Here is a 222,949-nt window from a genome sequence, read left to right as displayed (position 1 = left end):
AGCGGCGACCTTGGCGTTGGCGTAGGTCGCGCGGGCCGACGCCAGCTGGGCTTCGGAGGCGCTGAGCGAGGCGCGCAGCGGTGCCGGATCGATCAGGAACAGGGTCTGGCCCTGCTTGACCTCGCTGCCTTCCTGATAGACGCGCTTGAGCAGCACGCCAGGTACGCGGGCGCGCACATCGGCGCTGCGGAACGGCGACAGGCGACCGACCAGCTCGCGCTGCAGCGGCAGGGTCTGCGGCTTGGCGTCGATCACGCCCACCTCCGGCGGTGGGGGCGTCGGCTGTTCCGGCTTCTTGCAGGCAGCTACGGCGACAGCAACGGCGCACGTCAAGGCAAGGGTGCGGAGTGGGGCGGTCATCAGGAGGAACTCCGGGGTTGGTTTGAAGACGGGGCCGGCGAGGGCTGCGGCGCGAACGCGCGCAGGAAGCCATCGACGGAGAACTCTGCCCAGCGCCGACGCAACGCAGCGTCATCACGATGGGGGGTATGGAAGCGCTGTTTGTCGAAATCCTGACCGGCGATCATGCTCAGCAGCAGTTCGGCCATGAAGTGCGGGTCGTCATGCCGCAGCAGACCGCGACTGCAAACGGTTTCAATCCATTCAGCAAGATGAAGCGTCAGCGCGCCGGCGCCATGCCGGTACAGCGTACGCGCCTCTTCGGGAAACTGTGCTGCATCGGCGGCGATCAGGCGGCAGGCCTGACCGACGTGGGGCTGGTTGAAGTGCTCCAGGAAGTCGGTGGCGAACTGCAGCAGGCTGCCACGCAGGTCGTCACCGCGGAGTGCACGCAGCATGGCCCCGGTCGCGTGACCGACGTGGCGCTGCATCACCCGCCGCAGCAGGGCCTGCTTGTTGCCGTAGCGCGAGTACAGGGTCTGCTTTGAACACCCGGCGTGCTGGGCGACCGCGTCCATGCTCATCTGCATGCCCTGCTGGGCAAGCAGTTCGCGCACGGCATCGAACACGCGCTCATCACGCGCGTCGAGGGCGACAGGAAGGTAGGCCGGATTCACGCGGTGGACTATACCGTCCAGTTCAGGATTGTGGAATCGCGCCGATGTTGCCGCATGTGTCTTCCGGTAACACGTTTTGCCGATCCTGTCGGCAACGCTGTGCGACCGCGATGCCCATACCGGTGCGAACTGAATAGGGCGTCTAAACCGCAGCAAACCCGAATCTGGTTATTCCGTCCTGCAGCAAGGCCTTTTCGTGCGGTAGGGCTACAATTTCATTTTCCCAACTGAGCAAGCGCGCCGCTCTGCCATGAAACCGCAAAAAACCGCAGCCAAGACCGTGAAAAACAAAAGCAAACCAGTTGAGTCGGAGGTCGCAGTGACCGCTGGTTTCTCCCTGGAGCCGGTGTACACGGCCTTGCGCAAGCGTTACCCCGCGGCCGCTCAGGCCGAGGCAGTGGCATTTGCCTCCAGCTTCTACAAGCGCATGGAGGCCGACGAGTTCCCCCATCACAGCGCTGAGGAATGGGCCGCGCTTGCCGCCGAAACGCTGGAATTCGCCCGCGCCCGCAAGTCCGGCAAGGCCAACGTCCGCGTCTTCAACCCGACGGTGAAGGCCAACGGTTGGGAATCGCCGCACACCGTGCTGCAGATCATCAACGACGACATGCCGTTCCTGGTCGACACTGTGACCATGTCGCTGGCCGAGCATGGCGTTGGCGTGCATGTACTGGGCCACCCGGTGCTGCAGTTCACCCGGGACAAGGCCGGCAAGCTGACCAAGGTCGGCGAGGGCCAGCTGGAATCGGTGATGCTGCTGGAGATCGACCGCCAGCCGGCCGAAGCCATGGCGGACATCGAGCAGGCCATCAACAAGGCGCTGGATGAAGTGCGCGCCATCGTGCGTGACTGGCAGCCGATGCAGGACAAGGCACTGGCACTGGCTGAAGACCTCGGCAGCCGCCAGCTGCCGGTCGACGCTGCCTCGCGCAAGGAAGCACAGGAATTCCTGCGCTGGGCCGCCGACAACCACTTCACCTTCTTCGGCTACCGCGAGTACCGCGTCGAGAAGCAGGGCAAGGAAGACGTACTGGCGCCGCTGAACGACACCGGCCTGGGCCTGATGCGCGGCAAGGACAAGTCGGCCGCACGTCCGGTCAAGACCCTGGCCGCGCAGGGCCTGAACACCACGTCCGGGTTGAAGGACGCGCTGATCCTGACCAAGACCAATGCCCGTTCGCGCGTGCACCGTGCCGGCTACATGGACTACATCGGCGTGCTGGAATTCGACGCCAAGGGCAAGATCATCGGCGAACAGCGCTTCCTCGGCCTGTTCACCTCCAGTGCCTACAACCGCCGCCCGTGGGAAATCCCGCTGGTGCGCCAGCGCTACGAACACGTGATGAAGCAATCCGGCCTGGCTGGCTCCAGCCATAGCGGCAAGGCCCTGCGCCACATCCTGGAAACCCTGCCGCGCGAAGAACTGTTCCAGTCCAGCGAGGACGAACTGTTCCGCACCGCGATGGGCGTGCTGGGCCTGCAGGAGCGTGTGCGCAGCCGCCTGTTCCTGCGTCGCGACAAGTACAGCCGTTTCATTTCCGCGCTGGTCTACCTGCCGCGCGAGCGTTTCAACACCGACGTGCGCCTGCGCATCGAAGCGATGCTCAAGGAAGCACTGCACGGCGAGTACGTGGACAGCTCGGTGGTGCTGGGTGAATCGCCGTTGGCCCAGGTGCACCTGATCGTGCGTCCGAAGCCGGGCGAAATGCTCGACGTCGATACCGCCGAACTGGAGCAGAAGCTGGCCCAGGTGCTGCGCAACTGGCAGGACGATCTGCGCGAAGCGCTGGTCACCCGCCATGGCGAAGCCGAAGGCCTGCGCATTGCTGCGCGTATCGGCAAGGCGCTGCCGGCCGGTTACATCGAAGACAACAGCACCGCCGTTGCCGCCAACGATGTCAGCCAGCTCGATGCGCTGACCGGCCCGGACGACCTGCGCCTGAGCCTGCAGGCCGTGCCGCGCGAATCCGGCGATGGCCTGCGCCTGAAGCTGTACCGCCAGCTGGATGACATCCCGCTGTCGGACGCGCTGCCGATGATGGAAAACATGGGCCTGCGCGTGATCGCCGAGCGTCCGTACCGCCTGTCGGTGGACAACGCGCCGGTGTACGTGCAGGACTTCGAAGTCGAGTCGACCGCCGGTGCGATCGACGCGGCCAGCGTCGATGAAGCCTTCGGCGAGACCTTTGCCCGCGTGTGGCACGGCGATGCCGAGAACGATGGCTTCAACCGCCTGGTGCTGGCGGCCGGCCTGCACTGGCGCCAGGTCGCCATGCTGCGCGGCTACTGCAAGTATCTGCTGCAGACCGGCGTGCCGTTCTCGCAGGCGTACGTGGAAGGTACCTTCACCCGCTACCCGCTGCTGGCACGCCTGCTGGTTGAACTGTTCGAAGCCCGCTTCGATCCGGCCACCGGTCATGAAAGCAAGGAAGACATCGCCACCGGCCAGGCGCAGCTGAAGGCCCACCTCGACGTGCTGGCTGCCGGCGACGAGGCCACCCTGAAGGTGCTCAAGACCGTGGTCGACGCCCGCAAGGGTGACCGCGATGCGCAGATGCAGGCCGCGCGCGAAGCGCTGCTGAAGCTGATGGACCGCGTGTCGAGCCTGGACGAGGACCGCATCCTGCGTTCCTTCATGGGCGTGATCGATGCAACCCTGCGCACCAGCTATTACCAGACCGATGGCAACGGCCAGCACGGCCATGTCATCAGCTTCAAGTTCGATTCGGCCCTGGTGCCGGACCTGCCGAAGCCGCGCCCGTACCGCGAAATCTTCGTGTACGGCCCGCGCGTGGAAGGTACCCACCTGCGCTTCGGTGCCGTCGCCCGTGGCGGCCTGCGCTGGTCGGATCGTCGCGAAGACTTCCGTACCGAAGTGCTGGGCCTGGTCAAGGCGCAGATGGTCAAGAACACCGTCATCGTGCCGGTCGGCGCGAAGGGTGGCTTCTTCGCCAAGATGCCGCCGGTGAACGGCGATCGCGATGCGATCTTCGCCAACGGCGTGGCCTGCTACAAGCTGTTCATCCAGGGCCTGCTGGACATCACCGACAACATCGTCAACAACAAGATCGTGCCGCCGGTGGATGTCGTGCGCCACGACATGGACGATCCGTACCTGGTGGTGGCTGCCGACAAGGGCACCGCGACCTTCTCCGACATCGCCAACGGCCTGGCCATCGCGCACGGCTTCTGGATGGGCGATGCGTTCGCCTCCGGTGGTTCGGTCGGCTACGACCACAAGGGCATGGGCATCACCGCGCGCGGCGCATGGGAGTCGGTCAAGCGCCACTTCCGTGCACTGGGCCGTGACAGCCAGACCCAGGACTTCACCGCGGTCGGCGTCGGCGACATGTCCGGCGACGTGTTCGGCAACGGCATGCTGTTGTCGCGCCACATCCGCCTGGTCGCTGCGTTCGACCACCGCCACATCTTCCTGGACCCGAACCCGGATGCAGCGACCACGTTCGTCGAACGTGAGCGTCTGTTCACCGTGCCGCGTTCGAGCTGGGCGGACTACGACGCCAAGCTGATCAGCAAGGGCGGCGGCGTGTATCCGCGCAGCCTGAAGTCGATCGAGATCACCCCGCAGGTGCGTGAGGTGCTGGGCCTGGACGAGAGCGTCAAGGCGCTGTCGCCGAATGACCTGATGAGCGCGATCCTGAAGGCACCGGTCGACCTGCTGTGGAACGGCGGCATCGGTACCTACGTCAAGGCCGCCAGCGAGCAGCACAGCGATGTCGGCGACCGCGCCAACAACGCCCTGCGCGTGAACGGTGGCGAGCTGCGCTGCAAGGTGGTGGGCGAGGGCGGCAACCTGGGCATGACCCAGCTGGGCCGCATCGAAGCCGCCCAGGCCGGCGTGCTGCTCAACACCGACTTCATCGACAACTCGGCCGGTGTGGATACCTCCGACCATGAAGTCAACATCAAGATCCTGCTCAATGATGTGGTGCGGGCCAAGAAGCTGACCGTCGAGCAGCGCAACAAGCTGCTGGCGTCGATGACCGACGAAGTCGCTGCGCTGGTGCTCAACGACAACTACCGCCAGAACCAGGCGCTGAGCCTGATGGAGCGGATGGCGGTCAAGCGCCTGGGTTCCAAGCAGCACTTCATCCGTACGCTGGAACAGCAGGGCCTGCTGGATCGCCAGATCGAGTTCCTGCCGTCCGATGCCGAGCTGTCCCAGCGCAAGGCGCGCGGCCAGGGCCTGACCCGTCCGGAACTGTCGGTGCTGCTGTCCTATTCCAAGCTGGTGGCGTTCGCCCAGCTGCTGGATTCGGACATCCCGGAAGATCCGTACCTGTCCAAGGAACTGCAGCGCTACTTCCCGACCCCGCTGCAGAAGAAGTACGCCGACGCGATGGAGCGTCACCGCCTGAAGCGCGAAATCATCGCCACGGCCGTGACCAACCAGACCATCAACCGCATGGGCGCCACCTTCCTGATGCGCATGCAGGAAGACACCGGCCGCACCATCGCCGAGGTCGCCAAGGCCTACACCATCAGCCGCGAAACGCTGGATGCACGCGCGCTGTGGGCGCAGATCGACGCCCTCGACGGCACCCTGCCGGAGTCGGTGCAGATCGATGCGCTGGAAGTGATCTGGAAGCTGCAGCGTTCGTTCGTGCGCTGGCTGCTGTCGCGTCCGGGCCCGATGCCGGGCATCACCGAAGCGGTCAACCGCTACCAGGGTCCGTTCAACGACATCCGTGTTGCATCGGGTGTGCTGCCGGATTCGCAGCGTCCGACCTACGAAGCCCTGGTGGCCGAGTGGAAGGAAAAGGGCCTGCCGTCGGCACTGGCACAGCAGCTGGCCGAACTGCACTTCCTGGAGCCGGCGTTCGACATCATCGAACTGGCCCGTACCCGCAAGCTGAAGCCGGTGGATGTCTCCAAGATCCACTTCCGCCTCGGCGACGCCCTGCAGCTGCCGTGGCTGTTCGAGCAGATCGACGCGCTGGAGGTCAACGGCCGCTGGCACGCGGTGGCACGCGGCGTGCTGCGCGACGAACTGGCTGCACACCACCGCAGCCTGGCTGGCCAGGTGCTGGCCACCAAGGGCAGCACCGCTGAAGCCAAGGTGGCCGCATGGATCGGTCGTGACGACAGCAGCCTGCGCTTCACCCTGGCGATGCTGGCCGAACTGGCCGAGCAGAAGACCCTGGACTACCCGACCGTTTCGGTCGCAGTCCAGCGACTGGGTCAGCTCGCCGCCCACGGCGCGTAAGTGATGTAGTGCCAGGCCATGCCTGGCACGCGTGAACCGGAACGGCCCCGCGAAAGCGGGGCCGTTCTGTTTCTGCCCTTGGCCTTTGCGACCCCCTGACCCGACGCCGGCCGTGAATCTGCCAGGCGGATGACCGGCATATCCGCCCCACGGGGTCCAACTCCCGGCGCTCGGTTATGCTCTCCACCACGCCTTCCCCCGGATCCACCGATGAGCGACACCCCCCGCATCGCTTTCCTGGCCAGTACCACCGAACCGGCGCAGATGGCCCGCGCAGCGATGGTCTCGCGCTATGGCGACCACGCGCCCGACCAGGCCGACGTGCTGTGCCCGCTCGGCGGCGATGGCTTCATGCTGCAGACCCTGCATCGGCACGGACACCTGGGCAAACCGGTATTCGGCATGAAGCTGGGCACGGTGGGTTTCCTGATGAACCAGTACCGTGGCGACGACGACGTGCACGCGCGTATCGCCCGCGCCGAGCCGGCCCACCTGCGCCCGCTGGAAATGGTGGCGCTGACCGAATCGGGCACCACCACCGGGTCGCTGGCCTACAACGACGTCTCGCTGCTGCGGCAGACCCGGCAGGCGGCGCATATCGGCATCGACCTCAATGGTCAGGAGCGGGTGGGCGAACTGATCGGTGATGGTGTGCTGGTGGCAACCCCGGCCGGAAGCACCGCCTACAACTACTCGGCGCATGGACCGGTGCTGCCGCTGGGTTCGCACACCATCGCCCTGACGCCGCTGGCCCCGTATCGCCCGCGGCGCTGGCGCGGCGCCATCCTCAAGGCCGACACCGAAGTGCGCTTCCGCGTGCTCGATCCCTACAAGCGTCCGGTCAGCGTCACCGCCGATTCGCACGAGACCCGTGACGTGGTCGAAGTGACGATCCGTGAGTCGCGTGAGCACCGGGTGACCCTGCTGTTCGACCCGGAGCACAACCTGGAAGACCGGATCCTGAGCGAACAGTTCGTTTTTTGACGACAATAGGCGGCCGGCCCTGCCGACCGCTTGAAGGACCCCACCGATGGGCGACAACTCCCCCCGTTTGCTGACCGTCGCGGTGACCTCGCGTGCGCTGTTCGACCTGGAAGAAAGCCATGCGCTGTTCGAGAGCGATGGCGTGGCCGCCTATGCCGAGTACCAGCGCCAGCACGAGGACGACATCCTCGGGCCGGGCGTGGCCTTCCCGGTGGTGCGCAAACTGCTGGCGCTGAACCAGGGCGCCAGCCCCGAGAACCCGCGCGTGGAAGTGATCCTGCTGTCGCGCAACTCGGCCGATACCGGCCTGCGCATCTTCAATTCCATCCAGCACTACGGGCTGGGCATCATCCGCGCGACCTTCACCGCCGGTGAGCCGACGTGGCCGTACGTGAAGCCGTTCGGCACCGACCTGTTCCTGTCGGCCAACCCGGAATCGGTGCGCAGCGCGCTGCGCCATGGCATCGCCGCGGCGACCATCCTGCCCAAGCCGCCGGGCGAGACCGCTGCCGCTGCCGCCGACCAGATCGACATCACCCGCCCGGCCGGGCAGCTGCGCATCGCCTTCGATGGTGATGCGGTGATCTTCGGTGATGAGAGCGAGCGCATCTCGCGCGAGCAGGGCGTGGAAGCCTTCGGCCGGCACGAACGCGAACGTGCACGCGAGCCACTCAGTGGCGGTCCGTTCCGTGGTTTCCTCTCGGCGCTGCACACCTTGCAGGAAGTATTCCCGGCTGGCGACAGCGCGCCCATCCGCACGGCGCTGGTGACCGCGCGTTCGGCACCGGCGCACGAGCGGGTGATCCGCACCCTGCGCGAATGGGGCGTACGCCTGGACGAGGCGCTGTTCCTCGGTGGTCGGCACAAGGGTCCGTTCCTGCAGGCGTTCGGTGCCGATATCTTCTTCGACGATTCGCAGCACAACATCGACAGTGCGCGTGAACACGTGGCGGCCGGCCATGTGCCGCATGGTGTAGCCAACGAGGGCTGAAACCATGGCCGGTGCGTGCCAACCGTTGGTTGGCACTGCCATACATCGGCGCCCACCAAGGTGGGCGTCTACCAGAGCGGGGCTACGGGCTTCCCGACATCCCCAACTGCAGGTCCACCACTTTCCAGCGCAGGCCCTGCGGTTCCAGCACTACCTTCAACGGTGGCTGGCCGGGGCCGCGATCGACGTCGACCACGAAGCGGTCCAGCGCTTCGAAGTGGTGTTCGGCGTTCTTCAGCGGTCGCGCCGGTTCGGTCGTGCCGAAGGCATCGCCACCCTGCAGTTCATTGCGGCCGCGCTTCCACAGCACGTGGCCCTGCAGCATCGCGCCGATGCCGGTGGGGGTGACCATGGTGTCCACCGCGGCGCCGCCCAGTTGGTCGCCCAACCCGTACAGCATCGCGCCGAAGGGGCTGGCAGCCACCTCGGGGCCGGCCTGGCGCACCAGGTAATCATTGAGCTGGGCGCGCAGGCTGGTGCGCACGCGTGGGAAATCCACGTAGCGTTCCAGGCGCGCGGTGTCGCGTTGTTCGATGGCCTTGGACAGGCTATGCACGGTCAGGTACGGGCCGCCGAACCACCAGCCCGCCACCACGGCGATCAGCAGAACGAGGATGCCAATGAGCTTCTTCATGGTGCACAGCCTGCCGCAAGTGAGGGTGCCGGTGGTGAACGACGGGTGATGCCGGTGATGGCCCCGGCGCCGGTCAGAACTCCAGATCCAGCGCAGCGCACAGGTAGTCGACGAACGGGCCCAGCGCCGCCAGGTCCTTGCCGAGCGTGGACAGCAGGCGTGGGCCGGTCATCGTGGCGTCGTCCAGCGAACGCCACATCACCCAGTTGCGGTGCTTGAGGTCATCGATGAATTCGAAGTCGGCCGGGAAGCCGCGCGGCGGTCGCACCAGCTTCTCGGTTTCCTCGAAGTCGAAACGCTTGCGCAGCGCCGGTGCATGCGCGGCTGCCTTCCAGCTGCCGGGGTTGTCGAGGATGAAGTGGCGGACGCGGCGCTGGGTATCCGGTTCGGGATGCCACAGGCCGGCGCCGACGAAGCTCTCGCCCGGTTGCAGGTGCACGTAGAACGAGGGTGCAGCCACTTCGCGGCGGCGCTCATGGAACAGGCGTGCACCCTGCCAGGTTTTGTACGGCGACTTGTCATGGGAGAAGCGCGCATCGCGGTGGATGCGGAACAACGAACCGCCCACGCCACGGGTGTCTGCGCGGAAGTGGTCGCTGACCTCGGTCAGCGCCGGCTGCAGGTCACCCAGCAGGCGCAGGAACGGCTGCCGAACGTGGTCTTCATACTGCTGGCGATGGTCGTTGAACCAGGTCTTGTCGTTGTGCAGCGCCAGGCTGCGCAGGAACTTGAAACTGGCATCGGAGAAATAGGTGCTCACAGGTCCTCCTGCAGGTGCTGGCCCCAGTCACGCAGCGATTGCAGCAGCGCGGCGCGGCGGGCGTCGTCGGGTGCGTCGGCCGCCAGAGCGTCGAGCTGCTGCTGGTACTGGGCCAGGTTGAGTTCGCCCAGGCCTTCCTCGCCGAACAGGCGCTGGCGGCGATAGGCCTTCCAGCGCTCGTGCTCTTCCGGTGCGAGGCTGCCGGGATGATTGCGGGCGCGATAGCGGAACAGCAGTTCGGGCAGGCGCGGATCGCGGAAGCGGCCTTCCAGCGCTGCCAGCTGCTCGGCCGGCGTGGTCCGTGCCAGTGCCAGCAGCGGCTTGTCGCCGGCACCAAGGAAGCCGTCGTACAGCGAAGCGTCCACATCGGACACGCTCGCCGCGCGCGGCTGGTTGTAGACCTGGCGCGCCTTCTCGGCCAGCTGTGGAGCAAACGCGCGCAGTCGTTCGACCTTGGCTTCGATCGCCGCCACGTCCAACCCGAGTCGTGCGTGGTCATCGGCGCGCAGGTGGTTCCAGGCGACCAGCGCTGGCACCTTGTTCAGGTGTACTTCCTTCAGCGGTACCCGGGCGATGCCTTCGGGCAGTTCGCTGGCACGCAGGTACAGGCGCTGGGCGATCACCTCGGCAGGTAGTTCCAACAGGTCATCGATGTCGCCATCGAGGTCGAACACGATCACCCGGTTGTTGATGGTCGGATGTACCGCCAGCGGCAGCACCGGCGCCGCGCACAGGCGACTGGCCGGATAGCGCATGGAAATGTGCAGCGCCGGCTTCAACGCGGTGATGTCGAGCAGGCTGCCGACGAAACGCTTGTCGCGCAGCTTCAACGCGTAGTCCCACAGGCGCGGCTGCGACTGCTTGAACAGGCGCGCCATGCCGATCGTCGCGCGCACGTCCGACAGTGCTTCGTGCGCATCGCCCTCGCGCACGCCGTTGGCCTCGGCCAGGTGTTCGAGTTTGAACGACGTGGCGCCGTCCTCGCGCTTGGGCCAGTGGATGCCCTCCGGACGGATGGCATGCATCAGCCGCAGCATGTCCAGCAGGTCCCAGCGCGAATTGCCATTGCGCCACTCGCGTTCGTACGGGTCGTGGAAGTTGCGGAACAGGCCGTAGCGGATGAACTCGTCGTCGAAGCGCAGGGTGTTGTAACCCAGCGCGCAGGTGCCGGGGCGCGACAGCTGCTCGTTGATGCGATCGAATGCTTCGGCTTCGCTGATGCCTTCGGCCAGCGCCTGCTGCGGGGTGATGCCGGTGACCATCGTGGCCATCGGCGAGGGCAGCAGATCGTCGGCCGGGCGAACAAAGAAGCTGACCGGCGTGTCGATTTCATTGAGATCGCTGTCGGTGCGGATCGCCGCGTACTGGGCGATGCGGGTACGGCGCGGATCCTGGCCGAAGGTTTCCAGGTCGTAGAACAGGAAGCTGTCGGCCATCAGTGCGCGCCCTCCAGCACCGGCAGCCGCGCATGGATCTGCGCCTCCAGTGCATTCCAGTCGATGTTGTCCAGGGTGTCGTGGCCCGCGGTGGCGGTGATCAGCATCTCGCGCTGGATGTCGGTGCGGCGCAGTGCCTCGGCATAGGGCGTGTGCAGGAAGGTCACCATCGTGTAGTGCGGCACGAAGCGCGTCGGCCAGCGCCGCTGCAGTTCCTGTTCCAGCTCGCGCTGCAGCAGGAAGGCCGGATCGGCCACCCGGTCGCGCATTTCCAGATAATTCTCCAGTGCCATCTGCTGGATCGCACGCGCGTTCGGTTTGCGTTCGGCTTCGAACGCCGCGAACGCACCCTGCAGGTCGTCCGCCTCCATCAGGTGGCGGGCCAGTGCCACGCAGTCTTCGAACGCGCAGTTCATGCCTTGGCCGTGGAACGGCACCATCGCGTGCGCGGCATCGCCGATCAGTACGGCGCGGTCCTGCTGGTGCCAGCGTTCCAGGGTGAGCGTGCCGAGCAGGCCTGGCGGATGCTGCTCCCAGTCCGCACGCAGGTTGGGAATCAGCGGCAGGGCATCGGCGAACTCGCGCGCGAACAGTGCTTCCGCCTGGGCGCCGGTGTTGACGGTAGCGAAGCTCGGATCGCCCTGGTTGGGCAGGAACAGGGTGACGGTGAACGTGCCCTCGTGGTTGGGCAGGGCGATGCACATGTAGTGGCCACGCGGCCAGATGTGCAGCGCATTGCGCTCGATACGGAAGCCGCCATCGTCGGTGGGCGGGATCTCCAGTTCCTTGTAGGAATGGTCGAGGAAGGCAATGTCCTCGCCCAGCGGTTCGCGCCGGTTCATCGCCGCACGCAGCGCCGAGCCTGCGCCGTCGGCACCCACCAGCGTATCGAAGCGGATATCGTGCGGACTGTCGTCACGATCATCGATGAAGCGCGCATAGCCGGCATCGAAATCGACCGTGTGCAGGCGGCGGTGGAAATGCACGGTGGCACCGGCCTGCTCGGCCAGTTCCAGCAGTGTGGTGTTGAGGTCGCTGCGATGGATCGACCAGATCACTTCGCTGTCGTCGCGACCGTAGCGCTGCAACTGCGGCTCGCCCTCGCGCGGATGCACCATGCGTCCGCGCATCATCACTGCGCGCGCCATCACTTCCTCTTCCACGCCGGCCTGGCGCAACGCGTTGCGTCCGCGCTCGGCCAGGGCCAGGTTGATCGAGCGGCCGCTTTCGTAATCGGCGATGCGTGGATCGCCACGGCGTTCGTACAGGGTGATGCGCCAGCCCTGCCGTGACAGCAGGATGGCCAGCAGGGATCCGGCCAGGCCGGCGCCGACAATGCTCAGCGAGCGGGATGCATGTGCGATCAACGAACTGTCCAGCAGTAGGGGAGGGCGGCTTACAGGCCGGCCCAGGCTTCCACTTCCTCGACGAAATGGTGCACGTCCAGGTAGCGGTTGTAGAGCGGAGTGGGCGAGATGCGGATGACGTCCGGCTCGCGCCAGTCACCCAGCACGCCGATGGCACGCAGGTGCTCGAACAGGGCGCGCCCACGCTCGCGGCCGCCGATCACCCGCAGCGACAGCTGGCAGCCGCGGCGCTCCGGCTCGGCCGGGGTGACGATCTCCAATACCTGCGGCAGGCGCGCGCGTACCAGTGCGTCGAGCAGGCCGGTCAGTGCCAGCGACTTGCTGCGCAGCGATTCCATGCCGGCACGTTCGAACAGGTCCAGCGACGCACGCAGCGGCGCCAGGCCGAGGATCGGCGGATTGCTCAGCTGCCAGCCCTCGGCACCGACTGCGGGCTGGAACTGCGGCGCCATCTGGAAGCGGGTGGCCTCGTCATGGCCCCACCAGCCGGCAAAGCGCGGCAGCGTGGTGTCGCGATGATGGCGCTCGTGCACGAAGGCACCGGCCACGGCGCCCGGGCCGCTGTTGAGGTATTTGTAGTGGCACCACACGGCGAAGTCCGGGGCGACGTCATGCAGGTGCAGCGGCAGGTTGCCGACCGAGTGCGCCAGATCGAAGCCGATGCGCGCACCCTGCAGGCGTGCGGCGCGGGTGATCGCATCCAGGTCGAAGGCCTGGCCGCTGCGGTACTGCACGCCAGGCCACAGCACCAGCGCCAGGCGCGGACCGTGCGTGGCGATCGCGCGTTCGATCGCGGTCATCGAGATCGTGCCGTTGGCTTCATCCGGCTGCACTTCCACCAGGCAGTCTGCCGGGTCGAAGCCATGGAAGCGGATCTGTGCTTCCACTGCATGGCGGTCAGTCGGGAACGCGCCGGCTTCCATCAGGATCACCGGGCGTTCGGCCTTCGGCCGGTAGAAGCTGACCATCATCAGGTGCAGGTTCACGCTCAGCGTGTTCATCGCCACCACTTCGCTGGGCAGGGCGCCGACGACGCGCGCCAACTGTGCGCTGACCAGTCGGTGGTACGACAGCCATTGGGTCGGCCCGGTGAAGTGGCCTTCCACCGCCAGTTCGCCCCACTGCTTCATCACTTCCTGCACCGCCGCCTGCGCGCCGCGCGGTTGCAGGCCCAGCGAGTTGCCGACGAAGTAGGTCTGCTCACCACCACCGTGGCGCGGAATCAGGAATTCCTGCCGCAGCGGCCGCAGTGGATCGGCGGCATCAAGGGCGATGGCGTGGGTGCGGCTGAGCAGGTCGGACATGGTCGGGCAACAGGCTGCAACGGGGCTGCCAGTGTAGCGCCTGGCATGGCGTAGCCGGTGGCGGGGATGCATGCATGCCGCCAAGCCTGTAGAGCCGAGCCCATGCTCGGCTACGTGGGCCCACAGCCGAGCATGGGCTCGGCTCTACAAGGGCGGATTGTCAGCCAGCCCGCGCCGGTGCCGGCAACGGATCCACGTGGCCGCACTCGCTGCAGGTGCGCAGTTCCAGGCTGGCCTGGTAGCGCGCGAACACCTTCGGCAGGTCGGTCTCGATGTTCTGCAGCGTGAAGTACTCTTCGTACAGCTTGTGGTTGCAGCGCTCGCAATGCCAGATCACGCCGTCGCGCTCATGCGGCAGGCGCTTGCGTTCCACCACCAGGCCGACGCCGCCGGGTGGGCGCCGCGGTGAGTGCGGCACCTTGCCCGGCAGCAGGAAGATTTCGCCAGCGCGGATCGGGATATCGCGCACCGCGCCATCCTCCTGCACCTTCAGCACCATTTCGCCTTCCAGCTGATAGAACCACTCCGGTCCTTCGTCGTAGTGGAAATCGGTGCGGCTGTTCGGTCCGCCGACCACCATCACGATGAAATCGCCGTTGTCGATCATCTTGTTGCCGACCGGCGGCTTCAACAGATGCCGGTTTTCCTCGATCCAGCCCAGCAGGTTGATGGGGGAGGCAAGCATGGGGATGTCCGTGGGAGGGAGGGTCAGTCGCGCCGGCCGTGGCGCGGAACGTAGGACAGGGCCTTCTCATACGCAGGCTGCAGGTCTTCCGGCGCGCCCACGTCGATGCCCATTTCGCGCACGCGGCCATCCTTCAGGCTGTACACCCAGCCGTGCACCATCAGCTTCTGGCCGCGTGCCCAGGCGTCCTGCACGATCGTCGAGCGGCAGGCGTTGACCACCTGCTCGATCACGTTCAGTTCGCACAGGCGTGCATGCTTCAGCTCCGGCTCCTCGATCGCGTCCATGATCGCCGCGTGCTTCTGTGCCACGTCACCGACATGGCGCAGCCAGTTGTCGGCCAGGCCCACCCGCGTGTTGTTCAAGCTGGCGTGCACGCCGCCGCAGCCATAGTGGCCGACGATCAGGATGTGCTTCACCTTCAGCTGGTCCACGGCGTACTGGATCACGCTGAGGCAGTTCAGGTCGGTGTGCACCACCACGTTGGCTACGTTGCGATGCACGAACACTTCGCCCGGAGCCATGCCGATGATCTGGTTGGCCGGCACGCGCGAGTCGGAGCAGCCGATCCACAGGTATTCCGGATGCTGCTGCTTGGCCAGCTGATGGAAGAAGTCCGGGTCTTCCTTCTCGATCCGGTCCGCCCAGTCGCGGTTGTTCTGCAGCAGCTTGTGGATGTCTTTCATGTTCGGGGTCCCTGACGTCGGGTGGGGGCAAGGCGCGGCCGTTCTGGTCGCGTCGTCGCGGGAAACAGGGCGCTCAGCTGCCTGCGGCGGCTTCGTCGCGATACCGGCGCATCCACTGCGCCAGTTCGGTGGAATGGGGATTGTCCAGGCGTTCCAGCTCGGCCATCACCGCCTGCTGGTTGGCCTCGGGGTGGTTCTGGCTCAGCTTCAGCTTCAGTTGCACCTGTTCGACGGTGAAACGGAAGCCGATGATGCCGCGCAGCTGGCGACGGTGGTCGTCACGCTCGGGTTCGAACTGCCACGCCTGGCCGACGCTGGCTTCGAAGCGGTCACCGGTATCGCTGACCAGCTGGGCCAGGGCATCGGTATCGTCGAAGGTCTGCAGCTGGCCGCGCAGTTCGGCGGCGGCGTAGTTCCAGGTAGGCACCCGCGCGGCGGGCTCCTTGTCCGGGTACCAGCTGGCCGAGACATAGCCATGCGGCCCGTCCACCAGCACCTTGGCCGCACCGCTGTGGCGTGCCTGCGGGTTGGCGCGGGCCCAGTGGCCGCGCAGCTCGATGTGGTCGCCGTCGCGCCGGTACAACACCGGCAGCCGGGTCAGTTCAGGCAGGCCGTCGCCACCGGCGGTGAGCACGGTGACGAATGGATCACGCGCCAACAGGCGATCCAGCCACTGCAGGTCGGTCTGTGCGAAAGCGCGCGGGGTGAACATCGGTTGGCCTCAGGCGCGACTGCCGAGTGACTGCACCATGCGCCCGCGCAGGCCTTCGTCGCTGCCCGCCTGCGGTGGCTGCACTTCATGCAGCGAGAATCCGCGCACCAGCGCATCTTCTTCGTCCAGGCCGTCGTACTCGACGAACTCGGCGTCGAACAGCTGCGAGCGGGCGGTGTCTTCGCTGTCGTAGCTCAGTGTATTGCCATCGCTGTCCAGTACTTCGGCGGTGCCGGCCTCGCGGATGCGCAGGCGTGCCCAGATCAGGGTGTTGCCGAGGCTGGCCAGCCACCAGCTGTCGCGGGCGTGGGAAAGGTCGTTCATGTGTGTCTTACCAGAGCGAGGCCAGCCAGAGCAGGGCAGCCATGCCCAGTCCGGCCAGCAGGGTCAGCAGCGATACCAAGGCGGGCGTCGCCAGCCCGGACAGCGAGCGGTCCGGCTGGGTGCGGTATTCGCGCCGCAGCAGCCAGCCCAGCGCATCGGGCTTGAGGAAGGCGCCACTGCCGAAGCGCTGCGCCAGCGCCGGATGGCGATCGCGCACATGCACCAGGGTCAGCGGCCAGAAAATCACGAAGGCACTGAACCCGGCCACTGCCACGCCGACGAAACACAGGGCGAAGAACAGGGTCATGGGGGCAGTACCTCCGTGGTCGGGCGTGTGGGCTTAGAAGTCCGCGCTGCCCGGGGCGCGCGGGTAGGGGATCGCATCGCGGATGTTGGACAGGCCGCAGACGTAGACCACCAGGCGCTCGAAGCCGAGGCCGAAACCGGCGTGCGGTACCGAGCCGTAGCGGCGGAAATCGCGGTACCAGCTGTAATGCTCGCGATCCAGGCCGAACTGCGCCATGCGTGCATCCAGCACATCCAGACGCTCTTCGCGCTGGCTGCCACCGATGATCTCGCCGATGCCCGGGGCCAGCACGTCCATCGCGGCGACGGTCCTGCCGTCATCGTTCAGGCGCATGTAGAAGGCCTTGATGTGCTCGGGGTAGTTGGTCACCACCACCGGGCGGCCGACGTGTTCCTCGGTCAGCCAGCGCTCGTGCTCGGTCTGCAGGTCCAGGCCCCATTCGACCGGGAAGTCGAACTTCTTGCCGGACTTCTGCAGCAGGGCGACCGCATCGGTGTAATCGATGCGCTCGAACGGCGCGTTGATGAAGTCTTCCAGCTTGGTGATCGCGTTCTTGTCCACGCGCTCGGCGATGAAGGCCAGGTCGTCGCCGCGCTCGTTGAGCACCGCGCGGAACAGGTACTTCAGGAATTCTTCGGCCAGGCGTGCGTCTTCAGCCAGGTCGGCGAAGGCGATTTCCGGCTCGATCATCCAGAACTCCGCCAGGTGGCGGGTGGTGTGGCTGTTCTCGGCGCGGAAGGTCGGGCCGAAGGTGTACACCTTGCTCAGCGCCAGGCAATAGGCCTCGACGTTCAGCTGGCCGGACACGGTCAGGAAGGTTTCCTTGCCGAAGAAGTCGCGGCTGAAGTCGATCCCGCCCTGGGCATCACGCGGCAGGTTCACCATGTCCAGGGTGGACACGCGGAACATCTGGCCGGCGCCTTCGGCATCGGAGGTGGTGATGATCGGGGTGCTGATCCAGTTGAAGCCGTTCTCGTGGAAGAAACGGTGCACGGCCTGGGCCAGGCAGTTGCGGATGCGGGTGACTGCGCCGAACAGGTTGGTGCGCGGGCGCAGGTGCGCCACTTCACGCAGGAACTCCGGCGTCATCGGCTTGGGCTGGATGGGGTAGGTGAGCGGGTCTTCGACCCAGCCGACCACCTCGACCGCGCTGGCCTGGATCTCGAACGACTGGCCCTTGCCCTGCGACTTCACCAGGGTGCCGGTGGCCACCAGCGAGCAGCCGGTGGTCAGGCGCTTGATCTCGTCGAAGTTGGCCAGTGCGTCGCCGGCCACGACCTGGATCGGGGCGAAGCAGGAGCCGTCGGTCACATTCACGAAAGCCAGATTTGCTGAACCGCGCACCGTGCGCACCCAACCGCGTACCGTGACTTCGCCACCTTCCGGGATCTTCCCGGCAAGCGCATGTTCAACGCTGACCACCGTCATGACTTGAATCCTCTGCTGATCGACTCGATCTCTGAACACGGGAGTTTACCGGTTGCAGCGTTCTGCTTGCGAGGCATTTCTGCGGTCATCGGCTCCCTATAATGTCCCGGTACCTCTGGAGTGATCCACCATGGCTGTCAGCCTGACCCCTATTGCCTTCGAGCGCGTGCAGCGCTTCGTCGCCCAGACCCCCGGCGCGCTGGGCCTGCGCTTCGGCGTGACCAAGACCGGCTGCTCCGGCTGGGGCCACATCACCGACCTGGCCCGCGACGAGCGCGCGGACGACACCGTGTTCGACCAGGACGGGGTGAAGATCTACGTCGACGCCAAGAGCCTGGCCCTGGTGGACGGCACCGTGATCGACTTCGGCAAGCACGGCCTGAGCGAGACCTTCACGTTCAGCAACCCGAATGCCACCGCCGAGTGCGGCTGCGGCGAGAGCTTCACCACCGACGCCGACAAGGCCTGAGTGCTGGCGGGGCTTGGCCCCGCTTTGGTAGCTGCCGACCTTGGTCGGCACGGGAGCAGGGCGCCCCCGGTTCAGCTGGCCCGGTTCCCACCGGTTGCCCAGCCCCCCCATCTGCGCCATAATGCGCGGCTTCCTGCCTCCCTGGCAGGATCCCTTGCCCCACCGCGGTATCAACGGCGGGGGGCTGTCCGGCCGCAAGGCCACATCCGAAAGGTAGAAAAACATGAGTCGTCATTACGAAATCGTGTTCATGGTCCACCCGGACCAGAGCGAGCAGGTCCCGGCCATGATCGAGCGCTACAAGTCGCTGGTCGAGAACGGCAACGGCACCATCCACCGTCTGGAAGACTGGGGCCGCCGCCAGCTGGCGTACCCGATCCAGAACCTGGTGAAGGCGCACTACGTGCTGCTGAACATCGAAGTCGACCAGGCTGTTCTGACCGAACTGACCGAGAGCTTCCGCTTCAACGACGCCGTGCTGCGCAACCTGGTCATCAAGCGTGACGAGGCTGACACCGAGCAGTCGCTGATCATGAAGAGCAAGGACGAGAAGGGCGACAAGCCCGAGCGTGGTGAGCGTCGTCGTCGTGATGACGAAGAAGGCGAAACCACCCCCGCCGCTGACAACGATGCCGGCGACGACGCCGCTTCGGCCGCCTAAGGAGCACTGACATGTCCAAGTTCTTCCGTCGCCGCAAGTTCTGCAAGTTCACGGCCGAAGGTGTCAAGGAGATCGACTACAAGGATCTCAACACCCTGCGCCAGTACCTGACCGAGAACGGCAAGATCGTGCCGAGCCGCGTCACCGGTACCAAGTCGAAGTACCAGCGTCAGCTGGCGACCGCCGTCAAGCGCGCTCGCTTCCTGGCCCTGATTCCGTACACCGACAACCACGACGTCTGATGCCGGCGGGGCAGCTCCGCGCTGCCCCCGCTGTGCCAGCTATTCGGACAGCCTTTGTTGCGGGGCCCGCGCCTCGCTAACGAATAACTTATCTGGAGCAATACCATGCAGCTGATCCTCCTGCAGAAAGTCACCAACCTCGGCAACCTCGGCGACCTGGTCGACGTGAAGCCGGGCTACGGCCGTAATTTCCTCGTGCCGCAGGGCAAGGCCGTTCCGGCCACCGAGAGCAACAAGGCCGAGTTCGAAGCCAAGCGCGCTGATTACGAAGCCAAGGCCCAGTCCATCCACGCCGACGCTGAAGCCCGCAAGGCCAAGCTGGAAGGCGCGAGCGTGACCGTCGCCGCCAACGCTTCGACCGAAGGCAAGCTGTACGGCTCGGTCGGCGCCCGCGAAATCGCCGATGCCTTCACCGCTGCCGGCCTGCCGCTGAGCAAGAGCGAAGTCATCCTGGGCGAAGGCGCCTTCCGCAACATTGGCGAGTACGAAGTCCTGGTGCACCTGCACGCGGACGTCGAGACCACCGTCAAGGTCGTGGTTGAAGCCGAAAAGGCCTGATCCCACGCCGCAAGGCCTGGTATCACCAGAACGGGCGCCCGCAAGGGTGCCCGTTTTGTTTTGGGCGATGGCCGGGTATGTAGAGTCGAGCCATGCTCGACTGGTTGTTCAGGTGGTCTGGATGACGAATCGACCGCAGTCCATTGAAGGTGCGGGAATGTTGCGTTCAAGCAGCAGGTATCCCATTCCGCCGACAAGAATTCCTCGATGCGTTGGCGCTGCCCGGTTCAAGCGGGAACTGTTGATCTGGAGAATGAATTCCCGCCCTTCAGCGCAATCGTCCTGAAGCCAAGCGGGAGTTCCGCCGATCTTGGCGATTCCGTTGTCGGCGTCGTCCGGGATGGAGGCTGCGGCGGTGGTGATCCAGCGCGGTTCAAAAGGGAGCGTTGTGCTGTCTGCGCCGGGTTCGTGGGGCGCGTAAGCGATGACACGGCCGCCGGTCAGTAGAGCGGTTTCGATGTAGGCATCATCAATAACGTCATAGGGCGTGAAGATCAACACGCAGAGGTGAGCTCTGATTGCGATCTTCGGGGTGTGCGTTTGAATGAAGAGCGCAGGCAGGCTCGCAAGATGAAGCATTGGCTTTCCCTTGGCGTCGCAAGGCCAAGGAGCATCGGGAGACAGGTATGGGGCGCCTCCCAAGAAAGCGCAGCCCGGAGCTTGGCCATAATTTTCGAATACAAGTTCTCTGTACATGGATGAGTCCGATGGCGTTGAGGGCTGAGCCAGCGATGACCTGTTCTTGTCCGGTCTGATAAGTCATGGCCGGCCGATGTCGGGCAACTGACATGGCCCGTCCCTCAAGTCGTCTGGATGACGAATCGACCGCAGTTTGTCGAAGGTGAGGGAATGTTGCGATCAAGCAACAGATAGCCCATCCCCCCGACCAGAATTCCTCGATGCGTCGGAGCTGCCTTATCAAGATCGAATTCGTCGAATTGAAGGACGAACACTTGGCCCTCCGATTCGTCATCCTGCAGCCAGTAAGGCCGCCCACCAATCTTCGAGCCTCCGTGAGGTGCTTCGCCCTCAGCCACCGCCGTCCCGGCGCAAATGTGGAGTGGTCCAATCGGAGCGCAGGGAGAAGGCGTCGGTTCACGCCCGGGCCAGTGAGCAATTACACGACCGCCGTGGCTCATGGCTTCTTCGAATCTGTGCTCGCCCGAGGAGAGGTGCGGCGTGAAGACCGAAATGATCAGCCCCGGCGCTAGGTCCTTTCCGGGAACGTGGTTTCGAATGAATGTGGTCGGAAAGCTAGCCAGGTGAAGCAACGCGTTTCCATGGATGCTGGTTGGCCAAGGGGCGCGGGCATCCAGCCAAGCGGTTCCTCCGAGCACGGGAACGGTCGACGCGTCGCAGGTGGGGATAAATGAAAGCGGTCGGTACATCCGTTCATCCTGCACAGCTTCTGTTGTGCTGGGCTGCGACCCGGTTCAGTAACCAATAAATATCAATAACTTGCACTTTGATCGTTGCCAGGGTAGTCCGTCGCGCCGGGCGTAAAGCGACATCGGGGTCCCCTCCAGGGGCTTTCCCCGCCCGTCATCCCGCCCGTGGAACATTCGCCCCGCTATACTCATTCCATTGCGTCACCCTTGGCCTTGTTGAATTCTTTTGAAATCAAGGGCTTGAGGTGCTGGCTGACCTGACATCCACTATGGTGGCGGCCGTAAGGCCCTTGCCCGGAACCCAATCACGCCATGCGTCTTTCCACGATCAAGCTGTCCGGCTTCAAGTCCTTCGTCGATCCGACCACCCTGCACCTGCCGACCAACATGACCGGCGTGGTGGGCCCCAATGGCTGCGGCAAGTCGAACATCATCGACGCCGTGCGCTGGGTCATGGGCGAAAGCTCGGCCAGCCGCCTGCGTGGTGACTCGCTTACCGACGTGATCTTCTCCGGTTCCAATGCCCGCAAGCCGGTTTCGCAGGCCACCGTCGAGCTGATCTTCGACAATTCGGATCACACGATTTCCGGCGAGTACGCCTCGTTCAACGAGATCTCGGTCAAGCGCACCGTCAGTCGCGACGGCAGCAGCAACTACTACCTCAACGGCACCAAGTGCCGCCGCCGCGACATCACCGACCTGTTCCTCGGCACCGGCCTGGGCCCGCGCAGCTACTCGATCATCGAGCAGGGCATGATCAGCCAGATCATCGAGGCGCGCCCGGAAGACCTGCGCGTGTACCTGGAAGAGGCCGCCGGCATCTCCAAGTACAAGGAGCGCCGCAAGGAAACCGAGACGCGCATCCGCCACACCCGCGAGAACCTGGACCGCCTGGGCGATCTGCGCGAGGAAATCACCAAGCAGCTCGAACACCTCAAGCGGCAGGCGAAACAGGCCGAGCAGTACCAGGCGCTGCAGGAAGAGCGCCGGGTCAAGGACGCCGAGTGGAAGGCGTTGGAGTACCGCGGACTGGACGGTCGCCTGTCCAAGCTGCGCGAAGGGTTGTCGCAGGAAGAAACCAAGCTTCAGCAGCTGATTGCCGACCAGCGTGACGCAGAGGCGCGGATCGAGACCTCGCGTGTGCGCCGCGAGGAGGCTGCAGACGCGCTCAATGCCGCGCAGGCCGAGGTCTACCAGGTGGGCAGCACGCTGGCCCGTCTCGAACAGCAGATCCAGCACCAGCGCGAACTGTCGCAGCGCCTGCACAAGGCGCGCGATGAAACCCGCCAGGCACTGGCCGAACTGGGCCAGCACATCAGTGGTGACGAAGCCAAGCTGATGGTGCTGCGCGAAGCGGTCGATGCGGCCACCCCGCAGCTGGAAGCGCTGCAGGAAGAGAACGAGATCAAGCAGGAAGGCCTGCGCGAGGCGGAAGCGCGGTTGTCCGATTGGCAGCAGCGTTGGGAGCAGCACACGTCGCAGAGCTCGGAAGCCTCGCGCGCCGGCGAGGTCGAGCGCACCCGCGTGGACTACCTGGACAAGCAGATCCTTGACGCCGATCGTCGCCGCGAAGCGCTGGCGGCCGAGCGCGCAGGCCTTGACGTGGATGCGCTGGATGAAGTCTTCGAACAACTGCATCTGCAGCACGACACGCAGAAGACCGCGCTGGATGAGCTGACCGAACAGGTCGAGGAGCGCAAGCACGGTGTCGCCGCCGTGCAGGAGCAGCAGCGCAGCGGCCAGAACGAACTGGCCGAACTGCGCAAGCAGGTCAATGGTCTGCGCGGGCGCCTGTCCTCGCTGGAAACCCTGCAGCAGGCCGCACTCGGCCAGGAGCAGGGCGCGGCGGTGGCCTGGCTGAAGTCGCGTGGCCTGGATTCGGCCGCACGCGTGGGCGAGCGCCTGGATGTCGATGCCGGTTGGGAAAACGCGGTGGAAAGCGCCCTCGGCCAATTGATCGAAGGCGTTCTGGTCGATGACCCCGCCAGCCTGGTCGACGCGCTGGGCGAGCTGGGCGAAGGCCGCATCGCGCTGGTCGCCAATGACGGCGCGGACCTGAAGGTCGCGCCGACCTCGCTGGCGGCACGCGTGCGCGGCCCGGCGCCGATCCGTCGCCTGCTTGCGCGACTGCACGGCGCGCGCGACCTCGCCGAAGCCAACGCGCTGCAGGCCAGCCTGCCTGAGGGCGATTCCATCATCACCCAGGGCGGCGAGCGTCTGGGCGAGGGCTGGGTGCGCGTATCGCGCTCCGGCGCCGCCAAGCAGGGCGCGTTGCTGCGCGAACGCGAAATCAACGAGCTGCGCGAGCAGATCGAGCAGCTGCAGTCGCGCGAAGCCGAACTGGAAGAACAGCTGGCCGGTTTCCGTGAGCACCTGCTGGCCGCCGAACAGCAGCGCGAGGATGCGCAGCGGGCGCTGTACCTGGCGCACCGCGCGGTGTCCGAACTGGCCGGCCAGCTGCAGGGCCAGCAGGGCAAGGTCGAGGCGGCACGTACGCGCATCGACCGCATCGAAGGCGAGCTCAGCCAGTTGCTGGAGACCCTGGACATCAATCGCGAACAGGCGCGGGAAGCGCGTTCGCGGCTGGAGAATGCGGTCAACAGCATGGGCGACCTGGAGTCGAACCGGCAGGGCCTGGAGGGCGAACGCCGTCAGTTGACCGAGGCGCGTGATCTGGCCCGCGACGCCGCCCGCGTGGTACGCGAGCGTTCGCACGCGTTGGCCCTGACCCTGGAATCGCAGCGCGCCCAGGTGGCCTCGTTGAGCCAGGCGCTGGAACGCATGAGTACCCAGCGTAGCCAGCTGGATTCGCGCCTGGGCGAACTGCATTCGCAGCTGGACGAAGGCGATACACCGGTCGAGTCGCTGCAGGCAGAGCACCAGAACGCCTTGGAAGAGCGTGTGCGTGCCGATCGCGTGCTGACCGAGGCGCGCACGCTGCTGGACGGCATCGACGCCGAGCTGCGCAATTACGAGCAGACCCGCCACCAGCGCGACGAGCAGGCGTTGTCCCAGCGCGAGCGCATTTCGCAGCGCAAGCTGGACCAGCAGGCATTGGTGCTCAGTGCCGAAACCCTGCAGGGCGCAGTGGAGAAGGCCGGTTTCGTACTGCAGGATGTGATCAACACGCTGCCCGAAGACGCGCGCCTGGGCGACTGGGAACAAGCCGTGCACCAGATCGATGGCCGCATGCGCCGGCTGGAGCCGGTCAACCTGGCCGCGATCCACGAATATGGCGAAGCCTCCCAGCGCTCGGAGTATCTGGACGCCCAGCACGTGGATCTGACCACGGCGCTGGAGACCCTGGAAGATGCGATCCGCAAGATCGACCGCGAGACCCGCGGCCGTTTCAAGGACACCTTCGACCGTGTCAACGCTGGTGTGCAGGCGCTGTATCCGCGCCTGTTCGGTGGCGGCCACGCCTACCTGGAGCTGACCGGCGAAGACCTTCTCGATACCGGCGTGACCATCATGGCGCGCCCCCCGGGCAAGCGCGTGTCGAGCATCTCGCTGCTGTCCGGCGGCGAAAAGGCGATGACCGCCGTGGCGCTGGTGTTTGCGATCTTCCAGCTCAACCCGGCACCGTTCTGCCTGCTGGACGAGGTGGACGCGCCGCTGGATGAAGCCAACGTCGGCCGCCTGGCCAACATGGTCAAGGAAATGAGCGAGAAGGTGCAGTTCCTGTTCGTCAGCCACAACAAGGCCACGATGGAAGCGGCGCACCAGTTGTCGGGCGTGACGATGCGCGAGCCGGGTGTCAGCCGCCTGGTCAGCGTGGACCTGGAAGAAGCCGCGCGATTGGCGGGCGCGGCCTGACGTGCCATCCTAGTTACCTGAATGAACTAGCCGGAGAACCTAACGAATGTCCGACACGGCACTGTTGCGCATCGGCATCCTGGCCGCCGGCCTGCTGTTGGTCGCTGCGATCTTCCTGTTTGGCCGCCCGAAAAAGAAGCCCCAGGGCCGTCGCCTCGATAGCGCCGAACCGACCAGCGGCGAGCGTCGCGAGCCGGTGCTGGGCGAGGATGGCGTGCCTGTGGCCGGCGACCGCGTCGAGCCGGGCATGGGCGAGACGGTCGAGCAGGCCGAACTGGGGCTGCCCGATGTCGATGGCGCGGCCAGCGACCTGGGCAAGCGCGCGACGCAGGATTTCGACAAGATCGTTTCGCTGTTCGTGGCCGCCCGCGCCGGTGAGCAGCTGCGCGGCGAAGACATCGTCGTGGCAGCGGAGAAGACCGGCCTGGTGTTTGGCCACATGAATGTCTTCCACCGGCTGGTGGAGGGGCATCCCGAGCGAGGCCCGATTTTCTCGATGGCCAGCATCATGAAGCCGGGCAGCTTCGACATGGGCAACATCCGCGCCATGGAAACCCCGGCCATCGCCTTCTTCCTGACCCTGCCGGCACCGCTGACCGCGCTGGACGCCTGGGAGAAGATGCTGCCGACCGTGCAGCGCATGGCTGAACTGCTCGATGGCGTGGTGCTGGATGACAGCCGCAACGCGCTCGGCCGCCAGCGCATCGCCCACATCCGTGATGAGCTGCGCGCCTATGACCGCCAGCACCAGGCGCCGCCGCTGACCAAGACCCCGCGCTGGTAAGCGCGGCAGGTCCTGGCGTGCCGACCAACGGTCGGCACCCACGTAGATCCACGCCATGCGTGGATGGGGGCACTCAGGTTCTGCCAGTAGTAGATCCACGCCATGCGTGGATGGGGCGAACCAAGGTTCGCCCCCACCAACCGGGTCAGGCCGGTACGCCCGCCACCTTCGCGAACGCGCTGCGGAAGCGCACCATCTCTTCCTCGGTGCCCACGGTCACGCGCACGCGCTGCGGCCAGATCGGCCAGCTGCGGCCGATCACCACGCCGTTGTCCGCCATGGCTTTGGCGAAGGCCGCGCCGTCACGTTGCACATCCACCACGAAGCAGTTCGCTTCCGTCGGCAGGCAGTGGAAGCCACGCTTGCCCAGCCAGGCGATGGTGGTCTGCCGGACCTTGGCATTCTGCAGGCGTCGCTGCGGAACCAGCTGCGGGTCACGCAGGCTGGCCAGTGCCGCCGCAAGCGCAGGCACCGGCAGCGGGTTCTCGCCCAGGCTGGCCAGCTCGCGCAGGTGCTCGGGATGTGCTGCCGCCACGCCAAGACGCAGGCCGGCCATGCCGTACAGCTTGGAGAAGGTGCGCAGCACGATCAGGTCATCGCGCCGGGCCACCTGCGCAATCAGACTGGGCTGTTCGCTGTACTGCAGGTAGGCCTCGTCCAGCAGCACGCGGGTGCCGACCGGCTTGTTGGCCAGCAGCCAAGCCAGTTCGTCGGGGGGACTGATCGAGCCGGTGGGGTTGTTGGGATTGCACACGTACAGCAGGCCAGTCGGTCGCGCGTGCGCGGCGGCCACCATCGCGCGCAGGTCGTGCGCACCATCGCTGCGCAGCGGCACCTTCTGCACATGCGCGCCGCGCGCGGCTGCCATCTCACCCAATGTCTCGAAGGTCGGGTCGGCCACCACCAGGCCCGCCTGCGGGCCGGTCCACATCGTCGCCGCGCGGTTCAGCGGCTCGCTGGAGCCCGGATACAGGCGCACGTGGTCGGCGGGAACGCCGGCCTGGGCGATGAAGGCATCGCGCACCTCACCGGCCAAGGCGAAGCGGTAACGCCCGCAGCTGGCGATGCTGTCGCGCGCCGCCTGCTGTGCGGCGGGCGAGGGGCCATACGGGCACTCGTTGAAATTCAGCAGTACCGCGCCTTCATTGGCGGTTGGCGGGGCCACAGTTGCTGGCTGTGCCAGGGCGGGCCGAGGCAGGCCGCTGCTGGCAAGAGCGAGACCGGCGCCGGCCAGTTGCAGGAAGTGGCGGCGGGAGGCGGGCAGGGTCACAGGCGCGGTTCCTGAAGGGCTATCGACGCACGCTAGCGCTGGCAATGATTACCGGCAAGCGGTTGTCCAGAGTCGAGCCGCGCACGCCTGCTGTTCGCCGCCCGTTGAGCCTGGCTCGACGCCGCAGACAGGGCCTGACGCGCAGGCGCGGTAGAATTCCCGGCCATCCCAGAACCCGCGGATTCCGATGAGCCCCAGCCCCGCCGAACGTGCCGAAGACCTGCGCCGGCAGATCGCCCAGGCCAACCGCGCCTATCACGAGCTGGATGCGCCGGAGATCCCCGACGTCGACTACGACCGTCTGGTGCGTGAGCTGGAGGCGCTGGAGCGCGAGCATCCCGATCTTGCCCGTGCCGACAGCCCGACCCAGCAGGTGGGCGCCCGGCCGTCGGGACGCTTCGCAGAAGTCACCCATGCCGTGCCGATGCTGTCGCTGTCCAATGCCTTCAGCGATGAGGAAGTCGCCGACTTCGTGCGCCGCATCGATGAGCGTCTGCGCCGCGGCACCCTGCGTTTTTCCGCCGAACCGAAGATGGACGGCCTGGCGATCAGCCTGCGTTACGAGGACGGCCATTTCGTGCTGGGCGCCACCCGTGGCGATGGCAGCACCGGCGAGGACGTGACCGCCAATCTGCGCGAGATCGGCGACATCCCCAAGCGCCTGAAAGGCAAGGACTTGCCGGATGTGCTGGAAGTGCGTGGCGAGGTCTACATGGCCCGCGCCGACTTCGAGGCCTACAACGAACGTGCGCGCCTGCACGGTGGCAAGGTGCTGGCCAATCCGCGCAATGCCGCTGCCGGTTCGCTGCGCCAGCTCGACCCGAAGATCAGCGCGCAGCGGAGGCTCAGCTTCTTCACCTACGGTACCGGAGAAGTACAGGGCGGTGAGTTGCCCGATACGCATTCGGGCACGCTGGCACAGCTGCGCGAATGGGGCTTCCCGGTCAGCGACCTGTGCAAGGTGGTGGAAGGCAGCGACGGCCTGTTGGCGTACTACAGGGACATCGGCAAGCGTCGCGACAGCCTGGCATTCGATATCGATGGTGTGGTCTACAAGCTCGATGATCGCGCCGGCCAGCAGACCATGGGCTTCGTTTCGCGTGCACCGCGCTGGGCCATCGCGCACAAGTTCCCGGCGCAGGAACAGAGCACTACCCTGGAAGCCATCGAAATCCAGATCGGCCGCACCGGTGCTGCCACGCCGGTGGCACGTCTTGCGCCGGTAGCGGTGGCTGGAGTGATCGTCTCCAACGCCACCCTGCACAACGCTGACCAGATCGCACGGCTGGACGTGCGCGTGGGCGACAGCGTGATCGTGCGACGTGCCGGCGATGTGATCCCGGAAGTGGTCAGCGTCATCCTCGATCGCCGCCCTGCGGGCACTACGCCCTGGCAGATGCCGACCAGCTGCCCGGTATGCGGCTCGGAGATCGTGCGCGAGGAAGGCGCTGCTGCCTGGCGCTGCTCGGGCGAGCTGTCCTGCCCGGCACAGCGCAAGGAAGCCATCGCCCATTTCGCCTCCCGACGTGCGATGGATATCGACGGCCTTGGCGACAAGTACATCGAAACCCTGGTGGACGCCGGCATCGTCAAGAGCGTGGCCGATCTGTACCGCCTCAGCCGTGACCAGCTGCTGCACCTGAAGCTGGTGCTGGATGCTGAAGACCCATCGGCACTGGCGGCCAGTCTGAAACTACACCTGCCAGCCGAAGGCAGCGGCGCGGTGCTCAACGCCGTGTTGAAGCTGGATGGCAACGATGCCGGATGGCGCGCACAGGCACTGGCGCAGCCGGCCGCCTTCGAATGGAATACGAAGAAGATCGCCACCAAGTGGGCCGACAACCTGATTGCTGCGATCGACGCCAGCCGTGATGCGACGCTGGAGCGACTGCTGTTCGCGCTGGGCATCGAGCATGTTGGCGAGAGCACCGCCAAGGCACTGGCGCAGTGGTTTGGCGATCTGGCGTTGATCCGCCGTCTGCCGTGGCCGCTGTTCAAGCGTGTGCCGGACATCGGCGGCGAGGTGGCGCGCTCGCTGGGCCACTTCTTCGAACAGGAGGGCAACCAGCAGGCCATCGATGCACTGCTGCAGGTGGGGCAGGTACGCATCAGTGACGTGCATCCGCCGAGCGCAAAGCTGCGCGAAGGTCTTGACCTGGCGCAACTGCTGGTTGAAGCAGAGATTCCCGGCATCACCCGCCTGCGCGCCGAGAAGCTGGTCGCCGCACTGCCCAGCGCGCAGTCGGTGTTGGACGCCGAGCACGGCCAGTTCGTCAACGCCGGCCTGCCCGATGACACCGCGCGCGGCGTCGCCGACTGGCTGGACAGCGAGGGCCATGGCGCGATGCTGCTGGCAGCCGAAGTGGAGATGAAGCACATCCTGGCCAGCGCACCGGCCTTGGCCGAAGTGGTGGCCGGCCCGCTGGACGGGCAGACGGTGGTGCTCACCGGCACGCTGGCCCAGCTCAATCGCGATACCGCCAAGGAGCGCCTGGAGGCGCTGGGCGCCAAGGTGTCCGGCAGCGTGTCGAAGAAGACCAGTTTCGTGGTGGCCGGCACCGAGGCGGGTTCCAAGCTGGACAAGGCGCAAGCGCTGGGCGTTCCGGTGTGGGATGAAGAGCGACTGCTGGCCTACTTCGCCGAACACGAATGATGAATCGGCCGGGTGCGCAGGCGCCCGGCACGCAACCGCAAAGGAACACTGATGCAGACCGCTCCTCTGGATTTCCGCCTGGCCACCCGTGCCGACGAGGAACTGCTGATCGCGCTGATGCGCGATTTCTACGCCGAAGACAAGATCGAATTCGACGATGCGCGCGTGCGCCGTGGTGTCGATGCGCTGCTGGCCGATCCGCGCAACGGCGAAGTGCTGCTGTGGCTGGACGAGGCCGCAGCTGTCGTTGGCTATGCGGTGATCGCGATGGGCTTCAGCCTGGAGCAGGGCGGCCATTTCATGCTGCTGGACGAGCTCTATCTCAGCCATCGCGCGCGAGGTCGTGGCCGTGGCAAGCGGGCACTGGCCATCTGCGAACAGCGCGCGCGGGGGCGCGGGGTCAGCCGGCTGCGGCTGGAGGTCAACCATCACAACGAACTGGCGCGTCGCCTGTACCTGGCCAGCGGCTACATCGACGACACCCGCGATCTGCTGACCCTGCCGCTGGACCATCCGCGCCCGGAGGGCATCCTGTGAGCGAGGCGCTGCTGCGCAGCCTGCAACAGCGCGCCACCCTCAATGCGCTGGTGCGGCGCTTCTTCGCCGAGCGCGGCGTGCTGGAAGTGGAAACGCCGATCCTGTCGGTGGCGGGCAACACCGAGCCGAACATCGACAGCTTCCACACCGATTTCAGCGGCCACGTCGATGCGGGCGGTCGCCGCCGCTGGCTGCGCACCTCGCCGGAGTTCCCGCTCAAGCGACTGCTCGCTGCCGGCGTGGGTGACTGCTATGAACTGGGCCGGGTGTTCCGCAATGGCGAAGCGGGCGGCCGCCACAATCCCGAGTTCACCATGCTGGAGTGGTATCGGGTTGGCTGGGACCACCATCGGCTGCTGCAGGAAACCGCAGAACTGGTGGGGCAGGCGCTGGCGCTGGTGGGGCGCAGCGCGACGTTGCGTGTGCTGAGCTATCGCGAACTGTTCCAGCAGCACGCAGGCGTGGACCCGTTCGATGCCGATGAGGCAGCGCTGCGCGCTGCGCTGGGTGAGGTGCACATCGATCCGGTGGGCCTGACCCGCGATGACTGGCTGGATCTGTTGATGACCCACCGTATCCAACCGCATTTCGATGACGCGGTCATGACCGTCGTCCACGACTGGCCCGCCAGCCAGGCGGCACTGGCGCGCATCCGTGCCGGCACACCGCCGTTGGCCGAGCGTTTCGAGCTGTACCTGGGCGCGGTGGAACTGGCCAACGGTTATCACGAACTGAACGATGCGGCTGAACAACGCGCGCGTTTCCAGCATGACCTGCAGCGCCGCCACGCGCGCGGACAGGTACAGCCCGCATTGGATGAAGCGTTGCTGCATGCACTGCCTTTGATGCCCGACTGTGCCGGCGTTGCCGTTGGCATTGATCGCCTGTTGATGGCGATGCACCGTACACCGCGCATTGCAGATGTACTTGCATTCGATTTCGCCCACGCATGACCCGACGATTTTCCATGGACCTGGCAGGCTGAACGAAAACGCGCTTTGTCGCGCTTGATTCAGCAAGCACGATGATGCTCTTATCACAGCCGATACCGCACACTTGCGTCGTGGTTCATCCATTCATGGGGAAGGCTTTGGTCAAGTGGTTCGCGGTCGTAGCGGCACCGATGTACTCCGTGGCGATATGGGGTGGCCTGCTTCCGTCGACCGCATCGGCGCAGTCGCTTGGCTATGACAGCGAAGTGGTGACCTGTGAATCCCGCGACATGGGCTGGGTGCACTGCGATATCGATGTCAGCAACGGCGTCGACCTGATCCGCCAGTTGTCCAGCAACAGCTGCATCCGTGGCAGCGAGTGGGGCACCGACCGCAGTGGCGTGTGGGTGACCCTGGGCTGCCGTGCCGAGTTCCGCGCGCGCCCGGCCGAGACGGATGCAGCGGCGCCGTCGACCGAGGGTCGCAAGCGTCTGGTGCGGCGGGTGGTGCGCTGTGAGTCCAACGGTCGCCCGCAGAGTTGCCCGGTGCGCCTGGATGGTGCGCCGGTGCGGTTGCTGCGCCAGCTGTCGGTGCTGCCGTGCCGGGAAGGGCAGGGCTGGGGCTACAAGCGCAATGAGGTATGGACCACCCGCGGTTGCCAGGGTGACTTCGAGGTGGCCGACGAGCAGGGCCGTTTCGTCGACATGCCGCGCCGGCTGACCTGCGAATCCAAGTCCAAGAAGCGCCGGTTCTGTGGCGCCAGCATCTCCACCAGCGCCACCATCTCCAACCAGCTTTCCAGCACCCCGTGCGAGGAAGGCAGCACCTGGGGCTGGAACCGCAACGGCATCTGGGTCGACGGCGGCTGCCGCGCCGAATTCTCGGTGAACTGAATCCCGACGGGTCCCTCCGCGCGTGGCGTGGCCCTACAATGGGCCCATGAACACTGCCACCGACCTCGACTACGCCCGCTACGACCACATCCGCCCGATCCTGTGGACCGGCGATGCCCTGCAACTCCTTGACCAGCGCAAGCTGCCGTTCGTGGTCGAGCATGTGGCCTGCCATGACAGCGATGAGGTGGCCGCCGCCATCCACGCCCTGACCGTGCGCGGTGCGCCGGCCATCGGCATCGCCGCCGCCTGGGGTGTGGTGCTGGCCGCACGTGATGTGCAGGCCGCCGACGGCGCGCATGCCCTGCAGCAGCTGGAGCCGGCGCTGCAGCGGCTGAACGCCTCACGCCCGACTGCGGTGAACCTGGCCTGGGCGCTGGCACGCATGCGACGTTGCCTGGGTGCCGCCGGTGCCGACTGGAAGGCGCTGCTGGAGGCCGAGGCACAGGCCATCGCCGAAGAAGACCTGGCGGCCAACCGCCATATGGGCGCGCTCGGTGCGGGCCTGATCGAGGCCGGCAGCGGCGTGTTGACCCATTGCAATACCGGTTCGCTGGCCACCGCCGGCTTCGGTACGGCGCTGGGCGTGATCCGCGCCGGCATGGCCCAGGACCGCATTGCCCGGGTGTTTGCCGGCGAGACCCGGCCGTGGCTGCAGGGTGCGCGCCTGACCGTGTGGGAGCTGCAGCAGGACGGCATTGACGCGACGCTGATCGCCGACTCGGCCGCCTCCCACCTGATGAAGACCGGTGCCGTGCAGTGGGTGATCGTGGGCGCCGACCGGATCTGTGCCAACGGCGATACCGCCAACAAGATCGGCACCTACCAGCTGGCCATCGCGGCCCGCCACCACGGGGTGAAGTTCATGGTCGTGGCACCGTCCTCGACGGTGGACATGGATACCGTGGACGGCAGCCAGATCGAGATCGAGCAGCGTGATCCGGGCGAACTGTACGGCGTGGGCGGCACCCGCACCGTGGCCGAGGGCATCGCTGCCTGGAACCCGGTGTTCGATGTCACCCCGGGCGAGCTGATCGATGCCATCGTGACCGAGCGGGGGGTGATCCTGAACCCGACCGCGGAGAACATGCGCGCCGCCTTCGGCGGCTGACGCGGGCGCGGTCGAGCATGTCTGTAGAGCCGAGCCCATGCTCGGCTCAGCCGGGGAATCCACCGCAGCCGGGCATGGGCTCGGCTCTACAGGGGCTGCTGAACCCCCTAAGTTCCTGATTTGTGCCGGTAAAATCACCGTAAAAGCAGGCGGAAAACGGCCCCGTGTGGTAGAATCCAGCGGTTGAATCGAGGTTCCGGCACGACCGCCCCCGGGTGGATGCGCCGGACTGGACCGCTACCAGACAACGGAACCCGAATGGCAGAAACCGCCAAGGAAATCATCCAGGTCAACCTGGAAGACGAGATGCGCAAGAGCTACCTCGATTACGCCATGAGCGTGATCGTGGGGCGCGCGCTGCCAGATGCGCGCGATGGCCTCAAGCCGGTGCATCGTCGTGTGCTGTTTGCGATGAATGAACTCAACGCGCACAGCAACAAGCCCTACTTCAAGTCGGCACGTATCGTCGGTGACGTCATCGGTAAGTACCACCCGCATGGCGATCAGTCGGTGTACGACACGCTGGTGCGTCTGGCACAGCCGTTCTCGCTGCGTTACATGCTGGTCGATGGCCAGGGTAACTTCGGTTCGGTCGACGGCGACTCCGCCGCGGCGATGCGATACACCGAGGCGCGCATGTCGCGGCTCGCGCATGAGCTGATGGCGGACATCGACAAAGAAACCGTCGATTTCCAGCCGAACTACGACGAAAAGGAACTGGAGCCGACGGTCATGCCGACCCGGTTCCCGAACCTGCTGGTCAATGGTTCGGCCGGTATCGCGGTGGGCATGGCGACCAACATTCCGCCGCACAACCTCACCGAATCGATCAATGCCTGCATCGCGCTGATCGACAATCCGGAAATCGATATCGACGGCCTGATGGAGTTCATCCCGGGCCCGGATTTCCCGACCGCAGGCATCATCAACGGCACCGCCGGCATCATCGCCGGCTACCGCACCGGCCGTGGCCGCGTGCGCATCCGTGCCAAGGCCGATGTCGAAGTGGCCGACAACGGCCGCGAATCGATCATCGTCACTGAAATTCCTTACCAGGTGAACAAGGCGCGTCTGATCGAGAAGATCGCCGAGCTGGTCAAGGAAAAGAAGATCGAAGGCATCAGCGAGCTGCGCGATGAGTCCGACAAGGACGGCATGCGCATCTACATCGAAATCAAGCGCGGCGAGTCGGCCGAGGTTGTGCTCAACAACCTCTACCAGCAGACCCAGATGGAGTCGGTGTTCGGCATCAACATGGTGGCGCTGGTCGACGGCCGCCCGCAGTTGATGAACCTCAAGCAGATGCTGGAGGCCTTCGTCCGCCACCGTCGCGAAGTGGTCACCCGCCGCACCGTGTTCGAGCTGCGCAAGGCGCGCGCCCGTGCCCACGTGCTGGAAGGCCTGACCGTTGCGCTGGCCAACATCGACGAGATGATCGAACTGATCAAGACCTCGCCGAACCCGGGTGAAGCACGCGAGCGCATGCTTGCGCGCCTGTGGGAGCCGGGCCTGGTGGGTTCGATGCTCGGCGCCGCCGGTGCCGAAGCCTCGCGTCCCGATGACCTGCCCAAGGGTGTGGGCCTGATCGAAGGCGGCTACCAGCTGACCGAGATCCAGGCGACCCAGATCCTGGAAATGCGCCTGCACCGCCTGACCGGGCTGGAGCAGGACCGCCTGACCGAGGAATACAAGCAGCTGCTGGAAGTGATCGCCGGGCTGATCCACATCCTGGAAGATCCCGACCGCCTGCTGCAGGTGATCCGCGAAGAGCTGATCAACGTGCGTGCCGAGTTCGGTGACGAGCGCCGTACCGAGATCCGCCACAGCGAAGAAGATCTGGACATCCTCGACCTGATCGCCCCGGAAGACGTGGTGGTCACCGTCTCCCACGCCGGCTACGTGAAGCGCCAACCGGTGAGCGTGTACCGCGCGCAGCGCCGTGGCGGCCGTGGCCGCAGCGCGGCGTCGACCAAGGAAGAGGATTTCATCGAACAGCTGTGGCTGGTCAACACGCACGACACGCTGTTGACCTTCACCAGTTCGGGCAAGGTGTTCTGGCTGCCGGTGTACCAGCTGCCAGAAGCCGGTTCCAACGCCCGCGGTCGTCCGATCATCAACTGGATCCCGCTGGAGCCCGGCGAACGCGTGCAGGCCGTGTTGCCGGTGCGCGAGTACGCCGATGGCCAGTTCGTGTTCTTCGCCACCAAGAACGGTACGGTCAAGAAGACCCCGCTGGGCGAGTTCGCCTTCCGTCTGGCCCGCGGCAAGATCGCGATCAACCTTGACGAGGGCGATGCCCTGGTCGGCGTCGGCCTGACCGATGGCGAGCGCGACATCCTGCTGTTCGCCTCCAACGGCAAGACCGTGCGCTTCGGTGAAGACAAGGTCCGCTCGATGGGTCGTACCGCTACCGGCGTGCGTGGCATCAAGATGCCGGCCGGCGAGGAAGTGGTCAGCCTGATCGTGGCCGAGAGTGCTGGCGGCGTCGAGGATGAGAGCGAGGACGACAACGGTGTCGAGGAGGCCATCGCCACCGGCGACGCGGTGATCGAAGGTGCCGACGATGCCAACCTGCGGTACATCCTCACCGCCACCGAAAACGGCTACGGCAAGCGCACCCCGCTGCCGGACTACCCGCGCAAGGGTCGTGGCACGCAGGGCGTCATCGGCATCCAGACCACCGAGCGCAATGGCAAGCTGGTCGCCGCGGTGCTGATGGGGACCGATGATGAAGTCCTGCTGATCTCCGATGGCGGCACCCTGGTGCGTACGCGTGGCTCGGAAATCAGCCGCGTCGGCCGCAACACCCAGGGCGTGACCCTGATCCGCCTGTCCAAGGACGAGAAGCTGCAGGCGGTGGAGCGCATGGACGCCTCGATCGATGAGGACGAGGACGAGGTGGCCGCCGCCACCCCGGCCGCGACCGACGGCGCACCGGCTGCTGCCAGCAGCGAGGACGCCGCGCAGGAGTGATCCTGGCGCGATGCTGAGGTACCCGACGACGCCGGCCTTGTGCCGGCGTCGTCGTGTCTGCGCTCGAAAATACGCACGCACTTCACGGTGACGGTGGCATAAGGGCGCATGCTGCCCCCGGAGATCGTCGATGTCCGCCCCGCCGCAGTCCGCTTCCGTCGCCACGCCCAGCTCCCGCCACCCGCTCATCACCGTCCTGGCCTTGTTGCTGATCGTGCTCGGCCTGGTCATCGGCGGGCTCGGTGGCTGGCTGGCCAGCCTCGGGGGCTCCTGGTACTACGCCATCGCCGGCCTCGGCCTGCTGGTCTGCGGCATCCTGCTGTGGGGCAATCGCCGTAGCGGTGCGCTGCTGTATGCACTGGTCTTCCTCGGCAGCCTGCTGTGGACCTGGTGGGAATCGGGCAGCGAGTACTGGCGCTGGGTGCCACGGCTGGGCCTGGTGACGGTGCTCGGCATCATCTTGGCGTTGCTGGCGCCGACCCTGCAGGCGCCGGTATCCAGGCGCCTGTCGCGCAGCGTGGCGGCCGTGCTGATGCTGGTGTTCGTGGCCGCCTTCGGCCTCGCGTTCGCGCCACATGGCATGGTCGACGGGCACCAGCCGTTCCCGGAGCCGGCGGTCAGCGCCGGGCTCGATCCGACCCGTGACACCACCGGTCTGCAGCCGGCCGACCAGCCGGCGGAGGGCGACTGGCCGGCCTGGGGGCGCAGCAATGCTGCCACCCGCTATTCGCCGCTGCAGCAGATCACCCCTGAAAATGTAGGCACCCTGCAGCTGGCGTGGCAGTTCCGCACCGGCGACCGGCCCAAGAAGCGCTGGGGTGCGGAAACCACGCCACTGAAGATCGGTGATCGGGTGTACCTGTGCACCGCACGCAATCAACTGATCGCCCTCGATGCCGGCAGCGGCAAGGAGCTATGGCGGTTCGATCCGAAGGTGAAGGATGCCTCGATCCCGTACACGGCCGCCTGCCGTGGCGTGTCCTATTACGAACAGCCCAGTGCGCCGACCCTCGCCGATGCCGTACTGGCTGACGTGGCCGCCGATCTGGCGCTGCCCGCACCGCCGCCGACCCGTATCAGCCGGAGCGCGGCGCCCGGCAGCCGCGCAGCGTGCAGTGCACGCATCATCGAAGGCACCCTGGACGGCCGCCTGATCGCGGTGGACGCCGACAGCGGTCGCCCCTGTGCGAATTTCGGCAACAACGGTCAGGTCGACATCACCCTGGGCATGGGCGAGGTGCCTCCGGGTTACGTCTCGATCACATCGCCGCCCGCGATCGTCCGCGGTGTCATCGTCACCGGCCACCAGGTACTGGACGGCCAGCGCCGCGACGCGCCTTCCGGCGTCATCCAGGCCTACGATGCGATCAGCGGCAAGCTGCGCTGGGCGTGGGACATGGACCAGCCCGAGCGCAGCGGTTTGCCACCGCGTGAGCAGACCTATACGCGTGGCACACCGAACATGTGGACCACCGCGACCGGTGATGAAGCGCTGGGCCTGGTGTACCTGCCGATGGGCAATGCCGCGGGCGACTACTGGAGTGGCTCGCGCACGGAAAACCAGAACAGGTACGCGACCTCGCTGGTCGCCATCGATGTAGCCACCGGCAAGCCGGTCTGGCATTTCCAGGCGGTGCGCAAGGACGTCTGGGATTACGACCTGGGTTCGCAGGCCAGCCTGATCGACTACCCGACGGCATCCGGCAAGGTGCCGGCAATCCTGCTGCCCACCAAGCAGGGCGACATGTACATCCTCGACCGTCGCAACGGCCAGCTGCTGACTCCGGCCGAAGAGCGCAAGGTGCCGCAGGGCGGTGTAGAGCCCGAGCAGCGTGCCGCCACCCAGCTGTTCTCGCTGTACCACACGCTGCGGCGCGATGATGCGCTGACCGAGCGCGACATGTGGGGCATCACCCCCATCGACCAGCTGGTCTGCCGCATCCAGTTCCGCAAGGCACATTACGAGGGGTTCTACACGCCGCCGAGCAGCGATCACCATTCCATCGAATACCCCGGCTACAACGGTGGTTCGGACTGGGGCAGCGTGGCTATCGATACGCGGCGCGGCGTGATCGTGGCCAACTACAACGACATGCCCAACTACAACCGGCTGGTGCCGCGCGCCGAGGCCGACCGCAAGGGCTGGCTGCCGCGCGAGCAGGTCCGCGCTGATAGGGGCGGTGCCGAAGGGGCAGGGGATCCGCAGATGGGGACGCCCTATGGCATCGACGTCAATGCCGGTTGGCGGCTGCCGTTCACCGGCCTGTTGTGCAAGCAGCCACCCTATGGCGGCATCCGTGCGATCGACCTGCGCAGCGGCAAACTGCTGTGGGACCGGCCGTTCGGCAGCGCACGCGGCAACGGCCCGTTCGGCATCCGCTCCGGCCTGCCCATCGAAATCGGCACGCCGAACAATGGCGGTTCGGTGGTGACCGCCAGCGGCCTGATCTTCATCGCCGCAGCGACCGACGACCTGCTGCGAGCCATCGACCTGAAGACCGGCAAGGAGCTGTGGCATACCAAACTGCCGGCGGGCGGCCAGGCCAACCCGATGGTGTATGAGCAGGGCGGGCGGCAGTACGTGGTGATCATGGCCGGTGGGCACCATTTCATGGAGACGCCGGCGGGGGATTATGTGATGGCGTATGCGTTGCCGGAATAGCGTCGGCATCTGATGCCGGCTGCAGTGCAGCGACCTGCGCGGTTGTCGTCTAGGATGGGGCTACGCCCTGTCTGCGAAGGATCCGCCATGTCCGTGCGTCGTCGACGCTTCTGTGTCTTCCCACTGACCTTCGCCTTGCTGTTGGCGGTGTCATTCAGTGCTGGTGCGGCTGCAGTGCCAGTTGAATCAACCGGCTCACGCGCACAGGACGCCGTCGATGAATGGCTGTCCGCCTTCAATGCCAACAGTCTCCAGGCGTTGCAGGCGTTCGCCGACAGGTACGCAAAGAGGACCGGCAGCGGTCCGCAGGATTACCTGGAGTTCCGTGCGTCCAATGGGCCGATGAAGGTGCTCGAAGTACGCTCAAACACGCCTGAGAAGGCCGAAGTGCTGGTGCTGGGCGAAGACAGCGAACGGGCGATGCTGTTGACTGCGGAAATGGACCCTGCCGCGCCGCGCCACGTGAAGGTGTTCCAGTTGGAAGGCGTACCGACACCGCCGCAGTTCCAGCCTGTGCGCATGGAGCTGGCGGCACTCCTGGCCCAGAGTACCGCCCGGCTCAACGCCCTGCAGGCAAGCGATTCGCTGTCTGGCACCGTGCTGGTCGCGCACGATGGCAGGGTGCTGCTGCAGTGGCAGGGAGGGCTGGCCAACCGCGAGCAGCACGTGCCCGTCGATGCGCAGACGCAGTTCCGCCTTGCTTCGTCCAACAAGATGTTCACCGCAGTGGCCATCCTGCAACTGGCCGAAGCAGGTCGCCTGGCCCTGGATGACACCATCGGCAAGCGCCTGCCGGACTATCCGAACAAAACGGTGGCAGGCACGGTCACGATCCGGCAACTGCTCAGCCATACCGGCGGCCTCGGAGATTTCTTCGGTGATGATTTCGAGCACTACGCGGCGTCGCTGAAAACGCACAGCGACTATGTGAAGCGCTTCGCCAAGGATGCTCCGCAGTTTGCTGCAGGCAGCCAGGACGGGTATTCAAACTATGGTTTCGTCGTGCTCGGCCGGATCATCGAGGCGGTGTCCGGGCAGACGTACTACGACTATGTCAACGAGCATGTTCTGCGCGCGGCGAACATGACGGAAACCGGTTTTGAACCGGAATCGGTGGACGTTCCACATCGTGCAACCGGCTATACCCTAGTGAAAGGGCTGTGGGTGAGCGAAACCAAGTCCCTGCCATGGCGAGGGACTGCCGCCGGCGGCGGTTACAGCACCGCAGGCGACATGTTGAAGTTCGCCGAGGCCCTGCGTACCGGCAAGCTGGTCTCGCCGGTGTGGTTGCAGCAGGCCACCCGTCCACAGAACCACAAGGGCTGGTATGGCTACGGGTTCATGGTTCAGGGCGAGGGAAGGCAGCGCCAGTTCGGCCACGAGGGCGGGGCGCCCGGTTCGAACAGCGCCATTGTGGTGATGCCTGAGCAGGGATACGTACTGGTCGGCCTCGCCAACGTCGATCCGGATGCCGTGGGCAATGTGATCAACTACATCGCCCGCCGCGTGCCTCTGTAGCACACGGCGCTGGCAACAGCATTGACGACCCCTGCGGGTACATTCCCAACGCCACAGGGGTATCGCGCAACCGGTTAAACCGTCACCACCACCTTGCCGATCTGCTCGTTCGATTCCAGGTAACGGTGCGCGTCCTGGATCTGTGCGAACGTGAACACCTTGGCGATCAGCGGCGCCAGCACGCCCTTGTCCAGGCCATCGACGATGAACGCCTTCGCACGCGCCAGCGCCGCATCGTCGGACACGATTTCCGAGTACAGGTAGCCCTTCAGCGTCAGCGACTTGCCCAATACGTTGAACAGCGGGAACGGCGTCGGCTCGCTGCTCAGCGCGCCATATTCCAGCAGGATGCCGCCGCGTGCCATCGCCTCGGTGAGCGGCACGAACTGCGGGCCGCCGATGGGATCGAACACCACGCGTGCGCCAGCACCTGCGGTGATGCGGGCAACTTCGGCCACCAGGTCCTGCTCCTGGGTGGCGATGACATGGGCAGCACCGGCATCGAGCAGCGCCTGGCGCTTGCCCGGGCCACGGGTTACCGCGATCGGCGTTGCGCCCACCGCGTTGGCGATCTGGATGGCGGCCAGGCCAACGCTGCTTGACGCTGCAGTGATGATGACGAAATCGCCGGCGCCCAGCTTGGCCTGCTCCAGCAGCGCGCCCCAGGCGGTGACGTACTGCATCCACACCGCAGCGGCCTGCTCGAAGCCCAGCGACGGCGGATGCTTCACCACCAGTCGCGCCGGCACGTTGGCCAGCTCACCATAGGTGCCCCAGCGGGCGATATCCAGCGGCGGCACGACGCTGACAGCATCGCCGGCAGCGAAGCCGGTCACCGCGCTGCCTACGGCCTCAACCAGACCCGCCGCTTCATAGCCCAGGCGGCTCGGGAACTCCGCCTGCTGCAGATAGGCATCGTTGCGGAACATCACCTCGGCGCGGTTCAGGCCGATGGCCTTGACCCGGATCTGGATCTCATCGGCGGCAGGAGCGGGTACGTCGATATCGTCAACGCGCAGCACATCGGCGTCGCCATAGGCGTGGATGCGGACAACCTGGGTCATGGGGGTCTCCAAAGGGAACGCCGGCCGGTGGCCGGGCAGGGGGAACAGAGCGCTACTGTGCGCGTGGCCGGCGAACGATAGAAGGGGTAATCTGGCGTTTCATTGAAAAACAATAGTTTGCAATGGACCTGATCGTACCCCTGCGCAGCTTCGCCAAGGTGGCCGAGGTGGGCTCGTTCGCCGCCGCTGCCGAGGCACTGGACCTGTCGCCGCAACTGGTCGGCAAGCATGTGCAGACGCTGGAGCAGCATCTGGGCGTGCGCCTGCTCAACCGCACCACACGCAAGCAGAGCCTGACCGACTTCGGGCAGGCGTACCTGGCCCGCGCCCGGGTCATCCTGGAGGAAGTGGAGAGTGCCGAGCAGTTGGCCGAAATCGCGCGCGGTCGACCGATGGGCCGGCTGCGGATCAGTGCGCCGGTCACCTTCGGCGTGCACGCGCTGGGGCCGGCGGTGGTGGCCTACATGCAGCAGTATCCCGACGTGCAGGTGGATCTGAACCTGTCCAACAGCCTGGTCAACGTGGTTGAAGACGGCTACGACCTGGTGTTCCGCACCGGTGATCTCGCCGACAGCGGCCTGGTCGCGCGCCGTCTGGGGCCGTACCCGCTGGCCCTGTGCGCTGCCCCCGGCTATCTGGCCGCACGGCCACCGATCGTCCACCCGCAGGACCTGAGCCGGCACGAATGCCTGGGCTTCGCCCACTCGGTGATCCGTACGCGGTGGAGCTTCCATGACCCGCAGGGCGGCGTGTTGACCGTGCCGGTCTCCAGTCGCTTCATGGTCAACCAGGCCGAGCCGCTGCTGACCGCTGCGGTCGGTGGGCTGGGACTGATCCTGCAGCCATTCGAGATGATGTCCGCCGCTCTGGCCAGCGGCGACCTGGTGGAGGTGCTGCCTCGATTAGTGCCGGTGTCCACCTCGATCAACCTGCTGTATCCCCGCCATCGCCAGGTGACGCCGAAGCTGCGCAGCTTTCTGGATTTCTGCGTGGCGCGCTTCACCGAACAGAGCATGGCGCGTGAGCGTTGATCGAAGCGTGCGCAGCGGGTGGTGGCGTCGTTCGTTTACGATGGCGTCTTGCCCCATCTGCAGAGGATCTGCCATCACCCTGTTGCATCTTTTGCTGATCGGCAGCGTCGGCACTGCCGGCGCACGGACGCCCGCCGCTGCGATCGCGGAGTGGGAGTTGCACGGCCGCGCCGAAGGCCTGGCCCGGCCCGATACCGTCTGCCAGGATTTCCTGCAGGCGATGGGCCGAAAACCCGCCGAGCTGGAATACGTCGGTTGCACCCAGGACGACGCTTCCTACCTCCAGCCAATGGAAGCGCGGTATCGCGTCAGCGGCGCGTCGGCGGCGGGTGTTGAAGCCTATCTGCAGCAGACCTTCGGCATGCCGCCATTGACGTACGTCTGTTGTGGCTGGAGCAATGGCGCGCCCTATTTCTGGCGCCAGCAGCCGGGCAGCGTGAATTACCAGATCGGCATGGGCGTGGAATCGCTGCATCATCCGCGCGGGCAGTGGAGCGCGATTCCCTACTTCGCGGTGACCGTTGCTGTGAACCGGAAAAGCCCGTGATGGCGTACGCTTGGGCACTGACCACTGGCGTACAAGGAATGACAACCATGCCTCCCATGCTGCTCCGCGCTGCTGCCCTCGCGCTCACCCTGGTGATGAGTCCGATGGCCATCGCCGCGTCTCCCGAGCCGCTGCAGCTGCCGCAGGCCGAAGCGCTGACATACTGGAAGCCGGTGGAAGGTACCTTCCGCCCACGACTCAATGTCGATCCGGGGCGTGTGCAGTTCGCGGAAGAGGTGACGGTGGCCTATTCGGTCAACAAGCGCGGCCGGACGTACGACGTAAAGGTGGTGGATGCCAAGCCGTCGACGGCCTTCAGCGGCTGGGCATTGAATGCGGTCAAGGCGATGCGCTTCACGGCCGCGGACAGCAACACCGAGCGCACCCCGATCCGCAGCGAAATGACCGCGCGCTGGAGTGGCAACGGCAAGTAACGCGCTAGGTCGGGACCCGTACCATCTTCGCCATCAGGTGTTCGACCACGCCGGCCGGGTCCGCCGTGCGGCCCACATGTGTGCTGGACATCTGCACCACCGAGCTGCGCTTGGCGGTCAGGAAATGGAAGCGCGCGCGCGCGGGCAGCTGCGCGATCGGGCCGGCGTCGGCATCGCCCCGGCAGATCGCCACGATGGCATCCAGCCACGGCTGCAGCGCTTCAATATCCAGCGCCGGCGCGAAGGCCTGCAGGCGCGCAGCGTCGACCTCGATCGCCGCTTCCAGGTGACGTGCGCCCGGGCAGGACACGATCACGCCGACGTTGATGAACTCCTCGCGTTCCACCCGCGGTACCACGCGGATGACCGCATAGTCATACGTGTGCAGCGTGGGCACGGATGGCCTCCTGCACGAACACCGCACGCACCTTCAGGCGATGCTTCAGGTAGTTGATGTAGCCCTGCCGGTAAGCCTGGGGGCTGTCGAAGGCTGGCTCATCGACCAGCCAGCTGTCCGGCACCAGGCCGACGATGCGCTCGATTTCCGCATCCGGCAGGCGCGCGGCCAGTTCGGCATCCACCTCGGCGATACGGCTGGCGAACGACAGCAGCACGTGGTCGCGGATCAGCACGAAGGGCTTCTCGCAGGCATCGCCGGCGTTGGCCCAGTCGTGATGGAAGTACATCGCCGCACCGTGGTCGATCAGATACAGCTTGCGGTGCCAGACCATCAGATTCGGATTGCGCGTGGTGCGGTCGACGTTGCTGGTGAACGCATCGAACCAGACGATGCGCGAGGCCAGCTCGGCGTCCACCGGCATCGCCGCCGGGTCGTAGTTGATCGCGCCGGGCAGGTAATCCAGGCCCAGGTTCAGGCCTTCGCTGGCGCGGATCAGGTCCTGGATCTCCGGGTCAGGCTCGGTGCGGGCGAACTCGCTGTCCAGCTCCACGAACAGGATCTCCGGAATCGGCAGGCCCACCGCGCGCGCCATCTCGCCCGCGATCAACTCGGCAATCAGCGCCTTCGGCCCTTGGCCGGCACCACGGAACTTGAGCACCGCCATACCGTCGTCGTCGGTCTCGACCACGGCGGGCAATGAGCCACCTTCCCGCAAGGGGGTGATGTAGCGGAGGGCATGGACGGTACGCATGTGCGCATTCTAGCGTGGCCCACGCGTGGGTTGCGCCGGGCGATGCCCGGCGCCGCCCGTGTCCTCAATGCGACAGCGCGCTGCGCTGCTGCTCCTGCACCTGCTGGCGCGTCTGTTCCTGCGAGGCGTGGTCGGCCTGACGCTGGTTGACGAGGGCGAGGCTGTCCAGGCTTTCCTGCACCGGCCGCTGCGCGGCTTCAGCGGTAGCTGCCGATGCGCGCAGTGACGCAGGATCATCCAGCGCGCCCTTCACCACGAACACGTTCTGTGCCGCGGCGACATCTCCCGCCTGGCGGCTGAGCACCACATGATCCACGCGGTCCAGGCCGTTCTCGCGGGCCAGCACCAGCAGGCTTGCGCTCAGGCGTTCACTGGAGGCGTCGAAGCTGCGGCCGTTGGCGGCATCCAGCTCTGCCACCTTGCCGCGGATCTGGTCGTGCAGGGCACGGTCGTTGCCGCCCGCCAGCGACGCAGCGTGGGCCTCGACCGAGGGAGTGGCGGTCGCCTGCGCGGTGATGGGCACGTGGGCGTAGGTACCCTCGGTGTGGTCGAAATAATGCAGCGTGGACGGCGAAGTGCTGGTATCGAAGTAGGGCTGTCGTGGCGGCGTGCCCTCGCCCAGATACAGGCCGTTCTGTTCCAGCAGGCTTTCCTGCAGGCCCAGCTGTGCCATGTTCACCGACATCCTGCTGATGCCATCGGGTGATGGGTTCCTGGCCTCTTCCTCGCAGGCGCGGCTGATGGCAGAGGCAGCGTAGAAATTCTGGTAGTCAGAATTGCCATTGGGCCCCAGCCCGGACGACACGCCTTCGTCGTAGTAGTGCTTGCCCATGCCCTCGATATTGGCAGCGGTGGCGGTCATGCTCAGGTCTGCGTTGAGCGTCAGGTCCGGATGCGCGGCGTAGGTCATCGGCGGCCCGGGCTGCACGCGCACGAACTCGTTTGCACGGGTACTTGCGTTGTATACATCCTCCAGCGTGGCGTCCGGGTTGGCGGTCTTGACCATGCCGACCAGTGCATTCCAGCCCTCGATGTTCGCCGATGCCTCGTCGCGCCGGTTGGCTGCGAGCAGGGTGCCGATGGCCTGGGTGTAGTCGTGGGTCGAATCGCGCGCGGCAATGTCTGCAATATCGGATTCAAACTGCTCGTAGGCCCGTTCGGTCGCTGCATCATTGAGCCCATGCTGGATCTCATGGCCCAGGACGAAGGTCAGCTCTGCAGCATCGTGCTTGTCCGCGGCTGCCAGCGTGGACAGACTGGATGCCGGCAGGCGGATGGCCTTTGCGCCGCTGACGTACTCGCCGCCCACATTGCTGTCGGCGGGCAACAGCTCGAAGCGCTGCAGATGACCGGCGGTGATGGCCAAGTCGACCTGGGTTGCCAGCGCCGGAGAATTGGCAATGGCCTTGCGAAGGTTGTCGACCTGATCGGCCGTTACATCGGGTTTTCCTGCAAATTCGGTCAGCAGGCGTTCCGTATCCGCTGAAAGCGTAGGCATGGTGCGGTGCTCCTTACTGCACGGTCACAAGGCGGACGCAGGCATGCGCCGGCTTGCCAGACGGGGTTGCATCCTCAGCCATCGTGTCGACCTTGATGGTCAGATCCGGGCGATCGAAACGGTCATGGATGACCCGGCCGTGCTCGCCGCGGATGGTGTCGCGCTTGAAGCCCGCGGCCTGCAGACCCGAGGCGAACTGGTCGAAGTCGACCTGGCAGATCGCCGTTGCGTTGGCTTTGCGGTCGGCGGTGGTGTCGATGAAATTGAGATCGAGACGCGCATCGGCGGCGCCAGCCTTCTGGACCTCGAGGCCGTAGCTCCATTCCGGCGTCAGCGTGCCGCCATAGCCGAAATGCCCCGGGCCGAAACGCTGCGCGGGCGCCCGCATGGCCTGCGATACCCGTTCAAGGGTCAGTTCACGGGTGGAGGTGGTGTCCTTGATCAGATCCAGCAGGCGCAACAGCAGTTGGTCTGCGCTGAGCGCAGAAGGCGTTGCGGCGTCGGAGGCGGTCGATGCCATGGTAACGGGTCCTTGAGAAGTCGACGAACGATCAGTCGCGTGTGTGCAGGCGCAGAGCGAGGCCGAACATAGGGCGATTGCCCATGGCCGTGTGAATGCGTACCCAAACATAAGCGTTCCCTGCATGTTGAGCGCTGACCCTAGTTCGGGTCAGGTGAATCACAGGTTAAATGCAATTGACGATTGTTGGAACCGGGGCAGGGCGCTTCGGGCTCGGATGTTTGCTGCAAGCGGAGTTGCCCGGCCCGGATGTCATGGGATTTTCTTCACTTCGCCATTCCGTGAGCGGTGGCAGCATCCAACCGTGTAGACGATCAAGCGCAGTCGTAGCCTTGCGTAGCAGGCATCCCTGCCGCTTTCCCGTGACCGAAACGCACCAGCTCGTTTTCCGCACATTGCGCAGCGTTGAAGGTGGTCCTGCGAGGCCACTCCCCCGGCAAGGAGGCCCGCGATGCACTGTCTTGTTCACGCGTACCCCTACCGCATCAGCGACCGGCCTGTTGCCCAGGCCAAACGCGCTGGTGTCGGCGAACATGCTGAAACCGCTGCTGCGGTTCATGCAGCCTCAGACACAATTCTTCCGTGAGTTGAGCACCGAGGGTTGGCTCTGCATCGCGCAGTGCGCAGAGCCGCTACATGCATGCGAGTCGCCCCACGACGCTGCTTTGTTCGCAGCACTGGGCGCGCATCTCGTCCACGATGTCCACGCAGGCTTCCGAGGTGCACGATGAGCAACGAATCGAGAGGAGCCCTGCCGCCCCTGGATCTGGATGATGCCAAGGCCGCGCAGATGATTGGCAAGCTGGTACTGGTGGGCGTTACCCGTTTTGGTGGCGATGGCCAGGTGCAGGGGCTGGAACAGTTTGCCGGCACCGTGCTGCGGGTCAGTGCCGAAGAGGGGCTGGTGCTGGCCGATGGCGATGACGGACATGAGCGCTACCTGCCGCCGATGCTGGACCAGTACCTGCCGGCCGCGCCGGGTGAGTACCAGTTGCGGTCCAGCGGGGTGACGGTGATCGATCCCGATTATCTGTCCACCTGGGAGCTGCACGCACGGCAGTAACCGAGGGGTATCCAGGGAAGGGGCCGGGCCATGCAGGGCCACGCTTTGCAGGATGGGGCGACTAGCCCTTCCGGCCCATTTGCCGGTGGGCCGGGGATGTTAGATTCGGCCCATGCCCGCAGTGCGGGTACCCAACTCACTCCCAGGGGAAAAGGATGCTCATCCGTCGTACCTCTCTGGCGGCGGCCGTTGCCGTTGCCACGCTCGGCCTGCTGGCCGCCGGCCCGGCCTTCGCCGACTACGCCAAGCCGCCGGAACATCTGCTCAAGGTACTCAAGGCCCCGCCGCCGCCAGCACCGAACATCGACCCCAGCGGGCAGCGGCTGCTGCTGACCACCGCGCAGACCTATCCGTCCATCACCCGCGTGGCCCAGCCGTACCTGAAGCTGGCCGGCGTGCGCCTGGAACCGAAGAACCGCAGCCGCCACGACACCCCCGGCGGCTATGGCATTCCGGCCTGTGTGGCCGACTTCACCCTGGTCGAGATCGCCAGCGGCAAGAGCACCAAGGTCAACCTGCCGCAGGGCTGCGCCGGGGCCGCGCAGTGGTCGGCCGATGGCAGCCGTTTCGCCTTCCAGAATGCGGTCGACACCAGCGTGCAGCTGTGGGTGGGCGACGCCGCCACCGGCCAGGTGAAGCAGGTGCCGAATGTGCAGCTGAACCCCATTTTCGGCAGCACCGTGCAGTGGCTGGGTGGCAGCCAGAGCCTGCTGGTGAAGCTGGTGCCGGCCAACCAGGGGCCGGCGCCGTCCAATGGCGGCACGCCCACCGGTCCGGACGCGCAGGAGTCGCTGGGCAGCAGTGGCGAGAGCAGCACCTATGAAGCGCGCGACACGCTGACCAGCGTGCACGATGAAAAGCTGTTCGCCTATTACGGTGCCTCGCAGCTGGCGGTGGTCGATGCCGCTGCCGGCAGCGTGCGCCCGGTTGGCCAGCCGGCGCTGTACAACGACGTCAACGCCGCACCCGATGGCGTGCATGTGCTGACCGAAACCCTGAAGGCACCGTTCTCGCATGCGGTGACCTACCAGCGCTTCGCCAACGATGTGGCCGTGCTGGACCTCGGCAATGGCCGCAACACGGTGCTGGCCAGCCTGCCGCTGGCCGATCGCGTGCCGGTACACGGCGTGCCGGAAGGCCCGCGCGGTTACGACTGGCGCTCCACCGATCCGGCCACCCTGGTCTATGCCGAAGCGCTGGACAAGGGGGACTGGAAGGTGAGCGTGCCGCATCGTGATCGCGTGCTGATGCTGAAGGCGCCGTTCACCGGCAAGCCGGTGGAAATCGCCCGCACCACGCAGCGTTTCGAGGGCTTTGCGTGGTCGGCCGACCCGGCTGTGTCGTTCCAGTTTGAGAACGACGAGAACCGCCACTGGATGCAGGCCCGCATCGTCGATGTGGACCAGCCGAAGAAGGAAGGGCGACTGCTGTGGGACATGTCCAGCGATGAGCTGTATGGCAACCCGGGCAACCTGGTGTTCAAGCGCCTGCCCAGCGGTGCGCCGGTGGTGCGCCAGGAGGGCAACACCGTGTTCCTGCGCGGGCAGGGTGCGTCGCCGCAGGGCGACCGTCCGTTCCTGGACGCGCTCAACCTGGATACGCTGAAGAGCGAACGCCTGTTCCGCAGCGATGCGGATGCCTATGAGCAGGTCATCGGTTTCAGTGCCACGCCGGGCCATCTGGTCACCTGGCACCAGTCGGTGATGGACCCGCCGAACGCGTTCGTGCGTCTGCTCGGTGAGCGCATCGCCGATGCCAGGGCCGGCGAAGCGCAGTTCGAGTCCAGGCCCACCGCGTTGACCAAGCTGGTCGACCCGACCCCGGAAGTGCGGCAGATCCAGAAACGCCTGGTGACCTACAAGCGCGCCGATGGCGTGGACCTGTCGTTCACCCTGTACACGCCGCCGGGCTACAAGGAAGGCCAGCGCGTACCGGCGATCCTGTATGCGTACCCGGCCGACTTCGCCAATGCCGCGCAGGCCGGGCAGGTGTCCGGTTCGCAGCAGACCTTCACCCGTCTGCAGCCGTACCGCCTGATGCTGCTGGCCGGCTACGCGATCATCGACAACGCCTCGTTCCCGATCGTCGGTGACCCGAAGAACGCCTACGACACCTATCTGGAACAGCTGGAAGCCGACGCCAAGGCGGCGGTGGACAAGGCCGTGGAACTGGGCGTGGTCGATCGCAACCGCATCGGCGTGACCGGCCACAGCCATGGTGGCCTGATGACTGCCAACCTGATCGCCCACACCGACCTGTTCAAGGCCGGCGTGGCGACCAGTGGTTCGTACAACAAGACCTTTACCCCGTTCGGCTTCCAGAACGAGCGCCGCTCGGTGTGGCAGGCGCAGGATGTGTACCTGAAGGCCTCGCCGTTCTTCTACGCCGACAAGATCAAGCTGCCGCTGCTGCTGGTCCATGGCGAGGACGATGCCAACCCGGGCACCGAGCCGTTCCAGTCGCGCAAGCTGTACCAGGCGATCCGTGGCAATGGCGGCACCACCCGCTTGGTGATGCTGCCGAACGAGCCGCACTGGTACACCGCGCTGGAATCGAATGAACAGCTGGTCTATGAAATGCTCAACTGGTTCGACACTTACGTGAAGAACGCGAAGTAATCCGGCTAGGCCGCCCTCCGGGGCGGCCTTTCTGTTTCAGGCGTCGTGTAGCGCCCAGCGATGCCCGGTTGCTTCTACAGGATCACCGCATGCTCCATAGAACCTGCTTTCCAAGGAGCCTCATGAAGGCGTGGTTTCTCGTTGTCGTGGCCCTGTGTCCCGCCGCCATGGCTACTGCAGCCGATGGGCCCATGCGCATCGATGTGGCCTACGAATGGTCCGGCTGGGGAGGTGTTTCGGAGCACTGGCGCATCGAGCGCGATGTACGTGGAATCACCACGCGTGTTCGTGTCACAGATTCGGCGGGAAATCAGGAATTGCCCAATCAGGTATTGCCGGCCGCTGCCGTCGAAGCGTTCGAGGCGGCTATTGGTGCTGCCCCGCTGTCCAAGGAGGCCGCGATCAGTCTGATTGCCGCCCGCCTTGATCGCGCCGCGATGCTGGAGTTGGATCCGAAACTGAGGTCAGTGCCTCCGGCATCGTGCACATTCGCCGATCAGCAGGCGTGGGCCCGTCGGACGTTGACTGTCCAAGGGCTGCAACAGCGGGTGCGGCAGCACTTCAAGGGGGAAGGCGTGGCGTGGACTGACGATTATCCGGTGATGTCGGTGACAGTGCGCCGCCAAGGCAAGCCTGATGTGCTGTTCCTGTCGAGATCGCAGAAGGCGCTGATGCTGCCATGGAAGCAGGTGTCAACTGGGCAGGAAGATCAGCAGACCCTGGCGCTCGCGCCGGATCAGTGGCGCCCTGCGCTGAGTGACGCGTTGACCCGGTTGTTGCCAGAAGGGGAGGCCACACGTGCCCGCTTCAAAAGAACCTGGCTGCAGCATCGCTTGAAGCAGGAGCTTGCGCTGGAGGCATTGAAGTGCACGACCGGGCCATGAACAGGGGACTTGAACTGCGATGGCACAGCCGGCGCCAGTATCCCCCTGTGGGTGTTGCGTAACCATCTGTGATGCAGGCATGGACCGGCCACAAAGCTGCGGTACGCTGCGCATCTGATGTCCGCTACGGGTTCGCTCCATGAAGGCCTTCATCCTCGCCGTATCGCTGTCGATGTCCGTTGTTCCGGTCGCTGCATTCGGCCAGCCGCTGCCCGGTGAGCTGGCGGCGCTGGGCATCACCCCCGGCATGCCCTATACCAAGGCCAAGCGCCTTCTTGATGCCGCAGGATGGCAGGCGAGCCCGCCACGCGACGCGCCCGAAGCACTGGAGGGTTTCCCGGAAGTGGGCTGCCAGAAGGGCGGCAGCAACTGCAGCAGTACTTTCGCCAAGGATGGGCAGCAGGTCGCTCTGCAGGTGGGAACCACATTGGCGGGTCAGCCCTTCGTGCAGGGCGGCCGCTGAGCGCGATCCGCGCTCATCCCAGCGGCAGGTTATCCAGTGCGCGCGACATCCGATCGTGCAGGTCGCGCACGCGTTCGGCCTTGGCGTCCACACGTCGCTCATCGCCGAAGCTGCGCACATAGGCGCATGCGGCGAAACCGGCACTTTCCCTTTCGTATTCAGCAATCCAGGCCAGGCGGTCGGGGTTGCTGGCCTGCTCGGCCGACCAGGCCGCCACCGGTGGACGGATGCGCGCGATGATGCCAAGCCGCCACGGTTTCGGTGTCAGCCGTGCACGGAAGCAATGCTGCAGCGTGCACATGCGTGCATACAACGTGTCGGTTCCCAGAGCCTTGAAGAAGGCATGCACCTGTGCATCCTGCGGTTCGAACGTGGCATGCATCGCCAGCACGCGCAGCCCGGCCGGGGTGCGGTAGGCACGCAGATGCCAGTCGGGATGGTGTTCGACGAAGGCCTGTACGCGCTGCAGCGCGAGGCCTTCGACGCCACCGGACCGGGTCAGCCGGCGCTTGCGCCGCTGTGACATGATCTGGTTGACCACCACCATCGCGATGCCGCCGGCCGCCAGGCCGATGTTGAAGTTGCCCAATGCAACGCCGATCAGTGCGCCGGCTGCCAGCAGCCCGAGTGCGCCGAACAGCGGCAATGCGCAGCCTGATGGAGTGGGCACGTGGTCGATGTCGGCAAACAGGACATCGGGGGTGTTCAGGCACAACGCGCCGTAGCTGTTGCGGGTGACGATGACATCATCCCTGCGCTGCACGATCTGCTCGCGGATCGGGATGCCCTCGACACCGTAGTTGGTTCGTCGCTCGCGACGCGGCACGGACTGGCCGCTGAGGATGTCATCGAGCGCTTCGCGTGCACGCGCATCGGCGTGGGCCTGTGCGGCATCCTGGTCGTCGTCGGACCAGCCGAATCGGCGTACCACCACCGGCCGGCCCTTGTACCTGTCCTGCAGGCGGGCTTCGGCCCAGTAGGCTGGAACGATCATCATCCTGTCTTCCCCTTGCGTCCATGGCAGCCGGTCGCCGCGAGTCTGGCACAGCAGGGGAGGGCGTTGCACGATACGGCAGCGCATGCGCCGGCACGGTGATAGATTGCGCGCTTCGCGTGCACTCCACCAAGGACGGAGCCATGTTCGTGTCGTTGCGTTGCCTGCTAGCCCTGGCTCTCGGCGGGGTGGTCGGCACCACCCAGGCGGCGGTGCCGGGACCGGAAATCCTGACCTCCGACGCCACCCGCTTCTACGCGCTGTACGACGCGGCCGGTGGCAAGCCCAGCGTGGCCCAGTTGGGGCAGTATCTGGCACAGGGCACGCCGAGCCTGGCCCAGTTCGCGGAGCTGCGCCGGGTGACCGCCGAGCGCATGGCCGAGGCGATGGCGCGCGAGCCTGCGGTGTATGCCAATGGGCGGGCCTGTCTGGCGGAGTTGCCGGCGGTGCGGCAGCGACTGGTGCAGGTGTTCGCCAATCTGCAGGCGATCTACCCGCAGGCGAAGTTCCCGCCCGTGGCGATCGTGGTGGGGCGCGGCAAGCCAGTAGGCATGACGTACCCGGACGGGGTGGTGATCGGCCTGGAAGCGCTGTGCGCGGCCGACTTCATGAACGCCAATGCGCAGGACCGCTTTGTGCACGTGATCGCGCACGAGTACGTGCATATCCAGCAGACCGGCGTGAGCGAGTACGAAGCGGGCGACCCGCAGGCGACGGTGCTGCGCGAGTCGCTGGGCGAGGGGATCGCCGAGTTCATCGCCGAACTGATTTCCGGCAATGTCGGCAATGGTCGCCACGCTGGATGGACGCGGGGCAGGGAAGTGCATATCGAAAGCGCGTTCGCGCTGGATATGGACAGCACCGATCTGAAGCCCTGGTTGTACAACTACACGCCGGGTTCGCAGGAGCCCTACGACCTCGGTTACTGGGTGGGCTATCGCATCGCAAAGGCGTATTACCTGCAGGCCGACAACAAACGCGATGCTGTGCGTGCGCTGATCCAGCAGGACAACCCGAAGGCGATCCTGCAGGCCAGTGGCTGGACGCCGGGTATGTGGATGCCGGCCAAGGTGACCGGTGTGGCGGCAAGGGCGGCTGCATCGGCAAAGTGACCCTTCGCAGACCGCGCTAGACTGCCCGTGTCGACAGCGGAGGATGCTCATGCGCAGGATGGTTTCAATGGTGTGGCTACCGGCTGGTCTGCTCATGGCAACGCTGGCCACGCCAGGGATGGTGCAGGCGGCCAGCACTCCGCTGCTGACCAGGCCGGTCGAACAGCTGCAACCGGACGAGGTGCGTTTCATGCAGCAGCGCCTGTCCGACTGGCCACAACTGCAGAAGTACCGCGCGGCCAATGCCGCTTTACCCGCGCCACGGGCCGGCCAGTCACGCGTGGTGTTTTTTGGCGATTCAATCACCGAAGGCTGGGGTGCGGACGGCAGCAGTAGCTTCTTCCCGGGCAAGGGCTACATCAATCGTGGCATCAGCGGGCAGACCACCGCGCAGATGCTGGTGCGCTTTTCGCAGGATGTGCTGGCGCTGCGCCCGAGCGTGGTGGTGATTCTGGCCGGCACCAATGACATCGCCGGCAACACCGGTCCGGCCACGCAGGCGATGATCGAGGACAACCTGCAGGCCATGCTGGACCTGGCGAAGGCGCATGGCATCGCGGTGGTGCTGGCGTCGGTGCTGCCTGTCAGCGAGTACCCGTGGATGCCGGGCATCACGCCTGCGCCCAAGGTGCGTGCATTGAATGCTGCGCTGAAGCGCCATGCCGACGCACGGGGTCTGGTCTATCTGGACTATTACGCAGCGATGACCAACCGTGCCGGTGGACTGGATGCGCAGTTGGCATCCGATGGCGTGCACCCGACGGCGAAGGGCTATGCACTGATGGCACCGCTGGCCGAGGCAGCGATCACCCATGCCCTCAAGGATGGGCAACCGAAAGCCGATAATTGAGGTCGAAAAGGTCAATTGTTGGCGTAATCGGCCTGGAGGATGATGCTTGGCCGCTACAGAATATCCAGCTTCGAATTGGTAAAAGCGATGGCCGGTGTTTCCACCACAGTGATAGAAGCAGTGGCTACCGCAGTTTTCAAACGCGGTCCTTCGCTTGTGACCGAGATTTATTCGGCACCAGGCGACAACCTTCAACGATTCGAAAGTGCTGACGAACTCTGCAGTTATGCGGAGTCACTTCGGCATGTGAGAGGAGGGACACTGTTTGTTGGTGTTCAGTACCCTGAGATGGGAGGCGTGGTCAGTACCCGGGAATATGAGCTGACCAAGGGCCCAGACAGCGGGAAGCTGCGCTCGCACGCGGGAGGTTGGGGGTTGATACATGTGCTTCTGCCCGTCAGCCGGGATGCCAGCAGCACTGCAAGGATTTACGTCATTTCCGAGCGTTCTGCCCTTGGGAGGGAGCGAGGTGGCGTGCGCTTCAGTCCGGTGAGGGATTGGAACTGGAAGGCAATTGAGTCGCACGCGCGAAGATTGAAGCGCGTTCTGAAGGAAGCTGTTTGAGGGCTTGCCACTGTGGGTGCCTGCCAGCGGGCATTATTTTTCGAATGACAGGGTGGCCAGCAGCCACTCACAGAACCGCATCACCAGCGGATCGCGGGCGCTGTCCTCGTGCAGCAACCAGCTCCAGCGCGGTCCGCGCACATAGGCCTCATCCAGCGGCTGCAGCAGACCCTGCGCGCGTGCCGGTGCGGCCAGCAGTTCGCTGACCAGTGCGATCCCCAGGCCCTGGCAGGCGGCATCCAGCAGTTGTCCTGGCTCGGAGAAATTCAGGCCTTCGCGCTGCTGGCCGACGTCGGCGCCGCCCTGCACCTGCCACTGGCTCCAGTCCATTTCGCGCTCGCCGTGCAGGGTGCTGCGCTCGGCAGCCGGTAGCGCCAGCACGCTGGGGTGGCAGGCCGGATACAGCCGGTCCTGCAGCAGTACGCGATGCTCGCAATGCGCCTGTGCCTGCAGATCATCGCGGATGCTGATGTCCAGTGTCTGCGCGGTCATGTCCGGCGCTTCTTCGCTGGTCAGCAGCCACAGATCGGCCTGTGGATGCTGGCGGCGGAAGTCGCCCAGTCGCGGGACCAGCCAGTGGCGCGCGAAGGCGGGGCTGGTGTTGACGATCAGTTGATTCGGCTTGCGGTACTGATCGAGCCGACGGATGCCACTGGCCAGTTGCCGCAGCAGCGACTGCGTGGTTTCCAGCAGGTCGATGCCGGCATCGGTGAGGGTTACGCTGCGGCCCTGGCGGAAGAATAGCGGCTGTTCCAGGGAGTCCTCCAGCCCGCGGATCTGCTGGCTGATGGCCGACTGGCTCAGGTGCAGTTCCTCGGCGGCACGATGGAAGCTGCCGAGCCGGGCGGCAGCCTCGAAGCCGCGCAGGGCATTCAGCGGGGGCCAATGCTTGAGCATGATCGATAAGTCTGACTAATCGTATTTCCCCAAAATCTATCGTTTGTTCTCATACATCTGCAAGGACAAAATGGGTTTGTCGCGCATCAGCCGGTGCGCCTGAATCGATCAGCTGGACTTCTTGGTCCACCTCTGGAACCTGTCATGTCTACCCGACGCCATTTCATCACCCAACTCGCCGCAACCGCCGGCCTGGGCGCCCTGGCCCCGCTGGGTCTGGCCGGACTGCCCGCCCGTGCCCGTGCCGCTGCACCGGCCGGGTGGCAGATGCCCGATGAGCACGGTCCGCAGGAACGCGTCTTCCTGGCCTTCGCTGCACAGCCGCGGGTATGGGGCGCGCAGGCCGATGCCGTGAACAATGCCGTCGCCCGACTGGCGCGCACCATCGCCCGCCATCAGCCGGTCAGCGTGCTGTGCTGTCCTGCACAGCACCGGCAGGCGCAGGAGCGCTGCGGCAGTGACAACATCGAATTCCTCGACGTGCCGCTGGACGATATCTGGGTGCGTGACTACGGCGGCTGTTTCGTTACCGATGGCAAGGGCGAGCTGGGCCTGGTCGACTTCAACTTCAATGGCTGGGGCGGCAAGCAGAGTGCGCGCAACGACGGTGCAGTAGCACCGTGGCTGGCGCAGATGAGCGGCGCGACGCTGCTGGAAAGCGATCTGGTGGGCGAGGGCGGTGGCATCGAAGTTGATGGACACGGCACCGCGATCCTGACCGAAAGCTGCTGGGTGAACCGCAACCGCAATCCGGGCTGGTCACGCGCGGATATCGAAGCGGAGTTGAAGCACCACCTGGGCCTGCGCAAGGTGATCTGGTTGCCCGGCATCGCTGGCGAAGACATCACCGATGCGCACGTGGATTTCTACGCACGCTTCGTGCGCCCCGGCGTGGTGATCGCCAACCTGGACAACGACACCGAATCGTACGATTACGATCTGACGCGCGAGCATCTGCAGATCCTGCGCGAGGCTACCGATGCCGACGGTCGCAGGCTGCAGGTGCATACGCTGCCGCCGCCGCTGGGCGGGCGCGACAACGTGCACACCCGCGACAACGATGATCTTGCCCGCGGCTACATCAATTACCTGCCGATCAACGGTGCGGTGATCGCACCGCAGTTTGGTGACGCGAAGGCCGATGGTTACTGCCGTGAACTGTTGGAAGACCTGTATCCCGGTCGCACCATCGAGCAGGTGGATATCGATGCGATTGCCGGCGGTGGCGGCGGCATCCATTGCGTGACCAAGAACATGCCGCGGGTGTAGTGCACCGGCGCGGCGGCGCTGCGATACAGTGTCTGCCGAGCCGGCCGCGCATGGTGGCCGCCGCGGACGACGAGGCAGGGAATGCAGAACGGAATCGGCAGCAGGCTGCGCTTGGCCGGCGTGGCCACGGTACTGATGCTTGCAGGTCAAGCGAACGCGATCGCTGCACCTGCAGCGTCAGCGGTTACACGTGAAGCGGTGGATGGCGTTTCCCTGAGCGAATGGACCGCCCGTTGGTGGCGCTGGGCCAATGCGCAGAGGGTGGCGCCCTACATGGATCCCGACGGCCGCCTGTGCGAACTGGGCCAGGAGGGACCGGTCTGGAACCTGGCAGGGACCAATGGCCGCTTCCAGCCGCGCAGGCAGTGCGTAGTGCCCGAGGGCAGACACCTGTTGCTGCCCATCATCAACATGGCCAGCTACCAGACCGGGGAAGACGTAACCTGCGAGGAGTTGCAGGCCGGCGCGGCGATCAACAACGACTCTCTGGTCAGCGCTGTGGTGCTGCTGGACGGGCAGCCGCTGGGTGACATGCGCCTGCACAGGGTGAAGAGCGAAGGTTGCTTCCGCCTGGATCCGGACGACGACGATTCGCGATTGGCGGCAGCCGATGGTTACTGGCTGATGCTCAAACCACTGACGCCCGGTCGGCACACCGTGAGCGTCGGCGCCAACTACGGCGCGCCCGAAGGTGGCGCGTACAGTCAGATGCGGCAGACGTTCGAGTATGTGTTGCATGTGGGCGGCCGCACGCAGATCACCCTCGTGACCCACACGATGCCGGAGGCGTCCGCTCCCTGATCTGCGCGCCCGGGGTCAATCATGGTCCTGCTTCAACGCCAGATCGGCAGCCAGCAGTGCCTCGGCTGCCGCACTCAGGGCCGGCGAGGGCGGAGCAACCACGCCGATCGATTCCATCATCTGCGGCATGCCGACGAACTGTCGCGCGCGGCGGTCGTAGATGCCGGTGATCAGCAGTGCACGCGTCGCGGTTTTCTGCTCCGGGCCGATCAGCACGCGCTGCTCCATGATGCCGCGCGTGCCGACCCAGCCGACCAGCCGCGTTTCCAGGGTGAAGCGCTGGAACGGCTTCAGCTCGCGGCGGAACTGGATGGTGCCGGCGCCAACGATCGGCGCCCACTTCTCACGCAGCGCCACCTTGCCCAGCCCCATGCGCAGGATCAGGTCCAGCCGGCCCAGGTCAAAGATGTTCCAGTAGCGGCCGTTGGTCATGTGCAGGTTGCTGTCCAGGTCGTTGGGCAGTACCCGGAACGACAGGCGCGAGACCCCGAATGGCGCGTCCAGCTTCGGTCGGAACAGGCTGCACAGCAGCAGGTGGAGCAGGCGGAACCAGAGATTCATGGTTATGACGACTGTTATAGAACGGTCGATACGCTAGTCTATGACGACTGTCTTAGCAAGGAGCCTGCCGTGAGCCCGCGATCATCCGATGCCCCCCAGCGTGTGATCGATGCCGCGGCGCAGATGCTCGCGCGGGTGGGCCTCAATGCCACCAGCATCCGCGAAGTAACCAAGCTGGCCGACGCGCCGCTGGGGTCCACCTATCACCACTTCCCGGGCGGCAAGCAGGAGCTGCTGGCACGGGCCACCACCATGGCCGGCGACAAGGTGGAGGCGCTGCTCATCGAGCTGCTGAAGGGCGGTGCAGTGCAGGGGTTGCAGCAGTTCCTGGCACTGTGGCGCGAGCGCCTGCTGCGCACAGGCTTTCGTGCCGGCTGCCCGGTGCTGGCGGCGGCTGTCGAGGAGCCGGTGGAGGCCATGCCGAGCCAGCCGCGTGCGGCGGCCGCTGAAGTGTTCGTGCGCTGGCAGGGGCACTTGGCTGAAGCGTTCGTCGCCGATGGTCACGAACCTGCTGCAGCGAACGGGCTGGCCAGCCTGGTGATCGCCAGCGTGGAAGGGGCGGTTGCGATGAGCCGCGCGCTGCAGGACATCGCCCCGTTCGACCGGGTGGCGGCGCAGTTGTTGAAGGCGGCTGCACCGCCTGCTTGAGAGGCCCGCGGACTACTTGAAGAACATGTAGACCAACCCTGCAAACATGGGCACCAGCACAGCGATAGTCGATGCGACCAGCCAGCGCGCATAGCGGCTGGCCGCATCGGCACCTTGCCTTTTCAGTGCCCAGGCGTGCAGGGGCAAGACCAGTAGGGCCTGCAGGAACAAGGCCGCCACCGCGGCAAGCCAGAGCGCAAATACGCCCAGGCAGCCGTCACTCAAGCAATAAGTGCCGAACCACGAGCCCCAGCCTGCCAAGCCGATCATCGGCAGGAACATGACGCTGGCAACAGGACGGGTGAACTGGGACGCTTGCATGCCGGGGTCGTTCCATTCCGTGGCTGCCCAGAATATAGGATCCGCTCCGTGCTGCGGTTGCCGTGGAACGTGTGGGAACGCGACTGGAGTTGGCCTGTAGACGTGCCCCCACGGCAGGGTAGAATCCAGCCAGCGCAGCCCGCGCGTGCTTGGCAAGGATGTCTGCATGCTGCACCACCTCTCGTTGGGTGTCCGCGATCTGGAGCGTGCAGGTCGCTTCTACGATGCCGTTCTTGCAGCACTCGGTTACCGCCGCGTTTTCGAGGACGACACCGCGATCGGCTATGGCCTGGTCGATGATGAAGACCTGCTCTGCCTGAAGCTGCGCGACGATGCGGCGGCGCCGGGACCCGGCTTCCATCTGGCGCTGGCGGCAACCACGCGCGCGGCCGTTGATGCCTTCCATCGTGCTGCGTTGGAAACCGGAGGCCAGGACAACGGACCTGCTGGCCTGCGCCCGGATTACGGTGACCACTACTATGCGGCCTTCGTGATCGATCCTGATGGCCATCGCATCGAGGCGGTGACCAAGGCGGCGACATGAGGCACGGACGCCAGCCCGTTTCGCTGCCGGGCAGCCGCGACACCGAAGCGATGCGCGCCCGTCGGCAACTGCAGCATCACGGCTGGCCACGGCTGCAGATGGCCCTGATCGTCGTTCTGACCGGCGCCGCAGGATTCCTCGCCTCGCACGTGCTGCGCCTGGCGGGCATGGACGCGATGCTGCTGCGCTATCCCCTGGCCGTGCTGATGGCCTATGGCGTGTTCCTGCTGCTGATGTGGATCTGGATCCGGTGGCGCTGGGATGCGGTGGCCGACGGATTGAGTTCCGGGCCCGGCGGCGGTGGCAGCCAGGGATCACCGTGGAGTGGCAGCGGTGGGCATTCCGGCGGTGGTGGCGCGTCTGCCTCGTGGAGCGAATCCGCAGCGTCCTCCAGCACGAGCGCCGACAGCACGTCGTTGCTGGACGTAGCCGACGGCGAGGCAGGCCTGCCGCTGCTGGCCATTCTCGGCATCATCGCGCTGGTGGCTACGGTGCTCCTGGCCAGTGTCTGGGTGGTCTGGTCGGCGCCGGTGCTGATGGCCGAACTGCTGGTGGATGCGGCCATCGCCGGCGGTCTGTACAAGCGTATGCAGGGCATGCAGGAGCAGGGCTGGTGGCGGCTGTGCCTGTCCCATACGATCTGGCCGCTGCTGGGCCTGCTGGTGTTCTTCGCCGCGCTGGGCTGGCTTGCGCAGGAGCTGGCGCCCGGTGCGGTCAGCCTGATGCAGGTGTTCAAGGCCTTGTAGCGGGATCTGCCACGACGTTGAATTTCAATCACACCCAAGGAGAAGCGCATGGATGTCGCTGCACGCAGTAACAGGAAGTTCGTTCGTTGGTTGATGGTGGCGATGCTCGCCCTGTTGATGCCGTTCGCGGTGCTGGCCCAGTCCGCGCCCGCAGCGGCCCCGCCCACAACGGAGGCGGCCGCAGAAGAAGCCCAATGCCGCGCCTGCACCTATGAACGCATCGGGCACAAGGTCGACATCGGCCTGGTGGCCTTGGTGTCACTGCTGGTGGTTGGCCTGCTGGTGGCCATTTCCCGCGAGTGGGGGACGACCTCGCAGCGCTGGACCTGCCGCACGATGGCGCTGCTGCTGGTGGGACTGGGGGTGGCTCTGCTGTGGTGGGCAGGCAGCATCATCTACCTCGGCTACAACCCCTGGCAGGAGGAGGCCGCTCCGCTGGATGCAGCGTTGACGTCGACGCTGCTCAGTACGTCGCCGAAGTGGCTGGCGGGGCTGTTGATGATGGGCTTCGCGCCCACGGTCTGGCGGCGCAGTGAGCGCCTGCCGTCCTGGCGCATTGCGTGATCCAGGGGGCGCCGGGCCATGTCCGGCGCTCCCGTTACGAATCAATCGAAGCGCCAGCGCACGCCCGCGTACACGCCGCGGCCTTCGCCGGGCGTGGAGCGCGCCACGTCCTTGCCGGCATCGTTGTAACCGGGGGTGACGGTGGCGGCGTAATGGCGGTCACCGATGTTGCGCATTTCCGCCCACAGCTGCCAGCGGCCGCCCGGTGCGTCGTAACCGATGCGGCTGCCGAAGATGAGGTGGCTGCCGGCCCAGTAGCTGTTGGCATAGTCCACTGCGATGCGCGAGGAATACTCGGTGTTCAGTGCTGCATACAGGCCCGAAGCGTGGTCGAAGCGCAGTTCGGCCTGGTACGCATGGCGCGGCAGACCCGGCAGGCGGTTGCTGCCGAAACGTGTGTCATGCCGATAGCGGAAGTCGCTGAAGGTATAGGCCTGGCGCAGGGACAAACGGCCCGGTGCGGCCTGCCACAGGGTGCTGTCCAGACCGGCCTCGATGCCACGGTGTACGGTGGGGCTGGCGTTGTTCTCGGCGATGAACAGGTTCGGCACCGGCTGCAGTTCCACGCTCAGCAGTTCATGGTTCACGTGCGCGTAGTAGCCGGTCAGTTCCCAGCGGCCCAGCGCGTTGTCGCCGCGTGCACCGAGTTCCAGCGTCGTGGCAGTCTGGTTCTGCATTGGTACCGGCGCGCGCTGGCGGCCGCTGGACGGGCCATTGCCCGCACCGAAGTACTGGTTCGAGCCCCAGATCATCGACCACGGATGAGGCGCTTCCACCGAACGGCTCAGGTTGCCGAACCACTGTGTCTGCGGCGTCTGCTGCCAGGTGAAGCCCAGCCGCGGCGCGTAATCCCAATCGTGCTCGCGCAGGCGGCCACCAGTGCTCGGCCAGGTGACCTGCACATCGCGGCGGGTGTTGATCAGTGCAAACCCGGTCTGTACGCGCAGACGGTCATTCACGGCCAGGTTGTTGCCGATGTGCAGCGTGCTGTCGGTGCCGTGGTGGCGGAAGTCGCGCGTGCGGGTGCCGGCGGCATAACCGTTGTTGGCAAAGCGCAGCGACTCGCGCACATCGGCATCCAGGTCGTGGGTAACGCGTAGGCCGATGGTGGTCTCGCTGTCCAGGCCGAACAGCGTATGCCGGCGGCGGTAGTCCAGCGTCGCGTTGAGGTTGGCGTAGTCCAGCTGCTGGCGGTACAGGCTTTCGTTCAAGTCCATCGGATACTTGTGATAGACCAGCCCAGCCTGCAGCGACGAATCCTCGTCGATCTGCAGCGTGGTGACATTGCCCACCCAGGTGCTGCCCGGCTGCGGGCGGCGCGCATCGATGGCCAGGTTGGCCGGGTTCGCCGCGCGCGGATCGTTGCGGATCTGCTCACGGGTCAGGCGCCCAGGTGTTTCGTGGTTGGTTTCGCGGTAGCGCACGAAGAAGCGGGTCTGCAGGTCGGGGGTGATCTGCCAGCCGATGTTGCCCATCGCCCCCTTGCCATCGCCGGACGCGTGGCGCTGGTAGCCGTCGAATTCGGTATCGGTGTAGGCCAGGAAGTAATCGACGTCGCCGCTGACGCCGCCCCAGCTGAGGCCGCGCTTCTGGTAGCCACGGCTGCCGGCTTCGTAGTGCAGCTGCACGCCGGCCGAATCACGGCCACTGCGACTGACGTAGTCGATGGCACCGCCGAGCGCCAGCGCGCCGCGCTCGAAACCGTTGGCCCCGCGCAGCACTTCCACGCGTGAAAGCCACAGCGGTTCCAGCAGCTCGTAGGGCGTGCCGCCAGGGCCGGTCAACGGCAGCCCGTCGATCGACACGGCGATGCCCGAGGCATGCGCGCCCGGGCCACGGTTGATGCCGGAGCCGCGGATCGACACCTTGGTACCTTCGTTGCCCGGTGATTGCGCGCTGATGCCCGGCTGGTAGGCCAGCACGTCGGCGCTGCTGGACAAGCGGCTGTCCGCCTTGGCCACGTCGATCACGTTGCTGGCGCCCGGTACGCGCCTCAGTGCTTCGCGCGCTTGGGCGCTGGCATCGGCGGCAGTGACCTGCACCGCATCCAGTGTGGTGGCCTGTGGCGCGGCCTGGGCGGTAGTGGCGGGGCCGAGGGTTACGGCCAGGAACAACAGCGACGGGGTGGGGCGGTACGGCGAGAGCGGCATGCGGGAATGCTGTAAACCACGAAAGTGGCGCGCAAGTTAACAGTTCGGCGGTGCCGCGTCACCCTCCACCTGCGTATGGCCGCCCGCAGTGTCCCTGTAGAGCCGAGCCCACGCTCGGCTATCGCGCGCAGTGCGGGGTTTCTCCAATCGCAACGAAAAGCTGCCGAGCATGGGCTCGGCTCTAAAGGCTTTACGGCGAAGGCTTCGCCAGCGCCTTCGACTTCGCATACAGCCGATCAGCGGTTTCTTTCTCCCCCAGCGCGGCATGGCACTCGGCCAGGCTGTCCCATGCGTTGGCCGACCCCGGATACAGCTCGGTGTTGAGCGTGAACACCTTCAATGCCTTGCGTGCCCCGAGGCTCTCGCGGATAGCGTAACCATCGGCATTGATCGCACGCTCCCGTTCGCCCGTGGGAACCCCATCGCTGTCGCGCAGCCAGCTACGCATCGCCTGTGTCGCATCGGCGCTTTCATCCAGCGCATAGCCGATCAGCCGCTCGGAAAGCACTGCATGCGGAAACTCCTGCGGCGCGGCCACCGCCATCGTGCTTTCCACCAGCGTGCTCGACCAGACATTGCGGGCGCTGCCGTTGGTCAGGTACACGAACACCCAGTAGCCACTGGCCAGCGTGCCCTTGTAGGCCAGCCGCGCCCGCACGCGGGTGCCGCCATCGTGGCCGACCTGGGTATAGCCGTCGCTGCGGGTGGTGTCCCAGCCGGTGGAGAAGAAGTTGCTGCCGCCATCGGTCAATTTTTGTGGCTGCCACAGCGTTTCGAGTGTTGCCGTACGCACCAGCCTGCCGGTCGCCAGCGCCTGCAGGAAGCGGTTCATGTCAGCCATGGTGGTCTGCAGGTCGGCATGGCCCCAGCCGTAGCTCGGCCACGGATCTTCGTTGGCCGGCTGCAGTTGCCCTTCCTTGCCGATGAAAGGCACCGCTGCGCGCTGCGCCGGCACGCTGGCCGCGCCCCACGAGGTGCTGGGCATCTTCAGCGGTTGCAGGATGCGCTCGCGGGCGATGGCCGGGAAGGGCTTGCGGTAATACGCTTCCAGCAACGCGGTGAGCACCAGGTAGTTGGCCTGCGTGTACTGCACGCGGCTGCCGGTGGTGAACTGCATCGGCGCCGAGCCAGCGACCTTCAGTGCGGCGGCAAGGTCCGGCGCTACGCCGGTGTAACCCTTGCTTATCCAGCGGTTGTCCACGCGGTCGTAGTACTCGCCGATGCCCGAACTGTGGTTGAGAAAGTCGCGCACATGGATCGTCTCCCATGCGGGCGGCAGGTCCGGCACATAACGACTGGCGGGGACATCCAGATCCACCTTGCCTTGGTCCACCAACTGCATCACCAGGGTGCTGGTCAGCAGCTTGGCCATCGACTGCGCGGCGAAGATGGTATCGACGGTGGCAGGTGCGTGGGTAGCGGGATCACGTTCGCCGCTGGCGCCTTGGTAGAGCACCTGGCCGTTGTGGGCGATCAGCACGGCTTGGCCGGCGATGCCGTAGCGCTCGCGGTTGACCTGCAGTTGTGCGTCGAGCTGCGCGGTGAGGTCGCTTGGAACGTCACGCGCTGAAGCGGGCAGGGCGATGGCCAGGGCACAGAGCAATACGGCAGCAAGCGTGCGGTACATCGCGGTGTTCCGTCAGCGGCGATGGCGCATCTTGGTCACGGTGGGAGAGCGGGTCAAGCAGGTAGAGCCGAGCCGATGCTCGGCTGACTTTGGGCCAAGCGTCGTGCACTCGGAAAAAATAGAGCCGAGCATGGGCTCGGCTCTACAGGTAGTTCCGGTAGCGCCGGGCCGTGCCCGGCGACGCTCGATCAGCCCAGAATCCCCGGCAGATCCAGCCCCTTCTCCTTCGCGCATTCAATCGCGATCTCATACCCTGCATCGGCATGGCGCATCACGCCGGTCGCCGGGTCGTTCCACAGCACGCGTGCAATGCGCTTGGCTGCCGCTTCAGTGCCATCGCAGACGATCACCATGCCGGCATGCTGCGAGAAGCCCATGCCGACGCCACCACCATGGTGCAGCGACACCCACGTCGCACCGCTGGCGGTGTTGAGCAGGGCGTTCAGCAGCGGCCAGTCGGAGACCGCATCGGAACCGTCGGCCATCGCTTCGGTTTCGCGGTTCGGCGAGGCCACGCTGCCGCTGTCCAGATGGTCACGGCCGATCACCACCGGTGCTTTCAGTTCACCGTTGGCGACCATCTCGTTGAAGGCCAGTCCCAGGCGATCGCGGTCGCCCAGACCGACCCAGCAGATGCGCGCCGGCAGGCCCTGGAACTTGATCTTCTCGGCGGCCATGTCCAGCCAGCGGTGCAGGTGCGGGTTGTCCGGAATCAGCTCCTTCACCTTGGCGTCGGTCTTGGCGATGTCTTCCGGGTCGCCACTCAGTGCGGCCCAGCGGAACGGGCCGATGCCACGGCAGAACAGCGGGCGGATGTAGGCCGGCACGAAGCCCGGGAAATCGAATGCGTCCTCGACACCTTCTTCCAGCGCCATCTGCCGCAGGTTGTTGCCGTAATCCACGGTCGGCACGCCCAGTGAGTGGAAGCCGAGCATGGCGCGGATGTGGTTGGCCATCGACGCACGCGCGGCCTTCTCCACTTCCTTCGGCGCGGTTACGCGCTTGGCATCCCATTCTTCCACCGTCCAGCCCTGCGGCAGGTAGCCGTTGACCGGGTCGTGTGCGGAGGTCTGGTCGGTCAGCAGGTCCGGCTTCACGCCGCGGATCAGCAGTTCGTCCAGCACGTCGGCAACATTGCCGAGCAGGCCGACCGACAGCGGCTTCTTGGCGGTGCACGATTCTTCGATCAGGCGCAGGGCCTCATCCAGGTTGTCGGTCCAGGTATCCAGGTAGCCGGTGCGCAGGCGCATCTCGATGCTGCTCTTGCGGCACTCCACCGCCAAGCATGAAGCGCCGGCCATCACGGCGGCCAGCGGCTGCGCGCCGCCCATGCCACCCAGTCCGCCGGTGAACAGCCACTTGCCGGCCAGGCTGCCGTTGTAGTGCTGGCGGCCCATTTCCACGAAGGTTTCGTAGGTGCCCTGCACGATGCCCTGCGCGCCGATGTAGATCCAGCTGCCGGCGGTCATCTGGCCGTACATCGCCAGGCCCTTCTTGTCCAGCTCGTTGAAGTGGTCCCAGTTGGCCCAGCGCGGCACCAGGTTGGAATTGGCGATCAGCACGCGCGGTGCATCGGCATGGGTGCGGAACACGCCCACCGGCTTGCCCGACTGCACCAGCAGGGTCTGGTCGTCGTCCAGGCGCTTTAGCGTTTCGACGATGGCGTCGAAGCTCTCCCAGTCGCGTGCGGCACGGCCGATGCCGCCGTATACCACCAGTTCCTGCGGCCGCTCGGCCACGTCCGGGTGCAGGTTGTTCATCAGCATGCGCAGCGGCGCTTCGGTCAGCCAGCTCTTGGCGTTCAGCGTGGTGCCGGTCGGCGCGGCGATGGTGCGGGACGGGTCGTTGCGGGTCATGCGGCGCTCCGGTTCGTAGCGAATTCAAGGCAGGCATTGAGCACCTGCGCCAGGGTGTGGCGCAGCGGTGCGGCGTGGTCGGGGTCGAGCGGGGTGGGCCAGCTGTGCTCGTCCACCTGGTCGGGCAGGGGCTCGTGCATGTAGCCGCGGCAAGCCAGTTCCATCTGCAGGCTGTGCACGCCACCGGCAATGCTGCTGTAGTGGCGGGTGATCCAGCCGCCCTTGAAGCGGCCGTTGCGCACGTGGCTCATGCCGCTGATCTTCAGCAGGTTGTCGACTACATCGCTCAGCGCGTTGTCGCAGGAGGTATCCGGTGCGCCGGACGGCCCGGCAGTGCCGAGGTTGAACTGCGGCAGCTCGCCATCGAACAGGTGCGGGATGTGCGAGCGGATCGAATGCGCGTCGTACACCACCACGGTGCCGTGGCGTGCACGCAGGCGTGCAATCTGCTTGGCCAGCGCGTCGTGGTACGGCGCGAAATAGGTGTCGCGGCGCCGGGCGATTTCTGCGTCGTCCGGCTCGCGACCCGCGTGGTAAAGCGGCTGGTTGTCGAAGGTGGTCAGCGGGCACAGGCCGGTGGTGTTCTGGCCCGGGTACAGCGACACGCCGCTGGGATCGCGGTTGAGATCGATCACCGAGCGCGAGATCGCCGAGCGCACGGTGGTCGCGCCCATGCCACGTGCGAAGTCGTACAGCTCATGCACCCACCAGTCGGCATCGCGACGCGCCAGCCACGGCGAATGGAAGTTGCCGATCAGGTCATGCGGCAGTTCGCTGCCGGTGTGCGGGAAGCTGACGATCAGCGGGGCATCACCCTCGTGCACGGTCAGCCAATCGGGATGGACGCTCATGCCTGCGGCTCCACCGTGGGCAGCAGCTCTACCAGACCCTTGGCCAGTGCACCGCTGCGAACCAGATCGGTCGCGATCACCATGTCCGGGTGGAAGTAGCGATCTTCTTCCAGCGTCGGCACCTGTGCACGCAGGGTGGCACGCACGTTCTCCAGTGCAGTGCTGGAGCGCAGCGGCGCATGGAAGTCGCAGCCCTGCGCGGCGGCCAGCAGCTCGATGCCGATCACGTTGGCCGCGTTCTCGGCCATCTGCATCAGCCGGCGTGCGCCGTGCGCGGCCATCGACACATGGTCTTCCTGGTTGGCCGACGTCGGGATCGAATCAACGCTGGCCGGGTAGGCGCGCTGCTTGTTCTCCGAGACCAGCGCAGCGGCGGTCACCTGCGGAATCATGAAGCCGGAATTCAACCCCGGTCGCGGGGTCAGGAACGCCGGCAGGCCGGACAGCGCCGGGTCGACCAGCATCGCCAGGCGGCGTTCGCTGATCGAGCCGATCTCGCACACCGCCATCGCCAGCATATCGGCGGCAAAGGCCACCGGCTCGGCATGGAAGTTGCCGCCGGACAGCGCCTCACCGGTATCGGTGAACACCAGCGGGTTGTCGGACACGCCGTTGGCTTCGATTTCCAGCGTGGTCGCGGCCTGGCGCAGGATGTCCAGTGCCGCACCCATCACCTGCGGCTGGCAGCGCAGGCAGTACGGATCCTGCACGCGCACGTCGTTGTCGCGGTGCGATTCGCGGATGCCCGAATCCTGCATCAACCTGCGCAGGGTGGCGGCGGTGGCGATCTGCCCACGTTGGCCACGCAGCGCGTGGATGCGCGGATCGAACGGCGTGTCCGAGCCCTTGGCCGCTTCCACCGACAGCGCGCCGGTGACCAGTGCGGCCTGGAACACGGTTTCGATCTCGAACAGGCCAGCCAGTGCGTACGCGGTGGAGAACTGGGTGCCGTTGAGCAGGGCCAGGCCTTCCTTCGCGCCCAGTTCCACCGGCTGCAGGCCAGCACGTGCCAGTGCGTCCACGGCGGGCAGGCGCTCATCGCCAACGAAGGCCTCGCCGACGCCGATCATTACGCTGGCCAGGTGCGAGAGCGGCGCCAGGTCGCCCGAAGCACCAACCGAGCCCTGCGCCGGCACTACCGGCAGCACGCCCTTCACCAGCATGGCTTCCAGCAGCAGCAGCGTTTCCTCGCGCACGCCGGAAGCACCCTGGGCCAGGCTGACCAGCTTCAACGCCATCATCAGCCGCACCACATTCGCCGGCATCGGCTCGCCCACGCCCGCGGCATGCGAAAGCACGATGTTCCGCTGCAGGGTGGCCAGGTCCTCGCGTTCGATGCGCACGCTGGCCAGCTTGCCGAAACCGGTGTTGATGCCATACACCGGTGCGCCCTTGGCGACGATGGCAGCCACCGTCGCAGCGCTGGCGCGCACCGCCGGCAACGCGGCCGGGTCAAGCGACAGCGGCGCACCGCGATACGCCTGCCGCCACTGGGCGAGGGTGACATGGCCGGGGCGAAGAACCAGGGTGTTGCTCATGTGTTGCTCCAGGAGGCAGGCAGGTCGGGCTGTCCGCGCACCACGCGCGCGTGCAGCGGGTTGAATCCAATGCGATAGACCAGGTCGGCGGGCGCGTCGATGTCCCAGATCGCCAGGTCGCAGTCCATGCCGACGGCCAGGCGGCCGATGCGCTCGCCATGGCCCAGCGCGCGCGCCGCTTCACGGGTGAAGCCGGCGATGCATTCGTCCACGGTCAGGCGGAACAGGGTGGCGCCCATGTTCATCGCCAGCAGCGGGCTGGTCAGCGGCGAGGTGCCCGGGTTGCTGTCGGTGGCCAGCGCCAAAGGTACGCCGGCCGCGCGCAGCGCAGCGATCGGCGGCAGGGTGGTATCGCGGGTGAAATAGAACGCGCCGGGCAGCAGCACGGCGACGGTACCGGCGGCCGCCATCGCGGCAATGCCGGCGTCGTCCAGGTGTTCGATATGGTCGGCCGACAGCGCACCGAAACCGGCCGCCAGTTCGGCGCCACGCTGGTTGCTCAGCTGTTCGGCATGGATCTTGATCGCCAGCCCGTGCGCGCGCGCGGTTTCGAAGACCTGGCGTGCCTGTGCCGGCGAGAACGCGATGTTCTCGCAGAAGATGTCCACGGCTTCGGCCAGGCCTTCGGCAGCGATGGCGGGGATCATCACCTCGCACACCTCGTCGGTGTATTCCTGTGCCTCGCGGCCCGGCGGCACCGCGTGCGCACCGAGGAAGGTCGGCACCACGTTCACCCGGCACTCCTCGCCCAATGCGCGGGCCACCTGCAGCTGCTTGCGCTCGTCCTGCAGGGTCAAGCCGTAGCCGGACTTGATCTCGATGGTGGTCACGCCTTCGGCACGCATCGCCAACAGGCGCGGGCGGCTCTCGTGTGCCAACTGCTCTGGCGAGGCTGCGCGGGTGGCGCGCACGGTGGAAACAATGCCGCCACCGGCACGGGCGATCTCGGCATAGCTCACACCCTGCAGGCGCTGCTCGAATTCGTTGGCACGGTTGCCGGCGTAGACCAGGTGGGTGTGGCAGTCGATCAGGCCCGGCGACATCCAGCGGCCTTCGCCGTCGATGCGGGTGGTCGGCTGCAGGTGGGCATCGCTGCCGGCGGGGCCGACGTGCACGATGCGGCCATCGGTGGCGGCCAGTACTGCATCGCGCAGGACTCCCAGTCCCTCGCCATCGAGGGTCATCAGGTGGACGTTGGACCAGAGGGTATCGACGTGCATGGCATCCACAACGCGGCTGTGCTTATATGTCTATACAATATAGGCGTCCAATTCGGGTTGTCCAGCCATGTCCGATTCGCGTTTCCCGCACTCCTTCCATGCCGCCCACGCCCTGCTGGCCGACGGCTGGGCCGCCGATGTCCGCCTGCAGGTGCAGGAAGGGCGCATCGCGGCGGTCACGCGCGGGCAGGCAGCGCAGGACGGTGACACCCGCGTGGGCATCCTGGTGCCGGGCCTGCCGAACCTGCACAGCCACGCCTTCCAGCGCGGCATGGCTGGGCTCACCGAGATCGGCGGCGGCGACGGCGACAGCTTCTGGAGCTGGCGCGAACTGATGTACCGCTTCCTGGCCCATCTGCGCCCGGACGCGGTGCAGGCCATCGCCGCCCAGGCCTACATGGAAATGCTGGAAAGCGGCTTCACCCGCGTCGGCGAATTCCACTACCTGCACCACGATGCCGACGGCCGCGCCTATGCCAACCGCGCCGAGATGAGTGCGCGGATCGCGGCGGCGGCCGATCAGACCGGCATCGGCCTGACCCTGCTGCCGGTGTTCTATGCGCATGCCGATTTCGGTGGGGCAGCGCCGAATCCGGCGCAGCGCCGCCTGATTCACGATGTGGACGGTTTCGCGCAGCTGCTGGACGCCGCCAAGCCGGCACTTGCCGCGCTGCCGGATGCAGTGCTCGGCATTGCCCCGCACAGCCTGCGCGCGGTCACCGGCGACGAGCTGAGCGCGCTGCTGCCGCTGACCGATGGCCCGGTACACATCCATATCGCCGAGCAGGTGCGCGAGGTCGAGGCCTGCCTGGCATGGAGTGGCATGCGCCCGGTGCAGTGGCTGTACAACCATGCGCCGGTGGATGCACGTTGGTGCCTGGTGCACGCCACCCACATCACCGACGACGAGCGTGCGCAGATGGTTGCCAGCAACGCCGTGGCCGGCCTGTGTCCTATCACCGAAGCCAACCTGGGCGACGGCCTGTTCCCGATGCAGGCCTTCGCGCGCGAGGGCGGGCGCTTCGGCGTCGGCTCCGATTCCAACGTGCTGATCGATGCCGCAGAGGAGCTGCGCCTGCTGGAATACGGCCAGCGCCTGACCCTGCGGGGTCGCAATGTGTTGGCCGCGGATGCCGGTCGCAGCACCGGGCGCTTCCTGTTTGAAGGGGCGCTGCAGGGCGGTGCACAGGCGCTGGGCGTGGCTGCCGGCCTGCAGGTGGGTGCCAGCGCAGACATGGTTGAACTGGATGCCGCGCACCCCGCGTTGCAGGCGCGACACGGTGACGCATGGCTTGACAGCTGGGTGTTCGCCGCACGTAATGGCGCGCTGCGATCGGTCTGGCGCCATGGCCGCCAGTGCGTGGCCGACGGCCGCCACCTGCAGCGCGAGGCCATCACCAGCGCCTTCGCCGCTGCCCTGCGTGGCGTGCTGGGCTGATCGCCTCCCACCATCGAGACCCCACTACGTGAAGGCCAGCAAGTCCGCCACGCTCAACCAGCGCATCCGCAGCGACCTGGAAAGCCGCATCCTCAGCGGGGAGTGGGCGCCGGGCTTCCGTATTCCGTACGAGCACGAGCTGATGGAGCAGTACGGTTGCTCGCGGATGACGGTGAACAAGGTGCTGACCGCGCTGGCCGAGAGCGGCATGATCGAGCGCCGTCGCCGGGCGGGTTCGTTCGTGGCCCGGCAGCCACCGCACCTGGAGCAGGTGGCGCTGGAGATCCCGGACATCGCGATGGAGGTCGGCTCGCGCGGGCATCAGTACGGCTACCGCCTGCTGCAGCGCGAACTGCGCCTGGCCGAGGCAGCCAATGCTGGTGAGGTGGAACTGGCCGGCAGTGAGCAGTTGCTGGCGATGCGCTGCCTGCACCTGGCCGATGGCCGGCCGCTGGCGCTGGAGCATCGTCTGATCAGCCCGGTCGGCGTGCCCGAGGTGCTGGAGGTGGACTTCAGTACCACCGCGCCGGGCAGCTGGCTGCTGCAGAACGTGTCGTGGACGCGCGCCCAGCACCGCATCAGCGCCTGGGGCGCCGACGCGCCCACCGCCAAGCTGCTGGACGTGAAGCCCGGCACCGCCTGCCTGGTGATCGAGCGCCTGACCTGGCGCGGCGAACAGCCGATCACCCGCGTGCGTCAGATGTTCCTGGGGGATGCTTGGGATCTGGTTGCCCGCTTCGCGCCAGGGGCGCGATAGGGGCAGACTCACCGTTCTCCGCGGTGGTGCAGGCGCTGTCGTCTTGCGCTCTGTCGTCGCGTGTGTACGATGTGTATGGTTCCTGCATGAAGAGCGGGGACCTTATCCGGGAGCTGGAAGCGGCGGGCTGGTCCTGTCGCCGGATCCGCGGATCCCATCATGTGTTCGTGCATCCGCACCGGCCTCACATCATCACCGTTCCGCATCCCAAAAAGGATCTGGGAAAAGGGTTGGTACAGGCATTGCGGAAGCTTGCGGGACTGACGTAGGAAGCCCTCATGCGATATCCAGTCTTGATCGAGGCCGGCGATGAACGTACCGCGTGGAGCGTGATCGTTCCGGATCTGCCCGGCTGCTTCTCGGCTGCCGACACGCTCGACGCTGCGTTGACGTCTGCTGAGGAGGCGGCACTGGGATGGATCGATGCCGCGCTGGATGCAGGCCGCCCGATTCCGCGCCCTTCGTCGGCGCAGAAGGTGGTTGCCGAGGCCGATGAAGCAACCGCGTGGATCCTCGCTTACATCTGCATCGATCCTTCCTTGCTGGATGACACCATCGAGCGGGTCAATATCAGCCTGCCGCGCCGCATCCTTGCGCGCCTGGATGCGCAGGCCAAGGCGGCCGGCGAGTCGCGCTCAAGTTACATCGCGCACCTGGCGGCACAGGACTGACGACGCGGTGGCCGAGCTTGGGCCCGGCCCCATACCCCTCCGCCCATCAATACGTCGCGCACTGCCGCCAGCGCACCGGCTCATCCACGCCGGGGCGGGCGTTGAGCTGCACGCGCACGTTGCGCAGGGCGGGGTAGCGCAGCACTTCCTGGCACACGCGCGGCCACACCGTTTCCAGTTCACCGGTGCGGTTGATCGCCAGCGTCTGCCGGGTCAGCCAGACGCCGCTGGCGATGCCGGATTGCCCCGCCAGGGCGCGGGCCAGTTCGGCCTGGTAGCGGTCCAGCGTGGCAGCGTCGGGGTTGGGATTGCTGCGCGCGTCGTCGGCGTTCTGCGGTGCCGGCGCGGCTGCTGCAGTCGACTGGGCAGGCGCATCCGCAACCTTGTCCGGCGCGGCGGGCGTCGGCAACGGCTGTGCAGCCGGGGCCGCCACGGGCGCGACGGCGGGTGCCGGAGTCGGGTCTGTTTGTTCGGTGCGCAGGCCCTGCAGGCCAAGCCCGACCAGCAGGCCCAGGGTCACCGAAGCCAGCGCAGCGATGGCGATGCGGCGCAGCGCTTCATGGCGGGCGATCGCGCGCACGCGGGTGTCAACATCGGCCGGCAGGTAGGGCTGTAGCAGCGGCCACAGGCGCGGCCCATCGATCACTTCCACCGCCTGCTTCTCAGCAGCGCCCAGGCCATCGCGCTCAACCCGGCCTTCGGTGATCAGCATGCCGCCCTTGGCGCCCGCCAGTCGCGCGGCAGCGCCCAGTTCGTTCACCGCAGCGGTGCCGATGCGATAGGCCAGGCCGTGCTTGCAGGACACCCGCCAGGTGTTCGGGCCGTCGCTGAGCAGGAAATCGCTGCTCGGCTCGCGGCTTTCCTCGCTCGGGTCCTGCAGTTCACGCAGGCCGCGCTGCTCGCGCAGCATGCGCTTGATCAGGGTAGAAAACTCGCGCCAGTGCATGCCAGCCAGGGCCTGCAGGCCCAGTTGCATTTCGGTACGTCGGCGCTTGAACCACCAGAGATAGACGGTGGCCAGGGTGCAGGTAAGCAGGGCCGACAGCAGGGCCAGAATCCAGGGAAGCATGCAGGGCGACGACGGAAGGGGCGAAAACGGAAGCCCACAGTGTAAAGGGCCGACCGGTTGATTGCGTCAGGGTGACCCCGACAGCAAGCGTGATGCAGCCCGCAGATCCGCACGCGCCAGACACGAAAAACCCGCCAATCCTGAAGCCGTGAGGGGAGGGAACAAACGGCAGCCGAAGCGATTGGCGGGTTCTACGCGATTGTCAACGAAAATTTATTGCGTTGCAACAAAGGCGGTTCAGGGCGTGCTGCCCGGTGACTGGTGGCTGCCCGGCGAGGGTGCATCGACGTCGGCGGAGGCGCGGTGTTCCAGCTTGGCCAGGCGCGCGGTCAGCGCGTCGATGCGTGCTTCCAGCGCGGTCACCTGATCGGCGGTCGGCACGTGCAGACGCTTGAGCACGCCCTGCACCTGCTCATCGAATGCCTTGTTGACCTTGTCCCAGGTTCCAGAGGCCTTCTCGCGTGCTTCGTCCAGCGAGTGCTCGACGTTGTCGCGCCAGCCCGGTTCCTGCTCGCCGCTACGCTCACGGCGGCGGGCTTCCCAGGCTTCGCCTTCCTTCACCAGGCCATCGAAGAAACGGCCCCCTTCTGCCTGCGCGCGTCCCAAGGCACCGAGTCCGGCCAGCCAGACCTGCTGTGCCGAATCGCTCAGCTTGCGCGAAAAGCGCTCTGCCTGGTCGCCGAAGCCGGCATCGTCGTCGCGGCGGTCGTCATTCTCGTAACGGTTCATCGCATTCCCCGGGGGAGTTGGGCCTACCCCCGAGAGTAGCGCGCGCCGACGTTGCTGGGCCGTGATGGCCGCAGCGCAGGTTCAGCCCAGCTTTTCCTTCAACACACGCTGGATCTCGCTTTCCACCATGCCCTTCATCGCCGACAGCAGGAAGCCCAGCTTGGCCGTCACCCGCACCGCGCCCGGCTGCAGTTCGATCGCACCGTCCACGCCGCTGCCGGAGAAGTTCAACACGTCGGCGGCCCACGACGACTTCAGGCCGAAGCGTTCGCCCAGCTTGGCGGCAACCTGTTCGATCGCCTCGCGCGCCTGGGTGTCGGGCAGGGTATGGGCGTGGCGGACATCGATGGTGGACATGCAGGCTCCTGGCGCAGGGCGGGGATCAGTGAGAGGGCGAGCATTGTGCGCATCGACAGCGCCCACGCCAAGCGCTCATCGCAGGTTCTTCTTCGTGGGCGGCCAACCTGCTAGTCTGCGCCGCGTGCAGAACCTGCTAGTTCACTTCAGTCAACAACAACAGCCCGACCAGTCGCTACGGCCCGGGGTGCAGCGCATCGTGCGCCAGGCAAACGGCAGCGTGCGCCTCGGTGATGCCGGCAACGGCGCGCTGCTGCTCGCGCAGTTCTGCATGGATGATCGCGGCCTCTGGCTGCAGGTCGGCAACGGTATCCGCGGCATCCATGTGAACGGCCGCCCAGTACGGCGCATGGCCCTGCTGCGCGCCGGCGACGCGGTATACGTGGACGGCGTGGAAATGGTCCTGCAGGGCGAGGTCGACACCCTGCTGCAGGCACCGGCGCCGGCCGCCAGCATTGAAGGCAACGGTGACGAGCAGCGTCTGCTGCGCGGTGTCGGTGGCCTGCATCACGGCCGCAGCTACCCGCTGTCGCGCACGCGGGTGATCGGTCGTGGCAGCGATGTCGACATCGAGATCGATGAGCCTGCCTTCGCCGAACAGCACGCGCGGGTGGAAGTGCACGGCGAGCGGGTATTGCTGCGTGACCTGGGCAGTGCCGATGGCACCCGGGTCAACGGCGTAGCCGTGCGCCACTGCTGGCTGCAGGCTGGCGACCAGGTGGTGTTCGATGGCCAGCACCGGTTCGTGCTGGAAGTGCCGCACGACCCGCGCCGGCGCCCGCCGCTGGCCGATGACGAAGGCAGCGACGAAGCCGAACAGGCGCCCGTGGTGCCTGCGGCCCCGCGTCGGGTGCGCCGCTGGCCGTGGCTGCTGGGCAGTGCGTTGCTGCTGGCGGCGGTGCTCAGCCTGCTGCTCTGGTTCGGCGCGCGCTGAACCGCATCCGCCGGGCATGGCCCGGCGCTACCGGCCTTCGCTCTGGTAGATGCCAACCTTGGTTGGCACGTTCCCTCCGCACCCATGACGCCTGCCGGCGTACGCCAACCAAGGTTGGCGGCTACCAAGACCATGCACGGCCCCGCACCGCGCGCGGCCAATGGATACGGATGCAACCAAATTTCCCTTGCGCCACAAGGCCGCAAGGCTGGTGCAGTGCGGCATACTAGGGGTCTTGCCCCACAGGTGTGCCATGACGCGCGCGTTCAACTTCAGTGCCGGCCCTGCAACGTTGCCGGAATCGGTCCTGCGCCAGGCGCAGGCGGAAATGCTGGACTGGCACGGTAGCGGTGCCTCCATCGTGGAAATGAGCCATCGCGGACCGGAATTCATGTCCGTGGCGGCCGAGGCCGAGGCCGACCTGCGTCGCCTGCTCGACATCCCCGAGGACTATGCGGTGCTGTTCCTGCCCGGTGGCGCCACCACCCAGCAGGCCTTGATCCCGCTCAACTTCGCCAGCCCCGGCCAGCGTGCCGACTACGTGGTCACCGGCCACTGGGGCAAGACCGCAGTCAAACAGGCCAGCCCCTACGTGGACGTCAACATCGCCGCCAGCAGCGAGGCCGAAGGCTATCGCCAGCTGCCCGAGCGCGCCGGCTGGCAGCTGTCGCCCGATGCTGCCTACGTGCACATCACCGCCAACGAGACCATCCACGGCGTCGAGTTCCGTGATGTGCCCGAGACCGGCAACGTGCCGCTGGTGGCCGATTTCAGCTCGTCCATCGCCAGCGAGCCGCTGGATGTACGCCGCTACGGCGTCATCTATGCCGGTGCGCAGAAGAACCTTGGCCCCGTCGGCATCGCGGTGATGATCATCCGACGCGACCTGCTGGAGCGCAGTGGCCAGCCGCGTGCGGACATCTTCGATTACCGCTCGCACGTCGCCCGCGATTCCATGCTCAACACGCCGCCCACCTGGAACTGGTATCTGGCCGGCCTGGTGTTCAAGTGGATGCTCGCCGAAGGCGGCGTGGTCGAGTTCGCCAAGCGCAACGCCGCCAAGGCCGCGCTGGTGTACGGCGCCATCGATGCCTCCGGCGGCTTCTATCGCAACGAGGTCGCGCATTCGGCGCGCTCGCGGATGAACATCCCGTTCTTTCTGCCCAACACCGACCTCGATGCCCGCTTCGTCGCCGAAGCCAAGGCCGCCGGCCTGCTGGCGCTGAAGGGCCACAAAGTGGTCGGTGGCATCCGTGCGTCGCTCTACAACGCCATGCCGCTGGCCGGGGCCGAGGCGCTGGTCGCCTTCATGGCCGATTTCCAGCAGCGTCACGGCTGAGCAATGAACGGCGCGCATCGTCGGGTGCGCGCCCCGCAACAAGGAATTCCGATGGCAAGCAAACCCAGCAAGAAGGCGTCGAAGAAGGCCGAACCGGCCAAGGACAGCGCCACCTCCAAGCCCAAGGGCAAGTCGAAGGCAACCGCGGTGCCGACGCTGGCGCCACTGGCACTGGCCGATGTGCGTTCGAAGATCGACCAGATCGATCGTGACATCCAGAGCCTGATCGCCGAGCGCGCACAGTTCGCGCACCAGGTCGGCAAGGCCAAGGGCAAGCTCGCCGCCGCCGTCGATTACTACCGCCCCGAGCGCGAAGCGCAGGTGCTGCGCATGGTGGTGGACCGCAACGAAGGCCCGCTCAGCGATGAACTGCTGGTGCATGTCTACCGCGAAATCATGTCGGCCTGCCTGGCCCAGCAGGAGCCGTTGAAGATCGGCTACCTCGGCCCGGAAGGCACCTTCAGCCAGCAGGCCGTACTCAAGCACTTCGGCCGCTCGGCGCTGGGCCTGCCGATGGCCAGCATCGAAGAAGTGTTCCAGGAAGTGGAAGCGGGCAACGCCGATTTCGGCGTGGTGCCGGTGGAAAACTCGGGGCAGGGCACCATCCAGATCACCCTGGACATGTTCCTCACCTCCAACCTGAAGATCTGCGGCGAAGTGGAACTGCGCGTGCAGCAGTACCTGATGTCGCGCAGTGGCCGCATCGAAGACATCGAACGCGTCTACGGCCATCCGCAGTCGTTCATGCAGACCTCGGCATGGATGCGCGCCAACCTGCCCAAGGCCGAGAAGATCCCGGTGGCCAGCAACGCCGAAGGCGCGCGCCGTGCGCGCAATGCCGACGACGCTGCAGCCATCGGCGGCGAGAGCGCCGGCCACGTGTACGGCCTGAAGAAGGTCGTCACCAAGCCGATCCAGAACGATGCCGACAACACCACCCGTTTCCTGGTGGTGGGCCGCAACATCTTCCCGACCTCCGGCCACGACCGTACTTCGGTACTGGTGTTCATCCATGACAAGCCTGGCGCGCTGTTCGATGTGCTCAGCCCGTTCGCGCGCCATGGCATCAGCATGAACCGCATCGAGTCGCGTCCCTCGCACCACGGCAAGTGGGAATACGGCTTCTTCATCGATCTGGCTGGCCATATCGACGACGCGCCGATGCAGGCCGCATTGGCCGAACTGGAAGCGCACTCGGCGCAGATCAAGGTGCTTGGCTCCTATCCGGTGGCCGTGCCCTGATCCCTGCTGCGGCGGCTACGGCCGCCGCCCCTGATGCACCGCCGGCGACCCGGCGTTTACGGAACCATTCAACGATGAGCAACGCGCAGCACTGGATCGCCCGCAAGGGCCAGCCCCTGCAGGGCAGCCTGACCATTCCCGGCGACAAGTCGGTCTCGCACCGCTCGGTGATGTTCGCCGCGCTGGCCGATGGCACCTCGCATATCGAAGGCTTCCTGGAAGGCGAAGACACCCGCGCTACCGCGCGCATCTTCAGCCAGCTGGGCGTGCGCATCGAAACCCCCAGCGCGTCGCAGCGCATCGTGCATGGCGTCGGCATCGACGGCCTGCAGGCACCCAGCGCACCGCTGGACTGCGGCAACGCCGGCACCGGCATGCGTCTGCTCGCCGGCCTGCTGGCCGGTCAGGCATTCGACAGCACGCTGGTCGGCGACGAATCGCTGTCCGGCCGTCCGATGCGCCGCGTCACCGGTCCGCTGTCGCAGATGGGTGCGAAGATCGACACCGAGGCAGACGGCACGCCACCGCTGCACGTGCATGGCGGGCAGACACTGCACGGCATCGACTTTGCCTCGCCGGTGGCGAGTGCGCAGATCAAGTCCGCCGTGCTGCTGGCCGGCCTGTACGCGCATGGCGAGACCAGCGTGACAGAACCGCACCCGACCCGCGACTACACCGAGCGCATGTTGTCCGCGTTCGGCGTGGACATCGCGTTCTCGCCGGGCAAGGCGCGCCTGCGTGGCGGCCAGCGCCTGCGCGCGACCGACATCGTGGTGCCGGCCGACTTCTCCTCGGCCGCGTTCTTCCTGGTCGCGGCCAGCATCATTCCCGGTTCCGAGCTGCGCCTGAAGCAGGTCGGCCTCAATCCGCGCCGTACCGGCCTGCTGCACGCGCTGCGCCTGATGGGCGCGGACATCACCGAAGAGAACCCGGCAGAGCAGGGCGGCGAGCCGGTGGCCGATCTGGTGGTGCGCTACGCGCCGCTGAAGGGCGCGCGCATTCCGGAGGAACTGGTGCCGGACATGATCGACGAATTCCCGGCCCTGTTCGTGGCCGCCGCCGCCGCTGAAGGGCAGACCGTGGTGACCGGCGCTGCCGAACTGCGGGTGAAGGAATCCGATCGTCTGGCGGCCATGGCGACCGGCCTGCGCGCGCTGGGCATGCAGGTGGACGAAACCGAAGATGGCGCCACCCTGCACGGCGGCGTAGCGCTTGGCAGTGGCACCATTGAAAGCCACGGCGATCATCGGATCGCCATGGCCTTCGCCATTGCCGGCCAGATCAGCCATGGCGAAGTGCGCATCAACGACATCGCCAACGTCGCGACGTCCTTCCCGGACTTCGACGGCCTGGCCCGCAGCGCCGGCTTCAATCTGGCCTGATCGGCACCGCATCCGCCGGGCGTGGCCTGGCGGATCACATGGCCGGGTAGGTGCCAACCTTGGTTGGCACGCCTCTGCGCACAAAAAAACGGAGGCCGAAGCCTCCGTTTTCATTTCAGATGCTACCGACGATCAACGCTCGGTACGGAAATCCACCGGTACACGCACCACGCTGGCCACGGCACGGCCCTGCTGCACCGCCGGCTCGAACTTCCAGCCCTGCACGGTATTCAGCACGGCGCGGTCCAGGTCGCGGCTGCGTTCGCCGCTGCGCGACACGATCGCCGCATTGGTCACGTTGCCGCGGGTATCCACGTTCAAGCTGGCAACTACGCTGCCCTGCACGCCACTACGCAGCGCGGCGGCCGGATAGCTGGGCATGCTGTTGCTGGCCAGCGGACGCGCCTCACGGTTGCGTACGGCCGGAGCCGCCTTGCGCTCGCTCTGCGCGGGCGCGGCGTGGCGCGTCGCGGGGGCAGGCGTGGTGGCAACCGGCGTTTCGGTGGCCGGCAGCATGCGCTCGCTTACCGGCGCTGGCGCAACCTCGTCATGATTGGCGAAGCGCAGCCAGACCAGCGCGGCGGCGAACATCGCCACGATCAGGGCCAGCCACAACCAAGGAGAGGCCGAGCGGGGCGCAAGCGCGCCATCCTGCTGCAGTTGCGGGGAATGAAGGTTTTCGTGGGTGGTGGCAGTCATCGCAAACTCCTCGCGTCAGTAACGACGCCCAGAGTGTTGCCCGAGGGGGCGTCGCACCGTGTCAGCATTGCGTCAACGCGACCTGCAAGGTTCAGCTTTTCTGCGGGGAAGCGTTCAGTTACTGCGGCTTGAAATCGAACGGCACTTCAATGCTGCCGGGCACCGGCTGGCCATTGCTCACTGCCGGGCTGAAGCGCCAGCGACGCACCGCGTCCGTTGCCGCACGGTCCAGTTCGCGCGAACCGCTGCGCTGGATCACCGTCACGTTGTTCGGGTATCCGGTGGCGTCCACCTCCACGCGCACCACCACGCTGCCCGCTTCACCGCGTCGCAGGGCGGCGGCCGGGTAGGCCGGCGGCGGCGACTGGCCGGCAATCGGCATCGGCTGCGCATTGGCGGTTGCCGGCGCCGCAGTGCCCGGCGCGGCCGGGGCTGGCTCAACCGTGGCCGGCGGCGGGGGCGGGGCGGTTTCCACCAGCTTCGGCGCATCTTCTTCGTCCGGCACCGGGGCCGGCTTGGCGTCGGGCATGTCGCTGGAACCTGCGGCCGCAGCCAGCGGCTCGGGCAGCGGTTCCACCTGCGCGGTTTCCTGCGGTGTCTGTGCGGCCGGGTCGGCGCGGAAGAACTCCTTGTCGCGACCGGTCAGCCAGACCAGCACGAACAGCAGGATGCCCACGCCGAAGGCAATGCCGGCGATCTTCAGGGCGTTGCGCGGGATATGCACGGTGAACGACTTGGCAGGCGACGGACGGGGAGCAGACATGGACCAGACCAGTACGGAATGCCTCGATTCTGCCACGGCCGGAATGAACCGGGCGGCAGAATTCCGTATAACAGGCGATAATCCCGTTCCTGTTACCCACCACGACGCCTGCCATGCTTGATCCAGCCCTGCTCCGCCACCAGCCCGCCGACCTCGCCGAACGCCTGCGCACCAGCCGCGGCTTCGAGCTCGACGTGTCTGCCCTGGAGTCACTGGAGGCGGATCGCAAGCGCATCCAGGTGCGTACCCAGGAGCTGCAGAGCCTGCGCAACAGCCGCTCCAAGGCCATCGGCCAAGCCAAGGCCAAGGGCGAGGACGTTTCGGCCATCATGGCCGAGGTGGCTGCCTTCGCCGATGAGCTGAAGGCCTCGGAAGTGGCCCTGGACGAGCTGCGCGAGAAGATCGACACGATCTCGATGGGCATCCCGAACATCCCCGCCGATGACGTGCCGGCCGGCGCCGACGAGAGCGAGAACGTCGAGCAGTCGCGCTGGGGCACCCCGCGCCAGTTCGATTTCAAGGTGCTCGACCACGTCGAACTGGGCGCGCGCAACAAGTGGCTGGACGGCGAGACCGCGGCCAAGCTGTCCGGCTCGCGCTTCACCGTGCTGCGTGGCCCGATCGCGCGCCTGCACCGTGCCCTGGCCCAGTTCATGCTCGACCTGCACAGCGGCGAGCACGCGTACCAGGAAACCAACGTGCCGGTGATCGTCAACGCCGACAGCCTGTACGGCACCGGCCAGCTGCCCAAGTTCGAAGAGGACATGTTCATCACCCAGCTGGGTGAGCAGAAGCGTTACCTGATCTCGACCTCGGAAATCTCGCTGACCAACATCGCCCGCGACGAGATCCTCGACGCCGAGCGCCTGCCGCTGCGCATGACCGCCCACTCGCTGTGCTTCCGTTCCGAAGCCGGCAGCGGTGGTCGTGACGTGCGCGGCATGATCCGCCAGCACCAGTTCGAGAAGGTCGAGCTGGTCTCGATCTGCCGGCCGGAAGACAGCGACGCCGAGCACCAGCGCATGACCCGCTGTGCCGAAGTGGTGCTGGAAAAGCTGGGCCTGCCGTACCGCAAGGTCCTGTTGTGCACCGGCGACATGGGCTTCTCGGCCATCAAGACCTACGACCTGGAAGTCTGGCTTCCGTCGCAGGAGACCTACCGCGAGATCTCCTCGTGCTCGAACTGTGGCGACTTCCAGGCCCGCCGCATGCAGGCCCGCTGGCGCAACCCGGCCACCGGCAAGCCGGAGCTGGCACATACGCTGAATGGCTCGGGTGTGGCCGTGGGCCGCGCGATGATCGCGGTGATGGAGAACTATCAGAACGCCGACGGCAGCATCACCGTGCCGGAAGCGCTGCGCCCGTACATGGGCGGTATCGACACCATCGGTTGATCAACCGGTAGCGCCGGGCCATGCCCGGCGGCGTTCTGATGGGGGCCGGCCATGTCGGCACCTCATCCACGCATGGCGTGGATCTACTGAGGCGGTGCGACATCCACGCATGGCGTGGATCAACTGGGCGGTGCTGCATCCATGCGCTGGGGGCCCGAGGCTTTGCAGTAGATCCACGCCATGCGTGGATAGCGCAATCCATCAACCCACTACGCGCAGCTTCTCCAGCGGCACCCAGCCCGCCTCCCCACTCTCCGGCACACACCACGCCCACCCATTGAGCGTGCGCACACCCCGCAACGGTTGCCCCGGGTCCACATCCAGCTCCCGCGCGCAGTAGTCCTCCGTGGCAAACGCGCCGCCCTGCGCATCACGACCGATCACCGGCGCCGGAACGAACCCGGGCTGCTGCCCCTCGGCCTCGCACAGAAACCAGTCTTCCCAGCCCTCGGGCCCTTCATAACGCTCACCCACCACCAGCGCCTGCCCACGGTGCAGGGTGATGGGGTGCGGAAACTCGCTGCGATGCGCAGCCGTCACGATGTAGTTCATCGCGCCATGGTGGCAAAAAAAGACGGCCCCGCAAGAGCAGGGCCGCCAGGGTAGGGTGGGCCGGGATGGGGGAGGGAATCCCGGCCCGCGTTCAGCGCCCAGACGAGGGAGAGAGGCGCCGAACGCTGGAACGCATTACGCCGCCGCCACTTCCGCCGCCTCGTGCGACGGCAGCGATGCCAGCGCACCGGCAATCGCGTCTTCGCGGTGCTGCGGCGAATAGGCAATGCCCTCGGCACGCACGAACTCGATGTCGTTGATGCCCCAGAAGGCGAACGTCTGGCGCAGGAAGGGCTCCTGGAAGTCGGCCGGCGAATCGGTGTAGATGCCGCCACGGCTGCTGACCACGATCACCCGCTTGCCACCGGCCAGGCCCACCGGGCCGTTCTCGGTGTACTTGAAGGTGCGCCCGGCCACCGCCACGCGGTCGATCCAGGCTTTCAGGGTGGAGGGCACGCTGAAGTTGTACATCGGCGCGCCGATCACCACGATGTCGGCAGCCAGGAACTGCTCGAGCACCTGTTCAGCATCGGCGGCCTCGGCCGGATCGGTCTTGGCCAGCGAACCGCTGCGCAGATGCGGTACCGGATTGGCGTCAAGATCGCGATAATCAACCTGCAGGCCGTCGATCTGTTGCTTGAACTGGGCCACCACGGCGGCGGTCAGGTGGCGGGAGACGGAGTTGTCGCCAAGCACGCTGGCGTCGATGTGCAGAAGCTTCATGGCAGTACCTATGTTCGGGAGAGGTGGCGGGCTTGCCGCCGACGGAGAGAACAATAGGTTGTTGCAAGGGCGGGATAAAGGTGGTTGAATGCCACGTATTGTTCTACTAATGGAACTCGGGTATGCATGACCTGAATGATCTGTACTACTTCGCGATGGTGGTTGACCACGGCGGTTTCGCCGCCGCTGAGCGCGCACTGGGCATCCCCAAGTCGCGCCTTAGCCGCCGCATCAGCCAGCTGGAAACCGACCTGGGCGTGCGCCTGCTGCAGCGCTCCACGCGCCGCTTTGCCGTCACCGACGTCGGTACCAGCGTGCACCGCCACGCCCAGACCATGCTGGCCGAGGCGCAGGCCGCGCGCGAGGTGGTGGACCGCCTCAGCGCCGAGCCACGCGGTCTGGTGCGCGCCAGCGTGCCGGTATCGCTGGCGCAGATGCAGCTGCCCAAGCTGCTGCCCAAGTTCCTCGAGCAGTACCCGAAGGTGCGGCTGCAGCTGAACATCAGCAACCGCCGCGTGGACATCATCAACGAAGGCTACGACGTGGCCCTGCGCGTGCGTTCGCGCCTGGATGACGACGGCAGCCTGGTGATGCGCAGCTTCGGCCAGGTGCAGGAACTGCTGGTGGCCAGCCCGAAGTACCTCGACCGCGCCGGTCGGCCGAAGGACCCGGAAGAACTGGCAAACCACGTCACCCTCAGCATCAGTGAGGACGAGGCGCGCCAGCGCTGGGAACTGCACGGACCGGAAGGCGCGGTGCGCCGGGTGGACCTGCAGCCGCGCGTGGCCGGTTTCGACTTCCCGCTGCTGCAGAGCATGGTGAAGGACGGTTTCGGCATCACCATGCTGCCGGAAACCGTCTGCGCTGATGCTGTGCGCAATGGCGAGCTGGAAGTGGTGCTGCCGGACTGGTCGCTGCCGCAGGGCGTGTGCCATGCCGTGTTCGCCTCGCGCCGCGGCCTGCTGCCGGCGGTTCGGGTATTCATCGACTTCCTGGCCGAACATCTGCCACCGCAGCTGGAGGCCTCGCGCCTGGATTGCGGTGGCGCCTGCGAAAAGGCCAAGGAGCGCATCAAGGCCAGTGCGCTGGGTGCGTTGGCGGTGGACGCGGGCTGAGGAACAAGCCCAACGGAACGACGGTCTTGGGCAAATCGCCCGGCCGTGCGAGAATGCGTGCCCGGCCAGCAGGCTGGGCCGATACGGAGAGATGGCCGAGCGGTTTAAGGCACCGGTCTTGAAAACCGGCGAAGGGTTAAACCTTCCGTGGGTTCGAATCCCACTCTCTCCGCCAGTTGTCTTAAAGAGCCCTTGGAAACAGGGGCTTTTTCGTTGTCGCCGCAGTTGCGCGCCATCGAACCGTCAGATCAGCATGCGCCCCTGAGAAGTGCATGCACGCGTGGATGAGGCCGGATGCGCTTACACACGAAAACCACCTTTCGGCTTGCTATGGCACGACGGATAACTGGAGCAGGACCTGAACGCCCCATGCGGCCCATTTCGGTCCACAAACACGCCCACCTTGCACACCGGGCAGCGCTCTTCGTGGATGGCCGCGCCTGAAATCGCGGTCACTTCCACCGCGCCGTCCTTCACCAGCTCATCCAGGAACGGCGAGTGCTTCCCCTGCAGGGTGAACATCACAACCGAGCGCCGTGCGCGCGTCAGTGCCACATAGAACAACCGCCGTTCTTCGCTCAGCGGGTGGCTATCGCCATCTGGCATCGCCAAAGAGAGCACCGGATCATCCGATCGTAGGCTCGGGAAGCCTCGATTCACCATCCCCGGCAGGATCACGTAGTCCGCCTCGCGCCCCTTTGAACGGTGCGCCGTCAGGAACTCGACGTCCATCGTGCTGCCGAAGGCCGTCTTCCAATCCGAAGGCACTGCACCGCGATCTGCGCGATACCGCCCCAGAACAAAGACAGTCACGCGCCCGTTGCGGCCCTGCGGAACCGCGCCGGACAGCAGTTGCTGATGCAGCGTGGACAGGTACTGGCGAACACCATCCTGCACCTCCTCACGCCGGTTCATCTGGAACGCCTGCAGCACCGGGCCCATTGCCGGCGCAGCAGAACGAACCGTCTTGGCAATCTGCGCCGGATTGCGGCTGATGAAGCGGCTGGAGATATCGCACAGTGCCTGTGGGCAGCGGAAAGTCTGCTCCAGTTTCAGCACCTGGCCGTGCCCCATCCATTCGCGGAAACCGGTCATCACTGAGACATCGGCGCCGGCGAAGCGGTTGATCGACTGCCAGTCGTCGCCTACGGCAAACAGATAGCGGCCCGGGCGGTTGACCAGAGCGCGGCACAAGCGGGCGCGGGCGCGCGAGGCGTCCTGGAATTCGTCGGCCATCACCAGTTCGTAGGGCGATTCATAGTGGCCCTGTTCCAGCAGCCCGGCGGCCATGTTCAACATGTCTTCGAAGTCGATGCTGCCCTCGTCGGCCAGCGCGTCATCCCACGCCTGGAACACGGGCCCGGCGATTTCCAGGAAGCGCCGGTAACGCTCCTTGAACTGATCTTCGGGCATCTGCCGCAGACGCTCGGCCATGTCTTCCAGGCTCAGGCAGTTGCTCTTGGCGTGCGCAATGAAAGTGCGCATCAGCCCGATCAGATCGGCATCGGGCATCGGCTTGGCGCCGGTATCGGGTAGTTCGCGGTCCGGGTTGGGGTCCAGCTCGATGCGTGATTCGCCCAGCCGTTCCGATAGGTGGTGCAGGGCCTCGCCACTGCGCAGCCCGAACGAGGTGGTCTCGACCAGCGCGGTACCGCGTGCGGCATGCTGCTCGCGTTTCCAGCGCACGCCATCGGCGTAGTTGTCGAAATGCTGCGGCGGCTGGCCGTCGGCATCCAGCGCGAAGTGCTCGTGATACAACTCGGCGTCCGGATAATAGAAGTCCGGGCGATATTGGCGATGGGTATCGGTGGCGGTATCGAACTCGTAGCGCCGCTCGTAGTCGTAGGCCACGCCGTTGTAGAACAGCCAATCGGCAATCACGCACTCTTCCAGGCTCTTCACCCGCTCACCCTGCAGGGTGCGGATATAGGGCGTGCCATCTCGGTCGTAGCCATCGGCCAGCATCTGCGTACCCAGCGGCGGCAGGTCGCGCCCGAATACCAGTCGGAACATGTCCCACTGGGTGCGGAAGTGGGTCGAGCGGTCCTTCAGGTCGTCCACCAGCTCGGCCAGCTTGTTGAAGCCCAGTGCTGCTTCGACGGCCCATTCGGGAATATCGGGCTTGCGCCCCGTCGCCTTGGCGATGATGGACAGGCCAAGCGCATGGAAAGTGCGCGCCTCCACTACGGTATCGCCCATGCCCAGCCGCTCGAAGGATCGCTGTGCCCGATCTTCCAGCTCTTTGGCGGCATCCTTGTTGAACGCAAGCATCACGATGCGCTCGGGGGCCACAAAGCCACGGTCGATGGCATAGGCAGCCTTGGCCACCATCGTGGAGGTCTTGCCGGAGCCGGCTGAGGCGACCACCTGCACGCGGTTGTCGAAACAGATGACCGCGCGGGCTTGTTCTTCGGTAAGCGGCTTGCTCTCCACCTGGTGCAGGAAGCTCCTGGCCAGCACCAGCTCGCGCGTTGCCATGGTCGCGTTGGCCTCGGCCCAGACGGCCGGCCAATCCAGTTCCCAGTCGTGCAGGGCATCCAGCGCGGCACGGTGGCTGTGTGCGTGCAGGTCTTCGTGTACGGCGTCATCGAGGAACAGCTGCCGCAGCTCGGACGGCTGCAGGGGCAGGGCGGGGCGCTCGGCCAGCAGTGCTTGCTGCTGTTCGTGGGTGATCCAGCGGCGGTCGGCGCTGGCGCGGTCGGTCAGGGCGTCTGCCTCGGCCAGCCAGCAGTGGATCTGCGCGAGGATGTCTGCAAAGAGTGCTTTGCGACCGCGGGTCGTGCAGGTAAACAGGACCTGCTGCACGGCGGCCGAAAGCTGTGCGGCCTGGCGGTTGGGCAGGCCATCGACGGACACCGTGTGATCGTCTTCAGTCTGCAGCTCGACCCGGGCCCAGAACAGACCCGGAATGACCCGCACCCGCGCAACATTGTCCACGTGCTGGCGGTAGTGCTTGCCGCCAATGCGAATCTCGACGTATTCGCCTTCCAACCGCAGCAGCCAGTGTGCTGAACGGGTCAAACGCTGGCCCCAGCCCGAGGGGCGCCATTCCATAGACATCCGGAAACTGCCTTGCATACGTCATTGGGCGTAAAGTGCCCTTACGGGCCAATGATAAGCGGGCTTGGTGTCGCGTGTGGCCTGTACCGCCTCCGCCTGAGCGCATGCAGGCTTGCGCCGGGTTAGCGTGGGGCCCGCAACTCGAACTCGCCGCCGCTCAATGGATGCAACCCAGGAAGGATTCCCATGTCGAGGCTGATGCAGCATGTCCCGCGCCGAACCCGAGCGTTGGCCGTGGCGCTGTTGGCCGCAGCACTACCCGCCGCCGCGCAGGCGGCCGTCCCATCATTGGCGTGTGGTCTCTGGGCGGAAGAGGCTGACGGGACCTGGGACGCCGTGCGCTATGTGGATGGAGCCACCGGGGCTACGGAATCGCGCGACACCTATCAATGGACATCGAAGCCGGTCTCCTTCGGGACCGGTACCTTGTTCAGCTGGAACCTGACCTACCACTGGCCGCGTGATGCGACCCGTCAGAAGGCCGTTCCCGAGCGCGACGTGGTTGTGGGCATGGAGTTCCGGTTCAACGCGAAGGAGATCGGCCAGCCACTGAAAGACCCAGGGCATACGTGGATTCATCTGTACCGTTCCGCCGATCCGGCCAGACGGTTCTCGGTCCACTCCACCAGCCTGACCAACACCATGGACTGGACGCGCCTTCAGGATGGAAGCCTGTATGGGCGAGCGTTGTTGTCGCTGGACACGGTGCTGGCATTTGGCACGGACTTGGATGCCCTTGTCTGGAACATCCGTCGTGGTCCCGATCCGCTGGGCGTGACCCAGTCCGAGTTTGCGGGCGCGCTGCCCGTGTCAGCGATGCGCGGCAAGATGGCGCGGGTTCCGCAACTACGCGTAGCGCTGGACCGCAAGGCGGCGAACTTCCGCAGTGAATGCAAGGCACCCATCATGGTGGGGCAGTAGTGACCGTGGCCATGCCGGCTGCGCGCCCGTAGCGGCCTGTCGCGAAATGCAACGGGGCGCGATATGCAGGATGGCGGCGCTTCGGGCAATTCGATCGTCGTGATCGGCCATGCCGCGGGCGACGGTCGGCTGCTCCGGTGCGTGCGCTTCGTCACGGCTCCAGTACGCAGAAGGCCCCGGCTGTCGCAGGCTGCACACAATGCTGTTTCTGCCTCTTCTCAGCGCCGGACGACGCACGAATCATGGCTCCGCCAAGGCACCCGCCCTGGCCGGGATTGGCGTCCCGAACTTACGTATCACTACGGAGCGTGTTGCAGCCGAAACTGCAATCACGACAATGCACCGTCGGCCAGTCCATGGCGGACGGTGCGTGGGGATCTCTCGATCCGCCGGCTTTAGTGGTACGTATCCGGCACGCCAACCCGCACCGTCCGCCACCTTGCATCTGCAGGTGGCCACACTGTGAGGTTGCCGCCATGCCTGACCTGCTTCCCGACTATCCCCGTCTGCACGCGCTGCTCGGCGATGCCGTGCGCGATCTTCCCAATGCTCTCGCCGAAAAGATGGAAGACGCACTCAGCGATGCCGCCGAGTCCGTGCCGCCCTCGGCTTTCTTCACGTTCCTACAAGGCCACGGCAAAGGCCGCCGTGCTGATGGCGCGCCCTGGACCGAATTCCGCCTAACACCCGGCCGCGCATTCGATCTGGCCTTGGCGACCCGTAGCGCCTCGGGCATCACCGCGCTCACTGCCATGTTGCACGCCGCACATGTGGCCCGGGAGAACGACGAGCCGGGCTTCTATCCGTCGGCGGCGCTGGTCGATGGGCTGTTTGATGCCTGAGAAGCGCTGTCGCTGCAGGTGGAGCGCTGTCTCGACCCTTGATTCACAGGTGCGCCGCAACGGGAAGGGTGGGGACTTCCAACGTGGTCCCCATGCCTGGGGTTCAAGCGTCGTGCTACTCGCTGTCGCTTTCTGCTTGATCTGCGACGCTCGACCGCTTCGCGCGCTCTTTCAATTCAGTCGCCAATCGTCGCTGTTCTGCGTGCGGCATCCTGGCGGCGGCGAGAATGACATTGGCCAGTACATCGCTATCGGCCAATAGATAGGCGAGAGGAACGCCCAGTTCGGCAGCCATCTTGCCGGCAGTGGCAAAGTCCGGCTCCGACGTGCCCTGTTCGTAGCGTGTCACCCGGCTGGACACCACATCCTCAGACAAGCCAATGCGCCGGCCCAGCTCGCGCTGGGAAATGCCCATCGCCAAGCGCGCTTCTTTGAGGCGCTTGGTGAACTGGTCGCGGAGAGGTGTGGGGGACATTACCCGCCTGGGCGCATCCTGTAACGGTCTACAGGATGGCAATCGACCCACACTTCGTATGCTACATTATTTGTAGCATCATAGGGCGAGGTGGGGCATGAAGCTGTCTTCGCGGCCAGCGCCGCCTGGCAGCACAACATCGACAATCTGCCTTGCCTGCGGATACCGCGGCCCGATGGCCATCCGCAATGGCCGCGGGCATTGGTCTGGCTCCGGGTGGACATTCACGCTTCTCGCGCTGCTTGGCGGTGCAGTTGGTTTCGTATTGATGGGCGTCACCGGGATGCTGGCCATGTCGATACTGATCGGCATTGTGGGTGCACTCGCGGTCCGCCCGGCATCTGCCTACCACTCCTGCCCGCAGTGCCACGTCGAACTGCAGTGGCGTTGAATGCACCATCCGGCACGACGATGGAGGTGCGTAGGAAAAATCTGATCGTGGGCAGGTAGTGATGACGTTCCTGTCCCGTTGATCGGCCTTTGCCTATAGTGGGTCCAAACCCCGCAATGGAATGGCCCGATGCCCTCGATGTCCTCCGGCCGGTGCCTGGCACTCGCAATCGCCGTCGCTGTGAGCGCCAGTGCCTGCGCACGACCGCCATCCACCGAACACGAAAGGAATCACGCCATGCCTGGCGCAACGCAGACCGGCCGCACCCTAAACGGCCACACCTACACCGACGCGCCCGTGGATGTGAAGTTGGGGCCAAATACCTTCCGTATCCCCGCCAACTATCTGGACAGCCAGATTGCGCCATGGCCGGGTGAAGGCGTTTCGCTGGTCATTGAATGGCCGGACATGACGCCAACCGCACCGGGGGCCCGGGCCAATCCCCGTACGAATGATTTCCGCAAGGAGATCGCGGTGGCGGTGAACTACATCGACAGGATTCCAATCGAAACGTCGCTTGCCCGACTGTCGTCCAACGAGGCCCTCACCGAGGAGGGATCGGTGGAGCGAGGTGATCCACGGGCACGCCTGGACCTGCGTATTGCCCGGTCACCGACACTGGGACTGATCCCGTATGCCATCGATGAAGAGAAGATGGCACGCTACTCGAAGGACTACGAAGCACGCTACGGCAAGCCTCCTGTTCGCAACCCGGCCTATGAGGATGACTGGTACGTTGCGCGTGATGACGCTGGTCAGCTCACAACGTTCGTGAAGTGCGAAACCACCCGATTCCGGGGTGATGGCGTGCGCCTGGAAGGCGATCAGGTCGTCGACCTGGAAGACCCGGTCGCGGCGGGGTGTACGCACTATTTCGTGGATGTCGAGAACAAGCTTTCGATCACCTTGAACTACAAGCGGGTGTTCTTGAAGGACTGGAAGCGCATGGAAGATGCGGTACGTGATGTCCTGGTACGCACCAAGGCCAGGTGATCTGAAGACACGTCAAGGAGTAAGTCATGGGTGGACTGACCCAGAAGGACATCAGGATCCTCACTGCCTATGCGGATTCGGGCAATCGGGAGCTCTACTGGAACTATCTATCGCAACTGCCAGGTGCAGACGGGTATGGAACGCTGGCGTTGGGCGTTGTGCGCAACGACAGCCTGCCTGGGCGGGTGGCAAACAGCTACGCACAGGAACATGCACGGACGCAGCACGACGATGGTTCACGCTTCCCCAATGCGGTGTTGAGTGAACGGCAATGGGAGGCGTTCGGACAGAGTCTGCTCAAGCAGGACCTCGTGTTGCGGCAATACTGGTCGCAGCAGCAGCGCCCGGAACTTGCCTTGAACCTGCCCGGCAAGGATGTGATGACCGCGCACGACCGTGCGTTCGAGCAGCATCGTCTCGATCCCAACTGCTGGACACCCCGCGTGCTCCTCCAGGCCGCTCTGGAAAAGAGTGGCCCGCAGAAGCTGGAGCAGATCTGGACCAACATGCTCGACAACGATGGCGTAGGGCTTCCGCGGGTGGGAAGTACCAGCCGCGATGCGTTCACCCAGATGGGGTTGAGCAAGGGAAGCCAGTACCTCGGCACGCTGGCGTTCCATGAAGTCACCCAGGCACTGGGCGGCCGCTCTTCGGTCGATCCCAACGTCATCGGCGGCCTCAACGACTACGCGCTGTACTTTGAAAAGGACGGCAAGTGGGCCAGTGTCACCTCCGGCGGCGGCCACAGTTCGCTGCGCGAGATCACCAATCCGACCCGCATCGCTGAACTCAACGATGCGCGGGAAGTCCGCCTGGAGCGGCAGCAGAAGGCCACCCAGTTCCACCCGGAAGACCCGTATCGAACCATCACACGCAGCCCGCTTACTGCGTCGGTTGACGGCGAGCCCGGCCTCCAGCGCGGCGCGACGCGTCTGGCAGATATCGGACCGGGCCACGTCGATTACGGTCTGTTGCAGCAGGTCAGCGGGCATGTCGCCGGCATCGACGCAAAAGCAGGCCGGACTCCGGATGAAAGCAGTGAGCGACTGACCGCCAGCGTGATGGCCCTTGCCCGTCAGAACAACCTGGACCGTGCCGACCATGTGCTGCTCAGCGCGCAGACGGCGGACAACCCTGCTGGCCGCAACGTGTTCGTGGTGCAGGGTGATATCAACGACCCGGCGCACCTGAGGGCTTCCATGCCCACCGATGTGGCGGTGCAGACGCCGGTGGAGCAGTCGTTGCAGCGACTGGAGCTGGCCAGCGCGGAACGGCAGCAGGCCGTGGCGCAACGCCAGCAGCAGGAACTGGACAACCAGGTGCGCGAGCATCCGCAGATGCGCATGGCGTAGTGCGCAGCAGGGCGGAGCAATGGGGGGGTCCCATTGCCCCGCACCGGTCACTTGCCGGGTGCGTCCGCTGTCTGCGCCGCCACCATCGCCTGCTGCATCTCCTTCAGTGACAGATAGCCGTCACCATCGGTATCCAGCCCCGTGAAGTACTTCGCAATTTCCGGCACCACGGTCGCTTCTTCCTTGCTGATCTTCCCGTCCTTGTTCTGGTCCATCGCAGCGAACGCGGCATCGATCGAGTCTGCCTGCTTGCTGAAGCGCGTCTGCTGATAAGCGCTGAATTCGGCCTTGTCGACGCGGCCATCTTTGTTGCTGTCCATCGCGGTGAACGTGGAATCGATATAGGCCTGTTTCGGGTCGGCGGGAGCGGCCTGTGCAAGCAGCGGGGCAGCGCACAGCGCGACCAGCAGGATGTTCTTGTTCATATGCATGTTGTCCGTGAATGAGGGGGGGATCAGCGGCAGGGGTAGGTGTAGCCATTACGATCGCGATAGCTGTCGGTACGGCGGTCGTAGTTGCCGTAGCGGTTCATGCAGTAGTCGGCACGCTCGCGGGTTTCGCGTTCGCGTTTGGCGGCAGCAGCGATCACGCCAGCCACCACGGCCGCACCCACTACGCCCACCACTACGCCTGTGGTCTTGGCGTCGTGGCGCCGCTCACGTTCGCGATCACGCTCCCGCTCACGTTCGCGGCGCTGCCAGTCATCGCGTTCGCGGTCGCGATAGTCCTGGTTCCACTGCGGGTTGTAGCGGTCGCCACGCTGGGCATGGGCGTCGCCGGAGTAGGGCATCAGCACCAGCAGTTGTGCGGCGGCTGCAAGCAGCAGCGCAGTCCTTCCTGTTTTCAGAAACATCGTCCAGCTCCTGTGCGGACATCGTCGGTAGCTGCAGTACACACCGCAGACATTGCGCGAACCTGCCGTCATCGCAGGCAATTGCCACGACTACCGGACCAGCGCTTCCACCGGATCCAGCTGCGCCGCGCGACGTGCAGGAAGGAAGCCGAATCCGATACCGATCAGGCTGGAGCACGCGAATGCCGCAATGATCGAGCTGGCCGAGAACACCAGGCTGAAGCCTACGTCCGCCAGTGCCAGCACCGCGCCCAGCAGCAACGCAACACCAACGCCAAGCACACCACCAAGCAGGCACACCAGCACCGACTCGATCAGGAACTGCTGCAGGATGTCGCTGCGGCGCGCACCCACGGCCATGCGCACACCGATCTCACGGGTGCGCTCGGTCACCGATACCAGCATGATGTTCATCACTCCGATACCGCCCACCACCAGCGCGATGGCGGCAATGGAGCTGATCATCATGGTGAGGATGCCGGTGGTCTGTTCGATCGACTGGCGGATCTGCGCGTTGTTGCTCATGTAAAAATCGGCGCTGCCATGACGGCGCGTCAGCAACCGCGCAATGGCCTCCTCGGCCGCGTCCATACTGATCGCATCGGATACGCGCACGGTGATGCTGGACACATGGCTCTGCCCCAGCATCCGCGCCATCGCCGTGGTGTAGGGCATCCACACCCGTAGCAGCGATGTGTCGCCGGCCGCACCGGCATCCTTCTTCACTACACCCACCACGCGCACCGGTACGTTGCCCAGCAGCAGGGTCTGTCCGATGGGGTTCTCGGCTGCGGCGAAGAAGCGCGCGCGCGTGTTGGCATCGATGATCGCCACCTGCTGGTAGCCCGCCACGCCCGGTGCGCCGAAGAAGATGCCTTCACCCAGCTTCAATCCGTGCACGCGGAAGTACTGTTCACTGACGCCCTGTATCTGCACATTCGCCGAGCGGTTGCCGCGCAGGGCGGTACCGGTGGTGGCGACGCCAGGGGTGGCGCTGTCCACGAAGGGTTGCCCAGCCAGGGCCACGCTGTCGCCCGGCGTGAGCGTCTCCACCCGCGCTGCGTGCAGATCGCCAAAGCCCGAGCCGGGATAGATCTCGATGGTGCTGGTGCCCAGTGAGGAGATGTTGGACAGGATGGCCTGGCGCGCACCCGTACCCAGCGCGACCACCGACACCACCGAGGCAATGCCGATGATGATGCCAAGCATGGTCAGGAAGGTACGCATGCGATGTGCGTTCATGGCGCGCAGGGCCATGCGGAAGGCTTCGGCGAAGCGATCACGCACGGCCTGCCAGCCGCCGCCATCGCTGCGTTGCGGCAGCGCGGTCGGCGCCGCACCCGCTGCCGACGCAGTAGCCGTGGCACGATCATCGACAATCCGCCCATCGCGTATCTCGATGATGCGCTGGGCGTGCTCGGCCACGGCCATGTCGTGGGTCACCAGCACCACCGTGTGGCCTTCGGCATGCAGCTCATCGAGGATCTTCATCACTTCCTTGCCCGACTGTGTATCCAGCGCACCGGTAGGTTCGTCGGCAAAGATCACCGCACCGCCATTCATCAGTGCGCGGGCAATCGACACGCGCTGCTGCTGGCCACCGGACAGCTCGCCGGGCAGATGCTGCATGCGTCCACCCAGGCCCAGCCGCGCCAGCAGTCCAGCGGCCCGTGCGTGGCGCTCAGCGGCGGCCATGCCGGCATAGATCGCGGGCACTTCGACATTGGACAGCGCGGTCAGGTCGGTCAGCAGATGGTAGCGCTGGAAGATGAAGCCGAAGTGCTCGCGGCGCAGTTCGGCCAGCTCGTCGGGCGACATCTGCGCGGTTTCGCGCCCGTCGATCTGGTAGGTACCGGCAGAGGGCCGATCCAGGCAGCCGAGGATGTTCATCAGCGTGGACTTGCCCGAGCCCGACTGGCCCACGATGGCGACCAGTTCACCGGCGCGGATGTCCAGGTCCACGCCGTCCAGTACCACCAGGGTCTGTTCACCGGCGGCGAATTCACGGCGCACCCCGCGTACGCTCAGCAGTGGCTCGCTCTTCGTTGCACTCATCGGGGCTGCGCGGGCGCGGTGGCCGCGTCGTCGCTGGCCTGCGCCAGCACCACCTGCTCGCCTTCCTTCAAGCCGCTGCGCACCTGCGCCTGGATCTGGTCATCCAGCCCGATGGTGATACGCCGCGCCACGGCGCGCCCGTCTGCAGCACGCACCTGCACGGTGTAGCTGCCGTCGCCCGCCCGCGCGCCCAGCGCAGCGGAGGGGATGGTCAGCACGTTGTGGGCGCGGCCCAGCACGATGCGCACCTGTGCGGTCATGTAGCTGCGCAGGCGTCCGTCGGTGTTGTCCACGTCGAACTGGCCGTTGTAGTACATGGCGGTGCGGCTGCCAGCGGACAGTGCGGGTGACGCGAGGCTGGACGTATCTTCGTTGGTGATTGATTCGGGCGCCGGCGCGATGTCGCGCAGGGTGCTGCTGTAGCGGCGGCCTGCATCGCCCAGGATGGTGAAGAAGGCCTCCTGGCCGATCGTGGTGTGCACGACATCGGCCTCGGAGATCTCGGCATAGACGGTCATCACGTCCTGGTTGCCCAGCATGACGATGGTCGGTGCGCTCTGTACCGCGTTCACCGTCTGTCCTTCGCGGGCGACGACCGCCAGTACCGTGCCATCGGTGGGGGCGGTGATGCGGGTGTATTCCAGGTTGGTCTGCGCGATGTCCACGTCGGTCTGCCGCTGCACGATCTCACCGTCCAGTGCGGTGATCTGTTCGCGGGTCGCGTCCACCTTGGCCTTTGCAGCGTCGAAGTCGGCACGCGCGACCAGCTGCGATGCGACCAGCTGTTGCTGCCGCTGCAGGGTCAGTTCGAACTGGCGTAGATCGGTGGCCAGTGCATCGCGGTTGGCGCGTGCGGTGCGTTGCGCCGCCTGCGAACTCAGCAGTGCATTGCGTTGGGTACGCGAATCGATGTCAGCAATCGGATCGCCTGCCTTCACCTTGTCGCCCAGCTTTACGTGCAGTGTTTCGATACGACCGGAGACCTGCGCACCCACGCTCACCAGTCGCGAAGGCTTCAGGGTGCCGGTGGCTTCCACCACCTGTTCGATGTTCCCACGCACAACCGGCGCGAGCTGCAGCGCTGGCGGTGGCGTGGGTCGCAGCCACAGCCAGGCGGCAATGGCGGCGCACGATATGGCGCCAGCAATCATCAGCAATCGGCGGTGTCTGCGCGGTGCAGTGCTCATCGGCACAGCATCCAGAAGAGGGCGGTCATCGGTGGTCCTCGCGGCGAAAGAGATGCACGCGCCGGATGCGGGCGTGGATGGCCGTCGAGTCTCGATGCGTTGGGTTGCGTGAACCTTGCGGCGCTGCCGTGGATTTCAGCCCGCAGCCTTGGCACTGAGCAGCGCCACGGCGATGAACTGCAGCGCGCTGGCCAGCACCAGCAGCGTGCTGCGCAGGCGCTCGGACGTCATGCACACGCTGCAGACCTGGCATAGCGCACCCACCGCCAGCCCCGTGACAGCGAGTGTGCTGGTGGAGTGCGGGTGCACGCCTTGTACCACCGCAGGTGCCGACGCACTTGCCAACATCATCCAGGCGGCATGCTTATCGATGTTGTGCAGATGAGCCGGGATTGGTCGCGATGATGTTGATCGCCATGCGGACAGCGCGTGCAGCGCGCCATGCACGACGATGAAGGACAGCACAGCGCTGGTCATGGACACGAATGCATGGCGGTGCGTGGAAATCACCATCGCGCTGCCAGGCAGCAACAGGAACAGCGCGGCAAATAGACGCATGAGAACGTCCGGACGCGTGGTCTCGGGTATCGCACGCAGCCACTGCGGCCAATGCGGCAACCCGCGCGCACGAGCGGTGCGCGGGCCTCGATTCCACGCCGCTGCCGTCAAGCCGGATGCAGCCGGTGTCGCATGGGTTCGGGCAGCAGAGGAGGGGGGAGGAGTTCCTTCGGTCACGCGCAGGCTTCCTGTCAGGGCGGAACGCGATGGCACCGCAGATGCCATCGGTTCGATGCTGCGCAGCAAACATTGCCGCAACCTTGCCTGCCATTGCCATCTGCTGCGCGTGGACAGGCGGCAGTCACGGATGTGGGGACGTCTTCAGTGTCCTACGGTGACGCAGCGGCGACGCCCGGATGCAGCGGGAATTCCACGCGGATCAATGCGCCACCGCCGGGAGCATCCAGAATCGTGACGTGGCCGCCGTGACGGTTGATCACCTGCCGCACCAGATTCAGTCCCAGGCCTGCGCCGGTCTGACGAGGCCGCAGCCGCTGGAACGGCTCGAACACGCGTTCGCGCTGGTCGACCGGAATGCCGGGGCCATCGTCTTCCACTTCCAGGCAGCTGCCCTGCACCCGCACGATGATATGGCGACCACCATGCTCGGCGGCATTCAGCACCAGGTTGGAGATCACCCGCTCGACCGCGCCGGCCTCACCCAGCACCGGGAAATGTGGCTCCACCGCCACTGCCACGGTCTTGTCCGACTGGATCAGCAGCGGCGCAAGATCGGCCGCCACCCGTTTGGCCACCCGGGCCAGGTTGAGGGTTTCCTTCGGGCCGTCCTCTTCCATGCGGTGAAGGTCCAGCAGCTGCTCGGCCAGCGTCGCCAGCCGCGCGACTTCCACAGCCAGACTGCGCGAGGTCGAATCGTCTGCGGTGTCGATCTTAAGCCGCAGGATCGCGATCGGCGTGCGTAGTTCGTGCGCCGCTGCGGCGATGAATCGGCGCTGCCGCTCGTGTCCTTCATCCAGCCGGCCCAATGCGTCGTTGACGGCTGTCACCAGCGGCGCGATCTCCACTGGCACGGCGGTTTCGGTCAGGCGGATGCCGCGACGGCTGGCCGAAATGTTGCCGGCTTCCTGCGCGATGCGTTCGACACCGGCCAGTGCCCGGCGCACGATGATCGGGGTCAGGATGATGGTAGCCAGCGCCAGCAGCAGGAAGATCGGCAGGGTGATGATGTGCGCGGCCAACGCCATCTGCATGGTCAGCGAATCGGTTTCGCCATGGGCCATGATGGTCAGCTTGCCGGCCGGCCCACTGTGCTGCCGTACCACCACCGCCAGGCCATCGCTGCGATCACGCCCGCGCAGGTCGCCATAGGGGATGCCATCGAGGGCGCCGACCAGCGAGGCATAGGCCGGTGGCACATGGCCGAAGGTGACATGGTGCCCATGCTCGTCCTCGGCGATGAACCACGCACCGGGGACGATCTTCAGCAGTTCGGCCAGCTCCGGCGTGTGCTGCACGTACAGTTCACCATTGCGGTCGCGGTGCACTGCCTCGGCGGCTACTGGCGCGAAGGTCTGGATGGTGTAGTAGCCACCGCTGTCGGCACGAACCAGCACCATCAACAGGGCGAAGAAGGCCACCAGCAAGGCCAGCAGCTGGTAGATCAGTGTCTTGACGATCAGCGGGCGCTTCAACGACGGGCGACGCGCCATCACTTGCTTTCCCGCATCAGATAGCCAACCCCGCGAATGGCGTGGATCTCCACACCGGCATCGGCATCGGCCAGCTTGCGGCGCAGGCGCGAGACGTGCGAATCCAGCGTGTTGGAATGGATGCCGTCGTCGAAGCCATACACCGCCATCTCGATGGATTCGCGCAGCACGGTGCGGCCCAGGCGTCGAGCGAGGGCGGCCAGCACCCGGATCTCGCGCCGCGGCAGCTCCAGCCGCTGGCCGCCCACACTGGCCTCGCCCGAGGTGGGGTCGAACACCAATCGGCCGATGCTGATGGACTCCACCTGCAATCCGCTTGGGCGACGGCCTGCCGCCCGGATCCGTGCGAACAGTTCCTCCAGCGCGAAGGGTTTGGCAAGGTAGTCATCGGCCCCTTCATCCAGACCGGCAATCCGGTCCGGCAACTGGCCCAGCGCGCTCAGCACGATGATCGGCACCCCGGGATTGTGCTCGCGCAGCAGGGAAATCAACGCCAGGCCATCGCCATCGGGCAGGGTCCGGTCCAACAGCACCAGATCGTGCAGCCCGCACAGAGCCGCCTCCCGGGCCAATGCCAGCGTGTTGGCCAGGTCCACTACATAGCGCTCACGCTGCAGGGCAGACTTGAGGGTGGCGGCCAGTTCGGCTTCGTCTTCGATCAGCAGGATGTGCATCAGCAGGGCTTGGGGCAGGGAGGGGCCACAGAGGGCGGTTCGGCACGCGCCGGCACCGTATTACAGGAACATTGCGTGAACATGGCGTGCCTCCGTATCTGCCGGAAGGCCAGGAGGATGAGGTGAAGCCGAGAGGCAGGCGCAAGGTTCACGCAATCCAGGCGCTCCAGCCTTGGCGCCCTTCGCAGTTCCCATCCCCTGGAGTCACCATGAAGTTGTTTGTTCCGCTGCTGTTCCTCGCCACGCTCACCGGTTGCACCACCGCCAAGATGACCGTCACCCCCGACGGCCGCCGTGGCGTTTCCATCGACTGCAGTGGCTCCAGCTCCTGGAGCGGGTGCTACGAGAAGGCCGGGCAGATGTGCCCGGGTGGCTACGTGGTCTTCAGCAAGGATGGCGATGAGGGCAACGCCATTGCGGTGGGCAACAAGAACGGCTTCACCTCCACGCAGATGGCCACGCGTTCGATGCTGGTGTCCTGCTCGGGCTGATGCCGGCCGGGGAGGTGGCCATTGCACCTCCCTGGCGCGTTGCTCAAAGGCGCTGGCCTAGAACTAGAAGCTGTAGCCAGCCTGCACATACACCCGGCGCGGCTCGCCCGGGAAATGGCCGTTGCGCTCGATGAAGCCGCTGGCCGCGTACACCTTGTCGAACAGGTTCTTGATGTTGGCCTGGAACTGCCACTGCTTCCACGTGGTTTTCCAGCTCATATCGAACACCGTGTAGGGCTTCACCCGTTGGCCATCCAGGCTGATGCGCTCATCCACGTAGTCGGCACCAAAGCCGACGGCCGAACGGATCGCGGGCAGATCGTAGCGTGTCCACACGCCCAGCTTGTTGCGCGGTGCATTGGCGAAGCGGTCGCCAGAGGCATTGGTGATGCCGTTGGGCCCCGCGTCTTTCACCCGCGCATCGTTGTAGGCGTAGGTCAGGTTCAGCACCCAGCGCTCGGTCACGTCGGCCAGAAGATCCAGTTCCATGCCGGTGCTGCGCACCAAGCCCAACGCCGCCAGCTGGTTCACGCCATTGATGACCTCGCCAGTGGCCTGCACGATGTTGCTGCGGTCGATGCGGTAGGCCGCCAGGTTCAGGCTCGCGCGTTCGGCCAGCAGCGATTTCATGCCCACTTCCCATTGCCTGCTGCGCTCTGCATCGAACGGTCCACCTGCCGCGGAGTTCTGGTTTGCTGCTGACTGCGGTACGAAGCCGCTGGCCACGTTGGCATACAGGTGCAGACCATCGCGCACGGTGAAGGTACTACCCAGCCGCCAGCTGATGTCGTTGCCGTCCACGCTGCTACCGGCGATGCGGTCGTCATCCTTGAACCCATCCCAGCGCAGGCCGGCCAGCACGTGCCAGCGCGGGGTCAAGGCAAGCTCATCCTGCAGATACCCGCCATAGCGCTTGCTGCGTGTGCTGGTGCTGCGCCAGGGCAGCGCAGACAGGTTGTAGTCGTGCCAGGTACTGGCGCCGTACACCGGGTTGAACAGATCGATGCCGCGCACCGGGCCGGCGCCGCGGGCGAGGTCGGCGCTGTTGGCCGTCTGCGCGGTGAATTCCGCATCCAGCTGGTATACGTCCGCGCCGAACAGCACCTTGTGTTCGATCGCACCGGTGCTTGCCCGCCACACCGCGTTGGCGTTGGCGGTGAACGCCTCGTTGTCGCGGATCTGGTTGCGCAGCTGGCGGGTCATCCATTCGGCCACGCCATCGCGGTCGCGGTCGATCAGGCCCATCGGCTCGTGATACATCTGGTGCTCGTTGTTGCTGAACCAGCGTGCGGCGACGTCCACGTCCAGGTCGTCGCGCGGCGCGAAGCGGTACTGCGCCAGCGCAACCTTGGCCCGCATGTCCAGGAAATCGCTGTCCTCGTTGTGGTTCCAGCGGCGGTCGGTCAGGAAATTGCCCTTGTCGTCGACCGGCACACCGCGCAGGCGGTTACCGCCCAGATTCTGGGCAATGTCGGTGAACTGCAGCACCAGCTCGCCGGTGTCGCCCACATCGAAGGCCAGCGAGGCATCGCCGATCACGCTTTCACTGTCGGTGTTCCAGCGCACGCCCTGCTCGTTGTCGCCATACAGGCCGGCGCGGTAGCGCACCGTGCCGGCTGCGTTCAACGGCCCGGTACCTTCGATCGAGCCGGCGCGGAAATCCCTGTTTCCCACCTGCAGTTCAACGCGGCGTTCGGCAGTGGCCTTCGGCTTGCGGGTCACATAGTTGATGACGCCGCCAGCGTCGCCACCACCGTACAACGCGCCGGCCGGCCCCTTCAGCACCTCCACCCGCTCGATGTTGAACAACTGCGGTACCGAGAAGCCCGCATAGGGATCGCCGCGGAGGCCGTCATACAGCACGTTCTCCTGACGGAACCCACGCAGGGTCACCCCGGCATAGCTGAAGTAGCTGATGCCGCTGATGCTGCGATAGAGATCGGTCACCTGGCGTGCGGCCTGGTCGTCGATCAGCTCGCGCGGCAGCACCTGGATGGACTGCGGCACGAGTTCCAGCGGGGTATCGGTACGGGTGCCGACAGCGGCATCATCTACCTGGTACAGCGTCTGAGCGCGCCCGCGCACCTCCACCTTGTCCAGCTCCTGCACGCTCCTCCACGGAGCGTCGGCGGCATAGCCTGTAGCAGCGAAGGCCAGTGTCGTGGTGAGGCACAGAATGCTCTGGCGGGGCAGGAGATGGGGCATGGGCGTTGTCGATGTGGCTGCAAATGAGAAAGATTAGCATTTGCGACGACCCGGTACCCATCCCCCGATTGCGCTATGGACACGAGGACGGGTCCGTATAGGGCGTACCGGCCAGTGCCACCAGCGTCCCCGTGGCGCCGCGCACGATCAGCGGCACCATCGCCTGCCGCGGATCGCCGCCGTCCGACAGCACGCGCAGTCCCTGTTCGTAGGCGGTCACCATCGACGCCATCAGCATCGATGCACCCAGTCGCGCGTCGGCATCCTCGACGGGTCGCCCCGCAGACTCAGCCATCAACTGTGCCAGGTCATCGGTCAGCAGCGCCTGCAGCTGCCGCGCATGGGCCACCAATACCGCGCTCTGCGCCACGGTTTTCCAGAACGACGCTGCACCGGCATTGATCCGCAGCAACGGATGGCCGGTGTCCAGCAGTTCCCGCACCAGCGCCTGGAAGGCGGCCAGCGGCGTCATGGATGCGCGCGCGGCCATGCCGTCACGCAGCAGCTGTCGCGCTTCCTCATCGCGGTCGAACACCAGCTGTTCCTTGCTGGCGAAGTAGTTGAACACCGTCTTGCGCGACACCCCGGCGGCGTCGGCGATCTCGCTCATCGACACTGCCTCGAAGCCGCGCTCGATGATCAGCCGGGTGGCGACGTCGGAAATCGCCTGTCGGGTCTCGGCTTTACGTTGTTCACGGCGGCCGGGCGGCGGGGTCATGGGTGGTTCACTTGTGGAAACGTACACCGAGTGTAACATTGTCACCGCCAGAGCGCCGACCCGGTGCTCACGAGGATTTCCAATGCGGTACGACGTCGTCATTGCCGGGGCTGGCCCGGTTGGGCTGTTGCTGGCCTGCGAACTGGGCCAGGCGGGATGCTCGGTGCTGGTGCTGGAGCAGGCGGCCTCGCCGGAGTCGCCGCTGAAGCGCCTGCCGTTCGGCCTGCGTGGATTGAATGCCCCCACACTGGAGGCGCTCGACCGGCGCGGCCTGCTGGATGTCGTCGCTGCGGGCCAGGTGCTGAAGCCGGAGAAAGGCCCGCCGCCGCCCGGCACCGCGCATTGGTTGTCGCAGCCGCGCAGGCTGGGTGGGCACTTCGCTGGTATCCCGTTCGCGTTGGACAACGTCGACAGCGGTCGCTGGCCTTGGCGCCTGCCCACCCCGGTCGGCACGCAGATGGCGGTGGAGCTGCAGGCGCTGGAGGCCGTGCTGGCCGAGCGCGCACAGGCGCTGGGCGTGCTGATCCTGCGTGGTGCGGGCGTGCAGGACGTGCGCTCGGGTACCGATCAGGTCCAGGTCGAGGCAGGCGGGCAGTCCTTTCGCGGGCGCTGGCTGGTCGGCTGCGATGGTGGCCGCAGCACCGTGCGCAAGCAGTGCGGCTTTGCCTTCGGCGGAACCGATCCGGAGTTCACCGGCCACTCGCTCAGCGTTGAGCTGGAAGATCCGGCGGTACTCATCCCGGGGCGTCACACCACCGCGCAGGGCATGTGCAATTTCAATCCGCCGGGCACCATCGCCCTGGCCGATTTCGACGGCGGCGCAGGCCATCGCCAGCCACTCGACCGCGATACGGCGCAGGCGCTGCTGCGCCGTATCTCCGGCCGCGACGCAACGATCACCACACTGCACCTGGCCACCACCTGGACCGATGGCGCACGGCAGGCCACCGCCTATCGTCGTGGCCGCGTGCTGTTGGCCGGCGATGCCGCGCATGTGCATTCACCGCTGGGCGGGCAGGGGCTGAACCTGGGCCTGGGGGATGCGATGAATCTTGGCTGGAAGCTCGCCGCCGTCGTGCGCGGCGACGCAGATGAAGCGCTGTTGGATACCTATCAGGCCGAACGCCATCCGATCGGCGCCCGCGTGCTGGAGTGGTCGCGCGCGCAGGTCGCACTGATGCGCCCAAGTGCGGGCTCGCGTGCACTGGCTGCCATCGTGGCCGATCTGGCAGAAACACGTGATGGCGCCACGTATCTTGCCGAGCGCGTATGGGGTGTGGGCCAGCAGCTGGATCTGGGTCAGCCCCATCCGCTGGTGGGCCGCAGCACACCGGATTTCCTGCTTGCCGATGGTCGTCGCATGGGAGAGCTGCTGCGGGCAGGGCAGGCGGTGCTGCTGGTGTTCGATGCTGCTGCCTCGTTGTCCGCGGCGGTTGATGTCGAACGAGCCCGCATCCTGTCCATCGCGCAGCCGGCTGTGGATTCGCTGGGCCTGTCCGCGCTGCTGGTTCGTCCGGACGGCATTGTCGCCTGGGCCAGTGATGGCGCCGATGCGACGGGACTGGCGCAGGCCGTACGGCAATGGGGGTGCCCCGTTGGCAGGGAAGCGATTGCCTGAGTCCCGGCGCAGCCCGCACAGGGCTGCGCCGCCCTCTTTCAGAGCTCCTTCTTCTTCCCGCTCAGGTCCAGCGGCTGGTCGCTGCCTTTGCGCTCGCTCGACCAGACCTCAACGCTCTTGCTGCATCGGCTTTCGCGGGCGGCAACCTCCGGCGGCAGGTCCTTCACATGCGGCGACTCCTGGCAGGCGGCATGCATGGCCGAATCATCATAGGTGGCACAGGCGCTGACCGAGGCGAGTGCAAGAACACCGAGGGCGGAGCGGAACAGGGGCTGCAGGAGGCGCATGGGGGTCTCGGGAAGGGGCTGGTCTGGCCATCGAATTCAATCCGTGACCCGGCGCACGCGCAATCCGACTGGCAGCACTTGTTATTGAATGACAAGTGTGGGAATGCTCGGAAGCTGCCGCTGCCGCTCAGGCAATGCAGATCAGGAACACCGTCGACAGCACGAGCATCAACACGAACACGCGCCGACTCAGGGCCAGGCAGGTCAGGCAGGCCGCCAGCGCCCAGGCCGCCAGCAGCACACATCCCAGCAACCACAGCCCGACCGTCATCATCGAGCCGGCCGCTGCGGCAGACAAGGCAAAGGCCTTGAACAGCGCCACGCCCAGCACGCTGCCCAGCGCGCCGGCCCGCAGGGCAATCGCATCGTGGCAGGTGGGGGAAATCTGGCGGTGCATGAGGGTTGTGTCGCGCGTGGGGAGCTGGCGTGCGCAACTCTGCAGCAAGGCGGATCTACGCCGCGTGTTTGTCAGCCTGCAACGTGGTTACCGCGCGCGCAGCGCGGTCGCCTCAGTCGAACTCGCCGTCCGCCGCTTCCAGGCGACGCCGGTATTCGGCGCGGTGCTTGAACAGCCGCTGGCACTCCTCCGAGCGATGGATGCGACTGCCAGGCTCGTTCGCCACGGAGTCGCACATCTTGGCGATATGGTTGTTCCCGGCCAGTTCCATCACGAAGAACACCGCGGTGATGCCAGCACCCAGCAGCACCACATACAGCAGGCGGCTGAGCCAGCGTGAGCGCTTGCGTTCGAAATGCTGTTGCAGCGTCAGGTCGAAGCGGATGATGCTCAGCACGATCCAGACCACGCTGACGAGGAAGCACAGCGTTGGCAGCAGCCCACGCCAGAGCCCAGCCTCGTAGACCGATTCGTTGTAGTGCACCGCCGCGCCGGCACCGGCGATGGCGATGGCCAACGCCCAGTTGCGGCCCAGCGAGAGCAGGTCATCGAGCAGCTTCTCGCGTCTATGGGGAGTGACTGCCACGGAGCATCCTTGAGCAAGACCCTCGGCCGCAGGTTGCGGCCGATCTGCGCAGATGGTGCGGCATCATCGAAGCGTTGAGAAGCTGGGCCTTCAGCGGCTGCCGGCGACAGCGGCCTTGCGGTTCTTCTCCAGCATCACCGACACGCACCACAGCAGCAGGCCGCCGACCGCAGTCGCCGCACCCACGTAACCGGTGGTGGCCGGGCTGAAGCCGGCGCTGATCGCCATGCCGCCCAGCCACGGGCCGAGCGCATTGGCGGTGTTGAACGCCGCATGGTTGGACGCGGCGGCGAGGGTCTGCGCTTCACCGGCCACGTCCATCAGGCGGGTCTGCAGCACCGCAGCCAGGGCGCCCATCGTGCCCACGGTGATGATCATCGGGCCGATGGTCCACACCGATTCGGCAGCCAGCGGGTACAGCAGCAGCATCACGATCGACCACACCAGCACCACGGCGGCTGCCTTGAAGTGGAACTTGTCGACCAGCCAGCCGCCGGCGATGTTGCCGATGATCGCGCCGATGCCGAACACGCCCACCGCCAGCGGCATCCACGATTCGGCCACGCCGGTCACCTGCACCAGGGTCGGCGCCAGATAGGTGAACACGCAGAACATGCCGGCAAAGCCCACCGCGCCGATCGACAGCGCCAGCCACACCTGGGTGGTGTTGAACGCGCGCAGCTCGCGCATCGGCGAGGTCCGCACCTCATCGGGGTCGGGCAGCAGGAAGCGCGCGATCATCGCCACCGTGGCGATGGCCAGCACGCTGACCAGGGCGAAGGCGGTGCGCCAGCTCAGCTGCTGGCCCAGCCAGGTGGTCAGCGGATTGCCGATCAGGATTGCAACGGACAGGCCGAGCAGCACGCGCGACATCGCCTGGCCGCGCTGGCCGGCCGGGCTGATCGCTGCGGCCACCAGCATCGCTACGCCGAAGTAAGCGCCATGCGGCAGGCCGGCGACGAAGCGTGCCACCAGCATCGTGCCGTAGTTCGGTGCCAACGCGCTGGCCAGATTGCCGACGGCGTAGAAGCCCATCAGCGCCAGCAGCAGCTTGCGGCGCGGGAAGCTGGCGCCGACGAAGGCCAGGATCGGTGCACCCACCACCACGCCGATGGCGTAAGCGCTGATCAGGTGGCCGACCTGCGTTTCGCTGATCGACAGGCCGCGGCTGATCTCCAGCATCAGGCCCATGCTGGCGAATTCACTGGTGCCGATGGCGAAGCCGCCCAATGACAGGGCGAGGATGATCAGGGTGCGCTGGCGCGGCGTCAGCCGAGCGGCCAGAGGGGAATTGGGGCTCATGCGGGGGGCGCAAAGGGGCGGGGAAGCGCCACATTGTACTGCTGCACCGCAGCAGGCATCAGCCAGGCTGGGGGTAAATCAGTGTTCGATGGATGATGCCGCCCGCGCTGGCTGCTGGCCAAGCGCCGCCAGGGCCTGTCGGTATTTGTCGCGCAGGCGCTCGGCGGTGGCGGCATCCAGTGACGCCAAGCGCGCTTCATCGGCGTTGTCGGCGATATCGGCCAGCTTGACCTTCAGCGCCAGCGGATCCGCCGCTATCCGCGCGTAGTACGTGGCGGCATCCGCCGCAGACGTCCTGCTGAGCAACCGCACCGCATGCTGCAACGGGTCTGGGAAGGCGTTTACCTGCTCAGCGAAGGCAGGGCAGTCCTCGACCACATCATGCAGCCAGGCCACCACCTCGGCGTCATCATCGCCACGCACGGCAGCAGCCACCCGGCCGACGTGGCAGATGTAGGGCTGTCCTGCCTTGTCGACCTGGCCGGCATGGGCCTCCATTGCCAGCGTGCGTGCGCGTGCCACCCAGTCCATCGCGATCTCTCCGTCCCGAGCGTGTATTGTCGTACGGGTCGTGTGCATGCCGCCACCACGGCCGTGCAGGCATCATCGGACGCTGCAGGAATGGCATCTGGATTCCATCAGGGAGATGAGACATGCAGGAATACACCCATCAGCTGGAACTACGCGGCCGCTTCCGTCTGGTAGCGGTGACCCACGAGCCGGTGTACGCTCCCGGCGATGTGGTCGGCCATGCGGTCATCGTCGACGATGGGGAGCGTCTGACCGACCTGATGTCGTTGGCCGATGCGCGCCGGTACCTTGAGGAACTGGTGCGGGAAGAGGGTGTGGAGCCCGGGCTGGAGAATGAAGTCAACCTGCGGAAGAAGGCGTCGCAGCGACGCCGCCGCTAAGCCGTCGCGCCCATGGGGCGCATCATGGAGGATTCGGGTGTTGTCCAGTAAGAAGTATCTGCTCATCGCCATCATCACGCTGGCAACCCTGCTGCTCGGGTTCGTGCTTTCCGGTTACCTGACGCTGCTGCTGCTTGGTCTGGATACCAAGCTGCTCACCTGGAATACCTATTACCAGTATTTCCACGCCATCGGCCAGCCGCAGGTTGCCCCGTTCGTGGGGAAGATCAAATGGGCCGGTTACCTCGGCTTTGGTCTGCCGCTGCTGGTGCTGGCCATCGTCGGCCTGGTCGTGCTGTTGAAGAAGGACAAGCGCTCGCTGCACGGTGACGCGCGCTTTGCCACCAGCGCCGATCTGGCCAAGCATGGCATGTTCAAGAAGAGCGGCCAGAGCATCGTGGTCGGCAGCCATGGCGGCAAGCTGGTGCGGCTGGACGGCCAGCAGTTCGTCATCCTGGCCGCCCCGACCCGCTCGGGCAAGGGCGTCGGCGTGGTCATCCCGAACCTGCTGGAGTACGGCGAATCACTGGTGGTGCTGGACATCAAACAGGAGAACTTCGACCTGACCAGTGGTTGGCGCGCCAGCCAGGGCCAGGAAATCTACCTGTTCAATCCGTTCGCCGAAGATCGCCGTACCCATCGCTGGAACCCGCTCAGCTACGTCTCCGACGACCCGGCGTTCCGGGTGTCGGACCTGATGAGCATCGGTGCGATGCTCTATCCCGACGGTTCGGAAGACCAGAAGTTCTGGATCAGCCAGGCGCGCAATGCCTTCATTGCCTTCACCCTGTATCTGTTCGAGAACTGGGATGACGAGCGCAGCAGCGGTTTCCCGGGCGGGCAGGGCACGCCAACCCTGGGCGCGGTCTACCGCCTGTCCTCCGGAGATGGCAGCGATCTGAAGAAGTTCCTGAAGAGCCTGTCCGAGCGTCCATTCCTGAGCAGCAACGCGCGCTCGGCGTTCGCCAACATGCTGTCCCAGGCCGACGAGACCTTCGCCTCGATCCTGGGCACCTTCAAGGAACCGTTAAATCCCTGGATCAATCCGGTGCTGGACAAGGCCACCAGCACCAACGACTTCCTGCTCACCGACGTGCGCAAGAAGAAGATGACCATCTACATCGGCATCCAGCCCAACAAGCTGGCCGAAAGCCGATTGATCATCAACCTGTTCTTCAGCCAGCTGATCAACCTCAATACCAAGGAACTGCCCAAGTCCAATCCGGACCTGAAGTACCAGTGCCTGCTGTTGATGGACGAATTCACCTCGATCGGCAAGGTCGAAATCATCGCCTCGGCGGTGTCCTACATGGCCGGTTACAACGTGCGCCTGCTGCCGATCATCCAGAGCATGTCGCAGCTGGATGCCACCTATGGTCGTGAAGTCTCGCGCACGATCATTACCAACCATGCGCTGCAGATCCTGTACGCCCCGCGCGAACAGCAGGACGCCAATGACTATTCGGACATGCTGGGCTACACCACCATCCGCAAGAAGAACGTCACCCACGCGCGCGAGAAGACCCATAGCTTCACCGAGGAGCGCCGCGCGCTGATGCTGCCGCAGGAGCTCAAGGCGATGGGGCCGGACAAGGAGGTCTTCCTGTACGAAGGCATTCCGCATCCGGTCAAATGCGACAAGATTCGCTACTACAAGGACCGCTATTTCACGTCACGACTACTGCCAAAGGTTGACGTGCCGATGCTTGATGTCTAAGTTGCAGACATGAAAGTGTGACGGATGCACGCATTCATTGAAGTGAATTAGTGAGGCACGTCAAAGAAACGCCATACGTTGGTCAAAATTCAGATTTGTCTGACATCGAATTGACGCGTAGTTGTGCGACTCTATGCGTGGCTTGCGAATCTGTGTGATTCGTCATGCTTTCAGAGTGGCCAGGAGTTTCAGCCATGGGAGCAGGGATGGTTCCGACGTTGGTGAGGGTGCGTGAGAGGGGCCTCGGATGAGGTTGCTTCACGCGACTTGGTTGGCAGCTTTCGAGCTGCAGGGGAACCGTGCCCATGTGCTGTTAAGCAGTGCATTCGTTACGTTTCCGGCGTGCATCGCGCAGTGCCGGACGACCAAGGGACCAACATCGGGACTGCTTTTTCGTACGTCAAAGTGAAGCCCGTATGAATCAGGCGTTTATTGCAAAAATGTCCATCGCCGCAGTGGCGGCGTTGATGGTGGCAGGTTGTGCCACCAAGCCCGCACCCGACTTCGGGGGACGCTGGAAGCCGGTCAACCGTTTCGCGACGGCTCCGACCGAGATTCCGCTGTACTCCAGCTACGTCTATCAGGCGTCGCCGATGGATCGCACGCTGAAGGCCATGCTCGAGCGCTGGGCCAAGGATTCCGGTCGCACGCTGGACTATCGCCTCAGTTCGGATTTCACCCTGTATGGCGCGGTGTCGGAGATCGACACCACCAACGCACAGCAGGCCGTGATCGATCTCACGGCGGCCTATGCGGCGCAGGGCGTTTCCGTCTCCATCGTCGGCAACCAGATCGTCGTGCAGAGCGCTGGATCGACGCCAACCGCGTCGGCCCAGGATCCTGAAGCCAGCAGCGGCAGCTGAGACCGCGTCGAAATCATCGAACGTGCCGCACCCCGCGCCTGGCGCAGGGGCGTCGCGCCCATTGATGTTTCAGCAGTACGGAAGAACCCATGTTCCGCAAGAAGGATGCAGGCAACAGTCCCAAGGTCGAGCAGTCGGTCGCCAAGGCGGTCAGCTACGAGATCACCGTGGCCGACATGGCCCGGCGCAGCGAGCGTCGTGCCTGGTGGGTCGCCACCGGTTCGTTGCTGATGTCGCTGGCGCTGGCCGGTGGCTACTACTACATGCTGCCGTTGAAGGAGAAGGTGCCGTTCCTGGTGATGGCCGATGCCTATACGGGCACGGCGACGGTTGCGCGGCTGCGTGGCACGTTCCAGGGTGAAACCATCACTACCAACGAGGCAGTCAATCGCAGCAACGTCGCCCAGTATGTGCTGGCGCGTGAGTCGTATGACTCGGCGGTGATGGGCCTGCGCGACTGGGAGCTGGTGTTTGTGATGTCCAGCGATCCGGTGGCGCAGAGCATGAAGCTCCGTTATGCCGGCAACAATCCGCAGAACCCGTTCGTAATGTACGGGCGCGGCAAGGCTATCCGGGTCAAGATCCTCAGCATCACTCCGCTCGGAGCACAAGCGAATGGCAGCTTCCGTGGCGCCTCTGTGCGTATCCAGCGCAGTCTGCTCGACAAGCGCACGGGGGCCGCAACCTATCTGGACAACCAGCTGGTGACGATGCGCTTCGAGTACAACCAGAACCTCGCGCTGTCCGAGCAGGATCGCGTGCTCAATCCGCTGGCTTTCCAGGTTACGGAGTATCGCGTCGACAACGATTACGCCCGTGGCGTGCCGGTGCCGGACGACAGCGCCATGCAGGATCAGGCACAGCAGGCCGCGCAGCAGGCGCAGTTGGCCGCGCAGCAGGCACAAGGGATCTACGACCCGAACAACCCCGCCGCTGCGACCATGATCGACCCGGCTACCGGGCAGCCTGTGGCGGCACCGGTCAATGGCCAGATGCAACAGATGCAGGGGCAGCCGGTACAAGGCCAGCCGATGCAGGGTCAAACGATGCCAGGGCAGGCCATGCCCGGGCAGCCGGCGATGCCGCCGGCACCGAACAATTCCACCGGAAATGCTGATGGAGCAAGCAACCGATGAGTAGTCGAAAAGTCAGGGGGAGCGCATTGGCGCTGCTGTCATTGCTGTCGCTGGTGTTTTCCACCGCAGCGATGGCACAGGCGGTAGACCATTACGAGTACGAGAAGGATCGCATCTATCCGGTTCGCACCGGCCTGGGTCTGACCACCCAGATCGAACTGAGCCCGAACGAGAAGATCCTCGACTACAGCACCGGTTTCAGCAACGGCTGGGAGCTGACCCGTCGCGAGAACGTGTTCTACATCAAGCCGAAGAACGTCGACGTCGACACCAACATGATGGTGCGCACCGAGACCCATTCCTACATCTTCGAATTGAAGGTCGTGGCAACGGACTGGCGTCAGCTGGAGCAGGCCCGTCGCGCCGGCGTGCAGTACAAGATTGCCTTCACCTACCCGAGCGACACCGAATTCGGGTTGGCACAGGAGGCGGTCGAGGAAGAAGCCAAGCCGCTGCTCAGCACTGAGCTGGCCAAGGATCGCCAGTACAACTTCAACTACTCCTATTCGACCAGCAAGGCGAAGAAGATGGGGTGGCTGATTCCGGTCAACGCCTACGACGATGGCAGCTTCACCTACCTGAAACTGCCGAATTCGCCCGAGTACAAGACGGGCATCTTCCCGGCCGTGTTTGGACGCGAGAAGGAGTACGGTGAGGACTTCGTGGTCAATACCACCGTTGAAGGCAATACCTTGATCGTCCACGGGACTTACCCGTACCTGGTCATCCGCCACGGCGATTATGTCGTTGGTCTGCGAAGGAACGTGAAGAAATGAGCCAGCAGAACACTCCCGGAAACGAACCGAACAATGGTCCTGACCAGGGCCAGAGCCCCTACGGCAGCAGTCCAGGTGCTGCGCCTGAGACGCCATCCAATCCTTATTTCGGCAATACCCAGGCTGGGGCGACCCCCGATCTGGATGCGGGAGCCCCGCAACTGCGCTCGGCTGAAGAGCAGCGGCTGAACCGGAAGGCGCTGTTGTTCCTTGGCGGTATTGTGGTGCTGTTGGTAGCGATGGGCTTCCTGCTGTTCCGCAAGGGCAAGGATGATGAAGGCTCTCAGGACAAGCCGCGTGAGATTGCACGTGCCACAACTCCGGAACTGCCAAACGTAGCTCCGCCGCCGCAGGCGCCGCCTGCAGCAGCGGAGCCGATTCCGATGTTGCCTGCGTTGCCCCAGGACGACGGCCCGAAGCTGGTTCCGGTGGCGCCGAGGCAAGAAGCCATGCTGCCGCGTGGCCCAACCCTGTTGGAGCGCCGAATCTCCGGCGCGGACGACGCGGCCGTGGGTGCAGGCAATCGTCCGGGTGGTCCGCAGTCCCAGCGAAGTGCGCTGGACGAGCAAACCCGTCAGGCGCTGTTGGCGAACATGATGCCGAACCAGCAGGGTCAGCAAAAGGTTCGCCGGGGCCCGGACGTGGAAGACATCTCCACGGCATCGTTCATCCGCAGCCCCGATGCATTGCTGGTGCGTGGTACCTACCTGCGCTGCGTATTGGAGACCCGCATCATCACCGATCTGGCCGGGTATACCTCGTGCCTGCTCACCGAGCCGGTCTATTCCATCAATGGCCGTACCCTTCTGTTGCCCAAGGGTTCCAAAATCTACGGTGCCTATGGTGGCGGCCCGGCTGGAAAGCGCGTGGAAGTCATTTGGGATCGGATCACGACTCCGAACGGTTTGGACGTCGCAATGTCCAGCCCGGGCGTTGACGGCTTGGGTGGCGCAGGTCACCCGGGTCAGTACAGCGCGCACTGGGGTGCACGTATCGCTTCGGCACTGATGATCAGCCTCATCGCTGATGCTTTCAAATACGCTGCTGCCGAACATGGTCCGGAAACCACCACCGTGGCCAACAATGGCATGACCATCCAGTCTCCGTATGAGAGCGCTACCGCACGCACCATGGAGCGGCTGGCCAACGAGGCGCTTACCAGCGGCCGTCGTCCGCCGACTGTCACCATCAATCAAGGCACGATTGTGAACGTCTACGTCGCAAAGGACGTCGATTTCACCAGCGTGCTGAACGCCCGCAGGTAATCCAAGAACGACCATGGACGCCGAAGTGTCACCCCTCGCCCTCGTCTCCAGCGATTTCCTGCGCTATCAGTACGAAGTGCTGGGTATCGCCGAGTACATGACTTCGCCGGAAGTGACGGAAATCTGCATCAACCGTCCGGGCGAGCTGTACCTGGAGACGCGGGCAGGGTGGCAGCGCGTGGATGTGCCAGGCCTGACGTTCGAACGGGCCCGGCAGTTCTGCACGGCGGTGGTCAATGAGAGCAATACCGGTCAGCGCATTACTGATGCCGATCCGGTGGTGTCGCTCACGTTCCCCACCGGTCAGCGTGCGCAGTTCGTGATCCCGCCGGCGTGCGACGCCGGCAAGGTGTCGATCACCATCCGTCTGCCGTCCAAGCACACCAAGTCGCTTACGCAGTATCACGAGGATGGGTTCTTCAACCAGATCCTCGAGCAGGATGGCAGCCTGAGTGAGCAGGATCGTGAGCTGATGGAGCTGCGGCAGCAGCGTGAGTACGCCGAATTTTTCCGGCGTGCGGTGATGTACCGCAAGAATATCGTCGTATCTGGCGCCACCGGTAGCGGCAAGACGACTTTCATGAAGGCGCTGGTCAACCATATTCCGGACAGTGAGCGGCTGGTCACCATTGAAGATGCGCGCGAGCTGTTCCTGACCCAACCCAACGTGGTGCACCTTCTGTACTCCAAGGGCGGGCAGAGCGCGAGCAACGTGACGGCCAAGAGCTGCATGGAAGCCTGCCTGCGCATGAAGCCAGAGCGCATCATCCTGGCCGAGCTGCGTGGCGATGAGGCGTTCTACTTCATCCGCAACTGCGCGTCTGGTCACCCTGGCTCGATCACCAGTTGCCATGCAGGCAGCCCGGAACAGACGTGGGACCAGTTGGCGCTGATGGTGAAGGCATCAACCGAAGGATCGGGTCTGGAATTCAACGTCATCAAGCGTCTGTTGATGATGACCATCGATATCGTCGTGCATATCAAGGCGCATGCGGGTTCGCGCTATATCACCGGCATCGATTTCAATCCTGGGCGTGCCCAGGGGCAGGAGGGTTGAGCAATGTTGCCAGGACTGGAAATGATGGCGTGCCCGGAGATGGCCGTCTCGATGGATGTGATGCAACACGTCATCAACGTCGAATCCTCTCGTAATCCGTACGCCATCGGCGTGGTCGGTGGAGCACTGGTGCGCCAGCCCAAGGCACTGGACGAAGCACTGGCCACCGTGCGCATGCTGGAGGAAAAGGGTTACAACTTCTCCATCGGCCTGGCCCAGGTAAACCGTTACAACTTGGCCAAATATGGTCTGGACTCTTACGAGAAAGCCTTCCAGCAGTGCCCGAACCTGCAGGCCGGGTCGCGTATCCTCGCCGAATGCTATAAGCGTTCCGGAAAGGACTGGGGAAAGTCTTTCAGCTGCTATTACTCGGGCAATTTCGAGACCGGCTTCCGCCATGGTTACGTGCAGAAGGTCTATGACTCGATGCGGCGAGGGCAGCAGGTGGCCAGTAATGGCGTCGCGCCGATCGATGTGGTGAGCCGCGGCGAACGCCGTACCGTCAAGGTCGAGCACCATCCGCAGTTGGCCTCGCCAGCGCAGGCGCGCATCGTCGCCCAGGCCAATGGGCCGGTCTATGTGCCCTCCAATGATCCGGCGCGTGCTTACACCGTCTATCCGTCCACCGGAGCGATGGCGCGCGGCAGTCTGGTCAACCTCGCCGACCAGGCGCTGTCGCGGGTTGTGCTCGGCTCGGTTGACCGCATGATGCAGCCGCAGGCGCAGCCGGAGAGCGGCTACCCGCAGCAGCAGGGCTATCCGCAGCAGACCGCTGCAGCGCATGCGGGCCAACCGCCGATGATGCCGCAGCAGCTGCCCGGCGCGACCGCCGGCGGGGTCGAAAGTCCGGTCATGCTGCAGCCATGGGGCGAGCAGGACGCTCCGGCCGCAGCGACCAACAACATGTACAACGCGCCGACGCAACAAATGCCGGTGCAGCAGATTCCCCCAGGGGATGCGGCCTTCGTGTTCTGACGAAGTCGTGGTACGGCCAGTCCCCCGGCTGGTCGATTCAGTTGTGTTAGTTCATCAACAAGGAAAAAAATCCATGAAGCGTTCCAATATTGACCTCGTTCAGGCCCAGCGCACGTTGAAGACGATGCTGATGGCCGCAGTGTTCGTGGGTGCAGTATTCGCCCCGCAGGTGTTCGCAACAAACTTCGGTGGCACCGACAAGAAGGTGTGTGGTTTCTTCGATAACGTTAATGGTTTGCTGAACATGGCGTCCATCGCTGTGGTGACCATTGCGGTGATCTTCGCTGGCTACCAGATTGCCTTCGCCCACAAGCGTATTGGCGACGTCGCACCGATCCTGATTGGTGGCGTGCTGATCGGCGCTGCTGGCCAGATCGCCAAGATGCTGCTGGGCGATGACTTCGGCGATTGCAGCAAGGCCGGTGGTGGTGGTGGTGGTGAAGGCGGTATGGCCTTCGAAATGATCAAGCACGCTGTCCAGTACTACAGTGCATAAGAACGTGCTGTTTCGGGGTTGCACACGCCCAGCGATGTTTCTGGGCGTTCCCTACCTGCCCTTTTTCATGGTGGCCGGCGGGTTATTGCTCCTGAGCATGTACACCAACTTCTGGTTCCTGCTGACCATTCCGGTGGCCATCTTCATCATGCGCCAGATGGCCAAGCGCGACGAGATGATCTTCCGTCTGCTGGGCCTGCGACTGCTGTTCAAGCTGCGGGTCCGCAACGTGCAGGAACACGATGGTATGTGGGTGTTCAACCCCAATCATTACCGCAACAAACCGGCCCGAATGGATTGAGGGCTGGATCGGACCAGGTGGGCGTCAGACACCCACCTGGCCCACTCCGAATTTTCGTCGGCAGTACCCTTTGGAAGCAGTCGTATGTTCAGCCCAGACACATCCATCAGCGAGTTCATTCCCCTGTCATCGCATGTAGCCCCAAACGTGGTGAAGACCACGGGCGGCGACTATCTGTTGACCTGGCACTTGGAAGGGTTGCCGTTCGTGGGGCGCGAAGAATGGGAGCTGGAGCATCGGCACAACACCTTCAATCGGTTGCTGCAGACGTTGCGCGCACCGGATTTCGTCAATGTTGCCTTCTGGGTTCATGACATCCGTCGCCGTCGCACGCTGAAGGGCAAGAGCCACTATAAGCAGCGCTTCAACCAGGACGTGTCCGACCAGTACATGGGCATGTTGTCCTCGCAGCGCATCATGCAGAACGAGCTGTACCTCACGATGATCTATCGCCCGGTCGTGGCAGGTAAGCGCTTCGTGGAAAAGTCCGCAAATGTGGACAGGCTGCGTGCCGAGCAGGAGCAGGCGGTCGAAAAACTCATGGAACTGGCTGGCAACGTCGAGGCAGTCATCCGCGACTATGCGCCATACCGCTTGGGCATGTACGAGGCCAAGAACGGAGTGGTGTTCTCTGAGACGCTGGAACTGTTCGGTTACCTCATCAATCGCATCGATGAGCCAGTGCCGGTGCTGTCGGCGCCCGTGAAGGACTATCTGCCGGTCAGCCGGCATATGTTCTCGGCCAAAACAGGCGACTTCGTGATCAATACACCCAACGGTGCCAATCACTTCGGCGCGATCCTCAATATCAAGGAATACGCTGAGGGGACCTACCCGGGCATCCTCAACGGTCTGAAGTACCTGGATTACGAGTACGTCATCACCCATTCGTTCAGCCCGATGGGACGTCAAGACGCGCTCAAAGTGCTTGACCGTACCAAGGGTATGATGATTTCCTCTGGCGACAAGGCGGTCAGTCAGATCGTTGAACTCGACCAGGCGATGGACCAGCTGTCCTCGGGCAACTTCGTACTTGGCGAGTACCACTTCATCATGGCGGTGTATGGCGACAGCCAGGCCAAACTCTCGCAGAATGTGGCTACGACTCGTGCCGAGCTGTCCAACGCCGGCTTCGTATCCACCAAGGAAGATCTGGCGGTCACCTCGTCGTTCTATTCTCAGCTGCCGGCAAATTGGCGCTTCCGTACTCGCCTGGCCAATGTCAGCTCGCTGAATTTCCTCGGCCTGTCGCCGCTGCACAACTTTGCCACCGGCAAGCAGCACAACAACCCGTGGGGCGACTGCGTCACCACGTTGCAGACGACCAACGGCCAGCCGTACTACTTCAACTTCCATGCCACACACCCCTCGGAGAATTCGCTGGGTGAAAAGGCGATTGCCAACACCATGGTGATCGGTAAGTCGGGTACCGGTAAGACCGCGCTGATCAACTTCCTTCTCAGTCAGGTGCAGAAGTACGAGCCGTCGCCGACTATCTTCTTCTTCGACAAAGATCGCGGTGCCGAGATTTTCGTGCGCGCGTGCGGCGGCAACTACTTGGCCCTCGAGAACGGCGCACCGACTGGGTTCAACCCGTTCCAGTGCGAGAACAACGAAGGCAATGTGCAGTTCCTGGCAGACCTGATCAAGGTGCTGGCAGGCAAGCGTGAGTACAGCTCCCGCGAAGAAGAGGATATCTACCGCGCGGTCGAGAGCATGCTCGATACGCCGATGCACCTGCGCAGCATGACCAATTTCCAGAAGAGCCTGCCCAACATGGGTGATGACGGCTTGTATGCACGCATGCGTCGCTGGACATCAGGCAACTCGCTGGGCTGGGTGTTCGACAACCCGGTCGATACCGTTGACCTGAGCAAGGCCAACATCATTGGTTTCGATTACACCGACATCATCGACAACCCTGAAGTGCGCGTGCCGGTCATCAACTATCTGCTGCATCGCCTGGAGTCGCTGATCGACGGTCGTCCATTGATCTACGTGATGGACGAATTCTGGAAGATTCTGGACGGTGAGGGTGGACTGAAGGAGTTCGCCAAGAACAAACAGAAGACCATCCGTAAGCAGAACGGCATGGGCATCTTCGCCACCCAGAGCCCGGAAGACGCACTGAAGAGTGACATTTCCGCAGCCCTGATCGAACAGACCGCGACATTGATCCTGCTGCCGAATCCCAATGCCAGCAAGAGCGACTACATGGACGGTCTGAAGCTTACAGAGGCCGAGTTCAAGGTGGTCACTGCGCTTGATGAACGCTCGCGCTGCTTCCTGGTCAAGCAGGGCCATGCCTCCAGTGTGTGTCAGCTCAATCTGCGTGGCATGGACGACATTCTGTCAGTGATCTCAGCGTCGACCGACAACATCGACATCATGCATCGCGTCCTGCAGACAGCCGCGGTACGCGCACGAGTGACGGTGGATGAGTTGACGCCGGAACACTGGCTTGAAGATTTCTACAAGAACCGCAAGGGCTCCGGAAAGCCCGCATCCAACAATAAGGAGGTTGCAGCATGACTGTCGCAACGGACGTGAACGCAGCAAGCCCCTTGAATTCGATGGAGAAGAACATGGAAATCATTGCCCGTATCACCAAGACATCATGCGCAGTCTCACGAGTCCGCTGCACGGTAGTGGCGATTTCTATTGCCGCAATGCTCAGTTTTCCTGTTAGGGGCTACACTTTTCCAGTGGTCGAAGTCGGCTTGAACACTTTTAACAGTACGCTTACCGAAATAAACACACTGGCTAGCCAAGCGGAGGCATATGCAGAATACGGCCTGCAGTATCAGCGCTTCTACGATACGACGCAGAATTGGCTGCAAAAGCTCGCTAAATTCAATCAGATTATTGCATCGCCTTTGATGCCTAAGGGTGTGAAGCTGGAGCCGGTACCGCTTGAGTGGAACGTTGCGGAGCGATGCGGTGCGGGAAATATCATGAGTCTGAGTGGGATCCTGACGGCATTGGATCTCAGCCCGGGCGGCGACATCATCGCCCAGCAGCGCAATATATGTGCGGCAATCCAGGTGCTGGAGAACCAAAAATATAACGAGACCGTCGAGGTTGTGCAGAAGACAATGCCAGATATGCGGCGAGTGCTCGACAAGATCAAGGATATCCGCACTTTGTGGAGCGGTGAGGGCGCGATGGCAGAGGCGTCCGCGAACGCAGTCGTGTCTGACGCGTATATGCAGGCTGACTTTGCCACATGGGAAAAGCAGACTGAAGGCTATGACAAGCAGATCCAGGCGCTGACCAAAATGCAGCAGATACTTGCACAGCGCGCATTGAAGGGTACCGGCCAGTCACCTCTCGGCACCGTAGTGAAGGCCGCAGCACTGAAGGCAGCGCTCTCCAACTGATTAGACGCTGCTCCGGTCGAGCTGCAATCACATATTAGGTGAAGTTATGGATCTTGGGCTGATGGATGGCATGTTGGGGCAAGGCCCGCTGCACATACTGCAGAATCTGCACGCGTCATCCTCAATTGGTGACTTTGTATTTTTCCGGCTTATTCTCGATTACCTGCATAAGGAAATCGCGGAGTATGGCGTCAAGCTATTGGGACGGATGATGGCATGGGTCGGCGGCATCGCACTGACTCTTATGACGCTCTGGGTACTGATTCAGGGCTTCCGTATCGCCACCGGTCGCAGCCGCGACTCGATGATGGTGCTGGTGACCAACATGGCAAAGGCTGCGCTGATCGTGTCGGTTGCCACGACCATGGGCATGTTCGGTCGCGAGATGCATGGCTTTCTCATCAATGACGTGAAGAACGAGATCACTTACGTCGTGACCGGGAAGAATGACTCGCCGGAAGATCTGATCGATGAGAACCTGGGCTACATGCAGCTGGCGCTATCCAGTGTTGACGCGCTGGACGTGATGAGCGATGTGACGCTGGACAACGCGAAGACCCGTGCCATGTGGTTTATTGGCATGGGCACGGGGGGGCCGGCAGTCACGGCTGGCTCAATGCTCTTGCTATACGAGGTCGCGCTGGCGTTGTTCATCGGCCTGGGGCCATTGTTCATCCTATGTTTGCTCTTTGACCAGACCAAGCAGCTGTTTCAGAAATGGCTGCTCTACGGCATAGGCACGATGTTTTCCATGGCGGTTCTAGCGGCCATGACCGGCATCGCGATGAAGATGGTGTCCAAGGTTGCGCTCGCCTTCTGGGGAAGCACGTTAACGGGTACGCTGATGGGTGAAAATTTCAGCGAGGGTATGTCGAGCATGGCGCTGCAGCAGGGCGGCATGGGCCTGATCCTGACCACTCTGATCCTGACTGCGCCCCCAATGGCGGCAATGTTCTTCCAGGGAACATTGGGCAGCTTCATGGCATATTCGCAGATAGGCGGTAGTGCAGTACCGGCATCGCCGGGCCCGAATGGTCAGCCGCCGGGTTCGACGGGCGGCGGGCAATACAAGCCGAACGCACCGGCGACTCACGAATCTCAACCGATGGGCGTAGGCTCTGCAGTCACTCCGAGGTTGCAGGGTGCCTTTGACTCTCCACCACCATCGTCTGGGCTTAGAGGAAATGCGAATGGCAGCGTTGCATAGCGGGTTCGACATGCATGATGAAGATGGAGGTGGCGGGCGATGAAAATTTTTATATCGCAAGCGATTCTCGCCAGTTCTTTGATCTTGGGTGTGGCGTATCAATCCTTTGCCGAAGGTAATTGCCCCGCTGGTTACTACCCGATTGGGGGGCAAGGTGCACGGGGGTGTGCGCCGATACCCGGGGCCACTACTGGAGGAGGCGCCACGGCGGAGATTCAGCTTGGCAGCCCTACCGGCAAGTGGGTGCGAACATGGGGGGCGATAGCGTCTTCCAAGAATACTCAAGATGCAGGAGTGTCGACGGGAAAGAGGGCCAAGGAGTTGGCAGAGCAGGAGGCTCTTTCCAAGTGTGCATCTGGAGGTGCGCGTGACTGTAAGGTCGATTTGGCCTACTTCAATCAGTGCGCTTCTTGGGTCGTTCCAAGTGGGCGTTCTGGGGGCGGGCAGTCGGGAGTGGCTGGTGGTCCCACGCCGGAGCGAGCACTATTTGTGGCCCAGTTAATGTGCAAGAATGATCAGCCAGGAAAGTGCGTTGAGTTCTATGCCAACTGCACGAAACCGATTTTTGAGGAATTCTAGTCTGCTTTAATAGTTAATTAATGGTCTCGGAAAGTGTAATGTCAGGTGGCCGGTAGAGGCCGATATTGGCGGTTCGGTGGTCGAAACCAAACTGATGGCGCGACGCGATCGCGGCAAGCAATTGTGTGAACGCTAAGATCAGATTACTGTCCCGATTCGCCGCCACTGTGTGGTGATCGGCAGCGATGTCGACACTATGCCGAACGTCGGAGCCACCTTCATGGAATCAGGTGATGCTCGCACGGTAGAAGCCCGCTAACTGAGCCACAAGGCGATTGATGGTTGCCAAGCCTCGCGGGCGAAGAAGTGAGGAGTGCAGATTGGAAGCATGATTACAAGGTTGCTGATTGCCTCTTCCAAAGTGCTTCACTGGACGTGCTGGGAAAGGTGGCGGATCCCAGCCATTTTCGGGTGTCACGGTTTCTCACAGGGCCGCTCGACAAACGAGGACGCACCCATGGTGGCCACCAAGGAGGGCCGCACGGTGCCCAAGATGGCGCAATCCTGGAGCGCGATCATCGTTGGAACTTTGCCTAGGGCCTCTACGCGATCCACCTGAGGTTGAGCGAACTTGACGAGTGCGACGCGACGGTCAGCCAGTGCGCTCCAGGTGACTGCAAAGTTGCGGCTGAGTTCACGCTCGGCCAGTGCGCCGCAGTGGTCCGCACCCGCGGTAGGGGCAGTGACGTTGTGCAGACCTACTCCGCTGTGGCGAGGACGCTGCCCGAAGCGGAGGAAGAGACAGTGGGAGGATGTATCGACGCCGACGCGAAAGCCTGCCCCCTGGTGTTCAACAATTGCATGTGACACCCAATGCAATGGGGCGTTGCGTCGCCCGTGTTCTTCTTGCTTCGTGGATGCAGCCCCGGATTTTGTGACTGGCAGCGCCATTTCAAGCTTGCGCTCTTCGACGCAATAGACCTCCTCGCGCTAAGCTCTCCTGGCGTCAGAAAAATGACGCTTCGGCGCTACCATTGCAGGAGCTTTTCCGTCCATGAGGACCCTGTCTGCCCGTCCGACGGGTGACGCTTGCCACCATCGCTGCCGCGGTGCTCCCGGAGCTATCATCCGCATCTGCAGGGTGACCGGCGCGGCCGGGCAACGCCACCGTGCCCGCCACCAACGCGGGCATCGGCAAGACGACATTGAAGGAGTGGGAGGGGATGGACGACAGGTTTGGCGCACACATGGACGATGCCCTGGCATTTGTTCCGTCCGGTGCGAACCTGCTGGAAGCCGTCAGGGGCGAGCTCAACGGCGATGGCATCGAGTACCAGTTGCTGGTCATCGACCAACCGACGCCGGAAGGGCTGGTGCCCGGCCAGCACGGACCCAACCGGGTGCTGCTGTTGCTGCGCGGTGACGGGCGCGGGCGCTGGCAGCTGGCCGCGCGTAACGACAAGCTGGTGCCGTGTTCCACCCGCGGTGGCCTGGCCGGCGACCCTTTTGCGTATGCAATGGTTGAGGAAGACACCTTCAGCGTGATCACCAACGGCGGCAGCCGCGAGCGCTGGAGCAGCACGTACCGGTTCCGCTATGCCTCGGCGGACAAGGCCTGCTGGGTGGATGGAGTGAGACGCAAGGTCGTGGACATCGAGACTGAAGCGACCAACATCCGGGACTTCTCGGTGGCGGAACTGGGCAGGGTGCGGTTCGAGGACTTCGACCCGTCCAGTGTCGCCGAGGTGTCGCTTCCATGAGCCAAGCTCCAACCGGCGGAAAGGAATCCGCGCTGATGAACATCCAGGAGTTGCACTGTGTCGACCGATAGAGAGTCGCAACTGCTGCGGCAGGCGACGAAAGCCGGCATCGACTCCCCCCTCGAACTGGCCAATTTCATGGCCCAGGCAGGGCACGAGTCGCGCGGCCTGAGCCGGCTCAACGAGAGTTTCAACTATACCCGGGGCATCTCGCAGATCCCGGTCGAAGCGGCGTGGCGCAATGGCACCGAGGCGCTGGAGTCCGCGCGCCAGGAAGCCCTGCGCGGGCGTCCGGGTGACCTGGCCGAGCTGATGTATGGCGGCCGGATGGGCAACGACGCGCCCGGTGATGCGCTGAAGTACCACGGGCGCGGTTATCTGCCGCTGACCGGCAAGGAAAGCTACGAGCGCGCCGGCAGCGCGCTGGATCTGGATCTGGTCAACCATCCCGAGCTGGCATCGCAGCCGGAACACGCAGGGCGCATCGCCGTGTGGCAATGGCAGAACCGTGTGCCGGAACAGGCGCGCGAGGACGTGCGTGAGGCGACCTACGCCATCAACGGAGCCGTCAACGGGGTGGAGGACCGGCTCAAGCGTTTCGAAGCGTGGCAGCAGAAGCTGACCCCGGACGTGATGGACCGGCTTGCCCGCGGCGAAGTGGGCGAACCTGCACAGTTGCCTGAGCGCGCGCGCGATATGTCCGATCCGGCCCATGCCGGCAACCGGCTGTTCAGCGACGCTCGAGGCCATCTGCAGCAGATGGGGCCGCAGAGCGGCCTGCGCAGCCAGCAGGAACTGGACAATGCGGCGGGCGCCCTGGCGCTGAGCGCGCAGAAGGCCGGCATGAGCCGCATCGACCACGTGGTGGCGGGCACCGATGGCAGGGCGCTGTTCGCGGTGCAGGGCGCCATGGGGGACCCGGCGATGCAGCGCTCGATGGTCGAGCGTGAGGCCGCCGCCCAGTTGCCGCTCGAGCAGAGCAGCCAGCAGTTGGCGGCCGAAGCTTCTGCCCGCCAGGAACAGGCTGCTTCGGTTACCCGCGAACAGGAGCAGAACCGCCCGCGATCGCTGTAATCTGGGCACCGCCTGCAGGTCGGAGACCGGCGGGCCCATCGCACGACACCGAGCACCCTCGGGTGCCTACATGGATCTCTTTGTAAGGACACAACATGCGAAACACTTTCCTGTATTCCAACGTGGCCCAGCGTGGTCGCGCTTCGGCACTGTTGCTGTTGCCGCTGGGACTGGCTGCCGCCATGGCCCACGCACAGCAGGCACCGGACGCCCCGGCGGCTCCCGCCGTCGAGGAGGCTGTGCCAGCACCGGTAGTGGCCGCGGCGGACTCGCAGACGCCCGCTGACACCGCAACGGATGCTGTTCCTGCACCGGCACCCGTCGCCGCGCCCGAGCCGGCGCCAGCCGTGGTTGCTGCACCTGCACCTGCGGCGGAGCCGTCCCCGCCGCCCGCACCCGCACCGCAGCCGGCATCGACGACGGACGCTGCTCCAGAAGCCGTCGCCGCCGAACCCGCAGTTGCGCCAGCTCCCGCGGCAGCACCAGCGGCCGACATTACCTCCGCCAATGCTGCGCCAGCTACGCCTGTCGCAGCCCCACCGGCTCCCACGCAGGTGCCGGCCCCCGTTGCCGCCGCTGCACAGGTGCCCGACACCGCACAGGCCCCGGCACCCGTCCCGCCGTCAGCCCCAGCCCCTGTCGCACCACCGATCATCCCGCTCGCACCCGACCAGGCCGCCGAGCGCCAGCTCGGTGCGCGCTGCCCGGTCGATCTGGCCGGTCGGCTGGCACCGCAGGGCGATCTGATGATCGGCGCCTGCCAGGGCACGCTGCCGCCGCATCTGGCGGCGCTGCTGGTGGCATTGCCCGAGCAGGACATCCACCTGCCGCGCGGCTGGCGCGAGCGTGACGTGCGCCAGAAGGCATGGTTCAAGGCTGTGGCCGGCATGGGCCAGCGCCCGGACTTCATCGCCCGCCTGGGCGACATCTGGGTGCGCTCGTTTGAAGGCGCAGATGCTTCCACGACCACCTATCTTGTCTCGGCTCCGTTTGACTGTGCCGACGGCGCACTGCCAAACGAGAACACCGCAGAGCCTGTCCGGCTCGCAGCCGGCAGTTGCGGACAGGCCTACGTCCGCCAACGCGTGTACCAGGTTGGCAGCGATGGCGTGCCGCAGAACATCACCGCAAAGCTGATGCCGGCGGCACCGTCGATCGCCGAGGCCGATCGTGCGCGGCACCGCGCCCGCGAAGGCAAGGTCATCCTGGATCACAGCAAGTTGCAGTACGGGCCGGCCATGCGCTGGTTCGTGCAGTACCCGGAGTCACCGCAGAAGACCGGTCCGCATAGCTTCAGCGACTGGAACCGTGAGCACCTGTCCTTCGTGGTCTGGAACGGTACGAGCTTCGAGCTGCGCGATACCGTGACGCGCGCACAGTGGCCGTGTGATCCCGTGGCGCCGGGAGACAAGCCCTGTGGCGGTTTCCCGGACTCGGGCCCAGATGCGTACGTGCTGGCAGGGTCGGCGGCGAACTCAGCGGTTTCCAGCCCCTGATCGACCGCAGAAAACGACGGGAGCCGGCGCTGCCGGCTCCCGTTTTCATTCCCGCGAGCGTGTCAGGCGTGCAGGCTGCGCTGGGTCGCCTGGGTCTGTTCCAGCTGCTGCTCGCGCGCCAAGGCCTGACCGGCAGATTGCTGCTCGATGCGCTGGCTGCTCTGCTCCAGCGGCGTGTTCATCGCAACGGCCGTGTCCACCGATACACGCAGATGGGCAGGGTCACCCCCCTGGCCCTGCACCGCGAAGCTGCGCGAGGCATCGGCGTTCATCACCACTTCGTCGATGCGCTTGCCGCCCGCGGCATGCATTTCGGCGGCCAGGCTGCCGGCCAGCTGCGTGCTCATCACGTCCGGCGCGCGCCCGGCCCGCACGTCCTGCGCATGCACGCCACGGATCGCGTCGTTGAACAGCGGGTTGCCCAGATGGTTGGCATCGTCCATGCGCAGCATGCTGGTGTGATGGCCGTTCTTCTCCGCTTCGCGGCGTGCCGGCTCACCGGGCTGCAGCGGGCCACGGATGTGGTCGTACAGATCGATGGCGCCGCCGGGAATGCCGCGCGATGCACGGGTAACGCCACTGCGCAGGGATTCCACGTCGTCGCGGTACTCCTCGATCATCTTGGCGTTGTCTTTCGCCAACTGCTGCGTTTCGGGATGCTTCAGCACCGAGCCATCGCCGAGGAAGTTGCCCAGCTTGTGGGCGCCGAACGAGCTGCCTGCTGCAAGGATTGGACGATCCGGGATCAGGTCGCGCAGCGGGTGGTTGCTGAAGCCAGCCGCTGACAGCCTCTTGATCTCATCCGGGTTGGCGTAGATGCGTACCTGGCCGAAGTGGGGCGAAGCAGCACTGACCGGATCGGACGCCATGACGTGGTTGATCATGGTGTTGCCGCCTTCGGGGATGCGGTAGCTGAGGCTGACCGCGCCATAGGCGTTGAAGGTCTCACCCTTGACGTTGAAGTGGTGCGAGGTGATCTGGGCAAGGGCGCCGCCGAGGGAGTGGCCGGTGACGGTGACCTGGGGAGTATGTCCACCATTCAAGCGGGACTGGAGTGCGGCAGATTCAAGCGTTCTCTGGGTCAATGCGATCGCGTCAGGTGCCTGCACATTGGTGCGCGCTACCACCATGCCGCCATCGGTCAGGATCGCATCGCGGGCAATATCCTCCGTGCCACGATGGGCAATGACGATCTCTTTGCTGTCTACGCGCTGATAGACGGTGCCCTGATAGCCGTTGAGCCGGTTGTCGACATGCTCGAGTATTTTGTACTCATGGCCGTTGAGTGTGACCTTTTCTTCCTGGCCGGGTGCACGTCGGCCGACGGCGCGGTCCTTGTAGGCGTCATCGGATAACGCAGCGTAGTCCTGGGAGGTGATGGTCACGGTGCCACCTCACTCGCAGAAAGGCTGATCGTGAACAGCTTGTCCTGCAGGTCGGCGGCATAGCCGCTGCGATCAGGCTCACCATTGGCCGGGAAATTGGGAACGCGATCTGCCCGCGGATAGACCAGATCCGGATAGTAGAGCGTATGCGCGCTGCCGTCGGTCAGCGGCTTGGCATCGACGAAGGTCAGGAAGCGAGTTTCGTCTTCGGCGCCGGTTGCTTTCAGCATCGCGCCGGCTCCGCTGAATTCCCATTTGCAGACGCCGCGGCCGTAGTAGTCCTCATCCAGCATACGGTCCACATACAACGTGCCGCGATACTCGCCATCGGCAACCTTGCGCAGCTGCACCGGCTCCTGGCTGGTGATGCGCGCTGCGGTGCCTGTGGCGGGCTCGATGTGACCGCACTGGTCTTCGTTGATGACGTCGTACTGCGCAACGCCCTCGACCACCGCGAAATCTCCGGGGGCATCCTTCAGGCGCAGCACCAGTTCATAGGCCTTGCGCGGGCTGGGGTTGAGCTTTGCGAGGCCACGCCCGCCCTGGGCGACATCGGCTTCGGCAGCGGCACGTTCCTGGTTCATGGCGGACTCCGGGTTGCAGGCGGTCAATAGAAGCAGAGCAAGGCACGGAAGCATCTTGGGGCGCAATGTCGGCCTCCCTGGGGCATAGAGGGATATATGGAGCAGGCCACTCTCCGCGCGAGATTCTGCGCAGTGATCATGGTTGAGAGTAACGCGTCACGCAGATCGACCCGGTAGCGCGTCGGGTTTTCCCCGCCGCTTGCGCCATATCCGGCAATCTCTTCGATGCGCGGGGGACATGCATCAGGCGCGATTCGACGTTCATGCGCTCCCTTTGGCGTGATACGGCGTGGTACATCCATGTCCATGCATCCATCCCTGGTGACAGGTCCGGCGATTATGGAGTGCCCGGGAAAGCTGGCGCCAGCCGTCTCTGGACAAGGGTGGCGATTTATTGACGCATTCGGCGAAGGGTGATGCCAGTGAATCGACTGCGGCACAGGCGATTCGATAGCGCCAAGGCGTTTCAATGTCGCGATCGGCTCTCACTATCAATTTGTGACTTGAATCATGAATTCACACCTTCCTTACCCTGACAAAGTGCCTGCCATGAACCTTGCAATCCGCCCAGAATCCATCGACGACCAAGTCGCCATTCACACGCTCACCGAAATGGCGTTCCGCGATGCTGTCCACAGCAGCCATACCGAACACCACATCGTTGACGCATTGCGTGAGCGTGGCGAGCTGAGCATGTCGCTGGTGGCAGAGGATGCGGGCCTTCTGGTGGGTCATGTCGCGCTGTCCCCGGTCAGCGTGCAGGACGGCAGCCAGGGCTGGTTCGGGCTCGGGCCGATTTCGGTGCTGCCGCAGCAGCAGGGGCGCGGCGTGGGCACGGCCTTGATGCGGACCGCGATCGAGGCTCTGCGCAGGAAGGGCGCGCGAGGCTGCGTGCTGTTGGGCGAGCCGGCCTACTACGGGCGCTTCGGCTTCCGTGCCGTGCCGGGTCTGTTCCTACCCGGCGTGCCGGCGGCGTATTTCCAGGCCCTGTGCCTGCAGCCGCCGATGGCGCAGGGCGAGGTGCGCTACTCGCCGGCGTTCGACGCGGTTGCCTGATCGGGGAATGGCCGGCGCTCCGGGCGCCGGTCAGCCTTAATGGCGCAGGTGGATGAGGGGATACGGACGACCCTGCGAATCCACCGGCGAGCGGCCGGTTTCAGTGAAACCCATGCGCTGATAGAAGCCCACAGCCTGCGCATTCTGCGCATTGACGTCGGTAGTCAGTTGCGGATGCAGGGCCAGCGCATGCAGCAGCAACTGGCGGCCGATGCCGGTTCCGCGCACGTCAGGATCGATGAACAACGCTTCCATGTGTGAGCCGTCGATCAGCATGAAGCCCTGCGGCTGGTCCTGGTCGTCGGCTGCCACCACCAGCGGCGCCTGTGGCAGGAAGCCGGCAACTTCAGCATCGATCGCCTGGCGGTCAGCGGCACTGAGGAAGTCATGGGTGGCGTCGACGGCGCGACGCCAGAGATCGACGAGCGCGTCACCATCAGTGGCGCGGGAAGGGCGCAGGGTGGTCATGGTATCGGCCAAGGTGCTTCGGAGTGCCCAGATTGTACTGGTGTTATAGCCGCCAACAGAAAGCCCCGCCGAAGCGGGGCTCTGAACATCAGCGTTCGCGGTGCGCCTTACTGCACGGTGCAGCCGGACACGGCCGGGAAGCCGATGACTTCGCCATTGCCGGTGCAGGCCAGCGTGATCTTCTGGCCCTTCTTCAGGCTGGCAGCCACGTCCTTCGGCAGGTCGCTGGCCTGTACGAAGCCGAACGGCTTGGCGCTCAGCTGCACGACCGGCTTGTCCATGAAGTCCGAGCTGATCGAGTCGACCGTGCCGGAAACCAGCAGCGCCTTGCCCTTGTACTTGCCATCGGCAGCGATCTCGTTGTCCTGGTAATCGCTGAACATCGTGGTGGCGGTCACTTCCAGCGCCGAGGCGGGTGCCATCGCGGCATCGCTGGCGACCGCGGGGGCTGCGGTTTCCGTGGCCTTGGCGGCAGCATCTGCCTCCGCGGCGGCGGACGAGACGCTGGCTTCAGCGACGGCCGCATCGTACTGGCCCTTGCTCTGCGCGCTGATGCCGCTCACGGTGCCGGCAAAGATCGCCAAGCCGACGAAGTACACGATCGGCGAAACGATGATCGAGCCCAGCAGCTGGAACAGACCCTTCATGGCGCCGCCCTTGGCCATCGCGACGATGGCAAGGATGAAGGCCACCAGGTTCAGCGGCCAGCCCAGGAACAGGCCAAGGCCGGGGAACGGTACGAGGAAGCACAACCAAGCGATCGCCAGCGTGATCCATGCGGCTTTTCCGGCAGGGCTGGCCTGCACGGTGGTATCTGCAACTGCGTTCAAAACTACCCCCTGTAGAGATCGAAAGGTGAAATCGTTGCCGGCAAGCGGCAGTGCACAAACGTCAGATGACGAAAGCGCGGTCGTAGCGTGAAGGAGTCTTCACGGCAGATCAAGCGGCGCTGCGCCGTCGGCCGGGCCAAGGCTCATCGCATCCAGTCGGCGGAAGCTCCAAAAGCCCTGCGTTACACTAGCCACGCGCTCACTCCTTGAATCCGAGAAACGCCATGACTGATACCTTGGGCGTGCCGGTGCACGACGTCGACGAGAGCTGGATGCGTCACGCATTGGCATTGGCCGAACGTGCGCAACGCGAGTTTGACGAGATCCCGGTCGGTGCGGTGCTGGTGGGTGCCGACGGTCAGCTGCTGGGCGAGGGCTGGAACCTCAACATTGCCTCGCACGATCCCAGCGCGCATGCCGAGATCGTGGCCATGCGCGAGGGCGGGCGGTTGCTGGCCAATCACCGCCTGATCGGCAGCACGCTGTATGTCACCCTGGAGCCGTGCGCGATGTGCGCGATGGCGATCGTGCATGCACGTGTGGCGCGCCTGGTCTACGGCGCCAGCGATCCGAAGACCGGCGCCTGTGGCAGCGTGTTCGATCTGGTCGGTGATGCCCGCCACAATCACCGGGTCGAGGTCCATGCCGGCGTGCTGGCCAAGGAGGCGGGCAACCGCCTGACCAACTATTTCCGGGCCAAGCGCGGCAAGCCGCCGCTGCTGCTGGAGGACCACGCTGGCGAGGGCTGAGTGGCGAAAGGGTATGATGGCCGCCACTTTCCTTTACCGGCCGGCCTCGTGCCTGCCCAGCAACGAGGCGACACGATGGCAGAGAACGGCGCGGCCAACGAGCGACTGATCTGGATCGACCTGGAAATGACCGGGTTGGATACCGACAACGATTCGATCATCGAGATCGCCACCGTGGTCACCGATGCCCAGCTCAACGTGCTGGCCGAGGGCCCGGAGTTCGCCATCCACCATCCGCTGGAAACACTGGAAGCGATGGACGAGTGGAACCGCAACCAGCATCGTCGTTCGGGCCTGTGGCAGCGTGTCATCGACAGCACCACGACGCTTGGCCAGGCCGAGGCGCAGACCGTGGCCTTCCTGGCACAGTGGATTCCGGCTGGTGTGTCGCCGATGTCGGGCAACTCCATCTGCCAGGACCGTCGCTTCCTGCACCGGCAGATGCCGCGGCTGGAGAAGTACTTCCACTACCGCAACCTGGACGTGTCCACGGTGAAGGAACTGGCCAAGCGCTGGGCGCCCACCGTGGCCGCCGGCGTGGGCAAGAACAGCAACCACACCGCGCTGAGCGATGTGCACGATTCGATCAACGAACTACGCCACTACCGCCAGTTCATGGGCGCGCTGTCGGGGCTACCCACAGCCTGAGACGGTCACCCGGTGGGGTCGGCTCCCTTTCCAGCGGAAAGGGCTCTGACCCCCGCGACGATCCGTTCAACTTCCTGGCGCTAAGATCGGCCGTATGAACGAGCCCATCCTGCTGCCCCGTGATATCGCCCACGACGCTGGCGACTGGTCTGACCTGCAGCGGGCGGTAACCCTGCTGGAAGCGCCCACGATCACCGCGCGCATGGCCAACCTGGTCGGGACGCCGTTGGAGTTCGCGGTGAAGGCGCTTCCCACCTCGGTATCCAACCGCATCCACGGTGCGGTGCAGGCGGCGTTGTCAAAATCGGTGCAGGCCGCGCTGTGGAGCATGGACAACACCCCGGGCAAGGGCGCGTCGACGCGTTGGCACAAGCTGGCGGCAGCGACATCCGGTGCGGTCGGTGGTGCGTTCGGCTTCGCCGCGCTGTTCATCGAGCTGCCGGTGTCGACCACGATCATGATGCGCGCGGTGGCCGATGTCGCCCGCAGCGAAGGCTTCGATCTATCGCAGTTCAGTACCCGCCAGGCCTGCCTGGAGGTGTTCGCACTGGGCGGCAATTCGCCGCGCGACGATGCCAGCGAGACCGGCTACTACCTGGCCCGTGGCTTCACCACCGATGTGATGCGTCACCTGTCGGCCGAACTGGCCGGGCGCGTGGTCACGGGGCGCGACCTGACCCTGGGCGTGGCGCCGAAGGAAGCCGGCAAGCTGTTGGCCAAGCTGGTGGAAAAGGTCGCCGCGCGCTTCGGTGTGGTGATCACCGAGAAGTTTGCCGCGCAGGCGGTGCCGATCGTTGGTGCGGCAGCCGGCGCAACGCTCAATACCATGTTCACCGACTACTACCAGGACATGGCCCGCGGCCATTTCATCGTGCGCCGGCTGGAGCTGAAATACGGCGAGGAAGTGGTTCGCAGCTGCTATGACCGCATCGCGCACGGTGGAGTGTTGATCGAGCCGACGCTGTAACCGGCTTTGGGGTCGGAGCCCTTTGCGTTGCAAAGGGATCCGACCCCGACCTCGCAGACCCCGACCTCGCACAGGGTCGGATCCCTTTCCGCAGGAAAGGGCTCTGACCCTTGCCTGGCAGGCGCAACTGTTTTGCGCGAACGCGCCTGTTGCGCGCGCAACGCCATCCCCATCCTTGCTGGCAATCCCCCGCAAGAGAATACCGCCATGTTGTTCACCCCCCATCGCCTGGGCGCGCTGACGCTGCCCAACCGCATCGTGATGCCGCCGATGACCCGCTCGCGCGCGGCTGCCGGCAATGTGGCCACCGCACAGATGGCCGAGTACTACGCCCAGCGTGCCGGTGCCGGCCTGATTGTCAGCGAGGGCACCCAGATCAGCCCGCAAGGCCAGGGCTACGCCTGGACCCCGGGCATCCACAGCGAAGCGCAGGTGCAAGGCTGGCGCAGGGTCACCGATGCCGTACACGCGGCCGGTGGTCGCATCTATGCCCAGCTCTGGCATGTAGGGCGGGTGTCCCATGTCGCCCTGCAGCCGGACGGCGCGGCCCCGGTCTCTTCCTCGGCACTGCTGGCCGAAGGGGTGAAGGTCTTCGTCGACCCCACCGGCGCCGGTCCGGAATCCGGCGTGGGCGAGATGATCCAGCACTCGATGCCGCGCGCGCTGGCCGAGGGGGAGATTCCGGACATCGTCGCCGACTATGCGCAGGCCACCCGCAATGCACTGGCCGCCGGCTTTGATGGCGTCGAGCTGCACGGCGCCAACGGTTATCTGATCAACCAGTTCATCGACTCGCAGGCCAATCAGCGCACCGATGGCTACGGTGGCGAGCTGCAGAATCGCCTGCGTTTCCTGCGCGAGGTGGTGCAGGCGGTGGTCGATGTCGCTGGCGGCGAGCGCGTCGGTGTGCGTCTGGCGCCGTTGACCACGCTGCAGGGGGCGGTGGACGACACACCGCAGGCGACCTATCTGGCTGCCGCGCACCTGCTGGGCGAGCTGGGTGTGGGCTACCTGCACATCGCCGAGGCCGACTGGGAGGATGCGCCGTTGATGCCGGTGGCGTTCAAGCAGGCACTGCGGATGATCTATCCGGGCACGCTGATCTACGCCGGCAAGTACACCGCCGAGCGTGCCGGGCAGGCGCTGGCGGAAGGCTGGGCCGATCTGATCGGCTTCGGCCGGCCGTTCATCGCCAACCCGGATCTGCCTGAGCGCCTGCGCGTGGGTGCGGAGCTGAATCTTCCTGATCGCGCGACGTACTTCGGCGGTGGCGCGGTCGGGTTCACCGACTATCCGGTGCTGGAGGAGGCCGTGGAGGCCTGATTCCGCGTCCGCCGGGCATGGCCCGGCGCTACCGATGCTGGTGGGTGGGTGCCGACCGTTGGTCGGCACTACCAGGATGGATCACGGCTTGTCGCGCACCAGTGCGTCGGCCTCGATCACGCCACCATCCTTGCCATGCAGGTACAGGTGCATGTCCTGCTGCGGATACGGGATGTTGATGCCGGCCTTGTCGTAGCCCAGCTTGATCTGCTCCAGCAGGGTGACCTTGGTGCCGAAGTGATCGGCCGATTTCACGTAGCAGCGGATGCCCAGATTGATCGCGTGCGCACCCAGCTCGTACACCACCACGTCCGGTGCGGGTGTCTGCAGCACGCGCGGGTCGGCCTTCATCAGCGCCAGTGCGGTATCGCGGGCCAGCTGGATGTTGTCTTCATAGCCGATGCCCACTACCAGTTCAACGCGGCGGGTGGGCTCTGCCGTCAGGTTGATGATCGGTGCGGCGGTGATCAGCGTGTTGGGAATGGTGGTGTGCTGGTTGTCCGCACCGGTGATCACGGTCTGGAAAATGCGTACTTCGCGCACCGTGCCGGTCTGCCCGGCGATGGTCACCACGTCGCCCACACGGAACGGGCGCAGGGTCACCAGCATCACGCCCGAGGCGATGTTCGACAGCGAATCCTTCAGTGCCAGGCCAACGGCCAGGCCGGCGGTGCCGAGCACGGCCAGCAGTGGAGTGATCTGCACACCGAGCGTGCCGATGGCCAGGATCACCACGATCACCAGCGAGGCCGCATAGACCACGTTGCGCAGGAAGCTGCCCAGCATCGGGTCCACACCCATGCGCGCGGTCGCGCGGGGCATCGCATTGGACAGGCGACGCGCCACCCACATGCCGACCAGCAACACGATGATGGCAGCGAGCAACGGCACGCCATAGGTTTCCAGCAGCCGCTCCCAGTCGAGCGAGTGGAACCAGGAGGTCGTGGCGGGGGCGGGTGGGGCAGCAGCGATCATGCGGACTCCTTTGCGACGGGAACAGGTGCGACAGGAACATGGCGTGTGCGGACGCCAGAAACAGCAAGCCCCGCGAAGGCGGGGCTTGCGTGCAACTTCAGTATGGGCCGACGTCGATGAAAACGATGTCAGCCATCAAGCGTCAACAGCTCAACCCTTGGCCTTCAGCTTGGCCAGGCGCAGCCAGGTATCGACCACGGTGTCCGGGTTCAGCGACACCGACTCGATGCCTTCCTGCATCAACCACTCGGCCAGATCCGGATGATCGGACGGGCCCTGGCCGCAGATGCCGACGTACTTGCCCTTGGCACGTGCGGACTTGATCGCCATCGACAGCAGCTTCTTCACCGCCGGGTTCCGCTCATCGAACAGGTGCGCGACGATCGACGAGTCACGATCCAGGCCCAGGGTCAGCTGGGTCAGGTCGTTGGAGCCGATCGAGAAGCCGTCGAAGATTTCCAGGAACTCATCGGCGAGCAGTGCGTTGGACGGCACTTCGCACATCATGATGATCTTCAGGCCGTTCTCGCCCTGCTTCAGGCCATTCTGTTCGAGCACCTCGACGACCTTGCGGCCTTCCTCCAGGGTGCGCACGAAGGGGATCATGACCCACAGGTTGTCCAGGCCCATCTCGTTGCGCACGCGCAGTACGGCCTTGCACTCCAGTGCGAAGGCGGCCGAGAAGCTCGGATCGACGTAACGGCTGGCGCCGCGGAAGCCGATCATCGGGTTCTCTTCGTGCGGCTCGTAGCCGCTGCCGCCGATCAGGTTCGCGTACTCGTTGGACTTGAAGTCCGACAGGCGCACGATCACCGGATTCGGTGCGACCGAGGCAGTCAGGGTGGCGATCCCTTCGGCCAGACGGTCCACGTAGAAGCCGACCGGATCGGAATAACCGGCGATCTTCTCGTCGATCTTCTTCTTCGTTGCGGCGTCCTGGCGGTCGTATTCCAGCAGCGCGTTGGGGTGGATGCCGATGTGGCTGGCGATGATCATTTCCAGGCGTGCCAGGCCGATGCCGGCGTTCGGCAGCTGGCCGAAGTCGAAAGCACGTTCCGGGTTGGCCACGTTCATCATGATCTTCAACGGTGCCGGCGGCATGTTGCCCAGATCGGTGGTGGTGCGCTCGAAACCGAGCTTGCCTTCGTAGATGAAGCCGGTATCGCCTTCAGCGCAGCTGACGGTGACCAGCTGGCCATCTTCAATGACCTTGGTCGCGTTGCCCGAACCAACCACGGCCGGCACGCCCAGCTCGCGGGCGATGATCGCCGCGTGGCAGGTGCGGCCACCGCGGTTGGTGACGATCGCCGAGGCGCGCTTCATCACCGGCTCCCAATCGGGATCGGTCATGTCGGCGATCAGCACGTCGCCCGGCTGCACGCGGTTCATGTCTTCCAGCGTCTTCACCACGCGGGCCACGCCGGCACCGATCTTGGCGCCGACGGCGCGGCCTTCGGCGAGAACGTTGCCACCCTTTTCGGTGAGCGCGAAACGCTCGATCTGGGTGGCATGGCTGCGCGACTTCACGGTTTCCGGGCGCGCCTGCACGATGAACAGCTTGCCGCTGACACCGTCCTTGGCCCACTCGATGTCCATCGGGCGGCCGTAGTGCTTTTCGATGGTCAGCGCCTGGCGCGACAGTTCGGCCACGTCTTCATCGTTGATCGAGAAGGTGGTGCGCAGTTCGGCCGGGGTGTCCTCGATCCTGACGCGCTCGCCGGGGACATCCGAATACACCATGCGGATCGCCTTGCTGCCGAGCGAACGGCGCAGGATCGCCGGCTTGCCGGCCTGCAGGGTGGGCTTGTAGACGTAGAACTCGTCCGGGTTGACCGCGCCCTGCACGACCATTTCGCCCAGACCGAACGAGGAGGTGACAAACACCACGTCGCGGAAGCCGGACTCGGTGTCCAGGGTGAACAGCACGCCGGAGGAACCGACGCCGGAACGCACCATCAGCTGCACGCCCGCCGACAGGAACACGTCTTCGTGCTTGAAGCCGTGGTGCACGCGGTAGGCGATGGCGCGGTCGTTGTACAGCGAGGCGAACACTTCCTTGACCTTGTGCACGACATCGTCGGCACCGGTGACGTTGAGGAAGGTTTCCTGCTGACCGGCGAAGGAGGCATCGGGCAGATCTTCGGCGGTGGCCGACGAACGCACGGCTACAGCCACGTCGCCGCCACCGTTGTCGGCGCTCAGCTTGGCGTAGGCGCTGCGGATGTCCTGGTCCAGCTGCGGCTGCAGCGGCGCGTCGATGACCCAGCGGCGGATTTCCTTGCCGGCCGCGGTCAGCGCGGTGACGTCCTCGACGTCCAGTGTGGCCAGCTTGTCGAAGATGCGCTTGGACAGGTCGTTGTGCGCGATGAAGTCCTTGAAGGCTTCAGACGTGGTCGCATAACCTCCAGGAACGGAGACGCCCAGACCGGCCAGGTTGCCGATCATCTCGCCCAGCGAGGAATTCTTGCCGCCTACGCGGGCCAGGTCGGCCAGACGCAGTTCGTGCAACCACAGGATGTTCTCGTTCAAGCGCGATGCTCCGTTTGGCCATCGCCCGAGGCGGGCTGAATGGCCGCGTCCGTAGGAAGAAGTCGATATGATGCCGGGCAGACCACCGTCGGCACAAGCTTGTGTTGGCGGCCCTTTTAGGCTTCGTAGGGGGTAAATGCGCGCATGTCGACCATCCGTCCGGTGTTCTACGTTTCCGATGGAACCGGTATCACCGCTGAAACCATTGGGCATAGCCTGTTGACCCAGTTCTCCGGGTTCAGCTTCATTACCGACCGGATGTCATTTGTCGATGACCCCGAAAAAGCCCGGGAAGCGTGTGCCCGGATCCAGGCGGCGGGGGAGCGGTACCAGGTCCGGCCGATCGTGGTGAACTCCTGCGTGGACCAGAGCCTGAGCGTGATCCTGTCCGAGAGCGGGGCGCTGATGCTGGATGTGTTCGCCCCGTTCATCGAGCCGCTGGAGCGCGAACTGTCCAGCTCGCGCCTGAACCGGGTCGGCCAGGCCCACGGCATGGTCGACTTCGACACCTACCACCGGCGCATCAACGCGATGAACTTCGCGCTGACCCATGACGACGGCATCGCGGTGAACTACGACGATGCCGACGTGATCCTGGTGGCGGTGTCGCGGGCCGGCAAAACGCCCACCTGCATCTACCTGGCGCTGCACTACGGGGTGCGCGCTGCCAACTACCCGTTGACCGACGAGGACCTGGAGAGCGACCGCCTGCCGCCCCGGCTGCGCAACTACCGACGCAAGCTGTTCGGCCTGACCATCGACCCCGACCGTCTGCAGCAGATCCGCCAGGAGCGCCGGCCCAATTCGCGCTACGCCAACCTGGACACCTGCAAGCGCGAGGTGGCCGCGGCGGAGGTCATGTTCCAGATGGAACGCATCCCGACCCTCAGCACCACCCATACCTCGATCGAAGAGATCTCCAGCAAGGTGCTGGGCACGCTGGGGCTGCAGCGCGAGCTGTATTGATCCTTTCCCTCGCGCCGTGTCGCGCTGCCGGCCAGCGGCCGGCACTACCAATGGGCGCTTCAACTGCGCCCTGTAGAGCCGAGCCCACGCTCGGCTGGGCCACCGGGTTCTGGCCGAAGAGCAGCCGAGCATGGGCTCGACTCTACAGGGGTGATCGCCGTTGGCGGCTTGGCTGCGGGTTGAACTGTCCCCACGTTGAAGGGCCAACGTGTAGGATCAACCCATGGCCCGAGCATTGCCCCGTAGCGAGCGCATTCCCCGCCTGAGCCGGCTGAGCTGGCTGATGGGGCTGTACGCGGAGAACTACCGCCACCTGGTGCGCCTGTTCGCGCCGGCCGAGCTGGTGGCGGGAAGCTACGTCTCCTCTGTGGGCGATGGCCTGGATGTGCGTCTGGATGTGATCGAGTGCCACCGCTACACGGTGGAGCTTCGCCTGACCTACGACCTGGCCGACCCGGTGACCGGTGAACCGGACCCATCAGCCTTCGTCCGCCTGTACCGCGACGCGCGCCAGGCCGAGACCACCCACTGCTACGTCGGCCGCCGCTGGCAGGACACCATGGGCCTGTACCCGCCGCCGGCCGAGCTGATCAGCCATCGCATGCGGATGAACACCTTCCTCGGCAAATGGCTGGAATACCTGGCAGAACGCGGCCATGGCGTGGCCACCCTGCGCCGTGACCCTGACGGCAACACCGTGGGTGAGGGCGACCGTCGCCTGTCGCTGGTGCGTTGATCGGCCATAATCCACGGCTGACCCACCGCCGGATTCGCACATGCCGTATACCCCGATCGTCGCCACCCTGGGCTATGTGCTGTCGCCCGATCGTCGCCAGGTGCTGATGATCCATCGCAATACCCGGCCGGGCGACCACCACCTGGGCAAGTACAACGGCTTGGGCGGCAAGGTCGAACCGACCGAGGACGTGGCTGCCGGCATGCGCCGTGAGATCGCCGAGGAAGCCGGCATCGACTGCACCGCCATGCGCCTGCGCGGCACCATCAGCTGGCCGGGTTTCGGCAAGCACGGTGAAGACTGGTTCGGTTTCGTGTTCGTCATCGACAGCTTCGAGGGTGCCCCGCACGGCGGCAACCACGAAGGCACCCTGGAGTGGGTGGACGTAGACAAGCTCGACCAGCTGCCCATGTGGGAGGGCGACCGCAATTTCCTGCCGCTGGTGTTCGATGCCGATCCGCGTCCGTTCCACGGCGTGATGCCTTACCGGGACGGACGCATGCAGAGCTGGTCCTTCAGCCGTCTTTGACCTGGCCGCCCCTACCGACGGCGCGCCAGCAGCAGGTGGAAGTGCTTTTCCCGCTGCTGGCCGTCATTGCCGGCTGTGCATTCGCGATGCGAACGCCATGCCGTGACGCTGAAACCGGACACCCGCAGCGCCAGCTCCACGGCATCCAGCTCATGCAGTTCGAAGTCGGCGGCGAAGGGCAGGCTGCGCATGAATCCAGCATCGCCGAAGGCCAGGCACAGCCGGCCGCCGCGATGCAGCACCCGCGCCAGTTCATCCAGCACGGGGGCCAGGTTCGGCCAGAAGTACAGGGTGTTGACCGCCAGCGCAGCATCGACGCAGGCATCCGCCAAGGGCAGGGCATGGGCATCGCCCTCGCGCAGCGTGGCACGCCCGGCCAGGCCGCTGGCGGCAAGATGCTGGTTGCCGGCGTCGACCATGGCACTGGACAGCTCCACGCCCACGTAGCGACTGCCGCTGGCCTGCAGCAGCAGCGGCGCGAAGGCGGCGTTGCCGGGGCCGATCTCCAGCACCTGCTCTCCGGGAGCGACCGCCAGCAACGCGATTGCGGCCTGGTTGAGGGCGCCGTTGCTGCGGTTCATCGATTCGCCCACGGCCAGCGCGGCCTCGCCATGCGGCTGCCGCAACTGCGCGGCCAGGGTGCGTGCATCCAGCATCAACATCGTCCGTGGGTGGGGAGTCGGACGTGGCGGCGGCGGGTCCGCCGCAGACCATAGCGCCAGCCGATCGGCTTGGGAAGTAGGGAAACCCCGGCTTGAGGTGATGAGGAAATGTCCAGCGTCGCAGTCGGTGAGAGCCAGTTGTCCACAGGGGGTGTGGATTACGCGTGGGCAACTTTGTGGATAAGCACTGGCAGGCGCCACCCCCCTAGGCTGTCAAGATGGGTGGCGAAAAATTCACCGCTGGTGAGGATCGGTGAGTGACGGGTGAAGGGCGGGGTCAGCCCATGCTGTTGCCGGTGGCGGCGCTCGCGGTACCCTGTGGGCCTTGATGCCCCGTGAGACTTCATGAAACGTCACTTCTCGATGCTGCGCGAGTTCCATCTGGCGGACTGGTTCACCCTCGCCAACGCTTTCTGCGGCACCGGCGCGGTGTTTGCCGCGATGCGTTTCCTGCAGGATGGCGAGCGCGGCTATCTGCTGTTCGGCATGGCGCTGATCCCGCTGGCTTTCATTTTCGACGCACTGGACGGCCGCATCGCGCGCTGGCGCAAGTCCAGTTCGACCCTGGGCCGCGAGCTCGACTCCCTGTCGGACGTCATTTCCTTTGGTGTCGCACCGGCAGCGCTGGCCTATGCCTGTGGCATGCAGGGCGGCTGGGACTGGCTGGTGCTGAGCTACTTCGTCTGCTGCGGCGTCAGCCGCCTGGCCCGGTACAACGTGACCGCCGAGGCGATGAGCGGTGACGAAGGCAAGGTGAAGTACTTCGAGGGAACGCCGATTCCCACCAGCCTGGCGCTGGTGATCGTGCTGGCGATTGCCGCCGGCACCGATGCCATCGGCCACGACCTGTGGCTGGGCCAGTGGCAGATCGGCCCCTGGCAGCTGCATCCGTTGGTGCTGCTGTTCGCGCTGTCCGGGTCGCTGATGATCAGCAAGACCCTGCGCATTCCCAAGCCATGATCCAGCCCTGCGGAGGAGCGCGATGACCAGCTCGGCCAACGACCCTGGCAGCAGCGATTTCGAGAACCTGGCCCGGCAGTACTTCGGCGCCTGGGGCGATGCCCTGCGCCACGCGACTGTGCCAGGGGCCCCCGCTGGCGACGACCCGGGCAGCTGGAAGCACCTGTTCGACTGGTGGGGCCAACTGCTGCCCGAGACCGGCGCGGCCGCGCCGGAAGAGGCGGTGCGGCGGTTCCGCGAACAGGCTGGCAGCTGGTACGGCACCATGCAGGAAGTGGCGGCACGCTTTGCCGGCCGCGATGCCAGCAGCGCCGAGGTTGCCCAGGCCTGGCGTGAAGCGGTGAAGGGGCAGGGCGACGGCATGCTGCAGTGGATGCTGCAGGGCGCCCGTGGCAGCACCCACGCCGGCGCTGCTGCGCCGGAGTTCACGGCGTGGTTCCAGCAGTTGCAGACGCTGGCCGGCCCCTGGCTGCAGAGCCCGGCGTTCGGGCCCGGCCGCGAGCATCAGGCGCGGTGGCAGGCCCTGCTGCGCGCGCAGGAGGAGTACCAGCATCACTCCCAGGCTTATGTCGAGCAGATCAAGCAGGCGCTGGAAGAGGCGTTCGACCTGTTCGAGCAGCGCCTGGCCGACCATGAGCAGCCCGGCAGCCAGCTGACCAGCGCACGGGCGATGTTCGATCTGTGGATCGAAGTGGCCGAGGAGGCCTACGCCAAGGTCGCCATGTCTGCACCGTTCCAGCAGATCTACGCGGCGCTGGGCAATGCGCAGATGCGCCTGCGCGCGGGCCTGCAACGCGAGGTGGAACAGATCAGTGAACGCATCGGCCTGCCGACCCGCACCGAGATGGATGCCGCCCACCGTCGCATCGCCGAGCTCGAGCGCAATCTGCGCCGGCTGCAGGCACAGGTGGCGGTGCTTGCCGGTACCGATGCGGTCGACCCGGTGGCCCAGCCGGCGCCTGCGAGGGTGAAGCCCGTCGCGCGCAAGCCTGCCGCGAAGAAGGCACCAGCAAAGAAGGCTGCCGCGAAGAAAGCGCCAGCGAAGAAGGCCACCTCGCGCACCACCACGCGGAAGTCGTAAGCCATGAAAGGACCGCTGGGCTTCAATGCCGATGACCTGATGCAGGAGACCCTGGCCATGCAGCGCAAGCTGATGGAGGGGTTGAAGCTGTTGCCGCAGGTGGAGGATGTCGACTATGGCGCCACCGCCCGCGAGGAAGTCTGGCGCGATGGCAAGGTGGTGCTGTATCGCTTCGTCGGCGAGAACGCACCGGTCCGGCGCACGCCGCTGCTGATCGTGTACGCGCTGGTCAACCGCCCGTACATGGTGGACCTGCAGGCCGATCGCTCACTGGTGCAGAAGCTGCTGGCGCTGGGCCAGGACGTGTACGTCTTGGACTGGGGCTATCCGGATCGTTCCGAGCGCTACCAGACGCTTGAGGATTACCTGCTGCGCTACATCGATGGCGCGGTGGATGCGCTGCGCACGCGCAGTGGAGGTCCTGTCGACATGCTGGGCATCTGCCAGGGCGGCGTGTTCGCGCTGTGCTACGCCGCGCTGCGCCGGCAGAAGCTGGGCAACCTCATCACGATGGTCACTCCGGTCGATTTCCAGACCACCGACAACATGCTGTCGCACTGGGCGCAGCAGGTGGACGTGGATCTGCTGGTGGACACGCTCGGCAACATCCCGGCCGATCTGATGAATGCCAGCTACCTGATGCTCAAGCCGTTCCGCCTGAACGTGCAGAAGTACGTTGGCCTGCTCGACATCCTCGATGACAAGGCCGCGCTGGAAGACTTCCTGCGCATGGAAAAGTGGATCTTCGACTCGCCCGATCTGGCGGGCGAGGCCTTCCGCGAGTTCATCAAGCAGTTCTACCAGGGCAACGGGCTGATGAACGGCACGGTGAAGATAGGTGAAGAGGCGGTGGATCTGTCGCAAGTGACTCTGCCCGTGCTCAACATCTACGCCGAACAGGATCACCTGGTGCCGCCGGATGCATCACGTGCGATGCGTGGCCGGCTGGGTACGCAGGACTACACCGAGTCCAGTTTCCGCGGTGGGCATATTGGTATCTACGTGTCCGGGCGCGCGCAGCGCGAAGTGCCTGCGACCATCGACAACTGGCTGAAGGAACGCACGCCATGAAGTATTCCCCCCTGGTCGCGCTTGCGCTGGCCCTGGCGCCGGGCCTTGCCGGCGCAGCGCCGAGCGCCGATGCGCGCCGCGAGATCGCACAGCTGATTGGCAGCCTGGACGGCTCCCAGTGCCAGTTCCAGCGCAATGGCAGCTGGTACGGACCCGCCGATGCGCGTGCCCACCTGCAGCGCAAGTACGACTACCTGCTGAAGAAGGACATGGTCGACAGCGCCGAGCAGTTCATCGAGCGTGCGGCCAGCCAGAGCAGCATGAGTGGCAAGGCGTACCGGATCCGCTGCCCCGGCCAGCCCGAACAGACCTCTGCGACGTGGTTCGGCGCGCGCCTGCAGGCGCTGCGCCAACGCACGCCGTAGACACGGCAGGCGCTACAGTGGCTGCAGCCAGTCAGCCGGGAGACCTCGCCATGAACGCTGTGCCGCGCACCCTGTCGCGCTCGCTGAACGACCGCATGATCGCCGGAGTGATGGGCGGCATCGCCCATCGTTTCGGCTGGAACCCGACCCTGGTACGGGTGCTGTACGTGGTGGTCTCGCTGGCGTCGGCCGCGTTCCCGGGCATCCTGGTCTACCTGCTGCTGTGGCTGCTGATTCCCAACGAGGCCGATTGAACACCGCGTCCCGGCCCTGGCCGATCTGGCTGCGCGCGCTGCAGGTGCTGGGCGCGCTGTGGACCGTGCCCAATACCGTGATCGGCCTGCTTGGCGGTCTGGCCGGGTTGCTGGGGGGCGCGAAGATGCGCTGGAGCGGTCGCGACTGCGCGGTGGTGTTCGACCACTGGCCGTGGGGACCGGGCGGAGCGATCACCCTGGGTAACGTGATCCTGCACACCGGCTACGACCTGGGCATGTGCTGCCGTACCTACGCGCATCAGGCGGGGTGGGGCGTGGAACCGTTGATCCGGCTGGATGACCACGAGCGTGCACACGTATACCAGTACCTGGTGCTGGGGCCGCTGTACCTGCCGGTGTATCTGCTGTGTGGTGGCGTCAGCGCGCGCAATCCGTTCGAGCGTGCGGCTGATCATTACGCGCGGTTCGGGCACGGCTGGTGGCCGTAGTTTCCAGCCAACGGCGGAGCCCCTCGTGGGTGGTCGCGAAATGCGGTTCATGTGATTGGGCCGGGCAGGTGGGTTGCGCAGGGGCCGCTGCAAGTACGTCCCTGTAAGCTCGGTCGCCGCATCCATGCGGCTCACGCCCCTGCGCAACCCACCTGCCCGACCCCTGACAGTTTCTCGGCGCGTCCACCCACGGTCGCGCGCTGCGCTTGCTCGTGCAGAGCCGAGCCTGCGCTCGGCTTCGCGGAATGGCCTGAAAGCAGCCGAGCGTGGGCTCGGCTCTACAAGAAACGGCCGGCCAGGTCGCTTTTGCTTTTGATCTTCTTTTTCTTTTCTGTGGGTAGCAGACCGCAGAAATCTGTCAGAGGGCGGGCGGGTTGGGTTCGCGGGGGTGTCCGCGGCATGGATGCCGCGGCCAAGCCTCCAGGGACGGATTCACGGCGTCCCCCGTGAATCCAACCCGGCCGACCAGCGCGACGGCTTTTGCATTCCGCGACCAGCCAAACCCACCCACGAGGGGCTGCGCCGTTGGCTGGAAACCCTCCATTCGTTAGACGGAAGTTAAAGATCCGTAAGCATTCTGCTGCGATCCCGCAGTCATCTGCATGCAACCGATCGTCATTAGTCTTCGTGACGTTCCAGTCAGCTTGGTCGCGGTAAGCTCTACCCCGATGGGCTCGCAAGTACCGCTCATCGTGTGCAGTACGCAGTAGCAATTTGGAGGAAGACATCACATGGCAATCGTTCTTTATGTCGGTGGTAGCAAGGATGGCGAGAAGGGCGTGGTGCCCTACGGCTTCAGCAAATCCCGCGCCGATACCGCGCTGGGGCCGGAGTTCTACACGGAGCGGTTCATGGAACTGCAGGGTGTCGGCAAGGTCCGCCTGATGGCGCTTGAGAGCCTGCGTGACGACATCGTCATGCAGCGTGCCGCCCGCCACTACCGCTGACCTTCGCACTACGCGGCAGGACGCGCTTCACCATCGCGCGTCCGCGCCGGCATCCCAGCCCCGGGGCCAGTCCGAGCCCCACTTGCCAGGATGCCGGCGTCCGATCCGGACCCGCCGCCTGAACCGCCGTTCTGTCAACGCCTTGTCCCTGCCGCCCGCGCATTGCAAGAATGGGCCTTTCCCGCAATGCGGCCCAGGCCGGAAACAATGCACGACGCCAAGCACGCCCAGCGCCAGCTCGCCCAGCAGATCGCCCAGACCATCGCCGAAGAAATCGGTGCCCAGACCGCCCAGGTCAGCGCCGCCGTCGGCCTGCTCGATGAAGGCGCAAGCGTTCCGTTCATCGCCCGCTACCGCAAGGAAGTCACCGGCGGCCTGGACGACACCCAGCTGCGCAACCTGGAAACCCGCCTGACCTACCTGCGCGAACTGGAAGACCGCCGTGCGGCGGTGCTGGCCAGCATCGGCGAACAGGGCAAGCTCAGCGATGAGCTGCGCAACGAGATCCTCGCTGCCGACACCAAGAGCCGGCTGGAAGACCTGTACCTGCCGTACAAGCCCAAGCGCCGCACCCGCGCGCAGATCGCCCGCGAAGCCGGGCTGGAGCCGTTGGCCGACGGCCTGCTGGGCGATCCCACGCAGGACCCGCAGGTCTTTGCCGCCACGTTCGTGGATGCCGACAAGGGCGTGGCCGATACCAAGGCCGCGCTGGAAGGGGCCCGCGCGATCCTGATGGAGCGCTGGGGAGAGGACGCCACGCTGGTCGGTGAACTGCGCAGCTGGTTGAGCGAGCAGGGCGTGATCCGTGCCCGCGTTGCCGAGGGCAAGGAAACCGAAGGCGCCAAGTACCGCGATTATTTCGAACATGCCGAGTCACTGGCGAAGATCCCCTCGCACCGGTTGTTGGCGTTGTTCCGCGCGCGCCGCGAGGAGATCCTGTTCCTGGAACTGGACCCGGGCAAGGATGCCGAGGCGGGGCATCAGTACGCTGAAGGGCGCGTGGCGCACAACGCCGGCATCCGCGATGCGGGGCGCCCCGCTGATCGCTGGCTGCTCGATGCCTGCCGCCTGACCTGGCGGGCCAAGCTGCACATGCACCTGCTGCTGGACCTGTTCAACCAGGCCCGCGAGAAGGCCGAGGCCGAAGCCATCGCGGTGTTCGGCGACAACCTCAAGGATCTGCTGCTGGCCGCGCCGGCCGGCCCGAAAAGCGTGCTGGGCCTGGACCCGGGCATCCGCACCGGCTGCAAGATCGCCGTGGTCGACGCCACCGGCAAGCTGGTCGCCACCGATACCATCTACCCGCACGAACCCCGCCGGCAGTGGGAGCAGTCGCTGCAGACGATCAAGCAGTTGTGCACCAGGCACAACGTGCAGCTGATCGCGATCGGCAACGGCACCGCCAGCCGCGAGACCGACAAGCTGGCCGGTGAGGCCATCAAGGCGCTGGGTGACAACGCACCGCAGAAAATCGTGGTCAGCGAAGCCGGGGCGTCGGTGTATTCGGCGTCGGAAACGGCGGCCAAGGAGTTCCCGGACCTGGACGTGTCGATCCGTGGCGCGGTATCGATCGCGCGCCGCCTGCAGGACCCGCTGGCCGAGCTGGTGAAGATCGAGCCGAAGGCGATCGGTGTCGGGCAGTACCAGCACGACGTGGACCAGTACCGCCTGGCGCGTGCGCTGGATGCGCGGGTGGAGGACTGCGTGAACGCTGTCGGCGTGTACGTCAACACTGCTTCGGCGGCGCTGCTGTCGCGGGTGTCAGGCCTGTCTTCAACGGTGGCCGAGAACATCGTGCGCCACCGCGATGACAACGGTCCGTTCAAGCGTCGCAAGGACCTGTTGAAGGTGTCGCGGTTGGGCGAGAAGACGTTCGAGCAATGTGCAGGCTTCCTGCGTATCGCCGATGGTGATGAGCCGCTGGATGCATCGTCGGTGCACCCGGAGGCCTACCCGGTGGTCGAGCGCATCGTGGCCAGCACCGCGCGCCCGATCAAGGCGCTGATCGGCGACGGCAGCTTCCTGCGCGGGTTGAAAGCCGAGCAGTTCACCGACGAAACGTTCGGTGTGCCGACCGTGCGCGACATCCTCAAGGAACTGGAAAAGCCCGGCCGCGATCCGCGCCCCGAGTTCAAGGCGGCCCGTTTCGCCGAGGGCGTCGAGGACATCAAGGACCTGCGCGAGGGCATGGTGCTGGAAGGTGTGGTCAGCAACGTGGCCGCATTCGGTGCGTTCGTCGATATCGGCGTGCACCAGGATGGCCTGATCCACATCTCGGCGCTGTCCGATACCTATGTGAAAGATCCGCGTGACGTGGTCAAGGCCGGCGACATCGTCAAGGTGAAGGTGCTGGAGGTGGACGTGCCGCGCAAGCGCATCGCCCTGACCCGTCGCCTGGATGACACGCCCGGCCAGGCCACCAGCCGTCCGGGCAGCCGTGATGAACGCAGCCAGGGGCAGGCGCCCCGTCGCGACGCGGGCAATCCCGGGCAGGGGCGTGGCCAGAGCCGCAACCCGGGCAATGGCGGACGCCCGGCACAGGCCGCGCCGCCCGCCAACAATGCCCTGGCCGAGGCGTTCGCACGGGCCAAGCGCAGCTGAGTCCGTGGTCCCCCCCCGGCGCGGGCCGGGTGGGGGACTTGTCGATGTTCCCCGGCAATGCGCACACTTGCGCTGGAAGGGGCGCCTGGGCCCCCGCTGTCGCTGGGGAGGCCATGCCGTCAGCACCATCCGCCTGGTTCCGTGACCGCTGTGGCACCTCGCCACGGCCTGCGGGCAGCTGCGTCGGCAGGGGAGGCGGCTGATGGCCGATCAGGGCAACAGCGGCAACGTACTGCTGGAGCGCCGGCTGCAGGAACTGGCCGAAGAGCGCCGTCGCCTGGCGATGATCATCGAAGGCACTGCGGCTGGCACGTGGGAGTGGAACGTCCAGAGCGGACAGATGCGGGTCAACGAACGCTGGGCCGAGATCGTCGGTTACCGGTTGGATGAGTTGGAGCCGATCTGCCAGAAGACCTTCATCGCACTGGTCCATCCGGATGATCTGGCGCTGTCCGATGCGGCCCTGCAGGACCACTTCGATGGCCGCACCGACCACTATGTCTGCCTGTTGCGCATGCGTCACAAGAACGGCCAATGGATCTGGATCCACGACCGCGGACGGGTGTTCGAGTGGGACGGTCAGGGCCGGCCGCTGTGGATGGCCGGTGCCCATGCCGACGTCACCGAGCTGCAGCAAGCGCGCCAGGATGCGGCGGAGATGCGGCAACGCCTGCAGGCGGTGGTCGACGCCTCAGACGAAGTGGCGGTGATCGCCACCGACACCGACGGCACCATCACCCTGTTCAATACGGGCGCACAGCGGATGCTCGGCTACACCGCGGCTGAAGTAGTGGGTGGGCGCCGGCTGGATGCGTTCCACGATCCGGTTGAACTGCAGGCGTGGCTGCGACCGCTGGCGACTGCTGACGGACAGGTTCCCGGTGTGTTCGAGGCACTCAGTGCGCGTGCCGATGGCCAGACGTATTCGCGACAGTGGACGCTGCTGCGCAAGGATGGGCAGCGCCGCCAGGTGCGCCTGTCGATCAGCCGCATGGATGGCGCCGATGGCGCGCGTATCGGTTACGTCGGCATGGCCATCGACATTACTGAAATCCTGCAGGCCCGCGCCGAGGCCCGCTTGTCGGCGGAGAAGTTCGCCGGTGCGTTCACCTCGGCGGCACTGGGCATGGCACTGGTGTCGCTGGAAGGACGATGGCTGGATGTCAACGATGCGCTGTGCCGCATTCTCGGTTACCCGCGCGAGGAACTGCTGCAGGTTGATTTCCAGCGCTTGACCCATCCGGCCGATCTGCAGACCGACCTGGCCCTGGTGCAGGATCTGCTGGCGGGGCGGCGCACCCACTATCACCTTGAAAAGCGCTACGTGGGCCGGGACGGCAACACCATCTGGGCACGGCTGTCGGTATCGCTGGTACGCAACGAGCGCGGCGAGCCGCTGCATTTCGTGTCGCAGATCCAGGATGTCAGCGCCCAGCGCAGCAGCGAGCAGCGCCTGTTCGAAAGCGAGCAGCGCAGCCGCATCACCCTGGATGCGGTTGCCGACCTGGTGCTCAGCGTTGCCCTGGACGGTCGCATCGAATACGCCAACGCGGCCGCCGTGCGAATGCTTGCCGGTGATGGTGCGCTGTCGCTGGCCGGGCATCGCGTGCAGGACGTGCTGTCGTTGACTACCGAATACGCACCGCAGTCGCAGCTCGACGTCAGCGTGCTGTTGGATCCGGAAAGCAATGCCGTGGACCTGCATGCCGATCTGCTGCTGCAGATGGGCAGCGCCGTGGTGCCGGTGGACCTGACCCGGGCCTGGCTTCGCAATGACGAGGGCCAGGTGCGTGGCGCGGTGTGGGTGCTGCGCGATGACACCCAGCAGCGTGCGCGCGAGCGCGAGGCGAGACACCTGGCGGAGATGGATCCGCTGACCGAACTGGGTAACCGCCGCGGCTTCGAAGTGCATCTGCAGCAGGCGATCACCCGGGTCGAGCGGACCGGGCAGGCGGCATCACTCATGTATATCGATCTGGACCGGTTCAAGCCGGTCAACGATACCTTTGGGCACCTGGCCGGCGATGCCGTGCTGTGGGCCGTGGCCAGCGTATTGCGCCATGGCGTGCGCGATTCGGATGTGGTGGCGCGGCTGGGCGGTGACGAATTCGCCGTGATCCTGTCCGGGTGCAGCCCGCGGCGCGCGGCGCGCATCGGTGGTGAACTGCTGCATACCCTGTCCAGCCTGTCCATTCCGTGGGATCAGCACCAACTGCGGATCGGTGCCAGCATCGGCATCGCGCCGCTTGCCGCCGGCATGAGCGTGGACCAGGCCGTCGCCGCCGCCGATGCCCAGTGCTACCGCGCCAAGGCGATGGGCCGCAACAACGTGCAGGTGCAGGGCGAAAGCAGTGAACTGCCCGGCGGCGCGTCGGCGGACGGCAGCGACCTCGGCGATGGCTGATCTCAGCCTGTGAGAGGGGCGCGGCGAATACTGCGCCAACACCCTACCTCCGCAGGAAAACGAAATGAGGTCCTGGAACCTGAGTGCCGTCCGTGCCTATGCGCCAGCCACTATCGGCTGGTCCCTGGCTCTGTCCGGCTGGCTGCGGCTGGAGCAGCTGCGCAATGATCAGCAGGCCCGGATGCTGGTCCCCGTGGTGCAGTGGGGCGTGGCGGTGATGCTGCTGGTCACGCTGGGCTGCATCGTCGCTGCCAGCGTGACGATCTGGCGTGCCCGGCGCGGTGATACGCAGCAACGCCCTTGATCTGCACGCAGGGCAGGGCAGACGATGGACGGCTACAGCGCAGCCGGATCCATCAGCAGGAACGTGCCCGGACTGCGCTGGTGCGCATCGATCAGGGGAACCAGGCGGCGGAAGTGCTCGGTTGCACAGTGGGTGTCCAGCGCTGCGCGATCCGGCCACTGCTCAATGAATATGAAGTGGCCGGGATCCTTCTGGTCGACGAACAGGTCGTAGGCGATGCACAGAGGTTCGCTCCGCGTGCAGGCAACCAGCTCGCGGTATAGCGGCAGGACGATTTCGACCGCGTCAGGATGTATGAAATCCTCGGCGATGACCTTGAGCATGCTGGAACCCCCGTGCAGGAAACGCAGCATTGTAGGTGCGTGCGGCCAGGACCTCAGCGCAGCACCGCTTCGGCATCCACCACTTGCACGTCGTGCATCATGTTGAGATAGGCCTCGTAGTAGCCTTTGTGCGAAGCGCCAACGATGGCCAGCAGGCGCGTTCCCGGCTGCTGGCCCAGCACTTCGCGGATGTTGGAGACCATGCGCAGGTTGCGGGTTTCCCAGTAGCCCACATAGTTGCGACCAAAGCCCTGGGAGGAGGGCTCGACCAGCGCCGCGCCGAAGTCCGCCTGGTAGGCCTGCAAGCCGACGTCGGGGCGGTTGTAGGCACGGTACAGGTCCAGCACGCCACCGACCTTGTCGACATTTGCATACAGCGGCTCGTCGGCGTCCCGCCGTGCGTCTGCGTGCGGGTTGTCCCAGGCCTTCATCATCGCTTCGCGTGCCGCCTTCCTGTCCTCGGGCGGGGTGGGCGAATCGGCGGTGTGGTCGTCCACTGCCCACAGGCGTTCCAGCCCCAGGCGGGCAGCGAGGACTGCCGCCACCAGGTTGGTTTCATTGCGACGGGTCAGGCTCTTGTCGAGAATCTCGACCAGCGCAGCATCCAGGCCGTCGCCGGCGATGCGCTCCTGCACGGGCAGACGCAGCCATTGCACCTGCGCCGATCCGCGCTCGCCAGCGGCCAGGAACACCGCGGCCAGGTGCCGACGCTGCGCTGCTGTCGGGCTTGCCGGCAATGCCGACAGCAGGCGTCCCATCTCGGCGTTGGCGCTGGGCACGTCGAAGCCGGTGGCGACGCGGGCCTCATCGGTGTCGTAGCAGTAGGTTTCAACGCTTTCGGCATAGCGGCTGGGATTGCGACGCATGAAGTCGCACTGCAGGCCGGACAGGTTTTCGGTGGCAATCGCCTGCGGGCGCCAACGTGCCAAACGCTCCAGCAAGGGCTCCAGCAGGGCCGGCTCGAAGGTCTTTGGCAGTTCCGACAGATGTGCTGTCCCAAGCACCAGTACTTCGTTGTGGCGACCGGCGGGTGGTCCCTTCAGCTGGTCGGGATGGAAGTTGGGACGGAACCCCGCGTCGCTGGCCACTGCGCCGGCACTGCACAGGCTGAGGATGATGATGGCGCTCAAGCGTCGAAGCATGCTGCCTCCCAGCAAAAATCCAGTAAGTGGGCGCATGCTGCCGGCAGCGTGCCGGCAGGGGATGTCCCGATGGTCATTGCAACCTTCTGCGCGCCTGCTGCATCCCCCTTTCCGTCGGCGCTGGTCCAGAATGGTGGCTGGAAGACTTCCGGAAGCGTGTCATGGATGAAATCGCCACCACCGTAGCCGCAGGTGCCGTGCTGGGTGCACTGGCTGGCTGGATCGGGCCAGGCAGATGGCGGTGGCACCTGGTGCGCCTGGCACCGTTGCTGCTGGTGCCGTTCGCGCTGTATGTCCTCGCCACCCGCAGCTGGATCTTCGGTGGTGGCGGGCCGCTGGTGGAGCCCTCGCTGCTGGTCGTCTGCGGCAGTCTGGGCTACCTGCCGGCGGTGCTGGCAACGTTGCTGCTGCGCTGGGTTGTGCGGCGCGCTGCCGACCAGGGGCTGGCTCCCTAAAGTTGTTGGCCGCCCCGCCGATACCTTCTCTGGAGCCCGCTGCTGGCTCCCGCTGCCGGACCCGAGGCTGCCTCCGATGGGCGGCCCGTGCCGTGTGCTCCGCCGCTGTTTGATGACGATCGCAGCTGCCGTACCGTTTCTGCCAGTCGCTCGAGTGACGCCTTCCGGCGTCTGCAGTCCCAGGCAATCGAAGTTGCCGCCGGGCATCCCGCCCGGCGGGTCGCAACCGCTACCCGGACACCGAGGATCAGACGATGCTTATTTCAGGCTCCATGGAAGGTGCTCAGGCGCCGGCCGAAGTGCTCACCCGTTGGTCTCCCCTGCGCGCGCTGCAGGGGGTGTTGGGCAGGCAGCGCCGCGCCACGGAGGTGGCCGAGCAGCATCGGCGGCACGTCGAGCTTGAGGCCCAGGTTGCTGCACTGCATCGGGTGCAGGCGGTCATCGAGTTCGCGCTCGACGGCACCATCCTGCAGGCCAATGACAACTTCCTGCAGGCAGTGGGATATCGCCTGGATGAGATCCAGGGCAGGCATCACTCCCTGTTCGTCGATCCCGAGGACGCGCGCAGTAGCGGATACCGCGACTTCTGGGCGCGACTCGGCCGCGGTGAATTCGATGCAGGACAGTACCGGCGCTTCGGCAAGGGGGGGCGTGAGATCTGGATCCAGGCCTCCTACAACCCGGTGCTTGACCAGCACGGGCGACCATACAAGGTGGTCAAGTTCGCGACTGACATCACGGCGCAGAAGCAGCAGGCGGCCGAGTCGGCGGGACAGCTGGCCGCCATCGACAAATCGCAGGCGGTGATCGAGTTCAGCATGGATGGCCGCATCCTGGCGGCCAATGCGAACTTCCTGGCTGCCACCGGCTATACGTTGGAAGAAGTGCGCGGCCAGCATCATTCGCTGTTCGTCGAGCCCGACTACCGGGCCAGTGTCGAGTATCGCCGGTTCTGGGAAAAGCTCGGCTCCGGCGAGTACGACGCAGGCCAGTACCGGCGGCTGGGCAAAGGTGGCCGCGAAGTATGGATCCAGGCGTCTTACAACCCGATCCTCGACGCGGGCGGACGGCCGTTCAAGGTCGTCAAGTACGCCACCGACATCACCGCACAGGTGCATGAGAGCCAGGCCATGCAGCGCGCGGTGGCGCAGACGCGCGAGGTGGTGGCGTCTGCAAAGGAAGGCGACCTGACCCGGAGCATCGCCATGGCCGACAAGAGCGGCCCGATCGCCGAACTGTGTGGCGGCGTCAATGCGCTGGTCGAAGCAATGGCCGGGATCATCGGCCAGATCAAGTTCGCCGCGGACACCATTGCGGTGGGTGCGAGCGAAATCGCCGAAGGCAACAACGACCTGTCCCAGCGCACCGAGCAGCAGGCGGCATCGCTGGAAGAAACCGCGGTGTCGATGAAGGGGCTGGCCGAGACCGTGCAGCGCACCGCCACCAACGCACGCCAGGCCAGCCAACTGGCCGGCGGCGCCGCCGATGTGGCCGCACGCGGTGGCCAGGTGGTGCATGAAGTGGTCTCGACGATGGCGGTGATCAACGCCTCTTCGCGTCGCATCGTCGACATCATTGGCGTGATCGATGGCATCGCGTTCCAGACCAACATCCTGGCATTGAACGCGGCCGTGGAAGCGGCGCGTGCCGGTGAGCATGGTCGTGGTTTCGCCGTGGTCGCCACCGAGATCCGCGAGCTCTCGCAGCGCTCGGCAGGTGCGGCGAAGGAAATCAAGCAGCTGATCGATGCGTCGGTTGCCAACGTCGGCGCCGGAACGGCGCAGGTCGAGAGCGCAGGGCGGACCATGGACGAGATCGTGGTCGACGTGCGTCGGGTCAGCGACCTGATGACCGAGATCAGCGCCGCTGCGCAGCAGCAGAGCGACGACATCCAGCAGATGAACCACGCGGTGGATCTGATCGACCAGGGCACGCAGCAGAATGCGGCGCTGGTGGAAGAGGCCTCAGCGGCTGCGCGCAGCATGGAGGAGCAGTCGTCGCAGCTGTTGCAGACGGTGGCGGGGTTCCGTGTGCACGCGGGGGCGGGGCATGGCCATGGCGTGCATGCGCCGGCGCTGCGGGTGGTGTAGGGCGCAGACGCGCGCGGCCTATGGGGCGGCGCGGTCGTCGCCCTGGCCGCCATGCAGCTGCGGGTGAGTGTGCGCATACATCCAGAAGTCGCGCGGCTGCCCACGGACATGGCGATAGGACCGCAGCAATCCCTCGCGTTGCATGCCTACGCGTTCGAGCACGGCAATGGATCGCAGGTTGCTGTCGAGCACGGTGGCCTGGATGCGTATGCAACCCAGTGCGATATGCGCCCAGGCGATGACCGCGCGCGCAGCTTCGGTCGCCAGCCCGCGTCCCTGGTGGGCAGGGGACAGGTCGTAGGCCAGTTCGGCGCGGCGGTGCTCGATGTCGATGTCGTTGAGGCCGACGGTACCGAGCAGCTGGTCGTCGCTGTCGAGAATGGCCCAACGGCGGCATCGTGCGTTGCGCGTAGGGTCGACGATCTGCCGCTGCAGAGCCTCTACAGAGACATCGCCCCAACTGGTGTGCTCGACCGCGCCCGGTAGCGACAGATAGTTCGACCAGGCGACCGCGTCCTGCAGGGCCAGTTCGCGCAGATGCACCGGGAGTGCGAGGGGAAGGATGGGAGTGGAGTGCAATGCCATCGCTGCAGTGTCGGCGGCGCCGGTCGGGCAGGGCAAGACCGGAAACGACAAAGGCCAGGTCGTGGACCTGGCCTCTGATCGTGGTGCCGGTGAAAGGACTCGAACCTTCATGGGGTCACCCCCGGCTGATTTTGAGTCAGCTGCGTATACCATTCCGCCACACCGGCAGCAGCGGGCTAGTGTACCCGAGCCCGGCGGGCGTTCATAGAGGTGCGGACGGACGGAGCTGAAATGGCGTTCAATTGTCGGTATCGGCCGGTGGCTGGCTATACTGGCGAGGCTTAACAGGCACGGGAGCGATAGCCTATGTCAGCGTTGCAGGACCTGCGGGTGCTGGTAGTTGAAAACGACGAGATGAGTGCGGCCCTGCTGCAGATGCAGCTGGTGCAGTCCGGTGCTCTGGTCGTCGGCCTGGCCGCGTCCGTTGCCGAGGCACTGCGCCTGCTGGAAGAGGCTGCCCCTGACGTGGCCCTGCTGGATTACCGCTTGGCCCACAACGAGACCAGCGAACCGGTTGCTGCGGCGCTGGCCGCGCGTGGCGTGCCGTTCGTGCTCGCCACTGGCATGGCCGCTGAACAACTGCCGGTGGCGATGCAATCCGGTGTGCTGCTGATCAAGCCCTATCTGTCGGCGGAACTGTCCAAGGCCTTGGTCCGCGCCGTGGGGCGTTCCAGCGCCAACGCCTGATCCAGCCGCTCAGGCGGCTTCCTCGTAGACGTAACGGATCTCCTCGCGGTCGTCGAGGATGGCGTACTGCGCCGCCAGGTTGTCCGGGTCCGGGGTGAGCCATGCGTCCAGGTGCTCGGCGCGGATCGGCAGTACACCCCGGTCATGGCCGGCAGCGGCGACATCGATTGACGGTCCATCGGTGATGGTGGCGAAAGACAGCAGGCGTCCTTCCGGACCGTCCCATTCCGCCCACAGGCAGGCCAGCAGCAGGTCGCGCGGCGGGTCGGGGCGGAATTCCAGCACCACATCCTGTGCCTTCTCGTCGTTGTGCAGGCTGCGGCCGGCGATGGCATGGCGAGGTACGTGCTCGTAGAAGGCCTGTACCACCACCACGCCGTGGCGCAGCCCGAAGGCGCCGCGCCAATAGCCCTCCAGGCTGTCCCGCCGCGCATTGTAGGTGCCCGGGTAGAGCACATCGTTGCGCGCAGGCTTGTCCGGCAGCCGGCATTGATAGCGCATGGGCTTGATCACGCGCCGGCCATTCTCGCTGACCATCACCGGTGCGTAGCTGCCGGGGAAAATACGATTGTCGCGTGGCAGCAGCTGTTCCCGGTGCAGGTCGTCCAGCCGTGCCTGTGCGCGGTCGATGCGGTTGCCGGCAACGCGCAGGTCATTGCGCGCCTTCTGCGTGGGTCGGGTGGCCAGGGTCGCATTGGCGATGTCGCGACGTTCAAGCTGCCGTTCCAGTTCGGCCTGCAGCTGCTGCCGCTCCTGTGCATGCCATTGCTGGATCTTCGCCACGATGTCGCGTCCCAGCTCGGTGCGCGCGCCTGCAAATCCATCGTCCATGGCTTTCGGCGTCTTCGGCCGTTTCTTGCCGGGATCATGCGCATACAGTTCGGCGAATTCCTCCAGGGAGAGGACGGCGCCGAACTCGCGCACCAGCTTGGCGTAGTCGGCGCGGATCAGGGCGGAATAGCACATGGGACTCTGCCGGAAGATGGGTCGCAGCGGCTGCGACGTGGATGCGGCAGGATAGCCCGACCTTCCAGGAGACGTTGCATGAACGATCCAGAGACGATCCAGTTCCGCGAGGCGGTGCCGACGGTCGAGGACTACTGCCAGCTGCGCGCATTGGCCGGCCTCAGCGCAAAGACGCGTGAGGCGGCGACGCGGGCATTGCCCAACACTGTCTTCGGTGTCTGTGCCTACCAGGGCAGCGAGCTGGTAGCGATGGGTCGGATCATCGGCGATGGCGGTTGCCACCTGCAGGTCTGCGATATCGCCGTGCTGCCCCGTCTGCAGGGTCAGGGCCTGGGCAAGGCGGTGATGCAGCGTCTGGGCGACTGGATGCAGGGCAACCTGCCGCCGTCGGCGTATGTGAGCCTGTTGGCCGATGGCGAAGCGCATCGGCTGTATGCGCAGTTTGGCTTTGCGCCGACCGCGCCCGCCTCGATCGGCATGTATCGCCGGTTCTGAGCTGCGGTTACCGGAGAACCGCAGGCAAAGAAAAACCCCGGCCGAAGCCGGGGTTTCAAAGATTGGCGTCCCCACGGGGATTCGAACCCCGGTCGCCACCGTGAAAGGGTGATGTCCTAGGCCTCTAGACGATGGGGACGCACGAAAAACTTCAAGTTGTAGAACTTTCGACGGCCTAATGCCGAAAGTGGTGGAGCCAAGCGGGATCGAACCGCTGACCTCCTGCATGCCATGCAGGCGCTCTCCCAGCTGAGCTATGGCCCCATGAAACGTCGGATTCCTGCTGGGAGCAGGGTCCTCTTTGAAACTGGCGTCCCCACGGGGATTCGAACCCCGGTCGCCACCGTGAAAGGGTGATGTCCTAGGCCTCTAGACGATGGGGACGCACGAAAAACTTCAAGTTGTAGAACTCTCGACGGCCTAATGTCGAAAGTGGTGGAGCCAAGCGGGATCGAACCGCTGACCTCCTGCATGCCATGCAGGCGCTCTCCCAGCTGAGCTATGGCCCCGTGTTACCGAGCCGCCTATCATACCTGCCTGTTCACATTTGTGGAAGCTTTTTTTGAAGCTTTTTCATCGAATCGTTCATTGCCACAAGGGCAGCGAGCGTTCCGACGCCACAACCTGAATGCCGGTGGGCGGTGAACAAAAAAGACCCGGTTATCGGCCGGGTCCTCGTTGTTCATGATGAGTGGCGTCCCCACGGGGATTCGAACCCCGGTCGCCACCGTGAAAGGGTGATGTCCTAGGCCTCTAGACGATGGGGACGCAGATCTCATCAATGTTCTTTGCGACCTTTCGACGGCCTAATGCCGAAAGTATGGTGGAGCCAAGCGGGATCGAACCGCTGACCTCCTGCATGCCATGCAGGCGCTCTCCCAGCTGAGCTATGGCCCCACGTCGCTGAGGAGCGAAATAATAGCTGTGCCCCCGGGGGTTGGCAAGCGCTTTGTTGCACTTTTCTTCACGTAGCGCGCGCAATGACGCCGCTGCGTTTTCCGCATGCCGCGCAGCACAGCTGTCGATGCTGAAGCGAGAGGCTCAGCGCTCTTCGCCGGTCAGCGCAGCCAGGATCGGGCACTGGTCGAGCGCACCATGTCCGGGGCAGGCATCGACCAGCTGGGAGAGGGCGCCATGCATGCGCTGCAGTTCGGCCATCCGCAGTTCGATGTCCTGCAGGCGTACCCGCGCGGTGTCACGCACGCTGCCCATGTCCTGCGGAGGATGGTCACTGAGGGAAAGCAGTTCACCGATCTCATCGAGACTGAAGCCCAACGCTTTTGCCCGGCGGATGAAGTGCAGACGTCGCAGGTCCTGCTCGCTGAAGATGCGGTAGCCACCTGCCGACCGCGCTGCGGTGGGCAGAAGCTGCTGACGTTCGTAGTAGCGGACGGTGTCGATGGGGACGCCGGCCTGGCGTGCCAATTGACCAATGTTCACGGCGGACTCCTTGGGACCTGCCGCGCATAGTCATCCCTGGACTCTGGTCAAGAGTCAAGGCTTTGCCCGCGTCGCCCATTCAGCACACTTTGCAACTTTCTTCATAGCCCCCGGGGCAAAGCAGTTCCTACCCTGCGCCTGAACCGGCCGCTCGACGGCCTGAACCGGAAGAGGAGGTGGGGAGTGGAGGGAATCAGGAACGAGGGATTCGTCGAGGTTGCGGTGGTTGAATACCCCGGAGGCGACCCGTCGGCTGCATCGGTGCTCGCCGAAATGGCGCACGTCGCCAATCGCCTCGCGCAGCAGCAACGGCGGCCCTGCAAGCGGGTGCTGGTGACCCGCTGGATCGTGCCCGCCAGCAATACCGGCGTGCATCGCATTGCCGGTGCCGAAATGCTCGACGCGGCCATTCCTGCGGTGATCGCCTTGCCGGGGCAGGTCAGTTCCAGCGCGTCGGTGCGTGCCGAGGACGTCCTGCTGGATTGGCTGCGGGCCCACTACGACGGCGGCAGCCTGCTGGCCGCCGCCGGTGACGGGGTCAGTGTGCTGGCGCGGGCCGGTCTGCTGACCGGGCGCACGGTATCCGGCCCTGACCTCAACCGCCATCCGGCGCTGCAGGTGCAGGTCGGCAGTTGGGCGCCCAGTGAGCGGGCGCTGGTTGATGATGGCGATCTGCTGACCGTGGGCGGCGCCCAGGCCTGGCGCTTCCTTGGCTTGCGCCTGCTGTACCGGCTGCACGGCCAGGGCGTGGCCAGCGCGGTGGCCCAGCAGTTGGGCATCGTGGTGCCGGTCGGCATCCAGCAGGATCTGGAGCGATTCAGTGCCAACTTCGCCCACGGCGACCGTGACGTGCTGAAGGCACAGCGCTGGTTGCATACCACGGCTGCACGTGGGGCCACGCTGGGGGCGATCTGTGAGATCGCCGGATTGGAACCGCGGACCCTGCAGCGTCGTTTCCTGAAGGCGACCGGGCTGCGGCCCATCGAGTACTGCCAGCGGCTGCGCGTGGCCAAGGCGCAGACGTTGCTGCAGCAGGGCGCCAGCATCGATGAAGTGGCCTGGGGTGTGGGTTACGCCGATCAGAGTGCATTCCGTCGGCTGTTCCTGCGCATCGTCGGCATGACGCCCGCCAACTATCGTCGCCACGTCAGCAGCAAGCGCCGCGATCGTCCGTTGACGCCTGCCGTGGCCGGCAGCCTGCGGGGGCTGCGCGCCTCGCCGGGCACGCAGCTGGGTCGCAGCGCCGCTTGAGCAACGAGGTTGAATGCGTCGTGCTTGCATCGCGGGCACGACGCTTTGACCATGCAGATCTGTGCGGCGAGAGCGGGTGAACTGATGTCGAGTGTTGGACCGGTGCCGATGCCGGTGGTGTTGATCCTGATCTCCCTGCTGCTGGCCATGGCCATTGCGCGGATCTGGTCGCGTGGGAAGCCTGGTCCAGCCCGGCCACCCGCGGCCGGAATGGTGCTGGACATGTTGCTGGTGGGTCTGCTGTGTGGCCGGCTGTCCTTTGTCGCAGCGCACTTCAGCCTCTATCGTGAAGCGCCCTGGAGCGTGCTGCAGATTGCCGATGGCGGGTACCACATGCCCGTTGTCGTTGGCGCTGGATTTGCCTGGGCGCTGTGGCGGCTGCGCAGGCAGCGCCCGTTGCGGGCGCCGGTGCTGGCCAGTGCGCTGGTTGGATTGTTGTTGTGGGGCGGGGCAAGCCAGGGGCTCGCGTACTGGCAGGCCCAGCAGATGCCTCTGCCCACACTGCAGGTGGCCGACCTGCAGGGCAGGGCGATTGACCTGCAGCAGTTTCATGGCAAGCCGCTGGTGCTGAATCTGTGGGCCAGCTGGTGTGGTCCGTGCCGCCGCGAGATGCCGGTGCTGGCGACGGCCCAGCAGAAGCATGCTGACATCCAGTTCGTCTTCCTCAACCAGGGCGAGACCCTTGAGGAGGTCCAGACCTTTCTTGCCGCTGAACACATCGTGCTGGGTAATGTACTGCTGGATGAGGCTTCGGCTGCCTCGACCACGCTGGACGTCCGGGCTTTTCCTTCCACGTTGTTCTTCGATGCGCAGGGGCGGTTGCAGGAACTGCATCTCGGCGAACTGACCCAGGCCGGTCTTGAACACAAACTGCGCCGGCTGCGGTAGCCTGCGCTGGCATCCCACTACGGAGTTTCCATGTTGTCGATTTCCCCGCGCATCGCGCATACGCTGATGCTGCCGGCCATGCTGGCGCTGGCTGCCTGCAGCCAGGCACAGACCCCGAAGGGCAAGGACGCCGCTGCACCGGCAACGGCTTCGGCATCGGCCGCCGTCAGGAAGGGCGAGTTGCCGGCTGTCCTGAAGGGCATCGAGAAGCATGGCTTCGAGGTGGTCTCCGAATTCGATGCGCCGGGTGGCCTGCGCGGCTTTGCCGGCATGGTCGGCGGCCAGCAGCCGGCGGCGGCTTACGTGACCGCCGATGGCAAGCATGTGCTGGTGGGCAGCCTGTTCGACGCCGAGGGCAACGAAGTTGCAGCCGAGACGCTGGAGAAGCTGGTTGCCGCGCCGATGTCGGCCAAGATGTGGAGCAAGCTTGAGGCCAGCGCCTGGGTACGTGACGGCAAGGCCGATGCGCCACGCGTGGTGTACACCTTCAGTGATGCCAACTGCCCTTACTGCCACAAGTTCTGGGAGGCGGCACGCCCTTGGGTGGACGCAGGAAAGGTGCAGTTGCGCCACATCATGGTCGGCGTGATCCGTGAGGACAGCCCGGCCAAGGCGGCGGCGATCATGGCCGCACGCGATCCCAGTGCGGCACTGCTGGAAAACGAGCATCAGTTCGATCGAGGTGGCATCAAGCCGCTGCCCAGCATCAGCCGGGAGATCGCTGGCAAGCTGGATGCCAACCAGGTGCTGATGGTGGAGATGGGCTTCCAGGGTACGCCGGGCATCCTGTTCCAGGATGCGCAGGGCCAGGTGCAGCGACGTGCCGGCCTTCCGCAGGGCAACGATCTGCAGGCGGTACTCGGCCCGCGCTGAGACCTCCGACATGCTGTACTGAGCGACAGGCCCGCATGGCAACGTGCGGGCCTGTTGCTTTCTGCGACAGTCGCGGCGATGAGGGCTGCGCACGTCGTGAACAGATGTCACGTCTGAATCGTGACTGACATCAAGCATTTCGCTTTGATCCCAATCAAGGCCAAAAACGACAGTCGCACTAGCCTTGGCGCATGGAATACAGCGTCACTGCGCTATGGATGCCGCATACGACACGCCCTCGAGAGGACGTGCGCGCAACGCCATTCACGACACTCTCACCCAGCGCTTGTTACCCAGACGCCTGCGGTCGCCACCCCTTCGGCAGCACTGCTGCAGTGGGAGCGACTCCGGCGCAGTGTTGGCAATCGGGACAGTGTCATTGCCCTGTTGCCTGCAACGTGCAGGCTGGCAACGGTCGTCCACGCAGTACCTGCATTTCCAGCAACGGCTCGTTGAGGTCGGGATGGCGCACGCGCGTTGTACGGCCGCACAGCGGGAGTTTCAGTCCAGGGAGGATGCAATGCGCTTGGCGGTACTGAGTCTGGGGTGTCTGACGGCGATGGCAGCGATGCCGCTGCATGCTCAGGACGATGCGCAGGCGTTGCGTCGCGAGATCGACGCGATGCGGCAGACGCTGGAAGGCATGCAGCAGCGTCTGGACCAGCTTGAACGGCGCGAAGAGCATGCAGCTGCGGCCCCCGTTGCCGCGTCGTCGCCGATGCCCGCTGCAGCGCAGGCGACACTGAATGTGCCAACCACCAGTGGGATCCTTCACCCCACCCAGGTGCCTGGCGTCGCGCAGCCTGTGCTGCCACAGCGTGAATCGGTGGCCGATCCTTCAACGGCGGCCTCGCGTCCAGACAGCGCCGCCGGCCCCACCGATCCGGACCTGAAAGGCTTCTTCGCCATTCCCGGCACCGACACCGTGATCCGCATTGGCGGCTATGCCAAGCTCGATGCGATTGCGGATTCGCGCGGGGCAGGGGACGAGGATCAGTTCATTCCTTCGTCGATGCCGGTGGGCGGCAACCATCGGGATGTTTCGAACTTCAACATCCACGCCAAGCAGACGCGTTTCAGCTTCGAGGCGCGGCGGCCGACCACGCACGGCAACCTGCGCTTCTATCTGGAGAATGATTTCTTCGGCAGCAGCGATGGCTATGAATTCCGCCTGCGCCACGCCTATGGTCAACTCGGCAACACCTACGCGGGCTATGGCTATTCCAGTTTCATGGATCCGGACAGCCTGCCCGACACGCTGGATTTTGCGGGCCCTGGCGGCGCCGGCTACCTGCTGGTGGCCGGCATCCATCACAGTTTTGCGCTGGGCAAGGGCAACACTCTGACGCTGGCCGCCGAAGACCCGGACACCGAGCTGGCCGGTGCCAGCGATGCGATGGCGGCAGTCAATCGACTGCCGGATGTGAGCGCCATCGCGCGCATGGAGCGCGACTGGGGCCACCTGCAGCTGGGCGTCGTGGCGCGCAATCTGGCCTACGACGGCGATGCCCGTCATGACCGCGTCTTTGCCGGTGGCGCGCAGCTCAGTGGCTCGGCCTCGGTGGGGGAACGCGATCTGCTGCTGTTCGGCGCGTTGGGCGGCCGCGGCCTGAGCCGCTACACCGCCGACCTCACCGGCTCCGGTCTGGACGCCGTGGTAGGTGCCGATGGACGCATCGATGCGCTGGACCTGCACGGTGGCTTCGTCGGCTACACCCATTACTGGTCGGATCTGTGGCGCTCGAACCTGATCTACGGCCAGCTGACCCTGGAGCGCAATGCGGCACTGCCGACCGATGCGTTCCGGCAAAGCCGCTACGGCGTGTTCAACCTGATCTGGAGCCCGGCCCCGTCGTGGACGATGGGCATGGAGCTGCTGTACGGCCGCCTGCAGCAGCAGGGCGGAGCGCGCGGCGACACGGTCCGGGTGCAGGGCAGCCTGCAATACAACTTCATCAAGTAGGCGCCAGCAGCAGCACGCCAGCGTAGCCATTCCCCACGCCCGGGTGCACCGGGCCCATGCCAGGTACAGGAGATTGTCATGGCAGAAGCAAAGAAAATCGGGGTGGTCGGAGCCACCTTCCTCGTCGCCGGCAACATGATGGGCTCAGGGGTGTTCCTGCTGCCCTCCAGCCTGGCCAAGATCGGTACCGCCTCGATATGGGGTTGGCTGATCACCACCGCCGGTGCGCTGCTGCTGGCGTTCGTGTTCGCCAAGCTCGGCAAGCTGGCACCCAAGGCAGGCGGCCCGTATGCGTATGCGCGCGACTGGTTCGGTCCCTACATGGGCTTCCAGACCAACACCATCTACTGGTTCGCCAACTGGATCGGCAACGTGGCCATCCCGATCGCGGCGGTGGGCTACTTCAGCTATTTCTTCCCGATCCTGTCCGAGCCGCTGGTGCGCTGCATCGCGGTGCTGATCCTGGTGTGGGCGCTGAGCTTTGCCAACATGATCGGGCCGGCATTCGTCAGCCGCGTGCAGACGGTCACCACCAGCTTCGCGCTGGTGCCGATCCTGGGCATCGCCATCTTCGGTTGGTTCTTCTTCGATGCCGACATCTTCAAGGGCGCCTACAACGTGTCCGGTGAGTCCAACTTCGGTGCGATCTCCAGCGCGGCGGCACTCACCCTGTGGGCGTTCATCGGCGTGGAATCGGCGTCGGTGACCGCCGGTGTGGTCGAGAATCCGGAGAAGAACGTGGCCCGCGCCACCCTGGCCGGTGTGTTCCTGGCCGCCATCGCCTACATCGCCAGCTCGTCGGTGATCATGGGCATGGTGCCCAACGGTGAACTGCAGACCTCCGACGCGCCGTTCGCACTGGCAGCGGCCAAGGCCGTGGGCGGTTGGGGTGGTGCGCTGGTCAGCCTGTGTGCCTTCGTCGGCGCCGCCGGCTCGCTGGGCGGCTGGATCCTGCTGACCGCGCAGAGCGCCAAGGCAGCGTCCGATGATGGCCTGTTCCCGAGCATCTTCAGCAAGACCAACAAGGACGACGTGCCGGTCAAGGGCGTGCTGATCGTGGCCGTGCTGATGACCCTGGCGGTGCTGGTGACCTCCACCTCGAAGACGGCCTCGGCCCAGTTCGACGTGATCACCTCGGCGGCGGTGGTGCTGACGCTGCTGCCGTACATCTACTCGTGCGTCGCCTGCTATTTCGTGGTGGAACGTTCGCACACGCTGGTGCACACCGGTGCGTTCTGGACCCTGACGAGCCTGACGGTCGTGTACTGCCTGTGGGCGATCTATGGCTCGTCGGGAACGATCGTGCAGTACGCCTTCCTGTTCGTGCTGTTCATCACCGTGTTCTATCCCTTCTTCAGCGAGGAGCGTCGTCAGCAGCGGCAGCGCTCCCGCGAGGCGGCGGCGATTTCGGCCGGCGCGCAGCGTTCCTGAGTTAGACAAGGAGAATCAACGTGTATTTCAAGTCCCTGGATTATCCGGTCATCGTCATTGATGGTGACTACGATTCGCCGCGCATCGGCGGCATCCTCATCCGTGCGCTGGTGGAAGAGCTGCGCAGCAATGACCAGCGCGTGCTGTGCGGCCTGAACCTGGATGATGCCCGTGCCGGCGCCCGTACCTACGTGGCCGCTTCGGCGGTGCTGATCTCGATCGACGGCAGCGAGGAGGTCGATGGCGAATTCCAGCGCCTGACCGCCTTCCTGCGCGAGCAGAGTGCGCGCCGCGCCAATCTTCCAGTGTTCCTGTATGGCGAGCGGCGCACTATCGAAAAGGTGCCGAGCAAGCTGCTCAAGTACATCCACGGCTTCATCTTCCTGTTTGAAGACACCAAGAGCTTCATCTCGCGGCAGGTGATGCGTGCGGCAGAAGACTACATGCAGAACCTGCTGCCGCCGTTCTTCAAGGCGCTGATCCATCACGCCGCCGAGTCGAACTATTCCTGGCATACGCCTGGCCATGCCGGCGGCGTGGCCTTCACCAAGTCGCCGGTCGGGCGTGCCTTCCACCAGTTCTATGGTGAGAACACGCTGCGCAGCGATCTGTCGATTTCGGTGCCGGAGCTGGGCTCGCTGCTGGACCACACCGGCCCGATCAAGGACGCCGAGAACGAGGCTGCGCGCAACTTCGGTGCCGACCACACCTTCTTCGTCACCAACGGTACGTCGACGGCCAACAAGATCGTGTGGCACGGCACCGTGGCTCGCGGCGACGTAGTGTTCGTCGACCGCAACTGCCACAAGTCGCTGCTGCATTCGCTGATCATGACCGGCGCGGTGCCGGTGTACTTCACGCCCAGCCGCAATGCACACGGCATCATCGGCCCGATCAGCCTGGATCAGTTCACCCCGGAGGCGCTGCAGCAGCGCATCGCCGCCAATCCGCTGGCCAGCCAGGCCTACCATGCCGGCTCCAAGCCGCGCATCGCGGTGGTGACCAACTCGACCTACGATGGCCTGTGCTACAACGCTGAGAAGATCGCCGATGAGATCGGCAGCGCGGTCGACTTCCTGCATTTCGATGAAGCCTGGTATGCCTATGCCGCGTTCCATCCGTTCTACGAGAACCACTACGGCATGGCCAAGGGCAAGCCGCGTGAGCAGGATGCGATCATCTTCACCACGCACTCCACCCACAAGCTGCTGGCGGCGTTCTCGCAGGCCTCGATGATCCATGTGCGCAATTCGGCCAGCCGCGACCTGGATGCCGAGCGCTTCAACGAAGCGTTCATGATGCACACCTCGACCAGCCCGCACTACGGGGTGATCGCCGCGTGCGATGTGGCCTCGAAGATGATGGAGGGTGATGCCGGTCGTTCGCTGGTGCAGGAAATGCATGACGAGTCGATTGCCTTCCGCCGGGCCATGCTGCACGTGCGCGATGATCTGGGTCGCGATGACTGGTGGTTCAGCGTATGGCAGCCGACACAGGTCGAGCGCAGCCTGGACAAGGGCGATACGCCGGCGCCGCTGGTCGCCAAGCGCGAGGAGTGGTACCTGCAGCCCGATGCGCATTGGCACGGCTTCGAGAACCTGGTCGACGACTATGTGCTGATCGATCCGATCAAGGTGACCCTGCTGACGCCGGGCCTTTCGATGGACGGCAGCATGGGCAAGCTGGGCATCCCGGGTGCGGTGCTGAGCAAGTTCCTGTGGGGCCGCGGCATTACCGTGGAGAAGACCAACCTGTACTCGGTGCTGTTCCTGTTCTCGATGGGCATCACCAAGGGCAAGTGGAGCACGCTGGTCACCGAACTGATGGCGTTCAAGGAGCTGTACGACCGCAACGCGCCGCTGAGCCAGGCGTTGCCGTCGCTGGCCGCCGACTACCCCCATGCCTATGCCGGCTGGGGCCTGCGTGACCTGTGTGACGCACTGCATGCGTTCAACCAGGAGTTCGCGGTGGCCAAGGTGATGCGTGAGATGTACGTGGACCTGCCGACCCCGGTGATGACCCCGGCCGACGCCTACAACCACCTGGTGAAGGGTGAGATCGAGCGGGTCGACATCGAGCAGATCAGCGGCCGTATCGCTGCGACGATGCTGGTGCCGTACCCGCCGGGCATTCCGACGATCATGCCGGGCGAGCGCTTCGGCGACCGCGACGAGCCGATCATCCAGTCGCTGCGCATCGCCCGTGAGCAGAACGCGCGCTTCCCTGGCTTCGAGTCGGACGTGCATGGCCTTATCATCGAGCGCGATGGCGACGTGCCGTCCTACAAGGTGGAGGTGCTGAAGGCCTGAGCCGGTACGGTCGGCCCTTCGGCGAACGATGGATACCGCGCGCGAGCAACGCATCCTGAAGTTCTCGATCGGGGTCACCGTGGCGGTCAGCGTGGTCGGCCTCATCGGTGGCCTGCTGGTGGGATCGCAGGCCATCCTGTTCGACGGCATCTACAGCCTGGTTGACGTAGCCCTGACCCTGGTGTCGTTGTCGGTGCTGCGGCTGGTGGCGCGGGAACACAGCCCGCGCTTCCAGTACGGCTATTGGCACCTGGAGCCGATGGTCGAGGCGCTGGGCGGAGTGATCCTGTCGCTGGCCTGCGTGTACGCGCTGGCCAACGCGGTGATTGGATTGACCACCGGCGGGCACGAAGTGAAGTTCGGGCCCGCGCTGTGGTGGGCGGCGCTGCTGAGTGCCAGCAACCTGGGCATGGCCGTATTCGTGGCCCAGCGTGCCCGCAGGTTGCAGTCAGCATTGCTGTGGCTGGATGTGCGGGGCTGGCTGCTGGGTGGACTGATGAGCCTGGCGGTGGTGCTGGCCTTCGTGTTGGCGCTGGCGTTGCACGGTGGGCAGTGGCACCACTGGGTGCCGTATCTGGATTCGATGGTGCTGGCGTTGATCAGCCTGGCGGTGTTGCCGGTGCCGGCGCGTAGTGCGTGGAAGGCCATGCGGGAAGTACTGCAGGTGGCACCCGATGACCTGGACGAGCGCGTGCAGCAGGTGATGCAGGCGTTCGTGGCCGAGCATGGCTATGCCGGCTTCACCAGCCATGTGGCGAAGATGGGGCGGATGCGGTTCATCGAGATCCACATCCTGACCTCGCCATCGACCCCGCTGGGCACGGTGGGTGAGGTGGATGCGATGCGCGATGAGATCGCGGTGCGGATGGACGCGCGAAGCAGCACGTTCTGGCTGACGATCGATTTCACCGCGGACCCGGCGTGGACGTGATGTTGTTGCAGCCGATCGTTGCGTGCGGTGCACCGCTCTGTTGCATGCAATGGGTTTGACCTCAACAGCAGTTGAGGTCGCAGACTGCCTCGCATTCCCCACGAGGCATGCGGTATGAACCTGCTGACCACTCCGGACTTCAGCCATGGCCTGCTGGACCTGTTCGATCCCCCCGGCCTGCACGATCCCAGTGCCAACGGATATTCGCATGTGGCGGTGGTACGGCTGCCGGCGCGTGTGATCCACATCGCTGGGCAGGGCGGCGAAGACGACCAGGGAAACCTGTCGCCCAGCTTCGAGGAGCAGGTGTCGCAGGCACTGGACAATCTGCAGACCGCGCTGCGCTCGGCCCATGCGGACCTGACCGATGTTGCGCGACTGCGGATCCTGGTGGTCGACCACGATGAGGATCGCCTGGGCATCATCGCCCGCCAGGTGCGGCGGCGCTGGGCCAATCGCCCGGCACCGACCTGCACGCTGATTCCGGTGCCGCGGCTGGCGTTGGACGGAATGCTGTTCGAGATCGAGGCCGAGGCCTACAGCGCCTAGCGCAGGTAGTACTCCACCGGCACCACCAGTTCCTGCGGAGCCGGCAGTTCGTCTGGAATCCGCGGTAGCGGTTGCGCGCGGCGGAATGTCTGCAGCGCGCTTTCATCCAGCATCGGCTGTCCGCTGGACTGCTCCAGGCGCAATGCCAGCAGGTGGCCGTCGCGGCTGATGCTGGCCCTGACCCATGCGGTGCCCTGCTGGCGCCGCGACCTCGCTACGGCGGGGTAGTAGCGGTAACGCTCCAGCCGCGCCATCAGGCGGGCTTCCCACTGGTCGCTGGCGGCGCCGGCCTGGAAGTCTGCCGGTGGTGCGTCCGGGGCGGGCGGTGCGGCCGTGATCGATGCCGGTGCGGAACGGGCATCGGTCGCGGCCGCAGGCGGGGCCACGGGCAAAGGCTGGTGGCCGTCGCCATTCTTCTCGCTGGCGGCGAGGTTGCCTTCGGGTGCCGCCGTGGCCCGCGGTGGCGGGGGTGTTTTCCGCGCTTCGGCTGCCCGCGATTGCTGCGCCTGGCTGGGGCGTTCGGACTGCAGTTCTTCCACCGGCTGCGGTGGCGTGGCCGGTGCCAGCAGGCGCAGGCTGATGCGCACGTCCTGTTCTGGCGGCGGCGGCATCGGCGGAGTGGACACCCAATGGACGAACAGCAGCAACGGCAGCAGGTGCAGTCCGATGCTGATCATCACCGCGTGCCAGTGCTGCCGACGCTCACTCATCGCCGACCACCCACATCAGGTCGGCGTCGTCGCCCGCCACATCTTCGTCGGCCGATGCCAGCGCGATCACCAGCGCTGGCACAGAGGCTGGCAGATAGCCGGGTACGCCGGTGCCACGCAGCACATGCCAGCGGCCGGCGACCAGCAGGGCAGGGGCCGGCGACTGCATCAACGACTGAGCCATCCGCGTGTCGCGCGCGTGCTGGACGGCAAGCATGCCATCGAGCATGGGCGCGGCGTCGGCGTGCTGGGCCAGCACCACTGCTGACAACCGCTGCCGCGCGCCGTCGGCCGGGAACACCACCTTGGGCGATGATGCCAGCAGCGTATTGACGTCAGCGCGCGACAGGTTGCTGCCCTGCAGACGGATGCCGCTCTCGATGGCGATCTGTACCAGTCCGCCATAGCGTGTCCATGGCCAGCGGGAATCCCAGTCCAGCAGTTCGGCCAGGCGCTGCGATTCTGCCCGGTGGCCCTTGTCCAGCCAGCGCTGCACACGCTGCAGTCGTGGCTGGCGTTCGCTGGCGATCATCTCCAGCACCAGTGCACCCTGCGGACGCCGCTGCTGCAATGCCTGCAGCAGCCAACGTTCGGCGGCATGGTCGGCATCGATATCGTGACGCTCGCCGAGCAGCACGCGCTCGGCAGCGGCAACCCGCTGCACGAACGCGGCCTGATCCAGTGCCTTGCCACTGGCCAGATCGATCACCTTGCCGGGCATCGGCTGCGCGCCGGCTGCCGCCGCCAGCGCGATCAGGCCCAGCGCCAGCCAGCGCCGGCTAGAACGCCACATTGACGCCCACCGAGACGGTACGGCCACGGCCGTTGCCGCGGTCCAGGATCGGGCTGAAGATGCTGTCGATCGAGGCATTGTTGTCATAGGCCTTGTTCTGCAGGTTTTCGATGTTCAGCCACAGCGTGGTGTTGGCCTGCGGCTTGAAGCTGGCGTAGAAATCCAGCAGCACGCCGGTGCCGCCGGTCTTGCGGGTCTGGAAGAAGTCGTAGCCTTCGTCGGTGGGGCCGGAGTACTCGGCGCGCACCCCTGCCTGCACGCGCTGCTGCCACCAGCGGCCACCGACATCCAGCGTCCAGTAGCGATCGGGCAGGGCGGTGATGTCTTCCAGGTTGACGAATTCGATCGCTGGCGCGCTGGTGCGCGAGCGGGTCCAGCTGAGGGTGGCGTGGTAGTGCTCGCTGGCGTAGTGCGCTTCCAGTTCCAGGCCGCGCATGCGCACCACGCCGGGATGGTTCATCCAGCGCGTGGTGGTGCTGAAGTCGTCCACGTCCAGGCTGTCGGTCCACGCGTTGAGCTGCGGGTCGCTGTCGATCGGCACCACGAACGGTTCGACTTCCGGCGGGTGCACGATCAGCAGGTACTGCGGCTTGATGTAGTCGCGGATGCGGTTGTCGAAGCGGGTCAGGCGCAGCTGCGCCAGGTCGCCGTCGACCAGCAGCGAGCTGGCGCTGAGGTTGGCGCCGAACTGCAGGTTGCGCGAACGTTCGCGGCGCAGGAAGGGGTTGGCGCCGACGCCGTCGGCATCGCTCATCCCTTCCAGCGGGATCTTCTCGAAGAACATTTCCTGCACGCGCGGCGGCCGCGAGGTGCGCGAGACTTCGGCAAACAGCTCCAGCCAGTCGGTGGCCTGCACCGACAGCGAGAGGCTGGGGCTGAGCGCATGCTGGGTGCGATCGACGTCGATGCCACCGCCGCCGATCTCCAGGCATTGCCCAGGCACATCCGAACAGGTGGGGACGTGGCCGCGGATGTTGTAGCGGTCCTGGCGCAGGCCCGCCGACAGCGCGTAGATGTCGTACTGCAGCTCCAGCGTGGTGAATGCGCTGTCGAGTTGGCTGCGCCCTTGTGGGTTGGCACCACGCAGGGTCGGGGTATCAGCAACGAAGATGTCCGACTGGTGCTTGATGCCGGTGTTCCAGCGAGCCTGTACGGCGCCGATGTCGAAACGGCTGGTGTTGTCCACGGTCCAGCTGCTCAGGCTGCTGTGGGTACGCCGGCCGATGTAGCTGGAATCTTCCACCGGCGGATAGAACAGCCGGGTCTTGTTGGCGGCGAAGCTGGCGCGCAGGTCGATCCACGGCGAGTAGGGCGTGTAGTGGTAGCTGGCGCGCTGGTTGCGGGCGGAAATCTGCCAGGGATAGTTGTGGTAGAAGTCGTTTTCATAACGCATGTGGCTCAGGTCGAGCCGATGCTGGTCGCTGGGCTGCAGGCGCGCCTTCAGCAGCCAGCTGCTGGGCTGCTGGCTGCCGGGGTCGGCGCTGTTTTTCTGGCCACGGGACGTGGCGTATTCACTGCTGCGGCTGCTGCTGGCGGCGGCCAACAGGCCGAACTGGCGATCGCCACCATCTTCGCTGTGGCGCCAGGCGCCAGCGAAGGTACGTCCGCTGCCATAGCCGTTGTTGCCATGCCGGTAGCCTGCACGCAGGCCCCAGTCGCGGCCGTCGGTGATCAGGTCTTCGATGTCCAGGGTGCGGAAGTTGGCACTGCCGGCCAGCGTGCCGGCACCCTCGCCACCGCTGACCGCGCCGCGCTGAACGTCGACGCCTGCCAGCAGGAACGGATCCACGTAGGCGAACGGACCGCCCGAGCCATGGCCGGCGTTGTTGCGGAAGGTCTGGGTGACGCCGTCGATCATGGTGTTGACCCGGCCTGCGCCGGCCATGCCGCGGATGTTGACCTGCAGGCCAGGCTGGCTGCGCGAGTGGAAGCTGTGCGTGCCGGGCATCGAGCGCAGCAGGCTGTTGCCGTCCTGGCGTTCGGCCATGGCGACCCGTTCGCTGCCGATCTTCGGCGCGAAGCCATCCTGCGTGGCCGGAATGTACTGGCTGGCACCCGAGCCCGGTGCAATGGCATGGACCGTGCGCCCCTGCACGCGCAGCGGGCCGGTCTGGCGGCTGCCGTCGCCGGTGTTGGCTGGCGCCGGTTCGAGGGTGGCACGGCGGGCATCGATGAAGCGCGCGCGCAGGCCGCTGCCGGCCAGCAGCCGTGCCAATGCCTGGCTGTCGTCGAAGTCACCCTGCAGCGCGGGTGCGCTCTGCTTGGCCGGCAGGGCACGGCCGATCACCAGATCCACGCCGCTGAGGCGGCTGTAGGCGTCCAGCGCGGTGACCAGCGGCTGGGCGGGAATATCGTAGCGGCGGGTTGCGCTGGTCTGCGCCTGCGCGTTGGCCGCAAGCACGGGGGCGATACCGGCGCAGGCAACAGACAGCGCAAGAACAAGGGGGCGGTGGGACAGCGTCGAGGGCTCCAGGGAGTGACGCAGTGCGTCGTCACCCTGGGAAGACGCAGCAGCGGCCCGGATGTCAGGGTCGATGCGTTCAGCGTGCATCGGACGATGCCTTCGCCGGCAGCCACACCTGCAGGTTGGGGCCGATACGGATAACGCGCACGTGCAGTTCGGCGGCCAGCTGGTCGCGGCTGCGCGCGGCCGTATCCGCGTCGGCCAGCACCGTGACCGGTTGCTGTCGCAGTGCGTCGCCGGCGATCCAGGTATGGCCGCCGTGCCAGCGATCCAGATCCTGGACGACGGCAGCTAGTGGCGCGGAGACCCAGGCCAGCCGGCGTTCGCGCCATGCCAGCTGCGCCGGGGCTGCTGCAAGCGCGGCCGAGGGCGCCGTGCCATCGAAGCGCAGCTGCTGGCCGGCGGCCGCTTCGCTGCTGCCCGAGCCACTGTCCACGCGCACCCGGTGCTCGGTGACGGTCACTACGCTTGCATCGCCACTGATTGCGATGTCGAAGGCAGTGCCCAGCGCCGTGACCGTGCCGTGCGGCGTATGCACCTGGAACGGACGGTCGCGATCCGCTGCGACCTGGAACCATGCCTGCCCATGCTGCAGCTTCAGCGCACGCCGGTGGGCATCGATGCGCACGCCCAGTTCGCTGTCCGGCGACAGCTGCAGGCGCGAACCGTCGTGCAGGCGCACGTCCTCGATCTCGCCTGATGCCGTGCGCAGGGTCTGTTCCGGCGGGAGGGCGTTGTGCCGGGTGTAGAGGCCGAGCGCGCACAGCAGCAGCACGGCGATGCCGGCTTCGCGCAGGCGCCGGCGCTGGCGACGCTGCTGTTGCCGTTGCAGGCTTGGCAACGCGGCGCCGGCCTGCCACAGCTGCAACAGGTGCTGGTACTGCGCCGCGTGGCGCGGATCGGCCTCGTACCACTGGCTGAAGGCAGCTTCGTCGCGCTGTTCGTCGTGCGCATGCAGCCACCAGCGCGCTGCTTCGCGGGCGATCGGATCCTGGCTCATGCAGCGGGCACCTGCTGCAGGGCCACCAGCGCGCGCAGCAGATGGCCATGCGCGGTCTGCCGGCTGATGCCGAGCTGGCGGCCGATGTCGGCAAGACTGAGCTGTTCGATGCGTGCCAGCAGGAACACTTCGCGCGAGCGCGGCGGCAGGGCGGCGATGATCGCGTCGAGGTGGCGCAGTTGTTCGGCATCGAGCAGGCATTGCTCGGGCAACGGGGCGGGATCGGCGATGGCCTGCAGCTGCGCGTCGTCCAGGGCCTCTTCGCGACGCCGCTGGATCAGGCGATAGTGGTCGGCGATCAGGTTGTGGGCGACGCGATACAGGTAGGCGCGGCCATTGCTGAGCAGGCCGCTGGCGGTGACTTTGACGACACGCAGCCAGGTTTCCTGGACGACATCATCGGCGTCACTGCGTTGTGGGAGTTTGCGACGGACGTGGGCGTGCAGCGGCCGATAGTGGGCGGCGCACAGCTGCGCGACATCCGTCGATTCGACAGGCGTGGGCACGGGGCGGGCGAAGGCTGGGGAAGGGAACAGCCCGCGGCGGCAAGGGCAGCGGCATTACCTTACACTAAAGGAGAATCATTTGCATCTACGGGGGTGTGCCCGTCTTGCGGTAGTGCCGAGCGGACATGCGCTGGCGGGTGCGGAGAGCGCTACGGCGAGCGCGCGGCGTGGGCCATCTGCAGCAGCAGGCGGTGGGCCGGGAACAGGTGCAGGCCGGAGTAGCGGGCGCGGTAGTAGGCATCCCAGTAGCTGGCGGCGCGTTGCCGGCAGAGGTCGACGAAGGCGCGGTTCTCGCCGATGAGCGCGGCATAGCGCTGCAGGCCGGTCTGTTGCGCCTGGATCGCCACGGCCGATGCGATCTCGTCCACGTACTCCCCCAGCAAGGTCAGCTGGAAGGCATGCACCCAGGGCATCGGTGAGGGCCCCAGCGTCTCGATCGCACGTTGCCGTACATGTCCGTCGCAGTGACGCGAGAGCAGGCAGAGGCAGAGGGCGCGCGTATCGCCCTGCAGTTGGGATGCGAGCCGGAACAGGTCCGTGGCGTCGGCGTAGATACGATAGGGGAACCTCAGCAGCTCTCCTTCGATGATGAGGCTGCGTTCACCACTGCCCGACAGGTTGTCGATCCGGCCCAGCCGTTGCTGAAGGTCGGTGCAGGTTGCCTGCAACACGCGGGGAACGTCGATCAACGCGACGGTTCCGCCAGCGTGGTGCCGCGATAGTCGCAGTGGATCTGCAGGCTCTCCGTGGCGTTGGGGTGCAGATCGAAGCCGGACTGCTGCAGTGCGTCCTTGGCCGCTGCAACGGCGTCGGCATGGCGGCTGACGCGGCGCTGCTGCCAGCGCAGTGGAGTGAACACGCCCAGCGGAAGCAGGCGCAGGCGCTGGCCGTGCAGGACCAGCGAGACATCCACATGACGCCCGTCCAGGTCGTGGCCATTGGCGCCGAAGATGGCGTCGATCTCATCATGGCGATGCCGATAGCAGCAGCGGAACACGGCGATGCCGAGCCGCCGGACCACGCGCCGGAAGCCGCCCAGCTGTCCCTGGCGGCATTCGAAGCCGCGGGTGACCAGCAGGCGCAGCGAGGACGGCAGCAGTGCCTGCGCATGGAGCAGGCGTTGCAGAACCTCGGCCTCGACGATGACCTGTGACGCGGGCCAGCGTGGGGCAATGCGCAGGCCGTCGATGGTGCCGCGTGACAGTTTCAACATGCGTGAAGCTTCGCACGGCAGTGGGTAGCCGGGTAGTGCCGACCGCTGGCCGGCACCCGGCGCGATGGTCAGAGATCGCGGTACTGGATCTGCGCGGCCAGCACGCGCAGGCCATCGGCGGTGCTGGAGAGGATGCGCTCCTCGCCGATGCCCTTCTGCCGTTGCAGGGTGAAGCCTTCGGCGGCGGGCAGGCGCGCGGCGATGGCATCGATGCGTTGCAGCGCGTTGGGACCGTCGCAGTCGACATGGCCCCAATGGATGCCGTTGTGCTGGATGGTCAGGCGGTAGTGCATGGGCGGGTCTCCGGCAGGTCGTGCAGCCACTGATGGAACATCGCGGTCGCCGCGGCTGCCAGCGGCCCGCCATAGCGACGGGCCTGCGCGCGCAGGTCGATGGGATCGATGCCGGCCGCGGCCAGTTCCAGCGCATGGCCGATCAGCCAGCGCTCGAACTGGCGCGCGTCCAGTTCGGGATGGCATTGCAGGGCGAGGGCGTGGTGGCCGATGGCGAAGGCCTGGTGGCGACAGGCGGGCGTGCTGGCGAGGCGGCGTGCGCCGACCGGCAGTTCGAAGGCTTCGCCATGCCAGTGCAGCACCGGGATGCCCTGCAATGCCTGCAATGGCGAGCGCTGGCCTTCGTCGGTGAGCAGCAGCGGTGCGAAACCAATTTCCTTGCCACCGGTGGGGGCGACGTCGGCGTGCAGTGCGCGCGCCATCAACTGGGCGCCGAGACAGATGCCGAGCGTCGGTCGCTGCTGCTGCAGGCGACGCTGCAGCAGCGCGATGCTGTCGGCGAGGAACGGATAGGCAGCTCCATCGTTGACGCTGATCGGGCCACCCAGCACCACCAGCAGATCGGCATCTTCGGCGGCATCGAGTGCATCCACGCCTGCCTGCAGAACCTGCACCTGCCACCCTTGCGCGAGCAGCAGCGGCTGCAGGGTGCCGAGATCTTCAAACGCTACGTGCTGGAGGGCAACGGCGCGCTTCATGCGGGTGCTCCCGGGGTGGGCCAGTAGAAGCTGTCGGGCGTGGAGCGTGCACCGAAGATCGCTTGGCCGACACGGACGACGGTGGCGCCTTCCTCGATGGCGACTTCAAAATCACCGGACATGCCCATCGACAGCTGCGACAGGTCGAGTCCAGCCGGCGCCGTCTGCTGCAGCTGGTCGCGCAGCTCGCGCAGGCGCACGAAGCAGGCGCGTACGCGTTCTACCTCGGGGGTGAAGATGGCCAGGGTCATCAGGCCACGCACGCGCAGGCGGTCGAAGGCGGGCAGCTGCTGCACGAAGTCGGCCACCGCGGCCGGCTCCAGGCCGTATTTGCTGGGCTCGGCCGAGGTGTTGACCTGTACGAACACATCCAGCGTGCGGTCCTCCAGCAGCAGCCGCTGCTGCAGCGCCTCGGCCACGCGCAGGCTGTCCAGCGCCTGGAACTCGCTGGCGAAGCGTGCGACGTAACGGGCCTTGTTGGTCTGCAGGTGGCCGATGACCGACCAGTGCACGCCCAGGTCGGCCATGGCCTCGGCCTTGCGCTGCGCCTCCTGCACCTTGTTTTCGCCCAGTTCGTGGCAACCGGCGGCTACGGCCATGCGGATGCGTGCTTCATCGACGGTCTTGCTGACCGGCAGCAGGCGCACGCTGGCCGGATCACGACCGGCGCGGGCACAGGCGCTGACGATGCGCTGGCGCACGATGGCCAGGTTGGCGGCGATCTGTTCGACGGACTGGGCGACAGGCCAGTCGGCGGGGGCGAGGGACATGGGGCACCTCCGGTGCGGGGTGGCCAGGGTGGGATACACTGGCACAGGACAAGAGATAGTTTGGCATAGGACAAAATGAAAATCACCGGGAGCAGTGCCGAAGCGATCTTCGACAGCATCCGCGAGGGCATCGGCAGCGGCCATCTGTCAGCGGGCAGCGTGCTGCCTCCGGTTCGGGATCTGGCCGATCAGCTGGGGGTCAACCGCAATACCGTGGCTGCCGCCTACAAGCGGCTGGACGCGGCGGGCCTGGCCAGTACGGCAGGGCGTCGCGGCACCGTGGTGCGCGGCCTGCCGGCGACGATGGCGCGCGAGGGCAGTGCGCCGGGGCTGGCCCTGCATGACCTGGCCGGCGGCAATCCGGATCCGCGCTGCCTGCCCAGCCTGCGCGTGGCCGCGGCGGCCTCGCGCCTGTATGGAGTGGAGACGGTCGATCCACGCATGCAACGCCTGGCACGGGCTTCGCTGGATGCCGATTGCCCGCCGGGCTATGCGCTGGAACTGACCCATGGCGCGGTCGATGGCATCGAGCGTCTGTTGTCGGCGTGGCTGCTGCCGGGGGACCGCATCGCAGTGGAGGATCCCTGTTTCCTGGGCAGCCTCAATGTCCTCGGTGCGGCCGGACACGCGCCGCTGCCGGTGGCGGTGGATGCGCACGGCATGCAGGTGGAATCATTGCGGCAGGCGTTGGATGCAGGTGCACGCGCGGTGCTGCTGACCCCGCGCGCACACAATCCCACCGGTGCCAGCCTGGATGCGAAGCGAGCGCGTGCACTGCGCCAGCTGCTGGCCGGCTATCCGCAGGTGGCGGTGCTGATCGACGATCATTACGCACTGCTCTCGCAACAGGCCTATCACTCGGTGTTGCCGATGGACGGACGGCGTTGGGCGTTGCTGCGTTCGTTGTCCAAGGCGTTGGGCCCGGACCTGCGCGTGGCCTGGCTGGCCTGCGATGAGCAGACCGCGGCGCGCCTGCGTCTGCGGCTGGCGGCGGGCACCGGCTGGGTCAGCCATCTGTTGCAGGATGCGGTCAGTGCGGTGTTGGAGTCGGCGCAGCAACGGGCGAAGGTCGCTGCGGCGGGTGAACGCTACCAGCAGCGGCTGCAGGGTCTGCAGGCGCTGTTGCAGGCGCGTGGGCTGCCCACACCCACGCCGATGGAAGGCTTGAACCTGTGGCTGCCCCTGCCGGCCGACAGCACACCGCAGGTGCTGGCGTTGGCGGCGCGTGGCTGGCATGTGCGTGGGGGGGAAGTCTTTGCCGTGTCTGCACCGGCGCATGGGCTGCGCATCACCTGTGCGGCGCTGGGGGCGGCGCAGCTGCGGCACCTGGCCGATGATCTGGCGGCGGTGTGCGGTTGGTAGAGTCGAGCCATGCTCGACTGCTTCTACCAACGGCAGCCGAGCATGGCTCGGCTCTACAAAGGTGAAGCAAAGTCGAGCATGGCTCGACTCTACAAAAGCAGATCAGGGCGCGGCGCTGGCGCCGGGGCGCACGTAGTAGGACTGGCCGCTGTCGTCGAGGAACACCAGTTCCGGCTTGCCCTGCCAGGAACTCAGCATGGCGCCGGTGTTGTTCTGGTGCTTGACCATCAGGCTGGCGCCGCGGTCCGGGTTGGCCACCACTTTGAAGACTTCGGTGGTGCCGGTCGCATCGTCAAGGGTCAGCAGGGCTTCGCCACCCCGGTCGCTGGTGCCGTAGCCGCCGCGCTCGGAGCCATCGGGGCCGAGCAGGATCAGGCCGGACAGGGCGGTGGCACGCGGCCCCTGCGGGCGGCCCTGGCTGAGGGGATCGGGGACTGGTGCGCCGAGGATCACCCGCGGCTGGCCGCTGGCATCGTGGATGATCAGGCCGCGCGCTTCGATCACGCGTTGCGGTGACTGGCTGCGATGCAGGTTCCAGGCGGTCCAGCCGGACACGAGCAACGCAAGTATGGCGACCACCAGGGTGGTCAGGGTCAGGGCACGCGCCATTGTGTATTCCTTCCTTGGACGTGGCCGACGATAGCGGAATCCGGTCGGTCGTGGCCAGTTCGTTGTGTGACGATGTGTATCGTCAATGGAAGTCGCGGCTGTGGCTGCGCAGTCCCTGCAGCAGTTCGTCCAGGCAGTGCATGCGCTGCACGATCACATGCTGCACGCCATCCACGCGTTCCAGTCGGCCGTCGATCTGCATCAGCTGCGTGTCTACCAGGATGTGGTGCTGGCGGTCGGCCAGATGTCGCCAGACCACGGCGTTGACCATGCCGGTTTCATCTTCCAGGGTAAGGAAGGTGACGCCACTGGCGGTCTGCGGGCGCTGGCGCATGCGTACCAGGCCGGCGATGCGCACGCGCCGGCCATGGCCGTGGTTGGCCAGCTGCGCGGCATCCAGGCAGCCACGGGTTCGCAGCTGCGCGCGCAGGAACGACATCGGATGGCGGCCCAAGGTGGTACCGGTGCTGCGGTAGTCGGCCTGCATGTCTTCCCAGGCACTGGGCAGGGGCAGGGCCACGCGTGCTTCGGCGGTGGCGCGGGCCTGGTCGAACAACGGCAGGCGGTTCTCCACGCCGGAGATATCCCAGCGTGCACGGTGGCGATGGCCGCTGAGGCCGCGCAGGGCGCCGGCATCGGCGAGCAGGCCCTGCTGGCGGCGATCCAGTGCGGTGCGCTGGCAGAGGTCGCCGACGTCGTCGAACGGGCGCCGCGCGCGTTCGCGCATGATGGCCTGCGCGGCCGGTTCGCTGCAGCCATCGACCAGGCGCAGGCCGAGGCGGATTGCCGCCGCGCCTTTGCTGAAGTCCAGCGTGCAGTCCCAGTCGCTGTGGCGCACGTCCACCGGCAGTACCGTGATGCCATGCCGGCGCGCATCCTGCAGCAGCTGGTCGGGGCTGTAGAAGCCCAGCGGCTGGCTGTTGATCAGGCTGGCGGTGAACGCGGCCGGATGATGGCATTTCAGCCAGCAGCTGGCATAGGTGAGCAGGGCGAAGCTGGCGGCGTGGCTTTCCGGAAAACCGTAATCGCCGAAGCCCTTGATCTGCTCGAACAGGTGTTCGCCGTATTCCAGGCTGAAGCCGTTTTCCAACATGCCGGTCAGCAGCTTTTCGCGGTGCGGTTCCAGGCCGCCACGACGCTTCCAGGCGGCCATCGAGCGGCGCAGTGCATCGGCTTCGCCCGCGGTGTAGCCAGCCGCATCCACTGCCAGCTGCATCACCTGTTCCTGGAACAACGGCACACCGAGCGTGCGGGCAAATACGCGCTCCAACCGCGCGGGATAGAGTGGATTGTCCGGATCGTTCAACGCATCCGGCCCTTGTTCGCGCAGGATCCGCCGACGTTCCAGGTAGGGATGGACCATGTCGCCCTGGATCGGGCCGGGGCGCACGATTGCTACCTCGATCACCAGGTCATAGAAATTGCGCGGCTGCATGCGTGGCAGCATCGCCATCTGCGCGCGCGATTCGATCTGGAACACGCCGATGGTGTCGGCGGCGCAGATCATGTCGTAGGTCCTGGCATCTTTGGAGGGAATGGCATCCATCCGCCCTGCATGCAGGCCATGCTGCTGCAGCATCGCCAGGCATTTGCGGATGGCGGTGAGCATGCCCAGCGCCAGGCAGTCGACCTTCATCAGGCCGGTGGCGTCCAGGTCGTCCTTGTCCCACTGGATGACGGTGCGGTCGGCCATCGCCGCGTTTTCCACCGGTACCAGGGTCGACAGCGGGTGTTCGGAAATCACGAAGCCGCCCGGATGCTGCGACAGGTGGCGCGGAAAATCGATCAGCTCGCCGGTCAATGCCAGCAGCCTTCGCATCAACGGTGTTTCCGGATCGAAGCCGCGCTCGCGCAGGGTCTCCGGCAGCGGGATGTTGCCGCCCCAATGATCCATCGCCGCGCCCAGTTCGTTGACCTGGTCCATCGGCAGGCCCAGCGCACGGGCGACATCGCGGATCGCGCTGCGGCCACGGTAGCTGATCGCCACCGCAGTCAACGCGGCACGCTCGCGGCCATAGCGGTTGAACACGTACTGCAGCACTTCCTCGCGGCGCTCGTGCTCGAAGTCGATGTCGATGTCCGGTGGTTCATCACGCTCTGCGGAAATGAAGCGCTCGAACAGCAGATTGCTGCGTGCCGGGTCGATCTCGGTCACGCCCAGTACGAAACACACCGCCGAATTGGCCGCCGAACCGCGCCCCTGGCACAGAATGTTCTTGCTGCGCGCGAAGCCTACGATGTCCTGCACGGTGAGGAAGTAGGACGCGTACTGTTTCTTCGCGATCAGGTCCAGCTCGTGTTCGATCTGCTCACGTTGCGCGGGCTTGATGCCCTTTGGCCAACGCCAGGGAATATTTTTCTCGACCAAGGCGCGCAACCAGCTGTCCGGGTCGTGGCCCTCGGGTACCAGTTCGCGCGGATAGGTGTATTTCAGCTGGTCCAGGGTGAAGTGGCAGCGTTCGGCGATGCGCAGGGTTTCAGCCAGCAGGTCTGGCGGATACAGCTGGGCCAGTGCGGTGCGTGGGCGCAGATGGCGCTCGCCGTTGGCAAACAGCCGCCAGCCGGCTTCGGCCACGCTGCAGCGGTGGCGGATCGCGGTCAGCGTGTCCTGCAGGGCGCGGCGTCGGCGCACGTGCATGTGCACGTCGCCACTGGCGACCAGCGGCAACTGGTGGCGTTCGCCGAAAGCCTGCAGCTGCTGCAGCCGGCGCGTGTCATCGTGTTCGTGATGCAGCTCCACCGCCAGCCACAGGCGCTGCGGAAAACAACGGCGCAGCAGTTCCAGTTCGGTGGCTGCCGGTTGCCGGTCCAGCCACAGGCACAGCAGGCCCTCGGGGAGTCCATGCAGATCCTCGCGCAGGCAGCGGTATTCGCCCTTGGCTGCCCGCCGGCGGCAGGTGGTGATCAGCTGGCACAGCCCGGCATAGGCCGCCTGGTCGGTGCACAGCAGGGCCAGCTTCGGCCCGTCTTCAACCTGGAATTCGGCGCCGACGATCAGCGCCACGCCATGCGTCTTCGCCGCCTGCCAGGCACGCACGATGCCGGCCAGTGAGCATTCGTCGGTGATCGCTAACGCGCGATAGCCCTGGCCGGCGGCGCGTGCGAACAGCTCCTCGGCGGTGGACGCGCCGCGCTGGAAGCTGAAGGCCGACAGGCAATGCAGCTCGGCGTACCCGGGCAGGTCGGTGTGCATGGGGCTCAACCGAACCAGCCGTGCAGCATCCACGGTGCATGCGGATCATTGCGCGTGCGGAAGGCCCAACCACGCTGGCCCTGCGCGGTTTCCACCACGTAATAGTCGCGGCGCGCATCGGCCTGGTCCCACCAGCCCGATTCGATCCGCTCCGGCCCGGCGACGATGCGCAGGCGCGGATCGCGCAGCGGCTGCGGCGTATCCAGCAGCCAGCCGGGGCGCAGCGGCCACCAGGCGGGTGGCTTGGCCGGCGGTTGGGTGCCGCTGGCACGTTCAGGGCGGTGGTCGGCCTGCACCGCCAGCGGCTGCACGGCGTCATCGCCCAGCCGTGCACGCAGGCGCTCGCGCAGCTGGGTCCATGGCATCGCCTGCGCTGGACGCGTGTCGAACAGATCGCGTGCGGCCGGCACGAACGGCGGCAGCTGCTCGGCCTGCAGGCGCAGCGCACGGCTGCCGGCGGGCAGGGCGAAGGCTTCCATGCGGTTGCGCGCGATCTCGAACAGCAGCGCCGCATCGCGTTCGGGGGCCAGCAGGCCGATGGTCAGCACGCTGGCCGGCAGCAGGTCGTGTTCGAAATGCAGGTCGAAACGCTGCACGCCGCCATCGCGCGAACACAGGAACGCGGCCAGGTCCAGCAGCAGGCGCCGCAGCGGGAACAGCAGGGCCTGGCTGGATTCGATCTCGTATTCGAATTCGATGCGCGCATCGAACCGGTCCGGCGGCTGGTAATAGCGCAACGGCGCGTTGCCCAAGCCGCGCACGGCATCCAGCTGCTGCAGCACCTCGGGGGCGAAGCGGCGGGCCAGGCTTTCGCGTGGCAGGTCGAAGGCCGCGCCCAACGTGCGCAGGCCGGAGCGTGCCAGCACGGTCACCGCATCAACGGGCAGGCCACTGCGCGTCAGCGGCAGCTGCGCCAGTGCGGCGGGCAACTGTTGCGCATCGATACCCAGGCCATCGTGCACATTGGCCAGCACGCGCGCGGCATGCGGGTTGGGGGCGGCGACCAGGCGATGGCGGAAGCCGAGGTCGTGCAGGCCGTTGCGCAGGCGTTGTTCGATCGTCAGCCAATCGCCGAACAGGGCACGGCTGGCACCGATTTCCAGCACCAGCGCATGCGGAAAATCGAGGCTGACCAGCGAGCTGGTGGCATACAGCCAGCTGGCCAGCAACTGCCGGGTGTGCTGTTCGGCGCTGGGATCGTAGTCATGCAGCTGCAGGTCCTGCACCAGCACCTGCGCGGCCGACAGCAGCATGCCCGGGCGCAGCCCCGCTGCCCGCGCGGCAGGGCTGACCGCACGCAGCACACGACGCTGCGCCGGCCCCTGCAGCAGCACCAGCGGCCGCTGCGGATCGGGCTGCAGGCGCAGCACGCTGTCCAGCGCCAGCTGCGGCAACAACAGGCAGGCCCAGTGCATGGTGCGGCCTCAGTGGGCGATGGCCAGCGGCAACGGCTGCGCCGGTGGCAGCCCGCCGCGGCACTTCAACACCCGCACCTGGCCGTGGTCGAGCTGCAGGCGCAGGCTGGCCGGGGAGGGGTTGCGGGCGGCGCGTGCCTCGCGGAACACGAAACCCAAGCACTGGCCGCTGTCGGCAGCAACCTGCAGGCGACGCAGGGCGCGATCGTCGGCCTGCTGCGGCCAACACAGCACGGCGGCGCAGGCAGCAGAGCGCAGGCACTGCTCGGTCGCCCACAGGGCCTGCTTTGGTGCGGCGTGGATGATCTGCAGCTGGGCCAGGTCGAGCCCGGCGGCGGCCCATGCGGGGGCATGCGGGTGGTAGGGCGGGGCGACCAGCACGATCGGCCGTTCGCGCTGGCTCAGCTTTGCCAGCGCCGGCCAGACCAGGGCCAGTTCGCCGACCCCGGGTGCGGCCTGCAGCACTTCACACAGCCCGCTGGCCGGCCAGCCACCGCCGGGCAGGCGCGCGTCCAGCGCCGGGTGGCCACTGGCCAGATGGTCGCTGGCCTGCCCCTGGCGTGCCGGCCCGCGCCAGACCTGGCGGCCATCCAGCAGGCGGTCGAGGGCGACGACGGCGCCCATCAGCCGGTCCTCCGAGGGAGGCGCCGGGCTGGCGGGAAGCGACAGAAGTGAGCGGAAACGGCAGGCATGGAGCGAGTATCGACAGGCCGGTATCAGGGGCTGAGACCGGACATGCTACTCGGCTTATGAGTAATATTACTAATGAAATCGGAGGGTGGGGTTTCAGCTTGCTGAAGGAGGTAAAGCATCCACGCATGGCGTGGATCTACCGGGAAGTGGCTGGCTTGGCCGCAGTAGATCCACGCCATGCGCGGATGGGGAAAAGGCGGTGCCGACCAAGGCCGGCACCCACCGTGGTTTGCCGGGCCTTCGAACAGTAGATCCACGCCATGCGTGGATGGGGAAAAGGCGGTGCCGACCAAGGCCGGCATCCACCGTGGTTTGCCGGGCCTTCAAACAGTAGATCCACGCCATGCGTGGATGGGGAAAGGCGGTGCCGACCAAGGCCGGCACCCACCGTGGTTTGCCGGGCCTTCGAACAGTAGATCCACGCCATGCGTGGATGGACGACGCGAGGTGTTGCGCCGTTTGTTCAAGCCGACAGTCTGTACGCCCCGCCAACATGCAGGCCCCTCACTTCCCGGGTTGCCCATGAAGCACTGGATGCTCCGCCTGTATGCCCCGTTGTTCCTGCTGGGTTTTGTTGCCGCCGCCATCGGCTGGGTCGGTCACCATCACGCTGACCCGCTGTGGCTGCTTGCCCTGCTGGCTGTCGCCATCGCGGTGTCGTTCGCTGCCGAGCGGATGTGGCCATACGACCCGGCGTTCAACCACGACCATGGCGACCGCCTGCGCGACGTCCTGCATGCGCTGGTCAATGAAAGCCTGAACCTGCTGTCGATCGCCACGGTGCCGCTGCTGGCGGCGATCGTGCCCTGGCACATCTGGCCGATGCAGTGGCCATTCGCGCTGCAGGTGCTGGTGGCGATCATCGCGGCTGACCTTGGCATCACCCTGGTCCACTACGCCAGCCATCGCATCGGCTGGTTGTGGCGGCTGCATGCGGTGCATCACAGCGTGACCCGCATGTACGGTTTCAATGGATTGATGAAACACCCGCTGCACCAGGCCGCCGAAGCAGTGGGCGGCGTATTGCCGCTGCTGTTGCTGGGAATGCCGATGCCGGTGGCCGCAGTGCTGGCGTTTGCCATTGCGATCCAGTTGCTGTTGCAGCATTCCAACGTGGACATGCGACCGGGTGTGCTGGGCAGGGTGATGGCATGGGCGCCGCTGCATCGCTTCCACCACATCCGCTATGGCACTGCGGGCGACGTCAATTTCGGCTTGTTCCTGACCGTGTGGGACCACCTGCTGGGGACGGCGTTCGATGCGCCCGGCTATCGGCTGGGGCAGCGTGATCTGGGCATCGGCAGCCAGCCGGACTATCCGCAGGCGTATTCCGCGCAACTGCTGGCGCCGTTCCGCGAGCTGCCGCATGGCGATGTGCCGGAGCTTCCGGAAGGTCTGCGCAGGCGCGGTTGATCGGGGCGTCAGGCCGCGTGCAGCTGCAGGCCCTGCAGTTGCGCGGCGCCGATGCCGAACATGCGGCGCAGGCTGCGCGAGAGGTGGGGCAGGTCGGCGAAACCGGCGGCATGCGCGCTGTCGGTCAGGCTGTGCCCGCGCAGATGATGCGCCAGTGCGCTGCGCAGCCGTTGCCACAGCACCCAGCCGCGCAGGGTCACGGCCAGTTCGGACTGGAAGCGCCGATGCAGCTGGCTGGTCGACAGATGCGCGGCCTCGGCGATATCGGCGGCGGGCACCGGACCGGGCAGGTGCTGGGTGATGCGGGCCAGCGCCGCCTGCACGCGACGGTCCAGGGGTTGCGGGCGGCTCAGCCGTGGCAGCCACTTGTGCAGTTGCGCGGCATTGCCTGGCAACGACTGGAGATGCTGCTGGATCTGTTCGAGGTCGGCATGCGCCGGTTCGAGGAACACCGTGCAGCCGTCAATGGGAGCCGACAGGATCGCGTGTGGCTGGAAGGAGGGCAGCCATAACCGCTGGCCCTGCTGCCGCACGCCATCGATCTCGACCTGCCAGGGCGCGCCTTCGCTCAGCAGCAGTTGATGGGCGTAGTGCGCATGCGCAGCGCTGTCACCGGCGTGGCCGTGCAGCACGGCAACGTGTGCATCCAGCAGCAGGGTGCCATTCCAGGGCAGAGCGGGGGAGGACATGGTGGGATTGTAGATCCACGCCATGCGTGGATAGCGGTCATGGTGCCGCACGGCTTCGGGTGCAAGGCATCCACGCATGGCGTGGATCTACTGAGGTGGGGCGCGCCACCTCAGCGCCCCTGCGGGTCCGGCCGATGGTGCACGTACTCGACCACGGTGCCATCGGGATGCACCGCATTGAACGCCGCACCGGTGGGCACCACCTGCAGCGGGAAGATGATTTCGGCGCCAGCGGCCACCAGTCTGTCGTGATACGGACGGACGTCGTCGACCAGCAACGTGCCCGTGGTCGACGTGAAGGGCGCCAGCGCCTCGTCGCAGCCTTCGATCAGCAGGAACGCACCGACCATCGCCAGCCGCAGGCCCGCCTCGGGAAACGGAAAGCCGGCATCGGCGACCACACCCTGCAGCTGCTCGTAGAAGGCCACGCTGCGTTCCAGCTCGCCGGGGGCGACGAATACCCGGATCAGCACGCGCGGGCTGCGCTGGCTGGAGGTGTCACAGCGGTCGCGCCAGAGATGGTCGAAGTCGCGATGTACGGTCATGGGCTCGATTCGTCGCCGGGGAGATCCATTATCGGCAGCCTCGCGCGGCCCGCTGATGACCGCCGGTGATGGGCTGATAACCATCGTGCAGGTGGCGCCTGTGACTTAGGTCCTGTTGACAGCGATGAACGCCCTCGCACACTCTTCACATGATGGGTCGCCCTGCGCGGCCCGGACAGGCAGGTTGTCACGCACGGGAGGAGGGTCCCGCGCGCAGACCGGTCCGTCCTCTGGCCTGCAAGGCGTTGCCCGGCAACGCATGCGCGGCATGACGCTGCACCCTTCGGCGGCACTTTCCCTGGACCGATTGCCTTGGCAACGGAATTACGCCCGCCGATGAAAACGTTTACAAAGCCGCTCGCCCTGTCCCTGGCCCTGTCTGCCGCACTGGCCACCCCGGCCTGGGCCGACTCCGCCGCCTTCACCGTGCTGACCCTGGAGCAGGCGCCGACAGCGGACGCGATGCCGGCCCTGGCTGCACAGTTGAAGACCCTGCAGGTGGACGCGGTCAGCGTTCGCCAGGTGCAGCGCGGCATCGGCCAGGTCGATCCGCTGCAGTTGCTGGCCGATGGCCTGGGCTACCAGTACCGCTTCATCGCCGCCGGCAAGGATGATGGCCAGACCCAGCACGGCCAGGCCGTGTTGACCCGGCTGCCGATCGCCGCCGAATCCGGCCCGGACCAGCCGGGCCTGAACTATCTGCGTCTGGATGACGGCCGCCATGCGGTGGCGGTCTACACCGACGCAGGCGCCGGTGCCACGCAATTGCCGGCGTTGGTGTCGCGTTCGCGGCTCGGCGCGCCGGCGGTGCTGCTTGGTGCGGTAGCCGGTGAATCGGCCAAGGCCGCCGGCTTCGACCCGGCACGCGTGGCCCTGGAAGCCGATGCCAGCTATTTCAGCGATGGTTTCCAGGCTGCCAGCAGTGCGCCGTTCAAGGTGGAAGGCAGCACGCTGCGCGCGACCCTGCTGACCTTGGCGTATGCCGCCGACAAGGGCGGCGAGCAGCCGTGGATGGATACCACCCTCACCGCTGATGCGCGCGCTGCGCTGCTGCTGAAGGCGATGACCGAGGACGAGAAGTTCCAGATGCTGCACAGCTACTTCGGGCTGGGCAAGGATGGCGGCAAGCTGCCGGAAGGTGCGGTGGGTTCGGCCGGTTTCGTACCGGGCGTGGCGCGTTTGGGCATTCCGTCGCAGCAGTCGGCCGACGCCGGCGTGGGCGTGACCAATCCGGGTGGCATCCGCCCGGGTGATTTCGCCACGGCGATGCCGTCGGGCCCGTCCACGGCGTCCACCTGGAACCGGGGTGTTGCCTTTGCCGGCGGCGCGACGATGGGTCGCGAAGCCTGGCAGCAGCGCTTCAACATCCTGCTGTCCGGCAGCGTGAACCTGCAGCGTGACCCGCGCAACGGCCGCAACTTCGAATACGCCGGTGAAGATCCGCTGCTGGCCGGTTCGATGGTCGGCGCGGTGATCCAGGGCGTGCAGAGCCAGCACGTCATTTCGTCGATGAAGCACTTCGCGCTGAACGACATGGAGACCCGCCGCAACTTCCACGACGTGCGCATCGGCGAACAGGCGATGCACGAGTCGGACCTGCTGGCGTTCGAAATCGCGCTGGAAGCCGGTCGTCCGGGCGTGGCGATGTGTTCCTACAACAAGATCAATGGCACCTACGGCTGCGAGAACGGCTACCTGATGAACCAGGTGCTGAAGCAGGAGTGGAAATTCCCCGGTTTCGTGATGTCCGACTGGGGCGGCGTGCACAGCGGTTCGAAGGCGGCGCTGGCCGGCCTGGACCAGCAGTCGGCTGGTGAAGTGTTCGATGCGGCGGTGTTCTTCGATGAGCCGTTGCGTCTGGCCGTGCACGGCGGCGTGGTGCCGCAGGCGCGCCTGAACGACATGGTGGCGCGCATCCTGCGCACGATGTTCCTGCACGGCAACTTCGACAATCCGCCGCAGCACCAGAAGGTCGACGCAGAGGCCGGTTTCGCCGTGGCCCAGCGCACGGTGGAAGAAGGCAGCGTGCTGCTGCGCAATGAAGGCAGCCTGCTGCCGCTGGCCGACAGCGCCAAGCGCATCGTCATCATCGGTGGCCATGCCGACAAGGGCGTCATCGGTGGCGGTGGTTCGTCGATGGTGGGTGTCACGGCCAAGGGCACCAATGCGGTGCCGGGCGTGCTGCCGACCACCTGGCCGGGCCCGGTGATCTTCCATCCGTCCTCGCCGCTGGAATCGCTGCGTGCCGCACGTCCGGATGCCACCATCACCTATGTGGACGGCGCCAATGCTGCCGCTGCGGCCAAGGCTGCTGCACAGGCGGATGTGGCCATCGTGTTCGCTACCCAGTGGGCCGCCGAATCGGTGGACCTGCCGGACATGCAGTTGCCGGACAACCAGGACGCGCTGATTTCAGCGGTGGCCAAGGCCAACCCGAAGACCGTGCTGGTGCTGGAGACCAATGGCCCGGTGCGCACGCCGTGGCTGGCACAGGTGCCGGCGGTGCTGCAGGCCTGGTACCCGGGCATCCGCGGCGGTGAAGGCATTGCCGCCCTGCTGACCGGCCAGGCCAATCCGTCCGGTCGCCTGCCGGTGACCTGGGTGGTGGACGAATCGCAGCTTCCGCGTCCGCACATCGATGGCCTCGGCTTCAAGCCGGCCAAGCCGTTCGGCGATGTGTTCGATTTCGATATCGAAGGCGCCAACGTCGGCTACAAGTGGATGGCGGCCAAGGGCCTGACCCCGACCTTCGCGTTCGGTCACGGCCTGTCCTACACCTCGTTCGCCTATGAAAACCTGAAGGTGAGCGTGGAAGGTTCGCGCTTGGTCGCCAGCGTCGACATCCGCAACACCGGCAAGCGCGCGGGTGCAGATGTCGCCCAGCTGTACCTGAAGCTGCCGGCCGGCAGCACCACGCCGATCCGCCTGATCGGCTACGACAAGGTCGAGCTGCAGCCGGGCGAACAGCGCCGTATCCGCATCGAAGCCGAGCCGAAGACCCTGGCCCATTACGATGCACAGGCCCGCCAGTGGAAGATCGATGGCGGCACCTACCAGGTGCAGCTGTCGCGCAATGCTGCCGAGCCGCTGCAGAGCGTGGACGTGCAGCTGGTGGAGCAGGTGCTGCGCTGATACGGCGCGGTCCTGATGCATGAAGACACGGCCCCGCAAGGGGCCGTGTTGGTTTGTGGTGTTGCCGCTGCGCTCGCCGGCCATGCCCGGCGGGCGAGGGATTCAGCCGGCGTCGTCACCAAACCACACGCGCAGGAAATCGATCAGCTGCCGCACCTTCGGCGAGGGCTGGTTGCTGTGCGGGTATACCGCGTACACGCTCTGCTGCGGGAAGCGGTGCTGGCGCAACACCGGCCGCAGGCGGTCGTGGGCGAGGTCGTCCTCGATCAGCCAGCGTGGCAGCACGGTGACGCCTGCACCGGCCACGGCGAACGCGCGCAGGCTGCTGGCCCCATCCACGCGTACCACCGCGTTGCCCGGGTTGGTGGCGAACAGGGCATCGCTGCCATCCGCTGCGACCACCGGCACATCGGCCAGGCGCGGATAGCCGAGGCGGGGCAGGGTGCCCAACTGTACGGGGTCATCGACAGCATCGGCGGATGGCAGGCGAGCCAGCAAAGCGGGCGCGGCGACTGCACACAACGGATGCCGCTCCAGCTCGCTGGCATGCAGTCCCGAGTCCGGCAGGCGGCCGAGACGGATCGCCAGGTCGAAGCGTTCGGGAATCAGGTCGGCCGGTGCCGGCGAGGTCGATAGATGCAGCACCAGCGCTGGATGCTGCGTGCGGAAGGCTTCCAGCGCCGGAATCAGCCGCAGCTGCGCGTACTCCGGGGTGGTGGTCAGGCGCAGCATGCCCTGCAGCTGATGCTGGTCGCGACGCGCGGCATCGATCGCGGCCTGCGCAGCATCCAGTGCCTGCACGCAGTGCTGCAGGAACTGTTCGCCGGCCTCGGTCAGCGCAAGGTGGCGGGTGCTGCGCAGCAGCAGGGTTACCCCGAGTTCCTGCTCCAATCGCTTCAGGTTGAAGCTGACCACGGCGCGGCTCAGGCCCAGGCGCTCGGCAGCGGCGGTCAGGCTGCCCGCCTCGACCACGGCGCGGAAGATATCGAAGCGATCGAGGCTGACCATGGCGATTGATTGTCAAAGCAGGTTTGACAGTGTTGCAGCTGTTGTCGTGTTTTTCCAACAAGGCCCGGACGGCATGCTGGTCGCTTCCCTGCTGGAGCGCCGCCAATGCCGTCCCCCCGCCTGCGCCATGAGGCGATCTTCCTGCTGGTGTTCGCCCTGGACCTGGTCAACATGTTCATCGCCACGGTGGCCTACCCGGCGCTGGCGGCCGAGCTGCATGCGGACATCGGCACCCTGGCCTGGGTGGGCACCGCCTACATGCTGGGCCTGAGCGTGGTGATTCCGCTGGCGCCGTGGTTGGCCGCGCGCTGCGGTGAGCGTCGCCTGTTGTTGCTTGCCTTGTTGCTGTTCACGGCGGCCGCGGGCCTGGCCGGCGCCGCGCCGTCCATCGGCTGGCTGCTGGGCTGGCGATTGCTGCAGGGGCTGGCCGGTGGCCTGCTGATTCCGGTGGCGCAGGCGGCGGCGTACCGGCAGTGCACGCCTGAACAACGCGGTGCGCTGACCCGGCGCATCCTGCTGGTGGCGTTGCTGGTGCCGGCACTGGCGCCTGCACTCGGCGGCCTGCTGGTGCAGTGGCTGTCCTGGCGCGGCGTGCTGTGGGCCAGCCTGCCGCTGGCGGTGCTGGCGATCGCCCTGGTACTGGCGTGGATGCCAGCCGATGGCCGGCGCAGTGCGCCACGCCTGCAGGGCTATGCACTGGCCACCGCGATGTCTGCGCTGGGCGCGTTGCTGCTGGCGCTGACCTGGCTGGGTGAGCCCGGCCATCGCTTCGCCGGTGCAGGGTTGCTGCTGCTGGCGACAGTGCTGGCTGTCGCTCATCTACGCCATGCGCGCCGGCAGCCGCAGCCGCTGCTGCGCTGGTCGCTGCTGTCCCATCGAGGCCTGCGCATGGCGATGCTGGTCTATCTGGCGGTGCCGGGTGTGTTCATCGGCAGCCAGCTGGCCAGCACCCTGCAGTTGAACCACGCCGGTTACAGCGCTGCGCAGATCGGCGCCCTGATGCTGCCGTGGGCGCTGGCCTCGGCACTGGCGATCACCGGCAGCCGGCGATTGCTGGCGTGCGTCGGGCCGGGCACGGTACTGCGGCTGGGCATGGTCCTGCAGGCCAGCGGTCTGCTGCTGATGGCGCTGCAATCACAGCCACCGTTCGTGCTGCCCGCCATGCTGTTCGCCTTGATGGGTGCGGGTGGCAGCCTGTGCAGCAGCACCGCGCAGACGCTGGCATTCCATGGTGTGGACGCCGAGGCACTGGGCGATGCCAGTGCGCTGTGGAACCTCAACCGCCAGCTCAGCTTCTGCCTGGGTACCGCCGCCATCGCGCTGCTGCTGGCCTTGGCCATGCAGTGGTGGCCGGCGCATGCCACCGGCGTGGCGCTGGGACTGGCCGCCGTACTCACCCTGTTGCCGATGGCGCTGCTGCACCGCGCGCAGCTGCATTCCCTTTCCACGACCGAGACCGCTTGATGGACATGACCGCCGAACACGAAATCCACCTTCTGCACGACAAGCTGCAGGCCTGGTTCCGCGCGGAGATCGCGGCCGATGCACTGGACGATCTGATGGCGCATTTCTGCGCGGACTTCAGCATGGTCGGCATTGCCGGACGCAGGTTGGACCGCAGTGCAGTGCAGGCGCTGTTCGCGGGTAGCCACGGTGCACGACCTGGGCTGCAGATCGCCATCGAGGCTGTGCAGGCGATGGAAGCGCCGATGCCGCTGGCGCTGCTGCGCTATCGCGAGGGACATGCCGTAGGCGCGGGCGAACCCACATGGCGGGAATCGCTGGCGGTGCTGCGGCAGGAAGACGGGCGCTGGCGCTGGCTGGCGTTGCATGAAGTGCCGGTGACGTGATGGATCCGCCGGGCATGGCCCGGCGCTATCGTGGTTGTCCGCGAACGGGTAGCGCTGGGCCATGCCCGGCGAACGCAGCGGCAGCGGCCCGCACATGTGCCATCAGTCCTGCCTGTAAACGCCGCAGAATGCAAAGCAGGCACGCGCTTTGCCGGGGGCTACGGGAGTAGGCTGGAACCTTTCCTGCCGGGAGGTGATGTCCATGCGTGTGCGTGCCGTTGCTGTTGCCGTAGCCCTGAGCCTGTCCAGCGCCGTGCTGGCCGCCGACACGCCGCCGATGACCCCGGATATCAGCGGAAAACCCTTCGTCGCTCCCGATGTGGGCCGCGACTACGACAAGCGCGTGGTGATGGTGCCGATGCGCGATGGCACCAAGCTGTATACGGTGATCGTGGTGCCCAAGGGCGCTCACAATGCGCCGATCCTGCTGACCCGCACACCGTACGACGCCGCCGGCCGCGCCAGCCGCAGTGATTCTCCGCGCATGCGCGATCTGCTGCCGCAGGGCGATGAAGTGTTCGTCGATGGCGGCTACATCCGCGTGTTCCAGGATATCCGTGGCAAGTACGGCTCCGAAGGCGATTACGTGATGACCCGGCCGCTGCGCGGGCCGCTGAACGGTACCAAGGTCGATCATTCCACCGATGCGTGGGACACCATCGATTGGCTGGTCAAGCATGTGCCGGAAACCAACGGCAAGGTTGGCATGCTCGGTTCATCGTATGAAGGCTTCACCGTGGTGATGGCACTGACCGATCCACACCCGGCACTGAAGGTGGCCGCGCCGCAGAGCCCGATGGTCGATGGCTGGATGGGTGACGACTGGCTCAACTACGGCGCCTTCCGCCAGGTCAATTTCAACTACTTCGCCATGCAGACCGAGAAGCGCGGCAAGGGCACGCCACTGCCGTCGCTGGGCTACGACGATTACAGCACCTTCCTGCGCATCGGCTCGGCCGGTGACTACGCCCGCTTTACCGGCGTGGACCAGCTGACCTGGTGGAAGAAGCTGGTACAGCACCCCGCATACGATGCGTTCTGGCAGGGCCAGGCGCTGGATGCGGTGATGGCGAAGACGCCGCTGAAGGTGCCGACCATGTGGCTGCAGGGCCTGTGGGACCAGGAGGACATGTGGGGCGCCAACCATGCCTACCAGGCGATGGAAGGACGCGATACCGGCAACACCCACAACTACCTGGTGATGGGGCCGTGGCGGCACAGCCAGGTGAACTATGACGGCAGCCAGCTGGGGGCGCTGAAGTTCGACGGCGATACCGCGCTGCAGTTCCGCCGCGACGTGCTCAAGCCGTTCTTCGACCAGTACCTGGTGGACGGCGCGCCCAAGGCCGATACGCCACCGGTGCTGGTCTACAACACCGGTGAAAACCACTGGGACCGCCTGCAGGGCTGGCCGCGCAGCTGCGAGAAGGCGTGCGCGGCAAACAGCAAGCCGCTGTACCTGCGTGCCGGTGGCAAGCTGGCGTTCCAGGCACCGGCGGCGGGCGAGGGCGACTTCGAGGAATACGTGTCCGACCCGTCCAAGCCGGTGCCGTTCGCGCCGCGCCCGGTGCGCTTCGGCGACCGCGACATGTGGACCACCTGGCTGGTCAAGGACCAGCGCTTCGTCGATGGCCGGCCTGACGTGCTGACCTTCATCACCGAGCCGTTGACCGCACCGCTGCGCATCGGTGGCACGCCGGTGGTGAACCTGCAGGCATCCACCAGTGGCACCGACAGCGATTGGGTGGTGAAGCTGATCGACGTCTATCCGGACCAGGAAGCATCGACGCCGGAGATGGGCGGCTATGAGCTGCCGGTGTCACTGGCGATCTTCCGTGGCCGTTACCGCGAGAGCTTCAGCGATCCCAAGGCGCTGGCGGCCAACCAGGTGCTGCCGTACCGCTTCGACCTGCCCAATGCCAACCACACCTTCCAGAAGGGCCATCGGGTGATGGTGCAGGTGCAGTCCAGCCTGTTCCCGCTGTACGACCGCAATCCGCAGAGCTACGTGCCGAACATCTACCTGGCCAAGCCGGGTGATTACCAGAAGGCTACGCAGCGGGTATGGCACAGCGCCGCGCAGGCCAGCTACATCGAGCTGCCGGTGTATTGAGGCGGAGGAGATGACGCCGGGCCATGCCCGGTGATACCTGGGGGGGCGCGTGTGTCGGTAGCGCCGCGCCATGCCCGGCGGCGCGTGGTAGTGCCGGCCGCTGGCCGGCATCCTCGATGACGCGAAAGCGTGTCGACCGAGGTCGACACCTACCAGAGCAGATGGGCTTCAGCCGACCTTCGAAGGGCCGGTGCGCCAGCGGCTGGGCACCAGCCCGAAGCGCTTGCGGAATGCTGCGGCGAAGTTGCTGGGATGACGATAGCCGGTTTCCGCCGCCGCCCGCTCCACGCTCCAGCCGGATTCACGAAGGCCCTGCTCGGCGTGACGCATGCGCTGTTCGTGCAGGTAGTCGAATACCGAGCAGCCATACACCTGGACGAAGTGACGGCGCAGCGCGCTGGGGCTCATGCAGGCCAGCTGGGCCAGCTCGACCAGGCTGTGCGCGTGACCGGGCTCGTCGTGCAGGAAAGCCCGCACGCGTTCAAGTCGGCTGCGCTGGCCGCTGCGCAGCATGCGTGCGCCTTCAACCTGCAGATCATCGGCCTGCAGGCCCACGGTCAGCAGCTGCAGCGCCACGCCTTCGCGCCAGAGTGCATCCAGATCGTCCTGCCAAGGGCTTTCGAACAACTGCGCGAGGGTCGGCAGCATCGCGTGCGGGATGGCCCAGTGGCGGCATTCCAGCGACGCACGCAGTGCCTGTTGCAACGGTGGTTGCTGGAATACGTCCGGGTCCATGTCGGCTGGCACCAGCAGGCTGACGCCGCGCAGGCGCGTGTTGCCGGGATGCATGCCCACCGTCGCCATATGGTCGCGGTGGCTGGTGCTGACCGCCGTGCCGGCGCGCAGGGTAAAGCCACTGCGCTGCGGGACCTGCACATCGACCTGGCCCTGCAGCATCAGCCGGATGACCAGACCCGGCCGCTCATGCGCGGTGGCGGTGTAAGCGAAGCGATTGTGCACGTCGGACGCGATCAGGCTCATGCCGCCGCGCAGGGTCTGCTCGTGCAGGTCACCGTGGCCGGCCCACTGTTCTTCGCGCAGGTGGCGGGGATCGGCGCGGTAGTCATAGCCATGGCGCTGGCCAAAGCGGCGGAAATCGGCAAACGTGAAATATCGGGACATCGCTCGGCGCTCAACAATAAAAGACGGGTGCCGGCGACGGTGTGCCCGCACGTTCCATCGTGCACCTGCAGCGCGGATCGGTCCTGCGCTTTCAGAGGTAGAAATAGATTCCCGTCATTTTCTCCAATGCCAGCCCGAATGCGATATCCAACGGGTCAATCGATTGGCATTTACGGCCAAGTTGAAGGTCGCGCAGCAGTGCGCGTGCGTATTGCAACTGCTCGGGGTGGGTGATCGCTTGGTCTTCGTAGCGGTCAAAGAGCAGACCGAGCCGGGTATTGAGGGTGGTGAGGAAGCCGCTGTCGAACAGAAGATCGACCGTGGAATCGCTGAGCATCACCTCGTACAGGTCGCCAGGCAGGCAGGAATCGGTGTCCAGCCGCCGTTCGGCATCGGCAGTAAGCGGAACGCAGGCTGTACGCATGGAAGTTTCTTTGCCGGGGATGCGCGCAAGTATCCCCCATGCAGCGCTTTCGTCACGAAGAAGGGCGTAGTGTCTGTGGGGTCGGACGTTTCTGTCCGCATCGATTCCCAACGCATGGAGACCACAGATGATTGATTACCAGCTCAACGGAAAAACCGCGATCGTGACCGGCGGTGTTTCCGGTATCGGCCTGGCGGTAGCGGAGACGCTCGCCGCATCGGGTGCGCGTATTTCGGTATGGGACCTGAAGCAGGAAGCGGTGGATGCAACAGTAGACGCGCTGCGCAGCCAGGGTGCCGAGGCCATCGGCATCGCGCTGGATGTCACCGACGAGGCTGCGGTGGAAGCGGCGGTGCAGCGCACGGTGAAGGAACTGGGCGGCGTGCACATCGCAGTGAACAATGCGGGCATTGGCGGGCCTGCGGCCAGCAGTGGCGACTACCCGATCGATGGCTGGAAACGCGTGGTGGATGTGAACCTGACCAGCGTGTTCCTGTGCCAGCGGGCGCAGATCCAGGCGATGCGTGCGGCGGGCAGTGGTGGCAGCATCATCAACATGGCCTCCATTCTGGGCCAGGTGGGCTATGCCGGCTCGACCGCCTACGCGGCCGCCAAACATGGTGTGGTCGGCCTGACCCAGACGGCTGCATGGGAGCATGCCGCCGATGGCATCCGCATCAATGCGGTGGGCCCGGGCTTCATCAACACGCCGTTGCTTGAAAAGATGGACGCCAAGGTGCGCGCAACGCTGGAAGGGCGGCATGCGCTCAAGCGCTTGGGAACACCGCAGGAAGTGGCCGCGCTGGTGGCCTGGCTGGCCAGCGACGATGCCTCGTTCGCGACGGGTGCGTACTACGCCATCGATGGTGGCTATCTGGCGCAGTAACCGGGTGCAACCGGGGTACGCATGGCGGTGATCAACCGGTCGACGCCATGCCTGGATGAATCCGCGCGGTGAAGAGGGCGTGCCATCGCCTTCACCGCCGTCCCACGGCCGCCGCGCAACGCTCCGGGAAACTTCCGGAGCCTCTTTATGGAACTCACCCAGGACATGTCCATTCTGCTGCGCGTGGCCGCTGCCATGGTCTTTGGCGGCGTGCTGGGCGTAGAGCGCGAGATGGGCAAGCACGCTGCCGGCCTGCGCACGCACATGCTGATCGCCGGTGCTGCTGCGCTGATCGTCGGGCTCGGTGACTCGGTGGCCGAACACTTCCAGCAGGAGCGCTACCGCGATCTGCTGCAGGTCGACCCGGTGCGCTTGATCGAAGCGGTGGTGGCCTGCGTCGGTTTCGTCGCCGCCGGCACCATCCTGCGTGGCAATCGCGAGGACCAGGTCAGCGGGCTCACCACGGCCAGCTCCTTGATCATGGCGGCGGCCATCGGCATTGCCGTGGGCATCGGCAAGTACGTGATCGCACTCGGTGTCAGCGTGCTGTGCGTGCTGGTGCTCGCGCTGATCCGACGGGTGGAGAAGAAGCTGTAATCCAAAAAATGGTACTACCAATAATTCCGTATAGCCCTATGGTCTAATAGGCTCTTCGCAGGATTGGCGGTTCAATTCGCGCCTGTGGTCCGTTCACTGGTCAAATCGGTACGACCAATGATGACGGGCGCGACGCCCCCACCCGGTGGGGAACCTCCTGTTCCTGTCGAGAGCCCTCATGCAGCCCTGGCAACACGTGTACGACCCCGCTGGCAACCTGTGGTTGTCGAGCCTGATCGCGCTGCTGCCGATCGCCTTCTTCTTCGTTGCCCTGGCCGTGCTGCGCATGAAGGGCTGGATCGCCGGCACCATCACCGTGGCCATCGCGCTTGCCGTGGCACTGCTGTTCTATCGCATGCCGGTGGCGCAGGCGCTGGGCGCGGCGGGCTTCGGCTTCGTCTATGGCCTGTGGCCGATCGCCTGGATCATCATCGGCGCGGTGTTCCTGTACAAGGTCTCGGTCAAGACCGGCCAGTTCGACATCATCCGCGCCTCGATCCTGTCGGTCACCGAGGACCAGCGGTTGCAGATGCTGATGGTCGGCTTCGCCTTCGGTGCCTTCCTGGAAGGTGCGGCCGGGTTCGGTGCGCCGGTGGCGATCACCGCCGCGCTGCTGGTCGGGCTGGGCTTCAAACCGCTGTATGCCGCCGGCCTGTGCCTGATCGTCAACACCGCGCCGGTAGCGTTCGGTGCGATGGGCATTCCGATCATCGTGGCAGGGCAGGTGACTGGCCTGGACGCCTTCGAGATCGGCCAGATGGCGGGCCGCCAGCTGCCGTTCCTGACCATCATCGTGCTGTTCTGGATCATGGCGATCATGGATGGCTGGCGTGGCATCAAGGAAACCTGGCCGGCGGTGCTGGTGGCCGGCGGCTCGTTCGCCATTGCCCAGTACCTGACCTCCAACTTCATCGGCCCGGAACTGCCGGACATCACCGCGTCGCTGGCGTCGCTGGTCTGCCTGACCCTGTTCCTGCGCCGCTGGAAGCCGGTGCGGATCTTCCGCTTCGATACCGAAACCAGCGCTGAGGCGGCCGCACAGGCACTGGAAGCGCCGCGCCATAGCGTCGGCCAGATCGCCAAGGCCTGGTCACCGTTCCTGATCCTCACCGCGATGGTCACCGTGTGGAGCATCAAGCCGTTCAAGTCGCTGTTCGCCAGCGGCGGCCCGCTGGAAAGCTGGGTGCTGAAGATCCCGGTGCCGGGCCTGGACCAGCTGGTGCAGAAGATGCCGCCGATCGTCGAAGCGCCGCTGAGCTATGAGGCGGTGTACAAGTTCGACTGGTTCTCGGCCACCGGTACCTCGATCATCCTCGCTGCGGTGATTGCGATCATCGCCCTGCGCATGCCGGCGCGCTCGGCGCTGCAGACCTTCGGTGAAACCGTGCGCGAACTGCGTATGCCGATCTTCTCGATCGGCATGGTGCTGGCGTTCGCCTTCATCGCCAACTATTCGGGCCTGTCGGCCACGTTGGCGCTGGCACTGGCGCACACCGGCAAGGCGTTCCCGTTCTTCTCGCCGTTCCTGGGCTGGCTGGGCGTGTTCCTGACCGGTTCGGATACCTCGTCCAATGCGCTGTTCTCGGCGCTGCAGGCGACCACCGCGCAGCAGATCGGCGTGTCCGACGTGCTGCTGGTAGCGGCCAACACCACCGGCGGCGTCACCGGCAAGATGATCTCGCCGCAGTCCATTGCCATTGCCTGTGCAGCGGTGGGCCTGGCCGGCAAGGAGTCGGACCTGTTCCGCTTCACCGTCAAGCACAGCCTGATCTTCACCACGATGGTCGGCCTGATCACCCTGGCCCAGGCCTACTGGCTGACCTGGATGATTCCCTGAGCATGCAGCGCAGGCCGACCAACAGCGGCGTGCTTCGGGCCACAATGGCGCCATGAGCACACAACGGGTTTCGGACAAGGTGGCCGCGCAGCTGCGTGCGCTGGTGCAGGAACGGCAGCTGCAGCCGGGCGACAGGCTGCCGGCCGAGCGCACGCTGGCGGTGCAGCTGGGGGTTTCGCGGACCGCGCTGCGCGAGGCCATTGCCCAGTTGGCCAGCCACGGTCTGCTGACCGCGCGCGTGGGTGGTGGCACCTATGTGAGCGAGCCCGCCGCACGGGCACGGCAGGCACTGGATGAACCCTTGGTGCCATACCTGCCGCTGTTCCAGGGCGACCCGGAATATCGATTCGACGTGCTGGAAATCCGCCACGCACTGGAAGGCGCCACGGCCTGGCACGCGGCGCTGCGCGCCACCGACGAAGACCGTGCACGTATCGCCCAAGCGTTTCAGACCATGATGGACGCGCATGGCAAGGATGACCCCACCGGCGAAGCCGAGGCCGATGCGGCCTTCCACCTGTCCATCGCCGAGGCGTCGCACAACCTGGTGCTGCTGCAGGTGATGCGCGGTTTGTTCGAGCTGCTGCAGACCAACATCTCGCAGAGCCGCGAAAAGCTGTACACCTCGGCCAGGACCTTCTCTCCGTTGTCCGACCAGCACCGCGAGATGATGGATGCGGTGATGGCCGGCGACCCCGAACGTGCGCGCGCCGCCGCACATGCCCACCTCGAGTTCGTGCACACCACGCTGCGCACCCTCGATGACAACGAAGCCCGGCGTGCGCGGGCCTCGCGCCTGCCTTCCCCACACGGTTGACCCCATGATCATTTCCGCCTCCACCGATTACCGTGCCGCAGCCGAACGTCGGCTGCCGCCGTTCCTGTTCCACTACATCGATGGTGGCGCGTATGCCGAGCACACGCTGAAGCGCAACGTGTCCGACCTGTCCGACATTGCGCTGCGCCAGCGCATCCTGCGCAACATGTCCGACCTGAGCCTGGAAACCGAGCTGTTCGGCGAGAAGCTGGCGATGCCGGTGGCGCTGGCCCCGGTCGGCCTGACCGGCATGTATGCCCGTCGCGGTGAAGTGCAGGCGGCGCGCGCGGCCGACAGTCGCGGTATCCCGTTCACGCTGTCCACGGTGTCTGTGTGCCCGATCGAAGAAGTCGCGCCAGCAATCCGGCGCCCGATGTGGTTCCAGCTGTACGTGCTGCGCGATCGCGGCTTCATGCGCAATGCGCTGGAGCGCGCGCAGGCGGCGGGTGTGACCACCCTGGTGTTCACGGTCGACATGCCGGTGCCGGGCGCGCGTTATCGTGACGCGCACTCGGGCATGAGTGGTCCGAATGCTGCAATGCGTCGCATCGGCCAGGCCATCACCCATCCGCGCTGGGCGTGGGACGTGGGCCTGCGCGGACGCCCGCATGACCTCGGCAACATCTCCACCTATCGCGGCAACCCGACCGGGCTGGAGGACTACATCGGCTGGCTGGGCAGCAACTTCGATCCGTCCATTTCGTGGAAGGACCTGGAGTGGATCCGCGAATTCTGGAAGGGTCCGATGGTGATCAAGGGCATCCTCGATGCCGACGATGCGCGTGATGCGGTCGCCTTCGGCGCCGATGGCATCGTGGTCTCCAACCATGGCGGTCGCCAGCTGGATGGTGTGCTGTCCACCGCACGCGCCTTGCCAGCCATTGCCGATGCGGTGCAGGGCGATCTGAAGATCCTTGCCGATTCCGGCATCCGCACCGGCCTGGACGTGGTGCGCATGCTGGCGCTGGGCGCTGATACCGTGCTGCTGGGTCGCGCCTTCGTCTACGCGCTTGCCGCGCAGGGCGAGGCCGGCGTGGCCAACCTGCTGGACCTGATCGCCAAGGAAATGCGCGTGGCGATGACCCTGACCGGCGCGCATGGCATTGCTGACATCGGCCGTGATTCGCTGGTGCGCCTGCCATGAGTGATCGCAACACGGTGCTGGCGCGGTTGCGTGCTGCGGTGGGGGACCGCCACGTACTGACCGGCGACAAGGCCACCCGCCGCTTCCGTCGCGGCTATCGCTTCGGCGACGGCCCGGTGCTGGCGGTGGTGCGCCCGGGTACGCTGCTGCAGCTGTGGCACGTGCTGCAGGCGGCGGTGCAGGGCGGCGCGGCGATCATCCTGCAGGCAGCCAATACCGGCCTGACCGGCGGTTCCACCCCGGATGGCGATGACTACGGCCGGCCGATCGTGCTGGTCAGTACCCTGCGCCTGACCGGCATCCAGCTGTTGAACGAAGGCCGCCAGGTGCTATGCCTGCCCGGCGCGACGCTGGACCGGTTGGAGCAGACGCTGGCACCCCTCGGCCGCGAGCCGCACTCGGTGATCGGCTCGTCGTGCATCGGCGCCTCGGTGCTGGGCGGCATCTGCAACAACTCCGGTGGCGCGCTGGTGCGCCGTGGCCCTGCCTACACCGAGCTGGCGCTGTATGCGCAGGTTGATGCTCAGGGCGAACTGCAGCTGGTCAACCATCTGGGCATCGCGCTGGGCGATACGCCCGAGCAGATCCTGCAGCGTCTGCAGGACGGTGACTACCGCGCTGCAGACGTCAGCAATGGGGATGGCCGTGCTGCCTCCGATCCGCGTTACGCCGAGGAAGTGCGCAAGGTCGATGCCGATACCCCGGCTCGCTTCAATGCCGATCCCAGCCGTCATTTCGAGGCAGCCGGATCTGCCGGCAAGCTGGCGGTGTTCGCCGTGCGCCTGGATACGTTCGAGAAGGAGGCCGCCGAGGTCTTCTATATCGGCAGCAACCGCACCGACAGCCTGACCGCGATCCGCCGCCAGCTGCTCACCGGCTTCGAGCGCCTTCCCATCGCCGGTGAATACATCCACCGCGATGCCTATGACATCGGCGAGCGCTACGGCAAGGACAGTTTCCTGCTGATCGACAAGCTCGGCACCGCACGCGTGCCGGCTGCGTTCGCGCTGAAGAGCCGGGTCGATGGCTGGTTCGAACGGCTCGGCCTGCGCGGTGTCACCGACCGGGTGATGCAGGCGCTGACCGGTCTGCTGCCTTCGCACCTGCCCAAGCGCATGGGCGAATTCCGCCAGCGTTACGAGCATCACCTGCTGCTGAAGGTGTCCGCGCAGGATGCGGCCGCCACCGAGGCGTGGCTGCGCAGCTTCTTCAACGGCCATGAAGGCGGTTACTTCCACTGCACGGCCGACGAAGGACGCAAGGCGTTCCTGCATCGCTTCGCCGTGGCCGGTGCAGCGGTGCGCTACCGCGAAGTGCACCGCGAACAGGTGCAGGACATCGTCGCGCTGGACATCGCGCTGCGCCGCGATGATGCCGACTGGTTCGAGCAGCTGCCGGCAGACATCGACGGCCGCCTGCTGCACAAGCTGTACTACGGCCACTTCCTGTGCCACGTGTTCCACCAGGACTACATCGCGCGCAAGGGTGAAGACCCGATGGCCATCGAGCACGCGATGTGGGCATTGCTGGACCAGCGCGGTGCGGAGTACCCCGCCGAGCACAATGTCGGTCATCTGTATCCGGCCAAGCCGGCGCTGGCCGGCTTCTACCGCACGCTGGACCCGAGCAATACCTTCAACCCCGGCATCGGCCAGACGTCGAAGGCGAAAGGTTGGGGTGGCTGCGACTGCAACGGACACTGATGGCAAACGCCTCGAAAATTCGGATTCGTTGTATTCCAGACTCATCGCCTTGGCACTAGCCTGAGCCCTTGCAATAGACGGATGCACGATCGATGCAGAGCGCAGATGAAATATGGGTTTCCATCAGAGCGTCGCTTTTCGAGAAGCACTGTCTGGATGAGATGCAGCTACGGCCAGGAGCTTCCGAAAGTGAATTGATTGAACTGGAGGCCCAGTTGGGAGTTGTTCTGCCAGATCTGCTGAAGCAGATGCTGATGATTCACGACGGACAGGACGGGTTCGGGCTTCTTTTCGGAAATCAGATGCTCTCGATAGCGGAGATCCTGCGGCAGTGGCAAGGATGGCGGGAGATCGAGGCTGACGGGATGAACGAAGACTGCGCTGAGTTCATGGAGGCTAGCCCTCCTGGGGTGGTGAAGCCAATGTACGCGAATGCGCGCTGGATACCGCTCACGCATGACGGCGGTGGAAATCACATGGGCTTGGACTTCGATCCCGATGCGGGTGGGTCTGAAGGTCAGATGATTGCGTTTGGGGCTGACGAAGATACGAAGTATCTTCTCGCACGTACTTTTGATGATTTTGTGGCGAAGGCCTTGGAGTGGATCCAACAGTCGCGTTGGAATGACGGCGACCTGCTATCAGACGCCGATGATGGTTTTGCTCCCCCTGCGATTCTGCGTAGCATCAGCGGATAGCCCCGGATGCCGTTCTCTTGGTGGCTCACTGCATTGCCTGCGACGTGATCGGAAACTGATGCGGGGAGACCGTTCTTCTCTGCGTTACCATCCGTGTTCCGTAGGCACGCACCGATGCGCAGGAATTGCGATGCAGAGAACAATTATTCGCACCGTGCTGAGCACACTGATGCTGTCCGCTCCACTGCTTGCGCAGGCTGCCGCACCCGTCCAACAGGATGCCGCGGGCAACCGGCTGGAAGCGCTGCTGCTGCAGGGCGAGCAGGGCGCGGACGAGCCCGAGCGCTACTGCACTGCCGACGGCTGGTGGTGCGTGCGCGCGCTGCCCGCAACGGGCGAAGAACAACCGGCGGTGCTGGAAGTTGCCGAGCGCGCAGGTGATGAAGCCGAACCACGCATGCGCCACGTGCCCATCGAGGTAGTTGACGACGGCGACCTGCGGGTCTGGCCCTTCATCGTGCGCCTGGCCCCCGGCGCGGGCGCAGGCCAGGCCGTGGCCGATCCGCAACAGGCGGCACTGCAGAACGTGCTCGTTGGCGGTCTGGTGGAGGCCCGCGCGATGTATTCCGGTGGCGGTGCCAGCGCATCGACCCTGCAGCTGGCGCGCATCCGCCATCTCGATGAAGGCATCCAGGTGGACGCCGACGTGCTGTCCGTTGCGTTGTCGGCCAACAAGATGATCCGGGCCTGTTTCAGTGAGCGCGATTTCGATCAGCGCGCCGGTGCCTGCCACGACGAGTACAGTTTCGATGCTGAACTTGCGTTGGCAACCGAGGGGCAGGACATGCCCGTGCTGCGCTACCGGACCGAGGCCAGCAACTATCCGGCCGGGGTATCACCGCAGCGGGACTCGCTGGCCAAGGGACGGTTGAGGAAGAAGGATCTGCGCACCGAACAGGACGCGGAATGCAGCTACACGCGTACCTTCCGCTTCACCTCAGGAGCTTACCAGCCGGATCAGCCGCTGCCGGAGTGCTCGGGCTACACCGAGCCCTGAGCCATGGAGCCGGGCAGGGGCCCGGCTCTGTGCGACGACGCTGGCGCGTTTACTCGCAGCGGGTGGCGGTGATGATGTTGTCCTTGTCCACGAACACGCGCAGGCGGTCCTGGCGGATGTCCTTGGTGGTGATGGTGGCCGGGCCGATGGGATTGACCATGCCGGCGCCGCTTTCGCTGGACAGGCGGCGGATGTTCGGCTCGTTGGCCGGCTGGCCGATGGCCCAGCCCAGCTGGCTGGCATCGCAGCGGCCACTGCCCTTGACCTCCGGGCCGGGAGTGCTGACACAGGCCGACAGCAACAGGGCCGAGGCGGGCAGCAACAGAGTCAGGCGGATGGTCATGCGGGCGCTCCTGCGCAGGGGATTGGCGGCACGATAGCACTGACCGCGCGAAACCCGGCAGCGTTCGGGTCATTGCCCGCGCGGCCGCTGCACTGCATAGTGGCCGGCGTTGCCGGCAGCGTGCCGGCGGGCAGGCCGGGCCAGTCCGGTGCAGGTGTTGGGTCCAGTATGACGGCAGGCAGTTTGTGTGGCAGGCAGAACGCAGTGAAGGCGGTGGCTGTGCTGTCGCTGCTTTGCATGGCAGTGGCCGCCGTGGCCGCCGAACCGGTCGCAGCGCCCGCCGCCGAAGCGCCGGTGTTCGGTGGCTGGCGCAACCTGCAGACCGAAGCGGGTTACCAGCCGGCGCAGCGCAACCTGGCGTTCGCGCTGCTGCCGCAGGCTGCCACCCGTGGTGATCGCTTCGCCATCCTCGACCGCGAAGGCAAGCGCACGGTGTGCTGCCTGCAGGTGGCCAGCGAGTCGCTGGGTGTTGCCGCGCTGCGCGAGCAGTACCACCTGCCGCAGGCCGGGGTGACCGATCTGAGCAATGGCCGCAGCCCGGCGCGACCGTACCTGCCGCATGTCTATGCGATGCAGCGGGTGGATGAACTGGCCGACTATGCGTTCACCGATGTTGCCGGTGCCTACAGCGATCTGGGTGGGCTGCTGCTGCCCGACGCTGCTGTGCTGGCCGCCGACGGCAGCGAGGTGCGCCTGGGCGAGGCCCATTACCGCCTGCAGTTCCACCGCCAGCCGCTGGCCGATGATGATGGCGCACTGGACCGCTACACCCTGCAGCTGCTGCCTGCGGGCGCCCCGGTCGTGGTTGAAGTGCCGTTCGGCACCTACTGATTGCCACATCCCACTGGCTAGAATGGCGCGCGGCGCTGAATGTCGCGCCTGATCCCGTGAGTTGTTGCCGTGCGATTCCTGCTGCTGCCCCTGATCTTGCTGGCCGGTTGTGCCAGCGTGCCCCCCGCGCCGCCGCCGGCCCATTCGGATGCGTTGTGGCGCCTGATCGAGCGCGACTGCCAGGGTTCGCAGTCGCCTCGGGGTGACTGCCTGCAGGTGCGCCCGGCAGCCGACCACCGCGATGTGCTGGTCAAGGACGCGCACGGCCACTATCAGTTCCTGCTGATGCCGCTGGACAAGGTCAGCGGCATCGAAAGCCCCGCGCTGTACCGACGTGGTGCACCCAATTATTTCGCTGCCGCCTGGCAGGCGCGCGGGCGCACCGAGCAGGCGCTGGGCCAGCCGTTGCCGCGCAGCGTTGCCAGCCTGGCATTGAATTCACCGCATGGCCGTTCGCAGCACCAGCTGCACATCCACGTCGACTGCCTGCGCGCCGATGTGCTGCGTGCGCTGGAAGACCACCGTGCGACCCTCGGTACGCAGTGGGCACCCCTGCCGGTGCTGTTGCGCGGCCATCAGTACCAGGCGCGGCTGCTGCCCGGCGAAGCGTTGACCGCCAATCCGCTCAACCTGCTGGCCTACGGGCTGAGCGGTGTGGACAAGGTTGGCCAATGGAGCCTGCTGGTGGCGGGACACGAGGACGCGCACGGCGCGCCCGGATTCATCCTGCTGGCCACGCAGCTGGACCCTGACAGTGGCAACGACGCCAGCGCCGAGGAGCTGCAGGACCATGCCTGCAGCGTGTTGACCGGCGCGGATGCTGCGCTGGAGCGGGTGCGCTAGCTTTCCGCTGACCGCCGCTGCAACCAGGCAGGGGCGGTCAGCGCGTACAGCCGGCGGTCCTGCCAGCCCTCGTCATCCAGATGATGGTCGCGCAGCAGGCCTTCGTGCTCGAAGCCGACGGCCTGCAGGGTGGCGACCACTTCGCTGCCCGTATCGGGCGGCAGCAGGACGAACAAGCGACGGATTCCCACCTGTTCGAACAGGAACGTGCACAGCGCCTGCAACGACGGGTGCAGCTGGCGTTGCTGCGGGCAGCCTCCGGCATGCAGCCAGTACAGCTCGACACTGCGGGCATGTGCGCACTGCAGGCGCAGGCTCAGCTGGTCCAGCAGCTCGCCTTCGACGTCGAACGCGCCGAGCTGCAGATGGTCGTTGTCGTGTTGCAGCTGCGATCGCTGCACAGCGCAGAGGAAGCGGGCCTCGGCATCGAAGTGGGCGGGCAGGTTGCACGCGCGCTCGACCTGCCGATAGTGGCGGCGCCAGGCGACGAGGTCCGAGCGCTGCAGAGGTCGCAGCACGACGGGCCCGTGCTGAAGCAGCAGGAGATGACGGCGCAGTACGGGCCGCAGCGGTGGCAGGGAAGCAGGGAAATACCGGTTCATGGCGTGGGACGATGCCGCACCTGGGTGAACGGGGACAATGAAAGAAGTTGCAAACGCAGTGGTGCCGCGGCGTGCGGTCTGATTCGGTTCAGGCATAAGGCCATCAGGGCTGGTCATTTCCGTTGCAACCATCCGTTCAGGACACTTTCGTTACGGGATCGTTATGCGCGCACCGTCGCCAGCGCCCCGGACCACCCGCCCAACTCCCCCAGGAAGCCCATGTCCGCCTCTTCCCTGGCGCTGCGCCCGCGTCCGCTGGTGCTTGCCTTGTCGTCCCTGATGCTGGCCTCGTTGCCGGCCTTCGCGCAGGAAAGCGCACCCACCTCATTGCAGGAAGTGAAGGTCACCGGCTCGCGCATCCCGCGTGCCAGCGTCGAGGGGCCGTCACCGGTCACTGTGATCAGCCGCGAGCAGATCGATGCGCAGGGCTACCGCAACGCATTCGATGCGTTGAGCGCGCTCACTGAAAACACCGGCAACGTGCAGGGCGAGGACTTCGGCAATACCTTCACCCCGGCGGCGAACACCATCAACCTGCGTGGGCTGGGCCCGAACCGCACGCTGGTGCTGGTCAACGGCCGCCGCCAGGCCGACTATCCGCTGGCCTACGAAGGCTCGGTGAACGTGGTCAACCTGGCCAACATCCCCAGTGCGCTGATCGAGCGCATCGAGGTGCTGGCCGCCGGTGCATCGGCGGTGTACGGCTCCGATGCCATCGCCGGCGTGGTCAACATCATCCTCAAGGATCGCTTCGACGGTGTGGACGTCAACGTGCGTGCCGGCGGCACCCAGCAGGGCGGTGGTGACAACCAGCGTGTGCAGGTGGTGGGCGGCAGCTCGGGCGAGCGCTGGGAAGGCCTGTTCGGCTTCGAACTGGACGTGCGCAAGGCGATCCACGCGCGGCAGCGCGACTTCATGGATTCGCTGGACGATGATCCCACCGGCAAGGCGCCGCAGCCGACGGCCGTCGCCTATCGTCGCAACGCAGCCACTGGCCGCAATATCGATCCGGGCGCGGCCGGCTGCGATGCGGCCTCGGCCATCTACGGCGGCAGCGTGTTCCGCGCCAACAACCCTCGCCAGGGCGCGTACTGCGGTAGCAACGAAGCCGCTGCCAGCTACTGGACCGTGCAGACCGAGAAGCGCAACCTCAACGGCTACGGTCTGCTGACGTTCCACGTCAACGACAGCACCGACCTGTTCGCCGATGTCGCCGTGGGCAGCGCACGGATCCACAACAACACGCGCGCACCCACCTGGACCTCGTCACGCAACTATTTCTACAACCAGAACACGGGCAACCTGGAAAGCTGGTACCGCCGCTTCGCGCCGGAGGAAATTGGTGGCCTGCCACGCAACGCCAATCGCTTCCTGGAAAACTCGTGGTCGTTCAATGTCGGTGCGCGTGGCCAGTTCGGTGACAGCGGCTGGGACTACGAAGCGGTCTACAGCCGCTCGCGGTACGAGAACCGCACGCGCCGGCCGGTGCTGCTGGCCGGTATCAACGAGTATCTGCTGGGTCCGCAGCTAGGGGTGCGCAACGGCGTGGAGGTCTACGCACCGGATCCGTCGCGCCTGTTCCGGCCGCTGACGCCCGATGAGTACGGTCGCCTGTCCGACTACCAGGAAAGCCGCAACGCGGCGTGGCTGCAGACCTTCAGCGCGACGGTCAACGGCCGCCTGTTCGCATTGCCGGGTGGCGATGCCGCGTTGGCCGCAGTGGTCGAAGCGGGCAGCCAGGGCTACCGCAATCGTCCGGACCCGCGCCTGGGCACCGGTGAATTCTGGAACACCAGCGCCGGCATCGGTGCCGGTGGCGAACGTGACCGCTATGCGGCCGGTGTTGAACTGCAGCTGCCGTTGCTGCAGTCGCTGACCACCACCCTGGCAGGTCGCTACGACCAGTACCGCGCCGGTGGCGAGCATCTCGGCAAGGCGACGTGGAGCTTCGGTGTCGAATTCCGTCCGATCGAAAGCCTGCTGATCCGCGGCACCGCCGCCACCAGCTTCCGTGCGCCGGACATGAACTATGTGTTCGCCACCGAGACACGTGGCTACAACCCGGGCATGACCGACTACTGGCGCTGCCGCACCGCCGGCCAGTCGTATGACAACTGCGACTACAACGGCCTGTCGATCGACTACAGCAACCGCGCCAATCCGCAGCTGCAGCCGGAGTCGGCCAAGTCGTATGGCTTCGGCGTGGTCTGGTCGCCACTGTCCGGGCTGGATTTCAGCGCTGACTACTACGACATCCGCATCGACAACGAGGTGACCAGCCTCGACACCAGCCGCATCCTCCGTGATGAGGCCGACTGCCGGCTGGGTCGCACCCTCGGCGGCGAGGCGCGCGACATCGGTTCGCCGCTGTGCCAGGACGCGCTGTCGCGGGTGATCCGCAACCCCTCCACTGCCACCGTGCAGCCGGACCAGGTGACCCGCGTGTTGATCAATCCGATCAATGCGGCATCGGAATCGGTGCGTGGCGTCGACCTGAAGGGTAACTGGCGCTTCGATGCGGGCCGCTATGGCCGCTTCACCACGCGTCTGGCCTACACCCTGGTGCTGGAGCACGAGTACAAGCAGTTTGCCGATGACGAAGTGCGCGACATCCGCAATTCGCTGGATGACTGGCAGTGGCGCAGCAAGGCCAATGGCAGCATCACCTGGAACCAGGGCGACTGGACCGCGACGATCTATGGCAACCGTTATGGCTCGTTGCCCAAGAGCGATGGCAGTGGCCGCATCGCGCCGTACATGACCTACAACGCCAGTGTGTTCCGCCAGTTCGGCGAAAACCTGACACTGGGCGTGATCGTCAACAACCTGCGCTACAGCCGGCCGCCGGCGGACAGGAATGGCGGTGGCTGGCCGTTCTATCCGGTCGGCAACTACGACCCCTACGGCCGTCAGTTCTGGGTGGAGCTGGATTACCGGTTCCGTTGATCGAAACGCAAAACGAAAGGCCCGGCATTGCCGGGCCTTTCTCTATTCAGCTCATTGCTGGATCAGGGCAGCGCCTGCACCAGATACGACTCGATGACGTAGCTGAAAGACTGCCGCTGGCGGTCACGGAGCAGGGCGCGCACTTCCAGGATGACGCCATGGTCGCCTTCGCCGCGTGGCGGCCAGAACGTCTGGTCGGTGAGGGTCTGGCGCTGGAAGCCGAGCGGACCGACCACACGGCCAAAGGGCTCGTCGGTGGTGTCGAGCACCTGGTTCATGGCCGCGCTGAGGTGATCGGGCAGGTACCAGTTGTCGGCCTCCGACAGCACCCGGCTGCCGCAGGCCAGCTGCACACGGCGGTAACGCAGGGGCGTGGAGGCATTGGCGCCCAGGGCCTGCAGCACGTCGGCCGGCGCAGGCTTGTCCTGGCCATGTACGCGCACGGCGCGGACCCGGGCCTGCTCGGCCAGGCCGTGCTCGGCACACCAGCTTTCCAGGGTGGCGGTGGCGCTCTGACCGGCCAGCACGCGCTGATGCAGCACCTCGACCAGCGCTGCCGAGGCGATCCGCTGCTGGCCTGGCGGCGCCTGCAGGGGCGCGCTGGCGTTGGCATCGGTGGCGGACAGGCTGGCGATCGGGGCGGCGGCCAACAGGGACGCGGCCTGCCAGCGGCGAAGACGATCGTGGCGGTCGGACGGGCCCATGCGGCATCACAGCGGAAACAGGCGCCCATGTTACCCGTTCAGGCGTGCATCCGGCGTCCCTGCGGCGCAGGGTCGCGGGCGGGATTCATCGTGCCGATGAATGCATGGCATGCAGATATTTCGTTGGCCGATGGCAGCGGCGGCGGGCAGGATGACCCCAGTGTTGGCTTTCCGGGAGATCCAGATGACCCTGCAGTTCGTTCATGGTGGCGTCGATCGCGACGGTACCCCCCTGCATTTCCACGTCCGTGATGGCCGTTTTGTCGGCATCAACGGCGACGACGCGGCAGCAGAGGAAGCCCAGACCGTCGACCTGACCGGCTTTGCCGTTCTGCCGGGACTGGTCGATGGCCATATCCATCTGGACAAGAGCTTCGTCGGCGACCGCTGGCACCCGCACCAGCCGGTGAACAGCCTGCGTGAGCGGCTGGCGGTGGAAAAGACCGCGATAGCCGCCGCTGCACCGATGGCGGACCGTGCCGAGGCGCTGATCCGCCAGTGCAGCGGCTTCGGCACGGTGGCGATGCGTTGCCATGTCGATATCGATGGCAGCACCGGCCTGCGCCACCTGCAGGCGGTACGCGAGGCCGCGCTGCGCTGTGCCGACATCATGCGCATCCAGCTGGTGGCGTTTCCGCAGGCGGGCGTGATGTCGTGCCCGGGTACAGCGGCGGTGCTGGAACAGGCGATTGCTGCAGGGGTGGAAGTACTGGGTGGCATCGACCCGAGCACGCTGGACGGGGATGCCGACGGCCAGCTGGCGTTGTTGTTCGGGCTGGCCGAGCGCTATGGCGTACGCCTGGACATCCACCTGCACGAGCCGGGCGAGACCGGGCTGGCGCAGCTGCTGCGGATCGCGGCGCGCACGCGCGCGTCGGGCCTGCAGGGCAGGGTGGCAGTCAGTCATGCCTATGCGCTGGGCGAGGTGCCATTGGCACGCGCGCTGCAGGTCGGCGAGGCGTTGGCTGCTGCAGGCGTAGCGATCATGAGCAATGCGCCGGGCGACCATCCGTTCCCGCCGCTGCGCGCCCTGCACGACGCAGGTGTGCGCGTGTTCGCGGGCAACGACAACATCCGCGATTGCTGGTGGCCGTACGGCAACGGCGACCTGCTGCAGCGGGCGATGCTGCTCGGTTACCGCTCCGGCTTCTACACCGATGCGGACCTGATGCTGGCGCTGGACATGGTCACCACCCATGCGGCGGCGGTGATCGGGCTGCCGCAGTACGGCATTGCAGACGGTCTTCCGGCCACCTTCGTGGCGGTACGTGCCGACCATGGTCCGGCTGCGGTGGCAGGGGTGCCGGTGGAGCGCCGCGTGGTGGTCGACGGTCGCTGGCTGTAGATCCATTCCATGTGTGGATGGAACCATCCCGCGGTCACGTTCATCCACGCATGGCGTGGATCTACCCATCACGCCGCGCCAACCCCTTGTAGTGCCGAGCCATGCTCGGCAGCCTTTCAGGCGTAATCGTCGGCGCGGGTGGCGACGAACTCCTCCAACCACGCCAGCAGATGGGCGATGTCGATCGTCTCGCCCTGCTCGACGCGTTTGAGCAGCAGCGTGCTGACTCCGATCTGCAGGCTGCTGTCGGCATAGCGCAGCACCGCGTCGATGCCCCAGGCGTCAGTGACCTGCATCCAGGCCAGGCCCGGCACGCGCTGGGCCAGCGTGTCGCCGAACGCCACGCCCAGCGCCTCCCAACCATCGCAGTCGTCACGATCGAGCAGCTCCGCATCGACTACGCGCTGCAGCGTGGGGGCCGACAGTGGCCATTGCACCGGCAGGGTGGGAAATTCGGCGGCCACGCGAGCGGCGATCCGTGAACGCTGGTGCTGCAGATGCGCATGCAGCGCAGCGGGCAGGGGATCGAAGCGGGTGGGGATTTCGTCGGACATGGCAGGGCGCCGTGGAGCACGGAAACAACAGGTACTGTAGCGGGTAATATTGCCCGCCGTGCGGCCGGATTGACCATGTTTCGATGCTTGACGCGCGAAAGGCATCCACGCATGGCGTGGATCTACTGTTGTCAGTCCGGTTCGCGTTGCACCTGGCGCCACAGTTCGCTGGCTAGCGCACGCACCGCATCATCGGCATCGGCACGATGCAGCAGGCCGATCTCGTAGTTGTCGACCACCGGCAGGTCGCGCTGGCCATCGATGATGCGGTGTTCGCGGTTGACCGCGCGACGTGGCAGCAGGCTGATGCCGATGCCGTCGGCCACCGCGCCCTGGATGCCGCTCAGCGAGGAACTGGTGAACGCGATGCGCCAGCGCAGGCCCAGTGCCTCGACGGCCTGGATCATCTCGTCGCGGTACAGCCCACGCGGCGGGAACGTGACCAGCGGCAGCGGGTCCTGCTGCAGGCTGCTGCTGCGCAGGCTGTCGATCCAGTGCATCGGCTCGCGCCGGCAATGCACGGCCTGGCGAGTGTTGCGACGCTGCTTGACCAGCACCAGGTCCAGCTCGCCATGGTCAAAGCCGTGGGCCAGATCACGGCTGAGGCCGCTGCTGATTTCCAGCTTGACCTGCGGGTGGCGGCGGCTGAAGGCGGCGAGCATGCGCGTGGTCTGGGCGTTGACGAAGTCCTCCGGCACACCGATGCGCACTGCGGTCTCCACGGTGGCGCCGGCCAATGCCTGGGCCAGCTCCTCGTTCAGATCGAGCATGCGCCGGGCATAGCCCAGCAGGGTGTGCCCGGCATCGGTGGGATGCACGTCGCGGTGGCCGCGCTCGAGCAGGCGGTGACCGGCGAGTTCCTCCAGGCGGCGAACCTTCTGGCTGACCGTGGACTGGGTCGAATGCAGGCGGGTGGCCGCGGTGGTGAAGCTGCCGCAGTCAGCGACCATCACCAGGGCTCGCAGCAGGTCCAGTTCAAACACTGTTCTATTCGATTTGGCACTGTCTTGCATTTGAACATTTCACTTCTGGATACCCGTGCCGACTTCTACCATGCAGGGCAGGGGCCGGCAATGGCCGGCGCCATCGCGCATGAGGAGACTCACGATGCACCACCTTCGCTCCCGGCAGCGTCGTTCGGCAGTGGCTCGCATGCTGTTGCTGTGCCTGCTGGTCATGGTGATTCCGGCGTGCACGGCGACTTCCAGCAGCGATGCCGATGCGCAATTGCGCGATGCCGCCAGCCGCGGCGACGCCGAGGCCGTGCGCGAGTCACTGGATGCGGGTGCCGATCTGGAAGCCCGTGACGGCCAGGGCCGCACGGCCCTGCTGCTGGCCACCCACGGCAACAACGTGGACGTGGCGCGCGAGCTGATCGAGGCCGGCGCCGACGTCAATGCCAAGGACGAGATGCAGGACAGCGCCTACCTGTACGCTGGCGCACGCGGCCTGGACGAGATCCTGGCGCTGACCCTCGCGCACGGTGCAGACCTGCGCAGCACCAACCGCTATGGCGGTACCGCGCTGATTCCTGCTGCCGAGCGCGGTCATGTCGCTACCGTGCGTACGCTGCTGCGTGCTGGTGTGGCCGTGGACCATGTCAATCGCTTGCACTGGACTGCACTGCTGGAGGCGATCCTGCTCGGCGATGGTGGTCCGCGCCACGTGCAGATCGTGCAGCTGCTGCTGGACGCTGGTGCCGATCCCGAACTCGCAGATGGTGACGGCGTAACGCCGCTGGCGCATGCCCGGCAACGCGGCTACACCCACATCGAAACATTGCTGCGCCAGCACGGCGCGACACGCTGACACCCGCCCCTTCCACCCGCACGCTGCCGTGCCCACCAGGATGCTGTCCATGTTCCGCTCCCATCCGTTGTCCCTTGCCGTCCTTCTTGCGGTTGCACCGCTGTCGGCGTCTGCCGCCGAGCGCGCCGATCTGCTGATCCGTAACGCCACCGTGGTCGATGTCGAGCACGCACGCAGCGTGCCCGGGCAGAGCGTGGTCATCCGTGGCGAGGACATCGTCGCGGTCGGTCCCGATGCGCAGGTGCGCAGCCAGTGGAGCAGCAGCCGCCAGATCGACGCCAAGGGCAAGTACCTGATTCCGGGCCTGTGGGACATGCACGTGCACTTCGGTGGCGGCCCGGCGCTGGTGGAAGAGAACAAGGCGCTGCTGCCGCTGTACATCGCCCACGGCATCACCACGATCCGTGACTGCTCCGGTGATCTGCCGCAGCAGGTACTGCAGTGGCGCGGCGAAATCGCCAACGGCACGCTGTTCGGTCCGCGCCTGCTGACGTCGGGTGCGAAGATCGAAGGCATCAAGCCGGTCTGGAAGGGCACGATCGAGGTGGGCAGCAAGGCCGACGCGGACAAGGCGATCGAACGCCTGCAGCACGACAAGGTCGATTTCGTGAAGATCACCGACAGCACGCTGACCCCGGAACTGTTCCTGTACTCGGCCAGTGCCGCGCGCAAGGTGGGTTTCAAGGCCTCAGGCCATATTCCGATGGCGTTGACGGTGGAACAGGCAGTGGACGCAGGCCTGGCCTCGATCGAGCATCTGGACTATGCGTTCAAGGCGGGCAGCAAGGATGAAGCGCAGATTGCCGCCGATTTCGGCGCCGGGCGCATCGACCGTGCTGAAGCCAACCGCCGGCTCGACGCCAGCTTCGATCACGAAACCGCGCTGCACGCCTATCGTGATTTCGCCAAGCGCGGCGTATTCGTGACGCCGACGCTCAACGGTGGCCGCATCCTCGACTTCCTCGACCAGGACGACCACGCCAACGATCCGTATCTGGCCTACATCGGCCCGGGCCTGCGCGCGACGTACGCCTGGCGCGTGGAGCGCGCGGCCAAGGCGACGCCGGCGCAGATCGAGGCGCGCCATGCGCAGTACCACCAGGTGGCCGCAGTGCTGCCGCTGCTGCAGGAAGCGGGGGTGACGATCATTGCCGGCACCGATGCGGGCTTCCTCAACTCGTTCAACTACCCGGGTATCGGGCTGCACCAGGAGTTGCAGCTGTTCGTGAAGGAAGGCCTGAGCGCACCGCAGGCGCTGTCCGCCGCGACCCGCTCCGGCCCGGCCTGGTTCGGCCAGATGCAGCGCTATGGCGGTGTCGCCACGGGCAAGGCGGCCGATCTGGTGCTGCTGACCGCCAATCCGCTGCAGGACATCGCCGCCACCGAAAAGATCGACAGTGTGATCCTGCGTGGCGATGTGTACGACCGCGCGGCGCTGGACAGGATGCTGGCCGACACCAAGGCCAAGGTCGCTGGCTGGAATGTTGCGGCGAAGTAGAACCACGCCCGCGTTGATGTCGCCGGCAGCGCCTAGCGTGGCGCCGGCCGCATGCCATGCAGTTGCGGCAGCGCGGCTTTCATCGCGTCGATGAAGGCGCGCAGGCGCAGGGGTTGCTGTCGTGCGGCAGGGAACACCAGATGCACCGGCAGCGGCGGTGCCTGCCAGTCCGGCAGCAGTTGCACCAGCCGTCCTTCGGCCAGATCGTCGACCACCAGCCAGGCCGAAACCACCGCCGCACCCAAGCCAGCACGTGCGGCCTGCTGCACCACGAACAGGTTGTCGCTGAGCAGGCGTGGCGTGATGGACAGCGTGTGTGCGCGGCCTTGCGCGTCGTGCAGCAGCAGACGTTCACGGTAATAGGTGACCAGCGAGATCCATGGCAATGCCTGCGCCTGCTCGGGCGTGGTGATCGAGCCTGCATCGGCCAGCGAGGGTGCGGCCACCACGATGCGCGGTACTTCGGCCAGCGGCAGGGCGACCATGCGCGGTTCGTCGACCGTGCCGACCCGCACCGCGCAGTCGATGCCTTCGGCGATGAAGTCCGGGCGGCGGTCCTCAAGAATCCACTCCAGGCTCAACTGTGGATGCTGGGCCAGGAAATCGAGCATGGTCGGCAGCAGCTGCGCCTGGCCGAATGCATGCGGCACCATCACCCGCAGGCGACCGCTGAGCATCTGGGCCTGGCCGTGCAGCTCGGCCTGCAGCGCTTCCCATTCGTCCACCACCCGCTGCGCATGGCGTTGGCAGCGCTGGCCGTCCTCGGTCAGCAGCAGGCCGTGGGTGGACCGTTGCAGCAGGCGCAGGCCCAGTTGCCGCTCCAGGGCTTGCAGCCGACGGCTGACGGTGGGCTGGGTGGTGCCCAGCTGCAGGGCAGCAGCAGAAAGGCTGCCGCTGTCCACGATACGCAAAAAAGTACGTAGCAGATCCAGGCGGTCGCCACCCGAGGCAAGGTCGTTCATGCGTATGACGTATGGCAAGTATGTGGCTGAGCCTACTACAGACGCACTGCGAATATCGGCACGCTACGCTCCACTTCTTTCCCGGATGCCCCCATGTCCACCCCCTCGCTCTCAACCATCACCACTGCGCCCAGCGCCGCGCCCGCCCCATCACTGGTACTGGCCATGGCCGCCGGTGCGGGCTTCTCGGTGGCCTCGCTCTACTACAGCCAGCCGATGCTGGGCCTGATCGCCCAGGATCTGGGTGCCGGCGAGCGCGCCGTGGGCCTGGTGCCGACCCTGACCCAGCTGGGCTATGCGCTGGGCATCCTGCTGCTGGCTCCGCTTGGCGACCGCTTCGACCGGCGCAACCTGATCCTGCTGAAGTCGGTTTTGCTGGCGTTGGCCCTGGGGGCGGCGGCCTTGGCCGGCCAGTTGCCGGGGCTGCTTGTTGCCAGCCTGCTGGTCGGGCTGATGGCCACGCTGGCGCAGGACATCGTGCCGGCCGCCGCGGTGCTGGCACCGGATGCGCAGCGTGGGCAGGTGGTGGGCCGGGTGATGACGGGCCTGCTGCTGGGCATCCTGCTGTCGCGCGTGGTCAGCGGCGTGGTGGCCGAAGCCTGGGGCTGGCGCGTGCAGTTCGGCCTGGCGGCTCTCTCGGTGCTGGCGATGGGCGCGGTGATGGCACGGGCACTGCCGCACTTCGCCGCGACCAGCACGCTGCGCTACCCCGCGCTGTTGGGCTCGTTGCTGGCGCTCTGGCGCGAGCAGCCGCAGTTGCGTCGCGCCGTCGCCAGTCAGTCGCTGCTGGCGGTGGGCTTCAGTGCGTTCTGGTCGACGCTGGCGCTGATGCTGCATGCACGGCTGGGTCTGGGCAGTGCCGCTGCGGGTGCGTTCGGCATTGCCGGTGCTGCGGGTGCATTGGCTGCGCCCGTTGCGGGCCGCTTCGCCGATCGCTTGGGCAGCCCTGCGGTAGCGCGGTTGGCGATCGCCGTCGCGCTGGCAGGCTTTGCCCTGTTGCTGGCCGAGTCATGGCTGCCGGCCGCTGCGCTGCTGCCGTTGCTGGTGGTCAGCGCGTTGCTGTTCGATTTCGGTTTCCAGTCGGCGCTGGTCGCGCACCAGACTCTGGTCTACGGTCTGGTGCCGCCGGCACGCAGTCGCCTCAACGCGCTGCTGTTCACCGGCATGTTCATCGGTATGGCGGCAGGCGGTGCATTGGGCAGCCTGGCGTTGGCGCAGTGGGGGTGGCAGGGCGTGGCGTGGCTGGCGACGATCTGTGCTGGTGGCAGCCTGCTGATCCGCCTGCGTTGAGGGGGTGTTCGGCAGGGCTGCGCCCTGCACCTGCAGAGGCCACTGCGCAAGCAACAGCAACAGCGTGCGTGCATTCCGTGGGAGGGCGTGGCGGTGTCGGATTGCGGGGACGCCGCAAGTACGTCCCTGTAGGCTTGGCCGCGCCATCCATGGCGCGGACACCCCGCAATCCGACACCGCCCCACCCACGACCCTGTTGCGGTATCTGGCACATCCACGCCATGCGTGGATGAATCTCCGTCGGAATCGAATATTTCGACAATTGAAATTAGAGCATCCAGGCATGGCGTGGATCTACGTGTCGACCAAGGTCGACACCTACCAAGAGCAGGTCATGTCATCCGGGCAGATTGCGGAGATCTGTCGAAGGCGGGGTGGGTCCGGTTGCGGGGGTGTCCGCGGCATGGATGCCGCGGCCAAGCCCCCAAGGTGAAGTGACCCCCGGGAGTTGGACGCCAGATCCAACCCCGAGGGATACATGAACAGGTACGAAGCTCGATTCAAACTGCAGGTCGCCAAAGAAGCCTGCAAGACCTCCACGTCGGTCAAAGCCATCGCCCGACACCACGGTTTGGAGTTCTCCACGGTCAGACGCTGGGTGGCTACGTATCGGCTGCACGGTTGGCGCGGGTTTCACCGCCAGACCCGGTCCTATGACCTCGCGTTCAAGCTGGCTGTTCTGGAGAAGATGAGCCGGGACGGCATGTCCGGGCGTGAGGCCACCACCTACTTTCAGATTGGCGATGCCGGCGCAGTGGGGCAGTGGCGGCGCCTGTATGCTCAGGGCGGTGCCCAAGCGTTGGCACCGCCGCCGCTGCCGCCCCGAAAGCCGATGAAAAAGACCCGTTCGTCCAAACCACCTGAGGATATGAGCCGCGATGAGCTGCTCAAGGAAGTCGCCTATCTGCGTGCGGAGACCGACTACCTAAAAAAACTCGATGCCTTGATCCGGGAAGAGCAGGCGGCGCAGGACGCAAAGCGCAAGCCATCCAAGGATTGAGGCAGGTTCATACGCTGTCGCTTCTGCTCGAAGCGGCAGAGCTGTCGCGCAGTACTTTCTATTACCAGAACCATGTCCTGGCCCATCCGGATCAGGACGAGGCAGATCTGTGCGAGCGCATCCGTGCAATCTACGATCAAAGCCAAGGGCGCTATGGCTATCGCACGGTGACGCTGGAATTGGCCAATCAGGGCCATCGGACCAATCACAAGCGGGTACAGCGTCTGATGGGAGAGATGGGCCTGAAATCACGGGTCCGCGTGAAGCGCTACCGATCTTTCAAAGGGGCAGCCAATGTTGTGGTTGGCAATGACCTCAATCGCCAGTTCCATGCCGAGCGGCCCAACCAGAAGTGGGTGACCGACGTCACCGAGTTCAAGGTGCAAGGGATGAAGCTCTACCTGTCGCCGATCATGGACCTCTACAACGGCGAAATCGTGGCTTATCAGATCAAGCGTCAGCCCGTGTTCGATCTGGTAGGTCAGATGCTGGACGAAGCCATCAACAAGCTCTCCCCGGATGAGCGCCCCATGATCCACTCCGACCAGGGCTGGCAGTACCAGCATGAAAACTACCGGCACATGCTGGAAAAGCACTCGTTGAAGCAAAGCATGTCCCGGCGTGGCAACTGCCTGGACAATGCGGCAATGGAAAGCTTTTTCGGGACGCTGAAGTCAGAATTTTTCTACCTGAACAGCTTTGACAGCATCGAGAGTCTGGAGGCTGGGCTCGTGGATTACATCAAGTACTACAACCAAGAGCGCATCAGATTGAAATTGAAGGGCCTGAGCCCGGTACAGTACCGGAAACAGGCCCAAGCGGCCGTTTGACCCCACCGTCCAACTCTCGGGGGTCACTTCA

Annotated in this window: 211 protein-coding genes and 8 tRNA genes (1 of these 219 cut by a window edge); 121 read left to right on the top strand and 98 right to left on the bottom strand. The window is 65.7% G+C overall.

The annotated features are described in order from the left end of the window. Nucleotides 1–360 carry the 5' end (the start) of an efflux RND transporter periplasmic adaptor subunit gene (locus AC13GI_RS05415; protein WP_482995734.1) on the bottom strand. It extends 897 nt beyond the left edge of the window, so the window shows 360 of its 1,257 coding nt (coding positions 1–360); it begins with the start codon at nucleotides 358–360; its stop codon lies beyond the left edge, outside the window. Next, entirely contained in the window at nucleotides 360–1,016 is a 657-nt protein-coding gene (locus tag AC13GI_RS05410; protein WP_025876846.1) for a TetR/AcrR family transcriptional regulator, read from the bottom strand. The genes AC13GI_RS05415 and AC13GI_RS05410 overlap by 1 nt, the downstream gene beginning before the upstream one ends. A 250-nt stretch (nucleotides 1,017–1,266) precedes the next feature. Between AC13GI_RS05410 and AC13GI_RS05405 the strand changes: the two genes are divergently transcribed. From AC13GI_RS05405 to AC13GI_RS05395, 3 genes are all read left to right on the top strand, one after another. Then, nucleotides 1,267–6,243 carry an NAD-glutamate dehydrogenase gene (locus tag AC13GI_RS05405; RefSeq protein WP_482995733.1) on the top strand — a complete coding sequence of 1,659 codons (4,977 nt, stop codon included), beginning with the start codon at nucleotides 1,267–1,269 and terminating at the stop codon, nucleotides 6,241–6,243. A 210-nt stretch (nucleotides 6,244–6,453) separates the two neighbouring features. Continuing rightward, nucleotides 6,454–7,227 (top strand): NAD kinase, encoded by a 774-nt coding sequence (locus AC13GI_RS05400; RefSeq protein ID WP_089236114.1) that lies wholly within the window; start codon nucleotides 6,454–6,456, stop codon nucleotides 7,225–7,227. A gap of 46 nt (nucleotides 7,228–7,273) precedes the next feature. Then, nucleotides 7,274–8,218, top strand: a complete 945-nt coding sequence (locus AC13GI_RS05395; protein ID WP_033831508.1) for a 5'-nucleotidase — start codon at nucleotides 7,274–7,276, stop codon at nucleotides 8,216–8,218. Nucleotides 8,219–8,300: 82 nt separating this feature from the next. Here AC13GI_RS05395 and AC13GI_RS05390 read toward each other — a convergent pair whose 3' ends face one another. The 11 genes from AC13GI_RS05390 to asnS form a co-directional block, all read right to left on the bottom strand. Further along, the gene (locus AC13GI_RS05390; protein ID WP_482995732.1) at nucleotides 8,301–8,852 is read right to left on the bottom strand and encodes a DUF2939 domain-containing protein; all 552 of its coding nucleotides are present in this window, start codon (nucleotides 8,850–8,852) and stop codon (nucleotides 8,301–8,303) included. A gap of 73 nt (nucleotides 8,853–8,925) precedes the next feature. Continuing rightward, nucleotides 8,926–9,612, bottom strand: coding sequence for a DUF2461 domain-containing protein (locus AC13GI_RS05385; protein WP_099820774.1), 687 nt, complete (start codon nucleotides 9,610–9,612; stop codon nucleotides 8,926–8,928). Then, nucleotides 9,609–11,048: an exodeoxyribonuclease I gene (gene sbcB, locus AC13GI_RS05380; RefSeq protein WP_482995731.1), complete on the bottom strand. Its 1,440-nt coding sequence runs from the start codon at nucleotides 11,046–11,048 to the stop codon at nucleotides 9,609–9,611. The genes AC13GI_RS05385 and sbcB overlap by 4 nt, the downstream gene beginning before the upstream one ends. Then, nucleotides 11,048–12,415, bottom strand: coding sequence for an FAD-dependent oxidoreductase (locus AC13GI_RS05375; protein ID WP_482995730.1), 1,368 nt, complete (start codon nucleotides 12,413–12,415; stop codon nucleotides 11,048–11,050). The genes sbcB and AC13GI_RS05375 overlap by 1 nt, the downstream gene beginning before the upstream one ends. Nucleotides 12,416–12,444: 29 nt before the next feature. Next, the gene (kynU, locus tag AC13GI_RS05370; RefSeq protein WP_482995729.1) at nucleotides 12,445–13,719 is read right to left on the bottom strand and encodes a kynureninase; all 1,275 of its coding nucleotides are present in this window, start codon (nucleotides 13,717–13,719) and stop codon (nucleotides 12,445–12,447) included. Nucleotides 13,720–13,879: 160 nt separating this feature from the next. Then, nucleotides 13,880–14,404: a 3-hydroxyanthranilate 3,4-dioxygenase gene (locus AC13GI_RS05365; protein WP_099820770.1), complete on the bottom strand. Its 525-nt coding sequence runs from the start codon at nucleotides 14,402–14,404 to the stop codon at nucleotides 13,880–13,882. A gap of 23 nt (nucleotides 14,405–14,427) precedes the next feature. Then, on the bottom strand, nucleotides 14,428–15,090 hold the full coding sequence (gene can, locus AC13GI_RS05360; RefSeq protein ID WP_099820769.1) for a carbonate dehydratase: 663 nt from the start codon (nucleotides 15,088–15,090) through the stop codon (nucleotides 14,428–14,430). A 73-nt stretch (nucleotides 15,091–15,163) separates the two neighbouring features. Then, nucleotides 15,164–15,802, bottom strand: coding sequence for an FMN-binding negative transcriptional regulator (locus AC13GI_RS05355; RefSeq protein ID WP_482995728.1), 639 nt, complete (start codon nucleotides 15,800–15,802; stop codon nucleotides 15,164–15,166). Nucleotides 15,803–15,811: 9 nt separating this feature from the next. Then, a complete protein-coding gene (locus AC13GI_RS05350) occupies nucleotides 15,812–16,126 on the bottom strand; it encodes a hypothetical protein (protein ID WP_180166464.1) in 315 nt (104 codons plus the stop codon). Nucleotides 16,127–16,133: 7 nt separating this feature from the next. Continuing rightward, nucleotides 16,134–16,433, bottom strand: a complete 300-nt coding sequence (locus AC13GI_RS05345) for a hypothetical protein (RefSeq protein ID WP_482995727.1) — start codon at nucleotides 16,431–16,433, stop codon at nucleotides 16,134–16,136. A 33-nt stretch (nucleotides 16,434–16,466) separates the two neighbouring features. Next, nucleotides 16,467–17,861: an asparagine--tRNA ligase gene (gene asnS / locus AC13GI_RS05340; protein WP_099820767.1), complete on the bottom strand. Its 1,395-nt coding sequence runs from the start codon at nucleotides 17,859–17,861 to the stop codon at nucleotides 16,467–16,469. A 130-nt stretch (nucleotides 17,862–17,991) separates the two neighbouring features. Here asnS and AC13GI_RS05335 point away from each other — a divergent pair, with 130 nt between their 5' ends. The 4 genes from AC13GI_RS05335 to rplI all read left to right on the top strand — a co-directional run bounded on the left by AC13GI_RS05335 (nucleotide 17,992) and on the right by rplI (nucleotide 19,791). Then, nucleotides 17,992–18,330, top strand: a complete 339-nt coding sequence (locus AC13GI_RS05335) for a HesB/IscA family protein (protein ID WP_033831500.1) — start codon at nucleotides 17,992–17,994, stop codon at nucleotides 18,328–18,330. Between the two features lie 223 nt (nucleotides 18,331–18,553). After that, nucleotides 18,554–18,991 carry a 30S ribosomal protein S6 gene (rpsF, locus tag AC13GI_RS05330; protein WP_025876882.1) on the top strand — a complete coding sequence of 146 codons (438 nt, stop codon included), beginning with the start codon at nucleotides 18,554–18,556 and terminating at the stop codon, nucleotides 18,989–18,991. Nucleotides 18,992–19,002: 11 nt separating this feature from the next. Then, nucleotides 19,003–19,233 (top strand): 30S ribosomal protein S18, encoded by a 231-nt coding sequence (gene rpsR / locus AC13GI_RS05325; protein WP_002804494.1) that lies wholly within the window; start codon nucleotides 19,003–19,005, stop codon nucleotides 19,231–19,233. Nucleotides 19,234–19,338: 105 nt separating this feature from the next. Continuing rightward, nucleotides 19,339–19,791, top strand: a complete 453-nt coding sequence (rplI, locus tag AC13GI_RS05320; RefSeq protein WP_089236101.1) for a 50S ribosomal protein L9 — start codon at nucleotides 19,339–19,341, stop codon at nucleotides 19,789–19,791. Nucleotides 19,792–19,899: 108 nt separating this feature from the next. Here rplI and AC13GI_RS05315 read toward each other — a convergent pair whose 3' ends face one another. Together AC13GI_RS05315 and AC13GI_RS05310 are read right to left on the bottom strand one after the other, a co-directional pair. After that, a complete protein-coding gene (locus AC13GI_RS05315) occupies nucleotides 19,900–20,370 on the bottom strand; it encodes a DUF1963 domain-containing protein (RefSeq protein ID WP_482995726.1) in 471 nt (156 codons plus the stop codon). 221 nt (nucleotides 20,371–20,591) lie between these two features. Beyond that, entirely contained in the window at nucleotides 20,592–21,179 is a 588-nt protein-coding gene (locus AC13GI_RS05310) for a DUF1963 domain-containing protein (protein WP_482995725.1), read from the bottom strand. Between the two features lie 312 nt (nucleotides 21,180–21,491). Here AC13GI_RS05310 and smc point away from each other — a divergent pair, with 312 nt between their 5' ends. Next, nucleotides 21,492–24,995 (top strand): chromosome segregation protein SMC, encoded by a 3,504-nt coding sequence (gene smc / locus AC13GI_RS05305; RefSeq protein WP_482995724.1) that lies wholly within the window; start codon nucleotides 21,492–21,494, stop codon nucleotides 24,993–24,995. A 46-nt stretch (nucleotides 24,996–25,041) separates the two neighbouring features. Further along, nucleotides 25,042–25,779: a cell division protein ZipA gene (gene zipA, locus AC13GI_RS05300; protein ID WP_025876911.1), complete on the top strand. Its 738-nt coding sequence runs from the start codon at nucleotides 25,042–25,044 to the stop codon at nucleotides 25,777–25,779. A gap of 145 nt (nucleotides 25,780–25,924) precedes the next feature. Here zipA and AC13GI_RS05295 read toward each other — a convergent pair whose 3' ends face one another. After that, nucleotides 25,925–27,049: a pyridoxal phosphate-dependent aminotransferase gene (locus tag AC13GI_RS05295; protein WP_482995723.1), complete on the bottom strand. Its 1,125-nt coding sequence runs from the start codon at nucleotides 27,047–27,049 to the stop codon at nucleotides 25,925–25,927. Nucleotides 27,050–27,230: 181 nt separating this feature from the next. Between AC13GI_RS05295 and ligA the strand changes: the two genes are divergently transcribed. The 8 genes from ligA (at nucleotide 27,231) to AC13GI_RS05255 (ending at nucleotide 40,328) form a co-directional block, all read left to right on the top strand. Continuing rightward, entirely contained in the window at nucleotides 27,231–29,702 is a 2,472-nt protein-coding gene (ligA, locus tag AC13GI_RS05290; RefSeq protein ID WP_482995809.1) for an NAD-dependent DNA ligase LigA, read from the top strand. Between the two features lie 51 nt (nucleotides 29,703–29,753). Then, on the top strand, nucleotides 29,754–30,239 hold the full coding sequence (locus AC13GI_RS05285) for a GNAT family N-acetyltransferase (protein ID WP_025876917.1): 486 nt from the start codon (nucleotides 29,754–29,756) through the stop codon (nucleotides 30,237–30,239). Then, nucleotides 30,236–31,192 carry an EF-P lysine aminoacylase EpmA gene (gene epmA, locus AC13GI_RS05280; protein ID WP_375070080.1) on the top strand — a complete coding sequence of 319 codons (957 nt, stop codon included), beginning with the start codon at nucleotides 30,236–30,238 and terminating at the stop codon, nucleotides 31,190–31,192. The genes AC13GI_RS05285 and epmA overlap by 4 nt, the downstream gene beginning before the upstream one ends. Nucleotides 31,193–31,329: 137 nt before the next feature. Next, nucleotides 31,330–32,064, top strand: a complete 735-nt coding sequence (locus tag AC13GI_RS05275; RefSeq protein WP_205406002.1) for a DUF3011 domain-containing protein — start codon at nucleotides 31,330–31,332, stop codon at nucleotides 32,062–32,064. Nucleotides 32,065–32,110: 46 nt separating this feature from the next. After that, nucleotides 32,111–33,175 carry an S-methyl-5-thioribose-1-phosphate isomerase gene (gene mtnA / locus AC13GI_RS05270; RefSeq protein ID WP_132824752.1) on the top strand — a complete coding sequence of 355 codons (1,065 nt, stop codon included), beginning with the start codon at nucleotides 32,111–32,113 and terminating at the stop codon, nucleotides 33,173–33,175. A 258-nt stretch (nucleotides 33,176–33,433) separates the two neighbouring features. Beyond that, nucleotides 33,434–36,148, top strand: a complete 2,715-nt coding sequence (gyrA, locus tag AC13GI_RS05265; RefSeq protein ID WP_482995722.1) for a DNA gyrase subunit A — start codon at nucleotides 33,434–33,436, stop codon at nucleotides 36,146–36,148. 130 nt (nucleotides 36,149–36,278) lie between these two features. Further along, entirely contained in the window at nucleotides 36,279–38,810 is a 2,532-nt protein-coding gene (locus AC13GI_RS05260; RefSeq protein WP_482995721.1) for a membrane-bound PQQ-dependent dehydrogenase, glucose/quinate/shikimate family, read from the top strand. 87 nt (nucleotides 38,811–38,897) lie between these two features. Next, nucleotides 38,898–40,328, top strand: coding sequence for a serine hydrolase domain-containing protein (locus AC13GI_RS05255; RefSeq protein ID WP_482995808.1), 1,431 nt, complete (start codon nucleotides 38,898–38,900; stop codon nucleotides 40,326–40,328). 74 nt (nucleotides 40,329–40,402) lie between these two features. Here AC13GI_RS05255 and AC13GI_RS05250 read toward each other — a convergent pair whose 3' ends face one another. Further along, entirely contained in the window at nucleotides 40,403–41,392 is a 990-nt protein-coding gene (locus tag AC13GI_RS05250; protein ID WP_482995720.1) for a zinc-dependent alcohol dehydrogenase family protein, read from the bottom strand. Between the two features lie 122 nt (nucleotides 41,393–41,514). Here AC13GI_RS05250 and AC13GI_RS05245 point away from each other — a divergent pair, with 122 nt between their 5' ends. Genes AC13GI_RS05245 through AC13GI_RS05235 form a run of 3 tightly spaced genes read left to right on the top strand, consistent with a single transcriptional unit; the run spans nucleotide 41,515 to nucleotide 43,404 of the window. Then, nucleotides 41,515–42,423, top strand: coding sequence for a LysR family transcriptional regulator (locus tag AC13GI_RS05245; RefSeq protein WP_482995719.1), 909 nt, complete (start codon nucleotides 41,515–41,517; stop codon nucleotides 42,421–42,423). Continuing rightward, nucleotides 42,413–42,970: a DUF4952 domain-containing protein gene (locus tag AC13GI_RS05240; RefSeq protein ID WP_482995718.1), complete on the top strand. Its 558-nt coding sequence runs from the start codon at nucleotides 42,413–42,415 to the stop codon at nucleotides 42,968–42,970. Before AC13GI_RS05245 ends, AC13GI_RS05240 begins: the two co-directional genes overlap by 11 nt. A gap of 47 nt (nucleotides 42,971–43,017) precedes the next feature. Then, on the top strand, nucleotides 43,018–43,404 hold the full coding sequence (locus tag AC13GI_RS05235; RefSeq protein WP_482995717.1) for an energy transducer TonB: 387 nt from the start codon (nucleotides 43,018–43,020) through the stop codon (nucleotides 43,402–43,404). A 4-nt stretch (nucleotides 43,405–43,408) separates the two neighbouring features. Here AC13GI_RS05235 and AC13GI_RS05230 read toward each other — a convergent pair whose 3' ends face one another. The 4 genes from AC13GI_RS05230 to AC13GI_RS05215 all read right to left on the bottom strand — a co-directional run bounded on the left by AC13GI_RS05230 (nucleotide 43,409) and on the right by AC13GI_RS05215 (nucleotide 46,573). Then, entirely contained in the window at nucleotides 43,409–43,801 is a 393-nt protein-coding gene (locus AC13GI_RS05230; RefSeq protein WP_099820749.1) for a DUF3037 domain-containing protein, read from the bottom strand. After that, entirely contained in the window at nucleotides 43,779–44,555 is a 777-nt protein-coding gene (locus AC13GI_RS05225; protein ID WP_251475461.1) for a HipA family kinase, read from the bottom strand. The genes AC13GI_RS05230 and AC13GI_RS05225 overlap by 23 nt, the downstream gene beginning before the upstream one ends. Before the next feature lie 64 nt (nucleotides 44,556–44,619). Then, nucleotides 44,620–46,053, bottom strand: a complete 1,434-nt coding sequence (locus AC13GI_RS05220) for an XVIPCD domain-containing protein (protein ID WP_482995716.1) — start codon at nucleotides 46,051–46,053, stop codon at nucleotides 44,620–44,622. A gap of 13 nt (nucleotides 46,054–46,066) precedes the next feature. Beyond that, nucleotides 46,067–46,573: a hypothetical protein gene (locus AC13GI_RS05215; protein ID WP_482995715.1), complete on the bottom strand. Its 507-nt coding sequence runs from the start codon at nucleotides 46,571–46,573 to the stop codon at nucleotides 46,067–46,069. A 727-nt stretch (nucleotides 46,574–47,300) separates the two neighbouring features. On the opposite strand from AC13GI_RS05215, the gene AC13GI_RS05210 reads away from it, so the two are divergent. The 4 genes from AC13GI_RS05210 (at nucleotide 47,301) to AC13GI_RS05195 (ending at nucleotide 51,601) form a co-directional block, all read left to right on the top strand. Continuing rightward, nucleotides 47,301–47,636 carry a hypothetical protein gene (locus AC13GI_RS05210; protein ID WP_025876944.1) on the top strand — a complete coding sequence of 112 codons (336 nt, stop codon included), beginning with the start codon at nucleotides 47,301–47,303 and terminating at the stop codon, nucleotides 47,634–47,636. A gap of 155 nt (nucleotides 47,637–47,791) precedes the next feature. After that, on the top strand, nucleotides 47,792–50,254 hold the full coding sequence (locus AC13GI_RS05205; RefSeq protein WP_482995714.1) for a S9 family peptidase: 2,463 nt from the start codon (nucleotides 47,792–47,794) through the stop codon (nucleotides 50,252–50,254). 122 nt (nucleotides 50,255–50,376) lie between these two features. Further along, nucleotides 50,377–51,138 (top strand): hypothetical protein, encoded by a 762-nt coding sequence (locus tag AC13GI_RS05200; protein ID WP_482995713.1) that lies wholly within the window; start codon nucleotides 50,377–50,379, stop codon nucleotides 51,136–51,138. Between the two features lie 139 nt (nucleotides 51,139–51,277). Beyond that, nucleotides 51,278–51,601: a hypothetical protein gene (locus AC13GI_RS05195; RefSeq protein WP_482995712.1), complete on the top strand. Its 324-nt coding sequence runs from the start codon at nucleotides 51,278–51,280 to the stop codon at nucleotides 51,599–51,601. A 13-nt stretch (nucleotides 51,602–51,614) separates the two neighbouring features. Here AC13GI_RS05195 and AC13GI_RS05190 read toward each other — a convergent pair whose 3' ends face one another. Continuing rightward, nucleotides 51,615–52,598, bottom strand: a complete 984-nt coding sequence (locus AC13GI_RS05190; RefSeq protein WP_482995711.1) for a hypothetical protein — start codon at nucleotides 52,596–52,598, stop codon at nucleotides 51,615–51,617. Between the two features lie 140 nt (nucleotides 52,599–52,738). Between AC13GI_RS05190 and AC13GI_RS05185 the strand changes: the two genes are divergently transcribed. The 3 genes from AC13GI_RS05185 (at nucleotide 52,739) to AC13GI_RS05175 (ending at nucleotide 55,121) form a co-directional block, all read left to right on the top strand. Next, the gene (locus AC13GI_RS05185; RefSeq protein ID WP_482995710.1) at nucleotides 52,739–53,707 is read left to right on the top strand and encodes a DUF2268 domain-containing putative Zn-dependent protease; all 969 of its coding nucleotides are present in this window, start codon (nucleotides 52,739–52,741) and stop codon (nucleotides 53,705–53,707) included. Between the two features lie 94 nt (nucleotides 53,708–53,801). Beyond that, on the top strand, nucleotides 53,802–54,557 hold the full coding sequence (locus AC13GI_RS05180; RefSeq protein ID WP_482995709.1) for an SGNH/GDSL hydrolase family protein: 756 nt from the start codon (nucleotides 53,802–53,804) through the stop codon (nucleotides 54,555–54,557). 42 nt (nucleotides 54,558–54,599) lie between these two features. Next, a complete protein-coding gene (locus AC13GI_RS05175) occupies nucleotides 54,600–55,121 on the top strand; it encodes a hypothetical protein (protein WP_346577820.1) in 522 nt (173 codons plus the stop codon). Nucleotides 55,122–55,154: 33 nt separating this feature from the next. Here the strand turns inward: AC13GI_RS05175 and AC13GI_RS05170 are convergent, their stop codons facing one another. After that, nucleotides 55,155–56,018: a LysR family transcriptional regulator gene (locus AC13GI_RS05170; protein WP_380651647.1), complete on the bottom strand. Its 864-nt coding sequence runs from the start codon at nucleotides 56,016–56,018 to the stop codon at nucleotides 55,155–55,157. A 144-nt stretch (nucleotides 56,019–56,162) separates the two neighbouring features. Between AC13GI_RS05170 and AC13GI_RS05165 the strand changes: the two genes are divergently transcribed. Next, complete coding sequence (locus AC13GI_RS05165; RefSeq protein ID WP_482995708.1) at nucleotides 56,163–57,287, top strand: agmatine deiminase family protein; 1,125 nt, start codon at nucleotides 56,163–56,165, stop codon at nucleotides 57,285–57,287. Nucleotides 57,288–57,407: 120 nt separating this feature from the next. Continuing rightward, nucleotides 57,408–58,088, top strand: coding sequence for a hypothetical protein (locus AC13GI_RS05160; RefSeq protein WP_482995707.1), 681 nt, complete (start codon nucleotides 57,408–57,410; stop codon nucleotides 58,086–58,088). Between the two features lie 15 nt (nucleotides 58,089–58,103). Here AC13GI_RS05160 and AC13GI_RS05155 read toward each other — a convergent pair whose 3' ends face one another. Beyond that, a complete protein-coding gene (locus AC13GI_RS05155; RefSeq protein WP_099820738.1) occupies nucleotides 58,104–58,649 on the bottom strand; it encodes a thioesterase family protein in 546 nt (181 codons plus the stop codon). Nucleotides 58,650–58,718: 69 nt separating this feature from the next. Here AC13GI_RS05155 and AC13GI_RS05150 point away from each other — a divergent pair, with 69 nt between their 5' ends. After that, entirely contained in the window at nucleotides 58,719–59,297 is a 579-nt protein-coding gene (locus AC13GI_RS05150; protein ID WP_482995706.1) for a TetR/AcrR family transcriptional regulator, read from the top strand. A gap of 12 nt (nucleotides 59,298–59,309) precedes the next feature. Here the strand turns inward: AC13GI_RS05150 and AC13GI_RS05145 are convergent, their stop codons facing one another. After that, entirely contained in the window at nucleotides 59,310–59,618 is a 309-nt protein-coding gene (locus AC13GI_RS05145) for a hypothetical protein (RefSeq protein WP_099820736.1), read from the bottom strand. A gap of 166 nt (nucleotides 59,619–59,784) precedes the next feature. Between AC13GI_RS05145 and AC13GI_RS05140 the strand changes: the two genes are divergently transcribed. Genes AC13GI_RS05140 through AC13GI_RS05130 form a run of 3 tightly spaced genes read left to right on the top strand, consistent with a single transcriptional unit; the run spans nucleotide 59,785 to nucleotide 61,472 of the window. Next, the gene (locus AC13GI_RS05140) at nucleotides 59,785–60,162 is read left to right on the top strand and encodes a VOC family protein (protein WP_099820735.1); all 378 of its coding nucleotides are present in this window, start codon (nucleotides 59,785–59,787) and stop codon (nucleotides 60,160–60,162) included. Further along, complete coding sequence (locus AC13GI_RS05135) at nucleotides 60,159–60,908, top strand: hypothetical protein (protein WP_482995705.1); 750 nt, start codon at nucleotides 60,159–60,161, stop codon at nucleotides 60,906–60,908. Before AC13GI_RS05140 ends, AC13GI_RS05135 begins: the two co-directional genes overlap by 4 nt. 48 nt (nucleotides 60,909–60,956) lie before the next feature. After that, a complete protein-coding gene (locus AC13GI_RS05130; protein ID WP_482995704.1) occupies nucleotides 60,957–61,472 on the top strand; it encodes a hypothetical protein in 516 nt (171 codons plus the stop codon). A 41-nt stretch (nucleotides 61,473–61,513) separates the two neighbouring features. Here the strand turns inward: AC13GI_RS05130 and AC13GI_RS05125 are convergent, their stop codons facing one another. The 6 genes from AC13GI_RS05125 to hutI all read right to left on the bottom strand — a co-directional run bounded on the left by AC13GI_RS05125 (nucleotide 61,514) and on the right by hutI (nucleotide 70,714). After that, on the bottom strand, nucleotides 61,514–63,622 hold the full coding sequence (locus AC13GI_RS05125) for a TonB-dependent receptor family protein (protein WP_482995703.1): 2,109 nt from the start codon (nucleotides 63,620–63,622) through the stop codon (nucleotides 61,514–61,516). A gap of 190 nt (nucleotides 63,623–63,812) precedes the next feature. Further along, nucleotides 63,813–65,249 carry a serine hydrolase domain-containing protein gene (locus AC13GI_RS05120; RefSeq protein ID WP_482995702.1) on the bottom strand — a complete coding sequence of 479 codons (1,437 nt, stop codon included), beginning with the start codon at nucleotides 65,247–65,249 and terminating at the stop codon, nucleotides 63,813–63,815. A gap of 188 nt (nucleotides 65,250–65,437) precedes the next feature. Continuing rightward, nucleotides 65,438–67,105 (bottom strand): urocanate hydratase, encoded by a 1,668-nt coding sequence (gene hutU / locus AC13GI_RS05115; protein ID WP_312704257.1) that lies wholly within the window; start codon nucleotides 67,103–67,105, stop codon nucleotides 65,438–65,440. Further along, on the bottom strand, nucleotides 67,102–67,956 hold the full coding sequence (hutG, locus tag AC13GI_RS05110) for an N-formylglutamate deformylase (protein ID WP_482995701.1): 855 nt from the start codon (nucleotides 67,954–67,956) through the stop codon (nucleotides 67,102–67,104). Before hutG ends, hutU begins: the two co-directional genes overlap by 4 nt. Next, nucleotides 67,953–69,494, bottom strand: coding sequence for a histidine ammonia-lyase (gene hutH / locus AC13GI_RS05105; protein ID WP_482995700.1), 1,542 nt, complete (start codon nucleotides 69,492–69,494; stop codon nucleotides 67,953–67,955). The genes hutG and hutH overlap by 4 nt, the downstream gene beginning before the upstream one ends. Further along, nucleotides 69,491–70,714 (bottom strand): imidazolonepropionase, encoded by a 1,224-nt coding sequence (hutI, locus tag AC13GI_RS05100; protein ID WP_482995699.1) that lies wholly within the window; start codon nucleotides 70,712–70,714, stop codon nucleotides 69,491–69,493. Before hutI ends, hutH begins: the two co-directional genes overlap by 4 nt. A 67-nt stretch (nucleotides 70,715–70,781) precedes the next feature. Between hutI and AC13GI_RS05095 the strand changes: the two genes are divergently transcribed. From AC13GI_RS05095 to AC13GI_RS05080, 4 genes are all read left to right on the top strand, one after another. Further along, nucleotides 70,782–72,152: a formimidoylglutamate deiminase gene (locus AC13GI_RS05095; RefSeq protein WP_482995698.1), complete on the top strand. Its 1,371-nt coding sequence runs from the start codon at nucleotides 70,782–70,784 to the stop codon at nucleotides 72,150–72,152. Nucleotides 72,153–72,180: 28 nt separating this feature from the next. Beyond that, nucleotides 72,181–72,909 carry a histidine utilization repressor gene (hutC, locus tag AC13GI_RS05090; protein WP_059064582.1) on the top strand — a complete coding sequence of 243 codons (729 nt, stop codon included), beginning with the start codon at nucleotides 72,181–72,183 and terminating at the stop codon, nucleotides 72,907–72,909. Nucleotides 72,910–72,995: 86 nt separating this feature from the next. Next, nucleotides 72,996–73,178: a type II toxin-antitoxin system HicA family toxin gene (locus tag AC13GI_RS05085; protein WP_089236063.1), complete on the top strand. Its 183-nt coding sequence runs from the start codon at nucleotides 72,996–72,998 to the stop codon at nucleotides 73,176–73,178. Between the two features lie 9 nt (nucleotides 73,179–73,187). Beyond that, nucleotides 73,188–73,580: a type II toxin-antitoxin system HicB family antitoxin gene (locus tag AC13GI_RS05080; RefSeq protein ID WP_482995697.1), complete on the top strand. Its 393-nt coding sequence runs from the start codon at nucleotides 73,188–73,190 to the stop codon at nucleotides 73,578–73,580. Nucleotides 73,581–73,626: 46 nt separating this feature from the next. Here AC13GI_RS05080 and AC13GI_RS05075 read toward each other — a convergent pair whose 3' ends face one another. From AC13GI_RS05075 to AC13GI_RS05065, 3 genes are all read right to left on the bottom strand, one after another. Then, nucleotides 73,627–74,649, bottom strand: coding sequence for a restriction endonuclease (locus AC13GI_RS05075; protein ID WP_482995696.1), 1,023 nt, complete (start codon nucleotides 74,647–74,649; stop codon nucleotides 73,627–73,629). A 237-nt stretch (nucleotides 74,650–74,886) separates the two neighbouring features. Continuing rightward, on the bottom strand, nucleotides 74,887–75,378 hold the full coding sequence (locus AC13GI_RS05070; RefSeq protein WP_482995695.1) for a phasin family protein: 492 nt from the start codon (nucleotides 75,376–75,378) through the stop codon (nucleotides 74,887–74,889). 81 nt (nucleotides 75,379–75,459) lie between these two features. After that, nucleotides 75,460–75,735 (bottom strand): polyhydroxyalkanoic acid system family protein, encoded by a 276-nt coding sequence (locus tag AC13GI_RS05065; protein ID WP_025876985.1) that lies wholly within the window; start codon nucleotides 75,733–75,735, stop codon nucleotides 75,460–75,462. 124 nt (nucleotides 75,736–75,859) lie between these two features. Here AC13GI_RS05065 and AC13GI_RS05060 point away from each other — a divergent pair, with 124 nt between their 5' ends. The 4 genes from AC13GI_RS05060 to aroA all read left to right on the top strand — a co-directional run bounded on the left by AC13GI_RS05060 (nucleotide 75,860) and on the right by aroA (nucleotide 80,632). Next, the gene (locus AC13GI_RS05060; protein ID WP_482995694.1) at nucleotides 75,860–76,669 is read left to right on the top strand and encodes an FHA domain-containing protein; all 810 of its coding nucleotides are present in this window, start codon (nucleotides 75,860–75,862) and stop codon (nucleotides 76,667–76,669) included. Nucleotides 76,670–76,922: 253 nt separating this feature from the next. Beyond that, nucleotides 76,923–78,008, top strand: a complete 1,086-nt coding sequence (gene serC, locus AC13GI_RS05055) for a 3-phosphoserine/phosphohydroxythreonine transaminase (protein ID WP_380651603.1) — start codon at nucleotides 76,923–76,925, stop codon at nucleotides 78,006–78,008. Between the two features lie 51 nt (nucleotides 78,009–78,059). Beyond that, the gene (pheA, locus tag AC13GI_RS05050) at nucleotides 78,060–79,250 is read left to right on the top strand and encodes a prephenate dehydratase (protein WP_025878757.1); all 1,191 of its coding nucleotides are present in this window, start codon (nucleotides 78,060–78,062) and stop codon (nucleotides 79,248–79,250) included. Nucleotides 79,251–79,324: 74 nt separating this feature from the next. Then, entirely contained in the window at nucleotides 79,325–80,632 is a 1,308-nt protein-coding gene (gene aroA / locus AC13GI_RS05045) for a 3-phosphoshikimate 1-carboxyvinyltransferase (RefSeq protein ID WP_380651599.1), read from the top strand. Nucleotides 80,633–80,764: 132 nt separating this feature from the next. On the opposite strand, the gene AC13GI_RS05040 is transcribed toward aroA, so the two are convergent. Together AC13GI_RS05040 and AC13GI_RS05035 are read right to left on the bottom strand one after the other, a co-directional pair. Continuing rightward, a complete protein-coding gene (locus AC13GI_RS05040) occupies nucleotides 80,765–81,331 on the bottom strand; it encodes an energy transducer TonB (RefSeq protein ID WP_482995693.1) in 567 nt (188 codons plus the stop codon). Nucleotides 81,332–81,449: 118 nt separating this feature from the next. Then, on the bottom strand, nucleotides 81,450–82,094 hold the full coding sequence (locus AC13GI_RS05035; protein WP_025878754.1) for an energy transducer TonB: 645 nt from the start codon (nucleotides 82,092–82,094) through the stop codon (nucleotides 81,450–81,452). Nucleotides 82,095–82,207: 113 nt separating this feature from the next. Between AC13GI_RS05035 and serS the strand changes: the two genes are divergently transcribed. After that, nucleotides 82,208–83,488: a serine--tRNA ligase gene (gene serS, locus AC13GI_RS05030; protein WP_099820715.1), complete on the top strand. Its 1,281-nt coding sequence runs from the start codon at nucleotides 82,208–82,210 to the stop codon at nucleotides 83,486–83,488. 201 nt (nucleotides 83,489–83,689) lie between these two features. Here serS and AC13GI_RS05025 read toward each other — a convergent pair whose 3' ends face one another. Then, on the bottom strand, nucleotides 83,690–84,040 hold the full coding sequence (locus AC13GI_RS05025) for an SH3 domain-containing protein (RefSeq protein ID WP_099820714.1): 351 nt from the start codon (nucleotides 84,038–84,040) through the stop codon (nucleotides 83,690–83,692). A gap of 135 nt (nucleotides 84,041–84,175) precedes the next feature. Continuing rightward, nucleotides 84,176–84,763 carry an FMN-dependent NADH-azoreductase gene (locus AC13GI_RS05020; protein WP_099820713.1) on the bottom strand — a complete coding sequence of 196 codons (588 nt, stop codon included), beginning with the start codon at nucleotides 84,761–84,763 and terminating at the stop codon, nucleotides 84,176–84,178. 122 nt (nucleotides 84,764–84,885) lie between these two features. On the opposite strand from AC13GI_RS05020, the gene AC13GI_RS05015 reads away from it, so the two are divergent. Both AC13GI_RS05015 and AC13GI_RS05010 read left to right on the top strand, forming a co-directional pair. Next, the gene (locus AC13GI_RS05015) at nucleotides 84,886–85,878 is read left to right on the top strand and encodes a LysR family transcriptional regulator (protein ID WP_025878750.1); all 993 of its coding nucleotides are present in this window, start codon (nucleotides 84,886–84,888) and stop codon (nucleotides 85,876–85,878) included. Nucleotides 85,879–85,963: 85 nt separating this feature from the next. Continuing rightward, a tRNA-Ser gene (locus AC13GI_RS05010) sits at nucleotides 85,964–86,053 on the top strand. A 125-nt stretch (nucleotides 86,054–86,178) separates the two neighbouring features. On the opposite strand, the gene AC13GI_RS05005 is transcribed toward AC13GI_RS05010, so the two are convergent. Continuing rightward, nucleotides 86,179–88,932, bottom strand: a complete 2,754-nt coding sequence (locus AC13GI_RS05005; RefSeq protein WP_482995807.1) for a UvrD-helicase domain-containing protein — start codon at nucleotides 88,930–88,932, stop codon at nucleotides 86,179–86,181. Between the two features lie 192 nt (nucleotides 88,933–89,124). Between AC13GI_RS05005 and AC13GI_RS05000 the strand changes: the two genes are divergently transcribed. Then, the gene (locus AC13GI_RS05000) at nucleotides 89,125–89,859 is read left to right on the top strand and encodes a hypothetical protein (RefSeq protein ID WP_482995692.1); all 735 of its coding nucleotides are present in this window, start codon (nucleotides 89,125–89,127) and stop codon (nucleotides 89,857–89,859) included. A gap of 476 nt (nucleotides 89,860–90,335) precedes the next feature. Continuing rightward, entirely contained in the window at nucleotides 90,336–90,701 is a 366-nt protein-coding gene (locus tag AC13GI_RS04995; protein WP_482995691.1) for a hypothetical protein, read from the top strand. A gap of 115 nt (nucleotides 90,702–90,816) precedes the next feature. On the opposite strand, the gene AC13GI_RS04990 is transcribed toward AC13GI_RS04995, so the two are convergent. Beyond that, a complete protein-coding gene (locus tag AC13GI_RS04990) occupies nucleotides 90,817–91,176 on the bottom strand; it encodes a helix-turn-helix domain-containing protein (protein WP_482995690.1) in 360 nt (119 codons plus the stop codon). 97 nt (nucleotides 91,177–91,273) lie between these two features. On the opposite strand from AC13GI_RS04990, the gene AC13GI_RS04985 reads away from it, so the two are divergent. The 3 genes from AC13GI_RS04985 to AC13GI_RS04975 all read left to right on the top strand — a co-directional run bounded on the left by AC13GI_RS04985 (nucleotide 91,274) and on the right by AC13GI_RS04975 (nucleotide 93,912). Then, nucleotides 91,274–91,567 (top strand): hypothetical protein, encoded by a 294-nt coding sequence (locus AC13GI_RS04985; protein ID WP_482995689.1) that lies wholly within the window; start codon nucleotides 91,274–91,276, stop codon nucleotides 91,565–91,567. A gap of 129 nt (nucleotides 91,568–91,696) precedes the next feature. Then, nucleotides 91,697–92,560, top strand: coding sequence for a Smlt3025 familytype IV secretion system inhibitor (locus AC13GI_RS04980; protein ID WP_482995688.1), 864 nt, complete (start codon nucleotides 91,697–91,699; stop codon nucleotides 92,558–92,560). Between the two features lie 26 nt (nucleotides 92,561–92,586). Next, nucleotides 92,587–93,912, top strand: a complete 1,326-nt coding sequence (locus AC13GI_RS04975; RefSeq protein WP_482995687.1) for a Smlt3024 family type IV secretion system effector — start codon at nucleotides 92,587–92,589, stop codon at nucleotides 93,910–93,912. Nucleotides 93,913–93,959: 47 nt separating this feature from the next. Here the strand turns inward: AC13GI_RS04975 and AC13GI_RS04970 are convergent, their stop codons facing one another. The 7 genes from AC13GI_RS04970 to AC13GI_RS04940 all read right to left on the bottom strand — a co-directional run bounded on the left by AC13GI_RS04970 (nucleotide 93,960) and on the right by AC13GI_RS04940 (nucleotide 100,909). Beyond that, the gene (locus AC13GI_RS04970; protein ID WP_482995686.1) at nucleotides 93,960–94,337 is read right to left on the bottom strand and encodes an EF-hand domain-containing protein; all 378 of its coding nucleotides are present in this window, start codon (nucleotides 94,335–94,337) and stop codon (nucleotides 93,960–93,962) included. Between the two features lie 29 nt (nucleotides 94,338–94,366). Then, a complete protein-coding gene (locus tag AC13GI_RS04965) occupies nucleotides 94,367–94,765 on the bottom strand; it encodes a hypothetical protein (protein ID WP_099820679.1) in 399 nt (132 codons plus the stop codon). Nucleotides 94,766–94,855: 90 nt separating this feature from the next. Further along, nucleotides 94,856–96,820, bottom strand: coding sequence for a MacB family efflux pump subunit (locus tag AC13GI_RS04960; protein WP_482995685.1), 1,965 nt, complete (start codon nucleotides 96,818–96,820; stop codon nucleotides 94,856–94,858). Then, nucleotides 96,817–98,007 carry an efflux RND transporter periplasmic adaptor subunit gene (locus AC13GI_RS04955; RefSeq protein ID WP_482995684.1) on the bottom strand — a complete coding sequence of 397 codons (1,191 nt, stop codon included), beginning with the start codon at nucleotides 98,005–98,007 and terminating at the stop codon, nucleotides 96,817–96,819. Before AC13GI_RS04955 ends, AC13GI_RS04960 begins: the two co-directional genes overlap by 4 nt. Before the next feature lie 135 nt (nucleotides 98,008–98,142). Then, nucleotides 98,143–98,565, bottom strand: coding sequence for a hypothetical protein (locus AC13GI_RS04950; RefSeq protein WP_482995683.1), 423 nt, complete (start codon nucleotides 98,563–98,565; stop codon nucleotides 98,143–98,145). Between the two features lie 329 nt (nucleotides 98,566–98,894). Further along, nucleotides 98,895–100,235 (bottom strand): sensor histidine kinase, encoded by a 1,341-nt coding sequence (locus tag AC13GI_RS04945; protein ID WP_482995682.1) that lies wholly within the window; start codon nucleotides 100,233–100,235, stop codon nucleotides 98,895–98,897. After that, on the bottom strand, nucleotides 100,235–100,909 hold the full coding sequence (locus tag AC13GI_RS04940; protein WP_482995681.1) for a response regulator transcription factor: 675 nt from the start codon (nucleotides 100,907–100,909) through the stop codon (nucleotides 100,235–100,237). Before AC13GI_RS04940 ends, AC13GI_RS04945 begins: the two co-directional genes overlap by 1 nt. 209 nt (nucleotides 100,910–101,118) lie before the next feature. Here AC13GI_RS04940 and AC13GI_RS04935 point away from each other — a divergent pair, with 209 nt between their 5' ends. Then, the gene (locus AC13GI_RS04935) at nucleotides 101,119–101,400 is read left to right on the top strand and encodes a hypothetical protein (RefSeq protein WP_033831436.1); all 282 of its coding nucleotides are present in this window, start codon (nucleotides 101,119–101,121) and stop codon (nucleotides 101,398–101,400) included. A 63-nt stretch (nucleotides 101,401–101,463) separates the two neighbouring features. Here AC13GI_RS04935 and AC13GI_RS04930 read toward each other — a convergent pair whose 3' ends face one another. Next, the gene (locus tag AC13GI_RS04930) at nucleotides 101,464–103,605 is read right to left on the bottom strand and encodes a TonB-dependent siderophore receptor (protein ID WP_482995680.1); all 2,142 of its coding nucleotides are present in this window, start codon (nucleotides 103,603–103,605) and stop codon (nucleotides 101,464–101,466) included. A 73-nt stretch (nucleotides 103,606–103,678) separates the two neighbouring features. Then, nucleotides 103,679–104,323: a TetR/AcrR family transcriptional regulator gene (locus AC13GI_RS04925; protein ID WP_099820673.1), complete on the bottom strand. Its 645-nt coding sequence runs from the start codon at nucleotides 104,321–104,323 to the stop codon at nucleotides 103,679–103,681. Nucleotides 104,324–104,405: 82 nt separating this feature from the next. On the opposite strand from AC13GI_RS04925, the gene AC13GI_RS04920 reads away from it, so the two are divergent. Further along, complete coding sequence (locus AC13GI_RS04920) at nucleotides 104,406–105,941, top strand: FAD-dependent monooxygenase (RefSeq protein ID WP_482995679.1); 1,536 nt, start codon at nucleotides 104,406–104,408, stop codon at nucleotides 105,939–105,941. A gap of 38 nt (nucleotides 105,942–105,979) precedes the next feature. Here the strand turns inward: AC13GI_RS04920 and AC13GI_RS04915 are convergent, their stop codons facing one another. The 5 genes from AC13GI_RS04915 to AC13GI_RS04895 all read right to left on the bottom strand — a co-directional run bounded on the left by AC13GI_RS04915 (nucleotide 105,980) and on the right by AC13GI_RS04895 (nucleotide 109,044). Next, nucleotides 105,980–106,228, bottom strand: a complete 249-nt coding sequence (locus tag AC13GI_RS04915; protein WP_482995678.1) for a hypothetical protein — start codon at nucleotides 106,226–106,228, stop codon at nucleotides 105,980–105,982. A gap of 127 nt (nucleotides 106,229–106,355) precedes the next feature. Next, nucleotides 106,356–106,625 carry a hypothetical protein gene (locus AC13GI_RS04910; RefSeq protein ID WP_482995677.1) on the bottom strand — a complete coding sequence of 90 codons (270 nt, stop codon included), beginning with the start codon at nucleotides 106,623–106,625 and terminating at the stop codon, nucleotides 106,356–106,358. A 112-nt stretch (nucleotides 106,626–106,737) separates the two neighbouring features. Continuing rightward, nucleotides 106,738–107,211: a hypothetical protein gene (locus AC13GI_RS04905; RefSeq protein ID WP_482995676.1), complete on the bottom strand. Its 474-nt coding sequence runs from the start codon at nucleotides 107,209–107,211 to the stop codon at nucleotides 106,738–106,740. 90 nt (nucleotides 107,212–107,301) lie between these two features. After that, a complete protein-coding gene (locus AC13GI_RS04900) occupies nucleotides 107,302–108,513 on the bottom strand; it encodes an MFS transporter (RefSeq protein ID WP_312704295.1) in 1,212 nt (403 codons plus the stop codon). Between the two features lie 78 nt (nucleotides 108,514–108,591). Next, nucleotides 108,592–109,044 (bottom strand): HD domain-containing protein, encoded by a 453-nt coding sequence (locus tag AC13GI_RS04895; RefSeq protein WP_482995675.1) that lies wholly within the window; start codon nucleotides 109,042–109,044, stop codon nucleotides 108,592–108,594. Between the two features lie 122 nt (nucleotides 109,045–109,166). Here AC13GI_RS04895 and AC13GI_RS04890 point away from each other — a divergent pair, with 122 nt between their 5' ends. The 18 genes from AC13GI_RS04890 (at nucleotide 109,167) to AC13GI_RS04805 (ending at nucleotide 127,446) form a co-directional block, all read left to right on the top strand. Beyond that, nucleotides 109,167–109,424 carry a hypothetical protein gene (locus AC13GI_RS04890; protein ID WP_099820666.1) on the top strand — a complete coding sequence of 86 codons (258 nt, stop codon included), beginning with the start codon at nucleotides 109,167–109,169 and terminating at the stop codon, nucleotides 109,422–109,424. A 37-nt stretch (nucleotides 109,425–109,461) separates the two neighbouring features. Then, nucleotides 109,462–111,141 carry a type IV secretory system conjugative DNA transfer family protein gene (locus AC13GI_RS04885; protein WP_180167416.1) on the top strand — a complete coding sequence of 560 codons (1,680 nt, stop codon included), beginning with the start codon at nucleotides 109,462–109,464 and terminating at the stop codon, nucleotides 111,139–111,141. 416 nt (nucleotides 111,142–111,557) lie between these two features. Continuing rightward, nucleotides 111,558–112,004 carry a hypothetical protein gene (locus AC13GI_RS04880; RefSeq protein ID WP_025878721.1) on the top strand — a complete coding sequence of 149 codons (447 nt, stop codon included), beginning with the start codon at nucleotides 111,558–111,560 and terminating at the stop codon, nucleotides 112,002–112,004. Nucleotides 112,005–112,093: 89 nt separating this feature from the next. Next, nucleotides 112,094–113,140: a VirB8 family type IV secretion system protein gene (locus tag AC13GI_RS04875; protein ID WP_482995674.1), complete on the top strand. Its 1,047-nt coding sequence runs from the start codon at nucleotides 112,094–112,096 to the stop codon at nucleotides 113,138–113,140. Continuing rightward, the gene (locus tag AC13GI_RS04870; RefSeq protein ID WP_033831428.1) at nucleotides 113,137–113,916 is read left to right on the top strand and encodes a TrbG/VirB9 family P-type conjugative transfer protein; all 780 of its coding nucleotides are present in this window, start codon (nucleotides 113,137–113,139) and stop codon (nucleotides 113,914–113,916) included. Before AC13GI_RS04875 ends, AC13GI_RS04870 begins: the two co-directional genes overlap by 4 nt. Continuing rightward, nucleotides 113,913–115,181 carry a TrbI/VirB10 family protein gene (locus AC13GI_RS04865; protein ID WP_482995673.1) on the top strand — a complete coding sequence of 423 codons (1,269 nt, stop codon included), beginning with the start codon at nucleotides 113,913–113,915 and terminating at the stop codon, nucleotides 115,179–115,181. Before AC13GI_RS04870 ends, AC13GI_RS04865 begins: the two co-directional genes overlap by 4 nt. A 13-nt stretch (nucleotides 115,182–115,194) precedes the next feature. Then, nucleotides 115,195–116,238, top strand: coding sequence for a P-type DNA transfer ATPase VirB11 (virB11, locus tag AC13GI_RS04860; protein ID WP_482995672.1), 1,044 nt, complete (start codon nucleotides 115,195–115,197; stop codon nucleotides 116,236–116,238). A 3-nt stretch (nucleotides 116,239–116,241) separates the two neighbouring features. Next, nucleotides 116,242–117,213 (top strand): lytic transglycosylase domain-containing protein, encoded by a 972-nt coding sequence (locus AC13GI_RS04855; protein ID WP_482995671.1) that lies wholly within the window; start codon nucleotides 116,242–116,244, stop codon nucleotides 117,211–117,213. 73 nt (nucleotides 117,214–117,286) lie between these two features. Further along, the gene (locus AC13GI_RS04850) at nucleotides 117,287–117,709 is read left to right on the top strand and encodes a TrbC/VirB2 family protein (RefSeq protein WP_482995670.1); all 423 of its coding nucleotides are present in this window, start codon (nucleotides 117,287–117,289) and stop codon (nucleotides 117,707–117,709) included. After that, a complete protein-coding gene (locus tag AC13GI_RS04845; RefSeq protein ID WP_081323733.1) occupies nucleotides 117,702–118,010 on the top strand; it encodes a VirB3 family type IV secretion system protein in 309 nt (102 codons plus the stop codon). The genes AC13GI_RS04850 and AC13GI_RS04845 overlap by 8 nt, the downstream gene beginning before the upstream one ends. Before the next feature lie 84 nt (nucleotides 118,011–118,094). Continuing rightward, on the top strand, nucleotides 118,095–120,542 hold the full coding sequence (locus AC13GI_RS04840; protein ID WP_482995669.1) for a VirB4 family type IV secretion/conjugal transfer ATPase: 2,448 nt from the start codon (nucleotides 118,095–118,097) through the stop codon (nucleotides 120,540–120,542). Continuing rightward, entirely contained in the window at nucleotides 120,539–121,390 is an 852-nt protein-coding gene (locus AC13GI_RS04835) for a hypothetical protein (protein ID WP_482995668.1), read from the top strand. Before AC13GI_RS04840 ends, AC13GI_RS04835 begins: the two co-directional genes overlap by 4 nt. A gap of 61 nt (nucleotides 121,391–121,451) precedes the next feature. After that, entirely contained in the window at nucleotides 121,452–122,597 is a 1,146-nt protein-coding gene (locus tag AC13GI_RS04830) for a TrbL/VirB6 family protein (RefSeq protein ID WP_482995667.1), read from the top strand. Between the two features lie 39 nt (nucleotides 122,598–122,636). Further along, nucleotides 122,637–123,176 (top strand): DUF4189 domain-containing protein, encoded by a 540-nt coding sequence (locus tag AC13GI_RS04825; protein ID WP_482995666.1) that lies wholly within the window; start codon nucleotides 122,637–122,639, stop codon nucleotides 123,174–123,176. A gap of 561 nt (nucleotides 123,177–123,737) precedes the next feature. Next, nucleotides 123,738–123,983 carry a hypothetical protein gene (locus AC13GI_RS04820; RefSeq protein ID WP_482995665.1) on the top strand — a complete coding sequence of 82 codons (246 nt, stop codon included), beginning with the start codon at nucleotides 123,738–123,740 and terminating at the stop codon, nucleotides 123,981–123,983. Between the two features lie 356 nt (nucleotides 123,984–124,339). Continuing rightward, on the top strand, nucleotides 124,340–124,876 hold the full coding sequence (locus AC13GI_RS04815; protein WP_032952144.1) for a hypothetical protein: 537 nt from the start codon (nucleotides 124,340–124,342) through the stop codon (nucleotides 124,874–124,876). A 57-nt stretch (nucleotides 124,877–124,933) separates the two neighbouring features. Then, complete coding sequence (locus tag AC13GI_RS04810; protein WP_482995664.1) at nucleotides 124,934–125,950, top strand: XVIPCD domain-containing protein; 1,017 nt, start codon at nucleotides 124,934–124,936, stop codon at nucleotides 125,948–125,950. Between the two features lie 746 nt (nucleotides 125,951–126,696). Beyond that, on the top strand, nucleotides 126,697–127,446 hold the full coding sequence (locus tag AC13GI_RS04805; protein ID WP_482995663.1) for a hypothetical protein: 750 nt from the start codon (nucleotides 126,697–126,699) through the stop codon (nucleotides 127,444–127,446). Between the two features lie 62 nt (nucleotides 127,447–127,508). Here the strand turns inward: AC13GI_RS04805 and AC13GI_RS04800 are convergent, their stop codons facing one another. After that, complete coding sequence (locus AC13GI_RS04800) at nucleotides 127,509–128,831, bottom strand: XVIPCD domain-containing protein (RefSeq protein ID WP_482995662.1); 1,323 nt, start codon at nucleotides 128,829–128,831, stop codon at nucleotides 127,509–127,511. After that, nucleotides 128,828–129,481, bottom strand: coding sequence for a hypothetical protein (locus AC13GI_RS04795; protein WP_482995661.1), 654 nt, complete (start codon nucleotides 129,479–129,481; stop codon nucleotides 128,828–128,830). The genes AC13GI_RS04800 and AC13GI_RS04795 overlap by 4 nt, the downstream gene beginning before the upstream one ends. A gap of 483 nt (nucleotides 129,482–129,964) precedes the next feature. Between AC13GI_RS04795 and AC13GI_RS04790 the strand changes: the two genes are divergently transcribed. Continuing rightward, nucleotides 129,965–130,471, top strand: a complete 507-nt coding sequence (locus tag AC13GI_RS04790) for a GNAT family N-acetyltransferase (RefSeq protein ID WP_482995806.1) — start codon at nucleotides 129,965–129,967, stop codon at nucleotides 130,469–130,471. 36 nt (nucleotides 130,472–130,507) lie between these two features. Here the strand turns inward: AC13GI_RS04790 and AC13GI_RS04785 are convergent, their stop codons facing one another. Together AC13GI_RS04785 and AC13GI_RS04780 are read right to left on the bottom strand one after the other, a co-directional pair. Continuing rightward, nucleotides 130,508–130,939 carry an acetyltransferase gene (locus tag AC13GI_RS04785; RefSeq protein ID WP_482995660.1) on the bottom strand — a complete coding sequence of 144 codons (432 nt, stop codon included), beginning with the start codon at nucleotides 130,937–130,939 and terminating at the stop codon, nucleotides 130,508–130,510. A 107-nt stretch (nucleotides 130,940–131,046) separates the two neighbouring features. Beyond that, nucleotides 131,047–131,769, bottom strand: coding sequence for an OB-fold protein (locus AC13GI_RS04780; protein ID WP_312106510.1), 723 nt, complete (start codon nucleotides 131,767–131,769; stop codon nucleotides 131,047–131,049). Between the two features lie 224 nt (nucleotides 131,770–131,993). On the opposite strand from AC13GI_RS04780, the gene tadA reads away from it, so the two are divergent. The 4 genes from tadA to AC13GI_RS04760 all read left to right on the top strand — a co-directional run bounded on the left by tadA (nucleotide 131,994) and on the right by AC13GI_RS04760 (nucleotide 135,456). Then, entirely contained in the window at nucleotides 131,994–132,518 is a 525-nt protein-coding gene (tadA, locus tag AC13GI_RS04775; RefSeq protein ID WP_230111988.1) for a tRNA adenosine(34) deaminase TadA, read from the top strand. A gap of 75 nt (nucleotides 132,519–132,593) precedes the next feature. Next, entirely contained in the window at nucleotides 132,594–133,166 is a 573-nt protein-coding gene (gene orn, locus AC13GI_RS04770) for an oligoribonuclease (protein ID WP_099820642.1), read from the top strand. Between the two features lie 94 nt (nucleotides 133,167–133,260). Then, nucleotides 133,261–134,133 (top strand): EcsC family protein, encoded by an 873-nt coding sequence (locus tag AC13GI_RS04765; protein ID WP_482995659.1) that lies wholly within the window; start codon nucleotides 133,261–133,263, stop codon nucleotides 134,131–134,133. Nucleotides 134,134–134,340: 207 nt separating this feature from the next. Continuing rightward, nucleotides 134,341–135,456, top strand: a complete 1,116-nt coding sequence (locus tag AC13GI_RS04760; RefSeq protein ID WP_482995658.1) for an alkene reductase — start codon at nucleotides 134,341–134,343, stop codon at nucleotides 135,454–135,456. 81 nt (nucleotides 135,457–135,537) lie between these two features. Here the strand turns inward: AC13GI_RS04760 and AC13GI_RS04755 are convergent, their stop codons facing one another. Beyond that, nucleotides 135,538–136,431, bottom strand: a complete 894-nt coding sequence (locus tag AC13GI_RS04755) for a mechanosensitive ion channel family protein (protein ID WP_482995657.1) — start codon at nucleotides 136,429–136,431, stop codon at nucleotides 135,538–135,540. Between the two features lie 150 nt (nucleotides 136,432–136,581). Next, nucleotides 136,582–138,960 carry a phosphoenolpyruvate synthase gene (gene ppsA, locus AC13GI_RS04750; protein WP_482995656.1) on the bottom strand — a complete coding sequence of 793 codons (2,379 nt, stop codon included), beginning with the start codon at nucleotides 138,958–138,960 and terminating at the stop codon, nucleotides 136,582–136,584. Nucleotides 138,961–139,104: 144 nt separating this feature from the next. Here ppsA and ppsR point away from each other — a divergent pair, with 144 nt between their 5' ends. From ppsR to AC13GI_RS04735, 3 genes are all read left to right on the top strand, one after another. Further along, nucleotides 139,105–139,926 (top strand): posphoenolpyruvate synthetase regulatory kinase/phosphorylase PpsR, encoded by an 822-nt coding sequence (gene ppsR, locus AC13GI_RS04745; RefSeq protein WP_089236004.1) that lies wholly within the window; start codon nucleotides 139,105–139,107, stop codon nucleotides 139,924–139,926. 223 nt (nucleotides 139,927–140,149) lie between these two features. After that, nucleotides 140,150–140,662: a DUF1249 domain-containing protein gene (locus AC13GI_RS04740; protein WP_099821475.1), complete on the top strand. Its 513-nt coding sequence runs from the start codon at nucleotides 140,150–140,152 to the stop codon at nucleotides 140,660–140,662. A 40-nt stretch (nucleotides 140,663–140,702) separates the two neighbouring features. Continuing rightward, nucleotides 140,703–141,191 carry an NUDIX hydrolase gene (locus AC13GI_RS04735; RefSeq protein ID WP_093819148.1) on the top strand — a complete coding sequence of 163 codons (489 nt, stop codon included), beginning with the start codon at nucleotides 140,703–140,705 and terminating at the stop codon, nucleotides 141,189–141,191. 11 nt (nucleotides 141,192–141,202) lie between these two features. Here AC13GI_RS04735 and AC13GI_RS04730 read toward each other — a convergent pair whose 3' ends face one another. Next, nucleotides 141,203–141,853, bottom strand: a complete 651-nt coding sequence (locus AC13GI_RS04730; RefSeq protein ID WP_482995655.1) for a class I SAM-dependent methyltransferase — start codon at nucleotides 141,851–141,853, stop codon at nucleotides 141,203–141,205. Between the two features lie 345 nt (nucleotides 141,854–142,198). Here AC13GI_RS04730 and AC13GI_RS04725 point away from each other — a divergent pair, with 345 nt between their 5' ends. From AC13GI_RS04725 to AC13GI_RS04680, 10 genes are all read left to right on the top strand, one after another. Next, entirely contained in the window at nucleotides 142,199–142,813 is a 615-nt protein-coding gene (locus tag AC13GI_RS04725; RefSeq protein WP_025879258.1) for a CDP-alcohol phosphatidyltransferase family protein, read from the top strand. Nucleotides 142,814–142,835: 22 nt separating this feature from the next. After that, nucleotides 142,836–143,894 (top strand): class III poly(R)-hydroxyalkanoic acid synthase subunit PhaE, encoded by a 1,059-nt coding sequence (gene phaE, locus AC13GI_RS04720; protein ID WP_482995654.1) that lies wholly within the window; start codon nucleotides 142,836–142,838, stop codon nucleotides 143,892–143,894. A gap of 3 nt (nucleotides 143,895–143,897) precedes the next feature. Beyond that, nucleotides 143,898–144,965: a class III poly(R)-hydroxyalkanoic acid synthase subunit PhaC gene (locus AC13GI_RS04715; RefSeq protein ID WP_482995653.1), complete on the top strand. Its 1,068-nt coding sequence runs from the start codon at nucleotides 143,898–143,900 to the stop codon at nucleotides 144,963–144,965. Beyond that, the gene (locus AC13GI_RS04710; protein ID WP_099821480.1) at nucleotides 144,962–145,330 is read left to right on the top strand and encodes a YfeK family protein; all 369 of its coding nucleotides are present in this window, start codon (nucleotides 144,962–144,964) and stop codon (nucleotides 145,328–145,330) included. Before AC13GI_RS04715 ends, AC13GI_RS04710 begins: the two co-directional genes overlap by 4 nt. A 50-nt stretch (nucleotides 145,331–145,380) precedes the next feature. Further along, entirely contained in the window at nucleotides 145,381–145,584 is a 204-nt protein-coding gene (locus tag AC13GI_RS04705) for a PspC domain-containing protein (protein WP_025879254.1), read from the top strand. Beyond that, entirely contained in the window at nucleotides 145,581–146,033 is a 453-nt protein-coding gene (locus AC13GI_RS04700) for a hypothetical protein (RefSeq protein ID WP_482995652.1), read from the top strand. The genes AC13GI_RS04705 and AC13GI_RS04700 overlap by 4 nt, the downstream gene beginning before the upstream one ends. A 731-nt stretch (nucleotides 146,034–146,764) precedes the next feature. Next, the gene (locus tag AC13GI_RS04695) at nucleotides 146,765–146,980 is read left to right on the top strand and encodes a hypothetical protein (protein ID WP_025879252.1); all 216 of its coding nucleotides are present in this window, start codon (nucleotides 146,765–146,767) and stop codon (nucleotides 146,978–146,980) included. 207 nt (nucleotides 146,981–147,187) lie between these two features. Next, nucleotides 147,188–149,581: a Tex family protein gene (locus AC13GI_RS04690; RefSeq protein WP_099821482.1), complete on the top strand. Its 2,394-nt coding sequence runs from the start codon at nucleotides 147,188–147,190 to the stop codon at nucleotides 149,579–149,581. Nucleotides 149,582–149,783: 202 nt separating this feature from the next. After that, a complete protein-coding gene (locus AC13GI_RS04685) occupies nucleotides 149,784–151,985 on the top strand; it encodes a PAS domain-containing protein (RefSeq protein WP_099821483.1) in 2,202 nt (733 codons plus the stop codon). Nucleotides 151,986–152,049: 64 nt separating this feature from the next. Then, nucleotides 152,050–152,289 carry a hypothetical protein gene (locus AC13GI_RS04680; protein ID WP_380656000.1) on the top strand — a complete coding sequence of 80 codons (240 nt, stop codon included), beginning with the start codon at nucleotides 152,050–152,052 and terminating at the stop codon, nucleotides 152,287–152,289. Between the two features lie 32 nt (nucleotides 152,290–152,321). Here the strand turns inward: AC13GI_RS04680 and AC13GI_RS04675 are convergent, their stop codons facing one another. Continuing rightward, entirely contained in the window at nucleotides 152,322–152,612 is a 291-nt protein-coding gene (locus tag AC13GI_RS04675; RefSeq protein WP_099821542.1) for a putative quinol monooxygenase, read from the bottom strand. Nucleotides 152,613–152,665: 53 nt separating this feature from the next. Further along, on the bottom strand, nucleotides 152,666–153,754 hold the full coding sequence (locus AC13GI_RS04670; RefSeq protein WP_482995651.1) for a DUF5694 domain-containing protein: 1,089 nt from the start codon (nucleotides 153,752–153,754) through the stop codon (nucleotides 152,666–152,668). 161 nt (nucleotides 153,755–153,915) lie between these two features. On the opposite strand from AC13GI_RS04670, the gene AC13GI_RS04665 reads away from it, so the two are divergent. Beyond that, the gene (locus AC13GI_RS04665) at nucleotides 153,916–154,209 is read left to right on the top strand and encodes a hypothetical protein (protein ID WP_482995650.1); all 294 of its coding nucleotides are present in this window, start codon (nucleotides 153,916–153,918) and stop codon (nucleotides 154,207–154,209) included. A 254-nt stretch (nucleotides 154,210–154,463) separates the two neighbouring features. Continuing rightward, a complete protein-coding gene (locus tag AC13GI_RS04660; RefSeq protein ID WP_482995649.1) occupies nucleotides 154,464–156,299 on the top strand; it encodes a methyl-accepting chemotaxis protein in 1,836 nt (611 codons plus the stop codon). Between the two features lie 18 nt (nucleotides 156,300–156,317). On the opposite strand, the gene AC13GI_RS04655 is transcribed toward AC13GI_RS04660, so the two are convergent. Together AC13GI_RS04655 and AC13GI_RS04650 are read right to left on the bottom strand one after the other, a co-directional pair. Further along, nucleotides 156,318–156,884, bottom strand: a complete 567-nt coding sequence (locus AC13GI_RS04655) for a GNAT family N-acetyltransferase (RefSeq protein ID WP_482995805.1) — start codon at nucleotides 156,882–156,884, stop codon at nucleotides 156,318–156,320. An 81-nt stretch (nucleotides 156,885–156,965) separates the two neighbouring features. Further along, a tRNA-Leu gene (locus tag AC13GI_RS04650) sits at nucleotides 156,966–157,051 on the bottom strand. 139 nt (nucleotides 157,052–157,190) lie between these two features. On the opposite strand from AC13GI_RS04650, the gene AC13GI_RS04645 reads away from it, so the two are divergent. Next, nucleotides 157,191–157,571, top strand: a complete 381-nt coding sequence (locus AC13GI_RS04645) for a response regulator (RefSeq protein WP_100460341.1) — start codon at nucleotides 157,191–157,193, stop codon at nucleotides 157,569–157,571. A 9-nt stretch (nucleotides 157,572–157,580) separates the two neighbouring features. Here the strand turns inward: AC13GI_RS04645 and AC13GI_RS04640 are convergent, their stop codons facing one another. Continuing rightward, complete coding sequence (locus AC13GI_RS04640) at nucleotides 157,581–158,537, bottom strand: SOS response-associated peptidase family protein (protein ID WP_380655987.1); 957 nt, start codon at nucleotides 158,535–158,537, stop codon at nucleotides 157,581–157,583. A gap of 78 nt (nucleotides 158,538–158,615) precedes the next feature. Between AC13GI_RS04640 and AC13GI_RS04635 the strand changes: the two genes are divergently transcribed. Beyond that, nucleotides 158,616–159,032, top strand: coding sequence for a GNAT family N-acetyltransferase (locus AC13GI_RS04635; RefSeq protein ID WP_482995648.1), 417 nt, complete (start codon nucleotides 158,616–158,618; stop codon nucleotides 159,030–159,032). A 63-nt stretch (nucleotides 159,033–159,095) separates the two neighbouring features. Here the strand turns inward: AC13GI_RS04635 and AC13GI_RS04630 are convergent. The 7 genes from AC13GI_RS04630 to AC13GI_RS04600 form a co-directional block, all read right to left on the bottom strand. Further along, nucleotides 159,096–159,171 (bottom strand) — tRNA-Glu (locus AC13GI_RS04630). A gap of 49 nt (nucleotides 159,172–159,220) precedes the next feature. Then, a tRNA-Ala gene (locus tag AC13GI_RS04625) sits at nucleotides 159,221–159,296 on the bottom strand. A gap of 44 nt (nucleotides 159,297–159,340) precedes the next feature. Continuing rightward, nucleotides 159,341–159,416: transfer RNA gene (locus tag AC13GI_RS04620), tRNA-Glu, on the bottom strand. A 49-nt stretch (nucleotides 159,417–159,465) separates the two neighbouring features. After that, nucleotides 159,466–159,541, bottom strand: a tRNA-Ala gene (locus AC13GI_RS04615). A 183-nt stretch (nucleotides 159,542–159,724) separates the two neighbouring features. After that, a tRNA-Glu gene (locus tag AC13GI_RS04610) sits at nucleotides 159,725–159,800 on the bottom strand. A gap of 53 nt (nucleotides 159,801–159,853) precedes the next feature. Continuing rightward, nucleotides 159,854–159,929 (bottom strand) — tRNA-Ala (locus tag AC13GI_RS04605). Between the two features lie 144 nt (nucleotides 159,930–160,073). After that, complete coding sequence (locus tag AC13GI_RS04600) at nucleotides 160,074–160,472, bottom strand: heavy metal-responsive transcriptional regulator (protein WP_482995647.1); 399 nt, start codon at nucleotides 160,470–160,472, stop codon at nucleotides 160,074–160,076. A gap of 183 nt (nucleotides 160,473–160,655) precedes the next feature. On the opposite strand from AC13GI_RS04600, the gene AC13GI_RS04595 reads away from it, so the two are divergent. The 8 genes from AC13GI_RS04595 (at nucleotide 160,656) to AC13GI_RS04560 (ending at nucleotide 170,667) form a co-directional block, all read left to right on the top strand. Continuing rightward, nucleotides 160,656–161,723: a GlxA family transcriptional regulator gene (locus AC13GI_RS04595; protein WP_251474520.1), complete on the top strand. Its 1,068-nt coding sequence runs from the start codon at nucleotides 160,656–160,658 to the stop codon at nucleotides 161,721–161,723. Between the two features lie 84 nt (nucleotides 161,724–161,807). Next, a complete protein-coding gene (locus AC13GI_RS04590) occupies nucleotides 161,808–162,611 on the top strand; it encodes a TlpA family protein disulfide reductase (RefSeq protein WP_482995646.1) in 804 nt (267 codons plus the stop codon). A 30-nt stretch (nucleotides 162,612–162,641) separates the two neighbouring features. Further along, nucleotides 162,642–163,484, top strand: coding sequence for a thiol:disulfide interchange protein DsbG (dsbG, locus tag AC13GI_RS04585; RefSeq protein ID WP_482995645.1), 843 nt, complete (start codon nucleotides 162,642–162,644; stop codon nucleotides 163,482–163,484). A gap of 520 nt (nucleotides 163,485–164,004) precedes the next feature. Further along, a complete protein-coding gene (locus AC13GI_RS04580; protein WP_482995644.1) occupies nucleotides 164,005–165,447 on the top strand; it encodes a DcaP family trimeric outer membrane transporter in 1,443 nt (480 codons plus the stop codon). A gap of 78 nt (nucleotides 165,448–165,525) precedes the next feature. Next, nucleotides 165,526–166,878 (top strand): arginine/agmatine antiporter, encoded by a 1,353-nt coding sequence (gene adiC / locus AC13GI_RS04575; protein WP_099821496.1) that lies wholly within the window; start codon nucleotides 165,526–165,528, stop codon nucleotides 166,876–166,878. A gap of 20 nt (nucleotides 166,879–166,898) precedes the next feature. Further along, nucleotides 166,899–169,187, top strand: coding sequence for an Orn/Lys/Arg family decarboxylase (locus AC13GI_RS04570; RefSeq protein WP_099821497.1), 2,289 nt, complete (start codon nucleotides 166,899–166,901; stop codon nucleotides 169,185–169,187). A gap of 28 nt (nucleotides 169,188–169,215) precedes the next feature. Next, complete coding sequence (locus tag AC13GI_RS04565) at nucleotides 169,216–170,118, top strand: cation diffusion facilitator family transporter (RefSeq protein ID WP_482995643.1); 903 nt, start codon at nucleotides 169,216–169,218, stop codon at nucleotides 170,116–170,118. Between the two features lie 114 nt (nucleotides 170,119–170,232). Continuing rightward, nucleotides 170,233–170,667, top strand: a complete 435-nt coding sequence (locus AC13GI_RS04560) for a RidA family protein (protein ID WP_049464364.1) — start codon at nucleotides 170,233–170,235, stop codon at nucleotides 170,665–170,667. On the opposite strand, the gene AC13GI_RS04555 is transcribed toward AC13GI_RS04560, so the two are convergent. The 10 genes from AC13GI_RS04555 to AC13GI_RS04510 all read right to left on the bottom strand — a co-directional run bounded on the left by AC13GI_RS04555 (nucleotide 170,664) and on the right by AC13GI_RS04510 (nucleotide 179,114). Further along, nucleotides 170,664–171,377, bottom strand: coding sequence for an energy transducer TonB (locus AC13GI_RS04555; protein ID WP_099821499.1), 714 nt, complete (start codon nucleotides 171,375–171,377; stop codon nucleotides 170,664–170,666). The two genes, AC13GI_RS04560 and AC13GI_RS04555, sit on opposite strands and share 4 nt — an antisense overlap. Then, entirely contained in the window at nucleotides 171,370–172,170 is an 801-nt protein-coding gene (locus tag AC13GI_RS04550) for a ChaN family lipoprotein (protein WP_099821500.1), read from the bottom strand. Before AC13GI_RS04550 ends, AC13GI_RS04555 begins: the two co-directional genes overlap by 8 nt. Then, the gene (locus tag AC13GI_RS04545) at nucleotides 172,157–174,721 is read right to left on the bottom strand and encodes a TonB-dependent receptor (protein WP_482995642.1); all 2,565 of its coding nucleotides are present in this window, start codon (nucleotides 174,719–174,721) and stop codon (nucleotides 172,157–172,159) included. Before AC13GI_RS04545 ends, AC13GI_RS04550 begins: the two co-directional genes overlap by 14 nt. Continuing rightward, entirely contained in the window at nucleotides 174,711–175,634 is a 924-nt protein-coding gene (locus AC13GI_RS04540; RefSeq protein ID WP_482995641.1) for a FecR family protein, read from the bottom strand. Before AC13GI_RS04540 ends, AC13GI_RS04545 begins: the two co-directional genes overlap by 11 nt. Next, the gene (locus AC13GI_RS04535) at nucleotides 175,631–176,140 is read right to left on the bottom strand and encodes an RNA polymerase sigma factor (protein WP_482995640.1); all 510 of its coding nucleotides are present in this window, start codon (nucleotides 176,138–176,140) and stop codon (nucleotides 175,631–175,633) included. Before AC13GI_RS04535 ends, AC13GI_RS04540 begins: the two co-directional genes overlap by 4 nt. Before the next feature lie 149 nt (nucleotides 176,141–176,289). After that, on the bottom strand, nucleotides 176,290–176,829 hold the full coding sequence (locus tag AC13GI_RS04530; protein ID WP_482995639.1) for a hypothetical protein: 540 nt from the start codon (nucleotides 176,827–176,829) through the stop codon (nucleotides 176,290–176,292). Continuing rightward, a complete protein-coding gene (locus AC13GI_RS04525; protein WP_482995638.1) occupies nucleotides 176,826–177,353 on the bottom strand; it encodes a hypothetical protein in 528 nt (175 codons plus the stop codon). Before AC13GI_RS04525 ends, AC13GI_RS04530 begins: the two co-directional genes overlap by 4 nt. A 68-nt stretch (nucleotides 177,354–177,421) precedes the next feature. Next, nucleotides 177,422–177,646, bottom strand: coding sequence for a hypothetical protein (locus AC13GI_RS04520; protein WP_032975245.1), 225 nt, complete (start codon nucleotides 177,644–177,646; stop codon nucleotides 177,422–177,424). Next, the gene (locus AC13GI_RS04515; protein ID WP_380655943.1) at nucleotides 177,631–178,344 is read right to left on the bottom strand and encodes a glutamine amidotransferase; all 714 of its coding nucleotides are present in this window, start codon (nucleotides 178,342–178,344) and stop codon (nucleotides 177,631–177,633) included. The genes AC13GI_RS04520 and AC13GI_RS04515 overlap by 16 nt, the downstream gene beginning before the upstream one ends. After that, nucleotides 178,341–179,114 (bottom strand): YggS family pyridoxal phosphate-dependent enzyme, encoded by a 774-nt coding sequence (locus AC13GI_RS04510; RefSeq protein ID WP_482995637.1) that lies wholly within the window; start codon nucleotides 179,112–179,114, stop codon nucleotides 178,341–178,343. The genes AC13GI_RS04515 and AC13GI_RS04510 overlap by 4 nt, the downstream gene beginning before the upstream one ends. 75 nt (nucleotides 179,115–179,189) lie before the next feature. On the opposite strand from AC13GI_RS04510, the gene ptsJ reads away from it, so the two are divergent. Continuing rightward, a complete protein-coding gene (gene ptsJ / locus AC13GI_RS04505; RefSeq protein ID WP_482995636.1) occupies nucleotides 179,190–180,476 on the top strand; it encodes a MocR-like B6 salvage transcription factor PtsJ in 1,287 nt (428 codons plus the stop codon). 102 nt (nucleotides 180,477–180,578) lie between these two features. Here the strand turns inward: ptsJ and AC13GI_RS04500 are convergent, their stop codons facing one another. From AC13GI_RS04500 to imuA, 4 genes are all read right to left on the bottom strand, one after another. Further along, a complete protein-coding gene (locus AC13GI_RS04500; RefSeq protein ID WP_099821509.1) occupies nucleotides 180,579–181,085 on the bottom strand; it encodes a hypothetical protein in 507 nt (168 codons plus the stop codon). 82 nt (nucleotides 181,086–181,167) lie between these two features. After that, a complete protein-coding gene (locus tag AC13GI_RS04495) occupies nucleotides 181,168–184,278 on the bottom strand; it encodes an error-prone DNA polymerase (protein ID WP_482995635.1) in 3,111 nt (1,036 codons plus the stop codon). A gap of 5 nt (nucleotides 184,279–184,283) precedes the next feature. Then, nucleotides 184,284–185,693, bottom strand: coding sequence for a Y-family DNA polymerase (locus AC13GI_RS04490; protein ID WP_482995634.1), 1,410 nt, complete (start codon nucleotides 185,691–185,693; stop codon nucleotides 184,284–184,286). Nucleotides 185,694–185,702: 9 nt separating this feature from the next. Then, entirely contained in the window at nucleotides 185,703–186,317 is a 615-nt protein-coding gene (gene imuA / locus AC13GI_RS04485) for a translesion DNA synthesis-associated protein ImuA (RefSeq protein ID WP_099821512.1), read from the bottom strand. A 603-nt stretch (nucleotides 186,318–186,920) separates the two neighbouring features. On the opposite strand from imuA, the gene AC13GI_RS04480 reads away from it, so the two are divergent. Next, the gene (locus tag AC13GI_RS04480; protein ID WP_482995633.1) at nucleotides 186,921–187,799 is read left to right on the top strand and encodes a sterol desaturase family protein; all 879 of its coding nucleotides are present in this window, start codon (nucleotides 186,921–186,923) and stop codon (nucleotides 187,797–187,799) included. 8 nt (nucleotides 187,800–187,807) lie between these two features. Here AC13GI_RS04480 and AC13GI_RS04475 read toward each other — a convergent pair whose 3' ends face one another. After that, a complete protein-coding gene (locus AC13GI_RS04475) occupies nucleotides 187,808–188,512 on the bottom strand; it encodes a helix-turn-helix domain-containing protein (RefSeq protein ID WP_099821514.1) in 705 nt (234 codons plus the stop codon). A gap of 86 nt (nucleotides 188,513–188,598) precedes the next feature. Next, a complete protein-coding gene (locus AC13GI_RS04470; RefSeq protein WP_099821515.1) occupies nucleotides 188,599–189,033 on the bottom strand; it encodes a VOC family protein in 435 nt (144 codons plus the stop codon). A 336-nt stretch (nucleotides 189,034–189,369) separates the two neighbouring features. Here AC13GI_RS04470 and AC13GI_RS04465 point away from each other — a divergent pair, with 336 nt between their 5' ends. Continuing rightward, on the top strand, nucleotides 189,370–192,165 hold the full coding sequence (locus AC13GI_RS04465; protein ID WP_482995632.1) for a beta-glucosidase family protein: 2,796 nt from the start codon (nucleotides 189,370–189,372) through the stop codon (nucleotides 192,163–192,165). 102 nt (nucleotides 192,166–192,267) lie between these two features. On the opposite strand, the gene AC13GI_RS04460 is transcribed toward AC13GI_RS04465, so the two are convergent. Continuing rightward, nucleotides 192,268–193,173: a LysR family transcriptional regulator gene (locus tag AC13GI_RS04460; protein ID WP_099821517.1), complete on the bottom strand. Its 906-nt coding sequence runs from the start codon at nucleotides 193,171–193,173 to the stop codon at nucleotides 192,268–192,270. Between the two features lie 105 nt (nucleotides 193,174–193,278). On the opposite strand from AC13GI_RS04460, the gene AC13GI_RS04455 reads away from it, so the two are divergent. The 3 genes from AC13GI_RS04455 to AC13GI_RS04445 all read left to right on the top strand — a co-directional run bounded on the left by AC13GI_RS04455 (nucleotide 193,279) and on the right by AC13GI_RS04445 (nucleotide 197,136). Continuing rightward, on the top strand, nucleotides 193,279–194,637 hold the full coding sequence (locus tag AC13GI_RS04455) for an MFS transporter (RefSeq protein WP_482995631.1): 1,359 nt from the start codon (nucleotides 193,279–193,281) through the stop codon (nucleotides 194,635–194,637). Further along, the gene (locus AC13GI_RS04450; RefSeq protein ID WP_482995630.1) at nucleotides 194,637–195,023 is read left to right on the top strand and encodes a DUF4440 domain-containing protein; all 387 of its coding nucleotides are present in this window, start codon (nucleotides 194,637–194,639) and stop codon (nucleotides 195,021–195,023) included. Before AC13GI_RS04455 ends, AC13GI_RS04450 begins: the two co-directional genes overlap by 1 nt. A 202-nt stretch (nucleotides 195,024–195,225) precedes the next feature. Further along, nucleotides 195,226–197,136 (top strand): CocE/NonD family hydrolase, encoded by a 1,911-nt coding sequence (locus AC13GI_RS04445; protein WP_482995629.1) that lies wholly within the window; start codon nucleotides 195,226–195,228, stop codon nucleotides 197,134–197,136. A gap of 168 nt (nucleotides 197,137–197,304) precedes the next feature. Here AC13GI_RS04445 and AC13GI_RS04440 read toward each other — a convergent pair whose 3' ends face one another. Further along, complete coding sequence (locus AC13GI_RS04440) at nucleotides 197,305–198,258, bottom strand: helix-turn-helix transcriptional regulator (RefSeq protein WP_482995628.1); 954 nt, start codon at nucleotides 198,256–198,258, stop codon at nucleotides 197,305–197,307. 91 nt (nucleotides 198,259–198,349) lie between these two features. Continuing rightward, nucleotides 198,350–198,682: a hypothetical protein gene (locus tag AC13GI_RS04435; RefSeq protein WP_482995627.1), complete on the bottom strand. Its 333-nt coding sequence runs from the start codon at nucleotides 198,680–198,682 to the stop codon at nucleotides 198,350–198,352. Nucleotides 198,683–198,809: 127 nt separating this feature from the next. Here AC13GI_RS04435 and AC13GI_RS04430 point away from each other — a divergent pair, with 127 nt between their 5' ends. The 8 genes from AC13GI_RS04430 (at nucleotide 198,810) to AC13GI_RS04395 (ending at nucleotide 207,361) form a co-directional block, all read left to right on the top strand. Continuing rightward, nucleotides 198,810–199,568, top strand: a complete 759-nt coding sequence (locus AC13GI_RS04430; protein ID WP_482995626.1) for an SDR family NAD(P)-dependent oxidoreductase — start codon at nucleotides 198,810–198,812, stop codon at nucleotides 199,566–199,568. A 147-nt stretch (nucleotides 199,569–199,715) separates the two neighbouring features. Then, nucleotides 199,716–200,165, top strand: coding sequence for an MgtC/SapB family protein (locus tag AC13GI_RS04425; RefSeq protein ID WP_100460309.1), 450 nt, complete (start codon nucleotides 199,716–199,718; stop codon nucleotides 200,163–200,165). Nucleotides 200,166–200,343: 178 nt separating this feature from the next. Next, nucleotides 200,344–202,002, top strand: a complete 1,659-nt coding sequence (gene lldP / locus AC13GI_RS04420; protein WP_482995625.1) for an L-lactate permease — start codon at nucleotides 200,344–200,346, stop codon at nucleotides 202,000–202,002. Nucleotides 202,003–202,054: 52 nt separating this feature from the next. Then, nucleotides 202,055–202,819, top strand: coding sequence for a transcriptional regulator LldR (gene lldR, locus AC13GI_RS04415; protein ID WP_375070244.1), 765 nt, complete (start codon nucleotides 202,055–202,057; stop codon nucleotides 202,817–202,819). Between the two features lie 4 nt (nucleotides 202,820–202,823). Next, on the top strand, nucleotides 202,824–203,963 hold the full coding sequence (gene lldD / locus AC13GI_RS04410; RefSeq protein ID WP_482995624.1) for an FMN-dependent L-lactate dehydrogenase LldD: 1,140 nt from the start codon (nucleotides 202,824–202,826) through the stop codon (nucleotides 203,961–203,963). Then, a complete protein-coding gene (dld, locus tag AC13GI_RS04405) occupies nucleotides 203,960–205,666 on the top strand; it encodes a D-lactate dehydrogenase (protein ID WP_482995623.1) in 1,707 nt (568 codons plus the stop codon). Before lldD ends, dld begins: the two co-directional genes overlap by 4 nt. Nucleotides 205,667–205,758: 92 nt before the next feature. After that, complete coding sequence (locus tag AC13GI_RS04400) at nucleotides 205,759–206,364, top strand: SMI1/KNR4 family protein (protein WP_482995622.1); 606 nt, start codon at nucleotides 205,759–205,761, stop codon at nucleotides 206,362–206,364. Between the two features lie 130 nt (nucleotides 206,365–206,494). Beyond that, nucleotides 206,495–207,361: a hypothetical protein gene (locus AC13GI_RS04395; RefSeq protein ID WP_482995621.1), complete on the top strand. Its 867-nt coding sequence runs from the start codon at nucleotides 206,495–206,497 to the stop codon at nucleotides 207,359–207,361. Between the two features lie 49 nt (nucleotides 207,362–207,410). On the opposite strand, the gene AC13GI_RS04390 is transcribed toward AC13GI_RS04395, so the two are convergent. Beyond that, entirely contained in the window at nucleotides 207,411–207,704 is a 294-nt protein-coding gene (locus tag AC13GI_RS04390) for a hypothetical protein (RefSeq protein WP_025878511.1), read from the bottom strand. A gap of 168 nt (nucleotides 207,705–207,872) precedes the next feature. Here AC13GI_RS04390 and AC13GI_RS04385 point away from each other — a divergent pair, with 168 nt between their 5' ends. Together AC13GI_RS04385 and AC13GI_RS04380 are read left to right on the top strand one after the other, a co-directional pair. After that, nucleotides 207,873–208,535 (top strand): decarboxylase, encoded by a 663-nt coding sequence (locus AC13GI_RS04385; protein ID WP_482995620.1) that lies wholly within the window; start codon nucleotides 207,873–207,875, stop codon nucleotides 208,533–208,535. A gap of 69 nt (nucleotides 208,536–208,604) precedes the next feature. After that, nucleotides 208,605–209,378 (top strand): CDP-diacylglycerol diphosphatase, encoded by a 774-nt coding sequence (locus tag AC13GI_RS04380; RefSeq protein WP_099821531.1) that lies wholly within the window; start codon nucleotides 208,605–208,607, stop codon nucleotides 209,376–209,378. On the opposite strand, the gene AC13GI_RS04375 is transcribed toward AC13GI_RS04380, so the two are convergent. Then, the gene (locus AC13GI_RS04375) at nucleotides 209,375–209,896 is read right to left on the bottom strand and encodes a GNAT family N-acetyltransferase (protein WP_380657468.1); all 522 of its coding nucleotides are present in this window, start codon (nucleotides 209,894–209,896) and stop codon (nucleotides 209,375–209,377) included. The genes AC13GI_RS04380 and AC13GI_RS04375 overlap by 4 nt on opposite strands. Nucleotides 209,897–210,199: 303 nt before the next feature. Here AC13GI_RS04375 and AC13GI_RS04370 point away from each other — a divergent pair, with 303 nt between their 5' ends. Beyond that, nucleotides 210,200–212,926, top strand: coding sequence for a TonB-dependent receptor plug domain-containing protein (locus AC13GI_RS04370; protein ID WP_482995619.1), 2,727 nt, complete (start codon nucleotides 210,200–210,202; stop codon nucleotides 212,924–212,926). A gap of 62 nt (nucleotides 212,927–212,988) precedes the next feature. On the opposite strand, the gene AC13GI_RS04365 is transcribed toward AC13GI_RS04370, so the two are convergent. Then, complete coding sequence (locus AC13GI_RS04365; protein ID WP_482995618.1) at nucleotides 212,989–213,630, bottom strand: hypothetical protein; 642 nt, start codon at nucleotides 213,628–213,630, stop codon at nucleotides 212,989–212,991. Between the two features lie 184 nt (nucleotides 213,631–213,814). Between AC13GI_RS04365 and AC13GI_RS04360 the strand changes: the two genes are divergently transcribed. Beyond that, entirely contained in the window at nucleotides 213,815–214,975 is a 1,161-nt protein-coding gene (locus AC13GI_RS04360) for an amidohydrolase family protein (protein WP_482995617.1), read from the top strand. Nucleotides 214,976–215,091: 116 nt separating this feature from the next. Here the strand turns inward: AC13GI_RS04360 and AC13GI_RS04355 are convergent, their stop codons facing one another. Further along, nucleotides 215,092–215,529, bottom strand: a complete 438-nt coding sequence (locus AC13GI_RS04355; protein WP_482995616.1) for a DUF3806 domain-containing protein — start codon at nucleotides 215,527–215,529, stop codon at nucleotides 215,092–215,094. A gap of 131 nt (nucleotides 215,530–215,660) precedes the next feature. Beyond that, nucleotides 215,661–216,542, bottom strand: coding sequence for a LysR substrate-binding domain-containing protein (locus tag AC13GI_RS04350; RefSeq protein ID WP_099821537.1), 882 nt, complete (start codon nucleotides 216,540–216,542; stop codon nucleotides 215,661–215,663). A 94-nt stretch (nucleotides 216,543–216,636) separates the two neighbouring features. Between AC13GI_RS04350 and AC13GI_RS04345 the strand changes: the two genes are divergently transcribed. Continuing rightward, nucleotides 216,637–217,338, top strand: coding sequence for an ankyrin repeat domain-containing protein (locus AC13GI_RS04345; protein WP_482995615.1), 702 nt, complete (start codon nucleotides 216,637–216,639; stop codon nucleotides 217,336–217,338). A gap of 49 nt (nucleotides 217,339–217,387) precedes the next feature. Continuing rightward, nucleotides 217,388–218,836 carry an amidohydrolase family protein gene (locus AC13GI_RS04340; RefSeq protein ID WP_482995614.1) on the top strand — a complete coding sequence of 483 codons (1,449 nt, stop codon included), beginning with the start codon at nucleotides 217,388–217,390 and terminating at the stop codon, nucleotides 218,834–218,836. 32 nt (nucleotides 218,837–218,868) lie between these two features. Here the strand turns inward: AC13GI_RS04340 and AC13GI_RS04335 are convergent, their stop codons facing one another. Further along, complete coding sequence (locus AC13GI_RS04335; protein WP_482995613.1) at nucleotides 218,869–219,798, bottom strand: LysR family transcriptional regulator; 930 nt, start codon at nucleotides 219,796–219,798, stop codon at nucleotides 218,869–218,871. A gap of 93 nt (nucleotides 219,799–219,891) precedes the next feature. On the opposite strand from AC13GI_RS04335, the gene AC13GI_RS04330 reads away from it, so the two are divergent. Together AC13GI_RS04330 and AC13GI_RS04325 are read left to right on the top strand one after the other, a co-directional pair. Further along, nucleotides 219,892–221,088 (top strand): MFS transporter, encoded by a 1,197-nt coding sequence (locus AC13GI_RS04330; protein WP_236512749.1) that lies wholly within the window; start codon nucleotides 219,892–219,894, stop codon nucleotides 221,086–221,088. 478 nt (nucleotides 221,089–221,566) lie between these two features. After that, nucleotides 221,567–222,918, top strand: a protein-coding gene (locus tag AC13GI_RS04325) for an IS3 family transposase (protein WP_482995612.1) whose coding sequence is annotated in 2 segments (ribosomal slippage) — nucleotides 221,567–222,014 and nucleotides 222,014–222,918 — 1,353 coding nt in all. Because the reading frame shifts where the segments join, the coding sequence is not laid out codon by codon here. The last annotated feature ends 31 nt before the right edge of the window (nucleotides 222,919–222,949 follow it).

Source organism: Stenotrophomonas sp. 82F1, from assembly GCF_056861525.1.
This window is presented reverse-complemented; position numbering and strand designations above follow the sequence as displayed.

What these genes read in the sequence shown, in the direction of transcription:
- AC13GI_RS04825 (WP_482995666.1), top strand. Translation starts at nt 122,637, where the DNA reads ATGAAAATTTTTATATCGCAAGCGATTCTCGCCAGTTCTTTGATCTTG.
- AC13GI_RS04840 (WP_482995669.1), top strand. Translation starts at nt 118,095, where the DNA reads ATGTTCAGCCCAGACACATCCATCAGCGAGTTCATTCCCCTGTCATCG.
- AC13GI_RS04520 (WP_032975245.1), bottom strand. Translation starts at nt 177,646, where the DNA reads ATGCACTACCGCCTGACCATCCAGCACAACGGCATCCATTGGGGCCAT.
- AC13GI_RS04350 (WP_099821537.1), bottom strand. Translation starts at nt 216,542, where the DNA reads ATGCAAGACAGTGCCAAATCGAATAGAACAGTGTTTGAACTGGACCTG.
- AC13GI_RS05000 (WP_482995692.1), top strand. Translation starts at nt 89,125, where the DNA reads ATGTCGAGGCTGATGCAGCATGTCCCGCGCCGAACCCGAGCGTTGGCC.
- AC13GI_RS04440 (WP_482995628.1), bottom strand. Translation starts at nt 198,258, where the DNA reads ATGTCCCGATATTTCACGTTTGCCGATTTCCGCCGCTTTGGCCAGCGC.
- AC13GI_RS05080 (WP_482995697.1), top strand. Translation starts at nt 73,188, where the DNA reads ATGCGATATCCAGTCTTGATCGAGGCCGGCGATGAACGTACCGCGTGG.
- pheA (WP_025878757.1), top strand. Translation starts at nt 78,060, where the DNA reads ATGGCAAGCAAACCCAGCAAGAAGGCGTCGAAGAAGGCCGAACCGGCC.
- mtnA (WP_132824752.1), top strand. Translation starts at nt 32,111, where the DNA reads ATGAACACTGCCACCGACCTCGACTACGCCCGCTACGACCACATCCGC.
- AC13GI_RS04390 (WP_025878511.1), bottom strand. Translation starts at nt 207,704, where the DNA reads ATGACCATCCGCCTGACTCTGTTGCTGCCCGCCTCGGCCCTGTTGCTG.
- lldR (WP_375070244.1), top strand. Translation starts at nt 202,055, where the DNA reads ATGAGCACACAACGGGTTTCGGACAAGGTGGCCGCGCAGCTGCGTGCG.
- AC13GI_RS04445 (WP_482995629.1), top strand. Translation starts at nt 195,226, where the DNA reads ATGCGTGTGCGTGCCGTTGCTGTTGCCGTAGCCCTGAGCCTGTCCAGC.
- AC13GI_RS04735 (WP_093819148.1), top strand. Translation starts at nt 140,703, where the DNA reads ATGCCGTATACCCCGATCGTCGCCACCCTGGGCTATGTGCTGTCGCCC.
- ptsJ (WP_482995636.1), top strand. Translation starts at nt 179,190, where the DNA reads ATGAAAATCACCGGGAGCAGTGCCGAAGCGATCTTCGACAGCATCCGC.
- AC13GI_RS04330 (WP_236512749.1), top strand. Translation starts at nt 219,892, where the DNA reads ATGTCCACCCCCTCGCTCTCAACCATCACCACTGCGCCCAGCGCCGCG.
- AC13GI_RS04690 (WP_099821482.1), top strand. Translation starts at nt 147,188, where the DNA reads ATGCACGACGCCAAGCACGCCCAGCGCCAGCTCGCCCAGCAGATCGCC.
- AC13GI_RS04355 (WP_482995616.1), bottom strand. Translation starts at nt 215,529, where the DNA reads ATGTCCGACGAAATCCCCACCCGCTTCGATCCCCTGCCCGCTGCGCTG.
- tadA (WP_230111988.1), top strand. Translation starts at nt 131,994, where the DNA reads ATGACTGATACCTTGGGCGTGCCGGTGCACGACGTCGACGAGAGCTGG.
- AC13GI_RS05140 (WP_099820735.1), top strand. Translation starts at nt 59,785, where the DNA reads ATGCTGCACCACCTCTCGTTGGGTGTCCGCGATCTGGAGCGTGCAGGT.
- AC13GI_RS04335 (WP_482995613.1), bottom strand. Translation starts at nt 219,798, where the DNA reads ATGAACGACCTTGCCTCGGGTGGCGACCGCCTGGATCTGCTACGTACT.
- AC13GI_RS04790 (WP_482995806.1), top strand. Translation starts at nt 129,965, where the DNA reads ATGAACCTTGCAATCCGCCCAGAATCCATCGACGACCAAGTCGCCATT.
- AC13GI_RS05225 (WP_251475461.1), bottom strand. Translation starts at nt 44,555, where the DNA reads ATGCGTACCGTCCATGCCCTCCGCTACATCACCCCCTTGCGGGAAGGT.
- AC13GI_RS04915 (WP_482995678.1), bottom strand. Translation starts at nt 106,228, where the DNA reads ATGCGCCTCCTGCAGCCCCTGTTCCGCTCCGCCCTCGGTGTTCTTGCA.
- AC13GI_RS04360 (WP_482995617.1), top strand. Translation starts at nt 213,815, where the DNA reads ATGACCCTGCAGTTCGTTCATGGTGGCGTCGATCGCGACGGTACCCCC.
- AC13GI_RS04705 (WP_025879254.1), top strand. Translation starts at nt 145,381, where the DNA reads ATGAACGCTGTGCCGCGCACCCTGTCGCGCTCGCTGAACGACCGCATG.
- AC13GI_RS04710 (WP_099821480.1), top strand. Translation starts at nt 144,962, where the DNA reads ATGAAGTATTCCCCCCTGGTCGCGCTTGCGCTGGCCCTGGCGCCGGGC.
- AC13GI_RS05125 (WP_482995703.1), bottom strand. Translation starts at nt 63,622, where the DNA reads ATGCCGCTCTCGCCGTACCGCCCCACCCCGTCGCTGTTGTTCCTGGCC.
- AC13GI_RS05015 (WP_025878750.1), top strand. Translation starts at nt 84,886, where the DNA reads ATGCATGACCTGAATGATCTGTACTACTTCGCGATGGTGGTTGACCAC.
- AC13GI_RS05195 (WP_482995712.1), top strand. Translation starts at nt 51,278, where the DNA reads ATGAAGGCCTTCATCCTCGCCGTATCGCTGTCGATGTCCGTTGTTCCG.
- AC13GI_RS04680 (WP_380656000.1), top strand. Translation starts at nt 152,050, where the DNA reads ATGAGGTCCTGGAACCTGAGTGCCGTCCGTGCCTATGCGCCAGCCACT.
- AC13GI_RS04995 (WP_482995691.1), top strand. Translation starts at nt 90,336, where the DNA reads ATGCCTGACCTGCTTCCCGACTATCCCCGTCTGCACGCGCTGCTCGGC.
- AC13GI_RS04890 (WP_099820666.1), top strand. Translation starts at nt 109,167, where the DNA reads ATGCAGGAATACACCCATCAGCTGGAACTACGCGGCCGCTTCCGTCTG.
- AC13GI_RS04980 (WP_482995688.1), top strand. Translation starts at nt 91,697, where the DNA reads ATGCCCTCGATGTCCTCCGGCCGGTGCCTGGCACTCGCAATCGCCGTC.
- lldD (WP_482995624.1), top strand. Translation starts at nt 202,824, where the DNA reads ATGATCATTTCCGCCTCCACCGATTACCGTGCCGCAGCCGAACGTCGG.
- AC13GI_RS04565 (WP_482995643.1), top strand. Translation starts at nt 169,216, where the DNA reads ATGGATACCGCGCGCGAGCAACGCATCCTGAAGTTCTCGATCGGGGTC.
- AC13GI_RS05175 (WP_346577820.1), top strand. Translation starts at nt 54,600, where the DNA reads ATGCTTGGCCGCTACAGAATATCCAGCTTCGAATTGGTAAAAGCGATG.
- AC13GI_RS04945 (WP_482995682.1), bottom strand. Translation starts at nt 100,235, where the DNA reads ATGGCGCGTCGCCCGTCGTTGAAGCGCCCGCTGATCGTCAAGACACTG.
- AC13GI_RS04475 (WP_099821514.1), bottom strand. Translation starts at nt 188,512, where the DNA reads ATGGCGTGGATCTACAATCCCACCATGTCCTCCCCCGCTCTGCCCTGG.
- AC13GI_RS05070 (WP_482995695.1), bottom strand. Translation starts at nt 75,378, where the DNA reads ATGAACCGTTACGAGAATGACGACCGCCGCGACGACGATGCCGGCTTC.
- AC13GI_RS05005 (WP_482995807.1), bottom strand. Translation starts at nt 88,932, where the DNA reads ATGGAATGGCGCCCCTCGGGCTGGGGCCAGCGTTTGACCCGTTCAGCA.
- AC13GI_RS04970 (WP_482995686.1), bottom strand. Translation starts at nt 94,337, where the DNA reads ATGAACAAGAACATCCTGCTGGTCGCGCTGTGCGCTGCCCCGCTGCTT.
- AC13GI_RS04560 (WP_049464364.1), top strand. Translation starts at nt 170,233, where the DNA reads ATGAACCTGCTGACCACTCCGGACTTCAGCCATGGCCTGCTGGACCTG.
- AC13GI_RS04895 (WP_482995675.1), bottom strand. Translation starts at nt 109,044, where the DNA reads ATGGACTGGGTGGCACGCGCACGCACGCTGGCAATGGAGGCCCATGCC.
- AC13GI_RS05190 (WP_482995711.1), bottom strand. Translation starts at nt 52,598, where the DNA reads ATGATGATCGTTCCAGCCTACTGGGCCGAAGCCCGCCTGCAGGACAGG.
- AC13GI_RS04465 (WP_482995632.1), top strand. Translation starts at nt 189,370, where the DNA reads ATGAAAACGTTTACAAAGCCGCTCGCCCTGTCCCTGGCCCTGTCTGCC.
- AC13GI_RS04985 (WP_482995689.1), top strand. Translation starts at nt 91,274, where the DNA reads ATGAAGCTGTCTTCGCGGCCAGCGCCGCCTGGCAGCACAACATCGACA.
- AC13GI_RS05075 (WP_482995696.1), bottom strand. Translation starts at nt 74,649, where the DNA reads ATGCTTCCCTGGATTCTGGCCCTGCTGTCGGCCCTGCTTACCTGCACC.
- AC13GI_RS04455 (WP_482995631.1), top strand. Translation starts at nt 193,279, where the DNA reads ATGCCGTCCCCCCGCCTGCGCCATGAGGCGATCTTCCTGCTGGTGTTC.
- AC13GI_RS04550 (WP_099821500.1), bottom strand. Translation starts at nt 172,170, where the DNA reads ATGTGGCGTTCTAGCCGGCGCTGGCTGGCGCTGGGCCTGATCGCGCTG.
- sbcB (WP_482995731.1), bottom strand. Translation starts at nt 11,048, where the DNA reads ATGGCCGACAGCTTCCTGTTCTACGACCTGGAAACCTTCGGCCAGGAT.
- AC13GI_RS05145 (WP_099820736.1), bottom strand. Translation starts at nt 59,618, where the DNA reads ATGCAAGCGTCCCAGTTCACCCGTCCTGTTGCCAGCGTCATGTTCCTG.
- AC13GI_RS05400 (WP_089236114.1), top strand. Translation starts at nt 6,454, where the DNA reads ATGAGCGACACCCCCCGCATCGCTTTCCTGGCCAGTACCACCGAACCG.
- AC13GI_RS04580 (WP_482995644.1), top strand. Translation starts at nt 164,005, where the DNA reads ATGCGCTTGGCGGTACTGAGTCTGGGGTGTCTGACGGCGATGGCAGCG.
- AC13GI_RS05255 (WP_482995808.1), top strand. Translation starts at nt 38,898, where the DNA reads ATGTCCGTGCGTCGTCGACGCTTCTGTGTCTTCCCACTGACCTTCGCC.
- AC13GI_RS04865 (WP_482995673.1), top strand. Translation starts at nt 113,913, where the DNA reads ATGAGCCAGCAGAACACTCCCGGAAACGAACCGAACAATGGTCCTGAC.
- AC13GI_RS04675 (WP_099821542.1), bottom strand. Translation starts at nt 152,612, where the DNA reads ATGCTCAAGGTCATCGCCGAGGATTTCATACATCCTGACGCGGTCGAA.
- AC13GI_RS05040 (WP_482995693.1), bottom strand. Translation starts at nt 81,331, where the DNA reads ATGACTGCCACCACCCACGAAAACCTTCATTCCCCGCAACTGCAGCAG.
- serC (WP_380651603.1), top strand. Translation starts at nt 76,923, where the DNA reads ATGACGCGCGCGTTCAACTTCAGTGCCGGCCCTGCAACGTTGCCGGAA.
- AC13GI_RS04385 (WP_482995620.1), top strand. Translation starts at nt 207,873, where the DNA reads ATGACGGCAGGCAGTTTGTGTGGCAGGCAGAACGCAGTGAAGGCGGTG.
- AC13GI_RS04830 (WP_482995667.1), top strand. Translation starts at nt 121,452, where the DNA reads ATGGATGGCATGTTGGGGCAAGGCCCGCTGCACATACTGCAGAATCTG.
- AC13GI_RS05310 (WP_482995725.1), bottom strand. Translation starts at nt 21,179, where the DNA reads ATGTACCGACCGCTTTCATTTATCCCCACCTGCGACGCGTCGACCGTT.
- AC13GI_RS04870 (WP_033831428.1), top strand. Translation starts at nt 113,137, where the DNA reads ATGAGTAGTCGAAAAGTCAGGGGGAGCGCATTGGCGCTGCTGTCATTG.
- AC13GI_RS04930 (WP_482995680.1), bottom strand. Translation starts at nt 103,605, where the DNA reads ATGCCCCATCTCCTGCCCCGCCAGAGCATTCTGTGCCTCACCACGACA.
- aroA (WP_380651599.1), top strand. Translation starts at nt 79,325, where the DNA reads ATGAGCAACGCGCAGCACTGGATCGCCCGCAAGGGCCAGCCCCTGCAG.
- zipA (WP_025876911.1), top strand. Translation starts at nt 25,042, where the DNA reads ATGTCCGACACGGCACTGTTGCGCATCGGCATCCTGGCCGCCGGCCTG.
- rpsF (WP_025876882.1), top strand. Translation starts at nt 18,554, where the DNA reads ATGAGTCGTCATTACGAAATCGTGTTCATGGTCCACCCGGACCAGAGC.
- AC13GI_RS05065 (WP_025876985.1), bottom strand. Translation starts at nt 75,735, where the DNA reads ATGTCCACCATCGATGTCCGCCACGCCCATACCCTGCCCGACACCCAG.
- imuA (WP_099821512.1), bottom strand. Translation starts at nt 186,317, where the DNA reads ATGGGCGCCGTCGTCGCCCTCGACCGCCTGCTGGATGGCCGCCAGGTC.
- AC13GI_RS04805 (WP_482995663.1), top strand. Translation starts at nt 126,697, where the DNA reads ATGATCGGCGCCTGCCAGGGCACGCTGCCGCCGCATCTGGCGGCGCTG.
- AC13GI_RS04935 (WP_033831436.1), top strand. Translation starts at nt 101,119, where the DNA reads ATGAAGTTGTTTGTTCCGCTGCTGTTCCTCGCCACGCTCACCGGTTGC.
- AC13GI_RS04955 (WP_482995684.1), bottom strand. Translation starts at nt 98,007, where the DNA reads ATGAGCACTGCACCGCGCAGACACCGCCGATTGCTGATGATTGCTGGC.
- AC13GI_RS05215 (WP_482995715.1), bottom strand. Translation starts at nt 46,573, where the DNA reads ATGGCATCGACCGCCTCCGACGCCGCAACGCCTTCTGCGCTCAGCGCA.
- AC13GI_RS04695 (WP_025879252.1), top strand. Translation starts at nt 146,765, where the DNA reads ATGGCAATCGTTCTTTATGTCGGTGGTAGCAAGGATGGCGAGAAGGGC.
- AC13GI_RS05155 (WP_099820738.1), bottom strand. Translation starts at nt 58,649, where the DNA reads ATGAATCTCTGGTTCCGCCTGCTCCACCTGCTGCTGTGCAGCCTGTTC.
- AC13GI_RS04785 (WP_482995660.1), bottom strand. Translation starts at nt 130,939, where the DNA reads ATGACCACCCTGCGCCCTTCCCGCGCCACTGATGGTGACGCGCTCGTC.
- AC13GI_RS04345 (WP_482995615.1), top strand. Translation starts at nt 216,637, where the DNA reads ATGCACCACCTTCGCTCCCGGCAGCGTCGTTCGGCAGTGGCTCGCATG.
- AC13GI_RS04730 (WP_482995655.1), bottom strand. Translation starts at nt 141,853, where the DNA reads ATGTTGATGCTGGATGCACGCACCCTGGCCGCGCAGTTGCGGCAGCCG.
- AC13GI_RS04940 (WP_482995681.1), bottom strand. Translation starts at nt 100,909, where the DNA reads ATGCACATCCTGCTGATCGAAGACGAAGCCGAACTGGCCGCCACCCTC.
- AC13GI_RS05245 (WP_482995719.1), top strand. Translation starts at nt 41,515, where the DNA reads ATGGACCTGATCGTACCCCTGCGCAGCTTCGCCAAGGTGGCCGAGGTG.
- rplI (WP_089236101.1), top strand. Translation starts at nt 19,339, where the DNA reads ATGCAGCTGATCCTCCTGCAGAAAGTCACCAACCTCGGCAACCTCGGC.
- AC13GI_RS04645 (WP_100460341.1), top strand. Translation starts at nt 157,191, where the DNA reads ATGTCAGCGTTGCAGGACCTGCGGGTGCTGGTAGTTGAAAACGACGAG.
- AC13GI_RS04880 (WP_025878721.1), top strand. Translation starts at nt 111,558, where the DNA reads ATGAATCAGGCGTTTATTGCAAAAATGTCCATCGCCGCAGTGGCGGCG.
- AC13GI_RS04370 (WP_482995619.1), top strand. Translation starts at nt 210,200, where the DNA reads ATGTCCGCCTCTTCCCTGGCGCTGCGCCCGCGTCCGCTGGTGCTTGCC.
- AC13GI_RS04470 (WP_099821515.1), bottom strand. Translation starts at nt 189,033, where the DNA reads ATGACCGTACATCGCGACTTCGACCATCTCTGGCGCGACCGCTGTGAC.
- AC13GI_RS04510 (WP_482995637.1), bottom strand. Translation starts at nt 179,114, where the DNA reads ATGTCCCTCGCCCCCGCCGACTGGCCTGTCGCCCAGTCCGTCGAACAG.
- AC13GI_RS05170 (WP_380651647.1), bottom strand. Translation starts at nt 56,018, where the DNA reads ATGCTCAAGCATTGGCCCCCGCTGAATGCCCTGCGCGGCTTCGAGGCT.
- lldP (WP_482995625.1), top strand. Translation starts at nt 200,344, where the DNA reads ATGCAGCCCTGGCAACACGTGTACGACCCCGCTGGCAACCTGTGGTTG.
- ppsR (WP_089236004.1), top strand. Translation starts at nt 139,105, where the DNA reads ATGTCGACCATCCGTCCGGTGTTCTACGTTTCCGATGGAACCGGTATC.
- hutG (WP_482995701.1), bottom strand. Translation starts at nt 67,956, where the DNA reads ATGAGCGTCCATCCCGATTGGCTGACCGTGCACGAGGGTGATGCCCCG.
- AC13GI_RS05405 (WP_482995733.1), top strand. Translation starts at nt 1,267, where the DNA reads ATGAAACCGCAAAAAACCGCAGCCAAGACCGTGAAAAACAAAAGCAAA.
- AC13GI_RS05120 (WP_482995702.1), bottom strand. Translation starts at nt 65,249, where the DNA reads ATGTACCGCACGCTTGCTGCCGTATTGCTCTGTGCCCTGGCCATCGCC.
- AC13GI_RS05020 (WP_099820713.1), bottom strand. Translation starts at nt 84,763, where the DNA reads ATGAAGCTTCTGCACATCGACGCCAGCGTGCTTGGCGACAACTCCGTC.
- AC13GI_RS04960 (WP_482995685.1), bottom strand. Translation starts at nt 96,820, where the DNA reads ATGAGTGCAACGAAGAGCGAGCCACTGCTGAGCGTACGCGGGGTGCGC.
- AC13GI_RS04835 (WP_482995668.1), top strand. Translation starts at nt 120,539, where the DNA reads ATGACTGTCGCAACGGACGTGAACGCAGCAAGCCCCTTGAATTCGATG.
- AC13GI_RS05135 (WP_482995705.1), top strand. Translation starts at nt 60,159, where the DNA reads ATGAGGCACGGACGCCAGCCCGTTTCGCTGCCGGGCAGCCGCGACACC.
- AC13GI_RS04725 (WP_025879258.1), top strand. Translation starts at nt 142,199, where the DNA reads ATGAAACGTCACTTCTCGATGCTGCGCGAGTTCCATCTGGCGGACTGG.
- AC13GI_RS04740 (WP_099821475.1), top strand. Translation starts at nt 140,150, where the DNA reads ATGGCCCGAGCATTGCCCCGTAGCGAGCGCATTCCCCGCCTGAGCCGG.
- AC13GI_RS04425 (WP_100460309.1), top strand. Translation starts at nt 199,716, where the DNA reads ATGGAACTCACCCAGGACATGTCCATTCTGCTGCGCGTGGCCGCTGCC.
- AC13GI_RS04340 (WP_482995614.1), top strand. Translation starts at nt 217,388, where the DNA reads ATGTTCCGCTCCCATCCGTTGTCCCTTGCCGTCCTTCTTGCGGTTGCA.
- AC13GI_RS05025 (WP_099820714.1), bottom strand. Translation starts at nt 84,040, where the DNA reads ATGAACTACATCGTGACGGCTGCGCATCGCAGCGAGTTTCCGCACCCC.
- AC13GI_RS04515 (WP_380655943.1), bottom strand. Translation starts at nt 178,344, where the DNA reads ATGAAGCGCGCCGTTGCCCTCCAGCACGTAGCGTTTGAAGATCTCGGC.
- dld (WP_482995623.1), top strand. Translation starts at nt 203,960, where the DNA reads ATGAGTGATCGCAACACGGTGCTGGCGCGGTTGCGTGCTGCGGTGGGG.
- AC13GI_RS04815 (WP_032952144.1), top strand. Translation starts at nt 124,340, where the DNA reads ATGGACGACAGGTTTGGCGCACACATGGACGATGCCCTGGCATTTGTT.
- smc (WP_482995724.1), top strand. Translation starts at nt 21,492, where the DNA reads ATGCGTCTTTCCACGATCAAGCTGTCCGGCTTCAAGTCCTTCGTCGAT.
- AC13GI_RS04450 (WP_482995630.1), top strand. Translation starts at nt 194,637, where the DNA reads ATGGACATGACCGCCGAACACGAAATCCACCTTCTGCACGACAAGCTG.
- AC13GI_RS04365 (WP_482995618.1), bottom strand. Translation starts at nt 213,630, where the DNA reads ATGGGCCCGTCCGACCGCCACGATCGTCTTCGCCGCTGGCAGGCCGCG.
- hutH (WP_482995700.1), bottom strand. Translation starts at nt 69,494, where the DNA reads ATGAGCAACACCCTGGTTCTTCGCCCCGGCCATGTCACCCTCGCCCAG.
- AC13GI_RS05165 (WP_482995708.1), top strand. Translation starts at nt 56,163, where the DNA reads ATGTCTACCCGACGCCATTTCATCACCCAACTCGCCGCAACCGCCGGC.
- AC13GI_RS04665 (WP_482995650.1), top strand. Translation starts at nt 153,916, where the DNA reads ATGGATGAAATCGCCACCACCGTAGCCGCAGGTGCCGTGCTGGGTGCA.
- AC13GI_RS04855 (WP_482995671.1), top strand. Translation starts at nt 116,242, where the DNA reads ATGTTGCCAGGACTGGAAATGATGGCGTGCCCGGAGATGGCCGTCTCG.
- AC13GI_RS04400 (WP_482995622.1), top strand. Translation starts at nt 205,759, where the DNA reads ATGCAGAGCGCAGATGAAATATGGGTTTCCATCAGAGCGTCGCTTTTC.
- AC13GI_RS04965 (WP_099820679.1), bottom strand. Translation starts at nt 94,765, where the DNA reads ATGTTTCTGAAAACAGGAAGGACTGCGCTGCTGCTTGCAGCCGCCGCA.
- AC13GI_RS05335 (WP_033831500.1), top strand. Translation starts at nt 17,992, where the DNA reads ATGGCTGTCAGCCTGACCCCTATTGCCTTCGAGCGCGTGCAGCGCTTC.
- AC13GI_RS05315 (WP_482995726.1), bottom strand. Translation starts at nt 20,370, where the DNA reads ATGCTTCATCTTGCGAGCCTGCCTGCGCTCTTCATTCAAACGCACACC.
- AC13GI_RS05035 (WP_025878754.1), bottom strand. Translation starts at nt 82,094, where the DNA reads ATGTCTGCTCCCCGTCCGTCGCCTGCCAAGTCGTTCACCGTGCATATC.
- AC13GI_RS04900 (WP_312704295.1), bottom strand. Translation starts at nt 108,513, where the DNA reads ATGAGCCCCAATTCCCCTCTGGCCGCTCGGCTGACGCCGCGCCAGCGC.
- AC13GI_RS04975 (WP_482995687.1), top strand. Translation starts at nt 92,587, where the DNA reads ATGGGTGGACTGACCCAGAAGGACATCAGGATCCTCACTGCCTATGCG.
- AC13GI_RS04765 (WP_482995659.1), top strand. Translation starts at nt 133,261, where the DNA reads ATGAACGAGCCCATCCTGCTGCCCCGTGATATCGCCCACGACGCTGGC.
- dsbG (WP_482995645.1), top strand. Translation starts at nt 162,642, where the DNA reads ATGTTGTCGATTTCCCCGCGCATCGCGCATACGCTGATGCTGCCGGCC.
- AC13GI_RS04685 (WP_099821483.1), top strand. Translation starts at nt 149,784, where the DNA reads ATGGCCGATCAGGGCAACAGCGGCAACGTACTGCTGGAGCGCCGGCTG.
- AC13GI_RS04640 (WP_380655987.1), bottom strand. Translation starts at nt 158,537, where the DNA reads ATGTGCTATTCCGCCCTGATCCGCGCCGACTACGCCAAGCTGGTGCGC.
- AC13GI_RS04920 (WP_482995679.1), top strand. Translation starts at nt 104,406, where the DNA reads ATGCGGTACGACGTCGTCATTGCCGGGGCTGGCCCGGTTGGGCTGTTG.
- AC13GI_RS05235 (WP_482995717.1), top strand. Translation starts at nt 43,018, where the DNA reads ATGCCTCCCATGCTGCTCCGCGCTGCTGCCCTCGCGCTCACCCTGGTG.
- virB11 (WP_482995672.1), top strand. Translation starts at nt 115,195, where the DNA reads ATGGACGCCGAAGTGTCACCCCTCGCCCTCGTCTCCAGCGATTTCCTG.
- hutU (WP_312704257.1), bottom strand. Translation starts at nt 67,105, where the DNA reads ATGACCCGCAACGACCCGTCCCGCACCATCGCCGCGCCGACCGGCACC.
- AC13GI_RS04435 (WP_482995627.1), bottom strand. Translation starts at nt 198,682, where the DNA reads ATGCGTACAGCCTGCGTTCCGCTTACTGCCGATGCCGAACGGCGGCTG.
- AC13GI_RS04760 (WP_482995658.1), top strand. Translation starts at nt 134,341, where the DNA reads ATGTTGTTCACCCCCCATCGCCTGGGCGCGCTGACGCTGCCCAACCGC.
- adiC (WP_099821496.1), top strand. Translation starts at nt 165,526, where the DNA reads ATGGCAGAAGCAAAGAAAATCGGGGTGGTCGGAGCCACCTTCCTCGTC.
- AC13GI_RS05130 (WP_482995704.1), top strand. Translation starts at nt 60,957, where the DNA reads ATGGATGTCGCTGCACGCAGTAACAGGAAGTTCGTTCGTTGGTTGATG.
- AC13GI_RS04545 (WP_482995642.1), bottom strand. Translation starts at nt 174,721, where the DNA reads ATGCACGCTGAACGCATCGACCCTGACATCCGGGCCGCTGCTGCGTCT.
- AC13GI_RS05285 (WP_025876917.1), top strand. Translation starts at nt 29,754, where the DNA reads ATGCAGACCGCTCCTCTGGATTTCCGCCTGGCCACCCGTGCCGACGAG.
- AC13GI_RS05250 (WP_482995720.1), bottom strand. Translation starts at nt 41,392, where the DNA reads ATGACCCAGGTTGTCCGCATCCACGCCTATGGCGACGCCGATGTGCTG.
- AC13GI_RS04460 (WP_099821517.1), bottom strand. Translation starts at nt 193,173, where the DNA reads ATGGTCAGCCTCGATCGCTTCGATATCTTCCGCGCCGTGGTCGAGGCG.
- AC13GI_RS05390 (WP_482995732.1), bottom strand. Translation starts at nt 8,852, where the DNA reads ATGAAGAAGCTCATTGGCATCCTCGTTCTGCTGATCGCCGTGGTGGCG.
- AC13GI_RS05350 (WP_180166464.1), bottom strand. Translation starts at nt 16,126, where the DNA reads ATGAACGACCTTTCCCACGCCCGCGACAGCTGGTGGCTGGCCAGCCTC.
- AC13GI_RS04395 (WP_482995621.1), top strand. Translation starts at nt 206,495, where the DNA reads ATGCAGAGAACAATTATTCGCACCGTGCTGAGCACACTGATGCTGTCC.
- AC13GI_RS04480 (WP_482995633.1), top strand. Translation starts at nt 186,921, where the DNA reads ATGCTCCGCCTGTATGCCCCGTTGTTCCTGCTGGGTTTTGTTGCCGCC.
- AC13GI_RS04755 (WP_482995657.1), bottom strand. Translation starts at nt 136,431, where the DNA reads ATGATCGCTGCTGCCCCACCCGCCCCCGCCACGACCTCCTGGTTCCAC.
- AC13GI_RS04715 (WP_482995653.1), top strand. Translation starts at nt 143,898, where the DNA reads ATGAAAGGACCGCTGGGCTTCAATGCCGATGACCTGATGCAGGAGACC.
- AC13GI_RS04925 (WP_099820673.1), bottom strand. Translation starts at nt 104,323, where the DNA reads ATGACCCCGCCGCCCGGCCGCCGTGAACAACGTAAAGCCGAGACCCGA.
- asnS (WP_099820767.1), bottom strand. Translation starts at nt 17,861, where the DNA reads ATGACGGTGGTCAGCGTTGAACATGCGCTTGCCGGGAAGATCCCGGAA.
- AC13GI_RS04655 (WP_482995805.1), bottom strand. Translation starts at nt 156,884, where the DNA reads ATGGCATTGCACTCCACTCCCATCCTTCCCCTCGCACTCCCGGTGCAT.
- AC13GI_RS05260 (WP_482995721.1), top strand. Translation starts at nt 36,279, where the DNA reads ATGTCCGCCCCGCCGCAGTCCGCTTCCGTCGCCACGCCCAGCTCCCGC.
- AC13GI_RS04910 (WP_482995677.1), bottom strand. Translation starts at nt 106,625, where the DNA reads ATGCACCGCCAGATTTCCCCCACCTGCCACGATGCGATTGCCCTGCGG.
- kynU (WP_482995729.1), bottom strand. Translation starts at nt 13,719, where the DNA reads ATGTCCGACCTGCTCAGCCGCACCCACGCCATCGCCCTTGATGCCGCC.
- AC13GI_RS04990 (WP_482995690.1), bottom strand. Translation starts at nt 91,176, where the DNA reads ATGTCCCCCACACCTCTCCGCGACCAGTTCACCAAGCGCCTCAAAGAA.
- AC13GI_RS04875 (WP_482995674.1), top strand. Translation starts at nt 112,094, where the DNA reads ATGTTCCGCAAGAAGGATGCAGGCAACAGTCCCAAGGTCGAGCAGTCG.
- AC13GI_RS04950 (WP_482995683.1), bottom strand. Translation starts at nt 98,565, where the DNA reads ATGCGTCTATTTGCCGCGCTGTTCCTGTTGCTGCCTGGCAGCGCGATG.
- AC13GI_RS04635 (WP_482995648.1), top strand. Translation starts at nt 158,616, where the DNA reads ATGAACGATCCAGAGACGATCCAGTTCCGCGAGGCGGTGCCGACGGTC.
- AC13GI_RS05200 (WP_482995713.1), top strand. Translation starts at nt 50,377, where the DNA reads ATGAAGGCGTGGTTTCTCGTTGTCGTGGCCCTGTGTCCCGCCGCCATG.
- hutI (WP_482995699.1), bottom strand. Translation starts at nt 70,714, where the DNA reads ATGCACGTCGATACCCTCTGGTCCAACGTCCACCTGATGACCCTCGAT.
- AC13GI_RS05210 (WP_025876944.1), top strand. Translation starts at nt 47,301, where the DNA reads ATGAGCAACGAATCGAGAGGAGCCCTGCCGCCCCTGGATCTGGATGAT.
- AC13GI_RS04555 (WP_099821499.1), bottom strand. Translation starts at nt 171,377, where the DNA reads ATGAGTGAGCGTCGGCAGCACTGGCACGCGGTGATGATCAGCATCGGA.
- AC13GI_RS05085 (WP_089236063.1), top strand. Translation starts at nt 72,996, where the DNA reads ATGAAGAGCGGGGACCTTATCCGGGAGCTGGAAGCGGCGGGCTGGTCC.
- AC13GI_RS04850 (WP_482995670.1), top strand. Translation starts at nt 117,287, where the DNA reads ATGAAGCGTTCCAATATTGACCTCGTTCAGGCCCAGCGCACGTTGAAG.
- AC13GI_RS05365 (WP_099820770.1), bottom strand. Translation starts at nt 14,404, where the DNA reads ATGCTTGCCTCCCCCATCAACCTGCTGGGCTGGATCGAGGAAAACCGG.
- AC13GI_RS05345 (WP_482995727.1), bottom strand. Translation starts at nt 16,433, where the DNA reads ATGACCCTGTTCTTCGCCCTGTGTTTCGTCGGCGTGGCAGTGGCCGGG.
- orn (WP_099820642.1), top strand. Translation starts at nt 132,594, where the DNA reads ATGGCAGAGAACGGCGCGGCCAACGAGCGACTGATCTGGATCGACCTG.
- gyrA (WP_482995722.1), top strand. Translation starts at nt 33,434, where the DNA reads ATGGCAGAAACCGCCAAGGAAATCATCCAGGTCAACCTGGAAGACGAG.
- AC13GI_RS04495 (WP_482995635.1), bottom strand. Translation starts at nt 184,278, where the DNA reads ATGCACACCGACCTGCCCGGGTACGCCGAGCTGCATTGCCTGTCGGCC.
- AC13GI_RS04590 (WP_482995646.1), top strand. Translation starts at nt 161,808, where the DNA reads ATGTCGAGTGTTGGACCGGTGCCGATGCCGGTGGTGTTGATCCTGATC.
- AC13GI_RS05185 (WP_482995710.1), top strand. Translation starts at nt 52,739, where the DNA reads ATGTTCGTGTCGTTGCGTTGCCTGCTAGCCCTGGCTCTCGGCGGGGTG.
- AC13GI_RS05355 (WP_482995728.1), bottom strand. Translation starts at nt 15,802, where the DNA reads ATGTTCACCCCGCGCGCTTTCGCACAGACCGACCTGCAGTGGCTGGAT.
- AC13GI_RS04670 (WP_482995651.1), bottom strand. Translation starts at nt 153,754, where the DNA reads ATGCTTCGACGCTTGAGCGCCATCATCATCCTCAGCCTGTGCAGTGCC.
- AC13GI_RS05205 (WP_482995714.1), top strand. Translation starts at nt 47,792, where the DNA reads ATGCTCATCCGTCGTACCTCTCTGGCGGCGGCCGTTGCCGTTGCCACG.
- phaE (WP_482995654.1), top strand. Translation starts at nt 142,836, where the DNA reads ATGACCAGCTCGGCCAACGACCCTGGCAGCAGCGATTTCGAGAACCTG.
- AC13GI_RS05220 (WP_482995716.1), bottom strand. Translation starts at nt 46,053, where the DNA reads ATGCCTACGCTTTCAGCGGATACGGAACGCCTGCTGACCGAATTTGCA.
- AC13GI_RS04430 (WP_482995626.1), top strand. Translation starts at nt 198,810, where the DNA reads ATGATTGATTACCAGCTCAACGGAAAAACCGCGATCGTGACCGGCGGT.
- serS (WP_099820715.1), top strand. Translation starts at nt 82,208, where the DNA reads ATGCTTGATCCAGCCCTGCTCCGCCACCAGCCCGCCGACCTCGCCGAA.
- AC13GI_RS05095 (WP_482995698.1), top strand. Translation starts at nt 70,782, where the DNA reads ATGTCCGATTCGCGTTTCCCGCACTCCTTCCATGCCGCCCACGCCCTG.
- AC13GI_RS04540 (WP_482995641.1), bottom strand. Translation starts at nt 175,634, where the DNA reads ATGAGCCAGGATCCGATCGCCCGCGAAGCAGCGCGCTGGTGGCTGCAT.
- AC13GI_RS05180 (WP_482995709.1), top strand. Translation starts at nt 53,802, where the DNA reads ATGGCAACGCTGGCCACGCCAGGGATGGTGCAGGCGGCCAGCACTCCG.
- AC13GI_RS05395 (WP_033831508.1), top strand. Translation starts at nt 7,274, where the DNA reads ATGGGCGACAACTCCCCCCGTTTGCTGACCGTCGCGGTGACCTCGCGT.
- can (WP_099820769.1), bottom strand. Translation starts at nt 15,090, where the DNA reads ATGAAAGACATCCACAAGCTGCTGCAGAACAACCGCGACTGGGCGGAC.
- AC13GI_RS04490 (WP_482995634.1), bottom strand. Translation starts at nt 185,693, where the DNA reads ATGCACTGGGCCTGCCTGTTGTTGCCGCAGCTGGCGCTGGACAGCGTG.
- AC13GI_RS04500 (WP_099821509.1), bottom strand. Translation starts at nt 181,085, where the DNA reads ATGGCGCGTGCCCTGACCCTGACCACCCTGGTGGTCGCCATACTTGCG.
- AC13GI_RS04525 (WP_482995638.1), bottom strand. Translation starts at nt 177,353, where the DNA reads ATGTTGAAACTGTCACGCGGCACCATCGACGGCCTGCGCATTGCCCCA.
- rpsR (WP_002804494.1), top strand. Translation starts at nt 19,003, where the DNA reads ATGTCCAAGTTCTTCCGTCGCCGCAAGTTCTGCAAGTTCACGGCCGAA.
- AC13GI_RS04660 (WP_482995649.1), top strand. Translation starts at nt 154,464, where the DNA reads ATGCTTATTTCAGGCTCCATGGAAGGTGCTCAGGCGCCGGCCGAAGTG.